The organism is Vibrio sp. Y176 (genome assembly GCF_033438945.1).
The window spans coordinates 1-230,686 of the sequence record NZ_JAWOQS010000006.1; the positions used below are offsets into that span (position 1 = coordinate 1).

A 230,686-nucleotide genomic window follows, 5' to 3' on the forward strand; every position below is an offset into this window, starting at 1 on the left:
TGGTGATTTCTCCAATTGATTTTCCGGTGTAGCGGTTTCCGACGTCTCGGAAAACCAAGTAGTTCTCTCAAAGTTACTTTTATTAACGGCGCATGCCCTGTTTTCTTTAGAGAAAATTTTGGATTTTTTTGAAAATAATTCGTTTGGAGGGGTAATCGTGACAAAGCGGATAAAAAAGCAAAAAACTTTCATTTTTCGCTAAAGCTTCTTTTCGAATTGTCGATACAGGCAGGTTTTACGTTAAATTCGGGCAAGGCCGTTCATCAGCCAAGTAAAGTTAATGCTAGGTTGGGCGCTTGTTTTGCTTGTGCAAGAATAGAAGTACTGACCTGCTGCAAAATCTGCTGCTTCACCATTTGCGTGGTTTCTTTCGCGTAGTCAGTGTCTTGGATACGACTGTTGGAAGCAGCTAAGTTTTCGTGGATGTTATCGAGATTATTGATCGCGTGATTAAAGCGGTTTTGATACGCGCCTAACTCCGCACGACTGCCATCTACCGTTTTCAAAGCATCATCTAAAATTCCGACCGCCATCTGAGCGCCACCGACCGTGCTAATATCAATACTATCTACCGTTCTATTTACGGTGACATACTTGCCAAGTTCTAACTCATCAGCCAGGCCACCACTGAAGGTTGGTCCAGGGTATTTTATGGCGTCCTTGTGGGACATGAGTAACTGCAGTTGCCCCTCCTCATTAACAGACGCTTTCACTTTATCGGTTTGCCCATTAATGTAAGTCGCGAGTTCTTCTATATCGTCGCCAGCTTTAGCTTCAATACGGATCTCCTGCTCTTCAAAATTGTTATCACGGTAGCTGATAACAATTTCATTATTTCCGTTTTGAACCGTCCAATCTGAACTGACTCTTTGATATGAGCTCATTGAAAAGCTACCTAAAGATTCCGGCTGCATGGTCCGCAGGCCAATTTGTACCGCTTCACCAGCCGTTGCTCCGATTTGAAAAGACGATGTACCGAATGTGCCATTCAGCAATTTACGTCCACCAAAAGATGTGGTTTCTGCAATACGACTTAACTCATCATTTAAAGCAGACACTTCTTCTTGCAGTGCAGTGCGCTCCGCTTTGCTGTTTGAACCATTGGCTGACTGTAGCGACAAATCACGCATACGTTGCATGATATTGGTCACCTCATTCATCGCGCCTTCCGCAGTTTGCATGATGGAAATGCCGTCATTCGCGTTGCGAACCGCAACATCTAAACCACGCATTTGCGATTGCAAGCGCTTGGAGATTTGCAGACCCGCAGCGTCATCCTTTGCGCTGTTAATACGCTTCCCTGAAGACAAACGCTCCATGGATTGGTTCAGCATGTCAGTTGCACTGGTCAAATGACGCTGTGCGACGAGTGCTGCCACATTGGTATTAACGGTGATCGCCACGAGACACAGACTCCAAATAAATTAAGGCTTTGGATACTTATCGACCAAGTAACAGAAAAGTTTAGTGTTTTTTGAAAAGAGATTGGAATAGAAATAGAAAACAAAAGCCCTCTAATTGGAGGGCTTAAGAAATAAAGTCTGAGAACTTACTTGATGGCTAGCTCTGCGAGCATTTCTTGCGAAGGAGCGAAAAAGTACGCACCTGTTACCGCTGTTGTGAAACGAAGCATTTGGTCTGTTTTACCATCTGTTACGCCGTACATACTTTCTAGCATCACTTTAATGTTATGAAGTGTATTGCAGTAAGAGATGAACAACAGACCGTGAGCTCCGGTCACCGTCCCGTATGGTAAGCTGTGGCGAACAATCTTCAAACCTTTACCTTCTTCTTTGATATCAACTCGACCAACGTGTGATGCAGCAGGAACGTCTTCTAGCTCGATAGAGTCTGGCTTGGTACGACCAATCACTTTTTCTTGCGCTTTGACATTCAATCGATTCCAAGCGGCAAGGTTATGTTCAAAGCGCTGAGCCATAACATAACTGCCTCCAGCAAATGGGCCCTCTTTTACTAGAGCCACATCAGCGCGAGCCTCCCCTTTCGGGTTTTCTGTGCCATCAATGAAGTCTGTCATATCACGAGCATCAAGGTAACGGTACCCATATGTTTCGTCCACAATGGTGACATCTTGTGCCGTCTCTTCTAGGAACTTACGCAACACGTAAAAATGCAAGTCGTGACGAGTCGAGTGACAGTGAATCAGTACATCTACGTCTGTTGCTGGAGCAACGATGTCACCTTCGCCAAGTTGAGTAAAATCAATAAGCTCTTCTGGCGCGTCTACATTAAGGTGTTCCCAAAACGATTTTGTGAATGCGATAGAAAGCGTCAGCGCTGCACCCGGCTGGGTAATGTTTAACTCTTCCACCAACTTTGGTAGTGCTTTCAGTTTTTCTAATACGTTTTCACGGTTTTGGTTCACTTTGAGTTGAGTGTACAGTGCAAATGGCCCGGCTTCTGGCACGATCGCCGTTTGAGCTTGTGACATTGAGGTTTCCTCTATTACTTTGCCCCAGAGTGGGAAGTTATTGTTTTTAATTCTTTGAATGCTGCTGTTCATCGTGCGCCAATTGTGGCACATGAAAACAGTCTTTTACCCATCTTCCATTTAGAAGATAGATCATAAACCAAGCTAATAAGGTAATGGTAAGGGCGTTTGCCCAATTAAACACTCCATGTTCTAGGTACACATGATACATGGTCTGAGCAAGTTGAATACCGCACAAGATCAAAGTGATCTCGCGACCATAGCGAGTAATTCTGTTTACCCATCCTCTGTCGGGACGACGAAGCCCCATTAACCACATAAGAAGCAAACTTGGAATGCCCATCGCCAAACCTAAATACAACGTACTTGAATCTGGGTAAACAATAGCGAGTAGCTTACTGCCACTATCACGACTTACACCAGCCATGGCAAACACCACCCATGAACGCACAAGAAACATCCATCCCACCCATAAAATGATCGGCGCCTTTAAAAATCCATGGGCGTCATATTGGTCAAACGAATAGCGCACAACATCTTCTTCTTTATGTGATAAAAACGTCACTTTAACCTATCGTTTCAGAGTTGCAAGCCAACAAAGATGAGAACTGAAGTTCATTTCAGCACCTTACACAGGTAAACTAAACAAAGATTTACAGCGACGTTGATGAGAAACATGAAAAAAAGAACTCCTGCCACCCCTGTGCCTTCTCAAGAAACTCAAGCCGAAGCGATGAGAATTGCCAAATCCACGCAGAAACCGGGGCAAACCAAAGAGCAAACCAAGCTTATCGCTCAAGGTATCGAAAAAGGCATCGCGCAATATAAGAAACAACAAAAAGAGCGCAACCGCCAAGCCGATAAAGCGAAGAAAAAACAGCAACGTGAAAAACAACGTCAGCATGAAGAGATTATCGAACAAGACAATATCACCGACGATGCGCCAAACCATTCATCAAGCAAACTGCCTTGGACACTACTTGTTCTGAGCTGGATTGGCTTTGCTGCTTACATAGTATTGGGGAAATAGCTAATGAAACGCCTGTTACTTGGACTTTTTGTCGTGCTTCTAACGGGTTGCACGATGCCTTCTCACCTTACTCATGCTCAAAGTCAAGATGTTCATATTCGCATTGACGCGCAATTCAACCCTGAGCGATGCGAATACAAAGGCGAAGTCACCGGAAGTGAAGGCCATTGGTATAACTACATTTTCATGACTAATGACGCGATGATGCAAGGCGCGATGAACGATTTAAAAAACAATGCAGCGGCTATCGATGCGGACACCGTTTTTATGGTTTCCCCACAAGATTTTATCACTTCATTTAGCGTGCTGGGTTCCGCCTACCGCTGCAATGGATGAGGCCTGAATATGAAAAAAGCCAGCAATTGCTGGCTTATGCACGAAATCCAAGACTGCTAGCGATATCTCTCTCCCGCTCTAGAACCCATTGGCTATCAAAAGGCCCCCAATCTGAAAGTTGATAATAGCCGTCATTATGACGTCGGCCATCTTGAACGAATATGAGTTCAATGCCGATCCCAGGTAACGCCTTGAGTACATCTTGAATAGTACGACGAGGCCACCCCGTTTTTTCGATCAACTTTGGCACATTCGGCCTTTCTAGGTTTTCCACCAACAAGGCCAAATATAGCCGCCTTGCAAAAACAGGACTCAATTCCATTGACACCTCCTAAAATTGTGCTGATTCATTATTTCGTTTTTGCTCAGCGAGGTGTTGCGTTTGATCAATAACTCGACTTTTCCATTTGATTTAGACGAATTTTTATTCGATTTATAGCGCATTCATCGTAAATAAGTTATGTGACATTAGTTATCTCAATCTATCTGAAAATATTTTCCACCGCATTTTGTCAGTTTGATTGCTTCTTGATAGGATGCTTTAACAGCCCAAATCACTTAAGTGCGTCTTAACCGCGCCAGTGAAAAATAGAACAAAGAAAAAGGAAACACTATGTCGATTACCATGTTTGGTATTCCCAACTGCGATACGATCAAAAAAGCCAAGAAATGGTTAGAAGCCGAGGATATTGCTTACGACTTCCATGACTACCGTAAGCAAGGCATTGATGCAGAAATGGTAAGTGAATTTTGTCGCGCTTTAGGTTGGGAACAGGTGCTCAATAAACGTGGCACAACCTACCGCCAATTAGCGCAAGAGCAGAGAGACACACTTAACGAGGAAAACGCCATCGCTCTTTTGGTAGAAAACCCTGCGATGATTAAACGCCCAATTTTAAAAGTGAATGATCAACTTCATATCGGTTTTAAAGCTGATCAATACGCTAGCATTTTCAACTCTTAAATAAAGGAATACTCAAGGATGACAGACAGTCCAGTATTGGCACTTGCTAAAGATCTGATCAGTAGACAGTCCGTAACGCCGGAAGACGCAGGTTGTCAGGATTTGATGATCGAGCGCTTAAAAGCACTCGGGTTTGAAATTGAAGTGATGGTATTTGAAGACACCACGAACTTCTGGGCTCGACGTGGTTCAGAAGCGCCGCTATTTGCGTTTGCTGGCCACACCGATGTGGTACCAGCTGGCAAATTGGAACACTGGAATACACATCCGTTTGAACCGACCATTATTGATGGTTACTTGCATGGCCGCGGCGCAGCTGACATGAAAGGGTCACTCGCTGCTATGGTCGTTGCTGTCGAACGCTTCATTGAAGAAAACCCAGACCACAAAGGCTCAATTGGCTTTTTGATTACGTCAGATGAAGAAGGGCCATTTATCAATGGTACCGTTCGCGTTGTAGAAACGTTGATGGAACGTGGTGAGAACATCGATATGTGTATTGTTGGTGAACCATCCAGCACCGACGTGGTTGGCGATGTAGTGAAAAATGGACGCCGTGGATCCATCACTGGTGATTTAACGGTAAAAGGAACACAAGGTCACGTGGCCTACCCTCACCTAGCCAGCAATCCAGTGCACGAGTCTCTACTCGCGATTCATGAACTCGCGACGACAGAATGGGACAAAGGGAATGATTACTTCCCACCGACCAGTTTCCAGATCCCGAATGTATCGGCTGGCACTGGTGCGTCTAATGTTATTCCTGGCGAGTTCCATGTTCAGTTCAACCTACGTTTTAGTACTGAGCTTAACAATGACGCAATTGTTCAGCGTGTTACCGAAACATTGGACAAGCATGAGCTGGACTACGACCTAAAATGGACATTCAACGGTGACCCATTCCTGACCGATACGGGCGCACTGCTAGACGCAGTTGTAGCTGCTGTGGCCGAAGTCAATGATACGAAGCCAGCGCTACTTACAACTGGCGGTACGTCTGATGGTCGTTTTATTGCTCGAATGGGAGGTCAAGTCGTAGAGTTAGGCCCTGTTAACGCTACGATTCATAAAGTGAACGAGTGTGTGAAAGTCGACGATCTTGAAAAGTTGACGGACATGTACGAAAACACGTTGAAACACCTATTGGCGAAGTAATCAGCGAGAACACAATGACACCAGAGCAACTCACCGGAATCACTGATTCCCATCTTCAATCCACTTTAGTGGATCAAAAAGCGTTCCTACTCCACCCTGAAGTGGCTGACGATCTGCTAAAGATGATTGAAGCGGCAACAGAAGCAGGTTTCAAAATGGAAATCGCCAGTGGTTTTCGTGACTTTAATCGCCAAAAAGCCATCTGGAACGGGAAGTTTTCTGGTGAGTTGCCAATTCTCGACATCAACTCCCGCCCTTTGAATAAAGCAGAGTTAAATGACGAAGAGAAATTGATGGCCATTTTGCGCTGGTCGGCATTGCCCGGAGGAAGTCGTCATCATTGGGGTTGTGATTTTGATGTCTATGCGCGCAATTTATTGCCTGCTGACACCAAACTCAAGTTGGAACCTTGGGAGTATCTTGAAGGCCACCAGCAGGCGTTCTACCAATGGTTAAAAGCCAACCTTGGTCGGTTCGGTTTCTTCTTCCCTTATCAGCATGATTTAGGTGGCGTTTCGATTGAGCCTTGGCACATTAGTCACCGCGCTGTCGGGCAGCAATGCCTCGAGCAGTTGACGCTTGATGTACTCAGAAGCCAGTTGATTAAACAAAATCAGACCGACAACATTGCAGGGATTGACGTCATACTGAATAATTTGGATAACGTCGTTGCCAAATTTATTCACAATATCACGCCGCCGGAGGCTCTATGATAGAAATACTAACCAATCCTTGGGTCATTATTATTGTAGTGTTGAGCGTGGTCATTGGTAATATTGCCGCACTCAAATATACCGCAAAAATGAAGTTTGGTCAGATGGATAAAAGCCGTAAGAACGATTTAGATAAGCTGAACACATTGGATAAACAGCGCTACGCTGAAGAAGATAAAAACAAAAACGAGCCTCGTTAGTTCCTCACCAGCTTCATCTCGACACATTTAATCTAAACATCAAAAAAGGGACCACTAGGTCCCTTTTCTATCATTAAGTAAACACGCCGCGTTAAGCTCGCTTTGTTTACTGCTTCACTGTTGCAGCCAATACAGGCGCTAGTGATTTCAAAAACTCTTCTTCTACTGGCTTGCCAGAGGAGTCGGTGATATTGATAGACGTACGGTTGCCTAAATCACCAAGTAAGAATGTGTACTTACCAGCGGCTAACTCCACTGGTTTAACGCCGATATCGTTCCAGAATTCATCATCCGGAGACGCATATTTCGCAGTGATTGTGCCCTGAGACTGGCTACGCTCTTCAATCTTAAAGCCCATCTTAGGTAGAATATTAGGCAGACGTTGCCAAAGCATGTTGTATTGCGCACGCGCGATAATCACAGGAAGTCCGCTGCGGTCTTTACCCATTGTGATTGGGATCTGTTTAACCAACTCTTGCGCTTTACGCTGTGCTTCTTCACGCACTTCTTGGTCGTAGCGAGCGGTGACCAAGTTCGTCATGAATACATTGTAGCGCTCACGGTTGGTCGCCGTTACTTCTTTCACTTGATTGCCTTCACGCCAGTCAATAAGGCTCACCTTAAAGCCGTGTCGACCATTTGCTTCAGCGCGTACGATTTCATATCGGCTGCCAATTTCTAGCTCTTCATCTGGCGAATCCCAAGTCACCCATCCTGTCTCGATGCGAGAGTCTGTTTGGCTTTCAACTGGAATCTCGTTAGCCGCGACCATGTTTTGCACCGTTTGCCAAACTTTATCTAGTTCATCTTTACGAAGTAGCCAAAGTGTCACTTCACCATCACTACTGCGGTCCAAACGTGCACCGGGAATAAGCTCTAGGACTTGTTGAGGTGGACGAATGTCGACATCTTTACCTACACCACCAGCGTAGTTACCCTGAGGGATCTCGTAGTTAGGGTAAAACTGAGGCTGTGCACCCTGTGGGACATTCCACTCACCCAAATTTGGGGAGTTCAAATACTCGAAGTCATCTTTTGCTTGACGACGTTGATTGGCACCACCTGAACAGGCAGTCAATACGAATACAGCTAATGAACTTAACACTAACTGGCTTGAAAGCTTCATCTATACTCCTAAAACACCGAGGGCGCCTTGGCCCCCAGTATGAACTTCAATCCTAGTAACTCAATCTTAATAGCTCAATCTTAATAAATATGGGCGTCTGTTAGCGCCTGCTCGACGATCGGCTGCGATTTTTCAGAAAGCGTAGTTAAAGGAAGACGCAAACCACCTTCTTCAATCAAACCAAGCTTTTGCGCTGCCCATTTTACTGGGATAGGGCTTGCTTCGATGAAAAGGTTTTTGTGTAGAGTCATCAAGCGTTGGTTAATCGCTTCTGCTTCTTCGTACTTACCTTCACTTGCCAAATGGAACATGTCTGCCATGTCTTTAGCCGCAATATTGTTCGTTACCGAGATAACACCATTGCCGCCAAGTTTCACAAAATCCAGCCCTGTCGCATCATCGCCACTTAGTAAGATAAAATCTTCGCCACAAAGTTCACGATGAATTGCAATTCGTTCCAAATCGCCCGTTGCATCTTTTAGAGCCACGATATTATCAAGCTTTGACAAGCGTGCCACTGTTTCTGGCTGCATATCAACAGCAGTACGGCCTGGTACGTTGTACAAAATTAGAGGCACATCACTCGCTTCGGCAATTGCCTTGTAATGTAGAAACAAACCCTCTTGAGTTGGTTTGTTGTAATACGGTGTCACGCTCAGGAAGCCAGCAATACCAGAATCAGCCAGTAATTTGCTAAATGTTACTGCCTCATGGGTTGCATTTGCACCCGTGCCAGCAATCACAGGGATGCGACCGTCGGCAAACTCAACAGTTTTATTAACGACCTTCACATGCTCTTCAATGGTCAGTGTCGCTGACTCACCTGTTGTGCCTACTGCCACAATACCGTCTGTACCCGCTTCAACGTGGTACTCTACTAGCTTTTGCAGACCGTCAAAGTCTACTTCGCCATCTGCTTTGAATGGCGTAATCAGCGCTACGATACTTCCTGAAAACATGTTTATCTCCCTCATTTAACTCTTTCTGCATGGTACTGTAATGCGATTGAAAAACACAAGAGCGTAAACTCGCTTACAAAGTACAAATGAATGAATAATTATCAGTTGTTAGAGGTCTAGCAACTTAATTGCTCTATTTGGTTTGATTAACGGCAATATTGATAATCGTGTTGGGCTTTCGAGTGACTTTAGAATCTATCAGTGATTTGGAAAATACTGAAGAGCACAAGCAAGGAAAATATACTCTTTGGTCTTGTTAGCCAAGTCAGATCTAAGTGAATAAAACGGCCAGACAATAGGCAAGCACATCATGCAAACGTTTTGTTTATCCTATAGCCTGCATTTACTGTTTATTTCCCACCACTCCCCTCAAGCTCCGACTGCTTTTTTATGGACTAAAAAAGAACTGGCTCGATATTTCTTCGCAATATCTGTGCTAACATCTCTCTATTGAAGAAAGGACAAGAAGCTCATTTATGAAGCAACATCTGGTACTTACAGCAGTTGGAACGGACCGTCCAGGCATTTGTAACCAAGTCGTACAGCTCGTTACTCAAGCTGGTTGTAACATAGTCGATAGCCGTATCGCTATCTTTGGCAGCGAATTTACGCTGATCATGCTCCTGACTGGGAACGCCAGCAGCGTGACTCGAGTTGAAACACAATTGCCCCTGCTTGGCCAAGAACATGACCTTATTACGATCATGAAACGCACAGCGGCGCACGAACTGCTCGATAACAGCTACACCATGGAAGTGTTTATTGAGTCTGAAGACCGCCCTGGGTTAACTGAAAAATTTACTAAGTTCTTCGCTGATCAGCAGATTGGTTTAGACTCTCTTAGCGCGCAAACCATCAGCAAGTCGAAAATTCAACTCGATTCTGACCAGTTTCACATTGCGATTACTGCATCTGTAAGCGCGGATTTTAATTTGATGCAGTTACAAGAAGACTTCGATGAACTTTGTAAGTCGCTCAACGTACAAGGTTCTCTGAATTTCATTAAAAACACACTATAAAGTAAAGGAAATCAAAATGAATACGCTGACAGCAGGCTCGCCAGCGCCAGCCTTCTCTTTGCTCGACCAAGACGGAAATACCGTTTCTCTTGAAGACTTTAAAGGCAAGAAAGTACTTTTCTACTTTTACCCTAAGGCGATGACGCCGGGTTGTACTACACAAGCAAAAGGCCTTCGTGACATCAAAGCTGAACTCGATGCACATAACGTGGTGGTACTCGGCGTAAGCATCGACCCTGTAAAGCGTCTAGGCAAGTTCATCGAGCGCGATGATTTAAACTTCACTCTGCTTTCTGATGAAGACCATGCCGTTGCTGACCAGTTCGGCGTTTGGGGCGAAAAGAAATTCATGGGCAAAGTATACGACGGTCTTCACCGCATTAGCTTTCTGATCAATGAAGAAGGCGTGATCGAACATGTGTTCAACAAGTTCAAAACCAAAGATCACCACGAAGTCGTATTAAACTACTTAAACGAAAACGCTTAAACGCTATTGTTTTTCTACAAACAAAAAGCCCAGCAAACTGCTGGGCTTTCTTTTAACCATCGTACCTTTGGTAACAACTACTCTTGTTCGACAGGTTCGTTTTCTTCCGTGCTTGGTAATGCATGCCATACGGCTTTGACTAATGTCGCTAAAGGAATGGCGAAGAACACCCCCCAAAAACCCCACAGCCCACCAAAGACTAATACAGCCACAATGATAGCAACTGGGTGTAAGTTTACTGCCTCGGAAAACAGAACAGGAACCAAGACATTACCATCAAGCGCCTGGATAATACCGTAAGCAAGCAACAACCAATAAAACGGAGGCGTTAAACCCCATTGGAACAAACCAACGATGGCAACAGGTACAGTAACAGCCGCCGCACCGATATAAGGAATCAAAACCGACAGACCAACGGCTACGGCAAGCAACGCCGAGTAACGAAGATCTAAAAGGGCAAAAGTCACGTAGCTCACACCGCCCACGATTAAAATCTCTAACACTTTACCGCGAATGTAATTTGATATCTGCTCGTTCATTTCATGCCAAACTTTATTCGCCAATTTACGGTTTTTCGGCAGAATACCGCTTGCGATTCGCAGCATTTCTTCTTTGTCTTTAAGCAAAAAGAAGATCAGAAGTGGCACTAAGATCAAATATACCGCTAGCGTTGCAATGCTAACTAATGAAGCAAGCGACCCTTTGACGACACTTTCACCCAGCCCCAATGCTTGGTTTTTGGCGTTCGTCACCACGGTTTCTACTATTTCTAAATTGGCTAGTTCAGGGTGGCGCTCTGGCAATGTGACAATAAACTTTTGTAGCCCGTTGTACATGTTCGGAATATCGTTAATTAGATTACCGACCTGAGTCCAAATCGTCGGAACCAAGCCAAACAACGCAATTAACATTAACCCGACAAAGACCAAGATCACGATAATAACCGACAAAGTGCGCGGCACGCCCATACGACACATTTTGACAACTGGCCATTCAAGTAGATAAGCCAAAACGATCGCGACAAGTAATGGCGCAATCAAGTGTCCAAAGAAGTAAATGGTGATAAAGCCAAACAGCAAGATCGCGACGAGACTTACTGCGTGAGGGTCAGAGAAACGTCGTTTATACCAACGACTAACCATTTCAAACATCTTATGCGGATTCCTTATTGAAGACAGTCAATGTGTAGTGCTCTGATGTAGATTGGCAATCAACCGAGTACCCTTGGGCACTAAGATAGTTCACAATGTCTCGTTTAGAGCTGTTGTCCACCACTTGAATGACAAGTTGATGATACTGCTTTGCTTCTCCTTGAAAGACCTCAGCAGCATGACGCTTTGCAAGTAACAGTGCCATAGGACAACGTTGCTCACGCAAATCAAGTAACATGGATTCCATTGTATTGCTCTGCACTTATGATAGGGTTGTATTGTAACGGCTTTTTGAGCTGGTGCTAGCACTTCTGACATGATTTAACCACATGCTGAAATAGCTCGGATGTAAAATAATTTACGAAACCAATTCATTTATTTCCGGTCTTACTGTTAGCTTATATCCTCACGGATAACCAAAACGTATGTGGCGCTGTTAATAGGCTCTCGACCTGTAACCACATGCTTATGTATTTTGGAGAACCTTTTAAACGTATGTTAAAACGCACTCGCTCGCTAGTTTGCTTATGTCTTGCTGCTGCCATCAGTTCGCCGACAACTTATGCCAATAGCATTGACTTGCCAGACATTGGCACAGCTGCTGGTGGCACGCTTTCAATAGACCAAGAGTTGATTTATGGCGACGCCTATATGCGTATGCTCAGAGCCAGTAAACCTATCGTTAATGACCCTGTCATCAATGAATATATTGACTCTCTTGGGCACAAATTAGTGGCCAATGCGAATGATGTAAAAACGCCGTTCCACTTCTTTATGATTCGCGACCGTAATATCAACGCGTTCGCGTTTTTTGGTGGCTATGTAGCGCTGCATTCTGGGTTGTTTCTTCATGCTCGTTCAGAAAGTGAGCTGGCCTCTGTTGTCGCTCACGAGATAGCGCACGTCACACAACGTCATCTTGCTCGGAGTATGGAAGAACAAGCACGCCGCTCTCCGGCCACATTAGCCGCACTTGCGGGGGCACTACTGCTTTCAATTGCCTCACCCGAAGCGGGGATGGCTGCAATTACAGCAGCAACCGCGGGCAACATGCAAAGTCAAATCAACTACACTCGTGCAAACGAAAAAGAAGCGGATCGCTTTGGTATTTCGACACTAGCAAAAGCCGGTTTTGATGTTCAAGCAATGCCAAGGTTTTTTGGCCGTCTTGCTGATGAGTATCGTTATGCGAGTAAACCGCCACCAATGCTCCTGACTCACCCTCTGCCTGAAGATCGAATTACCGATAGCCGTGCGCGAGCAAGAACCTATCCTCCAATGCGTGTTGTGCCTTCAATAGACTATCATCTAGCTCGCGCGCGCATTGTGGCTCGTTACGCTGGCATTGATGGACAAGCCGCCCTGAGCTGGTTTGAGAGAACCCAAAAGAAAGCCTCTGCGGACATTACACCTGCTTTTGATTATGGTCGAGCACTCGTGCATTTAGACAATAAACGCTTATCTCAAGCGGAACCAATTTTGAAAAAGTTACTGGAACAAGACCCAAGTAACCCGTTTTACTTGGACGCTATGACGGATTTATACATCGAGAAGAAGCAGCCAGAAAAAGCAACCGAGATGCTCCGCAAAGCGTTATCTCGTAACCCTCAAAATAAAGTATTGACCATTAACTACGCCAATGCGCTACTTGAGGACAATAAAAACGATCAAGCCACGCGAGTTCTTCAAAGATACACTCATGACTATCCTGAAGATACAAATGGCTGGCACCTAATATCGAAGAGCTACCACGCGCTGGGGCGTAGCGATGAAGAGTTGGCTGCTCGAGCAGAAATTTTGGCATTGCGAGCAAATTGGAATAAAGCGATTCAATATTATAGTGAAGCAAGTAAAATGGCCAAGTTGGGCAGCTTAGAGCAAGCACGATACGATGCCCGTATCGACCAACTCATGATCCAAAGAGATCGATTCATGGCATTACAATAACGAAATGGAGAAAACCATGTCAGTCGTGATTTATCACAACCCTCGTTGCTCAAAGAGCCGTCAAACACTTGAACTACTTGAGCAAAATGGTGTTACACCGGAAGTCGTCAAATACCTAGACACACCACTTAAAGTGGATGAACTAAAAGCGCTGTACGCCCAGCTTGGCTTTTCATCTGTACGTGAAATGATGCGCACTAAAGAAAGTGAATATAAAGAGCTTGGCTTAGGCGAAGACTCCCTCAGCGATGAGCAATTATTCGAAGCAATGGCGAAAAATCCAAAGTTGTTTGAACGTCCGGTAGTCGTTGCTAACGGCAAAGCAAAAATTGGTCGCCCACCAGAGCAAGTGTTGGATATTTTATAAATGGATTGCCAGATCCTTATTTTGTATTTCAGCCGTCATGGCTCGACAAAACAACTGGCAAGACAAATAGCAAGAGGAGTCGAATCGACTCCTCAATGCCAAGCAATTTTGCGTACAGTTGAAGAATTGTCACCTCACTCACACTCCCCTTCTGATCCAATTGTTACTCTAGAGGAACTGAAAACGTGCGACGGTCTAGCGTTTGGCAGTCCCGTCTGGTTTGGCAACATGGCTGCGCCTTTAAAGCACTTCTGGGATCAGACTACATCTTTATGGGTCAGTGGTGACTTAATCGATAAGCCTGCTTGTGTCTTTACCTCTTCGTCCTCGATGCATGGTGGTCAAGAAACAACGTTACAAAGCATGATGACCCCTTTATTGCATCACGGGATGATGGTTTTGGGCATTCCTTATTCCGAGCCAGAGTTACACACTACGCAGTCCGGAGGCACTCCGTATGGCGCCAGCAGTGTAGGCCATGAGGCAACCCTAAGCAGTGAAGAGATTCGCCTGGCACAACAATTAGGCAAAAGGCTGGCAACTGCAGCGTTAAAACTAAAAGTCTGTTAGTAAAATCAAGGATAGTTAATCGATGTCTGACTCTTTAGACCAAACACCACTCGGTACACAGGCTAAAACCTATCGTTACCTGGCTTTATTTGGCAACTTAGCCTTATTAGCCTGGGTCGCTATTTGGCAGCTTGCGTTATCCCCTCACCCTCACCTCAGCAGCACAACACTTGCTATTGCTTGGTGTATTCCGCTACTACTTCCGTTGCCTGGTATTTTAGCTGGTAAGCCTTACACTCATGCTTGGGCTAACTTTGTTCTTATGCTGTATTTCTTGCATGCGCTGACCATCCTTTATGTGGATGGGGGTGAACGCTGGCTTGCGGCAGTGGAACTGATACTGACTTCACTCGGTTTCGCTGGCAATATTTTGTTTGCTAGAGCGAGAGGCAAAGAGCTAGGTCTTAAGTTGAAACGCCTCTCTCAAGTAGAAAAAGAAGAAAAAGCGAAATTCAATAAATAACGCCAATTGCAGTCAATCACTGATCATTGGTTCGAATACGAATTTAGAAAACAAAAAGAGTCGCTATTGCGACTCTTTTTTATGCTTACCACATTGGTCTTTTATCCTTGCGTTTCACGCCTGGAACGCTAACAAGGTGATTACGATGCCGAGCGCCACTCGTAGATCAAGTCATACTGTTCTCGGACAGGCTCCACAATCATCGGCTGAGTTGGCTGTGTTTCGTCACTTGCTTCTGCCACAACATTTACTGGTACTTCAGGCTGCGCTTCTTTTGGCGTCGCGGCGTCTTTTGCTTCATTACTCTGAACCAATGGCTCTTCTTCTTGAGTTGAAGCTGGGGCATCAACTTCACCTAAAGGATCTTCAAAAACCATTAATTGAGAAATAGAAGAAGCTTCTTTCTCAAAAGCTTGTTGTGATGCCAAAAGGTGGATGTTGAGCGTTAACTCGTCCCCTTGAACACGCTTAATCTCTGTACCCGCAACCGAATTAAGTTGTTTTAACGCATTCTCTAAACGGAAGAAGTCCGTGGCAGAGGTTACATTAAGGACTTTCATTGCTAGCGCTTTTGAAGACTTTCCTGAAACCACAACTGCACTCTTACTTGCATAGTAGTCTGCGATGCCATCCACCATTTCTGCAATAGCATTAGCACCTGATGCAGACCCGCTACGCGGAGAACGTTGCGCTTCTACAATTCTCGTTGGCGACTGGTCGTAGAGTGTCCAACGAATTTGTTCACCTTGAGCGCGTACAACCAAAACGGCGTCAGCTGGGTAGCGCTGGCTGGCTTGACCAATTGGCTCAATAAAGCCGCCCCAAAGATCAGAGACATTAACACCGGTTACATCATCAAAATCCCCAACCGGGATAGTGATTGGTAGGCCTCTTAATTTCGCTGCGCTACGAAGTGCTGCAACATTTGAAGATTCAGAATGTTCCCACGCAATGTTACGATCGTAACCCTGTTCTTCAACCATCCAAACTAAAATATTGGCACGATTTGGCGACCAAGATGGCAATTGTGCTTGTGTTAAAAGAGAGCTGATTTGGTCGTTGTTAAACAACATTTTTAAGCTCGCTTTTCCATCAACCTGCCCATAGCTTAGTTGAGAAATGTAACGCGCACTTGAGCTAAGTGCCTTTTTAATCACTGGATTGCTTAAAGAGGATTGAGAACCGGTCGCTCGAACAATCACATCCTGCATACCTTGTTGACGAGCCAAAGACTCACCGTCGTTCTGCTCACTGTCGATAACCACTTCGGCACGATAGATATCCACCTGAGTTAATGCATATACTGGTAGGGACAACCAACCTATCAGTAAGAGAGCTAAATAGCGCATAGTTTTTATAATCCTCTGAACAAGAACCCGAATAATAAGCAACTATCAAATCTTGAGCAAGGTAAGTACTGAGTAAATTGTCTGTATTATGACCAGCTTTGTTAACTCGGGCCTCAACCAGCACTTCAGTGCTATTTTTTATAATAAACTCATTGCTTATTAAGCTATCTCAACAAGTTAGGCTGTCCATTTTTCATCTTCACGCAAGACACGTAAAAGAGGACAATTTGCAAGCAAGCAACTCTCAAAAGTGCTATTTATGGGAAAAATTCAATCGAAAGTTTGATCTATGCAACATTGCAAACGATTGCAGGATGATAGTATTCGCCGGATTTGTCTGCGTATCTTGAAAATAGGGAATTATTATGAAAAACGCGTTACAAGGCGCTCAAATGCTCTTTGTCGCTTTTGGTGCTTTGGTGCTTGTGCCGCTCCTAACTGGCCTTGATCCAAACGTAGCCCTCTTTGGTGCCGGTGTCGGTACCCTCCTCTTCCAATTAATGACTAAACGTTCTGTTCCCATCTTCCTTGCCTCTTCTTTTGCGTTTATTGCTCCTATTATGTTCGGTATCCAAACTTGGGGTATCGGTGCAACGATGGGCGGCTTGATGGCAGCTGGCTTAGTTTATGTGGCTCTAGGGGCGATGATCAAAGTGCGCGGTGTTGGATTTATCCATAAAATTCTCCCGCCTGTTGTCGTTGGCCCTGTGATCATGGTTATCGGCCTTGGCCTTGCCCCAACAGCAGTGAACATGGCAGTAGGTAAAACTGGTGATGGAGCAGCACAGCTAGTTAATGGTGATGCTGCGATCATTATCTCGGCGGTCTCACTGCTCACAACCATTGTACTTAGCGTTTTTGCAAAAGGCTTTTTGAAGCTCGTTCCTATTGTTGGTGGTATTCTTGCTGGTTACTCTGTTTCTCTATTCTACGGTGTGGTTGATTTCACTCCCGTAGAACAAGCGGCTTGGCTAGCCATGCCAAACTTCACCGCGCCAGAGTTCAATATCAACGCAATTTTGTTCATGATTCCTGTCGCTATCGCACCTGCGGTTGAGCACGTAGGTGACATGCTTGCTATCTCAAACGTTACAGGTAAAAACTACCTGAAAAAACCAGGCCTTCACCGCACAATCGCAGGTGACGGGGTGGCAACTATCGCGGCTTCGATGGTGGGTGCTCCACCAAACACCACTTACAGTGAAGTAACAGGAGCGGTAATGCTAACCAAAGCATTTAACCCTGTGATCATGACTTGGGCAGCAATCACCGCAATCGTACTTGCATTGGTAGGTAAGCTAGGTGCGGTTCTTCAAACGATTCCAGTTCCTGTCATGGGCGGCATCATGATTCTGCTGTTCGGCTCTATCGCAACGGTAGGCCTCAACACACTGATCAAGAATAACGTTGATTTACATAAGTCTCGTAATCTAGTGATTGTTGCCGTAACCCTTGTGTTTGGCATTGGTGGTATGGCTTTCGGTATTGGTGAGTTCAGTCTACAAGGTGTGAGCCTATGCGGTATCGTGGCAATTATTCTTAACCTTGTGCTACCAAACGATTTAGGTGAAAACCACGTTGTGGATAACGCACAAATGGAAGAAGAAAGCGCGAAATAGTTCGTTTGCGCCGCTTTATTAGGTGGCGTGTCTTACTCTTCTCCTCTTGTAGATACAAAAAAGCTTGGTTTTCACCAAGCCTTTTTCTGTTCAGTCATAGTAATACATCAAAGAATTACTTAGTACCGAAGATCTTATCACCTGCATCGCCTAGACCCGGAACGATGTAGCCTTTGTCATTAAGCTTCTCATCGATTGCCGCAGTGTATAGCTCAACATCTGGGTGTGCTTTTTCTAGCGCTTCAATACCTTCTGGTGCAGCAACAAGTACCAGCACTTTGATTTGGTTACAACCTTTCTCTTTTAGGAGATCGATAGTAGCAATCATAGAACCACCTGTTGCAAGCATTGGGTCAACAACAAGCGCAATACGCTCCTCGATGTTTGAAGCAAGCTTGTTGAAGTAAGGAACTGGCTCAAGCGTTTCTTCATCACGGTAAATACCCACAACACTGATACGTGCGCTTGGCATGTGCTCAAGAACTCCATCCATCATGCCTAGACCTGCACGTAGGATTGGCACTACGGTTACTTTTTTACCTTTAATCTGGTCTACTTCTACCGGACCGTTCCAACCATCAATGGTCACTTTTTCTGTTTCAAAGTCTGACGTTGCTTCGTAAGTAAGTAGGCTACCGACCTCAGTCGCTAACTCACGAAAACGTTTTGTGCTGATGTCACCTTCTCTCATTAGACCAATTTTATGTTTTACTAGAGGGTGCTTTACTTCAACAACTTTCATGTCCATCTCCGGCTATAGTTGGCAATATTTAAACAAACCTTCAGATTATACATGATTTTCACAGGGATATCAGGATAAATCACTAAAGAAAAAAACAGACGCAAACGTTTGCTATCTATGTTTAAGCACTGTTAGAATAGCGCCGTTTTCATATCCAACTTAATACCGAGGACTTCCCTGTGAGTGGTAACAACTCTTCTCTTAGCTATAAAGACGCTGGTGTAGATATTGATGCAGGCAACGCGCTTGTGGATCGTATTAAGGGTGCGGTAAAACGTACTCGTCGCCCTGAAGTTATGGGTGGTATCGGTGGTTTTGGCGCGCTATGCGAATTGCCAACTAAATACAAACAACCTGTACTGGTTTCTGGTACTGATGGCGTTGGCACCAAACTTCGCCTAGCACTGGATATGAATAAGCACGACACGATCGGCATCGACCTAGTGGCAATGTGTGTAAATGATCTTATCGTGCAAGGGGCAGAGCCACTGTTTTTCCTAGATTACTATGCAACAGGCAAACTAGACGTTGATACCGCAGCGGATGTTGTTTCAGGTATCGCAGAAGGGTGTGTTCAAGCAGGTTGTGCCCTAATTGGTGGCGAAACTGCGGAGATGCCGGGCATGTATGAAGGCGAAGACTACGACGTAGCTGGTTTCTGTGTTGGCGTAGTAGAAAAAGAAGACGTGATTGACGGCACGAAAGTCGCTGCTGGTGATGCACTTATCGCTGTTGGCTCAAGCGGCCCACACTCAAACGGTTACTCCCTTATCCGTAAGATCCTAGAAGTATCTGGTGCAGATAAGAGCGAAGAGCTAGCAGGCCGCACTATTGGTGAGCACCTACTAGAACCAACAAAAATTTACATCAAGTCAGCACTTAAGATGATTGAGAAACACGACATCCATGCGATTTCTCATATCACTGGTGGTGGTTTCTGGGAAAACATCCCACGCGTACTGCCTAAAGGCACGAAAGCAGTTATCGATGGTAACAGTTGGGAATGGCCAGTTATCTTCAAGTGGCTACAAGAGAAAGGCAACGTCGACACACACGAAATGTACCGCACATTCAACTGTGGTGTAGGTCTAATCGTCGCACTACCGAAAGACCAGGCAGATGCAGCAGTTGCTCTTCTTAAAGAAGAAGGCGAAAACGCGTGGGTGATTGGTCAAATCGCACAAGCAGACGCGAACGAAGAGCAAGTTGAAATCCAATAATTTGCAAATCGAGCTCAAAAGATAAGAAGAATGAGGACACTAGATGACTAGGTCCTCATTTTGCTATCTAGAACACTAAAAACCATTCTATTAGTAGGTAGTTTAGAAGCTACATAACTCCAACCTACAATACCAAGGCGCTCTCGACATCATGAAAAACCATACCCTAAAAAACATTGTGGTCCTCATCTCGGGTAACGGAAGTAACCTGCAAGCTATCTTGGAAGCTTGCGAAGACAGCATGCCAAACGCACGAGTGGCAGCCGTGTTCTCTAACAAAGCAGATGCTTTTGGTTTAGAACGTGCAAAAAAGTTTGATGTGGACGGTCACTTTGTCGACCCTAAAGCATTCAGCTCGCGTGAAAGCTTTGATGCAGAGCTAATGAGTCAAATAGATGAATACCAACCAGACGTGATTATTCTTGCTGGTTACATGCGCATTCTGAGCAGCGCATTTGTTTCTCATTACATGGGTAAGATGATCAATATCCACCCTTCTCTTCTACCAAAATATCCTGGGCTACACACACACCAGAGAGCAATTGATGCTGGCGATAAAGAACATGGTACGAGTGTGCACTTTGTAACGGAAGAGCTTGATGGTGGTCCTGTCATACTGCAAGCAAAAGTTCCTGTGTTCGAAGACGATGATGCTAGTGTACTTGCGGCACGTGTTCAGGCGCAGGAGCACCGAATCTACCCTATGGTGGCTAAGTGGCTGGTAGACGAGCGGTTGATCATGAAGGATGGTAAAGCCTATTTAGATGGCGCAGAGCTTGGCGTACATGGGTACGCCTCAGATGAGTAGCCCTGAATAATAAACTCCAGGCACAAAAGAGCAGCCTGAGGGCTGCTCTTGGTTGTTTTAATACTTATAAACTTGATTCAAGAAAACCATGGTGAGACTAGAAACCTAAAACCCAACATTCTAAAAAATCCCATAACCACTTGAGTAACATAACACTCGGAAAGTAGATTCTGAATCTGGTTCGTTCTTCACCGTTCAGACTTACGAGGTGTTTTATGAGAAATTTCTATCAGTTACGTCTTTACAGCAAGCCTTAGCGAGACTAGGACTCTACTACCAGCACTCTAGAAAGTAAGAATGCTCATCCGTATCCGCCCTCGGTTTAAAACGCATAAAAATAAAGCTCGCGATTAAGCGAGCTTTATTTTTATATTCAGAGTAAGAGACCATCACTCTAACGGTTCGGTTGGCGCTTGATTGCCCGGCTTAGCCGCCGCAAACGGCACATTTACCAGTTCAGAGGCATTATTTTTGACTAGTTCACCTAGGTGAAACAAGCCGTATTCGCCAGGTTTCATACGCTGCCAAGCTTCGTTGCCCGTCAAAGGTTGAGTTGCGATCACAGAAACGATGTCATGTGGCGTGGTTTCTTCTTGGAAGTTAATTTCCACATCTTCATCAAGCAAAGCAGCTTTTCCAAACGGTGCGCGTCTTGTGATCCAATACAAATGATTGGTGCAATACGTCATTACATACTCACCATCACTCAGAAGCATGTTAAATACACCCTTCTCTCTTAGCTCATCACAACATTTAGCAACATATAAGAATACCGACTCCATATCCTTTGGTGGCTCAGGATATCGATCTTCCATTTGCTTCAATAACCAGCAAAATGCCAGTTCACTATCTGTTTCACCGACAGGTCGATGTCGACCTGTATGCAAGTCTTGATAGCCAGAGAGCTGACCGTTATGCGCAAACGTCCAATACCTACCCCACAGCTCACGTGTAAAGGGATGAGTATTTTCTAAATTAACACCACCACGATTCGCCTGTCGGATATGACTAACGACCGCACGACTTTTGATGGGATAATTTTGTACCAACTCTGCTATTTTAGACTCACAACTTGGCTTGGGATCTTTGAAGGTTCGAAAGCCCTTCCCTTCGTAGAAGGTGATCCCCCATCCGTCACGGTGTGGGCCGGTTCGACCTCCACGCTGCATGAGCCCAGTAAAACTGAAACAAATATCCGTTGGAACATTAGCGCTCATACCGAGCAATTCACACATGGTTTAAAAAACTCCCTAACAACACAGCTCGAAACGGTGGCCGTAAACGATTATTCCATCTCTTTTTCGATCAACTGAATGATGATATGAATAATCTTAATATGAATTTCCTGAATGCGGTCTGCATAACCAAAGTGTGGCACGCGGATTTCAATATCTGCAAGGCCTGCCATTTTGCCGCCATCTTTACCTGTTAGCGCAATCGTCTTCATGCCTTTCGCTTGTGCTGCTTCAATCGCTTTCAGGATGTTACCTGAGTTACCTGAAGTCGACAGACCAAACAGTACGTCACCTTTTCGACCAACCGCTTCTACATAACGTGAAAACACGAAGTCATAACCAAAGTCATTACTCACACAAGAAAGGTGGCTTGGATCTGAAATAGCAATACCAGCATAGCCAGGACGATTTTCTCGGTAACGGCCTGTTAGCTCTTCGGCAAAGTGCATTGAATCACAGTGAGAACCACCGTTACCACATGACAATACTTTACCATCTTGCTTGAATGAGTCAGCAATCATTTTCGCCGCTGCTTCGATTTGCGCAATGTTATGGTCATCGCTTAAAAATTTGTTGAGCACTTCAGCAGCTTCGTTTAATTCACTTCTAATCAGATCATGGTACATAAGACGTTCTCTTTATTATTTCGGCTTCAGTCAGCTCTAGACTCACTGAGCAAATTGTTCTGATACCAATTTGGTATCGGACATTTCATAAACCTGAACTCGGGTTTGATTACTCTGAGTTTACCCACAAACGAGAATTAGTGTCGATAGTGAACCAACAGATTTAGATTAGTGATGGTAATAAACTTGTCAACTTGCTCATGAAACCATCACTCAAATCTCAACTTTAGAATTTTAACTCTACTTAGATCACTTTTTATCTAATCTTATGTTTTACATTTCCTTAATATTTTGATTACACTTAAACCAACTGGTTAGACCTCTTACCTAACATACAGACGTACAAAACTTATAAAGTCTGAAAAGGAAAATACATATGGACATCTTGCTCTCAATCATCACAATGGCGATCGTGCTAGGCATTACGCTCTACCACCGCATGTCTCTCGTGAAATCTATTAGCTTACTCACCGCAGCCATGCTGGCTCTTACAGTAGCTGGTACTGTCGGCGTTATTGGTTGGGCTATTTACGTTCTCGCCGCAGCTGTGCTCGCGGTTCCTGGCGTACGTCAGTCTTTAATTAGCCGCAAAGCGTTAGTGCTTTTCAAGAAAGTGCTGCCAGCTATGTCTCAAACCGAAAAAGAAGCGTTAGACGCAGGTACCGTCTGGTGGGAAGCCGAACTATTTAAAGGCAAACCAGAGTGGCAAAAGCTACACGCGATTCAAGCACCTAAGTTAAGTGCGGAAGAACAAGCCTTTTTAGACGGCCCTGTGAATGAAGTGTGCGCCATGGTGAGTGATTTCCAAGTGACCCATGAACTCGCGGACTTACCGCCAGAAGTTTGGCAATACCTGAAAGATCATAAGTTCTTCGCCATGATCATTAAGAAAAAGTACGGTGGTCTAGAATTCTCAGCATACGCGCAATCTTTGGTACTACAAAAATTAACGGGTGTTTCTGGCGTTCTATCGTCTACCGTTGGTGTTCCTAACTCTTTAGGCCCTGGTGAGTTACTGCAACACTACGGTACTGAAGATCAGAAAAATCATTACTTACCGCGCCTAGCTGAAGGTAAGGAAATCCCTTGTTTCGCCCTAACAAGTCCAGAAGCGGGTTCTGACGCTGGATCTATTCCAGATTACGGTGTGGTCTGTAAAGGCGAATGGGAAGGAAAAGAAGTACTGGGTATGCGCCTAACTTGGAACAAGCGCTACATCACCCTAGCGCCAGTCGCAACGGTACTAGGCTTAGCATTTAAACTTCGCGATCCTGAAGGTTTGCTAGGCGACAAAGAAGATCTTGGCATCACTTGTGCGCTTATCCCAACTGATGTCAAAGGTGTTGAGATTGGTAACCGACACTTCCCGCTCAATGTACCATTCCAAAATGGTCCAACGCGCGGTAAAGACATCTTTGTTCCTATCGATTTCATTATCGGTGGCGAAAAAATGGCGGGCCAAGGTTGGCGTATGCTGGTTGAGTGTCTGTCGGTTGGACGTGGTATCACGCTACCTTCAAACTCAACAGGTGGCATCAAAACTGCGGCAATGGCAACCGGTGCTTACTCACGTATTCGCCGTCAGTTCAAACAGCCGATCGGCCATATGGAAGGAGTTGAAGAACCATTAGCACGCTTGGGTGGTAATGCTTACGTGATGGATGCAGCAAGCAACTTAACCGTTGCGGGTATCGACTTAGGTGAAAAGCCATCAGTAATCTCAGCTATCGTGAAGTATCACTGTACGCACCGCGGCCAGCAAAGCATCATCGATGCAATGGACATCGTAGGCGGTAAAGGTATCTGTATGGGACCTTCTAACTTCCTAGCTCGTGGTTACCAAGGTGCGCCAATCGCGGTAACGGTTGAGGGTGCTAACATTCTAACACGCTCAATGATCATCTTTGGCCAAGGCGCAATCCGTTGCCATCCGTACGTTCTTGAAGAAATGAACGCGGCGTATTCTGAAGCAAGTAATGCTGTCGAGAAATTTGATAAAGCGCTTGCTGGTCACGTGAGCTTTACAATGAGTAACCTAGTGCGCAGTATCTGGTTTGGTTTGAGCGACGGTCTGGGCTCTTCATCACCAACCAAAGATGCAACCAAGCGTTACTACCAACAATTGAACCGTTACAGTGCAAACCTTGCTCTGCTATCGGATATCTCAATGGCAGTGCTAGGTGGCTCTTTGAAGCGTAAAGAGCGTCTATCAGCACGTCTTGGTGACATTCTAAGCCAGCTATATTTGAGCTCTGCGACGTTGAAACGTTTTGAGCAAGATGGCCGTCCAGTCGAAGATTTACCATTAGTACACTGGGGTCTACAAGACAGTTTGAAACAAGCGGAAGTGGCAGTAGATGAATTCTTAGCAAACTTCCCGAACAAAGTAATTGGCCGTGCGCTACGCGTATTAATCATGCCATTTGGTCGTGTACGCAAAGCGCCAAGCGATAAACTAGACAGTAAAGTGGCGCGCATTCTACAAACGCCAAGTGCAACGCGCTCACGCATTGGTCGCGGTCAATACCTTGAACCAACCGAGCACAACGCAGCAGGTAAGATTGAGCTTGCGCTGTCAGTCATTCTTCAAGCTGAGCCTGTGTTTGACAAAGTATGTAAAGCGCAAGGTAAGCGTCGCCCATTCTTACGTTTGGATATGATTGCTCAGGAAGGGCTAGAGCAAGGCTTTATCACGCAAGAAGAAGCCGATCTACTCAGAGAAGCGGAACAGCATCGTCTAGATACAATCAACGTTGACGATTTTGAGCCGGAACTGCTTGCCGCAAAGCCGCTATACCCTCAGATGGATAGTGTCGCGTAACTCTAGAATCTGAGACCACAAACGGGAGTATCAGCTCCCGTTTTTTATTGCTTCCAGAATCGCATTCATAACACCACGAAGCCCCTGCGCAATCGCAATAAAAGCCACGCACTCCAATCTTTCCCCCGATTTCCAGTGATAACTAACTCACAGACGTTCCAACTAAGCGGTGTATACTTTAAGTAACTCACTCACATATATGGTAAATCCGTTGGCTAAAATATTACTCGCACAGTGGTTCCCAGGGCTTGTTCAGCTTAAGCATTATCAAAAAGAATGGTTTGTTAACGACTTTAGAGCCGCCTTGTCTGTTGTCGCGGTTGCACTGCCAGTTGCCATAGCTTATGCACAGTTAACTGGTGTATCCGCAATTGTCGGTCTGTATTCGTGTGTACTGCCAATGTTGGTTTACGCCATGATGGGCACATCTCGGCAACTCATTGTCGGACCCGATGCAGCAACCTGTGCAGTGATCGCTGCTGTTGTGACACCACTTGCCGCAGGTGACCCCACAAAACATTGGCAGTTGGTTATGACCATGACAGCGATGACGGGGATTTGGTGTGTACTGGCAAGTCGTTTCAAGCTAGGGGTGTTTGCAGATTTCCTTTCTCGTCCGATTCTTTTGGGTCTACTCAACGGTGTTGCTCTCACAATTATCGTTGGTCAGTTTGCGAAAGTAGTCGGTTTGAAATACGAGCAACGTTATTTACTGGAACGTTTATGGGAAGCTCCACAACGACTAACCGAGCTTCATTGGCCTACTGTAACTCTGAGTATCGTGACGGTTGTCGTTTATTTGCTCACCAAACGCTACCGACCAACTTGGCCTGCTGCCATGCTGGCGATCCTCGTAACTACTGCGTCAGTTTGGTTTTTCCATTTACAAGAGATGGGCGTATCGGTTGTCGGACTCACTCAAGGTGGCTTCCCTCAGTTTCAAACACCGGAGTTTGAGCTAGGTGAAGTTCGTGAACTAGTGGTCCCGGCGCTCAACCTTGCGATTGTCAGTTTTGTTAGCATGATGCTCACCGCCCGCAGTTTCGCTGCTAAAAACGGTTATGATATTGATGCTAATAAAGAGTTTCAGGCGTTGGGTTTTGCCAACATTGCCTCAGCGTTTTCGCAAGGTTTCGCGATAAGCGGCGCTGACTCACGCACAGCCGTCAATGATGCAAATGGCGGTAAATCTCAATTAGTTTCGATTGTCGCCGCAATCACCATTGCCATTATTGCGGTATTTATTTACGAGCCTTTGCAGTTCATCCCTATCGCTTCACTTGGTGTTGTATTGATCATTGCGTCCCTATCGCTGCTCGATCTTAAAGCAATTTGGAAATTAAAATCTCGTGACAAAGATGCATTTTATCTGGCCATCATTACTTTTATTTCTGTGTTGATCGTGGGTGTAATACCGGGGATCACTTTGGCGGTATTGCTAGGGCTGTTTCAATTTTTACGGATCGTCATGCGACCGAGTGATCAGCTACTTGGCTTGGATGAAAAAGGTACCATTCGGACCATCGACGACTCAGGAAAAGCTTCGCCTATTCCTGGAATGGTGATTTACCGCTTTAACTCACCGCTAACTTACTTCAATGCTCCTTACTTTAAACGTAGAGTGTTAGAGCAGGCAGAGCATCACAAAGACGCAAGTTGCGTTGTCATCGACGCCGTATCGAGCTTTACTCATTTGGATCTCAGTGTGATGGCAACACTGGCAGATATTCACAATACTTTGAAAAAGAGAGGCGTACGCTTAATCCTCGCAGGAAGGAAACGACGTCTTCGCCAATGGTGTGAGCTTACTGGTATCAGCACCAGTGAAGGAGGCATCTTACTGCGAGCTGATATGTACCTTGCCATTAAACTTAGTGGCTGTTACATCAGTGCTGTGGGTGAGGGACAAATTCCTACTGTTCAAAAAGAGCCTGATTTAGAGCAGCCACCCAAACCAATTCCAGAAGTGGCTTAAATAGAAATTTAATATAGAAAACAGGAAATTAAACTCCTGTTTTCTAGTGCTTATCTTCGCAGCTGAATACGTGTTATGCCTTTGGCTTAAACTTTTTTGTCATCCCTTGGCTTTTAGGAGCCACCAGCCTATAACCAAGCTTTTCGTAAAAAACTGGTTCATCAGCAATCATAGAAACGTAAGAGCCTTCAAGTGCAACAGATGAAAGATAACCGTCGATGTATTCCATGACTTTTCTACCTAAACCGTTACCTTGATAATCAGAATCAACGGCAACGTCGACAATTTCGAAGTTACACGCCCCGTCACCAACAACCCGACCCATTGCAATGAGCTTTCCTTCATCCCGAACAGATACGCCATATAACGAATTGGGTAGGCCAATTTCAGCAGCTTTCAACGATTTGGGTGATAGCCCGGCTTTGATACGCATATCACAGTATTCTTTCGGGCTTGGCACATGCTCTTCATATCTTATTGTCATTATGTACTACTCCTTTGTATCACCTTGGAGCTTACATAACTAAACTGTATAAATAAACAGTTAAACGTTGGAAAGATGTTCCCATTAAGCACACAAAGTATCGGGTCTAGAAAAGAAGCCGCCGACAACTCTGACGCCATAATAGATATAAGCTGCTCTGAAGCTAGACATTCCTTTTTCTAAACACGTTTCTCTCAACAACGTATCCGCATGCTTTCGAGCACTTTGAGGCAACACCTCTTCCCTCATGAGTTGGTAAAGAGCATCATGCACTAAAGAAGCTTTCATAATGTTTTTTGTGTCTAACGCTGGCCCACTCGCTCCATCCCATGCATAGCCCTTTTTAATCGTTAACACGCCTTGTTTGGACAAACTAAGAAAAGGGCTGTCATACGCCTGACTCACTGAAATGTGCGTCTCAATCTTTTCTTCAGAATGGAGAGTGTATTTATACTTCTGACGCTTTTTGTATTTCATAACCTAACCGCCTAGCTAACTTCAGTGGGAGGAACGGAGATGACTCTCAAATTAGAGTTTCTCAGAGAGTTTTTTCAAATAGGACTTAGCAAGCTCATGGTTATCTCTGCTCAACCACTTAATACAATCAAAGAGTTCCCAGATCAGTCCTTGATCACCACTGGTATAAACTGGGAAATCTTCATGCTTTGGCGCAGGTTCATCAGTAACCATGCCCCCAATCACATCAGCTTTATCAAATAAAGTCTTAAATGGCTTAGAAAGTTTGAAGGGCTCACAGAGATCTAAACAATGAATCTCTGCACTGGTTAGGTCATTAAAAATGTATTTTTTGAAACACGCATTTTCGTTGTGCTCTCCCTCAAGGCGATAAAAAATGTCTTTATTAGCTTCAAACTGGGTAAAGCAAGGCTCTGAGGCTTTATGGAAGTTGTTTTGAGTAAATACAACAACATCAGCGTCCGAAATACGGTCACCTTGTCCTGATGACAAGGAGCCAAGCAATACCGCGGCAACAACGTCTTTTTCAGAATAAAAGGCATCATAAGCTGACTCAACCAAGGCCTTTTGTCGTGGTAAATGTTCTAGTCCTAACTCTCCAATTGTCATAACTCACTCCGTCTATACGCACTAAAATCAAGTCGATACGTAAAGAGTATCATGCGAGCTTTATTATGATTAATCAACGTTAAATCATGGTGTTACTTTAAAATAAAATGATTAATGACCATGAGAAATATCAAATTCTGTCTCAAACTTAAACTGAAAAAAACGGAGCCGATTGGCTCCGTTTCTCGCTTTATGTGTTACTACTATTTCTTTGGCACTTCTAACTGCATCTCTGGCATGGCATCGCGCTTCGCTTTAATTTTGCGCCAGACTATCCATGCAATGATCACAATCAGCAGCATTATCACGTTACCCACCGCGATAATAATCATGCTGCGCTTACGCTCAGCCTCCCGCTCAGCGATAATTTGCTTTTCCATTTCAATACGGCGCTGCTCGGCTAATTCAGCTTCTTTTGCAATTCGAGCAGCTTCTAGATCAACTTCATCAACAACACTGAAGGTTTGCTCTGGAATAGGAAACACCAACGGACGCTGGGTTGCAAAATCAGTGGCAAAGATCTCGCCGCGCCATGCGTACTTACCAAGCTCAGCATCGTTATTGAGGTCCAACGTAACTCTCATTCCATCTTTAGAGACCTGTCCTTGGCTGTAACTAATGAAGCCATCGGGAGCGTCCTTTTTCACTGTGACTGCAATGGAGCCTGGTGCAATCATACCTTGCTCGCCACTCACCACTAATTGGTGTGGCTTATCGGGATTACGAGCCTGAATAAAAGTACGAGAAATTGGGTTCGGATAAACCAAGATGACTTGTTCTTGCGCTCGTAAGAATACGCCATTGCCAGACGTGATGCGCGCGCGGTACTTACCAGGCTCAACGTCTATTGGGAGCTGAACCGTAAACACACCATCCCCTGCTTTTTCATCCAAGCCGCGGCCGTCATCAGAAAACTCACCCACAACCATCGGCACTGGACGAGCTTCTTTGATCAGCTCATCTTCATTTTCGACAAACTTGGTAAATGTCACGCGCAGATTCACGCGATCAAGGAAGTCGCGCAATACAAGAGGTTTGCCGTCGGAGGTCAGGCGAGCTGTAAACTTAAGCGCTTCCCCATTATATAATCGGTTTGGGAACAGATCCGTACTGAGCTTTAGGTGAGAAATTAAGCGGATGTTATTTTTAGGCGTAACTTTCCCCACAGCCTGCCATGGACCTGGCATAGGGTTATCAACGGAAATAATATCGAGAGAGGCTTCTTGATACCAACGTACATTGTCGTAAGAGCCCCAAGCATAGTATTTTTTACCGTCAGGACGGACTAAAACAACTGGCTGAGAACTTTGCTCACGATAAACCAAAAACGTGATCTGCTCGATGGTTGGATCAACTCGAAAGCGATTGTCTAACAAAGACATTGTAGATTCACTCGCAGCACTCGAGAGACTACTCCATATCGCTAAAAACGCGACCAACAAAGCCCTCAACATAGCTTCTCCTATTGATGCCAAATACAGTCGTTCACCAACTCTAATCTTTTTTGGTGAGCTTCTAGTTCATCGGCACTTGCGCGCAAAACCTTTAGCGCTTTTCTTCCTTCAATACGACGAATGGTTTCTACTCCACCCTCTTGTTTATTCGCGTTAAATTCTAGACTCGTTTGACCACCCGTCATAAAGAGGTAAACGTCGGCTAGAATCTCCGCATCGAGCAAAGCTCCGTGGAGAGTACGGTGCGAGTTATCAATACCGTAACGTTCACATAAGATATCAAGGTTGTTTCGCTTACCAGGGAAGATTTTCTTCGCCATAGCAAGGGTGTCGGTCACCTTGCAGTAGTCGTCCGTTTTGCCGATGTTAGGATCGAGCATGCCAAACTCGTAATCCATAAAGCCGGTATCGAAGGGCGCGTTGTGGGCAACAAGTTCTGCGCCTTTAATAAACTCAAGAAACTCTTGGTGCACGCTCGCGTATTCCGGTTTATCAACCAAGAATTCATCCGTAATACCGTGAACTTCAACCGCTTCTGGTTGGATTTCACGATCGGGTTTTAAATAAACGTGGAAGTGACGACCAGTCAGCTTACGGTTGATGATCTCCACGGCACCGATTTCAATAATGCGGTGTCCCATGTAGTGAGGACCACCCTCGCGGTTCATACCTGTGGTTTCGGTATCGAGAACGACAATGCGGTTATATTCAGAATTGCTGCTGGTATTCATAAGGTTATGTATGTCAGACTATGCTTTATTAAATGTTTCGGCTAATAGTACCAAAAAATATGACCAAACACGTTGAGATTTTCACTGACGGTTCTTGTTTAGGTAACCCAGGACCAGGTGGTTACGGCATAGTATTGCGTTACAAAGACGTAGAAAAGACACTTTCCAAAGGCTATACGTTAACTACCAACAACCGCATGGAAATGTTGGCGGCTGTCGTCGCGCTACAGACGTTAAAACAACCTTGTAAAGTCACTTTAACGACTGACAGCCAATATGTGCGCCAAGGTATTACTCAGTGGATCCATAACTGGAAGAAGCGTGGTTGGAAAACAGCGGATAAAAAACCCGTGAAGAATGCCGATTTATGGCAAGCTCTAGACAAAGAAACCGCACGCCATCAAGTTGAATGGCATTGGGTAAAAGGCCACGCAGGCCATCGTGAGAACGAAATGTGTGATGAGCTAGCCCGTACTGCTGCAGAAAACCCAACTGAGGAAGATACAGGTTACCAACCCTCTTAGCGAGATTCTTTCCTCATAGTGTTACCCTCTCGATTCATCACCCCAAGTGGTGTGAGCTTTTTCTTCAAGCGCCAATGCGGTTTGATAGGCTTGAGAGGGTATGTCCGTTTCCGCGCGACTATGTAATACAAACTCCCAGCGGGTGATGCCCAATCACCAAGACTATTTTCCAACCATGTCCACATCGTACGGTAACGTTTCATCGGAAACAGCGCATAACGATCACAATGAATCACTTGATAATTAAGTAACCCTAACCAATCTTTGATGCGGCTCGACGTAAACATTCGTCCACTCCAAGGCAAATTATGTTTACGCCATGGAAGCAAACTCGCTAATCCAGTCAAGCTTAATGGGTTGAATCCAGTAATAATTACATAGCCATCATCCATCATCACTCTATCGACTTCACGCAACAAACGGTGTGGATCGCTTGCATAGTCGAGCTGATGAGCGAGTATCACAACATCAAAGCTTTTTTCCAAAAAGGGTAATTCGTAACCATCTGCAATCACATTATGCAACGGGTTCTGGATATCTACGTTGACTTGGTGTTGAATGTTACAATTACAGCTGGTTAGCTCACAGCTCAACCCGCCCAGTTTGAGCATATGGTAGCCGAAGAGTTTCGGGCACCATTCATCAAGTCGGGTCTGGATTGACTCAAGCACCCACGGACCGTTGTTCATTGCTGACCAAGTCGACGGGTGTGGTATAGTTTTGTTGCTGAGTGCTGGTTTCATTAACCACCTGACTAAAATGGGTGACGGAGAACGAATCGTGTTAGAGATCAAAAGCATACCCGCATTTAATGATAATTACATCTGGCTGATACAAAATAGCGATAAGCGCTGCGCAGTCGTTGATCCGGGCGATGCGAAGCCAGTATTAGAATTTCTGCAGGCTAACGAATTAACTTTAGAAGCGATTTTAATTACGCACCACCACAACGATCACATTGGTGGCGTTCCAGACTTAGTGCGTGCATTTCCTAACGTCGCCGTTGTGGGCCCAAAATCAGAGCCAATTCCAACCCTAACGACACCAATGGAAGAAGGCGACAAGCTAGAGTTGTTTGGTGAGATTTTCTTAGTACTTGGGTTACCCGGTCATACTTTGGGCCATATCGGTTACGTTGGGGACGGAAAACTGTTTTGCGGTGATGTGCTCTTTTCTGCTGGCTGCGGTCGTATTTTTGAAGGTACGCCTGAGCAAATGTTTGAATCACTGAGCAAACTAACGTCTCTACCAGAAGAAACTCAAGTCTTCTGCGCACATGAATACACGGCGAGTAACGTGGCGTTTGCTCTAGCGGTTGAACCTGACAATGAGCAACTTCGCCAATATCGCGACGATGTAAACCGACTGCGAGCACTCAACATTCCGACACTTCCAACAACAATACGCAAAGAAAAGTGGATTAATCCGTTCTTGCGAACCTCTAACCCTGACGTGGTTCAATCTGTTGCTAGTCGCATTAAAAATAGCGATCCATGCTCGGTTTTTACTGCTTTACGCGAGTGGAAGAACGAATTTTAACCATTTTCTGCTTGTAAGTTTGCAAGACCCCAGTATTATCAGGGACTGATTTTTCGAGAAGCGCCACTGGCGCTTCTCTTACGTTTGGGGTTGATATAAATCTATTTGAATTTCTCCCCATTGCATAATTAGAAGCTCTTTGCCTCTATAAATTAGTTAGTGTTTAAAAGATGTCTATTATCTTGCGACTGCCACGCACATTACGTTGCGCGACAGGCAGGTGAAGATAAACAGGCCCTAAATAGGCTGAATCCATGCGTTTGAAGTATACTTGGGCGTTGGCGTTGTTATTATCTGGCTGTCAATTGACTCAGTCAGATTCAACGTCTTCTACACCAGAAACCACTAAATCTGAGCAGACTGCAAAGCAAAATGCAGTAAAAGCTCAACCGGGCAATAAATCGTCACTAGCAAAAAAATCCGCTAACGACGCGCCTAAAGTTCTCTCCCCCCAAGAACAAGAAGATGTGTGGCAACGTATCGCCATGCAGCTGGACATGGATATCCCAAACCACAAGAAAGTGGACTACTACCGTACGTGGTATTTAAAGCACCCAAATCACCTTTACACGGTATCTAAGCGTGCTACCCCTTTTCTATACATGATCACAAAACGTATCGAAGAGCGCGGACTCCCAATGGAGCTTGCATTACTTCCTGTAGTGGAAAGTTCATTCGATGCCTTTGCCTACTCACATGGTAGCGCGGCTGGGTTGTGGCAATTTGTCCCAGGCACCGGAAAAATGATGGGATTAGAGCAAAACTACTGGTATGACGGTCGCAGAGATGTGGCAGCAGCAACGGATGCAGCGCTGGACTACCTAGTACAACTAAACGAGCGTTTTGATGGTAACTGGGAACATGCAATCGCCGCTTATAACAGCGGTGGAGGCCGAGTTTCTAGCGCAATTCGTAAGAATAAAAAGCTCGGTAAACCTATCGATTTCTTCTCATTAGACTTACCAAAAGAGACCAGCAGTTACGTTCCTAAGCTATTGGCCTTGGCTGACGTTATTGCAAACCAAGACAAGTACGGACTTAATATTCCTGCAATTCCAAACAAGCCTGTTCTAACGCTTGTTGATCCAGAAGAGCAGTTAGATCTGGCTATTGCCGCAGATTATGCCGGCATTAGCGTAAAAGAGTTGCAGAGTTACAACCCAGCATACAACCAGTGGTCGACAGCGCCTGAGGGGCCGCACCAACTTTTGATTCCCGTAGAGAAAAAAGAGACTTTTCTCACCAAGGTGGAGAAAAATCGCGGTAAAGGGATGAAGGTCGCTCGCTACAAGGTGAAATCTGGCGACTCTTTAAGCGTGCTAGCTAATAAATACGGCACAACCACGAAAGTCATTCGGCGTGCCAACGGCCTATCGAATAACAACATTCGTATTGGTCAATACCTGTTGATTCCTACATCAACAAAAGACGATGCAAAATACGCATTAACGGCACAAAACCGATTAAGCAAGACTCAATCTCGTGCTCGTGGTCAACTCAAACTCACCCATGTCGTTCAGTCTGGAGAAAGTTTGTGGTCAATCGCACGTAACAATAAAGTGTCGTATAAATCGTTAGCAAAATGGAATGGTATGGGCCCTAAAGATCCATTGCGTGTGGGTCAAAAGCTAGTGATTTGGAAGGATTCAGACAAAGGTTCTGTGATCCGTACCGTTTTCTACAACGTTCGCTCTGGCGACACCATTAGCGGCATTGCAAGCAAGTTCAAAGTAAAAACGAACGACATCGTGAAATGGAACTCGCTACACAAGAAAAAATACTTACAACCAGGTCAAAAGCTTAAGTTGTACGTTGACGTAACGAAGGTAAGTGTATGAACCCATCAAGCAATCCACTTGTGATGCTGTTGGACATTTTTCGTTCTCCAACATCTTGTTTTCTTGCGCTTTATCAACGCGGTGGATGGGGATGGCAACCGTTCATCTTCCTGATGCTTAGTCCGTTTTTATTCTGGGGTGCTTACTTTTCGAATGTCGATTTCACGTGGCTCAGTGACCAACTTGCTGCGCAATTTCAGCAAATCGACCCGAAGCAGATTGAGCTATTAGAACCAAACACGCTAATGGCAAGCGCGATCATCAATGATGTATTCAACCGCTTTGCCACCTTACTATTGCTCGCGCTTTGGTTCTTTCTTGCAACAAAGGCAAGCAAACAACAATACGGTTACTGGAAATGGTTTGCCGCATCGTGTGCTATCTTATTCCCAGCAGTATTGGGCGATGTAGCAAGCTACGCGAGCTTGCTACTCAAGCATGGTCAGGTAATGACTTACGCTGCCGATTTAAATAGCCTCAATGGTCTATTAAAGCTGCCTCTTACTAACGAATGGTCTCATTTCGCTAGCTCGTTACCTTTGCTTCTGCCTTGGTACATTGTGCTCGGCTACGGCGTTGTACTGACGTGGACGGAGTTTGAACGTGGCCAAGCTTTGGTGATTGCAAGCCTGCCATGGGTATTCTTCTACGTTATTTGGGCATTTTATATTGTGGTAACCTAAGCTAGTCATTTAACGTAAATGACAATAACAATGGGTTATGATCGGAAGCGTCGCTCTGCGGCGCTTTTGCGTACTTAAGCGTCAGACCTCGGTAAAACACATGGTCCAGTGGTAACCCTGTTATAAATTGGACTCGATGATCCGGCAAGAACGTCACCTCTTGTAAGTCCGCAGCCTTTAAGGCCTGCCTCATCGCATTAACGCGAGATTCACTCCAGCTATTGAAGTCTCCAGCAAATAGAATTGGCCCCACATGATGCTTTAAAAGCATTTCAAGCGCCGTTAACTGCGATACATACTCTTTTGTACCTACGGTGAAGTTAATCGCATGTACATTCACCACTGCGAGTTTCTCGCCATTACTCAAGTGATACTGGCTATATAATGCAGACTTAGGTAAGCGAAGCCACGGCTCTTTAGAGGTGTAAGCGCAGGCTTTTTCTGGTTGCCCTTGAGCAATACTAATTACACCGGCACCGCTACCCAGCGCCTTAAAAGCACTCACTTGATTACTAACCCAGCGACCATCCACTAACCACTGTTTAAATGATGGTGTCATGCTGGCTTCTTGCAATAACAGTAACTGCTTATCAGCAGAAAACTCATCGAGTGCACGTTGCCAATTAGCCCGGTTCTGTTTGTAGATATTCCAGACAAGCACATTGATTTTGCCGTCATGATCGAGAGCTTTTGAATCGCTAAATTCGATGCACCTAATATCTTGTGTCAGCTCGGTACCTGTTTGGGTAATAATTTGCGGCTGATCTGGTACGGTGAAAATAACCTGGAAGCCGACCAATACCGCCATAATAAGAAAAGCTAACGCCAGAAAAAAACGCTTAAACATACGACAAACCTGAATGTAGGCACCCGAAATCTAGAACAACCAATCTCGGGTTAAATGATTTCACTAATAAGCAAACAACAAAAAAGGAGCCACTTGGCTCCCTTTTAGCATAATAAATACGAAACAGGTGACAAGAAACCTTAGATCGCGTCTTCGTCTTCTTCACCAGTACGAATACGAACCACACGCTCAATATCAGTGACGAATATTTTACCATCACCAATCTTACCAGTTTGCGCGGTTTCAATGATTGTCTCTACGCATTTATCAGCCACATCTTCGGTTACAACGATTTCGAGCTTCACTTTAGGTAGAAAGTCCACCATATACTCTGCACCACGGTAAAGCTCTGTGTGACCCTTTTGGCGACCAAAACCTTTCACTTCAGAGACGGTCATCCCTGTAATGCCAACTTCAGCTAGCGCTTCTCGAACATCATCCAATTTAAATGGCTTGATAATCGCTTCAATTTTTTTCATGTTCATCCCTTAAGCTTCAATCGATTGCGCTTATTATCGTTTAGCGTTTCGCAACATTCAATGTTTGTCTCTGATCCACCAGCGAAAATCCAGGCTGAGCAAATTAACATGGCGAATATCATAAGTTGATAAAACCCAATGAGGACTGCTCAATGCCCAATCGTCCAAGCTTTACTTCAGACTCGCGTTTACTTCAAACTTGCGTAGTAAGCCGCTAGGTTAGCGATGTCTTCATCAGACAACAATGAAGCTTGAGCTTGCATCACAGCAGCAAGCCCACCTGTTCGCTCTTTATTTTTATAAGCTTTAATTGAACTGATAATATATTGCTCATTTTGCCCTTTCAGATTTGGGTAACCCGGAATGACAGCAATACCATCAGCGCCATGACACGCCGCGCATACTCCCGACTTTGCTTGACCTGCTGCGACATCTCCCGCAGCTAGAGCTTGCCCACTGAACATGGTTAACGCCACCATTGCACCCATGATTGTTTTCTTCATTGCTTCACCTAATCAATTATTATTTAAGGATTTTTATATTTTATAATCGACATTGTGGCATGAATTTTCATTACCTGCGCCAAATAAGTTCACAATCTTGACCATTAAACGCCTGATCAACGAACAGATCTGCCACAGCAACGACTCGGTCTTGGTACATTAAAATCGGAATTTGACGACGCAGCCAGCTTGGCACATTGTATTCTTGGAATAACTTCTTCAGTTTTCGACTGTGATTACGCGTGGTTGGATGCGCTGATAAGCCTTCCGGATTGAAGGTCACGCGAAGCAACTCTGGCTGACTCGGTAGCGCAATCGTTGCGTTGCTAGAACTCGTCGTTAAGATCAGCTCCCCTAGCCGCTCAGGCAGCGACAAAGTCGCATCAACTTGAATCGTACTTTGCCACTCAGTGACGTCAGCCATTTCCGTTACCCAATAGAGACGATTTCGAAAACGGCGCACTTCACCTTGTTTAAGTTGTAGTTTGGGGTTGGCATCTTGCTGAGCTAATGCGACTTCATTCCAGATAAGATTGAGTTGTACCTGAGTCGGCATACTAGTATTAAGCTTAGCCAGCCACATACGAATCAAGCGCGCACGCGCTAATCCACTGTGCTTAGCCAGTTCTTCAATACTCAAACTAAGATCCGTTTGTAAAGCGCGTTCAAACACCGCGCTCAATAGTTCATCCAATAGCGCTTCTTGTTGAGCACATAAACTTGCACTGCGCTGAACCGCTTGATGGATACTCGGCCAGCGACCAGACAATTCAGGAATAACACAATGACGAAGAAAGTTACGATCATAACGGGTATCTTGATTGCTTTCGTCTTCCACCCACTCCAAGCCTAATTTAGTAGCGGCTTCTTCGATGGTCTTCCGCTTGATAGTAAGCAATGGTCGAACTAGAGATCCGCAAGAAAACGGCATACTCTCCGCCATCGAAGATAACCCTTTAGGCCCGCTGCCGCGCTTAAGCGCAAGGAGAAAAGTCTCTATTTGATCGTCGGCATGTTGACCAGTCAACAGTATATCGCCTTCTTGAATGTACTTAGTTAAGGCTTGGTAGCGAGCTTCACGAGCAAGAAGTTCAATACTTTCACCATTGCTGATGTCTAAGCTCACTCGCTCGATCGAGCACGATATCCCCACTTGTTGTGCCCAAAGTAAGCATTTATCGGCCCAATTATCGGCATTCGAGCTTAAACCATGGTGCACATACACAGCGTGACACTCTACAGAGTGCGCTTGTTGGTAGCGACTGAGTAATTCGAGTAAAAGACGTGAATCCACTCCTCCGCTAAACGCCAAGACAACCTTAGTGCCTAATTGATAGTAGCGGCCGAGAACTTGAGCAAAATGCAGGTAAAGCGATTCCATAAGCGATCCGATAGGTACAAAAAAGGGCTGGACTCTCATCCAACCCTTTCTATTTTAACTGTTATCACTTGAGATATCAGCTAACGCTTAATAGCAATCACCGAAATTAACAGTAACCGTAGCTCATTAGGCGCTGGTAACGACGTTCACGTAGCGTCTCTTCATCCAATTGTTCTAGATCTTCTAGCTGACGAAGTAGTGTTGCTTTCATATTCGCTGCCATTTGAACATGATCGCGATGAGCGCCACCTAGTGGCTCTTCAATGATTTCGTCGATCAGTTCAAGCTCTTTAAGACGAGGAGCAGTTAGACCCATCGCTTCTGCAGCTTGCGGCGCTTTGTCTGAATCACGCCATAAGATTGAAGCACAACCTTCAGGAGAGATTACTGAGTATGTAGAGTACTGAAGCATGTTCACGTAGTCGCCTACACCAATTGCTAGTGCGCCGCCTGAACCGCCTTCACCAACAACGTTACAGATTACTGGCACTTTAAGACCAGACATCACTTTTAGGTTTTTCGCGATAGCTTCAGATTGACCACGCTCTTCTGCGCCCACACCTGGATACGCGCCAGCCGTGTCGATAAATGTGATGATCGGCATGTTGAAACGCTCTGCCATTTCCATCAAACGTAGCGCTTTACGGTAACCTTCTGGTTTTGGCATACCAAAGTTACGTTTCACTTTCTCTTTGGTTTCACGACCTTTTTGGTGACCAATGATCATCACAGGGCGGCCTTCAAGGCGAGCCATGCCACCCACAATCGCTTTGTCGTCTGCAAACGCGCGGTCACCCGCTAATTCATCAAACTCCTCAAAAGCGTGTTGGATGTAATCTAGCGTGTAAGGACGTAGTGGGTGACGAGCCAGTTGAGCTGTTTCCCATGCGCCTAGGTCGCTGAAGGTTTTTTTCTTCAGCTCTAAGCTTTTCTTCTCAAGCTGTTCGATTTCTTTATCCAGGTCAATCGCAGAATCACCACCGTGACGAGAGACATCACGTAATGCTTCAATTTTCGCTTCTAGTTCTGCAATTGGCTTTTCAAATTCAAGAAAGTTTAGGCTCATCTATGAATCCTTGTTTACTCAGCGTCTAACATATTGCGCTGAATTTTTAGTTAAATTCGAGTTCTACCTGGCTTTTGCCAAGCAACTGTTTTAAATCGTCGAGTAATGTATCACTTGGCGTAACTCGCCACTCGGTGCCCAATGTTAACCGCGCTCTGGCGTCGGCACGCTGGTAGTATACATTGACGGGTACGGTTCCGGCTTTGTGCGGTTCTAAAATACGGCTGAACTGCTCAAAAAACTGATCGTTGATCTGATTTGCATCTATCGATACCGACAAACCACGAGCGTATTTCTCGCGCGCACTGCCGAGATCCATAACTTCACGCGCCGACATTTTAAGGCCACCGTTGAAGTCATCAAAGCTGACCTGTCCAGAAACGACCAAAATTCTGTCTTTTTCGAGAAGTTCAGCGTATCGATCCAGCGCATCTGAGAACAACATCACTTCCATGCGACCACTTCGGTCATCCAGTGTCATAATACCAATTCGTGTACCACGCTTGGTCGTCATTACACGAGCGGCAATAACCAGGCCGGCTACCGTGACAGATTGGTCGCGGCGAGTGGGCGTTGCGTCTTTTAGTCGACAACTGGTGTATTTGTTTAGTTCCTTTACGTAGGCGTTAATTGGGTGCCCTGTCAAATATAGGCCTAGGGTATCACGCTCGCCCTCTAACCACACTTTTTCTGGCCAAGGCGGAACCTGCGTATACTTATGCTCTACTTCTTCAGGCGCATCCGTTAGCACACCAAACATATCCGTTTGACCAAACGCTTCAGCTTGGTGATGTTGACTTGCTGCTTTTACCGCATCATTGAGTGACGCCATCATCGCCGCGCGGTGTGGGCCTAGTCGATCCAACGCACCCGCGTAAATCAGCTTCTCTATCACTCGTTTATTGACGCGTTTTAGATCAACTCGAGCACAGAAATCAAACAGGTCTTTAAAGTGACCACCTTTATTTCTCGCCTCAAGAATCGCATCGATAGGACCTTCACCTACCCCTTTTATCGCACCAATACCGTAAACAATTGCGCCATTTTCATCAACATTAAAGCGATATAGGCCAGAGTTGATGTCTGGTGGCAGCACGGTGAGCTTCATACGGAAACACTCATCGACCAAGCCAACGACTTTTTCCGTGTTATCCATATCGGCTGTCATTACCGCAGCCATAAATTCGGCAGGATAATGTGTTTTCAGCCAAAGAGTTTGATAAGAAACCAATGCATAAGCAGCAGAGTGCGATTTGTTAAAACCATAACCGGCGAACTTCTCTACCAAGTCGAAGATTTTCATCGCCAACTCGCCATCGATACCGTTCTTTATCGCACCTTCTTCAAAGATAGCACGTTGTTTTGCCATCTCTTCTGGCTTTTTCTTACCCATTGCACGACGAAGCATGTCCGCACCACCTAGCGTGTAACCTGCTAAGATCTGCGCAATCTGCATTACCTGCTCTTGATACAGGATGATGCCGTAGGTTGGATCAAGCGTCTCTTTTAGCGACTCGTGTTGCCACTTTTCATCTGGATAAGAGATCGCTTCTCGACCATGTTTACGGTCGATAAAGTTATCTACCATGCCCGATTGCAAAGGACCCGGACGGAAGAGTGCTACCAATGCGATGATGTCTTCGAAACAGTCTGGCTGAAGTCGTTTGATCAGCTCTTTCATGCCTCGAGATTCAAGCTGGAATACTGCTGTCGTTTCAGAGTTTTGCAACAAACGGAAAGAGGCAGGGTCTTCTAACGGTATGGATTCAATTTGAACCGGTTCTTTACCTTCTCGCTCTAGACGTGGGTTAATCAGCCCTAACGCCCAGTCAATAATGGTTAAGGTACGTAAACCCAAGAAGTCAAACTTAACTAGGCCAGCGGTCTCAACATCGTTTTTATCAAATTGAGTAACCGGGAAGTGACCTTCAGCGTCTGCATAAATTGGCGCAAAATCGGTAATTGTTGTAGGTGAAATTACAACACCACCAGCGTGTTTACCGGCGTTTCGCGTACAGCCTTCCAAAATATGACACATGTCGATGAGTTCTTTAACTTCCTCATCGGCCTCATACAATTCAGGTAGTGCAGGTTCAGCTTTAAACGCTTTATCTAGCGTCATGCCTGGATCGGGCGGGATCAGCTTTGAAATACGATCAACAAAACCAAATGGGTGGCCCAATACGCGGCCAACGTCACGGATTACCGCTTTTGCCGCCATGGTACCAAACGTGATGATCTGAGATACCGCGTCGCGACCGTACATTTCCGCAACGTGGTCAATAACCTGGTCACGTTTATCCATACAGAAATCGACGTCGAAATCGGGCATCGAAACACGTTCTGGGTTCAAGAAACGTTCGAACAGCAAGTCATATTCTAGTGGATCCAGATCGGTGATTTTTAGTGCGTAAGCCACCAAAGAACCAGCACCGGAACCACGTCCAGGACCGACAGGAATTCCATTATCTTTTGACCACTGGATGAACTCCATTACGATCAAGAAGTAACCAGGAAATCCCATTTGGTTGATAACATCTAGCTCTATCTGAAGACGTTCATCATATTCAGGGCGGCGACGTTTTCTCTCTTCCTCATCTGGAAATAGGAACTCTAAACGCTCTTCCAACCCCTCTCGGGATTTCATGACTAGGAACTCAGTCTCTTTCATCCCTTCGGTTGGGAAAGCTGGTAGGAAGTACTCACCTAAGCGCACAGTCACGTTACAACGCTTCGCTATCTCGACACTGTTTTCTAACGCTTCAGGAATATCAGCAAACAGCTCACACATTTCTTCTTCTGTACGAAGATATTGCTGCAGACTGTAGTTTTTTGGCCTACGCGGATCTTCTAATGTGTAACCATCGTGAATCGCTACGCGTATTTCATGAGCATCAAATAGGTCTGGACTCAGGAATACAACTTCATTGGTCGCCACTACTGGCAAGTCTTGCTGCTCTGCCAATTCAACCGCAAAGTGAAGATAAGTTTCTTCATCTGGACGACCGGTACGAAGTAGCTCAAGATAAAAGCGATCTGGAAAATGCTGTTTATAAAAATCAACACACCCCTGCACTATTTGACGGTTGCCTTTCAAAAGGCCGCGACCAATTTCCCCGCTTTTACCGCCGGATAATACAATCAAGCCTTCAGACATTTCAGCCAACCAGGCTTTATCAATCACAGGGTGGTGTTGAACATGTCCACGTAAGTACGCTTTTGATATCAATAACGTCAGGTTCTTATAACCCACATTATCCGCCGCAAGCAAAGTCACTTGAGTCAGCTCTTCACCAAACTCGTCCGACTGCATTTTAAAGTCAGCACCGATGATCGGTTTAACACCACTGCCATGCGCCGTACCGTAAAACTTCACCAAACCACATAGGTTGGTAAAGTCGGTCAACGCCATTGCGGGCATACCGAGCTCAGCAACTTTCTTTACAATTGGCGGAACTTTGTTGAGGCCATCCACCATCGAGAAGTCACTATGAACACGCAGGTGGATGAATTTGGGATCTGACATTAACAGGTACCGTGTAACTCTATTTTGTTGGGGATTCTAACCTAAAGAGGTTGGGTTTATAACACCAATTAGATCGTTTGATTATTCTATGCCTAACGCTTTTTTTACTGGCTTGAAACTCTTGCGGTGTTCACTGATCACTCCGTGTTGCTCAATCGCTTCAAAGTGCGCTTTAGTTGGGTAACCTTTGTGCTTCGCGAAGCCAAATTGTGGATGAAGTTTATCCAACTCTTCCATCTCTTGGTCACGCACGACTTTGGCAATAATTGAAGCCGCACTGATTTCGGCAACACGTAGATCGCCTTTTACTACAGCTTGAGCATCCATTGGCAGCTCCGGACAACGGTTACCATCAATCAACACCAAATCAGGTTGAACCTGTAACCCCGCCACTGCACGCTGCATCGCAACCATAGTCGCCTGCAAAATATTCAGTTGATCGATTTCTTCAGGAGAACAACGCCCGACCGCCCACGCCAATGCTTTTTCTTTGATTTCAGGAAGCAGCGCCATGCGTTTCTTTTCGGTCAATTTTTTCGAATCGTTCAACCCTTCAATAGGATTGTTAGGATCAAGGATAACCGCAGCGGTGACGACGTCTCCTACCAAAGGGCCACGTCCTACCTCGTCGACTCCGGCCACAAGCTGATAACCTTGCGGATATTCAAACGGAGGGAGTTCAACTTTGGTTTTGGTCACTTTTGGTTTAACAGCCATGATAAATCTCTATTTCTCAATCAGTTTTAGAACCGCGTTTGCGGCTTGTTGGTCCGCATCTTTACGAATCCAATGATGCATTTCCGTAAACTTATCTAACATCGGTTTATTGTCGCTTTCCAATAAGCGAGAAACCTCAGTAAACAAATTGTCTGGTGTGCACTCATCTTGTAGATATTCTTTGACGAGCTCATCTTCCGCCAAGATATTCGGCAATGACACATACTTCGTTTTCAATAGACGTTTAGCTAAAAAAGCAGTAAATGCATTCACACGATAACCCACCACCATTGGACGCTTGAGAAGCATACACTCCAACGCTACGGTACCGGAGGCCAACATCACGGCATCGGATGCGGTGATGACGTTGCGTGCGGTGTCATCAACTAACTTGAAGTCCAACTCTGGCGCTAGCTCTTTCCATGCTTGTTCAAACTGCTCACGGCGTTTTTGATTAACAAGCGCGACAACAAACCCCAGTTCTGGAAATTTTTTATGGAGTAACTTGCAGGTTTCAATAAATGGCTCTGAGAGCATTTTTAACTCGCTACCACGACTGCCTGGCAGGACAGCAAGCCACTTTTTATCTTGTTCTAAACCAAGCAACTCACGTGCAGGCGCTTGTTCTGATTCTAGTGGGATGGCATCAGCCAAGGTATGACCAATGAACTCGCAAGGTACATTAAATTTGTCGTAGAACGCTTTCTCAAACGGAAGAAATGCTAGTACCAAGTTCGTTGCCGCTTCTATTTTAAAGATGCGCTTCTGACGCCAAGCCCAAACAGACGGACTCACGTAATGAACGGTTTTAATGCCCGCTTGCTTGAGGTCAAGCTCCAAGCGTAAGTTGAAGTCAGGAGCATCGATCCCTATGAAAACATCAGGCGGATTCTGAGTAAAATACTGAACGAGCTCAGCTTTCACTTTAAGAAGTCTCGGTAAGCGGCCTAAAACCTCGACTAATCCCATCACCGCAAGCTCTTCCATATCAAACAGAGACTCGCAACCTTGGGCTATCATTTTCGGACCGCCAATGCCTACGAACTCTGCGTCTGGATATTGCTGCTTTACTGCTTTGATAAAGCCTTCACCTAGCGTATCGCCAGACAATTCTCCGGCAATGATGCCAATACGTAATGGTCTTTCCATATCTACTTCGCTATTTTTCCTGTGCGCTATGGATAACGGTTTGCTTTATCCATAAAACACAAAAAGATCGTAACCTCAAATTCGGTCACGATCTTTTTATTTATTGGTTCATTCGCCAATTAACGAATAATGCCACGTTCCGTCGTTTCCAGAATATCTGAGAAACGCTTCACTGCTGGCCACTCTTGAGCCATTTCAGCTAGAATAGGCTTCACTTCTTCTAGCGTCTTACCTGAACGGTAGATTTCTTTATACGCTTTTTGTAGCGCACGAATCTCTGGTTTCTCAAAGCCATTACGCTTCAAGCCAACAAGGTTCAAGCCGAAAGGTGTGGCGTGGTTACCTTGCGCGAGTACGTAAGCTGGGACATCTTGCACCACTGCTGAGCAGCCGCCAATGTACGCGTAAGCGCCCACTGTACAAAACGGGTGAATCGCAGACAGTGCCATCACACCAGCATAATCATCAACAGTAACGTGACCACCAAGAATCGAGTTATTACCGATATGAGTGTGGTTACCAATAACAACATCATGCGCAACGTGTGCATTCACACACAATAAGTTGTCATCACCAATGATCGTGGTTGCTTTGTCCTGCACTGTGCCGCGGTGAACTTGGACCGCTTCACGAATGACGTTACGGTCACCGATAACCACAGTTGTGTCTTCACCACCGTATTTTTTGTCTTGGTTTTCTTCGCCGATGACAGCATGTGGGAAAATACGGTTATCTTTGCCAATAGTCGTGTGACCTTTGATCACAACGTGAGACATCACTTCTGTGCCTTCACCAATTTCAACCGTAGAGGTGATGTACGTAAAAGGACCTACTGTTACGTTAGCACCAATTTTGGCGCCCTCTTCTACCACCGCTGCCGGGTGGATTTTAGCGGTTTCATGAATCATATTAAAACTCTCGACGAGCACACTTCAGTTCTGCAGAACATACCACTTCGCCGTCAACTTTTGCTACACCGCTAAATGCAGCAATGCCGCGACGTTCTTTCAGAAATTCTACCTCAATAACCAATTGGTCGCCCGGAACCACTGGTTTACGGAATTTCGCGCCGTCTACGCTTGCAAAGTAGTACAGTTCATTTTCTGTTGGTGCGCCAAATGATTTAAATGCAAGTAAGCCTGTTGCCTGAGCCATTGCTTCTAAAATCAAAACACCTGGGAATACTGGTAGTTGAGGAAAGTGACCTGTGAACTGAGGTTCGTTAACCGACACGTTTTTAATCGCGTGAAGGTACTTCTCTTCTTGGAAGTCTATCACTCGGTCGATCAATAAGAATGGGTAGCGATGAGGTAGTAGCTCTTGAATTTCAGAGATGTTCATCGTTTTCTTTTCAGTAGTCAAAGTCGTCTTCCTATATCAATTTTTTGCCGCCAAGATGGCAAACGTGGCAACAGGTCGTAAAGCCGAATCGCTTTGCAATATACTAGCAAAATACGCACCATCTTGGAGTTAAATCTACTTAGAGCGCGTCATTATAGAAGAAAAAGACCCGCATTTCGCGAGTCTTCGTACAGAATATGGAACTAGAGCCTGTTAGCTTTCACGTTAAATACAGAGCGAAAGATAACTTGTTCTAAATTTCTTCTTTCTGTTCCAGCTGTTTTTCAACCGCTTTCAGGCGCTTATTCATCTCATCAATACGGTGAACTCGAGTTGCAGTTTTACGCCACTCTCTGTTCGTTTGTAGTGGAATACCTGATGAGTAAAGGCCTTTTTCTTCGATACTGCGCATTACCATGCCCATACCTGTAATCGCCACACCATCTGCGATAGTGATATGGCCATTCAGAACAGACGCGCCGCCAATCTGGCAGTACTTACCAATTTTTGTACTGCCCGCGACAATAGTACCACCAGGCATCACGGTACCATATCCGATCTGCACGTTGTGCGCGATTTGAAGTTGGTTATCCAGAATGACATTGTCTTCAATGATAGTATCTTCGAGTGCACCGCGGTCAATCGTAGTACAAGCACCAATCTCAACGCGGTTACCGATACGCACTGAACCAAGCTGAGGAATTTTAATCCACTCGCCTTTGTCATTCGCATAACCGAAGCCATCAGAGCCAATAACGGTGCCCGATTGAACAAGACAGTCATCACCCAATGACACTTCATGATAGATAGTGACATTAGCCCAAAGCTTGGTGTTATTCCCTAGCTTGGCGTTCTTACCGATAAAACAACCAGCGCCAACGCTTACGTTGTCGCCGAGTTCCACGCCCGTTTCAATCACGGCGTTAGCGCCGATTGTAACGTTCTCACCCATCTTAACGTCAGCGGCAATCACAGCACTTGGTGCAATATCGTTTGCCGGCTTTGGTGTGGTATCCATCGCTTGAACCACACGAGCAAATGCGACATAAGGGTCTGAAACCACTAACGCATTTCCAACGCATTGATCTTTATGCTCAGCCTTTACCATAACAACGGTAGCTTGGCACTCAGAAAGGTGTTTTGCGTATTTTGGGTTAGACAAGAAGGTTACGTCACCTTCTTGTGCTTTATCCATTGGAGCAACACGGCTTACAACGAGAGACTCGTCACCAAACAGCTCACCCCCGGTAATTGTCGCCAATTCGGCTAATGTTAATGTCTTCATAACTTCTTATTTTAGAGCTTTAATTACGTCTTCAGAGATATTGTATTCTGGCTTGCCGTACTGCAAAGCCGAGATATCAATCACAAGATCGTAACCATTTTTGTCTGCGACTTTCTTAACTGCATCTTGAATCGTTTTGAAAAGCTTCGCTTTTTCTTCAGCTTCACGACGCGCACTTGCTTTTTCAAGTGCTTGTGCTTTCACTTTGTACTCGCTGTCGAGCTTCGCGATATCGATACGTAGCTTTTCAACTTCGTCTTGACCCAAAAGCTCGCCGTCACGTTGTAGCTTCTCAATCTTTGTTTTAGCTTGTGCTTGGATTGACTTCAGTTCATCAGCTTTGCTTTTGAAGTCTTTCTGCATTTTTTGTAGTACAACTTCACGTTGAGGAAGAGCTTGAAAAACTTGAGCTGTATTTACGTAAGCAATTTTCTGTGCAGCTTCTGCCGCATTTGCAAACATTGAAGAGCTCAGTACAAGAAGGCCAATCCCAGCCGCTTTGATCATTTTATTCAAAATATTTTCCTCTTTAGAAAGTTCTACCGATAGTGAATGTGAAGAACTCTTCATCATCGCCATCAAATTTCTTAATTGGTTTCGCTAGTGAGAATACTAGTGGCCCCATTGGAGACATCCACTGCAACGCCGCACCGTAAGAAGAGCGGTAGTTGGTTGGATCTGAGTAATCGTAGTAGTAACGGTCACCATATTCCGCACCTGAATCGCGGTAGTCAAACTCCGTATCCCAAACACTTGCCATATCAAAGAAGATACTGGTACGAATTTGGTTTTGTACTTCTTCTGATGCAAATGGTGTTGGGACAATCAACTCAACACTTGCTAGCGCTACGGCGTTACCACCAACAGAGTCATCTGTTGCTGTATCTGCGCCATTGTTTGAACCAGATGTATCACGGTAAACTGCTTTAGGACCAACAGAGTTTGAGCCAAAGCCACGAAGCGATGTAAAGCCACCTGCGTAGTAGTTTTCGTAGAATGGGAACAAGTTATCGTTACCATCCGTTTGACCGTAACCATTACCGTAACCTAAGCGGCCACGGAGCAAGAGGGTAAACTCGTGCTTTTTAGTCAATGGCACATACTGGCGAACATCGTACTGCATTTTGAAGTATTGAACGTCAGAGCCAGGTACGGTCATTTTATAGAATGCACGCTGATGGTTACCTGCCGTAGGGAAATAGCCACGGTTTAAGTTATTACGTGTCCAAGAGATATTGAAGTCGAAGTCGTTTGTGTTCAACGCTCCACTAGAATCAATGTTGTCTGCTTGTGCTCGTAAGAACTGCTCTACCTGCAAGTAAGGCGATAAGTTACCGATCTTGTTGTGCGTATAACCGACACCGAATTCAAAACGGTTCAACTCATCGAATGGGAAGCCCCACGTTAAGCTCGCGCCATAGCTTTCGTTGGTATAGTCAACGATATTGGCTTCTTTCGCTTCAAATTCGTTATAGAAAACCTTACCACCTAAGCTTACACCGTCTAAGTTCCAGTACGGATCACGGTAATCTAGACTGATGTTTTTCTGGTAGTCATTCATCATCGCATTGATACCAACACGGTTACCGCTACCAATAAAGTTATCTTGTTGCAGGCCAACCTGGAAGCTCACACCCGATTCTGTACCGTAGCCAACACCGAAGTTAACGCTACCAGAGTTCGCTTCTTTGACAGAGTAAACTAGGTCAACTTGATCATCACTACCAGGAACTCGAACCGTCTGTACTTCAACATTTTCAAAGTAGCCCAAACGGTTTAGACGAGTTTTACCCGTTTCAATCGATTTCGAGTTCAACCAACTGCCTTCCATCTGACGCATTTCACGACGAAGGACTTCATCTTTGGTTGAGTTATTACCCGTGAAGCGAATATCACGAACATAAATTCGGTTACCCGGGTCTACGTTAACGACCAAAGAAACTTCTTGATTCTCGTCGTCAAACTCTGGAATGGTATTCACTTGAGGATAAGCATAACCGGACTCACCAAGCACACGCTTGATTCCTTCTTCCATTGAAGTAACCAACGAGCCGTTGTATGTCTCATTGTCTTCAAATGGCACAAGTCTTTCGAACGTCGCTTCCTCGCCAATCAAATCGCCACGGAACTTCACGTCCTTAACGGTGTAAACCTCGCCCTCTTCTAGACCAAGAGTAATGTATACCCCTTTCTTGTCAGGAGAGATTGCAACTTGTGTCGAATCAACGTTAAATTTTAAGTAACCACGATCCAGGTAGAATGATTTGAGTGCTTCAATATCACCTGCAAGGACTTGCTTTTGATACTTTTCATCAGAAAGGAAATTCCACCACGGCACATCAACATTTAAGTTAAAGCGCGAAAGCAGCTCTTCATCACTGAACACTTCATTACCGATAAAGTTGATTTGCTGAATTTTTGCCGACACACCTTCAGTAAAGACAAACTTAAGATCAGAACGATTACGTGGTAGTGGAGTAACCACCGCTTTTACTGTTGCGTTGTATTTACCTACGCTGTAGTAAAAGTCTTCTAAGCCTTTTTCAATGTTGCTTAGCGTGGTGCGGTCAAGCGCTTCACCTTCACGAACGCCAGACGCGTTCAGGTTTTCTTGTAGCTGCTCGTCCTTGATTGCTTTGTTACCTGAAAAAGAGATGCTTGCAATGGTAGGACGTTCTTTGACTTGAACCATCAGAACACCACCGTCACGCAACACTTTCACATCTTCAAAGTTACCAGATGCATACAGGGCGCGGATAATTTCTGCAACATCGCCTTGGCCAATGGTATCACCGACACGTACAGGCATTTTCAACAATGCAGCACCCAGTGCTACACGCTGCAATCCATCGATTTCAATATCTTGAACTACGAAGTTCTCTGCTCCATTTGCAGATACACTGGTCGCCAGTAAACTTGCAAATAGAATTCGCTTAATCGCCATACTTGTTCTAATTATTCCTTGCTACTGCTTTTGTCTCTGAACTATCACAGACGAGTAAAATCATTAAATAGCGCTAACGCCATGAGCGAGAAGATGATCGCACCACCAATTCTAAAGCCCATTTCCTGCACTTTCTCAGGAACAGGACGTCGAATGACTGCTTCAATTGCAAAAAACAACAAATGACCGCCATCCAACATTGGTAAAGGAACGAGATTAATAATACCTAGGTTAACACTAATTAGAGCGAGAAAACCTAAAAAGTAGACCAAACCATAATCTGCTGTCGCGCCTGCGCCTTTGGCTATTGATATTGGTCCACTCAGATTATTCAGACCAACGTCTCCAACAATCAGCTTCTTAAGCATGCTGATTGTCAAACCAATGACTTGGCCAGTTTTGTCTACTGCTTTACCTATTGACTCGAATACACCAAACTGAAGATCGAAGCGATAACTTTCTGGCCATTCTGCGACTTTAGGTGCAATACCTGCAAAACCAACGACTTCTTTGTTAGCTAGCTCACGGCTACCGGGCGTCAGCGTCAATGTTTGCTCATAACCCTGACGTAACACTGTCAATTCAAGCGGTGTATCAGGATTAGAACGAACCGCTTCAACCACTTGCTTCCATTCGGTTACGCGTTGTTGACCAATTGCGACAACCTCATCACCTGGAAGCACACCAGCTTTTTCCGCCGCTCCACCTTGCGAGACCTGCTCGATAACTCGATACACCTCCGGTGTATACGGAGTAAAACCTAACGACTGCATCGCTGACTGAGTTTCTGGGTCGAACTTCCACTCACGTAAATCGAGCGTTTTCGTTACTTCTGAACCAACTTCATTCGCTGACGTTAGTGTTACCGTCATCAAATCATCGCCAATATGAGAAATCAATCCCATATTTACTGATTCCCAATCCGGAGTTTTGATACCAGATATCGATTTAAGTTCCATTCCAGATTCAATTCCAGCTTCCGCAACAATCGAATTGGGCGTAACTTCACCAATTACAGGCTTAACAGCCGGGATACCAATTAGAAATACCAGCCAATAGGCAAAAATTGCGAAAAGAAAATTAAAGATGGGGCCAGCCGCAACAATAGAGGTTCGCTTCCATAACGGCTTCTTATCAAACGCTAGGTGCTTCTCATGTTCTGGCACCTCATCGACACGGCTATCAACCATTTTCACATAGCCGCCGAGAGGGATCATTGAGATGCTGTACTCCGTTCCGTCTTTGCCTACTTTACTCCAAATAGACTTGCCGAAACCGATTGAAAACTTTTCAACTTTAACGCCGCAACGGCGAGCAACCCAAAAATGCCCAAATTCGTGCACGGCAACAAGAATGCCCAGTGCGACGATAAAAGAAATGAGATTCCACAATATACCAGTCATCAGCTACGCTCGCGTATGGTTTCTAGGGCAATAGTTCGTGCCATTCTATCTAGCTCGAGCAAGCTTTCCAAGCTATTCGCATTCTCAGCTTTGCAGCTTGCGTTGATTTTACTCAACACAGACTCATTGATGCGAGCAATATCGGTAAAACCTAGTCTGTTATTTAAAAATGCATCAACAGCGACTTCATTAGCTGCATTCAATGCTGTTGTTGCGTGTTGACCTTCATAACAGGCATCAATTGCGAGTTTTAAACATGGGTAACGAGCAAAATCAGGCTGCAAAAACGTCAGCTCACCAACTTTCGTGAAGTCTAGCGGCTTAACCCCAGCTTCCACTCTTGACGGGTATGACATGGTGAGCGCAATTGGCGTCGCCATATCCGCTTCTCCCATTTGTGCCAAGACCGAACCATCACGATACTGAACCATAGAATGAATTACCGATTGAGGATGAATAACCACCTTCAGTTGTTCGCGAGCAGCATTAAATAGCCACTTAGCTTCGATATACTCAAGGCCTTTGTTCATCATCGTGGCAGAATCAACAGAAATTTTTGGCCCCATCGACCAGTTTGGATGAGCAATCGCCTGCGCGGGTGTCACCTGCTCCAGTTCTGCGATGTCAGTGTAACGGAAAGGACCACCAGATCCAGTCAACAAAATATGAGAAATGCCATGTTCTTGTAAATTGCAACGACCTAGATTGGTTTGTACTTGCTGTGGTAAACATTGGAAAATGGCGTTGTGTTCACTGTCGACGGGAAGTAGCTCTGCGCCAAATTCTTCTACAGCATCAATAAATAGCTGGCCTGACATTACAAGTGCTTCTTTATTTGCCAACAAGACTCGCTTACCTGCTTTCACGGCAGCCATAGTAGGCAATAAGCCGGCTGCTCCTACAATAGCAGCCATTACACTGTCGACCTCGTCCAGCGAAGCAATATGGCATAGCGCATCAACACCACCTAGCACTTCGGTACTTGGTGAAACCGAGTGTAGCTCAGCTTGAAGTTGAGATGCCGCAGCTTTATCTGCCATGACCGCATACTTAGGTTGCCACTGACGACATAGACCGATCATCTTTTCAACGTTAGTGCTTGCCGCTAAGGCAACGACAGAAAACAGATCTGGGTTTTGTTCGACCACTTTAAGCGTGCTTGCACCAATTGATCCAGTAGCACCAAGAATCGTTAACTTTTGCATGTTGTAAGACCGTTAGAAAGCTCAGGAGCGACGACGCCGCTCCTGATAAATTAGAATACGTAGTAAAGAAGAGCAAAAACTGGGAATGCTGCGGTTAGGCTGTCGATACGATCTAGCACACCACCGTGCCCTGGGATAATGTTACTGCTGTCTTTAATGCCTGAGACACGTTTGAACATACTTTCAACCAGATCACCAAGCACTGAAATAACGACAGTCACTAGCGTAATCAGCACCATATGGACAGGGCTAGTGAACTGGATGTCGAACCAATCAGCAAATGCCCACGCTACGATTAATGCCGTGATAATGCCGCCAATTAGCCCTTCAATAGTTTTATTGGGGCTTACATGAGGAGCCATCTTACGTTTGCCTAAGCTTTTGCCTGCAAAGTAGGCGCCGCTATCTGCAGCCCATACCAAGAAACAAACGTACAACACAAGCTTTGCGCCGTGGTATGGATCTACAGTGATGTCATACGCTCTGAGAATAATCACACTCCAAAGGAATGGGATTAATGTCAGAAAACCAAATACATGACGTAAAACAAAATTACTTTGCCAAGATTTCGTCGTTTTGGGGTAAGTAATCGCCATTAAGCTAGCAATAATCCACCAAACAAAACCAATACCCAAGACGACATAATGAGGTGTCGTTAAGTGATTGAGGCTATATGCATCAGGCGAGATGTATAGAAAACTAAGTCCGGTAATAATGATTGCCGGCACAAGGGCAGCAATGCGAGAGTTGCTTCCTGTAAACTGAGTCCACTCCCAAAAACCTAATAGCGTTATTGCAGTTAAAGCGGCAATAAAGCCCATTAGCGGTAATTTAAAAATGCCTAAAATAACCAGGGGAGCTAAAATTAGTGCTGTTATTATTCTCTGTTTCAAACTAACTAGTCCTTATTGAGCTGCCATCAATGCCTTTATTTGTTCACCTGTACAGCCAAAACGACGTTCTCGGTTGATAAACCAAGTCACAGCTTCTACCAAACTGTCTTCATCGAATTCTGGCCAGTACTCTGGTGTAAAGTACATTTCTGCATAAGCCATTTGCCACAACATAAAGTTGCTGATGCGGCACTCTCCACTGGTGCGAATTAAAAGATCCACTTCCGGTAGGTCTGCCATGGTCAAATGCTCAGTGATTAGCTGCTCATTGATATCCTCTACACGAATTTCACCGTTACGTGCTTTTAGCGCTAACGTTTTAGCAGCTTCTGTGATGTCCCATTTACCGCCATAGTTGGCTGCAATGTTGATCACCATACCCGTGTTATCTGCCGTTAGGTTTTCTGCTTCTACAATTTTCTTTTGTAGACGCTCACTAAATCGACTGGTATCACCGATCACGCGCAACCGTAAGTTATTTTTGTGTAGTTTTTTTACTTCACTAGACAGGACCGTGATAAACAGTTCCATCAAAAGACCCACTTCTTCCTCCGGACGACGCCAGTTTTCACTACTAAAAGCAAACAGCGTCATGGCTCTAATGCCTAGTTTTGAAGCAGCAGCCACGGTCTTACGAACGGCACTAACGCCTTTTTTATGACCAAATACGCGAGGTTTTCCTTTGGACTTAGCCCAACGGCCATTACCGTCCATAATGATGGCAATATGCTTAGGAAGGGAATCAGAGAAGGCTTGAGAATTTTGCATAGGGAGTTAATTGAGTTCCATCAGTTGGATAGACTAACATAAAAAAACGCTGAGCTGTGAGCACAGCGTTTTCCAACAGTGATGTGTGTGGGAGTATTAAACTTCCATCAACTCTTTTTCTTTTGCAGCAAGAACTTCATCGATCTTCTTAACTGCAACGTCAGTTAGCTTTTGAATTTCGTCTTGTGCTTTACGGTCTTCATCTTCAGAGATTTCTTTATCTTTTAGAAGCGCTTTAAGATCGTTGTTTGCGTCACGACGGATGTTACGAACAGCAACACGACCACCTTCAGCTTCACCACGAACGATCTTAACTAGGTCTTTACGACGCTCTTCCGTTAGCGGTGGAAGTGGAACGCGGATGATAGTGCCAGCTGACATAGGGTTTAGACCAAGGTCAGACGTCATGATCGCTTTTTCTACTTTCGGCGTCAGCTCTTTATCAAAAACCGTGATTGCAAGTGTACGCGCATCTTCAGCAATAACGTTTGCTACTTGGTTTAGAGGTGTTGCTGCACCGTAGTATTCTACAGAAATACCAGATAGTAGGCTTGGGTGTGCACGACCTGTACGAATTTTAGAAAGGTTGTTCTTAAGCGCTTCAACGCTTTTATCCATGCGCTCTTGCGCGTCTTTTTTGATTTCGTTAATCACAGTTTCACCTTAAAAATGTCATCTTTCCTGAAGAAAGCCTAAAACGGTTGAGCAAAGCAAGCACCACCCTAACGCTTTGGAGTGGCACCTTAAGCCAAGCTTATTCGTTGATGAGCGTGCCTTCTGCTTCGCCCATAACCACGCGACGTAGTGCGCCTGGCTTGTTCATATTAAATACGCGGATTGGCATTTTGTGGTCACGAGCTAGCGTAAACGCCGCCAAGTCCATAACTTTCAGCTCTTTATCCAGAACTTCTGCATAAGACAGCTTATCATACAGCTCTGCGTCTGGGTTTGCTACAGGGTCAGCAGTAAATACACCATCAACTTTCGTCGCTTTTAGTACAACATCCGCTTCAATTTCGATACCACGTAAACAAGCAGCAGAATCCGTTGTAAAGAACGGGTTACCAGTACCAGCAGAGAAGATGACAACTCGGCCTTGGCGAAGCTCACGGATCGCATCAGCCCAATTATAGTCGTCACATACGCCTTTTAGAGGGATTGCAGACATAACGCGCGCATTTACGTATGCACGGTGAAGAGCATCACGCATCGCTAGGCCATTCATTACTGTAGCAAGCATACCCATGTGGTCACCAACTACGCGGTTCATACCAGCTTCAGCTAGGCCTGCACCACGGAACAAGTTACCGCCACCGATAACTACACCAACCTGAACACCCAGTTCAACCAGTTCTTTAACTTCTTGTGCCATACGATCAAGGACCGCAGGATCAATACCAAAACCGTCTTCACCTTGAAGAGCTTCACCACTCAGTTTTAATAGAATACGTTGATACGCTGGTTTAGGGTTCGTAGTCATGGAGTTTACCTTCCAAAGAGAGTTGTTGATTAACAGTCATGAATAGACACAACTTCAGTTATGGCTATTCATCACGGCTAATCGTTCACTGCTCATAAAAAGACCGTAGCCTTGGCTACGGTCTAATCTTTATACAGTCTCTAAGGATTAACCTTTTTGAGCTGCTGCAACTTCTTCAGCGAAGCTCATTTCTTCTTTCTTCTCGATACCTTCACCTACTTCTAGGCGAACGAACGTAGAAACTGAAGCGCCTTTTTCTTTCAGCATTTCGCCTACAGTTTTCTTAGGCTCCATGATGAAAGCTTGACCTGTTAGAGAGATCTCGCCAGTGAATTTCTTCATGCGGCCAACAACCATCTTCTCAGCGATTTCAGCAGGCTTGCCTTCGTTCATTGCGATTTCAACTTGAACCGCTTTCTCTTTTTCTACTACGTCAGCTGGTACGTCTTCTGGGTTAACGAACTCTGGCTTAGAAGCAGCAACGTGCATTGCAACGTGCTTAAGAGTTTCTGCGTCGCCTTCACCAGCAACAACAACACCGATTTTCTCACCGTGACGGTAAGAAGCGATTGCAGTGCCTTGAACGTATTCTACGCGACGGATAGTGATGTTTTCACCAATTTTAGCTACTAGAGCTACACGTGCGTCTTCGAATTGTGCTTGTAGTTCTTCAACAGAAGCTTTTGAAGCTAGAGCTGCAGCTGCAACTTCTTCTGCGAATGCAGTGAAGTTACCGTCTTTAGCAACGAAGTCAGTTTGGCAGTTAACTTCAAGAAGAACAGCAACGCCGTTTTCTTCTTTGATGATGATTGCGCCTTCAGCTGCAACGTTACCAGCTTTCTTAGCTGCTTTCGCTGCGCCAGATTTACGCATGTTTTCAATTGCTAGTTCGATGTCAGCGTTTGCTTCTACAAGCGCTTTCTTACATTCCATCATGCCAGCGCCAGTACGCTCGCGAAGTTCTTTAACTAGAGCAGCAGTTACAGTTGCCATTCTGTCTTCCTCGTTTGATTCGAAATAAGGTAAAAAACAGGGGCCTAACATTGTCGGCCCCCATTGCTAACTATAACTTAGTTTATGCTACACAAAGGTTTCACATAGACCAAGTGTGACACAGAGCCGCTATTATTCAGCTTCTACGAAACCGTCTTTTTCAGCAACTGCAGCTACGTCTTTGTTACGACCTTCAGATACTGCTGAAGCAGCAGCGTTCAGGTATAGCTGTACAGCGCGGATCGCGTCGTCGTTACCTGGGATTACGTAGTCAACGCCGTCTGGGTTAGAGTTAGTATCTACCACAGCGTATACTGGAATACCTAGGTTGTTAGCTTCTTTAATTGCAATGTGTTCGTGATCAGCGTCGATTACGAATAGAGCGTCTGGTAGGCCGCCCATGTCTTTGATACCACCAAGAGATTTCTCTAGCTTCTCCATTTCGCGAGTACGCATTAGAGCTTCTTTCTTAGTTAGTTTGTCAAAAGTACCGTCTTGAGATTGAGTCTCTAGTTCTTTTAGACGCTTGATAGACTGACGAACTGTTTTGTAGTTTGTAAGCATACCGCCTAACCAGCGGTTGTTTACGTAAAACTGGTTGCTTGCGATTGCAGCTTCTTTAACAGCTTCAGATGCAGCGCGCTTAGTACCTACGAATAGAACCTTACCTTTCTTCTCGCCAACTTTAGCTAGTTCAGCTAGAGCGTCGTTGAACATTGGTACAGTTTTTTCTAGGTTGATGATATGAACTTTGTTACGAGCGCCAAAGATGAATGGCTTCATTTTTGGGTTCCAGTAACGAGTCTGGTGACCGAAGTGAACACCAGCTTTTAGCATATCGCGCATTGATACAGTTGCCATTTTAAAATCCTCTATGGGGTTAGGCCTCCACATTCCCCATAACTCCGACCAAGCTTCTGCTCAGCACCCCGGAATATGTGACGGAATGTGTGTGATTTAAAGATAAAAGGTTATTCGGATGAAGCTTGCTTCGCCGCTTAACTTTGCTAAACGAAGAGAACAGTCCTCTATTCCGGCGCGCTTTATACCATATTTTAGCTCACTGTGGCTAGTAAAAATTATTTCTTCACCGAGCCACTTTCTCCTATTTATAAGCAAAACTTTAAACATATGATCGAATTAAGAATGATGCATATTCCTATCTAACTTGGGTTAACGCCCCGATGTCTGATAGAATGCGGCCATTCGCACGTTTACGTGCTTAGGAATAAGTAGAGAAAGCCAATGTCAATCAAGATTAAAACTGCTGAAGAAATAGAACGCATGCGCATTGCGGGCAAGCTAGCCGCAGAGATTCTAGAAATGATCGAACCACACATCAAAGTTGGTGTGACGACAGAAGAGTTAAACAAAATCTGTCATGAGTACGCTCTAGAAAAAGGTGCATACTCTGCTCCGCTTGATTACCATGGTTTCCCTAAGTCGATCTGTACTTCAATCAACCATATCGTATGCCACGGTATTCCAGCGGAAAAAGACGAAATCGGTAGCAACGGCCAAATGAAGCCGGCGGTACTAAAAGATGGCGACATCTTAAACGTTGATATTACCGTAATCGTTCCAAATGATGAGAATGCCGATCTGAGCGTGCGTCCTCAGGGGTACCATGGTGACACTTCTAAGATGTTCCTAGTCGGTGATGTTTCGCCTGCAAACAAACGTCTATGCATGGTAGCTCAAGAAGCACTGTATGTTGGTATGCGTACCGTTAAGCCAGGTTCAACGGTTGGTGACATCGGTACAGCTATCGAGAAGTACATCAAAGAGAACAACAAGAACAATCCTCGCAACAAGTTTTCTATTGTGAAAGACTTCTGTGGTCACGGTATCGGCGATGAGTTCCATGAAGAACCACAAGTGGTTCATTACAAGAACAAAGACCGCCGCGTATTAAAAGAAGGCATGTGCTTTACTATTGAGCCGATGATTAACGCAGGTAAATTTGGTTGCTCTGTTGATGCACAAGATGACTGGACTGTTTACACGGGCGACGGCAAGAACTCTGCGCAATGGGAACATACCATTGTTGTAACAAAAGAAGGTTGTGAAGTACTGACGCTTCGTAGCGACGATACGATTCCTCGCCTAATGAAAAACGCGTAAAGCTGACGACCACTCGTTGTTTACTATATCCCTGCTTCGGCGGGGATATTTTTTATCTGCCGCAAATTTGTTAGATTGTTATTAGATTAGCTTGCACGGATGGCAAATATGACACTTCAGTCCCCTCTTACCTTTTCCGATGAACAAATCAATATCGGTGAACTCAAACAAGAATTAGAGAAGTTTAGCTCTAATCAAAACCAAGAGTTTCTCAATCATCATCCGGTAACAAGCTTGGTTTTAGCCAGAGCTGAATATATGGATCTGCTTCTCAATCGTTTGTGGCAACATTTTGGCTTCAAGGATATTTACAACATTTCCCTGGTTGCCGTTGGTGGCTACGGACGCGGCGAGCTGCATCCGCTCTCCGATATCGATATTTTGATTCTGTCGAACAATAAACTGCCAACCGCGTTAGAAGCAAAAATCAGCGAATTCATTACGCTGTTGTGGGATTTAAAACTCGAGGTCGGACACGCTGTTCGCACCGTTACTGAATGTGCTGAAATTGGTAAAGCCGATCTAACGGTCGCGACAAACCTGCAAGAAGCGCGATTGCTGTGTGGAAGCGAGGACACCTTTCAGGCACTGAAGAAAGTCGTGTTATCAGACTCTTTCTGGCCAAGTGAGACGTTTTACCGCGCTAAAATTCAAGAGCAGCGCGAACGCCATGCACGTTACCACGACACGACCTACAACTTAGAACCAGACATTAAATCAACCCCTGGCGGGCTGCGCGATATTCATACATTAAGCTGGGTCGCTCGACGTCACTTTGGTGCTACTTCATTGTTGGAAATGAGCCGATACGGATTTTTAACTGACGCAGAATACCGAGAATTGGTTGAATGTCAGGACTTCCTTTGGCGAGTACGTTTCGCTCTGCACATGGAGCTTCGCCGCTATGACAACCGCTTGACCTTTGCCCATCAAGCTCAAGTTGCGGAAAATCTAGGCTACGTCGGAGAAGGCAATCGAGGCGTAGAAATGATGATGAAAGAGTTCTACCGCACGCTTCGTCGTGTGGCAGAGCTCAATAAAATGCTACTCAAACTCTTTGACCAAGCGATCATTAATGGTGGGGCAACAGAAAGTGCCGAGATTCTCGATACGGACTTTCAACGTCGCGGTTCTTTAATTGAAGCGCGGAAACCCGCATTGTTCCAAGCTCGCCCAGAAACTATTCTGGATATGTTCTTACATATTGCTAACGACTCAACTATTGAAGGGGTGAGCCCACCAACGCTGCGTCAACTGCGCACCGCTCGGCGTCGGCTCAACAAGTTTTTGCACACCATTCCTGCTGCGCGTGAAAAGTTCATGGCGTTATGTCGTCACCCTAATGCTCTTCACAAAGCATTCAGCCTCATGCACCGATTAGGGGTTATGGCGGCCTATTTACCGCAATGGAGTCAGATTGTTGGTCAAATGCAGTTTGACTTATTCCATGCCTACACCGTTGATGAACACAGTATTCGCTTACTTAAACACATCAACACTTTTAGTGACCCAGAAAATCATGCGAAGCACCCTATTTGCTGTGACGTCTACCCTCGGATGCAAAAGAAAGAGCTGCTGATTATTGCCGCTATTTTCCACGATATCGGGAAAGGTCGTGGCGGCGATCACTCGATTATCGGTGAAGGAGAAGCATACGACTTCTGCATTGAGCATGGCTTATCGAAGCCCGAAGCGAAACTTGTCGCTTGGTTGGTAAGACATCATCTATTAATGTCTGTCACCGCACAGCGCCGAGACATTTATGATCCTGATGTTATTACCGAATTTGCCAAAAAAGTCAGAGACGAAGAATCTCTCGATTATCTTGTATGCCTGACAGTTGCAGATATTTGTGCAACCAACCCAGAACTTTGGAATGCTTGGAAACGAACTTTACTTGCGGAGCTGTATTACTCCACACAACGTGCTTTACGTAGAGGCCTAGAGAACCCTGTCGATGTGCGTGAGCGAATTCGCCACAATCAACAAATGGCCTCCGCAATGCTGCGCAAAGAGGGGTTTGCCGCGCGCGAAATTGAAGTATTGTGGCAACGCTTCAAAGCTGACTACTTCCTTCGTCATACCCATACGCAAATCGCGTGGCACTGCGAACACTTACTTCGCATGGAAGATCCGACTAAGCCTTTGGTGTTGATCAGTAAAAAAGCCACTCGTGGCGGCACTGAGGTGTTTGTATATACGAAAGACCAGCCTGCTTTATTTGCGACAGTCGTGGCGGAGTTAGATAGGCGTAATTTTAATGTACACGACGCGCAAATCATGACCAGCAAAGATGGGCACGTGATTGATACCTTTATGGTACTCGATCAACATGGCGAAGCGATCGATGAGTCTCGTCACGCCGCGGTGATTAAACACCTCACTCATGTACTGGAGGCAGGCCGACCAACCAAGATTAAAACGCGCCGTACTCCGAACAAACTTCAGCACTTTAACGTGAAAACCAAAGTCGACTTCTTACCAACCAAAGGTAAAAAACACACTTTAATGGAGTTTGTCGCGCTAGACACACCAGGGCTGTTGGCCAAAGTAGGCCGTACGTTTGCTGATTTAAATATCAACCTTCATGGTGCAAAAATCACCACCATTGGTGAGCGAGCAGAAGACTTGTTTATTTTAACCAGTGATGCAGGGGGAAGATTAAGTGAAGAACAACAGGATGAGCTAAGAGAGAGATTGATCGAAAAGTTATCTGATGAGGTCGCAGCTTAGATCAAACCTGCCAATCTTTTCGGTTCAGGGCGAGAGCGATCTTGCCCACAATTTAAGCATTTTGGCTAAATATCAGCTATCTAGCTCATACATAGGCTGCTACAGTTATATCAATATCAATTCGATGTAATAGAGGTAGCCTATGTATCCCCACCTCACTGGTTTGGGTATTCACGACCCTAAGCAGATTGAACGTTATTCCCTACGCCAAGAAGCACACAAAGACGTACTCAAGATCTATTTCCACAAGCAAAAAGGCGAACTGTTCGCTAAAAGCGTTAAATTCAAATACCCGCGCCAAATCAAAAATGTTCTTGTGGACAGTGGCAGTCACAAATATAAAGAAGTAACGGAAATCAACCGTAACCTCACATTAGTCATTGATGAACTGAATAAAATCACTAAGCCAACGAAACAACCTGAGGTTGATGTAAAAGAGAAAATTCTTTCAGACCTTCGTCATTTAGAAAAAGTCGTTTCGAGCAAGATCGCAGAGATCGAAGCGGATCTTGAAAAACTAAAGTAAAACGTTAAGTCTTAAATATTAAAAAGGGTTAGCATTGATGCTAACCCTTTTTATTTGTACTCAATCATTATCTAGATCTAACTGCGCCGATTATCGGTTCATCCCACTCAAATCGAGTAAACAATTGCTGCCAAGTTTCATCAAGATTGGCCGTCATGACAATCTCTTGATCGGTAAATGGATGGACAAACCGTAACTCTGAAGCATGCAGTAGCAAACGATGAGAATCAAACTCTGTGCGATACAGCTTGTTGTGCTTTCCATCCCCGTGCGTTGTATCACCCACGATCGGATGGCGTAGATGTGCCATATGACGACGAAGTTGGTGCTTACGCCCCGTTTTAGGTTTCATCTCAACTAAGCAATAACGCGTTGTAGGAAATTTACCCGTCGAATAGGGAACCTCCACTTTAGCCAACGGCTTATATTCCGTCACCGCTTCTTGCGCTTCTTTTTCTTGTGAAGCGAACTTATCAGCAATCTTGTCTAACTCCACTTTGAGTGCGTAATCCAAGACGCCCTCTTCCTCAATCCAACCGCGTACTATTGCGTGGTATGTCTTTTCCATTTTATGTTCAGCAAACATCGGCATGACTTGTGATGCGACTTCACTCGACAACGCAAACACGAGCACACCAGATGTTGGGCGATCCAGACGATGCAATGGGAACACATGCTGACCAATTTGGTCGCGCAAAGTTTGCATGACAAACTGAGTTTCGTGTTTATCTAACCAACTGCGATGCACTAACATGCCTGCAGGCTTGTTGACCGCTACAAAATATTCATCCTGATAAACGATCTCCAGCTCAACTGGTTCTGAAGATCGCGTTAGTTCTTGTTCTAGCATTCGTTTACTTACACAGTTCGTCAATGGTTCGGATTGTAACGAGCAGCTCGGCGAACTGCGGTTCCTGCTTCCACGCTTCTGAAAAATAGGGCTCGAGAGAAAACCCTCTTGGCAGTGGTTGGTTATTTTTCACTAGTGCGTGCATTCTGGCTATAAAAATCCACTGCAACCACTCATGAGGATGCAATGTATCAATCGCAAATGGCTCCGCACTTTGTAAGGCTTGCTCTGAAGGCATAGTGTATTGCCACAATTTATGCTCTCTAAGCTGCGTTTCAAGTTGGTGAAGTAAGTCGACCAATTGAGTATTTGTTACCATTAATTCTATCTCGAACCTTGAATTAGCCGAGAATGATACCATTTCTTGTGAAAAGAACGTTAGGACGTCGTATTTAATGGAAAACATTCAAACCCTCACTCAACTGTTGAACAACAGCCACTGTGATTATCAAATCTTCGATCTTGGTCGCCGTATCAAAACCATCGCTAAGAAAGAGTTTACCGATGTAGAAAAAGGTCAAGCACCTTACCCATTTCCAATGCAGCGTAAAGCACACCTTGCCATCGCTTATTGGAATGAACAAAAGCAACCTTGGATTTGGTTTCTAAAGTTTGAATTGGACGAGCGCGGTTTGTTAAAGCAAGCGGATATCGGCAATTTCATTAAATACGTCGTGGAGGCTATGGGAACACGCCTCAATGATGATATCACTGAAGAGCAACAACAAAAGCTGTCTAACAACCCATACACTTTCAAACCTTCCGAAGATAAAATGGCCGTGTTTCATAGCCAGGTCCGCGCAAACCTCAATCTTCCTACCAGCCAATATTACGAGCATACCCAGCATTACTTCTCTGGAGGTTTAGGCTGGGATAATTGGCAAACTGTAGGTCTGCAAGGTATCACAGACATAGCCGCTCGCCTGGACAAAGAGCAAAACGGGGTAATGATACGCAAAGCGTTGAACCACCTACCAAATGAGCCACTTTATGCCCTATTAGGTGCGCTTGAGCACGTAGAGCTTCAAGAGCGTTTAGCAGAACGTATCGCGGAAAAGGCACAGCAAGAAATCGCAAGTAGCGAACCTGATCTCTTCCTACTTTCAGCACTTATCCGAGCCCTTGCTGGTGCACCAACAGAAGTCGCCTCTCCAGTATTAGATGCGATATTGCATAGCCCTCGTTTAAGCCATCAGGAGGTATTGATTGGTGTGGCGGGTCGCGCTTGGCACTTACTCGCCAATGAAAAGGTAGCAGAACAGTTTTTGCTGCGTTTAGCTCAAACCGGTAATCAAGCCCTATTTAATCAGTTATTTGCCGATTTAGTGATGCTGCCAGAGTTAAGAATGGTGTTATTGCCTTTACTGCATTCAAACCCATCAGAGGAACTAGCAAATGCGCTAGTAAGCTTACAACAAACAACAAAAAGCTAAGAAAGGTTCAGGAATGATTGGTGATCTTTTAGCAATTTTAGGGCTCTGCTTTTTCTGTTACCTGTTTTGGCAACAGCGTCGCCAAGCCGAACTCGCAAAAGCGGCCATCACGCGTAAATGTGAGCAATTGGATCTCCAATTAATCAGCATCGCCTTTGGTGCCCATAAACTAAAAACGCCAGACGGAGTCTGGCGTTGGCATACGGTGTATCAATTTGAGTTTTCATCTCTTGGTGACGATTGCTACCAAGGAGAGTTAACCATGGTCGGTTTCAGGCCGCAGAACTTTCACCTACCACCGCATCGCTTGTAAATTCCATTTCAAAGTAAGGACCATATACATCCTTACTTTCTTTTGTTTTAACAAATCCCAGCTTTTTCAGTACCGCCATAGAAGCTTGATGATTGCTATTCACGTTAGCTTTCACCTTATTCAAGCCCAACTCACGGCACGCTTTGGGGAAAAATGCTTTTAGTGCTTCTGTTGCTAACCCTTTACCCCAATATGATTTATCAAAAATAAACCCTAATTCAGGTTCGGAATCGAGATTAGCAATGAACACGTGCCCCATATAGTCACGACTGGTGCTCTCTAGCACTGCCATACTATAAATGTTCTCATCATCCAGTATTTTCTCAAACATCTGTTTGGCAGACGCAACTGTATACGGACCATTCAATTCAGCACGGTTTTTCGCACAGCAATTCAGCATGACGAATTCTAGTTGCAACGACTCATTGTAGGGTAGAAGAAGCATTCTTCTGGTTACTATGGCCACATCTGTTCCTTGATTACAACAAACTTAATCTATCCGCAGATCACAAACTCGATGAGCTGAACATGCTCAATGATTGCGGGCATAACACCTTGTAGAGAAGCCGAAAGTTAAACCAACTGGTTGGAAAGGATATTGATCTGAGTTGTTTTTTATTAAGTGTTATTAGGAATTTATATATTTTGTGATATTGATATCCCCAAGTAACATCGAGATGCTGAATTCAATGAGAACACTGGATATCGTTTTTATATAAGAAAGACCCCGACACATAAGTATCGGGGTCATGGTCTTACTCGCAGCAGTCCGGCTACTAAAAGTGCTCCATGCATCATCCATAATAGTGGCTGATTCCGTCAGCTTATTCCTTACGTCGCCGTCCTAGCGGTGTCCTTATCATCCTGACTGCTAACATTCCTCGTTAGCACACGTCACTTGTTCCTTGAGCGGTGTCCCTTGCATCTTCCTGATGCTGTCCATAACCTCAATCCTAGAGGGGTCCATTGTCTATCCTTAGTCATCAACATCCTATTGATGATCGTATCCTTACAATGTCCTACGCTCCATGCTTGATTAATCATCCTGACCAACCAAATCGTCTTCCTGACGATAACCAAATCCTTGGTGCTTTCCTGTTCCATGTCTGCTTCCTGCTGACAACTCTCAATTTACGCCTTTTCCAAAAATAGACAATCTATCCAAGATAAATATTTGGCTCTCACATTGGTTAACAAGTTGTTAAATCATTATTTATCAGAAACTTAAGCTCTTCAGCTTCTCTTTTTCCGCTTACGAAATCGTTTTCTCTCACAACCTATGTAAGAGATCTCTCACACTACACTCTCCAAAATGCCATTCGCCAAATCAGCGCACTCAACGTATGATGATAGATATATCGTTGTTAAGGATTAAAAATGTTAACTCAAGACGTTACTAAAGAATTAGAAGCGGCAATGGAACAGTTGCAACAACAAGGAAAAGAGCCAACCGTAGCGTTAGTGAAAGCACGATTGAAAACGCCAGTTCCAATGCCAGCGTTAATCACCGCAATAAAAAGTTGGAAGAGTGCTCAACGCGTACCCAAGGTTGAAATCGCAGCACAGCACCACACCGATAATGATCGTCTTGAAGCCCTAGAACGCACCGTAAAAATGCTAGCCATTCGTATTGAAGAGTTAGAAGCGAAACTCAGTGAGAAATCATCATGAAGTTATGGGTAGATGCAGACGCGTGTCCGAAAGTTATTCGCGAAACCATTGTGCGTGCCGCCGAGCGTACGGGGATTGAATGTACGTTTGTCGCTAACCACGTTGTCCCTGTGCCGAAAAGAGACAACATCCACTCGCTGCAAGTCCCTGCGGGATTTGACATCGCAGACAACGAAATCGTCAAGCGTGTAGAAGCCAACGATTTGGTGATCACGTCAGATATTCCGCTTGCAGATGAGGTTATCTCTAAAGGCGCTCAAGCCCTCAGTTCTCGTGGCGAGCTCTATACAAAAGACACCATCAAAGCTCGCCTAAATATCCGCGACTTTATGGAAACCATGCGTTCAAGCGGAATTCAGACAGGTGGGCCCGCCGCGCTTTCTCAAACCGATCGACGCGAATTTGCAAACCATTTGGATCGTATTTTGGCGAAATTCAAGAAGTAACCCTCACTCTATTCATATTGAGCCAGCAAATCAAAGCCTGGCTCATTCCTGAAAATTCATTCTCAGCATTGCACCCAAAGCGTGCTCTTACTCCCATTTGTTTTGTTCTGTTTATTTTTCATCTCGCTCGCCATAGCTTCAATATGCAACGTGGTTTATTTTGAACGACGTTTTTAATAAGTGTATAGAGAATAATGGGCTTTAACATCGTTTCCAGTGGAAGCTACCTGCCAACGAATCAATGGTCTGCTCGAGAGATGGATCGCTTCCTAAAATTAGCGCCAGGGACCTGCCGAAATAAATTCGACGTTGAATATCGTCATGTAGCCAATACAAAAGAGACCGCTATTTACATGGCAGTGCAGGCAATAGAGCAGTGTTTAGGAAACACACATACCTTAAGCTCCGTTGATCTTCTTATCTACGCTAGCGGCACACACCACCAGTCTCTACCCTACGACGCCTCAGCGGTTCTCGCCGCGTTAGACGCTCCAACATGGCTAGAAAGCTTTGATTTGAACAGCACCTGTTTATCCTTTCTCTCTGCGCTTGATCTTGCCCAGAGTCTATTCTTAGCAAAACGATACCGTCGGATTCTTATTGTCACCAGCGAACTCGCCACTGGCATCACACTGAATCGAAATTTTACGCTCAAACCAGAAGTTGCAACGCTATTCGCAGACGGTGCCGCCGCATTTTTGCTCGAAGAACACAACGATGATGGATTGCTCACCAGTCACTTTGAAACGCATCATACCGGGTATTCATTTTGTCAAATTAAGGGCGGAGGTAGTCATATCAATCCGCATACCTCCGAACATCAAGCCTATTTAAAAAGTTGCCAGTTTGAGATGGAGGGCAAAGCACTCTTTAAACATGTGCGTAACGCCTTACCAGCGTTTCTAAAAAAAGGGTTTGACGCCTCTCCGGTAACACTCGGCGATATTGATTATTTTCTTCCTCATCAAGCCAGCGCGCATGGATTAAAAAAACTGCCTTCACTCACCGGGCTACCAACAGAGAAAACCGTTAATCACTTTTCGACTTTGGGAAACCAAGTCGCCGCCTCACTCCCAATTAACTTACACTGGCTGCGTAATCAGCCAGAAACCGCAGGAAAACATGTGTTATTAGCTGGCACCGCCGCAGGGTTGTCACTAGGGATGGGAGTGCTAAAACTATGAAGATATTGGTCACTGGTGGCAGCGGGATGTTGGGTAGCGCAATTCTGAGAATGTTTCACCAGCAGCATGAACTGCATTTTACAGCACGAAATACAGTCATCGCTAAACAACTCGCCGAGCAATTCGATGTTATCCCCCATATAGTCGATTTAAGAGACCACTCAGCAGTTCATGCGGTATGCCAAGGTATGGATGCAATCATCCATTGTGCCGCTCTCTCAAGCCCATGGGGAAAGTGGCAGGCGTTTTATCAAGCCAATGTAGATGCCACCAAAAACCTCGTCAATGCGGCTAATACCCATCAAATCTCGCGTTTTATCCATATTTCCTCCACCAGCGTCTACTTTGACCATCAAGACCGTTGGAATATTCGAGAAACCGACGCCATAGCTTCATACTGGTGTAATGATTATGCACACACAAAATACCTATCGGAAATTGAAGCCGTAAAAGGCCGAAGTAAAGCGATCATTTTAAGGCCGCGTGGCATTTTTGGACCCAATGATCGCGCGATTATCCCAAGAGTGCTTAAGGCGATAAAAAACAACACTCTGCTTCTGCCATCGGGTAGAAATCCTGTGGTTGATCTGACCTATGTCGACAACGTTGCCCATGCAGCGATGCTCGCTTGCACTCAGGCAGGCCAACTTCAGCATGGTGATGTGTTCAACATTTCCAACAACGAACCAATGCCAATTGAGACTGTTCTGCAAGCTTTATGTGAGGGGTTAAACCTAAAAGTAACGTTACAATCATTACCATACGGTGTGGTATCACCATTATTAAAGCTCAGTGAGCAAATACGAAGGCACTTACCACATCAGCCAGAACCAAGGCTCACCTCATACAGCGCAGGATTATTTAACTATCATCAAACTCTGGATATCAGCAAGGCGAAACAAACACTGAATTACCAACCGCTTTTTTCAATTCAAGAAGGAATACAGCAGTATGCAAACTGGTCTAAAAATAAAAATCTTTGAGGCTGGACACTGCGTACACCCAGGCTTTGTTGTCAAACCAGGTTCTGGTATCAAGCCTAGAGCATTTCCGGCAGCCGTTGCGTTAATTCAGCACCCAACACAAGGCAACATCCTGTTTGACACGGGATATCACGAGCATTTTTTTAGCGCGACTCGCCCCTTCCCTGAACGTTTTTATGCTTGGACAACACCTTGTCGCTATAAAAAAGAACACGGAATTGTTGCGCAGTTAGCAAAAGAAAGTCTCAAACCTCATGATATTGAACACTTAGTACTCTCCCACTTCCATGCTGATCACATTGCTGCCGTGTCTGAGTTTTCCCACTCTCAATTGCATTGCCAACAAAAAGGGGTGGATGCAATTACTAAAAGTGGTCGAATTGGAGGCGTAAGAAAAGGATACCTAAAAGCTCTACTTCCTCCACAACTTGAATCTAAATTATTCATTCATAGTGACTTTTCTGTACCAATCAGCCAAATTCTTCCTCAGTGCCAAGGTGTTAATTTGCTCTGTAAAGACATGTTCGACGACGGATTCATTTATATGGTTAGCTTGCCAGGCCATGCTGCGGGTCAAGTGGGCCTATTAGTTAAGAGAGAACGAGATTGGATGTTCTTACTCGCCGATGCATGTTGGTTAATTGAGAGCTTGAGTGAAAATATCGATCAGCATTGGCTGGCTAACATGCTTTGCGATGACACAAAGGCCTATAAAAACACCCTCTCCGAGTTGAGAAGTTGCTACCAACAAACCCACCACTTTGTTCGCTTCGTGCCTTCACATTGTCAGGAAACTATCCAGCAGCTAATCAAAGAAGGGTGGATGAAGTGATAACGCTTATCTCAGAATTCTGGCGAACCCGCTACCGCCCTTTCGGTTCAAGGGAACAAGTCGAAGCTTGGCAGCAACGACATTTAACGCAACACCTAGATTGGGTATGCTGTAATTCACCGTATTACCGCTCACTTCAAGGTGCAGTACTTAGTGATTTCCCTATCATGAATAAGCAAACCATGATGGAGAACCTCTCGGAGTTGAATACGAAAGGCTTAGATGCTGAACAGCTAATGCAACAAGCACTCGAAGCAGAACAGTCACGCAACTTCGCCGCTTCAAAAGTTGGCGATGTTACTGTTGGGCTTTCTTCGGGCACATCAGGCATGCGCGGGTTGTTTCTTGCTGACAAACAGGAAACGCAACTGTGGGCTGGCAATATATTGGCTCGCCTGTTGCCCAACCTATGGCAAAAGCACCGAATTGCGCTAGCCTTGCGCGCCAACAGCCCACTGTATAAATCCGTCGCGAAAGGCCCTGTCACATTCTTTTATGCGGATTTAACTAAACCTTACCAAGAATGGATAAAAGAGTTGGATGAGTTCCAACCCACGCTTTTGGTTGGTAGTGCGCAAGCTCTTCAGCTCTGCGCCCAGTTCAGCGGTCAATTTGGTCAACCCGCAATTCAACCACAGCGGATCATTTCTGGTGCAGAAGTCCTAACCGAGAGTGACCGTCACTTTATTTCTCAACGGTTCGACAGCGAACTCCATGAAGTCTATCAATGTACTGAAGGTTTTCTTGCATGTACGGATCAGCATGGACAAATGCGCTGGAATCAAGATGTTGTTTACATCGAAAAACATTGGCTGAATACCGAACGTACTCATTACAGCCCAATTATCACCGATTTTCGTCGTAAAACTCAGCCCATTATTCGTTATCAGCTCGACGATATTATTGAGAATAAACAGGATAATGGCGTATTTGAACCTCTTGGCGCGATTGCCGGACGATGTGGTGATCGCCTCACGCTAAACGCAAACCACGTCCCAGTGACGGTGTTACCAGATCTCATCTACCGCGCTATAACACTATCCGCCCAAAGTCGCGTGGATTACCGAATCACCCAAACAGGGTCACAAGCCATTCAAATTGAAGCGGATGTTCACCACCATCGGGTTATACATCAAGCCTTGATAAAGTTGTTTGACCAATTGCGGCTTGATCCTGTCAGATTTAGTTACCGCCCTGCGCCTATTTGGACGCCAATGAATAAACAACGACGTGTGGTGAACATATGCGGGTCTTAATCACCGGAGCCCGAGCACCAGTTGCACTAGAGTGGGCAACCATGTGTATGCATCATGGACATGACGTAATTCTCACCGATTCGCTAAAAAAAACTCTAGGATCGTTTTTGCGAGGTATCGAGTCTTATATCCCCACCGCTTCGCCTCGATTTGCGTTTCCCACCTATCAACAGCAGATCCTAAAAATCATTACTCAGATGCGTATTGATATGGTGATACCCACTTGTGAAGAAGTGTATTACTTGGCTCATGTTGCCAAACAATGCCCAGAAGTAGATTTTTTTCTGCCCAATGTAGGACTACTCAATGCCCTGCACAACAAGTTGACCGTCTTTGAACAGCTTCAAGATTTGCCAGAAATTACACTTCCCAAAACTCGTTTGGTCGCTGATAAAAGTGAGGTTGAAATTAATAAGAGAACCGTTCTAAAGCCAGTTTACTCTCGGTTTGGCGGGCAAGTCATAAGAGATGTGACGACTCAGTCTATTTCTGCCGCCACGATATCGCCCCTTTTCCCTTGGGTTCAGCAACAAAAAATCCAAGGGACTCCGGTGTGTAACTATGCAATTTTTGAACATGGTGAACTTAAAGCACACCAAGCTTATGTACCGAAATACTGTGTAAACAGCTCGGCCGCCAGTGCTTTTCAGCCGATCTCATGCAAACGACTAGATAGATTTATCGCCGCTTTTGGTAAACGTCATACTTATCATGGGCAAGTGTCGTTTGACTTCATCAAATCACAAGATGAACTCTACGTGATTGAATGTAACCCAAGAGCCACCAGTGGTTTGCACCTACTCTCGTCTCGATGCAACCAACTGCTTCCTAATATGGAGTTTACCAGTCCTTCCAAGCAGCGATTGCATCATTTAGGTCCAATAACACTCATCGCTGCAGGCGGGTTATCCCTGTTCAAGGCTCGAACTTGGCAAGATTGGTGGTCTGGAGTGAATGTGATGCAACAGCATAACTTACCGGTCGGGAGCCAAATCCGGAGTATGTTTGAATTACTCCGGTTAGCTAGGCAGAACAAGACGAAGTGGAGCGACGCTTCTACCGTTGATATTGAGTGGAATGGAGAGGCATTGAACCCATGACACTTTCCTCTCAAGAATGGCATCAAACCTTTATCACTCTTATGCAGTCAAATCCTATTGATGAATGCACAGCAAGCTTTGGTTGCTACTATATCGATGATGTTGCCATTCCTTACTCCGTAACACCAAAAATACCAAACAACTGTTATTCAGTCTCCCCTATGACACTGCTTAGTGGCTACGCCGCAGAAGAGCTTCACAAAGTCAAAAATATGGCTGTTCGATGGGTATGTAAGTTACTTATTAATATGACTAAACCAATCTTATCATTGGCTGGATTGGATCAAGTCCAAACGCTCAACAATCAGTGCTTGTCCACCAATATGTATAGCGAACAATGGGCAGCCTTAAATCTCGATGAACTGCGTCGCGTCGCACTCGATAAATATCCCACCTTTCCCTTGGTACTTCGCTCCATTAACCAACGTCAACAATCACGCTTTATTCAGCGATTAGAGCAGCAGCAATGGCAAAGCTTGGTAACACGACAAGTGTATTTACTTGATGATTGGCAAGCGTTCAGCTTCAACCGAGATTTAACGAAAGACTTCAAACTGCTTAATGATAAAGATTGGCAGTTTAGACCACTTACCACTGATGAAGAGTTTCAGCGTGCCAAAGAGTTATATGACATGCTTTACCTTGATAAATACAGCATCAATAACATCCAGTTTTCAACCCAATATTTAAAACAGGCGAGCCAGAACAAATTAGTAAAGTTAGTGGGACTGTTTTATCAAGAAGAGATGCTGGCTACGTTAGGCATTGTAGAAATTGATAATGATATGACTTGCCCAATTTTTGGCTACGATACCAATAAGCCACAACGCCTCGCATTGTATCGTCGAATATCGGCCTATACCATCCGCCACGCAATGATATTCCAGCGTCGCTTTAATATGAGCTCAGGTGCTCCGGCTTTTAAACGCAACAGAAAAGCCCAGCCAGAAATTGAATTTAGCTATGTGTATATTGCGCACTTACCCTGGTACAAACGCATAATTTGGAAAAGCTTGTGCTGGCTCACTCAGCACTTTTATCGCCCTTTGTTGATACGTTTTCAGCTATAATCCGACATCTATAATCAGGTAAGCCTGCGTACACAGTCTCAATCGATAAAAAAGCCTGCGACGTTCGCAGGCTTTTTATAATGGAGCTGTGTGAGGTAACCGTTTTCTACGGTGTGTAGTATGTTGCTGCGCCAGGGCCTACTGGTAAACCAAATACGAATACCCATAGGTAGAACAGCACACTCCAACCTACAATGAAGCAGATTGAGTAAGGTAGCATGGTCGCGATCAGCGTACCGATACCTAAGTTCTTCATGTAACGAGTCGCTACGGCAAGAATCAAACCAAAGTAGCTCATCATTGGAGTAATGATGTTTGTCGTCGAGTCACCAATTCGGTAAGCAGCCTGAATCGTTTCCGGTGCATAACCAACAAGCATCAACATAGGAACAAAAATCGGAGCCGTTACTGCCCACTGTGCCGATGCCGAACCAATCATTAGGTTGATAAATCCACACATCAGGATGAAGGCAAAGAACAACATTGGGCCAGTTAAGCCAATTTCTTGCAGGAAGCTAGCGCCAGCAACCGCGAATACCTGACCGAAGTTAGTCCATTTAAAGAAAGCAACGAACTGAGCCGCAAAGAAAACTAATACAATGTACATGCCCATAGAAGACATAGATTTCGCCATTGCATCAATTACATCGCGATCCGTCTTCATCGTGCCAACAACTTTACCAAACACAAAGCCTGGAATAGCAAAGAACACAAAGATGAATGCCACGATACTTTTCAGGAATGGTGAACCTGCAATTGTACCTGCATCAGAACGTAGAATGCCGTCTTCTGGAACAACCGTCCAAGCAAGCAGCGCTGAAACAACCAGTACAGCAACACCTGCTAGTTTTAGGCCTTTCTTCTCAATGTCTGTTAAGCCACCCATTTTGTCGTTCGACAAATCTTCTGAGGCTTCTTCTTCACTGTATTTGCCAAGCTTTGGCTCAACAATTTTTTCAGTAACAAACGCACCTGTGATTGCAATGAAGAATGTCGACACAAACATGAAGTACCAGTTAACTTCTGGACCAACAGTGTAAGTTGGGTCAATCATTTGCGCCGCCGTTTCAGTAATGCCTGACAACAGCGGGTCAACCGTACCAATAAGTAGGTTTGCTGAGTAACCACCAGATACACCAGCGAACGCCGCAGCAAGACCGGCAAGTGGATGACGACCTAAAGAATGGAACAGCATTGCAGCCAGTGGAATAAGTACCACATAGCCAAGCTCTGATGCCGTATTTGAAATGATACCCGCGAAAACGACCGTCACTGTTACCATGCGTTGAGATGCACCCATGACTAAGCCACGCATTGCTGCAGATAGCAAGCCTGAGTATTCAGCAATAGCAACACCCAACATCGCAACCAATACCGTACCCAAAGGTGCAAAGCCGACAAAGTTTTTCACTAGATTGGTAACGATTAGTTCAAGGCCATCAGCGTTAAGCAAGCTAACGACATGAATCATGCCATCCGCGGCACGACCTTTTGCACCCTCAGGACGAGGATCAACTACGGAAACTTCGAAGTATCCTGCAATACCCGACATCACCAGAATGGCTAAACAGAAAATGGCAAATAGTGTGATCGGGTGGGGTAATAAGTTCCCCAAATATTCGACAGTATCCAAAAAGCGCGTAAACAGCGGCTTCTTAGGCGAGTTTTGTTTAATTGAATCAGATGAACTCATCTGTTCCCTCCTTGTTTTTATTCCTATGCAAATGTGACAAAAATGTCAAAAAGCGTGCGAAGGGTACTTGAGTAGAAGGTCAAATAAAAGCCCTAAATGTTACAAACTGTGACGAACAGAGGCATTTATAACCAACATTGAATAAAAATGTAGATATTTCATCCATGTAAGATAATTAACTCAACATTATCAATTAAACAAAACCATAAGTTAGATATATGCAGGTTGATTACTTTTGCACAGCTTTGAATCTCGGGTTCGTTTTACAAATGACATAAAGACGCCCTCTCCGTTTTACAATCTGGCAATCCGGATGACGACTTTTTGCACTTTTTAATGATTTTACTACCTTCATGATTTATTCCTTTTCGCTCTTAAATTGACCAAAACGACGGTTGAAGTTCGCAATGCGACCTTCGGTTTGTACAACGCGCTGTTTACCGGTGTAGTACGGGTGAGAAGCTGACGACACATCTAACGTAAAGTAAGGGTAAGTTTTGCCATCTTTCCATTCGATGGTTCTCTCCGTTTTCAACGTAGAACCAACGACAAAGTACTTATCTACACTGGTGTCGTGGAACACCACAGGACGATATTCAGGGTGGATTCCTGGTTTCATAATACTTTTCCTTTCAATTAAATTGTTATGTTATAACATTTTAATTAATAATCATTATCAACAAGAAAAGCAAGAGAAATTTGTGATACTTTTCATCTCAATGAATTCTTAAAGATGTCCACCATGTATTCCATCGAACCCATCGGTGTCATTGAGACACCGTACAAAGAAAAGTTTGCAGTTCCGCGCCAACCACGCTTAGTACCAGAGGCTAAAGCACGCGTAAAACTGTTAGGTGCAGCAAATAGCCCTGAAGCAGTGCGTGGGCTAGAACAGTTCTCTCACGTTTGGTTGTTGTTTCTATTTGATCAGAACCTGGAAGCTGGTTGGAAACCAACTGTACGTCCGCCACGATTAGGCGGCAATGAACGAATTGGTGTCTTTGCCTCGCGCTCGACTTTCCGTCCAAACGGAATCGGAATGTCAGCCGTTGAAGTGAAAGGAGTCACTAAGCAAGGCGATCAAATCTATCTTGATTTAGGCAGTGTAGATCTCGTGGATGGGACACCGATTGTGGATATTAAGCCTTATATTCCCTATTCGGATTCTATTTCGGAAGCACAAGGCGGATACGCAGACCAAGAGCCAGAAAAGTCACAAGTCACCTTTTCTGCTCAAGCATTAGCAACGATAGAAAATCGATCCGATACTGACTATGTAAGATCAGTCATTGAACAAGTTCTGGCACAAGATCCTCGCCCTGCATATAAGAAAAACAAGCCGGACGACAAAGAATATGCGGTAAATTTGTTCGACTTGAACGTAAAGTTCACAGCAACAAGCAACTTAATAACGGTTACCGCTATTGAAAGCTTTTGACAAACGCAATTGGCTGATATTATAGACGGCTAACAAATTTCCCTTTCGGGAACTCCCATACTCCTGCTTATTCAAGCTTGAGTATCTAACTTAAATAAACGGATAAATTTAATGCGTACCAGTAATTATCTTCTTTCTACTCTGAAGGAGACTCCAAACGACGCAGAAGTAGTGAGCCACCAGCTCATGCTACGTGCAGGTATGATCCGTAAGCTGGCTTCAGGTTTATACACCTGGCTACCTACTGGTCTACGTGTACTGCGTAAAGTCGAAAACATCGTTCGTCAAGAAATCGACAATGCAGGCGCAGTCGAAACTTTGATGCCCGTTGTTCAGCCGTTTGAACTATGGGAAGAGACAGGCCGCAGCGAAAAGATGGGCCCTGAGCTACTTCGCTTTACTGACCGTCATGTTCGTCCGTTTGTACTTAGCCCAACCGCTGAAGAAGTGATCACTAGCCTTGTTCGCAATGAAGTGAGCTCTTACAAACAGCTTCCGCTAAACCTGTACCAAATCCAAACTAAATTTCGTGACGAACGACGCCCACGTTTTGGCGTAATGCGTTCACGTGAATTCTCAATGATGGATGCATACAGCTTTGACATTGATAAAGACGGACTACAAAAGTCATACGACGCAATGCACGATGCTTACTGTAAAGCATTCGATCGCATGGGTCTGGATTACCGTCCTGTACTTGCAGATAGCGGTGCTATCGGTGGTAGCGGCTCTCAAGAGTTCCACGTACTGGCTGAAAGCGGCGAAGATATCATCGCATTTTCTAGCGAGTCAGATTACGCGGCAAACATTGAAAAAGCAGAAGCACTAGCTCCAGCCTCTGAGGCTGCGGCACCAACACAAGAAATGACGTTGGTTGATACGCCAAACGCGAAAACAATCGCTGAATTGGTTGAGCAGTTCGAACTACCAATTGAAAAAACAGTGAAAACACTGTTTGTGAAAGCATCTGACGAAGTTGATGCGCCAATCATCGCGCTTATTATTCGTGGTGATCATGAACTGAACGAAGTGAAAGCAGAAAACCTTCCTCAGGTTGCAGCTCCACTGGAAATGGCATCTGAAGAAGAAATTCGTGAGCTTATCGGTGCAGGCCCTGGTTCACTTGGCCCTGTTGGCCTTAAACTGCCGTTCATTGTTGACCGCAGCGTTGCGGTAATGAGCGACTTCGGTGCGGGCGCGAACATCGACGGCAAACACTACTTCGGTATTAACTGGGGTCGTGATGTAGAGCTTGGCCAAGTTGAAGACCTACGTAACGTTGTGGAAGGTGACCCAAGCCCATGTGGCAAGGGCATTATCCAGCTTAAGCGTGGTATCGAAGTTGGCCATATCTTCCAACTAGGTAACGCTTACTCCGCAGCGATGAACTGTGGTGTACTGGGTCCTGATGGTAAGAACGTCATCCTAGAAATGGGTTGTTACGGTATCGGTATCACTCGCGTAGTAGCGGCTGCTATTGAACAAAACCACGACAAATACGGCATCATCTGGCCAGATGCAATCGCACCATTCCAGGTAGCGATCGTTCCAATGAACATGCACAAGTCAGAAGAAGTGAAAGAAGCCGCTGAGAAATTGTACGCTGAGCTAACAGCAATGGGCATCGAAGTGCTATTTGACGACCGTAAAGAACGCCCAGGCGTAATGTTCTCTGACATGGAGCTTATTGGTGTACCGCATACCATTATTATCGGTGACCGCTCAATGAAAGAAGGCAACTTCGAATACAAGAACCGTGCTACTGGTGAGAAAACAGCAGTCGCAATGACTGACATTGTTGAGCACGTAAAAGCTCAACTAAAGTAAGCACTAGACGAGTTCGCATTTGAAGTAGTTTCAAATAGTTAAAAAGGGTTGGCTTCGGTCAGCCCTTTTTATTACAGCTCAACATCCTCCCTCCACCTTTTTCGAACTATTCACTTTGTTAATCTTTGGTTCAGCTTCTTGCTATTAAACTGATTTCATCATCTAAAGGAGGTCAGTTATGGATTTAAAAAGTCTTCTAAACCAAGCACTCAAATCAGACTTACTTAAGCAAGGTGCAGATGCATTGGGCAAACAAACCAACAACATCAAATCCTCATCAAATTCAAGTAGTCTAAAAACGCTAGGAGCAGGTGCTGTAGGCGGAGGCCTCATCGGTATGCTGATGGGCTCAAAGAAAAGTAAAAAAATGACTAAAAAAATAGGGTCAAACGCATTAAAAGTCGGTGGCGCAGCTGCGCTTGGAGCCTTGGCCTACAAAGTGTATAACGACTGGCAAGCCAAGCAATCCGGTCAAGGTGTTCAAGAAACCTTTGACCCCGATGACAGTAAACACAGTGTCTTAATTTTAAAAGCAATGATTGGAGCTGCAAAAGCTGATGGTCACGTTGATGAAGAGGAAATGGCGCGCATTGAACAAGCTCTCGCGGATATGGGCGCAGATGAGCACGTTCGTCACCTCGTTCAGCAAGAGTTAAACAAACCGCTTGATCCTGCTGAAATTGCTAATCAGGCGACCTCTCCTCAACAAGCGTCAGAAATTTACCTGGCGTCTTTGATCGTCGCTGATGAACAAAACTTTATGGAAAAAGCGTATCTGCAAGAACTAGCAAAACAACTTCAACTTTCACCAGAAGTCACCCAGCAGTTAGAAGCACAAATGCAGTGATTAAATCTCGCTCAAGCAAACCTTCAACTTGAGCCAAAACAACTCTGTACTTTGAGTTTCAAATCCGCTGTGTGTATATTGAGATAAGTTATCATTTAGTGGAAAGAAAACATGCAAGTATACGGCTGTTGTGAACTGGTTCGTGAGCTTTATGCTCAGATTGGTAGTGGCGATCAAGCTTATATTCCCCAAGCAATTTCATGTGCAGTTAAAGCACTGAACGATGTTGCAGCGGATGAGTCCCTGCCTAAAGAAGTGCGTGAAAAAGCGGCATTTGCTGCGGCAAACCTACTGATTTCAGATTTTGAGGATAAGTAATGAATCTAGCGAACTTTGAATCCATGGATCCTGTCATGCTGATGAGCATTGTGAATATGAAGCTACGCGACGACTTCGGTGGTGACTTAGATAAACTGGTGGCTTTCTTCGATATCGAGCGCACAGCACTGGAGACAAAACTGGCTTCTGCTGGTTTTGACTTTCTTCCAGAAACAGGACAATTCCGTTAATCCACACCATGCTTGGCGGATAACCGAAACGAGAATAACCAATATGAAAAAGGGCTTGATGAGTTACCATCAAGCCCTTTTCTTTTATTCGATAGACGTCTCGGTTAGCCAAATGAAGCCCAGATGACTGTCGCCACAAGAATTGGACATACAAACTTCACATACGCAGGCCATAACTTACCAAACCAACCTTGCGTAAACTCCGGGCAACCTTGCTCAAGCTCTTTGATTTTTGAGTTGCGATTCCATACCCAACCACCAAATAAGCAGAATAAGAGCGCAGCGGTTGGTTGTAGATACTGAGTAGCAACCGTCGCGACCATACCAAACAGAGCGCCAAAGTTATAAACAATCACCACACTGAACAAGGCAATGAGACCACCTAAAACCCAGCTCGTTGCGCTGCGCTTAGTATTGAAGCGCTCACTCACTAAAGCCACTGGACACTCTAACATTGAAATGGAAGACGTTAGCGCCGCAATCGTCAGTAATAAGAAGAACACAATAGAGAACAATTGACCAAGCAAACCTAAGCTATCAAACATCAATGGCAATACGGTAAATACCAACGTATCAGAGCTTAATAGAGAGCCATCTTCTGCATAGATCTGAACGCCCTTTTGCATTGCCACAAACATCGCTGGCATCACCACTAATCCTGCAATGAAAGCAACGGCAGTATCTACCATGGTCACGTTCATCGCCATCTTTGGTAGGTTCTCTTTCTTACTCAAGTAAGAGCCATAAATCAGCATTGAACAGCCACCGATCGTAAGCGAGAAGAAGCCCTGCCCCATTGCGGCAAGAATCAACTTGCGGTCCCATACCTTTTCGAAATCCGGTACCAAGTAATGCTTTAGCCCTTCCATCGCACCGTTTTGCGTCATGATGTAAGCAAACAGTAGAGCAAACAGAACAAACAATGCTGGCATCAAACGTGTGGACCACTTCTCAATACCTTGTTTTACGCCACCTTGTACGATGAGAATCGTCAGTACATAAAAAGTAATGGTTCCGAACAAGTTACGTTCAACACTAAAGCCCTTTAGCCATTGAGTTGCAGCTTCTAACCCCATTAGATCTGTGATTGCACCCAGTAAAAAGCAGATCAACCAACCACCAACAATTGAATAAAACGCTAAGACAGCGCTTGGTACGCTTAAACCAATCCAACCCACAATGCCGCCGAGCTTTTTACCGGTAGGGTTATCTGTGATTGCACGCATACTGTCTACAGGGTTGGCTTGACCATGGCGACCAATCGCCATTTCAACCACCAGCATCGGAAATGCGACGATAAGAATCATCACCAAATAAACTAATAGGAAAGCACCGCCACCATTACTGGCTGCTTGAGTTGGGAAGCCCCAAATATTGCCAAGGCCAACTGCGGCACCTGCGGCAGCTAAGATGAACCCGAGACGAGAGCCAAAATGCTCGCGAGGCTGAGAAGAGGTTTGCTGTGTCATACTACTCACACAAAAATATCATTGAACTAGCTAACTAGTACACTATAGCAATATTCACTATTCAACAAGAGCACCTCGGTTAAATCCTCGACAGTTGAAACAATTTGTAGTCATTCAGCTTGTAAATTTTAACGTACATCTCATATTCATCGCTCAAAAGCCTCGCGACTGTTGTTCGTTTTACGTGGCTGAATTTTACCAATCATTCTGCCGTGAAGTGAGCCGAAAAATAATGAGCTCTGGTGTAAGGGACGAACTGTTCCTCGTGACACTGTGTCGAAAAGCAGAATATTGTGCTTCGCTTTTTCCCCCTAATGTCTATTTATCAGCTAGTTATTGATCTGTTCTCATTTATACCCATGATTCAAGGAGAGGAAAATGAAGGTCACCCTACTTCACGGAGCGATGGTTGTAGCACTCAGCGCCAGCTACCAAGCTCAAGCCTATAACTGTCAAAGTCTACCCGACTGGGACAGCACTGCGACTTATACATCGGGCGCTTTAGTAAAAACGCAAGGAGCCGCTTATGAGGCTGCATATTGGACGCAAGGCAATGATCCCGTGACCAACTCAGGATCTTGGGAAGCATGGAAAGCGTTAGGGCAATGTGATGGTGGAAGCAACAATTTATCACCAACGGTGTCGTTCTCCTCTCCAATAAACAACGCACAAATTCCCGAAGGCAGTGCGATCACTTTGTTAGCCAACGCAGCTGACGAAGATGGCCAAATCACACAAATTGAGTTTGTTGCAGGCAACCAAACCGTTGCTGTGGTAACTCAAGCACCATTCGAAGCTTCTTGGACAGCTATTGAAGGGATCTCGCAATTGACCGCAATTGCGACAGATAATGAGGGAGCTGTTAGCACCACGACGATTTCTATCCAAGTTCAACCACAAGTCGAATTACCGCCACCAAGCATTTCATTGACAAGCCCAGTAGGCACAGAAGTGCTTAATGTAGGCGATAACCTAACCGTAGCCGCTCAAGCTGACGATATTGATGGTGTGGTCACACAAGTTGAGTTCTTCGTAAACAATCAATCTGTCGCCATTGATACTAGCGCACCTTACGAATATCAATGGACCGCTAGTCCAGGTACATACTCGTTCAAAGCACAAGCGACTGATGATACAAACCTCGCAACGATGAGCCAAGAAGTAGCGCTGGTTATTAGTAATTCAGAAACCGGAACGGGCGGATGTGCAGATGCAGTACCTTATGTGGCAGGCACAAGTTATCAAGCTGGCGACCTGGTTTCTCACTTCAACCAAAAATATCGTTGTGATGTTGCTGGTTGGTGCTCCTCGGATGCGACATGGGCTTACGAGCCTGGTGAAGGGCTATACTGGCAAGATGCTTGGAGTGGCCTAGGTGCTTGCTCGACACCACCGCAAGTTACCATTACGGCACCAACGGATGGACAAGTCGTGCTCGCTGGCAGCAATAACGAAATCACGGCAAACGCAAGCGATGCTGATGGCACAGTCACGCAAGTTGAGTTTTTTGCGAACAACACCAGCTTAGGGGCCACCACTCAAGCGCCATATTCCGTTACTTGGAACGCCACACTTATTGGCGCTAACCAGCTTAAAGCCGTCGCAACCGATAATGATAACAACACGTCAGAGTCCCTGGTTGGTGTGGAAGTCAGCGATAAAGATTTGGTCGTCTCTCTGACTTCACCAAGCAGCGGTCAGACCACCGGATTAGGCAAAAGCCTCGCATTAAGCGCCGATGCAACGTCTTTAACTTCAGGCATTAAACACGTTGATTTCATGATCAACGGCTCTATTGTTGCAACCGATACCACGGCACCTTACACAGCCAACTGGACACCAACTGCACTTGGTAACTTTACAGTTAGCGCCCAAGCTGTGGATTTGTCAGGAAGCAATGCATTGTCTGACGCCGCAGCAATAACGGTGGTTGAGCAAGTAGATAAACGCCATAAACTCATCGGTTACTGGCACAATTTTGTAAATGGAGCGGGCTGTCCAATTCGTCTAGCAGATATTGCAGATGCTTGGGATGTGATTGATATTGCCTTTGCTGAAAATGATCGCAACAGTGATGGCACCGTGCACTTTAATCTATATTCAGGCGATATTTACAGCGATTGTCCAGCACTCGATCCAACACAATTCAAGCAGGACATGGCAGCGCTTCAAGCTAAAGGTAAGAAGTTTGTTCTCTCTCTTGGCGGCGCAGAAGGCACGATTACGCTGAATACCGACCAAGATGAAGCCAACTTTGTCTCTAGCCTAACAGGTCTTATCGCTGAGTGGGGCTTTGATGGTCTAGATGTGGATTTAGAGAGTGGTTCTAACTTAGTTCATGGCTCGCAAATTCAAGCTCGCCTTGGTCGTGCTTTGCTTCAAATAGAGCAAAACATGGGTGGCGATATGTACCTAACCATGGCGCCTGAGCACCCTTATGTTCAAGGCGGCTATGTGGCTTACAGCGGTATTTGGGGAGCTTACATTCCTGTGATAAACGAGACACGCAGCACACTCGACTTGCTTCACGTCCAGTTATATAACAACGGCGGTTTGCCAAACCCATACCTGCCAGGCAGTGCACCAGAAGGCTCTGTGGATATGATGGTAGCGCAATCTAAAATGCTTATCGAAGGTTTTGAGTTGGCCGACGGCACTCAATTTGCACCATTGCGTGATGATCAAGTCGCAATCGGCTTACCTTCAGGTCCTAGCTCGGCAAATTCAGGGCAGGCTCCGACACAGAATATTATCAGCGCACTAGATTGTTTAACCAAAGGCACTTCATGTGGCACCGTTAAGCCAGCGTACCATTACCCGAATTATGCAGGGGTAATGACGTGGTCTATCAACTGGGATCAGCATGATGGTTTTAACTTCTCAAAACCTGTCGGCGATAAACTCACTCAGATGAACGCGCAGTAAGTTGTTAATGAGCAAACGAATAACATCGTCTTGCTTTCATTACCTGTTCAAGTATGTAAAAACGAAAAGAGAGCACAATTGTGCTCTCTCTTTATACCATTTAGTTCTACTTTTTGAAGGGTAATTAAATCGTAAATACTCGGTAATCTTTTAGCTCAGGGATTTTCTTCAACAGATCGTCTTCTTGCCCTGCCATGTCATCCAGCGAATCGCACAAGTCTTCTACTTGTTGCTCTACCTCTTTCGAATGCTCGGCTAAACGCTCTTCTACTTTCGCGCTGAGTTCAGCCATACTCTCTGATAATGCAGTGAGGTTTATCCCTCCCTCTTCCTTCATTTTTTTCGATAAAGCATCCAACGAACTGGCTAAAAACTCTTTATTGAAGATCTCTTGTGCTTTTGCAAAGTCTTCAGTCCACCCTTGTGTCATAGACTCAAAACTCTCCGCCGGCAGGATGAAATCACCATCTTTGTAGTAACGTGATTCAACATCAGCGAAAAAGTCCTTTACTGCGACTTTTACATTATCAAACGCACCAGGTGCATCGAGGCTTTCCGCAACATCATCAATAATATCATTCGCAAGCGCTAAACCATCACTCGCCAATTGCTTTGCTTGTGGAATATACGCGTTCATTTTTTCGCGATAGTCTTCAATTGCCGCTTTCTGGTCAGAATTGAGTTCAATTAGCTCACCTTTGATGAAGAGGTTGTTATCCTCATCCACGACAGCTTTATCACCTGTCGTTTGGCGAATTTCCAAGCTTTGCCCATCCATACGGACTTCATTATTGATGTCCACACGACACTGCGCTGCATAACCAGTAGCACTGACCATCAGCAATGAGAGTGTAAAAAGCTTTTTCATGTCATTCTCTTTTATTTAACATTACTCGTGTTAAACATAACACTGAGTGATACATGAGATGTCAGCAAATCGTCACGACTTCGTAACAAGTTGTTTTATCTCCTATTTTTACGTCAACCTCATCACCTTCTTCTTTTCCGAACAACGCTCGACCCAGAGGAGATTTAGCTGTTAAGACAAAGACTTCCTGAGCCTGATATTGAACAGTCAAACCACCAGAGCAAGGGCCTACAAAGAAGTGCTTTTCGATCAAATTCTCATCTGCGAGAACAACGTAAGCACCAACACCAACAGGCGCATTCTTAAAGTCGCGAGTCACTAAAGAACGATATTGACGCAATTCCTCTTCATTATCTTGGATTCGCATGGCTTGTCCATGAGCAAGATACGCGGCTTCAAGTGCTAACGTATCGTACTTATGCTCGGGAACAGTTTCTTCATCTGTCGCGGCATCGATAGCTCGCTGAGCCGATGCATGGGCAACTTGAAGTTTTTCTTCCAGATGTTGGATGATAATTTGGACTAAGTCAGCTTTGTTCATACTTTTAGGACGCGCGTTTAGTATTCGGGGTGTGTTAATGTAGCCAAGTTTACCATCAAAGAAAGGTTTCCCTATTATGCAAAGTGACTCGCTGCATCAAACACTTCAATCTGTATTTGGTTTTGACTCATTACGCCAAGGTCAGCAACCCGTTATTGAAGCCGTTATGAATGGTTACTCTGCTGCGGCAATCTTTCCTACAGGCTCGGGGAAGTCACTCTGTTATCAACTACCTGCAACCATATTACCCAACCTTACGTTGGTGATCTCTCCGTTGTTGGCGTTAATGAAGGATCAACTGAGCTTTTTACAAAGTAAAGGAATCGCGGCCGCTTCTATCGATAGCAGTCAAAGTAGAGAAGAAGCACAAAAGGTCATGGCTGGCGTGAAGAGTGGACAAATCAAAATCTTGATGATTTCTGTTGAGCGACTAAAAAATGAGCGTTTTCGTGAATTCATTCGCCAAGTACCGATTTCTTTGATGGTCATTGATGAAGCGCACTGTATTTCCGAATGGGGGCATAACTTTCGTCCAGATTATCTCAAACTACCGCAATATCAACGTGAACTGAACATCCCACAGTCTTTACTTCTCACCGCAACGGCAACGCCTGCAGTTATTGAAGACATGCAAAAAAAGTTCGATATTGCCAGTGAACATATTACCGTTACAGGCTTCTACCGCTCTAATCTGGATATCTCGGTCATCCCGTGTGAGGAAACAAAGAAACAAGAACAGCTCAGTGAGATCATCGCCTCTTCACCTAAGCTTCCGACCATCGTATACGTGACGCAACAGCAAACAGCAGAACGAGTAGCAAAGTCATTAATCCATATTGGCATTAACGCTCACGCATACCACGCTGGCATGAAAAGCGACGTTCGTGCACAAATCCAACAGCAGTTCATGGATGGCCAAATTGACTGTATTGTTGCAACGATTGCATTTGGTATGGGGGTCGATAAATCTGATATTCGCCGCGTCATTCACTTCGACTTACCCAAATCAATCGAGAACTACGCACAAGAGATTGGACGTGCAGGCAGGGACGGGAAACGCTCGGAGTGCATTCTGCTAGGCAATACGTCCGGCTTAACGGTGTTGGAGAATTTTGTCTATGGTGACACACCAGAATTTGCGTCAATTAACTATGTAGTCGAGCAAGCAAAAGAACATGCTCCACAATGGGAGGTAGTGCCACTGGGTTTGTCGCGTGAAAGTAATATCCGCCAATTGCCACTCAAAACCTTGTTGGTTTATTTGGAGCTACATAACGTCATTGAAGCAAAGTACAGTTACTTTGCGGAATATCGGTTTAAGTTTTTGCACGATCAGCAATTTATTGTGAATCAATTTCAAGGCGAGCGACGTCAATTTGTGGAGGCTATTTTCTCCTGCTCGCAAAAAGCCAAAGTATGGTGCCAAGTTGACCTAGAAGCGCTATGGATGAACTATCAATCGGAACGCAGCCGAGTTGTCGCAGCGCTCGACTATTTTCACCAGAACGGCTGGATAGAACTAGAGAGCAAACAACTGACGGACGTGTACTCAGTTATGCCAACCAAACAGAGCTCGGATGTTTTAATCCAACAACTGTATGAACTGTTCCAATCCAAAGAAAGCAAAGATATCGAAAGAATCCACACCATGCTGCACTTGTTCCAGTCCGAGCACTGTTTGAGCTCACAATTGGCGAACTACTTTGCGGATCACGATGCACCAAAGCAATGTGGTCACTGCTCCGTGTGTCGTGGTCACGTCGCCACATTCACAGCACCAGAACCTGAAGATATTGAACAATCTCAAGTATCGATATGGGCGCAGGAGTTTATTCAGCTTTCCCCATCGGCCATCAGTAATGATGCCGTTGCTCGCTTCTTGTGCGGAATCAGCACTCCTTTGATTAGCCAGCTAAAAGCCTCAAAGCTAGCAGGTTATGGTGCAATGGCAAATGTAAGTTTTGAGCAGGTATTAACGCAGGTAGAAACGGTAAGGGCCTAAAAAAAGCTCAATTGACGCGCTTGGTCTTCGGGCTTGAGCATCACGTTCAAGCCTAAAAGGCGAATTTCCCGTCCATTTTGGCGTTTAAGAATATCTCTTAGCAAGATCTTGAAGTCCTCAAGCTCTAATTGCGGATGGATGTGCTCAATTGTTGTCAGTTGAAAGTCGGCAAATTTGACTTTAATACCTTGTTTAATAATCGACTTATCTGGGCTTGCACGCTCTAAACGTTTCTCGAGTTCAGGATAAAGTTTCTCCTCAATCACTTGCCAACAATCATCATAGGTTGCGATGTTCTGGCTGAATGTCCTTTCCACACCGACGGACTTTCTCTCGCGCTCAACAACGACTTCTCGATTATCAATTCCATGGCTTCGCTGCCATAAGGAGGCACCCTGACGACCAAACTGCCTCAACAACTCTCGATAGTCACTGTTTTTAATGTCCTCACATCGATAAAAACCGGCTTGGTGGAGCTTCTCAAGACTCACCTTCCCCACGCCAGGAATATTCTCTAACGGAAGACTATCGATAACCTCTTGGACTTTCTCCGGCGGAATCACAAACTGACCGTTGGGCTTATTCATGTCTGACGCGACCTTAGCAAGAAACTTAATCGGAGCAATGCCCGCCGATGCCGTCAACCCAAGTTCACTCCAGATATCACGGCGAATTGACTCTGCGATCAACGTTGCGGAGCCACGGCAAGCTGTCGAGTCCGTGACATCGAGGTATGCTTCATCCAATGAGAGAGGTTCAATGATAGGCGTATAACGCTCAAAAATAGCACGAATCTGCTGAGAGACTTGCTTGTATACATGCATTCTACCGGGCACAACCAACAAATGAGGACAGAGTTGCAGCGCGCGCGCCGTTGACATTGCACTGCGAACACCATATTTACGCGCATCATAATTACAGGTGCTAATCACTCCACGCTGCTTTTCATGTCCGCCAACAGCGAGTGCAATGCCACGGTAACTGGGGTTATCTCTCATCTCTACGGCAGCATAAAAACAATCCATATCGACATGAATAATTTTTCTAATTCGATCTGACATAGCCATCAAAGCACTGTTCAAAAAAACAGTATAAATCAAATCTACCTGAAGAGAAATGGGCGTGTTTAAGCGAACGTCAATCTCGAAGCATTACGTCCAATTGATCGACCAATTCGGCCCAATCTGCATCTTCTTCGATGGCTTGTTTTAGAAAGTTCGCCTGTGACATCGTCCAAAAGCTAGCTTCATGTAAAGGCGCAGAATCTCTTTTGTGTCGATGTTGATTAATAAAATCTTTCATTTCTTGAGGAGAGCTACCGAGGCCCAGTTGTTGAAATAGCTCAGCCATACCATGTTGATGCATTTCCATACTACTTTCTCCCTACGTTAGCTAAACATAATTATATAACTAAGACAGGAATAATGATGTGATGTTAACGGATGCGTGTCAAACATTTGAGTAGTTGTTCTACTTTTGGTTGACATGTGTTTTTTGATGGCGATAAGTTTAATTTTAGTTATCATTGATTTTAAACAATTAATTTTGAGGACTGCGCTTGAGTAATAAGATTCTGGTTGTTGAAGATAGTCGTGCATTTAAAAACTTTCTTTGCCAAACAATAAGCCAAGCTGGTTATGAGGTCATCGCAGCGGAAAGCTACGCGGAGGCAAAGAACTTGTTATCTTCAGCACAGGACCTCTTCTGTGCGGTTTTAGACTATTGTTTACCGGATGCTCAAGATGGCGAGATTATTGATCTCGTTTTGGAACATGGTCATCGTGTCATTGTTTTAACGGCTCGATTTCAAGAAGACACTCGCGAAAAGATGCTTGTAAAAGGTGTCCTCGACTATATTTTGAAAGACAACATGGCGTCCGTTTCCTATCTATTACCACTCCTCAAGCGACTAACCAACAATCAACAACACAAATGCTTAGTCGTTGATGATTCTCACACCGTAAGAAGACACATCGCCCAACTTTTGGAGCATCAATATATTCAAACGTTGGAAGCTGACAATGGGCAAAAAGCCCTAGAGCTTGTCGAGCAAAATCCAGATATTACTCTCGTTTTAACCGACCATGACATGCCCGTTAAAGATGGCATTACTATGGTGCGTGAATTACGTCGGAAGTGGGATAAAAATCAATTAGCCATTCTCGGCTTGTCGGGTAGTAACTCTAAGACCATGACGGCTAGGTTTCTAAAAGCAGGGGCCAATGACTTTTTATACAAGCCATTTAATCAAGAAGAATTTTTTTGCCGTATTCACCAACTGTTAGATATCAAAGACGCAACATCTGAACTGTTTAAAATGGCAAATCAAGATGCGCTAACGGGCTTATGGAACCGCCGCTTTCTGTTTGAGCAGCCCCATGTAGAAAACGCTCAAAGAAACATCGCGATGCTTGATATCGATTTCTTTAAGCAAGTAAATGATACACACGGACATGAGGGCGGCGATGCCGTGCTAGTCATGATAGCGAATATTCTAAAAATCTATTTTCCAAATGATATTGTCGCTAGGCTTGGTGGCGAGGAGTTTTGTATTCAAGCCAGTGGCGACTATGACGGCTTTCTAACACGCTTAGAACAAATGAGACAGCGCATAGAAAAAACGCCAATAACTTATTTGGACAAAAACATTCTTGTGACCGCGAGTATTGGTGTAAGCAACATCGAGGGGGAGCTAGAACAACAAATAAAAGTGGCGGATGAGCGACTTTACATGGCCAAAGAGAACGGGCGTAACCAAATCATTTCTTCGTCCTAATGACTATCGGTGTGGTCTTGCTCTGTAACATGAGAGAAAGAAACAACAAAACACGGTATTAGGCTCTTTCTCGGACATCTGAGTTTTGGTTAGCCGCCTAAAAATAAAGCTCAGCAGAACGCTGAGCTTTATCACTTTCTTAGTACGATTAACCAATACTAAGCAATTCTATCTTTTTCCCACGCCGCCAATTTCTCAGCACGCGCAGCCTCGCGCGCTTCACGTTTTTTACGCGCATCGCAGGGTTCTGGGCAATTACACACTTTTTCGATGCCAACTGCCCCTAAGCCACCACAGCTACCTTTCACGACTTTCTTTTGGAAAATGTATCCGACAGCCATTGCAGTGATTACCGCGACAAACACAGCAAAGGTAATTAGAAAGGTATTCATAAAAACATGCTCACTTCTGTTGTTATTTCTTCATGAATGGCTTGTATGCTTCCGAAGCCAACTCTTTAAAACCATCTTCCGTTTTCACAATCATGAAAACAGGAATATTATTTTCGTTCGCAATTGCCATGCCTTTGTCTTCACCTAGCACCATAAGACCAGTTGCAAGACCATCAGCAGTCATCGACGATTTATCTAATACCGTTACAGACACCACTTTATGATGAATTGGTTTGCCTGTTCGTGGATTAATAATATGAGAGTATCTCACACCATTACTCTCAAAGTAATTACGATAGTCACCACTTGTTGCAATTGCCATGTCGCCTGGTTCAATAATTTCTTGAATTGAACGTGCATCAACGGTCGGTTTTTCAATTGCGATACGCCAAGGCACACCTTCACGATTGACACCTTTGAGACGCATTTCACCGCCAACTTCGACCATAAAGTTCTGTACCCCTTCAGATTGAAGGTAGTCAGCAACCACGTCAACCCCCCAACCTTTCGCAATCGTCGATAGGTCGACGTACAAGTTAGGAAGGTCTTTGGACAGTGTATTACCATCAACAGATAGGTGGTGAATACCGGTATTTGCTTTGCGAGCAGCGAGTTCTTCATCGGTTGGAACTACATCTGGACGAGCTTCTGGACCAAACCCCCACAGGTTAACTAGAGGGCCGACCGTCACATCCAATGCACCTAAAGTAAGACCGTTAAGGCGAATTGCTTCTTTCACTACCGTTGCAGTTTGTGTCGAAACTGTAAATGGCTCGCTCGTTTGATGCTGATTAAAACGACTTAACTCTGAGTCGTCACGATAGGTCGACATTTGGTCATTAACCTCTTCCAATAAGCGATCAATTTCTGTCTGCATCGCTTTTGGCGTTGGAATACCATCTTGCTCGATATACTTGATGTTGTAAGAAGTCCCCATGGTAGGGCCACTTAAATGAATTTGATCGGCAGGCTGCTCACAGCCAGCCAAAATCAATAGAGAAGCAAATGCAACAAGCCACTTTTTCACTTGTTAACTCCCAATGTTGTTGAATTGATATGGGAAATAGGATCAATCCTTTCAATCCGATTACCTATATCAACTGTTGAGTATCAGTTTTATGTCTATAAAAAATAATGGCTAGCTCTCTTGGAGAGCTAGCCATAGATTCAATCACTTGGAGGAATTAACCACCGAAGTCATCTAGTAGGATGTTTTCATCCTCTACACCTAGATCTTTTAGCATGCCGATTACAGCAGCGTTCATCATAGGTGGACCACACATGTAGTATTCACAGTCTTCTGGCGCTTCGTGATCACGTAGGTAGTTCTCGTAAAGAACGTTGTGAATAAAGCCAGTGTAACCATCCCAGTTATCTTCAGGAAGTGGATCAGACAGTGCACAGTGCCATACGAAGTTGTCATTCTCAGCTTGTAGCATATCGAAGTCTTCTACGTAGAACATTTCACGCTTAGAACGTGCGCCGTACCAGAAAGACATCTTACGCTTAGAGTGCAGACGCTTAAGTTGGTCGAAGATGTGTGAACGCATTGGAGCCATACCAGCACCACCACCAACGAATACCATTTCTGCATCTGTATCTTTCGCAAAGAACTCACCAAATGGACCAGAAATAGTACACTTGTCGCCTTCTTTTAGAGACCAGATGTACGAAGACATGATGCCTGGTGGTACGTCTGGGTTGTTCGGCGGCGGAGTTGCGATACGAACGTTAAGCATGATGATACCGTGCTCTTCTGGGTAGTTAGCCATAGAGTATGCACGAATGGTCTCTTCATTAACTTTAGACTCGTAACGGAAAAGGTTGAACTTCTCCCAGTCTTCACGGTATTCCTCAGGAATATCGTAGTCTGCGTATTTCACGTGGTGAGCAGGAGCTTCAATCTGGATGTAACCACCAGCACGGAAAGGTACTGATTCGCCATCTGGAATTTGCAGCTTAAGCTCTTTGATGAATGTCGCTTTGTTATCGTTAGAGATAACAGTACATTCCCACTTCTTAACGCCGAAGATTTCTTCAGGAAGCTCGATATCCATGTCAGTTTTCATTGCTACCTGACACGCTAGACGCTCACCTTCACGCGCTTCACCTTTAGTAATATGGTCAAGCTCGGTTGGTAGGATGTCGCCACCACCTGATTTAACTTTTACGCGACACTGACCACATGAGCCACCGCCACCACAAGCAGAAGATACGAATACGCCAGCACCTGCTAGAGCACTCAGTAGCTTACCACCTGGTTGTGTAACGATCGCCAGAGAAGGGTCATCGTTCACAGAAATTGTAATGTCACCTGTTGGTACAAGCTTAGACTTAGCGAAAAGAATCACTAGTACTAATGCAAGTACGATCAGAGTAAACATCACTACACCAAGAATAATGTCCATTGACTATTCCTTAATTGTTGCGGTTTACCCGACTTACAGTTGAACACCAGAGAAAGACATAAAGCCTAACGCCATAAGACCTACAGTGATAAATGTGATACCAAGACCACGTAGACCTGGAGGTACGTCAGAGTACTTCATCTTCTCACGGATACCTGCAAGAGCAACGATTGCTAGCATCCAGCCCACACCAGAGCCGAAACCGTAAACGATCGATTCAGCAAAGTTGTAGTCACGTTGTACCATGAAAGATACACCACCGAAGATTGCACAGTTTACTGTGATCAGCGGTAGGAAGATGCCTAGCGCGTTGTACAAAGGTGGGAAGAAACGGTCTAGGACCATCTCTAGAATCTGTACAAGTGCTGCAATTACACCGATAAAGGTGATGAAGTTTAGGAAGCTAAGGTCCACGCCCTCAACTAACGCGTTCTCTCTCAGAACTAGGTTGTATACCAGGTTGTTCACAGGAACAGCGATAGTCAGAACTACCACAACTGCAACACCTAGGCCGAAAGAGGTCTTAACCTTCTTAGATACGGCAAGGAAAGTACACATACCTAGGAAGAAAGACAGAGCCATGTTTTCGATGAAAATCGATTTAACTAACAGACTAATGTAATGTTCCATGACGTCCTTACTCCTTCGCTTCTACTTGTTCTGGTTTCAGAATACGGATTACCCAGATAAGGAAGCCGATTAGGAAGAATGCTGATGGTGCTAGTAGCATTAGGCCGTTAGGCTGGTACCAACCACCGTTGCTCACTAGAGGTAGAACTTCTAGACCAAATAGTTTGCCTGAGCCAAATAGCTCACGGAAGAAACCTACAGTGATAAGAACGAAGCCGTAACCTAGACCGTTACCAATACCGTCAATAAGAGATGGTACTGGCGCAGACTTCATTGCGAATGCTTCAGCACGACCCATTACGATACAGTTAGTGATAATCAGACCAACGAATACAGATAGCTGTTTAGAGATATCGTATAGGTAAGCTTTTAGCACTTGGTCTACCACGATTACTAACGATGCGATGATTGCCATCTGAACGATGATACGCACACTGTTAGGAATGTGGTTACGGATCAATGAAACAGAGAAGTTAGACAAAGCAGTTACAAATGTTACCGCTAGTGTCATTACAAAAGCTGTTTCTAGTTTAGTTGTTACTGCAAGAGCAGAACATACACCAAGAACTTGTAGCGCGATTGGGTTGTTATCCAACACTGGCGCTAGGATGCTCTTTTTAACGTTTTGTGCACTAGACATTAGTTAAGTTCTCCGTCACGAACTTTTGCTAGGAAAGGACCAAAGCCCATATCACCTAACCAGAAGTCAAATGTGTGTTGAACACCATTACTAGTGAGCGTCGCTCCTGATAGGCCATCAACACCGTGCTCAGAACCTTGCGGTGCGCCGCCTTTCACGACCTTAATCGCTGGCTGGTGATCTTCATTGTACAATTTCTTGCCAATGAATTGATCGCGCCATGAAGGGTTCTCTACTTCACCACCAAGTCCAGGAGTTTCACCTTGCTCGTAGTAAGTAATAGCAGACACAGTGTTACCATCAGTTTCAACGGCTACAAAGGCATACATCATCGACCAAAGTCCTTTACCGTGCATAGGCAGGATAACTTTTTGGACTTCATCTTGATCTTTTACAAGGTACACCACTGCTGTATTCGCGCGACGACGGATATCAGCTACGTCTTCTTCTGGTGTCAATGCGATTGAACGTTCTGCATCTTTTGATGCTTCACGTTGATCGTACGTAGATGCATTACCCTCAGTAAAGTTACCTGTTTCAAGGTCTACTAGACGAGGTTCGATGTACTCAGCAAATAGCTCTGGTACTTTCTTACCGTTTGCGTCAATGCCTGCAACTTCAACGATCTTTGATTGCTTATCTAGGACAGCGTTAGCTTTTTGCTTATCACGCAGACCTACTGCTGCTGTTGATACGATGATTGAACAAACAAGGCTCAACCCGATAACAACACCCAGCGTCTTTTTAATGCTGTCGTTATTACTTGCCATAGCGTGCTAGTCTCCGCTTGATGTTCTTCTCAATCACTACATGGTCGAACAGAGGTGCGAATAGGTTCGCGAATAGAATCGCCAGCATCATACCTTCTGGGTACGCTGGGTTAACTACACGGATCATCACACACATTGCACCAATCAGGATGCCGTACCACCATTTACCTTTGCTAGTAAATGACGCTGATACTGGGTCCGTTGCCATGAAGAACATACCGAATGCAAAACCACCTAGAACTAGGTGCCAGTGCCATGGCATATTAAACATTGGATTAGTGTCAGAACCGATCACGTTAAACAGAGTCGATACTGCGATCATACCGATCATTACACCCGCAATGATGCGCCATGAAGCGATTCGCATGTAAACGATCATCGCTGCACCGATCATTAAAGCTAGAGTCGATACTTCACCAATTGAACCAGGGATATTACCGATGAACGCGTCCATCCAAGTGATAGGAGCGCCAGTTACTGTGTTAACTAGAGCACCGTTACCACCTTGAGCCCATTGGCTAAGAGCAGTTGCACCAGAGAAGCCGTCAGCTGCAGTCCATACTACGTCACCCGAAATTTGTGCTGGGTAAGCGAAGAATAGAAATGCACGACCTGCAAGTGCAGGGTTAAGGAAGTTACGACCTGTACCACCGAAGATCTCTTTTGCTACAACAACACCAAATGTGATACCTAGTGCCGCTTGCCATAGAGGTAGCGTTGGTGGAACGATAAGTGCGAATAAGATAGAAGTTACAAAGAAACCTTCGTTAACTTCGTGTTTACGCACCATACAGAACAACACTTCCCAGAAGCCACCAACAATAAATACTGTTGCGTAGATTGGCAGGAAGTAAGTCGCACCTAGTAGCATCTTACTGCCAACACCCGCTTCCGCACCGATAGTGCCGCCAAGCATTTCTGTTAGCCAGTAGTGCCAGTTACCTGCGATAACTGTCGCTAGTTGGTCACCAGCGTACATGTGGTTAAGTGCTGCAATAGCTTGGCCACCTGCGTTGTACATACCCCAGAACATTGCTGGGAATACCGCAAACCAAACCATGATCATGATACGTTTTAGGTCAACGCTATCACGAACGTGCGAGCTTTTATTTGTTACGATACCTGGCGTGTAAAAAACTGTTGCTACAGCTTCGTACAGGGCAAACCATTTTTCGTGTTTGCCACCAGGCTCAAAATGATGCTCGATGTCTTCAAGAAACTTTTTAAGAGCCATGAAAATTACCCTTCCTTCTCGATAGTATCTAGGCATTCACGAAGTAACGTACCGTACTCGTACTTACCTGGACATACAAAGGTACACAATGCTAGATCTTCTTCATCCAGTTCAAGCGCACCCAGTGCTTGAGCACTGTCTGTGTCGCCGGCACATAGATCACGAAGCAGCAAAGTAGGCTCCATATCTAGAGGCATTACGCGTTCGTAGTTGCCAATTGGAACCATTGAACGATCACTACCATTGGTCGTCGTTGTCATATTGAACAACTGACCTTTGAATACGTGACCAAGGAAAGAGCGAGTTACCGAGAACTTATTCTTACCAGGCATTGCCCAGCCAAATAGTTCTTTTTCACGGCCTTCACGTAATACAGAAACCTGTTGATGGTAACGGCCAAGGTATGCGTGTGGACCAGTTGCATGTGTACCTGTTAGTACTGAACCAGAGATCACACGAACTTCGCCAGGCATCAGCTCGTTATCTGTTAGGTCATCTAAGCTTGCACCCATTACGGTACGAACTAGACGAGGGTTATTCACAACTGGGCCAGCTAGAGACACAACACGATCTGTGCATAGCTCACCAGTTAGGAACAGCTTACCGAACGCGATAACGTCTTGGTAGTTGATGCTCCATGCCACATTCTCTGCATTTACTGGGTATAGGAAATGCATGTGGGTGCCAGCAAGACCTGCTGGGTGAGGGCCATCGAAGACGTGTTCTTCTACGTTAGACTGTGAAGAGCGTGGCAAGCTAGTGCCAGATTTACATACGTAAACCTTGCCTTCTGTCAGGGCTGAAAGAATGTCTAGACCAGCAATGAATGCTTCTTGTTGCTCATTAATGATCAACTCAGGCTTAGCTGCTAGTGGATTAGTATCCATTGCAGTTACGAAAATAGCCTTAGTAGAAGACTCGATTGCAGGAACCTTGCTAAACGGACGAGTACGTAAAGCGGTCCATAAGCCAGAGTCAACCAACTGAGTCTTGATCACTTCACGATCTAGACCTGAAAGTTGAGCGGCTTCGAACTTATCAAATGTCACCTGCTCTTCACCTGCCACTTCAATCACTACAGATTGAAGGACACGTTTAGCGCCACGGTTAACTTCGATCACTTTACCGGCTGCTGGTGCAGTAAATTTCACGCCTGGGTTCTTTTTATCTTCAAAAAGAACTTGCGCTTTTTTCACTTCATCACCAACGCGGACATGCATGGTAGGTCGCATGCCAACGTACTCTTCGCCAAGCAAGGCGACTTTTTTGATGGTCTTACCATCATTAATCACCTGGGATGGAGTTCCTGCGATAGGAAGATCCAAGCCCTTCTTTATTGTAATCATACGCACTTGCACTACTTTTATCGGGAAAAAGATTCTTTTGATTGCGTAACTTTTAGACACGACATCAGTGTCCGGTTTTGATGTTGTTTTAAACATCAAAATCGCAACATCCTATTAAAAATCTCGTCACAAGGAATACGCGAGATTTATCAGGTGCCGTAGTCTAGCATTTTTTAGGAACTTGATGCCATGATCAATCATTAGAATAGAGGGGTTATTTCGGTAGAATCAGGTCTAAAAGGTCAAAGAATAGTCATAACTTTGACCCATCGCACAAATGCCATATTCCATACATATCTTATGGAAAAGTGATATTCATCGCCTGAAATATTCTGCAATTTCCATTCATTTGTTGAAACACTGTTAACACATTTTTTAACCAGAATTTGTGCCACGTTAACGTCCCTAAAGAATGTAAAACGAAAAAAGATGGCCTTAAGCCACCTTTCTCTGCACCTTTATATCTTGCGTTTTTAGTGACCACCACCCATACACATCGGGCTATCAGGGGCGCCATCTTGTTCACGCTTCCACTCTTCATCAGTATATGTATGAATAGCTAATGCATGAATGTGGTTGTCCAGTTCATCTGCCAAAATTTGATGAACTTGACGATGGCGCCCAATCAAACGCTGTCCCGCGAACGAATCACTCACAACAATCACTTTGAAATGACTCTCTGAGCCTGGTGGCACATTATGCATGTAGCTCTCATTAATGACTTTGAGATAGCTGGGTTGCAGCTCACTGTGTAGTTTCTTCTCTATGATTTCTTGGATCATATTCGTTCCTCATTGATGCGAATTCCATAAGTATATACCTAAGTAAAGCAGACATGCATCACTCAAACGTCACTCTCATTATTGACGCACTTTGTAGACATATTGTCTCAAGGCGCTTGACTCCACGAACATGTCTAAAGAGCAGCCATCACTGAACTCGTAAAATTTGACAGCTTTTTGTATCTCGACACGTCATCATTTGCGACAATAACACTTAATTTCTAAATCAACTTACATTTAGCTATGAAAACCGAACTGAACCTTCACGAGCGAAGCTTAACACTTCATCGTTTCCCAAAACGTAGTAACGAAACGCTACAAGCGTGGGATGCCGGTGATGAGTATCTTATTAATCATGTTGAAGAGCTTGCTTTGCCAGACAATCAAAACATCCTCGTGATTAATGACAGCTTTGGTGCCCTCTCCTGCTGGTTTTCGGAAAAGCACCATGTAACGCTAATGAGTGATTCATTCATCTCACATAAAGGTGCACAGCAAAATCTCGAGCAAAACCAGTGCAATAAAGTAGCGTTTGCCACCACGATGGACCTCGTTCCTGCCAATATTGATCTCGTCTTGCTGCAACTGCCCAAAAGTAACCGCCATCTAGTGTGGATACTAAGCCAATTAAGAAAGGCGCTACCGGCTTCCTGCCCCGTCATTGCAGTCAATAAAGCGAAAGACATTCATACTTCGACGCTAAAACTGTTTGAAAAATACTTAGGCGAAACAAAAACATCTTTGGCCTGGAAAAAGCACAGATTGGTGTTTTCTCAAGCAACAGTTGAGCCTACGATTGAAGTAATGCCTTTCACGACTTGGCGCGTTGATGGAGAAGATATCGAACTCAAGAACATGCCAAATGTCTATTCAGGAGAAAGTTTAGATTTAGGTGCACGCTTTATGCTGCAGCACCTGCCTCAAGACCCTTCAATAGACAATGTCATCGACCTCGGCTGCGGCAATGGTGTTCTGTCTGTTAAATTTGGTCAGTTGAATCCAAATGCTCGGCTAACATGTGTTGATGAAAGCTTTATGGCGCTTGAGTCGGCAAAACAGAACCTACGCGACAACCTTGGTGAAAATAGAGACATACAGTGCATAGCGAACAATTGCTTGGACGGTTTTAAACACAGCAGCAGCTCTATGGTTATGTGTAATCCACCGTTTCATCAACAACAGGCAATCACCGATCATATTGCTTGGCAAATGTTCTGCGATGCTAAACAAGTATTAAGTGAAAATGGCCGTTTACTGGTTATCGGAAATCGTCACCTCGGGTACGACGCAAAACTCAAACGTCTGTTTGGCGATAAAAATGTGAAACTTATCGCTTCCAACAATAAGTTTGTGATTTTACAGGCTACAAAAAATCCTGCTAAATTAAGCGCAAAATAAGCTTTAGCAAAATAGTTAAAAGGAATAATAAAATGAGAAAATTGGTACTTGCGGCTTCGGTTGCGTTGCTTGCTGCGTGTTCAGCCCCTCAACAACCTCAGCTGAACCTGATGCCAGAAAGCACATTGAGCACCAATCCAATTGTTCAAGGCAAGACTTACAGTTTGACCAGCAAAGATGTACGTGCAGCGCAGTACGTGGCGTTGGTGGATAACGGCCGTTCGAACATTCTTCCTCTTCATGCTAAACAGAATTTACGTATTGCGTTAGAAGAAGCATTAGAGAAGCAATTCTCATCTCAAGGTTTCCATGCGGATCTAAACAGCAACAACGCGATTGAATTGAGCGTTCAAGAAGCGTTGGTCAACGTGAAGCATTCGGTGATGGAAAATGAGATGGATGCTAAAGTTGTGCTGGAAATCACAGCAGAGACACCTGAGGGCAAGCTAGTCAAAACTTATACAGGTACAGCAAAGCGATCTGGCACATTGAGTGCTTCTGATGCCGATATTGAAGAGACATTGAATGATGTGGTGACATTGACGCTTAAAGAGATTGCCAATGACCCTGAGCTTCGTCAGTACATGCAGGAGCGTTTCTAATGTTACGCAAAGCGATTCTGTCCTTAGCACTACTCAGCTGCAGCGTTTGGGCTGGACCAAAAGTAGCGTTTGAAACGACACTTGGTTCATTTACGGTTGAGTTAAACGAAGAGAAAGCACCTATCACTGTCGCTAATTTTCTAAAATATGTAGAAGATGGGAGCTACGAGGGTACTATTTTTCATCGTATTATCCCAGGCTTCATGGCACAAGGTGGCGGCTTTAACCAAGATATGCAGATGGTGAAAACATACGCGCCAATCAAAAACGAAGGAAATAATGGTCTAAACAATGACCGTGCTACCATCGCCATGGCACGAACCAATGCACCAAACTCTGCAACTCGTCAGTTTTTCGTCAACTTAGTCGACAATGACTTTCTCAACTATGGCGCTCGACCACCAGGTTATGCTGTATTTGGTGAGGTTACTGAGGGGTTCGACGTTATCCAGAAAATGGCTCAGCAGCCGACCACGACGGTAGGCCGAATGCGTGATGTACCAGAGACGCAAATCGTCATCACCAAAGCTACACTACTTAAATAGCCAAAACGATAAGCCCTTTGAATAATCGAAGGGCTTTCTCTTTCAACGGCTTCATTTTATTGGATTGATTTATGTCTTCATTACCTTCCATCACTTGGTTGGAAACGGTAAAAAGTTACCTCGATAAACGACTCATGTGGGTTTTCATGCTGGGCTGCTCTAGCGGCTTTCCGTGGGTTCTTATCGGTTCAAACATGTCAGGTTGGCTAAAAGATGCCGGCTTGACCCTCTCCGCAATTGGCTATTTTGGTAGCGTTTTTGCGGTCTATGCGATCAACTTTCTGTGGGCACCTCTGGTTGACCGCGTGAAGCTGCCAGTCCTCTTTAGACTGCTGGGGCAAAGACGTAGCTGGATTTTCTTTTGTCAAAGTATCGTACTCGTCGCTACCCTATTTATTGCCGGTGTTAATCCAGCGGAAAACTTGGTGTTTGCGTCACTACTCGCCTTGTGTATTGCAACGGCTTCAGCGACACAAGACATCGCAATTGATGCTTTTCGTATTGATACTTTCCCAAAGTCAGAAGAGTCTAAACTGCCTCAAGCTTCTGCAATGGCGGTCATTGGCTGGTGGACAGGTTATTCACTACCGGGTTATTTAGCGTTTGTTAATGCTGACAGTGTCGGTTGGAATGGTGTGTATTACGGGATGGCGGTGATAGTCGGCATTCTAATGGTCTTTACGATTTTAGTCGGTGAACCTAAGACTCAACGCGAACAACTTCAGTCTGCCGCTGAACAACGCCACAAAGAAGTGGTTGGTTCGAAAGTCGTAGCTTGGTTTACCGTGACTGTTGTAGAACCTTTCCTTGATTTCTTTAATCGCAATGGTGTCCGTGTCGCGATTACTCTGTTGCTGTTCGTTTTCCTATTTAAAATTGGCGAAGCGTTTTTGGGCAGGATGTCGATCGCGTTCTACAAAGATATTGGTTTTAGCAATGAACAAATTGGCTATTACTCCAAACTGATTGGTTGGGGAGCCACCATCTTCTTTACTTTTGTCGGAAGCATGTTCAACGTTAGGTTTGGTATTGTACGTGGATTAATGATCGGTGGTATTGCTATGTCTGCCAGTAACTTGATGTTTGCTTGGATTGCTTCGGTAGGCCCAAACGAGCACTTGTACTTAGCCACGATTATTGTCGATAACTTTACGACTGCTTTCTCAACTGTCGCTTTTGTTTCATTTTTGACGATTCTAACCGGACAAGCATTTTCGGCAACTCAGTATGCGTTGCTTGCTTCTCTAGGAAACTTCGGACGGACGACTCTTGCTTCTTTCAGTGGCGAGCTAGTGGATTATCTTAATGATTGGAGCACATTCTTCGTGCTTACCGCTGTCATGGTCGTGCCAAGCTTGATTATGTTGTACTCGCTACGACATTACTTTGATGCTCTATTGGAAAAAGCACGTCACAAGCATTAACGAAACATATAAAAAACCACCGAATTCGGTGGTTTTTGTTTTGCGAGATATAAGATAAGAGGTCTATGGGTATAACCCTTTACCAAACATATTAAATATACGTGCCACGCCTTGAGTAAAGATCATCGGCTCAGTCAATACGGTTAAACACAAGCAGTCTTCTCCGGCCTTAGTGTAAGGGCTGTGCTTCACTGATGCGTCTCTAATCATCAAATCGCCTTCTTCATATTGGCCATCCTCGTCACTAAATCCACCATGTAGGATCAATGTAGACTCCAGGCCTTTGTGCGTATGTTGAGGAATTTGCACATCTTCCCCGATGTACATTAAGCTGACACGAGCGTCTTCCCCTAGATCAATCTGAGCACTGAAAACCTTGCCTCCGTAACTTCTCCATGACCCTACGAGGTCAGAGAAACGCGCTAAGGTTTTAGGAAGAGCGAAGCTTTTTCCTGCCACATTAACAGCAGCAGAGTCGCGGATCACGATGTTATCAGTCGCTGGCTTCGCATTGATGATGTCATTAAACATGTCGTCAAATTCAGAAACATACTCAGAAGGTATGTCACTTACAATATTCGCTTGACTTGCTTCGACTTGGTTAACATAAGCTCGGCACTTGGTGCATGTTTCTAAATGGGTTGCGACCACAAGACCAGAAACTGCATCAATGCTTCCCGAAGCGTATGCTTCTAACAAGCTGTTATCTGGGTGTTTGTTCATAGTTGCTCCGTATGCATTGAATGCCTTAGCTTTTCTACTGCAAGCCTCAGCCTAGATTTTACGGTACCGAGGGGTATATCAAATAATTCCGCGACCTGTTGATGAGGTAGCTCTTCAAGATATACCGCTTGTAAAACATCTCTCTGGTTTTTCGGTAATATATCTAAAAACTTAACCACCTGTTCTTTTAACATATCTTGTTCTGGTGAATAGTGATCAACAAGATCAGGTGGATAATACTCTGACGGCCAAATGTCATCAGAATGAATGTGTAATTCCTTGCCTTTCTGTTTTCTCAGCAAATCAAAACAAAGGTTTCGGATTATGGTATATATCCAAGTCGATAACGCGCTCTTTTCCCCATCATAGAGGTGCGCTTTCTGCCAAACTGTCGCCATGGTCTCTTGCACCATCTCCATAGCAACTTGCTCATTACCAACATGTTTGTAAGCGAATTGCTTCAGCTTGGGTGCGTAAAAACGGAATACAAAAGCGAACGCGTCTTTGTCTCGAGCCTTCACTTTATCCATGTAATCGTTCCAATCACTGCGCCCCAGTTTTTTCGGGCTATCACTCATCATAATCGGCCTTAATTTGTGGGAGGAGTTTCCTCCTCCCATTCTTCCTAATCGGTCACGTCATCGACCAACAAGTTGAAACCACCGTTGTTCCCATCATCAATGGCAACGACTTGGTAAACAACACCGTTCATTACATTGACTGGTGCTGAGTCAACCGCAACAATACTTGGGTTACCAGCCACTGTTACCGTTACATAATATGTACCTTCAGCGACATATAATCCTTGTACGCTATCTTTATACGCAAAATTAGCAATAGTTGGATCACTTCCATCTATTCCTGCACTCGTAGTGAGGTAAATATCCACCATTTCCGCTATAGGATTAGCCGCCGCGTGTGTCACATTCAACGTCGCGCTAGTCGCCACAGCGCGTCTCATATCTTCAACAACCAGAGCTTCGATATCAATCGCAGGGCTAACAACACCGACTGCGTAAACACTGTAATCCATTCCACCCGCAACCATTAAACCGTCAACATCTATGATCGGATTGGTTGTTGTGCCATCCACGTAAACGTCAATATCGTAAGCGCCAGCAGCAAGATCCAAATAACCACGAATCTCTTTGAACGCTAAGTCGGCAAGAGGAGCGAAGGCCGCCCCGTTAACGTTAACATCGACGACTGGCGCTCCATCGACAAGGTGTCCGACTCTTACTTCAGCTTGGCTGCCCATATCTTCAATTATAGAAGAGCCCGAACCGTCCAACACCAAGAGTTTGACAGGTGACGTGCTATTCGAATCTCCTGTGCCGATAGCGGCAATCGTCAAGTTGGAGTTAGCCGCAAGAGATACTTTGCCCGAGTCAAAAGCAACGCTGTCTCCTACGGCAAGTCGAACTTGATACTCACCAGCTGGGATGTTCAATACGTCGGTAGAAGCTTTGTAAGCAAGGTTAGTTATTGGAGTCGCGCTAGCAAGAGCAACACCTGGCTCAGTGACATAAAGATCAACAGCAGGAACGCCTGAAGCTGCATGAACAACTTGAACATCTAGACTATTGGCATCAGCCATTGAATCGGCGCTGCGAGTCACAACTAAAGGCTCAACTGGGTTTGGCGAACCATCGGCATCGCCAACAACGAACACGTTATAATTGAGGTCGGAATCAAGATCTAGTTCTGTTTTAGGTATTACGGTCGCGGTTTCATTACCTGGGAGCTGAACATCGACCTGAATCGAATTCATCCCCTCTCGCAATTTAACGTAGCCAGATCCCACACCATAATCAACATTCGTTAATGATGGTTTATCGTTGATCCACACATTTGCAAGCGGCGCATCAGAAGACGCGTGCACTGCTTGTAAATTGGAATACTCGATAGTGTCACTGTCGGAGCCACACGCCGCCAGTCCTAATGTCGCAACAATAGTTAGCGCAGCTTTATTAAATCCTTTCATATCCTTGCCTCTTTGTTAGTCGGGGCTTCTATGGCTTCTGTCAGAAATTGCAACGCAGGAATACAGTCCTCTGCGCCGACTAGCTGTTCGAACAGATTGCAGTCTAGGGGTAGTAACTCAAGCCAACGCTGAGTAACCCAAGCAGAGTCATCGTAAAAACGATGCTGGTAGAGGCTTCCAAGTTGAGGAAACTCTTCATAAACATGGGATAACTGCTGGCTTAAAAAGAAGAAATCTGGTGAGTTGTCTAGATGTTGCCAATTGTCTAACCATTCAACCTCTGCATGACGTAAGCCATCCGCATCTGCACGGACGCGTTTGACAACAAAGCGTTGCTCACCAGCAACTGTAATACCAAGAAGGCCATCACTGAGTGTTTCAAAATCAACGATCCTGACCAAAGTTCCGATAGATGAAACGTTACCCACGTCTTTAGGGTCACCTTCACTTCCTACTAGGCAAACTCCAAAGCCCACATTTTGTAGGCTGCATTCCTTTACCATTCGCTTATATCGTGGCTCAAAAATGCGCAGATTCATTTTACCTTCAGGGAGTACAACTGAAGTGAGTGGGAATAACATGACTTCTTTCATTCAAACGTCCTCTTTGATTCACGGATACATACGAATCCCTTATCACTCCGATCACTAACGATTTATGTTGGTTAATCGACTGGCTTAAAAAGTCATAAAATCGCTCACGCAAACGATCCAAATCACACATTTATTGCAATAAAATGCAACAAACAAAAAGTTCCGTAAATAAAGATAATTTCGTGATGCAACTCACCAAAAACGTTTCATTTTGCACCCTTTATCACTTTCATTTGGGATTTTTATCGCTATTATTCCCGCCAATTGGAAAGCGCAGCACAGATTGCGTGTTCTGAATCATTACAAACATAGAGAGTCCCCTTATGCGTAAATCACTTTTAGCTCTTAGCCTTCTAGCGGCTACTTCAGCTCCAGTTATGGCGGCAGATTACTCTGACGGCGATATTCACAAAAACGATTACAAGTGGATGCAATTTAACCTAATGGGTGCATTTGACGAACTTCCAGGTGAGTCTTCACACGACTACCTAGAAATGGAATTCGGCGGCCGCTCTGGTATCTTCGACCTTTACGGCTACGTTGATGTATTCAACCTAACTTCTGATCCAGGTAGCGACAAAGCTGGCGCAGAGAAGATCTTTATGAAATTCGCTCCACGTATGTCTCTAGATGCGGTAACTGGTAAAGACCTATCTTTCGGTCCAGTTCAAGAGCTATACGTTGCAACTCTAATCGAGTGGGGTGGTAACTCTGGTGTTAACTCTCAAAAAATCGGTCTAGGTTCTGACGTAATGGTTCCTTGGTTTGGTAAAGTTGGTGTTAACCTATACGGCACTTACGACGGCAACAAAAAGGATTGGAACGGTTTCCAAATCTCGACTAACTGGTTCAAACCATTCTACTTCTTCGAGAACGGTTCATTCATTTCTTACCAAGGCTACATCGATTACCAATTCGGTATGGATGATGATGCTGGTAACAAGTTTGGTTCAACCGCGTCAAACGGTGGTGCAATGTTCAACGGTATCTACTGGCACTCAGACCGCTTCGCAGTGGGTTACGGTCTAAAAGGTTACAAAGACGTGTACGGTATCAAAGATACTGATGGGTTCAAGTCAACTGGCTTTGGCCACTACCTTGCTGTAACTTACAAGTTCTAATTGAACCACTAAGTTTGCTCAAAAATGGCGCCTTTCGGCGCCATTTTTATTTGCTTTCCTTTTTTCCCTCATTATCCTTGCAGCAAACCTTTTTAATGAGAGCGTTTGGTGAATATCCTTATCCTCGGTCCAGGTGCGGTGGGCTCACTCTGGGCAACAAAATTTAAGCTTGCCGGGCACAATGTTTCATTGTGGGGAAGAAGTTCTGAAAGCCAACAATCACTTCAGTTGGATGACACACCCGCAATCGTATTCAGTAATCAAGATATTTCCTCCGTAAATAAAGCAGATCTCATTTTGATCACGGTAAAAGCTTGGCAAATGGAAGACGCCATTCAGCCTTTACTGCCTCATATCAACGCAGACACGATTATCATGCTGATGCACAATGGTATGGGTACCGCCTCTGGCGTGGAGAAGGCTCTGCCAAACAATCCTATCGTGCTCGCCACAACGACGCACGGCGCATACAAACCAGATAACCAACACGTACTGCATACCGGTCACGGAACAACGCAAGTGGGTGGTTATAATGACAAAGGAATGCAGTGCGCTTTTCTGCAAGATGTTATGCATCATGCTCTTCCAGAGGCCATTTGGAATCCACACATCCAATCTGCGTTATGGACTAAGTTAGCAATTAACTGCGCGATTAACCCACTGACTGCGATTCAGCAGTGTAAGAATGGTGAGCTTGCGCAGCCCGAGTTTAAGATACAACTCGAAAGCATCACTCAAGAACTGGTTGAAGTAATGAGTAAAGAAGGTATTGCTATCGAGTTTCGCTCTCTTTTCGATACGGTAATGCAAGTGGTGAACGCCACAGCTGAGAACTATTCTTCAATGAGACAAGACGTATTCCATCAGCGTCGAACGGAAATTGATTTTATAACCGGATACTTGTTAAAGGCTGCCGAGAAACATCGCATCAATACGCCTGAGAATTTAAAACTTTACCAACGCATCAAACAAATAGAACAAAGCTGGACAGAACAATGAGTAAGAAAATCTTAGTGCCAATCGCTCCAGGCACCGAAGAAATGGAAGCCGTCACCGTTATCGACATGATGGTTCGCGCGGGTTATGACGTTACGGTAGCGAGTGCTGCTTTTGATGGCTCATTGACGATGAAAGCTTCTCGCGGAGTCACACTAACAGCCGATTGTAAACTGGTCGATATCGCTGATGATGAGTTTGACGCCATAGCGCTTTCTGGTGGTGTTGGTGGTGCAGAAATTTTTCGTGATAGTACGGTGATGATAGAAATCCTTAAGCAGCACATCTATGAGAGAAAATTGGTCGCAGCTATCTGCGCAGCACCGGCGTTGGTATTGCAACACCATGATCTTTTCCCACAATCACTGATGACCTGTCACCCGAGCTTTCAGTCACATATCCCGGAAGAGAAGTGGCGCAGCAAACGCGTGACCTTTGATATCAACCACAACCTGATCACTAGTCAAGGTCCGGGTACAGCTTTAGAGTTCGCGATGGAAGTAATCATTCAACTCTCAGGTAAAAAACACGCATGGTCAGTTGCTGAACCAATGATCCCTCTGCCTACTCTGCACTACCACAAGCTTGGTGAAGAATAATGTTTGACGTAAATGCTGTACGCGAGCAATTTCCTGCTCTAAATCAATCCGTCAACGATACGCCCTTAGTGTATCTAGATAGCGCAGCGACAACGCAAAAACCGCAATGTGTGATTGATGTCATCAGTCATTACTACAGTGCGCAAAATGCCAATGTTCACCGTGGCAGCCATAGTTTAACGGCTAATGCCACCAGCCAATTTGAAGCGGCACGAGAACGAGTGGCAAGCTTTATTGGTGCAAACAGCTCTAAAGAGATCATTTGGACACGGGGCGCAACCGAAGCACTGAACTTAATTGCTCAAACCTACGCCCGTAGCACGTTACAACCAGGTGATGAGATCTTGATTAGCGAGATGGAACACCACGCCAACATCGTGCCCTGGCAAATCGTGGCAGAGCAAACGGGTGCTAAAGTCATTAAAGTTCCGATGACATCAGATTGTCAGTTCGACATCAGTGCATTTGAGGCGCTTCTGTCTGACCGCTGTAAAATTGTTACTTGCGCACAAATAACCAACGTAACAGGCACACGCCAACCTATCGAAAAAATCACTGAACTGGCGCACAACGTTGGCGCGGTTGTTGTAGTTGATGGCGCGCAAGGCATCGTACATGAGCAACTTGATTTATCGGCATCAGATATCGATTTCTACGTTTTCTCAGGTCACAAACTTTATGCACCAGCAGGCATTGGGGTTTTATACGGCAAGCTTGAACTTTTGGAAGCCATGCCTCCATGGCACGGCGGCGGTAAAATGGTTGAACGCGTTTCTTTCGAGAAAACGACGTTTTCTGCACTTCCTGGTAAATTTGAAGCGGGCACACCAAACGTTGCGGGCGCAATTGCTCTAGCGAAAGCCATTGAGTGGTACCAAGGTTTTGACCATCACGAAGTAGAGGATCATCTCCATGCGCTTCAGGATAAGGCCTACCAAGCACTAAGCGCTTTGGATGACATTCATATTCTAGGCTATCAGCTGAATGCCTCTGTACTGACGTTCGTCATGGACGGCGTTCATCACCAAGACATGGCGACGCTGCTCGATCAACAAGGCATTGCGGTACGAGCAGGACACCACTGCGCTCACCCATTGATGGATGCGCTAAACGTTAAAGGCACGGTACGCGTTTCTTTTGGTATTTATAACACGGCTGAAGATGTGGATAGACTCCTCGCCGCCGTAGAAAAAGCCGTCGACATGCTATAACGCCAACGGTTTGATTTGGAGTAACCAACAAGGTTACTCCATCTGCCTATCCAGAGTCGCCACGCAATTTCTGCCATTTCTTTTCGCAGCATAAAGCGCTTTATCTGCATGCGCATACAAACGTTTGGTGGTTTCATTTCTGCCTATTTCCACCACGCCTACACTCACCGTGACCGGAATTTCAATCTTTTCAAATTCGAACTGACAATTTTGAATGTGGGAACGTACTTCCTCTCCTACCTCTTTCGCCGCAGCCAGAGAAGTTTCTGGCAAAATAATCGCAAACTCCTCCCCTCCGACTCTTGCAAAAATTTCGTCTTTGACGAGTAAGTGAGAAACCAAATCAGCTAAGGTCTCTAAGACATAATCCCCCGCATCATGACCACGTTTATCATTGATGACTTTAAAAAAGTCCAAATCAAACAATAACAACGCGGAGTGATAGTTCGGCTCTTGAGCTTTAATGACCTCTTCTGTGAGCTTTTCGAAAAAGACACGTCGATTGTAGATGTTGGTAAGAGCATCAATTTGGCTTTGATGGCGAAGAAGGGTTTCAACTCGGTGGCGATTGGAGATGTTGCGTGTAAGAATAAGGACAACGCGACGACCTCGGTATTTTATAGCGAGTGGGCAGATCTTGCCTTCGTAGTATAGGTCGCCTCTTGGCCCACTGTTAGCATCTATTCCCTGAATGCTGTCGGCGCACATCTTGTACTCGACCGTCACAATACTGTCTTGTTTCAGTGATCGATTGATCTGCTCGATAAACCAGTCAGCTTTATCTTTCTCGAGTACGCTGTGCAGCGTCTCACCTATCAAATTGCTTCCATCGTGATAGGCTTTTTTATCTGTTCCTCCAAAAACATCAATATAGATACCATCTTCACTCAGAATAAAAGTGGGGTCTGGCATTCCGGATAACACGTCTTGCGCATGTTCCAAGGTGAATTGCATATAGGGAGGTTCCTAGCATTTGTATCTAAGTAACCCAATCGCTTCCAAGTGTGTTTCCACATTGGGGAATAGGAGCGAATGGGGCATATGTCTATTATCTAATATAGACAAATTTTAAATACAATTGAGTTTATAAAAACCAAGTGGGCAATATAATGAACCAGGATCAATAGAATGGTTAATTAACGCTAAAATAGTCGACCATTTGCATATTTTTTATCCATATGCAAAAAATGTCTCAACTCAGATACAAAAAAGCGCCAAACAGCTAGGTTATTCGGCGTTTTTAAGAATTGGGAAAATGACTCGTTACACGGCGGTTTGCTTAATCTGCTCTACAATAGCTTTCAAGCCATTACCACGTGACGGGCTTAAATGGGAGACAAGCCCCAGTTGATCAAAATAAGCATCAATATCAAATGCTTGAATTTGATCGGCCGTTTTTCCGTCATAAGCCGCCATCACCAAGGCAATCAATCCACGGACGATACGCGCATCGGAGTCCGCACAAAAATGCCAAACGCCATCTTGCTCTTGGCTCACTAACCACACCAAGCTTTCACAACCCGAAACGGTAACTTGTTCTGATTTCAGCTCTTCTGGCATTTGTGGCAGCTTTTTACCCCACTGAATAACCTGACGGTAGCGATCTTCCCAGCCTTGAAATTGCTGCATAGTCGCTACAATGTCTTCGCTGGTGATATCTGTACCAAATGGAGAAACGGGAAAATCTGTCATGATGCGCTCTTCTTCTAGTTTACTTCTTATATTTTGAAATCAACTTCTCAACGATTCGCGATACCGCGACAAAGCCAAACGTTGCAGTTACAACAGTCGCCGCACCAAAACCGCTAGCACAATCCATACGTTTTGGGCCTTCCGCTGTCGACTTCACACCACACACTGAACCGTCTGCTTGAGGGTACTTCAGCTGCTCGGTTGAAAACACGCAATCAATACCAAACTTACGAGCCGGATTCTTAGGGAAGTTATGATGACGACGCAAGGTGTCTTTGATTTTCTTCGCTAGAGGATCTTGGATCGTTTTCGTTAAATCAGCGACCATGATCTGCGTTGGGTCAACCTGACCACCAGCGCCCCCCGTAGTGATCACTTTGATCTTGTTGCTGCGGCAATACGCCAACAAAGACGCCTTCGCTTTTACGCTGTCAATCGCATCTAGCACGTAATCAAACTCTTTGCTTAAGTACTCATGTTGATTGTCTGGCGTGATGAAATCATCAATCAGATTGACTTTACACTCTGGGTTGATCAATTTGACACGCTCGGCCATAACTTCAATTTTGCTTTGGCCAACGGTGCCCGTCATCGCATGAATTTGGCGGTTAATATTCGTGACACAAACATCATCCATATCAATCAGAGTCAACTCACCGATCCCAGTACGGGCCAGCGCTTCGACCGCCCATGAACCCACGCCACCAATACCAATAACACAAACGTGTGCAGCGCGAAGAATGTCCACTTCACTGTTGCCATAAAGACGACGAGTGCCGCCAAAGCGTTGATTGTAGCTGTCAGATGCTGGGGTATCGAGTTCACGCATATTGAAGTCCAGATGATCGATAGAAAAACAAAGAGTGCGATTTATACGCACTCTTTGATGAAATGTCTAGATAAGAGGCGGTTCCTCTTTCTTGGGTCGCTATTGTAGCTTTTCTGGCGGCAAAGCCCAAGGCGCTTGAGTTGGTGAGTTTTCCAGCCCAAGTTTCCAAACTCGACCAAAATGCTTGTAGTGCCCTGCTTCCGTTCCTGCTCTCGCACCAATGCCATGATACAGATCCAAATGGTTCTGTTTTACCGCACCACCAGTGTCTAAAACGATCAGCATTCGCAGTTGATGAGCACCGCTCCACGTACCATCCGCATTCAGCAATGGTACTTCCGCCAAGATTGGTGTGCCCATTGGTAAGATAGAACGGTCACCCGCGACCGCGGCCATTGGTAACAAAGGAATACCAGCCGATCCCGTTACTGGCGCTTCCGCTTTTGGCGCAAAGAAGACGTAAGAAGGGTTTTGCTCCAACAACTCGCGTACTGTTGCGTCGTCGTTGTCCATTACCCACTCTTTAATCGCTTTGAGAGACATTTTTTCACGCGGCACTTCACCACGTTCAATCAAAATGCGGCCAATACTAACGTAAGCTTTATTATTTTTCCCTGCGTACGCGAAGTACTCCAACGTATCATCATCTTCAAAATGCACATAGCCACTGCCCTGCACTTCCATCATAAACGGGTCAATACGGTTAGGCGCATAACCTAGCACTAAACCTTGGCCATCTAATGCCCCGTTGTAGATCTCCGCACGAGTCGGACAATCTGATGAGCAGTTTGGCTTGCCATAAACTGGGTACTTAAAAATGTCGTTTGGTGTATGACGCAGCTCCATCACGGGAGAAAAGTATCCGGTAAACAGCACATTACCTTTTTTATCACCACCACCCAATTGCGCGGCTTGAATGCCAAACGCACTCAACGCACTGGTATCTCCGCTCTGTTGCGCCCACTCACTTAATCGTTGATATAGCGGTTGGTATATCTTCGCCATGGATGGTGACTTTATCACCACTTGCTCAGCTTGCTTGTTAAATTCAGTAAAATCGCGTGGTTTGTTAGACTCAACCACATCCACTTGATTGAGGATCTGAGGAAACTCACCATCAAGATATTGCTGAGCACGATCATTTTGTTGAGCACAGCCAAAGAGTAGGCTCAAAGAGATAATAGGAAGGAGTTTTTTTAACACGTGTCTTTTCCGTAAAAGAGAATAGCAAAAGGATGGCAAACAAATGCATACGGTGCAATTGAAAAGCAACGACAAAATGTTGCAACGCTAAGCCAATCCGTTTACTCGTTGTGAATTCATTCAGTTAATACAACATGATAGCAGCGGAAGAATTACGGAATTGTCCGGATTATGTTTGAAAGTAAGATTTACTGATTGAGAGATGAAATTGTGATCATCCATGTGACTCACAGACGCAAGAGATCTCTGCTTAACAGACAAAGATAAAAACGACTATCTTACCGCAATCCTTGCACGCCCCTCTAAACGGAATACAGGTAGATAATGTGCATTGGCATCCAGCTTCATTTCTGCATGCTGCTTACCCACAAAATTGAAGTGCCGCTCATTTGAACCCACTCGATACGAAAACGAATCCCCATCGAATTCAAAACTGGTCGCCACTGTAGAACCATTTACGGTAACACCGCGCTCACTCAACACAAATTCTTCACGAGCATAAGGCGCAACATCTTGCTCAACCCAGCGACCATAAATTGTCGATTTGGGAATGGGCGGATTAATGGTTCGAGTAATCAAATCACTATACAGCATGCACACGACAACGGTTCCAACTATCGCTATAAGCATGAGAGAACGCTCTAGCCACTTACGAAGCATTGATTTAGATGACGTTTTTGACAGATTTGAAGCAGTGATCGCAGCATTCTTATTAACAGCAGAAGACATGAGGTTCACGTATTGAGGAAAGACGCCACCATTGTAACCTTCCCTCTTAACGGGACCAAGAACCTACCTCAATATGTTTGTGCTTTATTCCAAAATTTCACCTTGCCACCAAGTGAATAAAAAGGCATTATTTTAACATAATTAAACAAAGGAATGGCTGTAGTGAAAATTCGTAGTACTGCTCTCGTAAAAGGATTCCGTCAATCAACACCTTATGTCAATGCTCACCGCGGAAAAACCATGGTGATCATGCTGGGCGGAGAAGCCGTCGCACACAAAAATTTTGGCAATATTATTAATGATATCGCACTCATGCACAGCCTCGGAATCAAAGTCGTGGTGGTGTATGGTGCACGTCCTCAAATTAATCAGCTGCTAGAAAAACAAGACCTCACTACGCCTTACCACAAAAATATCCGCATTACGGATGAATCGGCTTTATCTGTTGTTATGCAAGCTGCCGGACAACTTCAACTTGCGATTACTGCGCGCCTATCAATGAGCCTCAACAACACTCCGATGGCAGGCACCCAGCTCAATGTCGTTAGCGGAAACTACATCATTGCTCAGCCACTCGGCGTTGATGATGGTGTGGACTATTGCCATAGTGGACGCATTCGCCGCATTGACACCGACGCGATTAATCGCACGCTCGACCAAGGCTCTATTGTGCTACTTGGCCCCATTGCTAGCTCTGTGACTGGCGAGTGTTTTAACTTACTTTCTGAAGAAGTCGCGACACAACTGGCGATAAAGCTGGGTGCGGATAAGCTGATTGGTTTTTGCTCCGAACAAGGTGTCATTGATGACAACGGCAATGCTGTCGCCGAATTACTGCCAATTGAGGCGGAGCATGTCATCAAAACGCTCTCTGAAAATACGTCTCCTGATCTAGATTACAACACAGGAACACTGCGCTTTCTTAAAGGCTCTATTGCCGCTTGCCGTGCCGGAGTACCTCGTAGCCACTTGATCAGTTATAAAGTAGATGGCGCCTTAATTCAGGAGTTGTTCTCTTTCGACGGCATCGGAACCCAAGTTGTTATGGCGAGTGCTGAACAAGTGAGGCAAGCTAATATTGACGATATTGGCGGTATCTTAGACCTCATTCGCCCGTTAGAAGAACAAGGTGTACTGGTTAGGCGCTCTCGAGAGCAGCTAGAGCAAGAGATTGGAAAATTTACCATCATCGAAAAAGACGGCTTGATTATTGGCTGTGCTGCCCTTTACCCATACCCAGAAGAGCGTAAAGCTGAGATGGCTTGCGTAGCGATTCACCCTGACTATCGTGATGGAAACCGAGGTTTGTTACTGCTCAACTACATGAAACATCGTTCTAAATCCGAAACCATTGATCAGATTTTTGTCCTCACGACACACAGTTTGCATTGGTTTAGAGAGCAAGGTTTTTACGAAGTCAGTGTCGACTATTTGCCTGGAGCCAAACAAGGGTTATATAACTTCCAGCGTAAGTCAAAAATCTTAGCGTTAGATTTATAGCTTAACCTTAAATCAGGGAGCGAAACTTAACGTTCCGCTATACCAAAACCTCAAGGTGCGGGATTCAGCTCATTGACGCTCAATCCTGCACATCAAGTTTGTTTTGGAGTAAGGCCTCACATAAATCCTGCTTCGAGCTAGCGAGTCATCATATAAACACCAACTTAGAAATGCGCAAACCATTGCTTGATTTTCGTTCCAATTTTATCTTTTAAATATACATTTGGTTGGCTATACTCTGCTCGCTAGTGATTGGTTTTTAACCAATACGAATGGATCTAGGTGATGTAATGTAGCCTTCACCCTAAAATACTGGGCAATTGAAAAACTAGTTAGCTCCGTATTGCACACCAAGGACAGTTGTTAATCTGACTTTAAATAAGCCGAGACGAGCACTGTTATGAGAACAATCATTTGTAATTCGCTTCAAAGCTTCTGGGATATGGCTGACAATCAGTTTTTAGAAGGCCTAGACGTCCACTGTGTTTTCCCCGTAAATGACGCTATCCGAGATTTTATTCTTGCTTATCAACAGCAATACAAAATACGCAGCGTGTCTTTTACCAACGCGTTTGCAAAACATGCATAAAAGAAGACCGAGCCATAAGCTCGGTCTTCTTTTACGTACGTAATCAATTCAAAACAAAATCATAGCTAACAAAGATGCAAAAATAGTGACTACGATAAAGATTAAAATAGTCCAGTACACTAGCCCAATACTTATGAACCACTTTGGGCAAACTCTACGAATATCTGTTAGCTTTCTTTTTTTGGCCAACTTAGGAAATGCAACTGCGGCAACAAGAGCTAATCCATGTATTAAGGCCCCAAAGTGAAATCCAGAAACTAAAGCAAGCTCAATATCTGTATAGTGCTCACTAGTATACGCATAGTGCTTTACTTTTTGCGGCGTGATAACAATAAGCAAAATACCTACTATCAGGTACCAAAAAACTAACAAAGCACCTGCAACAAAAAATGTAATAAAAGAAACTTCTAATAACTGCAAACTTCACCGACCTTCTATTCCAGCTCTCAAGTAATAGACATCCAAACCACCATTGAGCCTAAAGTGATCATAGCTAGAAGCAATAAAACGCTTATATAAATACGGCAAATTCCGATGAATAGACCGGAGCAAACTTGATGAATATCAGCAAAGCCCCTTCTCCTCGCTAAAGTTGGTAAAGCGACCGCCGCAACTAAGCCTACACTATGTACTAAAGCACCAAAGTGAAAACCCGAGACTAAAGCTAACTCTACTTCTGAATAATGTTTCGGATTAAAAGCAAACCGCTTCACCTTTAGTGGTATAAAAAATATAAAAATTGCTCCGATAATAACGAACCATAAAAACGTGCCTCCTCCGGCGATAAAGAAGGTTAGAAAAGACGAGTCGAGCAATCCCATATTCAGCTGCCTTTGATATGTGAATGAGAAAGGAGAAATATATCGCTAAGAAAGAGCCTTACTCAATAACAATCCATTTTGCATGAAAACGAAATGGCAAATATAAGACCCGCCACAAAGAATCATCTTCGAAAATGTCACAATCACAAGTAAAAATTAATTCGTAAGCCGCTTTACTAACCCACTCGCACGAGTCGTTTTCACCTTAATGCCTCGCTTCAGGACATTGAGTTCGGCATAAAGAGCTAAACGCTTTTTCGCGCGGGTAATGCCTGTGTAAATCAACTCACGGGTTAATATCGGGCTAAAGTCTGGTGGCAAAATCATCAGGGTGTAATCAAATTCACTGCCTTGCGATTTATGGATGGTCATGGCGTAAGCCGTTTCATGTTCAGGTACTCGGCTCGGTAAGACCGATTTCACACTGCCGTCAGGTAACTCGAAAAAGACTTTCAAACGCGGTTCTTCTTCAGTGTCATCTCGCATGCAAATACCAATATCACCGTTATACAAACCTAAACCGTGATCATTACGCGTAACCATGACGGGTCTGCCGTGATACCAAATTTCATCCTGAACTTGAATGAACTTGCGCGCTGCGAGCGCTTTCTCGATACGTTGGTTTAGCCCAGCCACACCGAAGTCACCTTCACGGATCGCGCACAGCAACCGGCATTGGTTGAAGGTATCTAACACCGCTTTGGCTTTGTGCGTTAGCGACTCTGGCTCTCCGGTTTTAGGATCAGTTTCCTGTTGTCCAATGCGTTTGAGGTAACGACCGTATTCCTGCACCAACGTCTGCATCATTTGGTTATAATGTTGACTACTTAGTGCGAAATGTTCGATATCGGAAAAGTCACGCGCCCAGACGTTATCTACGCTCGCAGCAGAACCTGAGTTAACCGCTTTTGCCAACTGACCAATGCCTGAGCGAGCATCAAATCGGTAGCTCTTTTGCAGCATACATAAACTATCGGCAATGCTAGATGCACTGTTACCCGTATGAGCTAAAGTACCGAACCCCGTCAGTTTTGCGATGGCTGACGCCTGCTCTTTGCCATAACCCAATGCATGGAACGAACAGATATCACCCAACACAGCCCCTGCTTCAACTGAGGCAAGTTGGTCTTTATCACCTAACAAAATCAGCCGCGCATGTTTCGGTAAGGCATCGACTACTTTGTACATCATTGGCAAATCGACCATCGACGCTTCGTCGATAACTAAAATATCCAAATGCAGTGGATTTTGCTTGTTGTGACGAAATTCTGCACTATTAGGAATCGCGCCCAGCAACCGATGTAAAGTGCTCGATTCAGTCGGAATTTTGGCTTTTAGCTCCGGAGAAACTGGCAGTTCTTGCACCGCTTTACCAATGGACTCGGTTAATCGCGCCGCCGCTTTCCCCGTCGGGGCCACCAGCTTGATGGTTAGATTTTTCTCTTGCGTCGCCTGTTCAATCAAAGCAGCAAGCAATTTGGTTACTGTCGTCGTTTTACCCGTACCAGGGCCACCAGAAATCACAGCAAATCGACGAGTTAACGCAACCGCCGCCGCGACTTTTTGCCAGTTCACACAAGCTGAGAGTGGCACGAGTTCATCCAGTGTTTGCAAATCTTGAACCTTGCGCGCATTGCTAAGCACGGAATCAATCGCGTGCCAATCCAACGATTCGCTTGCGACCACATCAAGGTGGTCACACACCAATTGTTGACGCAACACTTGGTTGCTGCTTCCCGCTTCTACTGCTTTGCCTAACGCGTTAAACAGAAAATGGTATTGGCGTGCAAACAAATGGTTGAGCAACTCGGATAATCGCGCAAACTCTTGTGGTTGCAAGTTAACTTCGGCGCCCAACTGATTGAGCTTTTCCGCCAGTGTCACTTCATAATGCCAATAGCGATGCAGATACAGACGCTCACCATCGAACATTAAAGGCAAGGCTTCTCCTTGCGCGCCGACCACGCTGGAATTTTGTAATACTTGAATCCAGTCTATGCCTTGCAACTGTGTGTTGAGCGCCAATGCCGACTCACCAAACAGCCCTAACTTACTGGCTAAATCCGCAGATTGCCCTTGTGCATCGAACAGAGACAGACAGATATGTCCTTTGCCGAGCTCACTACTGACAACACCAGCGATAAACGCCAATGCTTGGCTGTCCGACGATTCATCATGCGCTTGAGAATCAATAAAGCAGGCGAATTGGTAGTCGAGCTGACGAATAGCACCTTTGTGCGCCAAGCGTTCCAGCACTACCAATAGACTATCTTGGCCAGAATGAAGATTGTGATTTGTCGTCATTAAAGTAGCTCCATCTGCCCAGCTTGAGTTGAGCGCGTTTCGAGTGCTTGACCATCAATCAAACGATCCATCTCTTGTAAGAACTCGAAAGTTGGTTTCGCGGCAAAAATGCCGTGGTCACTCTGCCCATCCATGCCGCGCAAGAACAAGTAATACACGCCACCGAAGTGCTGCTCATATTGATAATTCGCCAATCGGCTGCGTAGGAAACGATGCAGTGCTAACGCATAAATCTGGTACTGCAAATCGTAGCGGTGATCCGCCATCGCCGATTTCAGAGCCTCACCATGGTAGCTCGTCACATCGTCGCCAAGATGATTCGATTTCCAGTCAAGCACGTAGTATTTACCTTGATGTTCAAACACCAAGTCGATAAAACCTTTGAGCATGCCTTGAACGGTTTGGAAACCTAAATCCCCCGCTTTCGCCGACAACGGATCGTGACGTTGAATAACTCGATTTAACGCCGGCGCAGACAAAACTTCAATCGGCAGCAAAAATTCCATCTCCACCAAACGTTGCGACGGTGCTTTTTGATTCAGCAGCAAAGACTTACCATCCAACGGCGTTGCGAGTACGGTATCAATCAATTGCTGTAAAATGGGCAACCACTCTTCATCGAGCTGTTCGCTTTCCATCAAACCAAGGATGATTTGTGTATTCTCTTCCGTCGTGGCTGGCTGAGTAAATTCAATTTCCTCAAACAGGCTATGCAGGAACGTACCCGGACGCGCACCACGAGGGAAGGTAAAAATAGAACGCTCTGGCTCCACCAAATCCGTTTCGTCTTGTTCTTCAGATGAGTCGATATCAAAACCCGTAATCTCAATCGTGGCATCATGCTCGGCGTGATGAGAGCCTTGCTTGACCAAGCCAGAATAACTGGTGATGCGCCAGTTTCTATCGATAGGGTTTTGCAGCTCTTTCGCGCTAAGATCGTGTATTTCTTCTTGTGGCGCTACGTACTTGTCTTCGAGTTGCTGCGGCGGATCGGCCACAACGACACAATCAAGCTCGTTTTGTTGCTTTGTTAAACCTTGGTACAAATCGTTAATGCCACCTTCTTGACCATTTTGAATCAAATAGCCAATCGCACTGCGGTGTACGCCAGTTGGCTCTTTGGTCGAACGACCATTGCGCAAAGGCGAGGCTCCAATAAAACACGCATAAACAGCACGCGTTAGTGCCACGTATATCAAGCGTAAGTCTTCCGCCAAACGCTCTTTATCCGCTTGCTTCATGGACGCATCGTTGCCAGTGATATCCAGTACCGTGCGGTCATTGGCTGCATCGTAATATTTGGCTTCACTGGCTTCTCGATAGCTGAACACAAACGGCAGAAATACGAGGTCATACTCCAAGCCTTTTGATTTGTGAATAGTTACGATCTGCACTAAGTTACGTTCCGATTCTAAACGTTGGATTTGGTCATCACTGCCACCCAAACCGTTTTCCGCATCACTGATAGACTGAGCGAGCCAACGCAGCAGACCGTGATCGCTATCCAGTTCATTACTGGCGTGTTGAAGCAGTTCACCAATGTGCATTAAATCGGTAAGTACTCGCTCACCATTTTCACCCTGTGAACTCGCACCTTCTTCTAGTAATCGCTCGGCAATATGGCGTTTGCTGATCACCGCGCGCAACATCGGCAGCACACCACGTTGAATCCAAAGTTTGCGATATTCTTTGAATTCGTTTACGGCGTTTTCCCACACAATTTCATCGTTATTAAGTGCATCCAAACTTGCTGCATCAAGGGCAAACAGCTCAGAGGCAAGACTTGCACGCAGCGCACGGTCATTTTCTGGCGTCAGCACCGCTTGCAGCAGACGCTGTAGATCCTGCGCCACCGAACTGGTAAACACACTGTCTCGGTTAGACAGGTACACGCTGGCAATACCTTGGTCTGCCAACGCTTGTTTGATCATGCGACCTTCGCTACCTGTTCGAACCAACACCGCAATATCGCCCGCTTGAACCGCTTTCTGTTTTTCGCCATTCACCAGACACGCTTGCCCCTGTTGAGCCTGCGTCAAAATGGTTTGGATTTGGCTTGCGGTCGCCTCTGCCATTCGAGTCAAATACTCGCCTTTTGGTAGCGGTTTATCGTCCGCTTCTTGCAACCAATAAGTCAGCGCTGGTTGCTTTTGGCCACCCATAGTCCAAATGCGTTTTTCAGCGTTTGGGCTGTAGTTGACGGGTAAAAACGGAATGTCCGAATCATAGATAAATGGACTGTCTGGCAAAGCAAATACTTGGTTTACCGCCTGCACCATATCTGCGCTAGAACGCCAGTTGGTTCCTAACGTGTAGTGGGCACTTACTTGGTTACGCGCTTTGATGTAAGTGAAAATGTCTGCGCCACGAAAGCCATAAATCGCCTGCTTGGGGTCCCCGATCATAAACAAACCACATTCCGGGTTGTTCAGATAAATACGGCTGAAAATACTGTATTGAAGCGGGTCGGTATCTTGGAACTCGTCAATCATTGCGACAGGATACAAAGTACGAATACGCGCCGCTAAAAGCTCGCTTTCGTCCGTATCGATAGAAGCAGAAAGTTGCGTTAGCAAATCATCGAAAGAGAGCCACTGTTTTTGATTTTTCGCGTTGGCCAGCATCACACGACAATGCTCAATCGCATGAGCAAGCAGTGGCGCTTTTAAGCTGATTGGGTTAGCAAGAAATGTTTCAATGGCTTCAAATACCGCGTGCTGCGGCGCACTGCCTTTCGGTGTTTTTTCCAACAAGACGTTTTGCGCGAATTTCTCCAGCTTGTCTGGATAATCGTAACTTGTGGTTTCCGTTGCTGCCCAAGCGTTTACCGCCTCCAACCACGTCGGCAGAGACTTTTTGGTATAGCTACGTTTGTTAATATCTGAATCTGAAATCAGCGTGAAGAAGTCATCTTGGCTTTCTCGCCACTGTGCTTTTAATTCATCAATTTTTTTCAAATTTTCAGTATGAAGATCAGCCAAACTGCCTTTCATTGCTGGAACAGAAAGGCTTAACGGCGCGCCGGTTAAGTAATTGCTGATGTCAGACAACAACGCAGATGGAGAGCCCCATAGCTGGCGAATTTCTCCAGCCAAGGTAAATGGCAACGGGTAGAAATTGCGGCGCCAGTAATCGGCTACAACTTGCGCTTTTAGGTGACTTTCATCGGTCACAAACTCGTTATTAAATCGGCTGCCAGATTCAAACGCATTTTGCGTTAGCATACGTTGGCAAAAACCGTGAATGGTGTAGACCGCCGCCTCGTCCATCTGACGCTCTGCCTGCAATAAAATTTCTGCGGCTTGCTTGTGATCGTCAAACTCATTAAGCAAAGGTTGGATCACCGGATCGGAACTCTGTCCACGCGCAAACGCGATTCGCGCATCATGGATTCTTGCCCTGATACGATCGCGTAATTCCGCAGTTGCCGCTTCGGTAAAGGTTACGACCAGAATTTGGTCGACCGTAAGCGGTACGCGATGTCGAGTTTCCGCGCTGCCGTGACCAAGCAAAAGGCGCAGATATAAACCTGCAATAGTGAAGGTTTTACCTGTACCTGCTGATGCCTCGATTAACCTCGCACCGTGCAGAGGAAACGTCATCGGTTCTAGTGGCGTTGGTTGAGGTTGCTCTGTGCGGTCTAACGTATGTAGAGGACACTCTGCACCTGACATTTGATCCATAACGCTGAATCTCTCCGGATTATTTACTAGGACGTATCACCTAATAAATGTGATCTATAGTTAAAAATTCTATTAATATGTTTAACAAGTTGGATAATTTAGAGCTTTGTGAGATCTTTCTCACGGTTATCCATAAGACGTACCGTTAGTATGCGCCCCACGAGATAAGCCAAACCTTTTTGGCGGCACAACTCAAATGAATTAAACAAAAGTATCATGGTCCCTCTGACCTTGTGGCCGTACAGCGAACGCCCTACAAAAAATAATGATTTTCTGGCGGCCACCCTTCTCTTTATCCAACTTTCTTTATCACGCTTTTACATCATCAGCGTCTTGAACCGCTAAGCGCGCACCTTGCAGAACTAATGCTGTCAGCAAACGAACTTCTGAAGCCAACTCATCATTCCAAGCAGGCCAAATTCGAGAGATGTACGCATTATTGCCTTCGCCCGGGCTCATGAAGCCATCATTGAATGCGTCAGCCATTTTCTTCAAAGATTTCTCTTCGTCATCGACCCACTGACCGCGGCTAAAGCCCGCTTCAACACAAGCCAACGCCGTTTTCGGGAAATAAGGCAAAGGCTTAGTCATGCCTTCGAAGAATAAGCGAACTAATTCAGTCAGTAGCTGTTTGGCATACTGAGCATCGGCAATTTCTGGGTAGATCAAATGCAGCGCGCCTTCTTTACGATCGTAGCCAATCAGATGAGTTTTCTTGGCATAACCCGACGCCGACATGGCAAGGTGATCGATCCACGCTGCAAGGTAATCTTGCGCTCGAATCTTACCGCTTCGGTAGCGAATCAAACCGGATTGGTAGCATTGAGTCAGCCAACCAGTCAGGCGAACGTTTTTCTCTTCGCCTTCATTTCGCTCAAACAAAGAGTCAAACGTCAGGTCGATTTCCAAATCGTCTTGAGGCGCACCAGATAAAAACGCCAGTTTGTCCACCAGCTCTTCCGCCTGAACTCGGTTGGTTTCAAACTCGATATCACCAAACGCCCCCACCGGCAGTTTGCCTTGCGCGCGCTGTTGACTCATAAAGTGTTTAAGCACCTCTGTTTTTTTCTCTGGCTGCATCAATGTCGTTTCAAGCAAGGTTTCTAACAGCTCATCACGCATTTGATAACTTTCCAAACCACCTAAAACAAAGGGTTCGTCGTCTTCCATCACCGGCAGTGGCGGTTCAAAGATTACTTTTAAACGACGATTGAAAAAATACTGCACAGGTAAGCGCCAGAAACGTTGCAACTCGACTAAGTCGAGCTCAAGTGGGAACGTCGCTCCTAACAGATAGTCGTCTAATGCCCGATTAAAATCAGGACGAACATAGCCTTGCGATTGACTGCTTTGAGTCAATGCCGCTGGAATCCACTCTTTCGCGTAGCTGGTGTGCATGCCTTGGAACGCACTTGGGCTAAACGGCACCATGGCGTGGGTATTCACCAACGCATTTAATAAGTTGTCGCCAGACTCATCAACGGGCAACGCTTCATCACCACTTAAACAATAGTTTTGGTGGCAGTATTCCATCAGCTCAGAAACCAGAACCGAAGGCACTCGCTCGGTATTGTCTTGGATTGAACGGCCAACATAACTGATGTAGAGCGTTTGCTGTGCCGATAGCATTGCTTCGAGGAATAGGTAACGGTCATCATCTCGGCGCGAACGGTCGCCCGGTTTGGTTCTTCCCGTCATCAAGTCAAAGCCTTCTGGCGGCATGGAACGCGGGTACACGCCGTCATTCATCCCCAGTAGACATACGGTTCTAAACGGAATAGATCGCATAGGCATCAGGGTACAAAAGTTCACTTGACCAGCCAGGAAGCGCTGGCTGACTCGTGTGCCAGATAATTTGTTTTGAAGGTATTGGCTGATGATCGACGGCGATAACGCATCACCAAATGCGGCATCAGCTAATTGCTCTTTGAGTTGGCTGAGCGTATCGCGAATGGATTTGAGCGCCATTTCGCCTTCTAACTCAACTGAGAAGAAGTCATCCAGCAGTGAAACCAAAGTCTCTCGCCAACCATCAATAGTCTGAACATGAGAAAGTTTGCTTCGATAAGTGCTAATTTGTTGGATAAAGTGTGCCAACTTGCCCGCCAGCTCTGCGCCCATGCCTTGCACTTCGTTGTACGGAGATAAACTGCCTTGCTCGGTTTCAAACAAACCTGCGGATTCTGGCATCGCGTAGCCAAGCAACATGCGTTGAATACCAAATTGCCATGTGTTTTGACGGGTTTCCGGCAGTTCAAATTCGCTTCCGGTATTGGCATCCAACCCCCAGCGAATTCCCGATTCTTCAACCCATTGTTTAGCTTGTAAGAAATCATCTTCGCTGAGTTCAAAACGCTTTAATATCGCCGGAGTTTCCAGAAGTTCGAGTAGTTCTGATGCCAAACAGCGCGTATTGGGTAAGTTCACCAACTGCATAAATGCGGCCAGAATTGGGCTCTCTTGATCGACGGTTCGGTCAGAAATCGAATAGGGAATAAAACGCTCACCCGGTGCGTTACCAAAGACCGCCTGAATCGCAGGGCTGTAAGCGTTGATGTCCGCGACCATCACGATAATATCGCGCGGTTTTAACGTTGAGTCGGCATCGAACATCGCCAATAGTTGATCATGCAGCACTTCCACTTCACGCATCGGGCTGTGACAAGCGTGTAGGCTCAGTGATTTATCACCCAAGCTAACCACTGGTTTGTGATGACTATTTTCAATCTTTTGGTCATCTTGATGTTCTTCAAGATTGAGAATATCCGCTTGCAATTGATGGAGCAGACTGTCGCGCTCGACATCAACAAAAGCTTCAATCTCATGGGATTCGAGCTGCGACAACAGATACATGTTATCGCGTCCAAGTTTACCCATCGACGCCAACAAGCTGTTACCCACCACATCGGTATGCAGCTCATCCACCACGTTTTCTTCTAGTGAACCTTTTAACTGCTCAGTCTCACCTTGCACTTCAGAATGGTCTTCTTGCCACACCACGTGCTGGCGATGTTTTGCTGCTAAGCGAGCTAAGAATTTACGATCGCGTACCTCACCCCAGTAATAGCGACAAGGGTTGGTAAACATAAGATGCACATCAATGTGTTCACCAATGGCTTTTAGCGCATCCATGTAACGTGGCGGCAGTGAAGAGATACCAAATACAAACAGACGCTTCGGCAGATGGTCAAAGTTACCGTTGAAGTTTTCGAGCGTATCAATGAAGTGTTCGTACAAATTGGCACGATGATAAGGCGATTGCCCAAGGGTAACCGTGTGGTCGTACAATGCCTGCCACAAAACTGGCTGCCATGGGTGTTCGTCTTCAAGTTCAGGCACCGTTTGTCCTGCTTCCCAGCTTGCAATCCATTCTGGGCGATACACCAAATAGCCATCGAAAATATCGGCAATTTTCTCTGCCAATTGATACAGCTTGGAATTGTCACTGTCGTCTTGAAGATAGCGAGCCAAAGGTTCGAATAATGCTTCGTTGAGCAACCCCGGAAGCAAATGCATCAGCTTCCACGTCATGGCTTCTTTGTTAAACGCACTGCGTTTTGGCACGTCTGGCAACACCTGCGTAAACATTTCCCAAATGAAGGTAGCAGGAAGCGGAAAATCAATGTTCGCGGCAACACCAAACTCTTTCGCCAATTCCATTTTTAACCACTGAGACATGCCCGGGCTTTGAACCAGAATTTGCTCTTTTTCGAATGGGTTTTCTAATGGATTGATGCGAATCAGTTCAACAAGAAGTGATTTGAGAACATCGACCTGATTGGAGTGATAGACAGTAAACAAAGTAGGAGCACCGAATGCCAATGGAAACTGCTAGCAAGCTTAGCACAGCCCGATTTAAACCCGCAGTGATCTCGCGTTCGGAAAAAACAAAAGGTTATATATCACTCAAATAGAGTATGAATCTTCTGAATTTTCACATGTCAATCAAGTCTGACACTTCCATACAAAATGTGACATTCGTCGCAACTATTCCATAATAAAAAACACTGTTTTATACTCCCTCTACCCATAATTTATAAACAAACAAAAAGTATGTTTCGCAAACTGTCTTCCAACAGCGCTTGGCTGATTGCTTTTTTTGCTTGCTTTGCAGTGTATCTGTCGATCGCTTGTTATCCTTTTGTGTTGTCTAACAATCAGAATGAACCGCTAACCTTGTTGCAAGGTTACTATTTGGTTTCGACTCAATATGGCTGGCTGGGCTTGATCGCTCTTCCATTTATGTTGTTGAGTTTATTGCTCTCTTTTCTACCGACTCGAGTATTCAAAGGCATCGTGATCGCTATCGCGATCTGTCTATTGATCATGTTTAAAGTCGATATCCTCGTTTTTCAGCAATACAAACTTCACATCAACGCTCTATTAATCCGTATGTTTTTCGAAGGTGGCGGTGATGTCTTCGATATTTCTTGGATGAGTTGGCTAATCTTCATCAGTGAAATTGCCATTCTGGTGATCGGGCTCGCTTGTACCGTTTGGGTAAGTAATCAACTGTCAGAAAGCCGAGCTAAGTTCGTTTTGATCAGCATCTGGTTTGCTGTATTGCTCAGCACACAGATGATTCATGCGTACAAAAACGCGCTTTACGACGATGAAGTCAGTCAGTTTTCGAATAACTGGCCACTTTACTACCCGCTGACGGCTCGTAAATTTATTTACAAACACGACCTAGTGGATGAGAACATTGCATCGAAGAACCGCGTAGAGTTAACCAACATTGAACGTAGCTCACTCAACTACCCACTTGCGCCCATTCAAGTGCAAAGCAAAGAGAAGCAACCCAATGTTTTGTTTATCTTGGTTGACGCGTGGCGCTACAGTGATGCGACGCCGGAAGTCATGCCAAATGTCAGCAAGTTCGCCGAAAAAACAGTGAATTTCACACAACATATGAGCGGCGGCAACTCAACTCAAGCGGGTATTTTCAGCCTGTTTTACAGCTTGCCAGCGACCTACTGGGAAAGCTTTTACGCAAGCCAACGCTCTCCTGTTTTTATGGATACGCTGCAAGCAGAAGGCTACCGCATGGGCATTTTTGGCTCGGCACCGCTCACCAGCCCGCCACTTTCTCGCACGGTATTCAAAAAAGTGTCGGACTTGACCCTGAAACAAACTGGAGAAACAGCTGTCGAGCGCGATCAGCAGATAACAGACAAGTTCATCGAGTTCCAAAAGCAGGACAGCGACAAGCCGTACTTTGGTTTTCTGTTCTACGATGCCGCCCACGGCACGGTGTTTCCTGAACCTGAATTTGCGAAATTCAAACCATACTGGGAACGCGTTGACCACATTTTGCTCAACAACGATTTTGACGCTTCGCTTTACCACAATCGATACAAGAACTCGTTGTACTACATCGACAACTTGATTGGTGATGTGCTGAAAAATGTCGACTTAGACAACACCATTGTGGTGATTTCATCAGATCATGGTGAAGAGTTTAACGACCATAAGATGAACTATTGGGGCCACACGGGTAATTACAGTGACGTTCAAGTGCATGTGCCTCTTTACGTGTACATGCCAAATCGTCAGCCAGAGCAAGTTGATTACCGCACGACCCATTTTGACGTCGTGCCAACCATGATGAATACGCTGTTTGACGTTCAAGGCACAACGAGTTCATACAGCGTTGGTCATAACTTGTTTGATAGCTCAGCCTCTCGCGATTGGTATATTGCAGGCAGCTACTACAACTATGCATTGGTCGGCAAAGAACTGATGCTTGTGGTCAACCCTGGCGGGCACTCTCAGCAACTGAATCGCCAGTTAAAAGTCGAGAAAGAACAGAAAGTTCCTGTCGATATCATTCGTCATTCTCTGGATGAGATGTCGCGATTTTACAAAAAAGGCTAGCGTCCGACATCGACGCCGATTGAAATAAAAAAGCCTCTTGGTTGTAAGACCAAGAGGCTTTTTCCTATCTGCTATTTAAGCGTGATGAGCGTGCATCAAGCGTGGCTGAATCAACAAGTTGTTGATGTATTGTAAGGCCACATAAGAGACAACAAATGTTGCCACAATCAACTCAAGACCAGCTAAGCCTCGCACTTGTTGAACATAGTGCGCAGCCAATCCTTGCAACTCCATCCAATTCGCCATTTTAAACAGCGCCGTCGCACCGATCACCATCGGGAAAGTGAACGCCGCATAGCCTGGGCTAAATGGCAGTCTAAGCAATTTAAAGAATGCGAGGTAAATGATGGCTGTCATCAATACCGCGATACCAAATAGCATAGCGATGATCACTGGTGATGGTGTCGCAGTGACCGTTAAGTACCCTGCCAATGATAGACTTGCTGGCGCTGCCATGATTGCCATTGTTGGTTTCGCTGCATCCGGAATTTCATGGGTGAACATGAAACGGTAAATCATCATCGGCAACATGATCGCGTACGCCACCATACCAAACATCAATGCACCTTGTGCCACTGGTGCTAACATCGGGTTGCCAGAGAAAGACACATCCGCAACGATGATACCCACAGGCGGTACAAACCAACTAGGAACCATGTGGTGCAATTCAAAATCTTTGGCGCGATGGTAAACAAAGCTCACCAAGAACACGATGTGCAAAACCACCGCAATCAGCCAAAGCGCATCGCCAGCTAATGGGTAAAAATGGCCGAGAGAGTTCGATACCACCATAGTGCCCATCGCAAATGTCGGAACCACGCTGCCCACAACCGGATGAGCAAGATCTTGTCTCAACAGATGATTATGTAGCAAAAACTTGGTTGCCAATATAGCCAACAATATGCTTGCGATACCCGCACTAATCCACTGTCCGTAGCCATGTAATTCGGCGAAGTTCTCCCAACTCCAGCCCAAGCTTGCAATACCAAGAGCCAAACCCGCCATTGGAGTTGGCGCTCCCATTACTTTTGCTTTTGTTCTTTGAATCATGATGACCTCAACCAGACTCACTCTTGATGGGACGTATAATACGCTTGCACTTCGTTCCGATATATCTAATTATTTAAAACAAACGTTCAGAATTACTTAACGGTGGGGTATGGCAAGTCACATTTCTCTTAAACAACTGAAAGTGTTTACGACGATCACGCAGCACAAAACGCTCACAGCGGCTTCTGATAGTCTCTTTTTATCGAAAGCCGCAGTGAGCATGACACTCTCAGAATTAGAAAAACAGATCGGCCATCACTTGTTTGATCGTGTTAATAACCGACTGATTTTGAACCAAGAAGGTCAAAAACTGCTACCACTGGCGGATGAGTTACTCAACCGAGCCAAAGACATCGAGAGCATTTTCGATGGTGACCAAGCGCTATCGGGCCAACTTCGCATTGGTGCCAGCGACACCATTGGCAACCAAGTCGCGCCCTATTTGCTTAGCGAATTTCGTCAGCAAACGAACCATCGTTCTCAAAGCCTGTTCATTTCTAACTCCGCACAAATCTGCGACATGCTGACCGATTACGAGTTAGACATAGCCCTCATTGAAGGCAAAACACTTCACCCTGAATTGCAGTCTACCCAGTTTAGCGAAGATGAAATGTGCGTGATTTGCGCGCCCGATTCCCCAGCCGCGCACGAAGGGCCAGTAAACTTAACCGAGCTAGAAAACAGTGAATGGATATTGCGAGAGGCAGGATCTGGTTCACGCGAATTTTTTATGCGCGTTGTCGCGCCGCGCTTGGAACATTGGCATGAAGCTTTTCAGCTCAATACCACCGAAGCGCTGATCAACTCAGTATCGGCAGGGTTAGGCTTAGGTTGCTTGTCACGTTTGTCTGCAGAACCTGCTATTCGTGACGGCCGCGTAAAACTGCTCGACATGCCTTTAGATATGAAACGTCGCTTCTGGTTACTGGTTCATAAAGAGAAATATCAAAGCCCATTGCTCAGAACGTTTATCGAATTTTGCCAAGATTGGGAGCGACCAACAAACCTTCCTTTGGCGGACAAATCCGCAAAGTGAAACCAAGATAGTTTAAATGCTAGTCAGTTAGTTGTACGTGTCTCTCATTCTGAGGCTTGTCGCTAGACTTGATTGGTCAAAAACTGTATAAAAAGCCAGTATCAATACACCAAATTAGGGGACCAACCATGGCTGTAATCGTCAAGTACGTGGTAGAACGCAATGGAGAAGAGAAAATGACTTTTACCTCTAAAGCGGAAGCTGACGCATACGACAAAATGCTGGATATGGCAGACGAGTTATTCTCACTGCTGGGTAAAAGTGAACTTCTAGAAGACGAAGGTAAGCAAGAAGATCTTGCAATGTTCCTTGCGCAAAACAAAGAAGAAGTGCTTTACGCTCTTGGTGCAAAACGTAAACCTGCACCAAAAAAAGCAAAGAAGCTTGAAGCTGTTGAAGAAGATAGCGAGCAAGAAGACGCTGCATAAGCCTCTCATTTGTTTAGAAAAAACGTCGCATTATGCGGCGTTTTTTTATTCCTGAAGTTAAACACTCTCTACTTCATAAAAACTAACCCCGGTAAACTCGTTTTTAGTCACTAGATTTAAAAAGCTATTGTCGGTATTTGAAGTATAGATGCTTATTGGAGAACCACTTAATTTGAAGAGCCTCGGGGTTGAAACTTTATCACGATCAATAACAAAACGCTTATATGGTCTAGTTCTATGAACTCTGCCATTTGGCTTGTAGTTTATCTCGCACAGTTCAGTATGTAATGCATCCAATTTAGAAGTCACATTAAGTGCATACCAAATGGAGTTATCCACATTTACAGGTAGGAATTCACAACAATCTCCGAGCGTATCTTTGAACAAGCTCGCAATATCATGGCGAACTACGTACGTAAAGCTACCCCAGGCAGCAATCATTGGTTTTATTAAGTCATCGGAATCATCATGCCGGAGCCAATCAAGTGTCAATGGTTGCCAAGTTGATATTTTTGAAGCTCCATTGAATATTGGTAAAACTTCATTATTCACGTCGTCTAAACCCAATAGGCTCGTGTGCTCTAGATATAAATATTTATCCACATCTGGCTGAATACCAAATACCTTAGTAAAAGTTTGTTTTTTAAACTGCAATTTCATTCGCCCTTATTTTTCTGGTTATTGGAAACATGCCCATTTTCAAGTCGTCTCCAATATCCTCTAAAACCTCAACGATATCTTCTCTATCTGCATCCTGAGCAATCGTATTTTCAAGTAAATGTTCAACGTTCAAATAGTAAAATGAAGTATGGATACAGGAGTGAGAATAAGCTTCAACCATTTGCGAATGGGGCACATGTTTATTCCATCTTGGTAAAAATACACCATTTTCCGCACTATCTATATCGATTCGAAATGCTGATAGCCTCATTCTGGACTTTGCAGCTCTAATGTCTTTCCATGATACAATATGATGAGCAGCTACATTCTTAGGACGACATTGCCCTGTTTTTTTAAGGATGTTTTTGGCCAAGCGATAACTATGGGCCTTATTATGCTCCCACCTTATATGTTGATTAAGTAAAAGATCATCTTTGGATATCACCCCTCTCTTATACTTAATAGAATCTATCACTGAACCTGCATAAAATATTTGAAATTGCGAAGCTTGCTTGGAAGCGAATAACTTATCACCAGTCACATTAAACAAATCTCTTTCCAGCTCAGACGTTGTAACCGTAACGACTTTTTTACCCATACTGATCTCATTGAAAATGCTTAAAAACGTAGATCAACCTTAATATGAATCAATATGAATATAAAGAATTATTTATCTCAAAACCGAGCCGCCTCAAGCTTGCGCCAAATTTATTTGAACTTATACGACACCTTGTTCTAAACAATTAAAAACATACCTCTGTATCTCGAAAGAACTCGCCAGAATAGGAAAACGCCCTTTCTTTCTAGAGCCGAGACAAGAAACTGCCTTCTATCGTTTCAGCAAAACTCCCCCAATAGACCACCTCGTAGCCACATTTCTCATCAGACAAACATATCTCTAAAAAGACAAAAGGTATCCATCTACGGACTTTCTCCATTTCCCCTCTTTAAACTCCCCAATACTCTCTTTATGATGACTGACAACTTAATTATTTCTTGTCAGTGAACAGACGAGACACAAGACTCAACACATGGAGATCAACTATGGCTTTCTTCTCTCTAGCCTTTGGTACGGCAACTAAAAACCGCGACGGCAAAATAATCGAAGCGTTTTTCCCAAACCCAGTTCTTGACCCAAGCGAAGCGCTTGTTAACGCACTAGCAGCAGTAGCAGGTTACGAGCAAGGCAACCAAGCTATCGAGATCTCTGCAGCACAAAGCGCAGAACTGGCAGCAGCATTTGAAGCAAACGGCGATGCGGCAAACGCATCTTTCGCAGCAAAAGCAGCAGAATCAGCACAACCACTTGTACTGGTTATCCTTGCAACTGACGAGCAGCCACAAAGCGTTGCTGAAGGTTTCCTAAAACTTCAACTTATCTCTAACCGCCTAGTTCAACCGCACGGCACGGTACTAGACGGCATCTTCGGTCTACTGCACAACATCGCATGGACTAACGAAGGTCCAATCGACCTACCTGAACTAGCAGAGCGTCAAATCGAAGCTCGCCTAGCGGGTCGTGCACTAAGCGTAGATTGCGTAGACAAGTTCCCTAAAATGGTGGACTACGTGGTACCAACTGGCGTTCGTATCGCTGATACTTCTCGCGTACGTCTTGGCGCACACGTTGGCGAAGGCACAACAGTAATGCACGAAGGCTTCATCAACTTCAACGCGGGTACAACAGGCGTAAGCATGGTTGAAGGTCGTATCTCTGCTGGCGTAGTGGTTGGTAACGGCTCTGACATCGGCGGCGGCGCATCTATCATGGGTACGCTATCTGGCGGCGGTAAAGTTGTGGTTTCTATCGGTGAAAACTCGCTACTAGGCGCGAACGCAGGTCTTGGTTTCCCAATGGGTGACCGTTGTACTATCGAATCAGGTCTGTACGTAACTGCTGGTTCTAAAGTACGCATGCTAGATTCTGACGGTCAAGAAGTCGAAGTGGTGAAAGCACGCGATCTTGCTGGAGTTTCTGACCTACTGTTCCGTCGTAACTCTGTAACAGGTCAAATCGAATGTCTTGCTAACAAGAGCGCGGTTGAACTGAACAGCGAACTGCATAAAAACAACTAATAAATAGTTAAGAAAAATCCCCCAGCAGGAAACTGTTGGGGGATTTTTTAGCTTAAAGAAAAATGCGTGATTACTGATTTAAAAAGCTGACCGCTTTATCTGGGAAATCAGTAAACAAACCATCCACTTTTACTTGGTTGTAGTACACATCCATCATGCCTTCAAAGCTGTCAGTGTACGCTGGAATGCGTCCTGGATCGGCGCGGAACGTGTATGGATGCACTTGCAAGCCAGCGTCTTTTGCAGCCTTCATCAACGGCTTGATGATGATATTGTCTTTGGTTGACTTATCATCCACCAGCATCGGCTTCCAAGGTCCAATTCCTTCCGCGTAACTCGCTACTTTCTTCATTCCGTCGGCTTCGAACATCCAGTCATAACTGTATGGTGTTGCCTTGTCGCCTTTGTACACCATAGTTTCGTTCCAGTCCGTGTAAGCCATAAGCTGAACGAGCTTTAAGTCCATGTCCATTGCAGGCATGAGTTCACTGTTGATGCGTTGAAGTTCATTCGCATCAAAACACTGAAGGTAGACTTTGTCGTCTTGAGAGCCGTAACCGTACTGCTTCAAGACTTTAAGTACTGCTTTAGAAATGTCCTTACCTTCATGACGATGGAACCAAGGCGCTTTAATTTCTGGGTAAATACCGATGTCATAACCCAGCGTTTTGTTTAAGCCTTGGATCAGCTCAATCTCTTCAGCAAACGTCGGCACGGTGAAGTCAGATTTCCACATAGGGAATCGGGTTGGATAGCCCGCTACTTTGTTGCCTTTCTCATCGATGTTGAACCCTTCGGTAACTCGCAAGGATTTGATTTCCGCCAGAGTGAAATCAATCGCGTAATAACGACCATCTTTACGTGCACGATCAGGAAAACGCTCCGCAACATCCGTTACGCGATCGAGATAATGGTCATGCAACACGACCAACTGGTCGTCTTTCGTCATTACCACATCTTGCTCTATGTAGTCAGGTTTCATTGCGTAAGCAAGTGCTTTGGCTTCTAGCGTGTGCTCAGGCAAGTAGCCCGATGCGCCACGGTGCGCAATGACAAGCGGCTTCGCAATCGCACCAGCAGAAAGGCTAAGTGCTAAAAAAGTAAGACATACTGACTTTGTTTTCATTGTTATTTCCTTGATAAAGCGAAGAGGCAGTATTCCACTGCCTCTTTAAATAAATATTACGCTAGCGCTTCCTTCTCGCGCTCTTTTTGCTCGTGGTGCGCACGTTCACCTAAGAAGGCGTACATCAAACACACGATAGAAGTAATACAAGAACCCACTAAGATGATAAAGCCACCATCCCAGCCAAAGTGGTCTACGGTGTAGCCCAAAATCGCGTTTGCGGCAACTGCCCCACCCAGGTATCCAAACAGACCAGTAAGACCAGCGGCAGTACCTGCGGCTTTCTTCGGAGCGAGTTCAAGTGCGTACAAACCGATCAGCATAACCGGACCATAGATTAGGAAGCCAATTGCAATAAGCGCCATCATATCTACTGTTGGGTTGCCTGCAGGGTTAAACCAATAAACCATCACTGCAACTGTCACTAACACCATAAATAAGATACCAGCAGGTGCACGACGACCTTTGAACAATTTGTCAGAGATCCAACCACACAATAGTGTTCCTGGAATGCCAGCCCATTCGTATAAGAAATAAGCCCATGACGATTTATCTACCGAGAAATCCTTCGCTTCTTTTAGGTAAACAGGTGCCCAGTCCAGTACGCCGTAACGAATTAGGTAAACAAATGCGTTTGCAATTGCAATCGACCAAAGAAGTTTGTTGTTGAAGACGTATTTGAAGAAGATTTCCTTCGCTGTCATTTCTTGTTCATGGGACTTGTCATAGTCATCTGGGTAATCGTCTTTGTATTCTTCAATAGGAGGCAGACCACAAGACTGAGGGGTATCGCGAACCGTCATCCAAACAAACACAGCAACCAACGTGGCGAAAAATGCAGGAACATAAAATGCAGTGCGCCAATCATCGTTAAATGCCCACAGGCCAAGAATAAATAGTGGACCAATCAAGCCACCACCCACGTTGTGCGCCACGTTCCAAACCGAAACGATCTCACCACGCTCTTTACGTGACCACCAGTGCACCATGGTTCGGCCACAAGCAGGCCACCCCATCCCTTGGAACCAACCGTTTAAGAAAAGCAAAATGAACATCGCAGTGACGCTACCAGTCGCCCATGGCATAAAGCCAAAGCAAAACATCACTAATGCAGACATCAATAGGCCGCCACTAAGGAAATAGCGAGGGTTGGAGCGGTCTGAAACGCTGCCCATTAGAAACTTAGAGAGACCATATGCAATGGAAACAGCTGCCAGGGCGACACCTAAGTCTCCGCGGCTAAAGCCTTGCTCGATAAGATAAGGCATCGCCAAACTGAAGTTTTTACGAACTAGATAGTAACCGGCGTAGCCAACAAAGATACCGATAAAGAGTTGCCAACGGAGGCGAGAGTAGGTGCTATCGATGCTGCCAGGGGACAGACGATCAATGTGCGCCTTAGGTTTGAATATTCCAAACATAGGAACCTCATTATTTTGTATGCGATGGTAAAAACACAAAAGGAGCGAACGAAACAAAATAAATCTTCGTTCGAAAGTTCATGAATTGTATGGAGTTAGGATTTTATTTCTGTGACAAATGTTGCACATGGATTAAATATAAGTAAATACAGTAAATTATATGAGCATTAATTAGATCATCGTTCAACTTTACTCAAGATTCGTTAATATTAAACTGATGTTCAAACCTCTCACTTGAGCATTCCAATTCGAAACCTTTGAAACAAAGGCTCGAATTAGAACATAAACTAACCGTAAAAAGGGCGATTTACGCCTGCCCTACTCGCTCCGAACCAACTAATAACTAAAAAGCTGAAAAACGATCACGTTTAGCATCAAACGAAATAAAAAAAACAATTTTTATTTGAATACAAGCCGAAGCAATGATTCACAAACACAAGACATTAACAGCGTTTATTCTCTTCTCAACTCATCCTATTGGTATCAATGGGATGACGATTTTTTCTAAAAGTCCAAACATGACTGCGTATTTTTTATATCACTGCTAGCCCTTGATACATTTGACATCCTCCTACTCCTTTAGGGTTAACTGCTACACAAGTTCTGTGTAATAAATCTCCAAGCACGTAGCAGCTTCACAAAACTCCTCTTACCAGTTGTGCATTCTTTTTCACATCGGTAATTTGAGCGCTCTCAACACTGGCCTCGTGACAAATAAATTATTTTCATTGTGTTCTTTTCCGGTTAAAAGATGCGCCATTTAACAAAAACGAAGACTTTGATTAACAAATTTATGCTCAAACGCTCATTTTTAACGCTCGTTTGTTTTCGCAAACGTTTATATATGCACAATAGTATCGTGCTAGACAGGCAAAAATGATCAAAGGACTTTTAACATGACAACGAACAAACACCCCTCTCTGCTCGGAGAATGTTTGGCCGAGTTTATCGGTACAGGACTACTTATTTTCTTCGGCGTAGGCTGTGTTGCAGCCTTAGTTCTAACAGGCGCATCATTTGGACAATGGGAAATCAGTATTGTATGGGGCTTCGGTGTCGCCATCGCTATTTACTGTACGGCTGGCGTCTCTGGTGCACACATCAACCCTGCCGTTACCATCGCACTTGCTATGTTTCATGGTTTTGATAAGGCGAAAGTGGTGCCATACATTATCGCTCAAATGCTTGGGGCATTCTGTTCTGCTGCATTGGTATACAGCTTATACAGCAACCTTTTCACCGACTACGAAATCGCTCATAACTTCGTTCGCAGCAGCCAAGATGCACTAGCAACTGCTGGTATCTTCTCGACTTATCCGCATGCCTCTCTCTCTTTCTTTGGTGCTTTTGCTGTGGAATTCGTTATCACTGCTGTACTGATGTTTGCGATTCTGGCTCTGGGCGATGAAAATAACGGCGCGGCACGTGGCGCAATGAACCCTCTATTGATCGGTATTTTGATTGCCGTCATCGGTGGTTCACTTGGCCCACTAACAGGCTTTGCGATGAACCCTGCTCGTGACTTTGGACCGAAGCTGTTCGCTTACTTCGCAGGCTGGGATTACGCTCTGACAGGTGCTAAGGACATTCCTTACTTTATCGTGCCTTTACTTGCTCCGATTGCAGGTGCATGTTTTGGAGGTTGGTTGTATCCAAAAGCGATTGCAGCTTACCTTCCACAACAAGGCCACGGTTGTACGATTCCAAACCAATGTGAGACGGAAGAAGAAACAGAAGAAGCTAGAGCTTAAAACTGACGTAACTCGAACATTTACTAAAATATAAATAACGAAACAAAAGGATTCTTACCATGACTGAGCAAAAATACATTGTTGCCCTAGACCAAGGTACAACAAGCTCTCGCGCAGTGATTCTTGATCATGATGCGAACATCGTAAGCGTCGCGCAACGCGAATTTACTCAGATTTATCCAGAAGCTGGTTGGGTTGAACATGATCCAATGGAGATCTGGGCAACACAAAGCTCTACCTTAGTAGAAGCTCTAGCTAAGTCTGGCATCCGTAGCGACCAATTAGCGGCTATCGGTATTACTAACCAGCGTGAAACGACCATCGTCTGGAACAAAGAAACAGGTAAACCCGTTTACAATGCGATTGTATGGCAATGTCGCCGTACTGCTGATATCTGTGAAGATTTAAAAGCACGCGGTCTCGAAAACTATGTACGTGACAACACTGGTTTGGTGCTTGACCCTTACTTCTCCGGTACCAAAGTTAAATGGATTCTGGACAATGTTGAAGGCGCACGAGAAGACGCAGAAGCAGGTAAGCTGTTGTTTGGTACTGTCGATACTTGGTTAGTTTGGAAGATGACTCAAGGTCGCGTTCACGTAACCGACTACACTAACGCATCGCGTACCATGCTGTTTAACATCAACGATCTATGTTGGGATCAAAAAATGTTAGATGAGCTTGGCATCCCAGCATCTATGATGCCAGAAGTGAAGCGCTCATCGGAAATTTACGGTAAAACCAACATCGGTGGTAAAGGCGGTACTCGTATTCCTATTTCTGGAATCGCAGGTGACCAACAAGCGGCGCTTTACGGCCAAATGTGTGTTGAAGCGGGTCAAGCGAAAAACACTTACGGTACGGGTTGTTTCTTGCTAATGAATACTGGCCAAGAAAAAGTCACTTCGACACATGGCCTTCTAACTACTTTGGCTTGTGGTCCTGCAGGCGAACCAGCTTATGCACTTGAAGGTGCCGTATTCATGGGTGGGGCTTCTATCCAATGGCTACGCGATGAATTGAAAATCCTAAACGGTGCAGAAGACTCTGAATACTTCGCGACAAAAGTGGATACATCAAACGGCGTTTATGTCGTGCCTGCATTTACTGGTTTAGGTGCACCATACTGGGATGCCTACGCACGTGGCACGATTGTCGGCCTTACTCGCGGTGTGAATTCAAACCATATCATCCGTGCAACATTAGAAGGCATCGCTTATCAAACTCGTGACGTACTGGATGCGATGCAAGCTGACTCAGGTATTAAGCTTGCGAACCTTCGCGTCGATGGTGGTGCAGTAGCGAACAACTTCCTAATGCAATTCCAATCCGATGTATTGAACACAGAAGTACACCGCCCTCAAGTAACTGAGGTTACCGCTCTTGGTGCAGCCTACCTTGCCGGCCTTGCAGTTGGTTACTGGGATAGCATTGATGAGTTGCAGAATAAAGCGGTACTTGATCGCACCTTTGAGCCACACGATGATGAAGAAAAACGCAATCGTCGTTACAAGGGTTGGAAACGTGCAGTGAAATGTGCACAAACCTGGTCTGAACTTCACGACGAAGAAGATTAATCTCATCTCCATAAGAAAAAAAGAGCGCCATTTGTGCGCTCTTTTTGCGCTTTATCCCCGATTCCTGAACTCGCTTACTTCTCACAACGAGCAAATTCGAGCACAATAGAGCTTCGAATTTGAAGCATTGGCCGTTACCAATGCACAAGGGAGTGGTAAGTGAAGCAAATACCTCGACACCAGCAGATTGTTGAGCTGGTGAAAAAACAAGGCTATGTCAGCACGGATGAGTTAGTAGAAAGATTCAATGTCAGCCCACAAACCATCCGACGCGATCTCAATGAACTCGCCGATGACAACAAAATTCGTCGTTATCACGGTGGAGCCACTATTCCTCTCAGTTCTGAAAACACATCTTACAACACGCGTAAAGCGCTCAACTTCAATGAAAAAGATGTCATTGCAGACGAGGTAGTCAAACACATTCCAGATGGTGCCACACTATTCATCGATATCGGCACCACACCAGAAGCAGTTGCGCGAGCGCTCAATAAAAACCATAAACAGTTGCGTGTTGTCACCAACAACATCAATGTTGCGACCATTCTTTTCCCTAACCCTGAAATCAAAGTCATCTTAGCGGGTGGAGAAGTCCGCAGCAGAGACGGCGGTATTGTTGGCGAGGCTACCCTCGATTTCGTTAAACAGTTCCGTCTCGACTTTGGTATTCTCGGCATTAGCGGTATCGACTTCGATGGCTCGCTATTAGACTTTGATTACCACGAAGTCCGGGTCAAACAAGCGATCATTGACAATAGCCGTAGTGTATTTCTTGCCGTAGACCACACCAAGTTCGGGCGCAATGCTATGGTGAAACTAGGCAATATTGCACAGCTCAACATGATCTTTACCAATAAGCAGCCACCAGAAGAAATCTTGTCAATTTTGAAGGAAGCTTCTATCCCACTTGAAGTGGTTGAAGCTAACGAATCAAACTCCGAAAACGAGTAACGTCAATCGTATAATTCCCCCTCAAATGACCTCTGTCTTAATTAGACAGAGGTTTTTTTGTGTCTAAATCACACAAAACGCTCACAAACGAAAATAATAGATGATCACAAACGAAACCTGAGCTAGGATTACATTATGTTCTAAAATGCTCGTTCGCTCACCAAGAGGTCAAATTTATGAGTATACAAAATAATGCTTCCACTACTAGCTCATCCACTACCTTAGACTTGATCGTAATCGGTGGCGGCATTAACGGAGCTGGTATTGCAGCAGACGCAGCTGGCCGAGGTTTGAGTGTTGGCTTATATGAAGCACATGACTTCGCATCTGCGACTTCTTCAGCAAGTTCTAAACTGATACACGGCGGTTTACGCTACCTTGAACACTACGAGTTTCGTTTAGTTTCGGAAGCGCTCGCAGAGCGTGAGGTTATTCTTCGTAAAGCACCACACGTCGCATTACCAATGCGTTTCCGTTTACCGCATCGCCCATTCCTACGCCCAGCTTGGATGATTCGTTGTGGCCTTTTCCTTTACGATAACTTGGGTAAACGTACGACGCTGCAAGGCAGTAAAACCGTCAACCTTGCGAAATCTGGCTTGCTAAAACCAGAGATGAAAACGGGTTTCGAATACTCTGACTGTTGGGTTGATGATGCACGTTTAGTATTACTGAACGTTCTTGCGGCTCGCGAAAACCATGCTGAAGTGCGTAACTACTGCCGCGTGGAAAAAGCACACCGTGAAGGTGGTATCTGGCACGTTACTATTCACGATGTGATGACAGACCAACGTTTCGAACGTAAAGCAAAAGCGTTAGTCAATGCTGCGGGGCCTTGGGTAAAACAGTTCTTTGATGATGGATTAGAGCAAGCCTCTCCTCGTAACATTCGCTTAATCAAAGGCTCGCACATCGTTGTTCCTCGTATCCACAACGAACCGCAAGCCTACATCCTTCAAAACAAAGACAATCGCATCGTATTTATGATTCCTTACTTAGATAAGTTCTCAATCATTGGTACAACAGATGTGGAATACAAAGGTGACCCACGCGAAGTGTCGATCTCAGATGACGAAGTCGATTACCTCATTGATATCGTAAACCAACACTTTGTCCACCAGTTGACTCGCGAAGATGTAGTTTGGACATACAGCGGTGTTCGTCCTTTATGTGACGATGAATCTGACTCTCCGCAAGCAATCACACGAGACTACACGCTAGAGCTCGATGCGGAATACGACCATGCACCTCTGCTTTCTGTTTTTGGTGGTAAGTTAACGACCTACCGTAAGTTAGGTGAAGCAGCAATGAAGAAACTTGCTCCGTTCCTACCTGAAATGGGTAAAGACTGGACGGCCAACCAAACCCTTCCTGGTGGTAACTTCAGCTGTAGTCGTGAACAATTAGCGAAACAAATTCATGCTAAATACACTTGGGCGCCAGAAGCATTGATTCTTCGTTATGTCACTCAGTTTGGTACCCAAACGTGGAACTTAATGGAAGGTACAACAAGTGAAGCTGACTTAGGACAAACGTTCTCGACACAAGCCGGTGGTGTTTACCAACGTGAGATCGATTACTTAATGAACCATGAAATGGCAATGACCGATGAAGACATTTTATGGCGCCGTACTAAGCTTGGTCTTTACATGAACGAGGAAGAAAAACAGGCCTTAACGGACTATTTAAAGAAAAAGCTACAACAGAAAGTGGTTAATCTTTCTCAAGTTGGCTAACAGCTCCCCTCCCTCCCCCCACAATAAAGCCTGCTTAGTTGCAGGCTTTTTGTTTTGTTGTTTAAGCACAACACCTTGGTGCGCTCCACTCGATTGCAAATAAGAACAACTATTCATAGACATTTGGCATTAAATACAATCATACTCATTTGAAAAATAATGCATCAATGACTTCAGAGTACCGTACTCAGAGCATTGCCTCTGTATGGCAATGCAATTCTCGCGAAAGAAGTATCTTGAGGTTATTTTGGTATCGGCTCAAACAAGGAAAAGAAAATGGGTTTTATGATTGAACATTGGGACTTCTCAACCCCAGAAGCAACTCAACAATCCACCACGGCAGAGCAAATTCAAGCTAAGCATTGGTACCATTGCGAACGGCTGCATCCTGATATTCGTGGTTGGCTGGAGCAGAACCAAGTACCTCGAGCTACGGTTGATCATCTATTAGCCGACGAAAGCCGACCATCTTTCCATCCTTTGGATGACGAGAACTTCATGTTGATTTTACGAGGCGTCAATATGAACGGCAATGCATCACCAGAAGATATGCTTAGTATTCGAATTCTCTACTTTCAAGGCGCACTCATTTCAACTCGTAAAATTCCATCACGCGCGATCATGGAGATTCGCCAAGCATTAGCGGAACACAAAGGCCCAAAAAGTCTTGCCAGTTTACTTCATCAGATCATTGAAGGATTAAACAGTAAAATAGACATTTACCTTGATACAATTGAAGAAACACTAAACCAGTTCGACGTGAATGATGAGTCGACGTACAAACATATGGCGACTCAAAAAGCACTGATTTCTATCAAGCGTTTTATTCGCCCTCAGCAGTACGCTATCCGTGATCTTGTGGAGTCAGAATCAGAATTGATTGCTTTGAGACCTCATCAATATCGCTTCGCACACAATAATATTACGCGCATAAATGAAACACTTGAGTTTTATCTTGGAGAAGTGGCGCTTTTCCAAGAAGAGATCAAACATCATCGTGATGAGAAAACCAATAAAAACAGTTACCTGTTTACTTTGGTAGCAACGATTTTTCTACCAACCAGCTTCTTAACAGGTTTACTCGGTATCAATGTTGGTGGAATGCCAGGCGTGGATTCCACCATGGCATTCACCTGGTTCTGCATCGCCTTAATTGTCATTTTTGGTCTAGAGTGGTGGCTATTTAAACGCTTGGGGCTCACGAATAAAGCGGACGACGAAGACGAATAAACACTAAACCTATAAAGAACAAAAACCAAAAGAGGAGCACGCGGCTCCTCTTTTCTCTACTCACATTAGAATCTTATCCGGGGTGACCATCCACACGAGGGGTCACAAGCATCACACCAAAGCGCCACACAAATAGCCCAAACGCAACAATCCATAATCCACCGCTGATATCAATCCACAGTATCATGTTCGCTGGATCAAAGATCACGGCGAAACTGCGAACCAAAGCTGCCGCGGTAATCGCTGCAAACGCAAGGCTCATGTTTGGCCCTTTGTAGATCATGCGACCAGTATGTCCCATCGTCACCCGTGTAATCATCGCTAAAATCAAACCGCCTAACGCACCTATCGCAAACAGGTGAATGAGGTTATGGCTGGCAAATGCATCTCCCCAGACGCCTCGCAAAATTAAGCTTAGTGGTAAACACAAATACGCAGCATGCAGCGACCATACTAAAGGCTCGTTCAGGGTTAACCAAGGTTTCCAGCGAACAAAACGCACCAACTGAGCAACACCTGCAAATAGCATCAAACGACTACCTAGTTCTGCAAACGTCACAGGGAAAAAGCTCAGCACAAATAGCATTACCAATGGCAAGTTCGCGAACCACTCTAACCAAGCCAATGGTTGCGCTTTTTCGAAATTAAATCGACGCGCAGTAAAAAATGGAATTACACGTCCGCCCATCACTGACAACAGCAAGGTAAACCACCACAGCATTGCTTGCCACACCGCTGAAGAGCTAAAGGGCGGCATACCTTTTATCGTTGCGTAGCTTGCAAAGTTCGCAAAGATGGCTAAAAGAAACAGTGGAACGAAAAACAAATTACGCCAACCTTTGGCTCGATACACACGAATGCCCACCTCATAGGCGACAAACAGTAAAAATACCGCTTCGATACTGCTGGTTAACCATAACGGTGCTTGTGTCCAAAGCAATATGCGGGGCACTAACCACAAGCCAAATAAAGCCAGAAGCATGTAATGCTTGGTACCATTAATGCCAGTCCAGTTTTGTACCGCGGTCAGTACAAAGCCAACTACAATGGCCATCGAAAAACCGAACAACATTTCATGTACGTGCCACCACAATGCAGGCACGGCTAATGCGTTTGGCTGTCCGCCTTGGAACATCCACACCCACAACGCAATCGCAACAATGGCGTAAATCGACCCAAACAGAAAAAACGGCCGAAAGCCTAATCGCAGCCATGCGGGGATTTTTTCTTCTACTTTTTTATCGGTGATATTCAGCATTATCTTGCCCTCAAGCGTCTCTCGATGCTGGTTAACTCAACTACATATTGATGCTACCATAAACATGTATGAAAAATACATGTTTATAATTAAGATTATACTTAAGAGGTAAAGTTGTGCTTCAGATGCGGGTTAGGTATAAACATGAGAGGCACAACTATCAGTTAAGGGATGCAACGACAATGTACATATTTGGCTATGGCAGTTTGATTAATTCTGCGTCGCGTAAGTTAACCGGACAAACGGGAGAAGCCATTCCCGTCATAGCACATGGGTTGGTTCGCTACTGGGGGAAGATTGACGACAGCTACAGCCTCTCTCCATTAGTGGTGAACCAAGGCGATGGACAGGTTAATGGCGTTTTACTCGAAGTAAATGAAGAAGCGCTCGCAGAATTCGACCGCCGTGAGCGAGGTTATCATCGTATTCAACTTCAGCCAGATCAAATCGAAACAGATGCGAGTTTTAACCAAGAACATGACATTTGGGTTTACGTAAAAGACGAGCCACTACCACCATGCGAAAAGAGCCCAATCATGCAAAGTTATGTTGATACCGTACTGGCAGGTTGCTTGGAAGTTTCCCACGCGTTTGCAGAGCATTTTGTGCGTCACACCATTGGCTGGCAACACGCGAAAGAAAATGACCGCCACCAACCCAAATATGGCAACCTTGCAGGCGTACAAGATCACCATTATGAGTTGATTGATAATCTAATAAAAAAAGGAGCCTAACGGCTCCTTTTTAGTATCTATGTTTTGCTTACGCGAGCTTAAAACTTGTAATCAACACCAACGTACAGGCTGTCAAAATCAAAATCTTCGCTGCCACCGTTTTCGGCATCAATACTTACCGAAGAAGCACGGTAGCCACCAGATACAACCAAACCTGAAGCGAACTCATAACCAGCCTCAACACCGTAGTTAAAGCCTACATCACGACCATCATCGGTAACAGTGCTAGATGATTTCACTTCATAAGAAACACTCATTACACCAAGGCCAGCAATCGCACCAACATAGAAGCCTGTACCTGCAAATTGGTATTTAGGCTTCGCATTGAAATTGAACGCAGAAGCATCAACACTAAATTTAACCGGCCACCCCATGTAAGAAAATGTTTCTTCAAAGTCGCCAAAGTATATGTACTCACCTTCAAAAGCTAGTTTGAAGTTTTCTGAATATTGAAGCTCTTTACCTACAGCAAAGCTAAGACCTGTCGCAGAAAAATCTTTTGACAAGCTTTTAACTTTAAGATCTGAATTTACCAAATCAGCACCAACATACCAGTCACCTTTTGCTTGAACTGATGCTGAAGCAACCACTGCACCTAAAGCCAATAATGGCAATACTTTTTTCATTATAATTTCCTAATTTTTCATACTGTTAGACAGCTTTTAAAAGCGCGGTGATTATAAATAGAGTTGAATACTTTCCTATTGATTTATTTATAAAATGAGACACAAAACATAAACATGAACAATAAAACGTTTGCTTGTTTAAACTCTAAACAGCTCGACTTCTATTAAGTACTAGAGTTACCACAAGTAGCAAGTCTCCAAACCAGTCGCGTTTTTCAGTATTTTTACAGCAATATAATCCTTACGTTTACGGCTTTATTTATTACTCAATAGAGTCTATTTCATGAAAACAAGTTGGCTTGATATGATGATTTAAAGTGTTTAGGACTGTCTTACTAAAGGTTTGTGCATATCTAAGTAGCTGTTTAAAATAGTCAGATTATTGAGCTCACACTTGGGCAGTGCCAACGGGAAATTTACATGGCAAAGCTAAAAGATATCGCCATTGAAGCGGGCGTCTCACTTGCAACCGTATCGCGGGTTTTGAACAACGACCCAACGTTGAGCGTTAAAGAAGAAACCAAATACCGCATTTTGGAAATTGCAGAAAAACTGGAGTACCGCACCAGTAGCTCGAAGAAAGGCATCAAAGAAGTTAAGCAAAAACATCACTTTTTAGCCTTATATAACTACAAACAAGAAACAGAGGTGAATGACCCTTACTACTTATCAATTCGTCATGGGATTGAAACGCAATGCGACAAACTAGGTATTACGCTAACCAATTGCTATAACAGTGAAATTGATGTTGAAACGAAAAAGATAACAGGTGTCCTTTTAGTCGGAAATGTCGACCAAAAGGTAGTAGATAAATTACCTAAACGTCTAGCCGATAGCATCTGCTACATAAACTTTTCAGATCCAACCTGCCCTTATGATTGCGTTGATGTCGACCTTATTCGAATCAGTAGGCAAGTAGTTGATTTTTTTATACAACGAGGCCACCGCCGCATCGGTTATATTGGCGGTCAAAACAAGCCCGACGCAGCTGACATTCGTGAAAATGTGTTTTTGGACTATGGCTATCTAAAAGGCGTGGTCGCAGAACAAGATATACACTATTGTTCCTGCTCTAGTTTGTCCGGTTATAACTTAGCGAAAGAGATGCTAGCCATAGGTGACTTCCCGAAAGCAGTATTCATTGATTCAGACTCCATCGCGATTGGCATAGTACGTGCAATCCATGAATTTGGCTTAAAGATACCAGAGGATATTACGTTGATTAGTATGAATGATATTCCTACTGCTCGCTTTACCTTTCCGCCGTTGTCTACAATTCGTATTCACTCTGAGTTGATGGGAACTCAGGGAGTGAACTTACTGGTGGAAAAATACCGAGATGGACGCTTACGACCTCTTCATGTATACGTGCAAACAGAGCTTAAACTACGTGGTACAACTCAATGATACCTTTTCCATTAATCTCTTTTATGAATTAAATCTGGAACATCCCCCCCAACCAAAGACATTCATTTTGCTCAATCAGTACTGTTTCGGTATAACGCCGATAACTCAGCGGGTAGTAAGAAGTTCAACAACAAATCACTCTAAGCACCATGAGTGCCCCAAATGTTTATCATTTAGAGGTGATGGTCGAAGAAACCAACTCGCGTAGCCAAATGCCTTTGTCTTCATTGTTTCGGCTGGAATGCCACAGCATAGCAATATCAAAATCCGCAACGGCGATCGGCGGCTTAACAGTAATGAGATCGTCCGAAAAGCCCTCCGCCAACGCCATTTTTTCTGGCACGATGGCAATGAGATCGCGCTTTTTCAATAAATGCCGAATGGTGAGAAAGTTGCGCGACGCCACGGTGACTTTACGGCTCAAGCCATGTTCTGCGAGCTTTTGGTCTACTTGTGTCTTTAAGCTCCCATCGGGACTTACCAGAGCTTGCTCTATGTTCGCGAACGCTTCCAGAGACAGCTGTGTTTCCCCTTTCAATACCTGTTTATCACACATACACACGTGTTTTTCTGTGTACAAGTACAAGCTCTCAAAGTTGTCATCCAACACCGGCATGTTGCCAATAATGACATCGAGCTTTTCGTGCTCAGTTAATGCCAAGTAGTTGCTACGATTGACGTTAATAAAACTGATCTGCGCCTCTGGTGCGCGCTGGCGTATTTCGTCATAAAGCCGAGGAGCAAAAATAAACTCGGCATAATCCGTTAACCCAATGCGACATACACCCGCGTAATTTTCAGGTTGGAAGGCAGACTTAGTGAGCAAGTCTTTGGCGATAGAATCCAACAAGTGATGCACAGTTGGCGCGATGTGGTGAGCGTGCTCGGTGGGCTCCATCTTGTGTCCTTTTCGCTCAAAAAGCGGGTCGTCAAACAACAACCTTAAACGAGACAAACTATGACTCATCGCCGACTGGCTAACGTAACTTTTCTCTGCCGCGACGCTAACGCTTCGATGTCGATACAAGTAGGAAAACGTCACCAATAAGTTCAAGTCAATGTTACGCCACTGAATGTCCTCTTTCACCTCAACACCTTCATCCCATTTCATTCATAAATGAAATTAAATCTATCAATTTGAGTCATTTTAGAGCATCCGATAAATTAGCAACAATGCTTTTTAGATAAACAGGCTCGACATGTTCACCATCTTCAAAACTTTTTTCTGGCTAGGTTGGTTCAGCTTCGGCGGCCCTGCGGCTCATATTGGTTATTTTCGCCAAACCTTTGTTGAGAAACTGAAATGGCTTGATGACAGCGAGTACGCGCAAATTGTCGCACTCAGTCAGTTTTTGCCGGGACCGGGCTCAAGCCAAGTTGGCTTTGCTTTAGGCTATAAACGTGGCGGTTTAGGTGGCGCATGCGCAGCATTTGTCGGATTCACGCTTCCTTCGGTGATCATCATGTTGGCGCTGGCGATGGTGAGCAGCCAAATCACCGACACCGCAGTGTTCCAAAACATCGTTCACGGCCTAAAACTGCTCGCAGTCGTCGTCGTAGCGGATGCGACTTGGGGCATGTACAAAAACTTCTGCCAAAGCAAACTGACCGCGGGTTTGTGCGTCGCGACTGCGATTGCGTTGCTGGTGGCACCAAGCATCATGACGCAAATGTTCGTGTTGCTCGTAGCAGGTTTTGTCGGCATGCGATATCTGAAGAAAGACTCCGCGCCATCAGCCGAGCCGTTTAAACCGTCTATCACGCCATTGGCTATATTTGCGGTGCTTTTACTCGGCTTACCATTAGTAGCTCATTCATTGCCTTTGCTTGGGCTGTTTAGTGATTTTTTCCAAGCTGGTAGCTTAGTGTTTGGTGGTGGTCATGTAGTGCTGCCGCTTCTGCAAAACATTGTTGGCGACCAGCTCAGCCAAGATGCATTTTTAACAGGCTACGCCGCTGCACAAGCTGTACCAGGGCCAATGTTCACCTTTGCGACTTTTATCGGTTATGAGCTTTCGGATACGCCAATTTTAGGCGCTCTGATCGCAACGCTTGGCGTATTCCTCCCAGGGTTTCTTTTACTGCTTGGCGTTCTTAAAAACTGGCAAGCACTGGCAGGCAAACCGCTGGTCTCCGGCGCCATCAACGGTGTCAATGCCTCGGTAGTAGGGTTACTACTCGCGGCACTTTACCAGCCAGTATTTAGCAGCGCAGTTGTTGCTCCCATCGACATGGCGTTAGTGATTGCGGGTTTCTATCTACACAAAAAGCTCAACCTATCGGTGCTGTGGATGATCGTGTTTTTTGTGGCAGCAGGCCTTGTCACGCGCATGATGTAAAAATCTTAAACGACAAACTCTTAGCGGGCACTTAAATACAAGTGCCCGTTTCTTCAACTAAGCTTAATGACATTGGAAGGATAGAGATGATGGATCGTCGATGGAACAAGACAACAATTACCAGATCAACGTAAGTTGGCAGCAAAAAGCAGCGACTGGGCTCCAGTCTATGAAGAACGAGTTATTGAACGATAAGATTTTCTACACCTATTGCTTTATCTCGACTGCTGTCATTTATCTTTGTTCTTTATATCTCGATTTCCCTATTGATTACTCTTTTACCACTTACCTTGAAACGCTCATGCAAGCTTTGTATGTCACAGGTTTAAGCTGGTGTATCTATTATTATTTCTATCTCATACTGCGCAAAGAAAAACAGCCAGCAAAGCGCTTCATACGAAAACTGAAGCATCTTATTTTTCCACTCCACCGCCCTGTATCAGTGTTTGTTTCGATGATGGCACTCAACCTGATTTTCTCTAACCACACGTTTTTGAAATCGCTGATTCCAATCCTCAATCCATTCAAGTGGGATCTGACCTTTGCGAATATTGATTCGTTGCTACACTTCGGGTTTGCTCCGTGGGAGTTGACCCATGCATTATTCTCCAATGCTTGGGCCTCATTAGGGCTAAATGTAGCCTACAACGCATGGTTTTTTTGTATGTGGGGCATACTCTTCTTTTTCCTTATCTACAAAAAATACCCGTTGGTAAGGCAACAGTTTTTACTCACGTTCGCACTGTCTTGGATGATTCTTGGTGTCTTCTTCGCCACGTTGCTTTCTTCAGCAGGCCCATGTTATGTAGAGCTTATCACTGGAGATGAACAGTTTGTTCCTCTGATGAAAACGCTCGAAGTCCAAAGCCAATATCTTACCAATGTGGACGCTGGGCAATTGTGGGCATTGCCTACACAGCAATATCTTTGGGATGAGTACATCGCGAATGCCAATGGTATTGGCTCTGGCATTTCGGCAATGCCTAGTTTGCACGTTTCCATTGCGGTTTTGATGGCGCTATCAATTTATAGACTCAACAAAACCATCGGCTACTTTGCTTACGCTTTCGCAGTCATCATTCAAATCGGTTCGGTACATTTAGCTTGGCATTATGCGATTGATGGCTACCTCGCAACACTCTTGACGGTGATGTTATGGAAGATAGTTGGTTGGGCTTTACGGCGCTATGCTTCTTACCCTGAAAGAAGCGAATGACGGCTAATTGAACAAACACCTTTGCAACGGACTACTCCCCATAAATGAAAAAGCCACTCTATCTTGCAGAGTGGCTTTCTTTTAAAAGGGTCTTCAAATTTATTGGAGAAGCGCGGTAGAGGTATCCCCTCGCTCTCTCACCATTGCCAATGCTCGTTCTAGGTTTTTATTTGCCAGTTCATAGTAGGCAGGGTTCTTATCAATAGCCTGTTGTAAATAAGGAATCGCCTCTCCTGGTTTGCCTTGAAGGATCAAGAAATAACCAACATTGTTGAGCGCTTCGGGTTCTGTCATGTGTCGACTAAAAATACTCAGAGCTTGTCGTGGCTGATCTTTAGCTAAAGCAATGAGACCTAAATTATTGATTCCCCTCTCATCTCCTGGCTTGATACTTAGTGCGGCTTGAGTAAAGTGCGCCGCTTTTGAGTAAGCTTTTTCCATGTAGTAGGAGTAGCCAAGGCTGACCAAAGCGTTTACGTTTCTTGAGTCAATATCCAACGCTTTTCGAATTAACGCCTGCGCAATATCGTGGTCGCCACGAATGTCGTAAAGCACACCTAGACCGGAGTAAGCAGAGACTGGTGATTTATCATCATAGCGATATGTTGCAACGCTCTCAGCAGTAATGTTGTCTTTAGTGATGGTAGGATCGCCATCCATGCGAATTTGGTCAGCATTCAAAGCGCGTATGTAGTAGCTTTTCCCGACGTCCTTTTCTCCACGCTTCGTGTATAAAGTACCAAGCTCAGTCAGGGAGCCAATATGATCGGGGTTCTCAGCCAAAGATGCTCGAAATGATTTATCGGCGAGTTCTGAATTCTCCCTAGCTAAATGGATGCGACCCACGGTGTACAAGGTTTTATCTTTATGGACCGCATTCGGGAAAGAGAGCGAGCGAATATATTCATACAAGGCTAAGTCGACATTTTTGTTGCTTAATGCAATATCCCCTCGTGAGATTGCCTCTTCCTCTGTTTTGGGAGGTTCATCATTAGTGAGAGACTCAACGGGCTTACCTGAGTACAGCGTTGAATCGAAATCTGATGACTGTTCAGTTGTTGAACATGCGGTAAGCACCAACAACGAGATGATGACGTATTTCTTAATCCACATAACGATCCCTATTTTGCTTTTTAATTAGAAAATGCCTCAGCCAATGAAATTAACGCAGGTCCGATAGCCACTATAAAAAAGCAAGGCCAAATAAATAGCACCATTGGAAACATCATTTTGACTGGGATTTTTGCAGCAATTTCTTCTGCTGCTTGTTGACGCTTATCCCTGTAGTCTTCGGTATATTCACGCAAGGAGTTGACTAAACTCCCCCCTATTCGAGAGGCATGGCTAAGCATACTTACCAGCCCCATTAATTCTTCTAACCCTGTCCTTAATACTAGCTCCCTCAGCGCTTCTGGCATTGGTTTGCCCGCTTTAATTTTGTTGCACACCGTATCGATTTCATCGGCAAGCTCTGGGTGAGAGATAACCAGTTCATCTGCAACCCGACGCAACGCTGCATTAAAGCCAAGCCCTGATTCGGTACAAACCACCAGCAAATCAAGCATGTCGGGCACACCTGCACGAATCGCTTGCTGACGCTTGTTCACCATTCGACGCAAAATAAAATCAGGAAATAAAAGCCCAATAAATACGGATAACGCCATATACGTGTACAGGTATTTAGATTCCGGAACCGAGAAATACACCAGTGCCGCCACCATCACACCTAAGATCGTCGTGACCGATTTAATGGCATAAAACATCGATAATGCATTGCTTTCATGAAACCCAGCATGCATCAGTTTATTGCGTGTCGTTTGGCGCTCTTTTTCACTGGTTGGGGAAGTTAAAGGCGCTAACGACTCCAAGGTGTCTGACATTTTTTTGTTGTGATGAGAGACTTCTTTCTTATCACCAGACAATTCGGCTAACTTTCGTTTAATTGGCGAGTTAACCCCGATAATTATCGAGCCTAACGTCATCACAACCAACACTGTAGTGATGAGGATCAACCCCATAAGCAGTGTTTCTTGGCCGACAGCAAAATCGTTTAACCATCCTTGAATACTTTCCATGGCTACACCTCAATATTGACGATTTTACGAATCCAAAGCGTACCGATAAACAACGCTACCATCCCACCAATGACCATTTTGATCCCCATTGGATGCGTGTGGAGTAACTCAATATACTCAGGTCGAACAAGGGAAATGATGACGTATAAACCAAAAGGCGCTAATACTAATACCCATGCCGACATTCGAGATTCCGCCGAAATGGTTTTTATTTTTCGAGCAAGTTTGAAACGAGCACGTAGGATATGGGAGAGCTTCTCAATGTTTTCGACTAAGTTACCACCCGTTTCCTTTTGCAGTAACACCGCACTGGAAAAAGCAAGCATAGATACGGTAGGAGTTCTCTCCGACATTTGCATAATCGCCAAGCGGAGGTCATAACCATAGTTGAGTAAGTTAAAGGTATTCATGAACTCAGGACCAAGCGGTGCACTAACCTCTCTGCCTACTTCTCCAAACCCCTGCGTAATTGGCTGCCCTGCCTGCAAAACTCGCTTGATGATATCGAGAGCCTCTGGCAGTTGCTCTTCAAATTTCATTAAACGATCAGCAATCCTTTTCTGTATGTAGAAGTAAACAGACACCCAGCAAGCAAACGCAACGCCAGCACAGAGGTACCAAACTTGCCCGAACAAGAACAGAAATAGACCAACAGCAGTCCCTCCGAGGAATGTGAGGAAAATAAACCGACTGAACCCCATGTGTATCCCAGCCAGTTCCAACTTCTTCTTAAAGTTATCGAACAGGCTAAACCTCACAAGCCATCGCTCTAATGGCGATAGATTCTTGAGCGAGTTTTCCCTTAATAAAGAAATACTCTCTTGATCAATATGTTTATGGCTTTCGTGTATACGCTTGATTAATTGCTTATGCTTAACCTTTTTACCCGCAGAAGGCAGAATTAACGCTTGGCTAATAAAGAATACGGACAAAAACAGCAGTACAAGAAAAAGGGGGAATTGACTATCCATAGCAATCTCCTAACGGGCTTTTTCATTGAATATTTCAAATGGTACGTCTAAGCCTCGTTTTACTAATTGGTCATGGCAGCTTGGTACAATCCCTGTAGCCATGTAATCACCTAACACATTGCCTTCTTGATCGACCCCTCTTCTTTGGAAGGTGAAGATCTCCGACATGGTAATAACGTCACCTTCCATGCCATTGATTTCTTGTACGCTAACCATGCGACGTTTACCGTCTTCCTGACGATCCATTTGCACAACAATATTGATGGCCGACGCGATCTGCGCTCTCAAGTTTTTTGTCGACACATTCCACCCTGCCATCGAGAACATATTCTCAATCCGGCTCAACGCATCTCTTGGTGTATTCGCGTGGATAGTAGCCAAAGACCCATCGTGACCCGTGTTCATTGCGGATAGCATATCCACCGCTTCTGAGCCACGAACCTCACCAACAACTATCCGATCGGGACGCATACGTAGTGAGTTTTTTACTAAATCACGCTGAGAAATTTCACCCTTACCCTCGATATTGGAAGGACGTGTTTCCAAACGGATAATATGTGGCTGTTGGAGTTGTAACTCTGCTGAGTCCTCAATGGTTACAATGCGTTGGTCGCTAGGAATAAAGCTCGACAAAATATTTAGCGTGGTTGTTTTACCAGAACCTGTACCTCCAGAAATCAGGATATTCATTTCCCCCACAACCGCCGCATTAAGAAACTTCGCCATTTCAGGAGACAACGATCCAAGTTCTAATAGGTTATCCATATTCAAACGTTCAACAGCAAAACGTCGAATAGAAACTGAAGGCCCATCAATAGCAAGAGGAGGTATAATCGCATTAAAACGTGAGCCATCTTTGAGTCGAGCATCCACCATGGGTGAAGCCTCATCGATCCTTCGACCCACTTGGCTTACAATACGGTCGATAATATTGCGCAAATGGCGTTCGTCTAAAAAGGTGTGCGGTGTTTTCTCCAACTTACCAAAACGTTCGACGAAAATATTTTTCGGGCCATTTACTAAGATATCTGAGATTGTTTGATCTTCAAGAAGTGGCTCAAGAGGCCCTAGGCCGAACACTTCATCTTCAATTTGATGTATTACGCGGTTTCGCGCTTCTGAACTCAATGGGTGTGTTTGATCTTCCGCAATGAGCTGAACAACCGCTTCGCGCAACTCCTCTTTCGCGCGATCTTCTTGCAAGTGCGATAGAAGCCCGAGATCCAAGGTATCCAGTAGTTTCTTGTGGTAGTAGTGTTTTATCGAGAGATCTTGTTCTAATTGCTTTTTCTGCTCCTCGATCGCTTTCATCTTGGCTTCTACCGGCGACAAAGACTTTTGCTCATCTGACGAGTCTTCATCAGATTTTGCCAACTCGACATTCACAACTTTGGATTCTTTTGTTTCATCTACGGAATTGAAAGAACTCCCGACGCCTTTCCGTTTGAAAAACATAACTCCCCCTTACTAAGAAAATAGTTTTTTTATCCAACTTTGATTCTCTTTGGTCGGACTTTCTAATAAGTGCGATATTTCAGCCAAAGACGCTTTCAGCGCACTATTTTTCTTAGATTGAACAATTGGGTTGCCCAAATTAGCGCTCTCGATAGCAATAGCAAAGTTATTAGGTACTAAGTGTATTGCATGTCCACTAACCGCATTTTCAATGTCTTTCAACGATATTGTCGATTTCTTTTCAAAACGATTAACAATTAGTTCAACCTGATGACTACTTAAACCATAGTCTAATTCTAAAGAACGTATATAACTAACAGCATGCTTCACCGAGGTAACATTCTGTTGCAGAATCAAAAAAACATGTGTTGCCGGAGAAACAATTTGTTGGTAAACGTGCTCAACGCCATGAGATAAATCCACAATAATATGTGAGTAAAACTGCCTCAAAATAGGTAATAATTTACTAACTTGAACCGCATGCTTGTAATTACCTTTTGGATCATTTTGGTTAAAACACAAATAATTCAAACCTGAAGGATGCTGGTAGACTAGTCCTTCTAGTGATAATTCATCTAAATCATTAACAGAATCAATCACATCATTAATATTGTATTTAGGCTTACAGTTTAAATAATCAGCGGCATCACTAAACTGCATATCCAAGTCAACGAGCAACACTTTACTCTTAGCATAGCTTGATAATTCTATTGCTGTATTAATAGCCAAAGTGGTTGCTCCAGAGCCGCCTTTTGTATTAATAAACAATGTTAGATCGCCCATTTTCTTATTGGCAATCTTTTCATCCGCGGTAGATTTTAATAAAGGATATAGCTCGCCAAAATCAACCGAACGAGACAAATAATCTGTTGCCCCAAGCCTTAATGCCATTTTGAGGGATGCAGTATCGTTCTCGTCGCCAAATACAATCAAAGCGGTATGATTATGCTGTAAACTGCTGTCACTAGAATAAACATGAGCCACTTTCTGAGCCCAGCTTTCACCGGTTTCAATATAAATGAGATCAGGAACTTGCTTATTTTTCACAAAGTCCAAGTTAAAGGTATCTAGCTCTATCCAATCAATATTTAGATTTACACACCTTGATAGTTCATCAGCAATGTGAATTTTAAAATTTGATGTAGAATAAACTATCCAAATAATCAAGTTAGTTTTTAAACTTTTATGTGTTTCATTATCCATTTTGACTGGTTTCAACATAAAGCTACTCCGCGGAACAATCCGAATAAACAGCTGGGTTATCAGCTTCAGGCTTTAATACACCTAAGCTTTCTGCCGGCAATACAGTTTCAAAAGCAGGCGTTTTTCCTACTGCACTAATAAGCGCAGCTAACACAAAAAACTTAAATTCATAATCAACTGCTCTTGCTTGAACATATTTTATTTTTGAAAACTGAGCATCTAACACTGTAGATGCTGCAGGTGGAGTACTCAAAAAATCCGACACATCAACAGTTGCACCTGTATCGTCTAAATATTCGATTTGTAAATTATTAGCGGTAAAACCTGAAGGATATAGACTCTCCAAAGCTTGATGATTAGGTATTTCATCACGTTCAGAAATAAAACAAACCGTGGCAAGTCGTGCCGCTCGCCTGGTAATTTCGTTGACCATTTGCACTGAATAAAAGTAGATTGCAAACTCAATAATCATGAACAGTACTAACATTACCGCAAGTGCAATTAACGAAAACTCAACTTGGGTCAGTCCTTTCTGTTTCCTTATCCATTGTTTCATGGGCTAGTCCTCATTGACGCAGAAGAGCCAATACTGAAAGCCAAAGAGGTTCCGGTAAAAGGTAAGGTTGAGAAAATAGGCTCATAATTATAAGTAGCCGATATGGTGACAACCTTATTGGTGTCCGTTGGTTGAGTCACAATAATGTCAGCAGCTTCAATATAGTCGATTACCGGCGTACCAACGCCACTCGGCGTGCCATAGATCACCACATTTTTAATATCAGATTCTTCAGCTATGCCTTCAAAATCTAACGTGCCATAAGTATCAACCACGGCATACCGTGCGCCATTTTGCAACGCTTTGTTGACCTCTGTGTATTGAATAAAAGCTCGGCTCACGTCGATAACTAATACGGTCAGCATCAGTAGCACTGGCAATGCAAGAATAAACTCTATAATTGCCAGTCCTTTCTGGTTAGCCATCTTTTTCATCTGATGCTTTCTATTGGAGTACATCATATTAAGACCCTCCACTTGACGGGTCTTTGTATAGAACGATTTTGTATGGCCCAACTCCATCTTCATCCGGATCTACCCCAGACGACGCATTTTTTACCGTACAATCCTCTAGAAACTGACCGAATATTTCCGATTCATTCCCCTTGTTTTGCACTTCCTGAGTAACAAAAAAGCATCCTAGGCCCAGTACTTCTAAATCCATCTTGCCGCCTTTTTTTGGAGCTTCATCACAACGAACGATCGGCACTCGTAATACCCTTCGATCGGTTTTCCCATCCGCTCGGTAATATTGCGACTTGCACGCGCCAGGCCCCCCCGTACAAGCGGCTAACCCTTCGACATAATCGGCATAATAAAACGCATCGTTATCAACGGCCGGATCTTCCGCATCCTGATATTGTTGTTGGTAATTGTCGTATGTTACGTTGGACTCTTCGATGTACTTATCTGAAGTAATGCCTTCATCTGGCTTACCCCCATCAAATCTCGTATTTAGACCTTGAGCTACTGGTCCCGTACCTTTACCAGTCTCTGTTGTGACTAAATCACCGACTGTTATGCACTCCTCAGTATCCCCTGCCAGCATTTCTCTTACTGTATTTTTACCGGAACCAAAGTCTAAAAGGTGGTAGTTACCCGAACCAATGCCACCATCCGTGTGCCCTGATGGTTTCAATACATGAATAGTGTCAGCATCTCGATCTTGTGCGCCATTGTAGTTTGGGTTTGAAGAAGGAATGTATCCCCACGCCAGATCCGCTGAGCCTACATCGCCACACATAGCAATAGGCGACACGTTACATGTAGTAATGCTTGGCGCACTTGGTCCTGCAACAGCACTTGCTGACACCCCTTTGTCGAGCCCAAACATGCCACTTAAATACTGTGTCAAAAGAACATTACTAACGGCAACACGAACATAGATGTCGCTGTCACTGCCCAAAGAGAACTCTCCAGCTTCAACAAATGAGCCTTTAGCGTTCGAATTTGAGAAAGTTACATCTATGTTTTCCCCCGTGTAAACTAATTCTTGGTTACCATCAGACGCAGCAGAATGAGTCAGAGCATCATTCGCCGCTTGCGTCGCTAAACTAAGCCGCTCAGCCAAATCTGCCGCGTCGGTCCTTTCATCGACGACAACCGCAGCCGCTAATGCAGCGGAGTCGACCGCGTTTTGTAGTCTTGTTTTATTGAGTACTTGGTGATTCAAATCAATACCAAAGGCTGCAACACCAAGTAAAAATAATAAAACTAAACTAATTAATACCAAGGTAATCCCTTTCTGAGCTCTCCTTGGCGCTATATGCATATTCCTTCGCATAGCCCCTCCTAAGTGAACGTATCACTTAATCATCTTTGGCTACCCCATTGTTGTTATATACCTCTAAGCTAACTTGTGTGCGCTCACCACTACCTTCCGGTAAGTAGCCCAAATTCTCATACCAGGCTTCTGGATTCAGAGTTTGTTCAGCGCGCAGCTGGCTAACCGAGATACCAAGCTCGGGGTCATTCGCACAGCCAAACAAGCCGAATGATGTGAAACAAATGGTCATTATCATTATGCTTTTCATCTTGTTCTCCCACTTATAGACTGTGCCCAAACTTGCCCTCAGAGCCACCTTCTGACGAACCGTATTGAATAAAATTGTTGTTAGTATCTTCTTCACTAATGTCGTTTAGCTGGTACCTATCGAAATCCAACTCAGCACCTTTACCAAGCAAATAGAACTCCACATCGTTTGGAGCAACAAAACCATCTGTTGGTAGCGTGATTCGACGTCGATCAATTGGGGTTGCTAATCGAGGAGTAACCAGAATGACTAGTTCTGTTTCCCCAGAGGTAAATTCTTCACTCTTAAACAAGCGGCCTAACACAGGTAGATCACTCGCACCAGGTATACCATTCGCAACGTTACGCGCGTTTTCACTCAATAGCCCCGCAATGCCAATGGTTTGACCATCTGCTAGCTCAATCGTGGTACCAGCACTTCGTTTTGTGATTGGTGGAATAAAGAAAGTGGCATTCACTTCGTTTGGATTAAACGTCAACACACCAGAATTGGAAATTTCACTCACATTGACGTTCAGTTTGAGATTGATTCTCTTATCACTCAAAATAAACGGAACAAAGTCGAGTTGAACACCGTACTCTTTGTAGTCGATGGTAATACCATCTTCATTTGGTACTGGAATTGGGAATTCACCACCAGCGACAAACTCGGCTTGCGTACCACTTAATGCGGTAAGGCTAGGCTCTGCCAGCACTTTCGCTACGCCATTTTGCTTCGCCACATCAAGCGCAAAGGTAAACAAGGTATTACTGTCAATAAACGATCCGAGAAAACCGAAATCTTCGACTGTTGGGACGTTCAAAATCGGTCCAATGCCATCAATACCGCCACCAGCAGTCGTACCACCCCAAGTAAAGTCCCCACTTCTTTGGAAAAAGTGGAAGTTTGAGTCGAAGCGTCTTACAAGTGTGCGCTGTACTTCGGCAACGGTAACTTCTAGCGTCACCTGCTGAGCACCACCAATAGAAAGTAGATTGATGACCATACTTTCATCATCTTTAGAGCTATCATCTTCTTCATCTGCCGCTTCACCCAAAGCAAAGGTTTCAGCAATTTTGACCGCAGTGTCCATGTTTTGCTGACTGCTGACCAAGCCTCTAATTACCACTTTTTCTTGCGCACTGTGCACTTCGATATTTTCATCCGGCAAGAACTGATAAAGCTTCGACTTAAGCGTATTTAGATCATGCGTGACTTCTACGTTAAACTGCTCAATTAACCGGCCTCTGCGATCCCACACCGACACATTCGTGGTACCTAACTTCTTACCAATAAGAAACAGCTCGTTCGATCTGAGCACTAAAATATCCAAGACTTCTGGATCCCCTAACGTCACTTTCTTTGCTTGGCCTGATATCATCAATTGAGTTGATTGGTGATGTGCAACGGTTACGACTTTTCCTGACTGCGCCGTAGCTGCGTTAACAGACAAGCTGACGAAAAGTAACTGGCTAACAAGTAATATTATTGTTTTCATAATTCACCTAATTGCTGACTCGGACACTGGATGCCTGAGATCCCTTAATAATGGTCACACTAGGTCGTGGCGTGTATTTTCTTGCTACAACAGGTTTATCCACTTCATGAGGGTTGCGCAGAGCAAGCTGTATATCGCCTTTGCTGTTCGCCGATAAGAGCTTTTCTGCCTCTTTCGGTGTTACTTCTAAAGTCACAGCGCGTACAATCACGGGTTTGTTATCGTTCGTTTTGGCTGTTTGGTCCACCGCAAGCACATTGATATTTTTAAGCACTGTTTTTGTTGTGGCGTTTTTACCTTGTCCATAACTCACTGTATTCAGGACATCGACCTTGTTGCCTGGTAACAAAAAACCTGCCACACCGATAACGTCATTTACGCGAATAGTGATTGCTCGCTTGTTTTCTGGAATTAATGCAGCAAGTGTTGCGCCTTCACCAGGTAGGGCAAGGCGATGAGGGTTAACAAGTTCACCCGCGTAAATAGTATTGGCAACGATTCTTCCCAATGCCTGTTCTTTTACTTTCAATGTTTCATCATCTATCCAGTCCACTTCCATGAGCTTAGTAGACAAATGTTTCTCAGAGAGAATAGTTCCTGGTTCTAGCTCCATGGCGGCAACTAAAACGGGATGCCTTTCGACCTCCTCTAACTCGACTGTTGGTTGGTTTCTGCCATCCATCCATTGTTTAGCTATCAACACGGCAGCAAGGCCGAAAACAATGGAGAGTAGCAATAGCATGATGACTTGAGTCCGACTCATAATTTAGATCTCCCTATTCATCCACTGTGAAATACAATCCCCAGGCACGAGTTAAAATGTCTGATGAGACGACTTTTCGTTTTCCTTCAAAAACGAGAACGTCTCTGCTAATGCCCAAAAGATCTTTAGGTAAGCATGGATAATTAGGCATTTTATTTTCACGGTGCAATTGATTTAATGTGTCAAAGAATTCAGGCGACAACGCGAGTTGCAAGTCTTTGGACAGCGATAACCAAAGCGCTTTATAGTCATCATCACCAAGTGGCTTAAACTCAATTTTGTACCCCAGACGGCGTAAAAAAGCAGGGTCAGCAATTTTGCTTGGTGCAAAATTGGATGAGAATGCCAAAGTAAGCATAAATGGCACCGTTACTTGTTGACCATTTGGCAGCGCCAGATGGTCAAATAAGTATTCCATTGGAACGATCCATCTATTTAGCAAGGCATCAACAGGCATTGACTGACGACCGAGATCATCAATCACTAAGATTCCGTTGTTAGCCATCATTTGAAGTGGCGCAATCCATACGCGATTATGCTCGCTGTGGTTTACCTCAAGCATCTCCAATGTCAGCTCACCGCCCACTTGAATGTTTGGTCTTTCACAAAGAACCCAGCGTTTGTCGTAATGGGTTTCCAACTTAACGAAAACCTGAGAATGGGAGTTGTCTAAACGACGGTGATGATGCTCTGAGAACACTTTGATGATGTTGCCATCGGCATATACGGCGTAAGGAATAAACACCGAAGTGTTCATTGCATTGAGCACTCTTGATGCAACGTAACTTTTACCAGTACCCGCGTGGCCGTAAAGCAACAAAGCTCGTCCAGAGTTGATAGCAGGTCCGAGAACAGGAACTAAGTGATCCGAGCCAAAAACATCAGATAATGCACGCTCTACATCGATACGGGTAACAGGGTTTTTGCGTAGATCTTGTCCTTCAACAACGGTCCAATACTCTTCCAAAGAAACTGGAACAGGACCGATATACGGATCTTTTCTATATGCAATGTCTGCTTCCGCAAGTCCTAATTCCGTTAGACTATAACGAATGTTCGAGTACGAATGGTTTAGCTTCTCAGATGTAGGCTGATATACCTCAACCCAGCTTCGTTTCCTCAACTGCGCCAAAGCAAGTTCAACAATATTTGAAACCACGCATAACCGCTGTGTTAACTCGATCAAATCACATTTCGGATAAGCTGACAGGTGTTTCAACACTAAGTTTTCAACGACTGAAGCCGGTATGCCAAGACCTTCTACCGATGAAGGTACTTTTGGTGGATTTATTTGTGGCACGAGTTTTTCCCAATACACAGAGCCCATCACACTTCCCCTCCTTGAAGTTGCTTAGCCAACTGATGCTGCATGCCATTTATTATTTTTATTTAGTGGGTATAGGAAAAATAAGCTAATCCAATTACGATTATCGGCGCGAATGGAATGACCAACGGCTTACTGGACCTAAAACCTGGTGTTACTTTTTCTAAGCAATACCCTTTAATCTGATGTGATAGAGCAACACTAGTCGATGACACATGTAGCATTAGATAAAAAATGCCGACAATGCCTCCAGCGAGTATTATCCCGGTAGACGCTTCCCCAAGGTTACTCAATCCCAACCATGCCCCTATGACGGCGAGTAACTTAACGTCTCCTCCGGCCATTACTTTGAAAAGATACAGCGCGAAACACACCGCAAACGCAACCAACCCACCATATAAATGATCCAAACCAGTTGTGGCTGGGTTGTAAATTACGTTTGCAGTTACTGCAACTAAAAGCATAAGCACCGCTTTATTCGGTATTCTGTGTTTCTGTGCGTCTGAAACTCCAATCGCAATAAGTAATGACCAAATAAGTAACTCAGAGATCAACATTAAGATGTACCAGCGTCTTGACCAGCTCCCTCTATTTCATCTGCTACGTCTTCAAACTTGGTTGCTAAATCGTCCCAAAAGCCAGTACCTAACATTGCAGCGACGATCAATGCCGCACCTAGGATATACTCCAAAAGTGTTAGCCCCTCTTCGTCTTCCATGAAGTCCTTGATTAGATTGCGAAAGTTATCCATAAGATTATCCCCTTTATTTAACCAAATCTCGCTTGTCCATGACGCAGGTATCATATACACCCGAATCATGCTTAAACATTAGTCATCAAGAATTAGGGGGGTTAGGACTTTTTTGCCAAAGGTTAGTACTTTCTTGCCTGTCTGCGCTTCAGAGACGAAATGTATCATAAATAAGACACATCACTGTAAGCTATGTGACACATTTCACACTTGCAGTATGACTATATAAGCCTAAGCTTAATAAACGAAAGGGTGAGGTCTGAAGCTCAAGGAATGAGGCTCGACTGACCTCAATGCATACTAACATTGGTGTAGTACGTACTGAGCAGGATTCATATGGATAAACAGACCAAAGCTTACTGGATAGGAGAGACCCTTTGCTCGCTGCCGGAACAATTTCGTTGTGAGTTTGATGGGTGCTTTGACATTATGGACTGCAGTAAAGATATCTCAGTCCTCAGTGATAAAGAACATAGCTATTTCTTTTACTACATAACCTGTGATCATCAAGAGCACTTGAAAGGTGTTATAACGCTCTGTAAAAACCTCGACAAAAAACTAATCGTCGTATCTCCAAAAGATACGGCTCCTCACTTGCCGCCCAAGCATATTTGTGCGGAATATTATAAGTTGAACGAGCTCACTCTTCCTATCTGGCTTTCACAAATAAAATTGAAATACTTTTTGCATAGTAAAGTAGACGAAGAACAAATCTCGGTAGATAAACTTTTCTCTCGAAGCGGCAAGTCAAACTTTTCAGACGTAGTCCATTACATCGCCAATAACGTTCATAAGGACCTAAGAGAAGAGGAAGCAGCCGCTCTTTGTCATTACTCGCCGAACTACTTTTCCAAAGTTTTCCACCGTAAAGTGGGTATGTGCTTTCGTGATTATGTCACGGCGAAACGCATTTCATTAGCTAAGAAAATGCTAATTGAAAATGAATCGATGAAAATTGCTTACATTGCTTATCAGTGCGGGTATCGAGACGTTTCTTACTTTTCTCGAATTTTTAAGAAAAAAACCGGTCTGTCTCCAGCAAATTATCGACAGCAGTTTTAGGCTTTATTTGTAGCAACTGTCAGGACAACTAACGCTATCTTCCCCACATATTTCATCAAAATGCATTCCCGTGTCGCGATTTAACATGCTAAAGTTAACAATGCGTTAACAATTATAAATACAATGAGAAGACATGGAGTCACTTAAAATGAATCAGCCGAATCTAAATAGCGCTGCTGGTTGCGCTCTCCCACCACCAAATGAAATGATCCTCAAATGGGCTCAAGAGCGTCCAAATGAGGTCTACCTAAAACAAATTATTAACCGACAGTTTGTTGAGTACACATTCTCTGATGTTGCAGATCAAGCCTTAAAACTTGTCAGCGCACTACGCTCGCTTGGTGTAAAGCCTGGCGACAAAGTTGCGTTAGTATCTAAAAACTGTGCAGAATGGTTTATTTGCGATCTTGCTATGATGCTTGGTGACTATGTCAGTGTGCCAATCTTTCCTACCGCCGGTGCAGACACCATCGAATACTGTGTGACTCATAGTGAAAGTAAAGCGATCATTGGCGGAAAACTCGATGATCCCAAAGCAACTCAGCAAGTCATTGATGCTATGCCTGAACTCATTAGCATCGCTCTACCTTATGACACGGCACCTAAGTGTAAGCACGAATACCAAGCGCTCATTGCTGATGCAGTGCCAAGTGAAGAGCGTCCGCAGCATTACGATGACAAGCTAATGTCGTTGGTGTATACCTCAGGCACATCAGGGTTACCGAAAGGCGCGATGCTAACTTACGGCGCATTCAGTTGGTCTGTTCAGCAACTGATCAATCATATTGGTATCCAAGAAAACGACCGACTGTTCTCTTATTTACCGCTCGCTCATATTACAGAGCGTGTTTATATCTTCGGTTCATCGATTATGGGTGGCGTGCCAACAGCATTTCCAGAGTCACTGGACACTTTTATCGAAGATGTGAAGATGCACCGACCAACTCTGTTTATCTCCGTCCCACGGTTATGGACGCTATTCCAGCAACGTATTCAAGACAAACTTCCACAGAAGAAGCTCAATATTCTGTTGAAAATCCCATTCGTCAATTCTTTGATCAAGAAAAAGCTAGCAGATGGTCTCGGTTTAGATCAGGCTCGAGTATTAGGCTGTGGCTCTGCACCTGTCTCGCCAGCGCTGTTGGAATGGTACCACTCAGTGGGCCTTGATATCACAGAGGCTTGGGGGATGACGGAATCATTTGCCTACAGCACGCTCAACTACCCATTTAGAGCTGACAAAATTGGTAGTGTCGGTAATGCAGGGCCAGGCATTGAGTTAAAAATCGCAGCTGATGATGAAATCATGGTGCGTGGCAAAGGGCTATTTTCTGGCTACTACAAAAATGACATTGCCACCCAAGAGTCTTTTGATTCAGAGGGCTGGCTACACACAGGCGATATCGGCGCTATCGACTCAGATGGTTATCTAACGATTCAAGGCCGTAAAAAAGATAACTTCAAAACCGCCAAAGGTAAATTTGTCTCTCCGGTTCCTATCGAGAAAAAGCTTTTCGAGTACAGTCGCGTAGAGATGATGTGTCTCATCGGTTTAGGGCTACCCGCTCCGATTCTTTTGGTTGTGCCACATGACTTCCCTAACTTTGATCGAGAGCGATACGCACGTACCACACGTAAAGTTATTGCCAGGATGAATCAAGAACTCGCCTCTCATGAGCAAATCAAAGGTGTGTTAATGATTAAAGAACCTTGGAGTATAGAAAATGGCGTACTGACGCCAACGCTTAAAATTAAACGTCATGTGCTCGAACAAAAGTATCATGAGATAGGCCACAATTGGCCAAAAGATGAATTGGTCGTGTGGGAAGAAGACTTGTAATTTTGCTTGCACTCCTCAACACCATTGGGGAGTGCAACTTAACTTTGAGCTTGAATCAAACTCATAAACTACTCTCTCCAGAATGGCTTACTCACTTCACAACTAATCTCCCTTTCACCTAACCCAATATCGTCCCAAAGGTGCTTTGGTAACTCTCTCAAGTGACGACGTGTCTTATAGTTCCTTCTCCAAGCCGCCAGTTTAGAATAAATTAACTGTAACCCGCTCTGATGGGCAGTAGGTATAGTACGCTCACAAGTGTGTGTCATGTTTTCCATTTCAGAGATTCCTATACAATGTTGACCACTTAATAATCAGCGACTACGCTGATATCCTCAAACGATAGAATCTGCCATAGAGTTAAGGAAAACTAATGTGAAAGATCGAATGCCTCCCTTACAGGGCTTGTATTACTTTTTCGTTGCAGCGAAGGAAGGAAGCTTTAAAACGGCAGCAAAAGAACTGTTTGTTACGCCAGCGGCCATTAGTCAGCAAATTCGTCATTTAGAAGAGTTCTTAGGCACGGACCTATTTGTTCGTCAGCACAGAAAAATCGTGCTCACACCTGAGGGAGAGCTACTGTTTACTCAGGCAGAAAGAGGGTTTGCTCATTTGCAGCAAGGGGTTAGATTAGTCAATCAAGATCCAAACCCGAACCACCTTTCGATATCAACACTCCCCTCTTTCGCTCATCATTGGTTGGTCCCGAAGATTACGGCTTTTCGCCAGCGTCACCCTGATATCGCCTTGCTATTAGAACCAACCAATGATTTGGTGTCTTTTCAAAATAGCCAGATAGATTTATGTGTTCGTTACGGTTTAGGAAAATATCCCAATTTAGAATCACAATGGCTGATGGACGAAGCTTTTTATCCTGCTTGTCATCCGGTGTATCAGAAAGAGCACGGGATCTATAACATCGAGGATTTAAGCAAAGCTGAGCTGATTGAAGATGTTTGGCCTGATCTTGATTGGAATATGTGGTTAGCAACCTTGGGTCACTGCGCAGCAAAGCCTACCTTAAAATACAGTGGATCACATCTCGTGCTTGAGGCTGCACTATCACTTCAAGGCGTCGCATTGGTAAAACACAGTTTAGCTCATCAATATTTTCGTTCTGGCAAATTGGTCCGAATTGGAGATATCGCTATCAAGCCCAATTTTGCGTATTACTTATGCGCGCCAAAAGGCTACTTAAAAAGACCTAAAGCTCAATTGTTTGCGCAATGGTTGAAGGAAGAAATAGAAATATTTGAAAAGTCAGTGGTACCAGACTTTAGGACCATTGACCTAAAAGGCAACAGCACTAGAACGGCATCATAACAATCGTCAAAACAAACGCTAAATAGGAATAAAACAAAAACGCTCTGCGTATAAGGCTGCTAGATACAAAAAGCCCCGCACTAAGCGGGGCTTTCAAGTTATAGAGTTAACTTAAGAATTACTTCTTAGCGTTACGCTCTTTAACGTCAGCAATTACTTGCTCTGCAACGTTTGTTGGACATGGTGCGTAGTGTGAGAACTCCATAGAGAACTGACCACGACCAGAAGTCATAGTACGTAGAGTACCGATGTAACCAAACATTTCTGATAGAGGTACATCACCCTTGATACGTACGCCAGTAGACGCTGCTTGTTGGTCTTTGATCATACCACGACGACGGTTAAGGTCACCGATTACGTCACCAACGTGATCTTCTGGAGTGAACACGTCAACTTTCATGATTGGCTCAAGAAGTTGCGCGCCAGCTTTAGGCATAGACTGACGGAATGCACCTTTCGCTGCGATTTCGTAAGCGATAGCTGAAGAGTCAACTGCGTGGAAACCACCGTCGAATAGTTCAACTTCAACGTCTAGAGTAGGGAAGCCAGCTAGAACACCGTGCTCCATCATTGACGCAAAGCCTTTCTCAACTGCAGGCCAGAATTCTTTAGGTACGTTACCACCAACAACTGTTGATTTGAACGTGAAGCCAGAGTTTGGCTCACCTGGTTTGATGCGGTAGTCGATCTTACCGAACTGACCAGAACCACCAGACTGTTTCTTGTGCGTGTAGCTATCTTCGATTGCTTGAGTGATAGTTTCACGGTAAGCAACCTGTGGAGCACCAACTTCTAGCTCAACGCCGTAAGTACGCTTAAGGATATCTACCTTGATGTCTAGGTGAAGTTCACCCATACCTTTCAGGATAGTTTCGCCTGAATCTTCATCAGTCTCAACTTGGAATGATGGATCTTCTGCAACCATTTTACCGATCGCGATGCCCATCTTCTCAGAACCGCCTTTATCTTTAGGCTTAACTGCGATAGAGATTACTGGATCTGGGAAGATCATTGGCTCAAGAGTACATTCGTGCTTAGGATCACATAGAGTGTGACCAGTTTGAACGTTCTTCATACCAACTACAGCGATGATGTCACCAGCTTGTGCTGAATCGATCTCGTTACGCTCGTCCGCGTGCATCTCAACCATACGGCCGATACGCTCTGTTTTACCAGTTGCAGAGTTAAGGATTGTGTCACCTTTCTTCATCTTACCAGAGTAGATGCGGATAAAGGTTAGAGCACCGAAGCGGTCATCCATGATCTTAAATGCAAGAGCACGTAGTGGCTCGTCTGCAGATACAGTCGCAACTTCACCAGTTGGCTCACCAGTCTCTGAATCAGTTAGAGGCTGTGGATCAACTTCTGTTGGAGATGGTAGGTAATCAATTACCGCGTCAAGAATAAGTTGGATACCTTTGTTCTTGTACGCTGAACCACAGTAAGTTGGGAAGAATGCTAGATCACGAGTACCTTTACGGATACAACGTTTGATGTCTTCTAGAGATGGCTCTTCACCTTCTTCTAGGTAAGCCATCATTAGATCTTCGTCTTGCTCTAGAGCAGTTTCGATTAGCATTTCACGGTATTCAGCAGCTTTTTCTACCATGTCTGCTGGAATATCTTGAACTTCGTAGTTCTCTGGTTGGCCAGACTCATCCCATACGTAAGCTTGTTGGCTTAGTACGTCTACAACACCTACGAAATCTTCTTCGATACCGATAGGTAGAGTCATAACTAGAGGTGTAGCACCTAGTACGTTCTGTACTTGATCTACAACTTTGTAGAAATCTGCGCCCATACGGTCTAGTTTGTTAACGAAGATCAGACGTGATACGTGTGATTCGTCAGCGTAACGCCAGTTAGTTTCTGACTGAGGCTCAACACCACCAGAACCACAGAATACACCGATACCACCGTCAAGTACTTTTAGAGAACGGTAAACTTCGATAGTGAAGTCAACGTGTCCAGGAGTATCGATGATGTTTAGACGGTGATCGTTCCAGAAACAAGTTGTTGCTGCAGACTGGATTGTGATACCACGCTCAGCTTCCTGCTCCATGAAGTCAGTAGTAGTTGAACCGTCGTGAGTGTCACCGATCTTATGGATCTTACCAGTTAGCTTTAGGATACGCTCTGTAGAGGTAGTTTTACCCGCGTCTACGTGAGCAAAAATACCAATGTTTCTGTATTTTGATAAATCAGTCATTGTCTTACTCTGTTAATAAGGTATAAAGTGCGCGCAGAGTATATCACATTCTGTCAATACTGATACCCTTGCGTGCGGATGGAAGAAAAAAAATTTTAACGTGAAATTTCCGTCCCCAAAGCATAGTCAAACACAGCAATTTATGTACTTTATTCGCATTTTATTGAGGACGGATAGAACAGTTTGTGATTGCACAAATACCATTCTTATGAGCATTACAGCTCGTCAAAAGCCTCTATCGCTTCCGACAATTTCTTAACGCCGTGAATTTGCATGCCAGGGATGCCACCTTTCGGCATGTTGGCTGCTGGCACGATGGCTTTCTTGAAACCATGTTTGAACGCTTCATTCAAACGCTCTTGCCCACTTGGCACTGGACGGATTTCGCCCGCAAGCCCTACCTCACCAAAAATCACCACATCTTTAGGGAGTGGACGGTCACGAAAACTCGATAAAAGCGCCATAACTAAAGCAAGATCAGCGCTTGTCTCCGTCACCTTAACACCGCCAACCACATTAACAAAGACATCTTGGTCTGCCATTTGTAAGCCACCATGCTTATGCAACACAGCGAGCAAAAGTGATAGGCGGTTCTGCTCCAAGCCGACCGCAACACGACGAGGGTTGGCTAACTGCGAGTAATCCACCAGCGCTTGAATCTCTACTAGTAGAGGGCGCGTGCCTTCCCAAACCACCATGACTGAAGAGCCTGATGTTTCTTCTTCACCACGAGAAAGGAAGATCGCTGATGGGTTACTCACTTCCTTCAATCCTTGGCCTGTCATTGCAAATACACCAAGCTCATTCACAGCACCAAAACGGTTTTTATGACTACGCAAAGTGCGGAATCGGCTATCCGTTCCACCATCGAGTAGTACCGAACAGTCGATAATGTGTTCAAGAACTTTGGGGCCCGCAAGGGTACCATCTTTTGTTACGTGACCAACAATAAATACCGCAACATTATTCTGTTTTGCGTATCGTGTCAGAGCCGTCGCAGATTCACGTACCTGAGCAACACTGCCAGGCGACGATTGAACATCAGAAACGTGCATCACCTGAATCGAGTCTATTACCATTATACGAGGCTGCTCTCTTTCGGCGATTTGGCAAATTTTGTCGACGTTCGTTTCCGATAGCATTTTTAAATGATCTTTCGGCAAGCCCAATCGGGAAGCACGCATTGCCACCTGCTGTAACGACTCTTCACCGGTTACGTAAAGCGTTGGCATTTGCGCAGATAAACTACACATGGTTTGCAACAGAAGGGTTGATTTACCTGCACCAGGGTTACCACCAATCAAAATTGCGGCACCTGGCACAACACCACCACCCAACACGCGGTCAAGCTCTTTAAACCCACTGGTGAAGCGAGGTACTTCTTGCAGATCAATTTCGGATAGCGTTTGAACCGTAGCTTCTGTTGCGGAACCAGCGTAGCCGCTTAAGCGTTCATTGCGAGCAACGGTTGGCGATGCAGCGATACGTACTTCTGTTATCGTATTCCATGCACCACATGCGTTACACTGCCCCTGCCAACGGGGAAAGTCCGCGCCACAATCATTACAAACATACGCTCGTTTTGCTTTCGCCATGATGCCTCAATTTTTTCTACAAATGTGACTAAGCACAGCCAAGTCAGACCTGAACTGAAATGAACTATTGATATACTTAAGTATTACTTCGCTTAGCCGATACAATTTAAAGTAACGACATACTCTAACAGAAATAATGCAGCAATCTGAAATTCTCTCGCTCGCAGAACGACTCATTCCCGTTTACGGTACGAATGACTTTGACTTTGTCCTTGGCCAACTGACCGAGGAAGAGCCGCCTTCGGCCAAAATTTTGGTTAAAATGGAACTTAACCGCTTAATGGCTCCATGCAAAAAAAGCATTGATTTGCGAGGTCGCGTTCAAGGCGAATGTCGCGAGTATATTTTGGATGGTATTCCACATTGGTTGGATGATGTTGCTTTCAACGCTTACCATAAAAACATCAAAAAGTTTGGCTGCTACACGGAAGGAATGTGGGAAGCATTGGTCAACACGCGAAATAACTTTCGCGTAATGAGCAAGCGCCTTACTCAGCAAAAAACGCAATCGTTAACGGATCCTAAAAGCCCGTTCTTAGCAGAACCCGTTCACCTAGGCTACGATTTAAAGCGCCAAGAAAAACGCTTGAAAGTCCAATCTCAAGTTGAAATTTGCCGTTCTAAAGGACAGCTTCTTCATGGATTAAGCATTGATTTATCTAGCTCTGGCGCAAAGTTCAAAGTCCCTAGCGCATTTAAATATAACCTTGGGGAAATTATTCAGGTCACGTTTACTGAATTTGCCAGCAAATCTAACGTTGCAGGTATAGAGAAACCGCTTGCATACCGCATACTCGCGGTTGATGACTGTTACGAAAATGACTCAGTTCGATACCTCAGAACCATACGCTTAACTGACACCAATGTCGTCACCAGAGTGATAGATGAAGCGCTCAACAGTGCTGCTAAAAGGGCTCGTCACGACAATCAAGACAAGATTATTCGAGCTCGAACTCGCGGTTATGAGCACATCGCACTAAAGCACACCAGCAGCTTGCCTCTATTCTTTGATGGTAGTGACCTAAAATTAGCAATGTTAACGCCAAACAATCAAAAGCTTTGGCAATACTGGCACGATGAGAGAAACCAGCAAATGTTTGGTTCCTTATTCAACGAGCAACGCATCGCGTCACTCATTAAGCCTGGTGTGAAAGGAACAACCAATGTCCTTTATTCATTTACTCACGAGCACGAGAATCGAACCTATTTCTATTCGATGTTTCGCCCTGAAGCAACTCGCGAACAGCGCCAGCTATTTTGGCATTTAGGTGGCAAACGAGAGAGTTGGCGCGCCTTTAGAATTTCAATCTTTGAACTATCTGAGCAAGAACAGGAAGACCTAGCAGCTTTCTCTCCAGAGTTAGCAGAAACGTCTCAATCACTGACTCATATTGGTATTTTGCAAGAAATTGCTGACGAAAAATCAGGGCAGGATTACCTGCTAACTGAAAAGCCGCGCTTACCCGCTAATACGTTAAACGCGTTTCGTCATCCGAGAAGAGTTATCGGCAATCCAAAGGGCATTTATTTTGATGCAAAGTCTCGTCGTAAAGAGCCTCGTTATCGTTTTAAAACACCTTTAGAGTTGTACTCAGGACAAACTAAAACAGGCGGCTGTACTGTTGACCTTTCCAAACGAGGACTCGGAATTAGGCTAAGTGAGCCCACGATGTTACGTTCTGGGCAAGAGGTAAGAATCAACTTTCGAGAATTACAACTCTACGATAAAAAATTGCCGTTAATGTCGGTGCCATATCGAGTAATTCGTGTAAGCCCAGATGGTTGTAGCGTGCAGCTAGTTATTGATGAAAGCAGCCAAACCATGAAGGTAATCGCTTTTTTCAACAGTATTATCGAGCACAATCAAGACAAGCTAATCCCGCAAAAAGAGACGCTACCAAGTAATGCTCTACTTGAAAGGCTGCACTGCATGTTGCTCTCGCGTACGCTGAGCACGCCCATTTTTATCAGTAAAAGTACGTCATCTTCAATAAAAACCCCCGTTATCGGGGTGAACTTGCCGCTACCTAAACACATTGAGCTTTTTGCCCGTCTTGGGCATGACCAACTGTTGTCACTTGAACCTATCTTTAAAGGCCGGACAAGCACATTAATCGCAGAGCCAATAAAACGTGTAGAAGGTGCTCAAGCCAGACATCAGGATATCTACATAAGCGCCGCAAAAGTAGGCAATAAAATTACAGGTATTGAGTCAAAGCTTCATCAAGAGTTCAACAGCGTAAAAGAGCGGATTCAATTTATAAAGAAAGCGCGAATGATGGGTGACTTTTACGTGATTCGCCTTTCTACTGCGCCAATTTTCGATCCGATGACATCATTACTGCAACAAGATTTAAGTGACTTAACCCAATTTGGTGTACATCAAGCAAGCAAGTTAGAAAAAGAGTTGACGGCGCTCGTTGGTTACAGTGAATTTGAAGACATTACTGAAGAGGTAGTAATTAGATTGGAGTTAACCGAGTAAATTCAGAGTCATACCAAATTGAAAAAAAACACCGCCTTTCTGGCGGTGTTTTTGAATGGATGGTTAAGGTTTAGCTTTCCAGCTGACCTTTTGCTGCTTCACCAATGCGCCAGATAAAATACAGAGCACACCGCCCAACCCTGCAAAGCGAATCGCAGATTGCGCTTGAGCTTCCACTTTTGGTTTTGCGTGATAAGCAATCCCTAAGCCCGCCACCGACATCATCACAAGATCATTAGCGCCATCACCGACAGCGACCGTGTTGTGCTGCTCAATTTCATATTCATCCGCCAATTCCACTAGAATGTCTGACTTCATCTGCGCCGTTACCACATCGCCAAGTACGTTCCCCGTGAGTTTGCCGTCAATAATTTCTAATTGATTGGAACGAGCAAAATCTAGGTCGACTTTATCTTTGATGTAATCAGAGAAGTAAGTAAAACCACCGGAGGCAATCGCTGTTTTCCAGCCCAAGGCTTTCAACGTCGCAATTAGCGCTTCAAAGTCCGGCATGAATGGTAACTGGGAACGAACTTGTTCAAGAATTGATTCATCGGCACCTTTGAGCTTACCAACTCGCTGACGTAAACTTTGCTCAAAATCCAGCTCACCTTGCATGGCACGTTCAGTGACTTCAGCGACCTCATCCCCTACTCCTGCCAGTTTCGCGATTTCATCAATACACTCTATCTGGATCGCCGTTGAATCCATATCAAATACAATCAACCCTTGGGTTGATAGATCGGGCACTTCATTAAGCGAGGCGTAATCTAGGTTGAGACTTTGTAAGATCGTTTCATGTTGAGGAGTCAACTCTCCGGCCATCAGGGCTACTTCATATTGGCCAACTTTCCACGTTTCTAGTATCGGGTTGTAAAAGCCGGTGAAGAAATCAATGTCTTCGAAGTGACTTGGCGAAAGGTACTCAGCAAATACGATCCAGTTTGCTTTTGCTTTATCTAATTGGGAGGCAAATCGAGTCTCGGGTAATCGTTTTAAAAGTGTCGTATGTTTTCTGATAGGCAAGCTTTTTGACGCGTCCATGTATATAATCCCTTATGACTTTGCTAAAACGTTACCTCAACAAACTAAAAAGGCAAGTCTTTGTTTTATTTTAAATGGATGAGTAAAGAGCATGAGTGAATCTTTGTTCTCAGTAAGGAATGCCCTAAGAATTCTGGCACTAATCCTACTGTGTGTGATGTTGTTTATCACAATAAAAAACAGTGTTGTGATCAGTAAGGGTAATGAGAAAATTCAAGCACAACAGCTTGAAACACTCACCAAAGTTTTGATTTCACAGGCGTCTCTTTCTGCCAGTGAGATGATTTTAACTAAAGATCAAGAACGATTACTTCAGCTAACAAACCAGCTAGCACAAGACCGTTTAGTGTTTGATGCAACAATCTACGATGCACAGGGTGTACGTTTAGCGTCTAGTGAAGAGGCATTATCGGTACGCGAAGTTCTTGGCCTGGATACGCCTTTGGCAACAGCTTCCATTGGTCGCCAGCAGTTGGTTGAACCAGTTTTTGCAGATGGTGCGCTTATCGGTTTTGTTCGCGTGACCTTTGAGACGGGCCGGGTGACGGCTATTTCTGACCACCACTATCGCAAGAGCGATCGTTATATGTACATGATGGTCTTAATGAGCTTTGTCTGTGGTATGTTGTTCATCTTGATTTTACGTCGACAACCGATACGTCGTAAAAAAGCGCCAAACCTGCTGCTAACCAAGTAACTAGGTAGCGCTAACAACTCATATAAAAACAGCCCGTAATGTGCGGGCTGTTTTTTTAGCTCTTGAGAGCGAAAAATAGAATGACTCTTCGTCGCTTACTCTTCGTCACCAAGCAATACTGAATCTAGTGCGATTAGCATCATGTCGTTGAATGTCGTTTGACGCTCGTCAGATGTAGTCTGTTCGCCAGTCTTGATATGATCAGAAACCGTACAGATTGTCAGAGCTTTTGCACCGTATTCTGCCGCAACACCGTAAATACCAGCCGCTTCCATTTCAACACCAACAATGCCGTACTTGTCCATTACATCGAACATTTCTGGATCTGGCGTGTAGAAAAGCTCTGCTGAGAATAGGTTACCAACTTTAACGTCAATACCGCGAGCTTTTGCAGCGTCTTCTGCCGCACGAACCATGTTGTAGTCTGCGATTGCCGCGAAGTCATGACCTTTAAAGCGGATACGGTTCACTTTAGAGTCAGTACATGCACCCATGCCGATCACAACATCACGCACTTTGATGTCTTCATTCACTGCGCCACAGCTGCCAACACGGATGATTTTCTTCACGCCGAAGTCTTTGATTAGTTCAGTCGCGTAAATCGAGCATGATGGGATACCCATACCGTGGCCCATTACCGAGATCTTACGGCCTTTGTATGTGCCTGTGTAACCAAACATATTACGAACGTCACACACTTGAACGACATCTTCAAGGAAAGTCTCTGCGATGTATTTTGCACGTAGTGGATCGCCAGGCATCAGTACGACGTCTGCAAATGCACCCATTTCAGCATTGATATGTGGAGTTGCCATTTTCTTTTCCTTAACCTTTCTCTAGCGCTCCGCGCTTAAGGCGATATAAGCCAGAGTATTCTCATTTCCGACAAGCAGCATTTACATACTGCAAACATAAAACTAGGAGCTTGATTGCTCCTAGTTTTCAAAAACCTAACTAATTATAGGAAGTTCTTACCGTAATCCATTGGAGAAGTACCGAAGTAACTTGCCAATGTTTGACCGATATCTGCGAATGTTTCGCGGCGGCCAAGAGAACCAGCTGGTACTTTTTGACCATAAACCAATACTGGGATGTGCTCACGAGTATGGTCAGTGCCTGGCCATGTTGGGTCACAACCGTGGTCAGCCGTTAGGATAAGCACATCGTCTTCTTCCATAATCTCTAGCACTTCGTTGATACGACCATCGAAGTACTCAAGTGCCGCTGCGTAACCCGTTACGTCACGACGGTGACCGTAAGCTGAGTCGAAGTCTACAAAGTTAGTGAATACGATCGTGTTGTCGCCCGCTTCTTTGATTTGCTCTAGCGTTGCTTCGAACAATGCAGGGATACCTGTCGCTTTCACTTTCTTAGTGATGCCGCAGTTTGCGTAGATATCAGCAATCTTACCAATAGAAACCACGTTGCCTTGCTTCTCTTCAACAAGCTTCTGAAGAACCGTTGCTGATGGTGGCTCTACAGAAAGATCACGACGGTTACCTGTACGCTCAAATTGACCTTTACCAGCACCAACGAATGGACGCGCGATAACACGACCAATATTGTAATCTTCTAGCTCTTCACGGGCGATTTGGCAAAGCTCTAGTAGACGGTCTAGACCGAAAGTCTCTTCGTGACATGCGATTTGGAATACAGAGTCCGCAGAGGTGTAGAAGATTGGTTTGCCAGTCTTCATGTGCTCTTCACCAAGATCGTCAAGAACTTGAGTACCAGATGCGTGGCAGTTACCTAGGAAACCGTCAAGACCTGCACGCTCAAGAATGCGGTCAGTCAGTTCTTTCGGGAAGCTGTTTGCTTTGTCAGTGAAGTAACCCCAGTCAAACAGAACAGGCACACCTGCGATTTCCCAGTGACCAGACGGCGTGTCTTTACCTGAAGAAAGCTCTGCTGCATGACCGTATGCACCAATGATTTCAGCGTCTGCGTCTAGTCCAGGTGCGAAGCGACCTGTCGATTCTTTATGCGCCATTGCCAAACCAAGTTTCGATAGATTTGGAAGGCGAAGTGCACCTTGGCGATTGTCGTTATCTGCTAAGCCTTTTTCACATTGGTCAGCGATGTGACCTAGTGTGTCTGAACCTACATCACCAAATTCTTTAGCATCGGCAGTTGCACCGATACCGAATGAGTCTAGTACTAAAATAAATGCTCTTTTCATTGCTCGTTCCTTAGGCCCACTCGGCTTTTTATTATGGTTGAGTAGGCCTTGTGTAATTACTTGTTCTATTGGATATCTTCTGCACGAATTTGGCGGTAAACCTCTGGAGTTGGCGTGTATTCACCACCTACTTTGATTGCACTGCGCAGTGCTTTTGCCGCTTCTTCCCATTGCTCTTCAGTGCGAGCGTGGATAACCGCAAGAGGTTTATCACTGTCTGCGACCTCACCTAGGCGGATGAACTCGTCGAAACCAACTGCGTAGTCGATTTCATCAGTAGCAACTCGACGACCACCACCCATAGCAACCACAGCCATGCCGATAGCACGTGTATCCATTGCAGAGACAATGCCCGTTTCTGTTGCGTAAACTGGCTTGATGATTTCTGCTTTTTCTAAGTAGTTGTCGTAGTTTTCTACGAAGTCCGCAGGACCGCCTAAGCCAGCAACCATCTTGCCGAAGCACTCAGCCGCTTTGCCGTTATCCAGCACTTCCATCAGTTTTGCGCGTGCGTCTTCTGTGTTCTCAGCAAGCTTGCCAAGTACTAACATTTCAGCACATGAAGCCATGGTCACTTCAAGTAGACGAGGGTTACGGTATTCACCCGTTAAGAAACGAACCGCTTCACGAACTTCCACTGCGTTACCCGCTGAAGACGCCAATACTTGGTTCATGTCCGTAAGAATTGCCGTAGTCTTAGTGCCAGCACCGTTTGCTACCGCAACGATTGATTTTGCTAGCTCTTCAGACGCTTCGTAAGTTGGCATAAATGCACCTGAACCCACTTTTACGTCCATCACTAGCGATTCCAGACCCGCCGCCAGTTTCTTAGAAAGGATCGACGCCGTAATCAGGGAGATATTGTCTACCGTTGCGGTAATATCACGAGTCGCGTAAACACGCTTATCCGCAGGAGCAAGGTCACCAGTTTGACCGATGATCGCCACACCAGCGTCTTTGGTTACTTGACCAAAAACATCGTTGCTCGGCGTAATGTTGTAACCAGGGATAGATTCAAGTTTATCCAGCGTACCGCCTGTATGACCAAGACCGCGGCCAGAGATCATAGGTACGAAACCGCCACACGCTGCCACCATTGGGCCAAGCATTAAAGAAGTTACGTCACCCACACCACCGGTTGAGTGTTTATCGACAATTGGACCACCGAAGTTCATGTGGCTCCAGTCGATAACCATGCCCGAATCACGCATTGCACACGTTAAGGCGATGCGCTCATCCATGGTCATTTCATTAAAGAAAATCGTCATAGCAAACGCCGCAATCTGACCTTCAGATACCGTGTTGTTCGCTACGCCTTGAATAAAGAAGTTGATTTCGTCGGCGGTTAGGACTTCGCCGTCACGTTTTTTACGAATGATTTCTTGTGGTAAATACATTAGTGCCTCCCAAGCTCTTTTGAGCCATGGTTGTAGTAGGATAGAAGAGGTTTGGTAGCACCCGTTTAGGTGCTACCGTTCAGACGCATTATTGGAATTAGTACGCTGTTGGATCAGCGACGTCGTCCGATACTTCTAATGTATTTAGTAGGTTGGTTAGCAGGCTAGACGCACCAAAACGGTAGTGACGAGCATCAACCCAGTTGTCACCTAGGATTTCGTCAGCCATTGCTAGGTATGCTGCTGCGTCTTCAGCAGTGCGCACACCACCTGCTGGTTTGAAACCAACAGTTTCTGCAACACCCATGTCGCGAATAACTTCAAGCATCATGCGAGCGTATTCTGGTGTTGCGTTTACTGGCACTTTACCAGTTGAAGTTTTAATGAAGTCAGCACCTGCTTCAATACAGATTTGAGATGCTTTCTTGATTAGTGCTTCTTCTTTTAGTTCACCTGTTTCGATGATCACTTTAAGAAGAATGTCACCACAAGCTTCTTTACATTGCTTAACTAGTTCGAAGCCTACTTTCTCATCACCCGCCATTAGCGCGCGGTAAGGAAAAACTACGTCAACTTCGTCTGCACCGTAAGCAACCGCCGCTTTTGTTTCAGCAACTGCGATTTCAATGTCGTCGTTACCATGTGGGAAGTTCGTTACTGTTGCAATACGAACCTCTGGCGTACCTTGCTCACGAAGTGTCTTCTTAGCAATAGGAATAAAGCGAGGGTAAATACAAATTGCAGCTGTGTTGCCTACTGCTGTTTTCGCGTCATGACATAGTGAGATCACTTTTGCATCAGTATCATCGTCATTCAACGTAGTTAGGTCCATAAGTTTAAGTGCACGTAGCGCTGCTGCTTTTAAATCGCTCATTTCTATCTCCGATCAATATTCAAAAAATTCACTACTCAGCCTTACATCACGTCTTTAACTATAATCAACAAGTCGAGACAATGTGAGTAAATGGCTAAACAGTCTATTAATGAACGGACTTGGTTCCCTGAAGACTCGGCATATACAGCGAAAATTTATCATATGCCAATTGCTATCCTTGTCACCGCACAGTACCAGTTTGGCCTATGGCACAACAATCTATGATTGCGGTGTCTTTAATATCACATCACAAAGCAAAACGCCTATTAGATCTGATATTGCAGGGCAATTCATTTGCCCATCGATTATGTAATATTCATTACGTGATTAAGAATCAAGCTTAACCACTATCCTGTGATTAATACATTATAGAGTTTCACCGCAAAACTGTAGCACCAAATAGAGCGCAAACGGTTTGTATCTCAAAATTTCCTAGCCCCTATTCCATTGACTGCGTAATACCTCGACTAAGGCAAACACCCGATGAAATTTTGGAGCCCGAAAAACGAAAAATGCCCCGCAGCAATCTCTTGCTACAGGGCATGATGTAAAACGGCGTCTATATATTAAGAACCGATTCTAATTATAGTGCTGCAAGGCTTAAGCAGAAGCCTGCAATTGTCGCTGCCATAAGGTTAGACAACGTACCTGCAAGAACTGCTTTAACACCCATGCGAGCGATGTCACTACGACGGTTTGGTGCAAGGCTACCTAGACCACCAAGTAGAATCGCGATAGAAGAAAGGTTCGCGAAACCACATAGTGCGAATGAGATGATAGCTGTTGTCTTCTCAGACATTACTTCACCAGTTGCCGCGATTACTTGAGCGTTTTCACCTAGGTATGGTGTGAAGTTCAAGTAAGCAACGAATTCGTTCACTACGATTTTCTGACCGATGAATGAACCAGCTGTTACAGCTTCTGCCCATGGAACACCGATTAGGAATGCTAGTGGAGAGAACGCATAACCTAGGATTAGCTCTAGTGTTAGTTCTGGCATGCCGAACCAACCACCGATGCCACCTAGCATACCGTTGATTAGCGCGATTAGACCAACGAATGCGATTAGCATTGCACCTACGTTAAGCGCAAGTTGTAGACCAGAAGCCGCACCGCCCGCAGCTGCGTCGATTACGTTAACTGGTTTGTCGTCACCGCCGTCCATCGCTTCTTCGATACTTTCGTGAGGCTGGTCAGTCTCAGGGTGAAGAATTTTAGCGAACAGTAGACCACCTGGTGCTGCCATGAATGATGCCGCAACTAGGTACTCTAGTGGAACACCCATAGATGCGTAACCAGCTAGTACACCACCAGCAACAGAAGCTAGACCACCACACATTACCGCGAATAGCTCTGATTGAGTCATTTTTGGAACGAATGGACGAACAACTAGAGGTGCCTCAGTTTGACCTACGAAGATGTTAGCTGCCGCTGACATTGATTCCGCACGCGAAGTGCCTAGCGCTTTTTGTAGTGCGCCACCAAGAATCTTGATAACCCATTGCATAACGCCAATGTAGTAAAGAACTGAAATCAGTGCAGAGAAGAAGATCAGTGTAGGAAGAACACGGAATGCGAAGATGAAACCGCCGCCGCCGAATACTTCGAACATCTTGTCAGAAACAAGACCACCGAACAGGAATGATGAACCATCGTTACCGTAGTTGATAACGTTAGAAACACCTGAAGAGAAACCGTTTAGTAGATCACGGCCCCAAGGTACATACAGAACAAATGCACCTAATGCGAATTGGATAGCGAATGCGCCACCCACAGTTCTAAAGTTGATAGCTTTTCGGTTGTTAGAAAATGCCACTGCAATCGCAAGAAGCACTACCATACCGATTAGGCTCATAAACAGGCTCATAGTTTATGACTTCCTTATAAGTTATTTATTGGCGTGTTACAAAATGGAGCTATAAAGCGGGGGCAATTATACTCATGCAGAATCAATTAAAGTAATGCCAGCCTCACACTTTCCTATAAGATTCATGATTGATTCAACCAGCTTTGTGAGTTAATTCACAATAAGCAGGAAAACGTTTTCGATTTCAAACCACATCTTTAGATTTTATTCACATATCGAGAAAGCAAAATTGCTATTTTTCCACAGTTGAGAGGCAATCGATTGCTTTCGGCCGTTATGCAACTCTACGAGCTCATTAAAGACGTGAATGAGTTTGGCTGGGTGATTTGACTCCCCTTGATATCCAAGTATAGGCATATCTGGTGCGTCTGTTTCGATTACTAGGTTTTCGAGTGGTAATTTTTGAATTGCGTCGCGTGTTTTCTTGGCTCTTGGGTAGGTAATCGTTCCTCCTACACCGATAAAAAAACCTAATTTGACCCACTCCATGGCTTGCTGATAACTCCCAGAAAAAGCGTGTAGCACACCACCTCTAGGGAGATTCGCCGCTTTCACCATTTGAATGAGGCGATTGTGCGCTTTTCGGCTATGTAAAATAACTGGGAGTTCGAAGCGTCTAGCCAGCTCAAATTGAACTTCAAGTATCTTTTCTTGCAACTGTGGATCAACATCAATGGCAAAATCTAAACCACACTCTCCTATTGCCACGCACTGCTGCCCTTTTTGATTTAGATAGCCTTCTAGCTCTGTAAGGTGCTGCTCAACGTTATCTTCAAGAAAATACGGATGAAAGCCGAGCGCATAATACAAATTGGCATGTTGCTCTGCCAAAGTGTGAATACGAGCCCAGTTTTGCGGACCGACGGAAGGAATCAAAATTCTTGCGACGCCTTGCGTTTGAGCAAGCTCAAGTTGATGTGCAAAGTCATCTTGAAACACATCAAAATCAAAGTGGCAGTGCGTATCAAAGAGCTTCATCTTGACGCTTTTTATCTGTATCTGCGGGCAGAAAATCAGAGGATGGTTGGGCTTCACTCTTCTCTTCAGTTTGATGGGCTGGGTCTTTTCGATATGGGACACAACTGCGTTTCTGATCGGGAGTTAACCCCATCTCTTTACACCAGTTGTCGTAACGCTTTAGCCCACGTTTAAACCAATTCATATCTTATCCTTATATAAAAACGCCCTTGGCTAAGTTTATAGCCAAGGGCGTTTTAAAATCTAGTTTGCGTTAAGGCTTACCCTAACCGCGCAAATTAGTGCTCACGCGTCGCACGGAAATCAACGTCAGGGAAACGCTCTTTCGCCAAGTTTAAGTTAACCATTGTTGGAGCGATATACGTTAGGTTATCACCACCATCCAATGCTAAGTTTGCTTGATTCTTGCGTTGGAACTCATCCAGTTTCTTCGCATCACCACACTCAACCCAACGAGCAGTTGCAACGTTAATGCCTTCATAAATCGCTTCAACGTTATACTCAGATTTCAAACGAGCCACAACAACATCGAACTGAAGTACACCAACGGCACCAACGATCAGATCGTTGTTCTGTAGAGGACGGAATACCTGTACCGCACCTTCTTCTGATAGCTGAACCAAACCTTTGAGAAGCTGCTTCTGCTTTAATGGATCTTTCAGGCGAATACGACGGAATAGTTCCGGAGCGAAGTTCGGAATACCAGAGAACTTCAGTGATTCACCTTGCGTAAAGGTATCACCAATCTGAATAGTGCCGTGGTTGTGTAGACCAATGATGTCACCGGCGTAAGCGTGTTCTGCACGTGCACGGTCACCAGCCATAAAGGTTACTGCATCAGAGATACTCACTTGCTTGCCAAGACGAACGTGGTTCATCTTCATACCTTGCGTGTAAGTGCCCGATACAATACGCATGAATGCGATACGGTCGCGGTGTTTTGGGTCCATATTCGCTTGGATCTTAAATACGAAACCAGAGAACTTCTCTTCAGTCGCTTCAACTTCACGTTCAACCGCTTGACGAGTTTTCGGCGCTGGAGCCCATTCAGTTAGACCGTCTAGCATATGATCCACACCAAAGTTACCTAATGCAGTACCGAAGTAAACTGGCGTCAGGTCACCTGTTAAGAACATTTCCAAATCAAACTCAGGGCAAGCACCCATGACAAGCTCAAGCTCTTCTCGAACACTTTCCGCAAGGCCTGCACCAACTTTTTCATCAAGCTCTGGGTTATCGAGACCTTTGATGATTCGAACTTCTTGAATCTCATGACCGTGACCTGATTCGTATAAAATCGTTTCATCACGGTGAATGTGGTACACACCTTTAAATTCTTTACCACAGCCGATTGGCCATGTAATTGGCGCACACATCATGCCCAACTCGTTTTCTACCTCGTCCAATACTTCCATTGGATCACGAACGTCACGGTCAAGTTTGTTCATGAAGGTTACGATTGGCGTGTCACGCAGACGCGTTACTTCCATCAGCTTACGTGTACGATCCTCGACACCTTTCGCCGCATCGATAACCATCAAACACGAGTCTACTGCCGTTAACGTACGGTATGTATCTTCCGAGAAGTCTTCGTGTCCAGGCGTATCAAGTAGGTTTACCAGACAGTCATTGTAAGGGAACTGCATTACAGAAGTGGTTACCGAGATACCACGTTCTTTTTCCATTTCCATCCAGTCTGATTTTGCGTGCTGTGCGTTACCACGACCTTTAACCGTACCTGCTTTTTGGATCGCGTTTCCGAATAAAAGGACTTTTTCAGTAATGGTGGTTTTACCCGCATCCGGGTGAGAAATAATAGCGAACGTTCTGCGCTTAGACACTTCGCCTAAAAAAAGGGGATTTGACATTAGTTAATCTTCTAAATTACTTTCATGCTCACAAAATAGGCAAGCATATCTACTATTCGATATTGTGCGGTATTCTCGCTTATTATCGCTGTGCTAGCAAACTGGAAAGACATGAACTGAATTTACTCGGCTCACCAGCCTTTACCTGCAACTAACAAGGGAAAGCCAGCGCCACACAAAGAGATGTAAAAATTCAAAAAATTGTTATTACATATTCAAAAGCCTCGAATCCGGATACGCATTTAAAGCATAAGTGTTGATGAGGTAATTAGTAACGGCCTAAAACTAACTCAAAAATAAGTAACTCATGATAATGGCGTCTTCCTTACCATTTCCCGATTTAGCTGGGTAATAGTTGTAACGACGGTCCACTTCATTAAAACCTGCTTGCTCATAAATATGGATAGCTGGGTGATTACTTTCACGCACTTCTAACCAAGCACTCTCTGCTTTGGCTTGTTCACAGTGTTCAATAAACGCGTCCAGCAATTTTTGCCCTAGCCCTCTGCCCTGTTGAGAAGGCGCTACTGCAATATTTAATAGTGTCACTTCTCCAACAATATTCTGTCCATAGAAGTAACCAACCACTTGAGAGCCTTCCAGCATCACATGATGGCAAGCACCGCGACTGGATAAGTCACGAACCAAAGATTCGGCCCAAGGGTGAGAATGTGCTTGCTGCTCGATTTGCCAAACTTGGTCGAGGTGCTCTGCACGCATCGGCGTAATTTCAATTGTCACGCATTAGCTCCGTTAAGAGTACGAACAGATTTGTTGCCACAATGCGCGGCGCTGTTCGTTATTACCATCAATATCTTGTAATAGTGGCGAGACCAGGTGCTTTGCCTTGATGCTTTTATCAGCCTCACAGCCTGCAAACCACACCCACTCTAGCTGATGTTCATCCAGCATGGATAAGCGCTCAGGCTCTAGGTGCAGCGCATCATCAAGCGTGAGCTTAATGCTTTTTAATACGCGCTCAAACATCAATGCCGTCTCGTTTTCTGGACATATTGGCGATACCAATAGGAGTTTACATGAACTTTGCAAATCCAATAATGGCGATTGATAGCCTTCCAGTCTTTCAGGGTGTACCAGCTCCCATGTGCTGATCCCCATTTCACGTAAATACTGTTTCTCGTTAATTGACATTTTCCGTCACCTATTTGAACGAGGGCAATCCTATCAAATTATCGCGATTATACCTAAAGGACTTCAAGGAACACCTGAACACAATGAGATGATTTGGATATTCCTTAACATAGCGTTTTGCCAACGGCCACACATTGGGTATGACATATAAGGTACATTATGAAATTCTTAAATACACTACTACTTTGCACACTGGTAGCCGCCACCAGCATGAGTGTTTTTGCTAATAACAGCGATGAGTGGGAGCTGATTGCAACGAAAACCGTTAACTTTCATACAGAAACAGATACCGTGACACCAAATAGCCTATTCCGAAACCGAAGCTTCAGTAAAGTAAACTAAAATGTGTGCAAGGAACGGTAGACATTAATGGTTTAAAAGTCGTCATGACAGATGGTAGTGAGAAAAAGCTTTCCTCTATGGGCGTACTAACAAGCGGATTGTCGACTCGTGCCTGGAGCCTTCCAGGTACAAAAGAAGCCAAGCTAAAACAGATTGAAATGACTTACAGTAGCTGGGGAAGCACAAAACTCAGCCTGCTAGGGGTAAGTAAAAAAGCGAAAATAGAGGTATGGGGCAAAAAGAAAAGTAACCAGTCATCCTAACCTCCCTATCTCAGTTTTCAGTGAATAAGAAAGAAGCCCACTTAGTCGTGGGCTTCATTCATTTACAGTTCAGAGAACTCTGGCGCATAGTCTATGCGTCCGGAGCGTCCAGCACATTGACCTTCGACCAACTCTGCGACTCGAAATGCACCTTTAGGGACATCCCAAGCACATTCAAAGCCCATCTCGTCGCATGATTGAAAACCCTGGCGCGCGTAATAATCAGGATCGCCCAACACCACACACACTGGGTAGCCAAAATCACGCAGTGAATCGAAACCTTCTTTGATCAACTCTGCAGCAATGCCTTGGCGACGGTAATCTTCATGAACAGCTAATGGCGCTAGCCCTTGCCATGACAAATCTTCACCATTTAAGGTCACAGGGCTAAATAAAGCATGGCCTATCACCTCTCCCTCATCTGTACACGCGACTAAGGAAAGTGTGAATTTGCTGTTTTCGCGCAAACGCATCACAAGCTCAGCTTCAGCTTCCGTTGGGAAGGCGTGTTTCAATAAGCGGTCAATGGTAAGAATGTCCGCAGGGGCTTCAGTTCGAATAAGCATTCGCTACTCCGGTTGGTTGTGCAGGCGCTTGAACTCCTTTCTGAACAAAATCAGCCAATTGATTCAAAGCGACTTGCATTGCTTTCGGTAACTGCTCTAAGTCGACACTGTCCATTAAGTTTTTCACTTCTAAGCCAAGCTCAGTATCACCTTCAATTGAAAGGCGACGTTGGAAGAACAGTGTGTCAGGGTCTTCTTTACGACCAGCAATCAGTACTAGGTCGTTTAGATTACCACTAAAACTCACATCTTCCTGAACTGGTTTTTCAGCTACCACCAATTTTTCGTCTTGATAGCTGATGTACCATGCTAAGTTCAAGTCTTTAATCGCAACTTTTAACCACTTGTCTTCAAGGAACTCAAAGTCACCATCTTCCAAGGCTTCTTTAAACACCATTTTTAGCCCTTCCAGCAACGCTTTTTGCTGAATTGGCTGTGGAAATAACTGGACTGGAGAACGCAAAATATTAGCTGCGTTCTTTACTAGTTGACTGCGAATCTTGTTTAACACGTTCATTATCCGTTACTTTGTCATTAGGTTGCTTATATTAAGCAATCGTGGCGATGAGATTACTGTTATGTATCAATAAAGTGCTTATTTTAGATTGGTGGTTTATTGCTCACTAACGCTTCTTTTTTTGAACTTACGTGTATTATTGATGCGAACAGGTGGATAAACACTTTTACAACCGTATTTTCAAAGTTATAGTTATCTGAGCGTATCCATGTGATTGTCGACTGCACAGCTAAAACCGCGAGCCCTTTAATGGCAAGTAACACTTTAGCTTGGTGGTAGACCGCCGCAGGCTTATCAGGGTGTCGCTTTTTATACACGGACGAATAATCTGGCTCATTGGAGATCGGTAATACCCTAATGCCTTCCCAGCAATTAAAACATTGGTTTGCCACGCTAACCTCAAATAGCCCTTTCTTCTTTGCCATTCTTGATAAAAAACACAATTATCGAATGGTAAGTGACCGTTACTGCGATATCGCAGGTTTAAGTCATGAGGAAATCGTCGGCTTAAACGATTGCCAAGTGCTGGGTGAGCAGTTTTATAAGAAGCTTGCACCATACTATCAGCGCGCGTTCAAAGGGGCACATGTCGAAGCCGAAATCACGCTCGATGAAACCGACCTTGAAACCAGCCTTCACTTTAGTCTTTCGCCAGTTTTTGAAGGTAACGACATTCGCTTTGTTGTTTTTCACGCTGTCGATACTTCAGAAAAGCAGATACTCGTTCGCTCCTTAGAAGAGTCCGAAAGTAAGTTTGCGAAGTTAACACAACTGCTACCAGACGGCTTACTGCTTATCGAGGATGATATTGTCATCTCTGCGAACCCCGCATCAGCGCGCCTTCTCGGACTTAACTCTCCTCATGAATTGTTGGGTGAAGAGCTAAGTCGTTTATTCATCGATGAAAACAGTAAAAAGGTATTTAGTCATCGATTGAGTACATTAATTTCTGACAAACCTTTTGTCTGCTTAACCAGCGCAAGATGCGGCTTTGAACGGAAAGTTCAGCTACACGCGGATTCCACGGCGATATTAGGTAGCGAATCTCAAATTATCCTAATCCAAGATGCTGATGATGCGCCCAAAAACCTGTCTTCTGCATCGAATGAAGACATACACATTGACTCGCTCACCAAACTCTACAACCGCTTTGGCTTCACCAAACGTTTGGAACAGCTGATCAAAAAGCAAACACCGCTTCTGGTGTTCTATTTGGATATCGATAACTTCAAAAACATTAATGACTCACTTGGTCACCATATTGGCGATAAAGTGATTCAAGAGGTATCGGCCCGTCTTAAACGGTTACTACCAAACCAAGCGATTATTGGTCATTTGGGTGGCGATGAGTTTGGCGTCATTCTGCCGGAGCCAGAAAACACCCGCATGGCTGAAATTTTGTCCGATCGCATTATCTCGTTGATCAACCAACCTTTCGACTTGCACCACTTCAGTAAACGCCTTGCGTGTTCAATTGGTAGCGTTCGATACCCTGAAGACGGACAAGATGCGCGAATCCTACTACAAAATGCCGATACTGCGATGTATGAAGCCAAAGATCGTGGTAGAAATCGTCTGATCAAATTTAACGATCAAATGAACAAAGAAGCGCGTATGCGTTTGTGGCTTGAAATCGAACTGCAAAAAGCATTGCAGCAGAACGGTTTGGAAGTGTGGTATCAACCTAAGGTTAACGCGCGAGACTTCAGTATCAACGGCGCAGAAGCGCTCGTTCGTTGGAAGCATCCAGTCGAAGGGTACATTAGTCCTGGCTCATTCATTCCTGTCGCCGAGCGCGCTGGGTTAATAGAACACCTTGGACGTGTCGTGATGCGTGATGTTTTCAATACGGTAAAACGTTGGAAACAACAGGGCATACTGCCAGGCCGTGTCGCCATCAACCTCTCTCCCGAGCAATTTGGCAACCCACAGCTGATCGACTTTATGGAAAAGTTGCTTCGCACTACCGAGCTTGATCCAAGCTGCATTACCTTCGAGCTAACCGAAAGTGCCGTGATGAGTGATAGCGAACATACACTGCAAATGTTGAATGCGATTAAAAAGCTTGGCTTCGCTCTCTCTATCGATGACTTTGGTACCGGCTACTCTTCTCTTTCCTACTTAGCGCGTTTCCCTATTGACGAGCTAAAAATCGACCGCGCTTTTATTAATGATATCGACACACTACCGAAACAAGTCACTGTGATTGAAAACATCATTAATCTGGGTAAGTCGCTCGACTTAACTGTCGTTGCCGAGGGGGTGGAAACCCACCAGCAAGCGACCCTGCTCTCTAACCTTCAATGTAATGCGATTCAAGGATTCCATTTTTATCGCCCGCAGCCAAAACATGAAATTGAAGAGCTGTTTGTACAGAATCGTCGTCACAAGAACTAACCCCGACCCGATACCCTTACTCGCAAGGGGTAAATATCGACTTTATTGAGCTAAACCTAACTTAGGTCAATTTCGCTATTCATAATTCTTCATAAAATGCGGACACCTTTTTATTCTCAATGATTGTGAGCATATGGAACTCTTGTGTCCCGCGGGTAACCTGCCTGCGTTAAAAACTGCGATTGATTGCGGTGCCGATGCCGTCTACATTGGTTTCAAAGATGATACCAACGCCCGTCACTTTGCTGGCCTCAACTTTAACGGCAAGAAATTAGAAAAAGCGGTGCAATACGTTCATGACCGCAATAAAAAAATTCATGTCGCGTTGAATACCTTCGCTCATCCCAATGGCTTCGAGCGCTGGACGAACGCAGTAGACAATGCAGCGGCACTGGGTGTAGACGCGCTGATTGTTGCAGACATTGCAGTGCTGGAGTACGCGGCTCGCAAATATCCCCATCTGGAACTACACCTTTCAGTGCAAGCATCAGCGACCAACGTCGCAGCCATTGATTTTTACAAACAAAACTTCAACGTAAAACGGGTAGTGCTACCCCGCGTTTTATCGATTCATCAGGTCAAACAGCTCTCACGCAACATCACTAGCGATGTCGAGTTAGAAGTCTTTGCTTTTGGTAGCCTTTGCATCATGTCTGAAGGTCGCTGCTACCTATCGTCATACATGACAGGCGAGTCTCCAAACACTGTGGGAGCATGCTCTCCAGCTAAGTACGTTCGCTGGCAAGAAACAGAAAATGGTCTGGAATCCCGCCTTAACGACATTTTGATCGATCGCTACAGCGCCGGTGAAAATGCGGGCTACCCTACCTTGTGTAAAGGTCGTTTCGAAGCAGAAATCGAAGGCGAGAAAAAACGCTACCACGCACTGGAAGAACCAACCAGTTTGAACACCCTCTCTATGCTGCCAGAACTATTTGCTGCAAATGTGGCGTCTGTAAAAATTGAAGGTCGCCAACGTAGCCCTGCTTACGTAGAACAAGTCACTCGAACATGGCGAGCCGCGATTGACCGTTACCAAGCAAACCCAGAAGCTTACCAAGTCGAAGCGGCTTGGGATGCCGCATTGGCAAACGTGTCTGAAGGTACGCAGACCACACTTGGTGCTTATCACCGCAAATGGCAGTAGAGGTTAAGATGGATAATTCAATGAAATACGCGCTTGGCCCGCTGTTGTACTTCTGGCCAAAACAAGACATCGAAGCGTTTTATGAACAAGCGAAATCAAGCTCCGCGGACATCATCTATCTTGGGGAAACCGTATGTTCAAAACGTCGAGAAATGAAGCCTTCGCATTGGCTTGAAATCGCAAAAGAGCTGTCTGCATCTGGCAAGCAAGTGGTGCTATCAACAATGGCACTACTAGAAGCTCCGAGTGAAGTAAACATAATGAAGAAGTACATCGACAACGGTGACTTCGCGATTGAAGCAAATGACGTATCTGCTGTTCAATTGGCATCAGAGCATAAAGTGCCTTTCGTCGTTGGTCCTGCAATCAATACTTATAACGCACACACGCTCAACTTATTTTTAAAGCAAGGTATGATGCGTTGGTGCATGCCTGTCGAGCTATCTCGCGAATGGTTAAACGATACTTTAATTCAGTGTGACGAGCTTGGTATTCGTAACAAGTTTGAAGTTGAGGTATTTAGCCACGGTTATTTGCCTTTAGCGTATTCCGCTCGCTGTTTCACAGCCCGAGCTGAAAACCGAGCGAAAGACGATTGCGAAACCTGCTGTATCAAATACCCTACGGGTATCCAGGTCAGCAGCCAAGAAGGGCAAGAAGTCTTTAACCTTAACGGCATTCAAACACAGTCAGGGTATTGCTACAACCTCATCAATGACTTACCAAGTATGAAAGGGCTGGTTGATGTGGTCCGGTTAAGCCCTCTTGGTATGGACATTTTTTCAGAGTTAGAGCGTTTTCGCTCAAACGAATACGGCGATAATCCTGAAAAGCTCGAAAGCCGCCAATGCAATGGCTATTGGCATCAACTAGCGGGCTTAGAAGTAAAAACCATTTAATCCTTAAAGATAAAAGCGAGGCCTAGCCTCGCTTTTATCTGTTAGCTTTTGTTAGCAGGCTTGCACCCTTGGTTCGACAGAACTCTCATTAAGCAGCTTTTTCACATCTCGCCACAACATACTGATCACGACCAAACTCAATGCAATGTTAGACAATGGGAAAGCTAACCAAATACCTGTCACGCCGAAAAGTTTCGGCATAATGAATAAGAATGGCAACTGGACCAGCATGTTGCCTAGTGTTACAAACATAGCTTTGCTGCCTTTGTTTACTGATTGATAGTACGCGGCCGCCACAACTAAAAAACCATCTAAGAACAACGCAAACATGTGTAAACGAATCCCGATCACGGTGCTATCAATCAACTGTTGGTCAGCATTATTAAACACCGCAACCAGTTCGTACGGGAAAAGGTTCATCAAAACAACGAACGCCACCCCACCAAGCACAGATGTCCCCATCGCGACCTTTAATAACTTTCTAATGTTATCCTGATTACGTGCACCGTGGTTGAAGCTCACTAAAGGCTGCATACCATTCGCAATTCCTTCGGCTATCAGATAGTAAACCGTCACGATGTACCCCAAAATCGCGTACGCTCCGATCAACATTGCACTTCCGTATTGAGCAAATAACGCGTTGTGCAGTGCCACCATCACAGAGCCGTAGGCATACATAAAGAAACTTGATGTACCTATCATGATAATCTTTGGTGCAGCATCAACCTGAACTTTGAAGTCGCGGATACGAAGGCGTAATGTTGCTTTTGAAGTAAAGAAGTAACCAATACCGAGCACAGTGACTACTAATTGTGCAAGTGCAGTGGCAATAGCGGCTCCGGTTAACTCCCACTCCAACCAAGCAATAAATACGTAGTCTAATACGATGTTAATAACGGCACCGATGACCATCAAAATCGTTGCTAAGTTCGGGCTGTCGTCATTGCGTAACAGAAACGGAACTGCGATAGAACCCAACGTGAATACGCACGCGACAATCAGAATATGCAAATATTGCAGCGCAAGTTCAAACACTCGCCCTTCCGCACCTTGCCAGCGAATAAATTCATCCGAAAACAAGAACAATATTGTAGCAACGACCGGCATCAATGCCGCTAACAACGTCAATCCGGTCGTTAGGATTCGCTTAGCGCCTTCATGATCGTTCTCTCCTTGCTTGATCGAAGTCAGCGCGCCAGTCCCCACCCCAATCATCATTCCTATACCGAGGATCGAACCGATAATAGGCCACGCAACATTGATCCCAGCTAATCCGTCAGCGCCAACATAACGGCCAATAAAAATGCCATCAACTATTTGATACAAACCGTTTATGAGCATTGCTGCGACGGTTGGAATCGTATATTTCCAAAACTGTCTATAAATTGAGTTTTGCATGACTGTCACCAGTAGTTAGCAAAGCTAACCATTTAATTAGCAAGACTAACTAAATGGTTAAATTAAATAAAAGAAAGATGAAACAACAAAAACTAAACCATACAGCTGAGGCCTTTGCTTTAGTTTAAAATGACTTATTACTCAATGCTTTATTCAATAAAGCTTGTAACTGTTCAGCTTCTTGCTGATTTAATTGTTGCATCATTTGGTCAGAGATATCTTTGTACACTACCTGCTCCAAAGACATTTTTTCTGCGACTTCTTCCGTAAGCAACACACGCTTAGCACGAGCATCCTCATTACATGCGATGCGTTTCACCAAACCCTTTTTTTCCAAACGCACAACCATTGTCGATGCGGAAGGCTTAGTCACTTGCAGCTCTTCTGCAAGATCGGTTATTCGCACACCCTCAGGGTAAACCTGAATCACACGTAAATAATCGAACTCATTAAAGCTTAGATGTGATAACGGATCTTCTTTGGCATAGACACGCCAAGCTTTGGCGCAAAAACGCTCTAAATCAATCAAGCTTTCTTCTAATGCCATAAAAGCCACCACCACTTAGTTAGCAAGACTAACTATTTTAAATGAGTCACTCATCAAGTTCAATCATAAAAAAAGCCGCTCTCATCGAGCGGCTCTAAATCATTCAATTTCCAGCTTCTTGGCAGCCTTTAACTTGGCCAATCTATCTTGCTGTAATTGATCGTAAATTTGCGCCAACTCCAAGAAAGAATAGCGATGCTCAACATAATCGTAAACGTTGAACGAAATCGCGAGCTTATAAAGTGAGATGGCACTTGCGATATCACCTTCAAGCTGATTACGCTTTCCAAGGTAGAAATACGTTTCCGTCAATCGTTCAGCTAGGCGATAGTTCTCTCTCGTTCCATCCATAATTGCTTTAAGCGCGTCTTCGTCCGAGACGTCTCGCAGCATGATAGCAACAAGAACCCACCCCCACTCTTCACTACGATCTCGTAAATAACGCTGTTGAAGATTGGCTTTTGCTTGCTCTGGATTTTGCTCAGCTTCGATGATGTACAGCCATAATGAACGAAAAGGATCCGTTGGCATTTCTTGATAATGCTTGGTCATATCTTCTAAAGCGAGATCGATTCGGCCACCATAATACAGTGCAATCGCACGGTTGCGCTCAGCATAGGTATTATCAGGAGCCAACTCTATGGTCGAGTCAAACGCTTCATATGCCGCATCAAACTCTCCTACTTGGGTAAAGTATACTCCCAAAAGATTGAAGATGTCCGGCTGAGCAGGATTCAACTGCAAAGACTGGTTAAAGTCCAAACGGGCAAGATCACGCAAACCAACGCTGTCGTAGTAGCTACCGCGCTCATAATGCATTTTAGCGCGCACTTCATCACTAAGGTCGGGACGTTGTAGCAACTGCGAGAGACGCGCGATTTGTACTTCTTGTTGAACACTAGGCTGAAGTGGCACCGCCATCGGTGGATATAACCACTTTTGTGCTGATTGTTGAGAAGTATTTGCACAACCGGTCAGCGCGATAGCAACACATAAAATTGCGGTTTGAAACCATTTCACTAATTGATACTCCTGTTTGGACCGCTCAAGATTTGTTTCTCTTAATGCAATATAGGCGATAACCTCGTTTGAGGTTAATACATCGAAACAAACCAAAAAAGGGGAGCGAAAATGCTCCCCTTTTATAACATGCTTTCAGGCCCTTAATCTAATAAAAGGCTGAAAGTCTCATTTTGTCTTACTCGTCTTTAGCAGCCGGTGCTTCAGCAGCAGCTTCTTCAGCTGGCTTTTCTACCGCTTCTTTCATGCTTAGACGTACACGGCCTTGGCGGTCGATTTCAAGAACTTTAACTTGAACTTCTTGACCTTCAGCTAGGTAGTCAGACACTTTCTCTACGCGTTTTTCTGCGATTTGAGAAATGTGTACAAGACCATCTTTGCCTGGAAGAACCGTTACGAATGCACCGAAGTCAGCTAGACGTGCAACTTTACCTGTGTAGATACGGCCCACTTCCACTTCAGCAGTGATCTCTTCGATACGGCGGATAGCTTCTTTCGCAGCAGTGCCTTCAGTTGCCGCAATCTTGATAGTACCGTCGTCTTCGATTTCGATAGTTGTACCAGTCTCTTCAGTTAGAGCACGGATAACTGCACCACCTTTACCGATAACGTCTTTGATCTTCTCAGCGCTGATCTTCATCGTGTGAATACGCGGAGCAAATTCAGAGATGTCTTCACGAGCACCAGAGATTGCTTCATCCATTACAGATAGGATGTGCTTACGTGCGCCTTGAGCTTGGTTAAGCGCAATTTGCATGATTTCTTTAGTGATGCCTTCGATCTTGATGTCCATTTGAAGTGCAGTGATACCAGTGTTAGTACCTGCTACTTTAAAGTCCATGTCACCTAGGTGGTCTTCATCGCCAAGGATGTCAGAAAGTACAACGAAATCGTCACCTTCTTTAACAAGACCCATTGCGATACCAGCAACAGATGCTTTGATTGGCACACCCGCGTCCATAAGTGCAAGAGAAGTACCACATACTGAAGCCATTGAAGATGAACCGTTAGATTCAGTGATTTCCGATACAACACGTACTGTGTATGGGAACTCATCAACAGAAGGCATTACTGCAGCAATACCACGCTTCGCCAGTTTACCGTGGCCGATTTCACGACGCTTAGGAGAACCTACAAAACCAGTTTCACCTACACAGTATGGAGGGAAGTTGTAGTGCAGTAGGAAGTGATCTTTACGCTCACCAGTTAGCTCATCGATGATTTGAGCATCACGCTGAGTACCTAGCGTTGCCGTAACGATCGCCTGAGTTTCACCACGAGTGAATAGCGCGCTACCGTGAGTACGAGGAAGAACACCAGTACGTACATCTAGTGCACGAACCATGTCTTTTTCACGGCCATCGATACGTGGGTTACCTGCAATAATACGGCTACGTACTACTGTCTTCTCTAGATCATGGAAGATAGTGTGGATTTCTTTTGTATCTGCTTCAGGATCTTCAGCAAGAAGAACTTCATTTACTTCCGCAGCGATCTCATGGATGCGGTCGTAACGAGCCATTTTCTCAGTAATTTGGTAAGCTTCAACAAGTTTAGCTTCTGCTAGATCAGCAATCTTATTTTTAAGCGCTGTGTTCTCTTCAGGAGCAACCCAATCCCAAGCAGGAGTTGCAACTTCTGCTTTGAATTCGTTGATAGCTTGAATAGCAACTTGTTGTTGGTCATGACCATAAACAACCGCCGCTAGCATTTCTTCTTCAGTTAGGTTGTCCGCTTCTGACTCAACCATCAGTACTGCTGACTCTGTACCTGCAACAACAAGGTCAAGCTTAGAAGTTTCTAGTTCAGTTTGGCTAGGGTTAAGTACAAGCTGACCATCGATATGACCAACACGCGCCGCACCGATAGGGCCGTTGAATGGAATGCCAGAGATGGCAAGAGCAGCAGAAGTACCGATCATTGTAACGATATCTGGCTGAACATCTGGGTTTACAGACATTACTGTCGCGATAACCTGAACTTCGTTTTTAAACGCGTCTGGGAATAGCGGACGGATTGGACGGTCGATTAGACGAGCTGTTAGCGTTTCGCCTTCAGAAGGACGACCTTCACGTTTGAAGAAGCCGCCTGGGATTTTACCCGCAGCGTAAGTACGCTCTTGGTAGTTAACCGTTAGTGGGAAGAAGTCTTGACCTGCAACGGCTTCTTTTTTACCTACAACAGATACGAATACAGACGTATCATCCATTGTGACCATAACTGCTGCTGTAGCTTGACGTGCAATAACGCCAGTTTCTAAAGTAACTGTGTGGTTACCGTACTGGAACGTTTTAACAACTGGTTTTTCGAACATTGTTATTCCTTGTTTCTAATCTTCCTTTAGTGCTTAAAGAAATCTTAGATGTGTTAATTGACACTCAAGGCATTACGAATCGCGACTAGTAAAAAGAAACTCGGAAATTCCTTTTGAATAGTCGCGACCTTTTGGTCGACGTGGTTGACTGTAATGCTATGAGCTTTTGAGAAAACCTCTTACAAGGTTTAGCCGCCAGTATTATAACGGCATAAGTCTAATTTGGCTAAATTTAGGCAACAAAAAAGGGGCATAAAGCCCCTTTTTAGACAAACTGCTATGCAGTCGCTGATTAGCGACGTAGGCCTAGACGTTTGATTAGGTCTTGGTAGCGAGCTAGGTTTTTACCTTTTAGGTAATCTAGAAGCTTACGACGACGAGAAACCATGCGTAGAAGACCACGACGGCTGTGGTGATCGCCTTTGTGCGCTTTGAAGTGACCTTGTAGGTGGTTGATAGAAGCTGTAAGTAGAGCTACTTGAACTTCTGGTGAACCAGTGTCGCCTTCGCCTTGTGCGTATTCTGCAACGATTGCTGCTTTAGTTTCTGCATTCAGAGACATAATTCTCTCCTAATAAGAGTAGGTTTAAAGTTGTAGCAGCCAATCTCTGATTCAGCCGCTACGCGAAGCGCGGATTATAGGGAAATTTCCTATCTCGTGCAATATAAAAATACCGACACTCAGGTCGGTATTTTCAATCATTTACTTGGATGCAACGTCATCTCGGAACACGACCAATCGCTTAGGAGCGATTTTGCCATCTTCGTTCATTTCGCCAACGCCAATAAACAAGCGTTCTTCACCCATAGTAAGGCGAAGTGAGCCCTCTGTCGGAGCACCAAATACTTGAACGGGCTGCCCATGTTGGACCATATCCGCCAGTTCAGGCACCAAGTTGACTTCTGGTAAGTCTTCTACCGCTGTATCCATTGGCAAAAGCAGTGGGTCCAGTAGTTCTCGAGGCGCTCGTTCCTCGCGGTGAGCTTGCTCTAGCAACTCATTTAGTTGCTCAAGTGTTACCATATTCTCGTAAGGGTATTTAGCAACACCAGTACGACGAAGCATAGTTACGTGCGCACCACAACCTAACATTTCGCCCAGATCATCAACGATAGTACGAATATAGGTACCTTTAGAGCAGTGCACTTCCATCTCTACTTCATCGCCTTCAAAACGGTGAAGAACAATCTCATATACCGTGATCTTACGAGATTCACGCGGAACTTCGATGCCTTTACGAGCGTATTCATACAAGGGTTTACCTTGATACTTCAACGCAGAGAACATGGAAGGCACTTGATCAGATTCACCACGGAACTGATCGATGCACGCTTCTAGCTTGTCTAACGTAACATCGACTGGACGCGTCTCTACAACTTCACCATCCGAGTCAGACGTATTGGTACGTTCACCCAGCTTTGCGATCACACGGTAGCGTTTATCAGAATCAAGAAGAAACTGAGAAAATTTTGTCGCTTCACCCAAGCAAATTGGCAGCATGCCTGTCGCTAATGGGTCCAAGGCTCCAGTGTGGCCTGCTTTCTCAGCAAAGTAGATTCGCTTTACTTTTTGCAGTGCATCATTGGAAGAGATACCTGTTGGTTTGTCCAACAGTATAACGCCATTAATTGGACGACCTTTACGACGACGAGCCATTATTCTTCGTCCTCACGACCAGAATCTTTTTGCTTTTGTTTGTCTGAACTAACGACTTCAGACACTAGGTTAGACATACGCATACCTTCAACAAGCGTATTGTCATAGTGGAAGCGGATTTCTGGCGTTAAACGTAGACGAATACGCTTACCTAACATCATGCGAATGTGCACTTCGTGCTCACGTAGCGCTGCTAGACATGATTCAGGTGTTTGCTCACCCACACACAGGAAGGTCACAAATACTTTTGCGTAAGCTAGGTCACGAGAGACTTCTACGTCTGAGATCGTCACCATGCCAAGGCGAGAGTCACGAACTTCACGTTGAAGGATCATCGCTAGTTCTTTTTGCAGCTGCTGTGCAACGCGCTGCGTGCGGCTAAATTCTTTTGACATATCTTTACTCTTATATAGAAAGAATGGGGGGTTGGTCAAAGCCAGCCCCCCATGGTGTATTCAACAACCAATTACTACTTATCTTTCAAAGACAATATTAGTAATTTTAGTCAATTAGTCTAGAGTACGTTTAATTTCAACGATTTCGAAGACTTCGATTTGGTCACCAACGCGAACATCATTGTAGTTCTTAACGCCGATACCACATTCGTAGCCATTCTTAACTTCTTGAACGTCATCTTTGAAACGACGTAGTGACTCTAGTTCACCTTCGTAAATAACAACGTTATCACGTAGTACACGGATTGGGTTGTTACGCTTGATCACACCTTCTGTAACCATACAACCAGCGATAGCGCCCAGTTTCGGTGACTTAAACACGTCACGAACTTCAGCAAGACCAATGATCTCTTGCTTGAATTCTGGAGCAAGCATACCGCCCATTGCTTGTTTCACTTCGTCAATCAATTGGTAAATGATTGAGTAATAACGTAAGTCAACAGCTGCGGCTTCAACAGCACGACGAGCAGAAGCATCTGCACGAACGTTAAAGCCAAGGATGATTGCGTTTGAAGCTTCCGCTAGTACTACGTCAGTTTCCGTAATACCACCAACACCAGAACCAACGATGTTCACTTTAACTTCGTCAGTAGATAGCTTAACTAGTGAGTCTGCGATTGCTTCTACAGAACCTTGAACGTCTGCTTTAAGTACAACGTTAAGTTCAGCAACTTCACCAGCAGTCATGTTAGAGAACATGTTCTCTAATTTAGATTTCTGCTGACGAGCAAGTTTCACTTCACGGAACTTACCAGCACGGTAGTTAGCTACTTCACGCGCTTTACGCTCGTCACGAACTACTGTTGCTTCATCACCTGAAGATGGTACACCTGAAAGACCTAGGATCTCTACAGGGATAGATGGGCCAGCCGAAGTAATTTCTTTACCTAGCTCATCACGCATTGCACGAACACGGCCGTATTCTTGACCACAAAGAACGATGTCGCCTTTGTTTAGTGTACCTGATTGAACAAGTACTGTTGCAACTGGACCACGACCTTTATCTAGGCGAGATTCAACAACAACACCAGATGCCATGCCTTCAGCTACAGCTGTAAGTTCAAGAACTTCAGACTGAAGAAGGATTGCTTCTAGAAGACCATCGATATTTGTACCCTGTTTAGCAGAGATGTGAACGAACATGTTCTCACCGCCCCACTCTTCAGGAATAACGTCGTATTGAGCAAGCTCGTTCTTAACGTTATCTGGGTTCGCGTCTTCTTTATCGATCTTGTTCACAGCAACAATTAGAGGAACGCCTGCCGCTTTCGCGTGCTGAATCGCTTCTACTGTTTGTGGCATTACGCCATCGTCTGCTGCAACTACAAGAACAACGATATCTGTCGCTTGAGCACCACGAGCACGCATTGCAGTAAACGCTGCGTGTCCAGGAGTATCAAGGAACGTGATCATGCCGTTGTCTGTTTCAACGTGGTACGCACCAATGTGCTGAGTAATACCACCCGCTTCGCCAGAAGCAACGTGTGTGCGACGGATGTAGTCAAGTGTTGACGTTTTACCGTGGTCAACGTGACCCATGATAGTAACAACTGGAGCACGTGGAACTGCTTCCGCGTTAGTGTCACGGTCAGATAGTACCGCTTCTTCCAGTTCGTTCTCTTTACGAAGAACTACTTTATGGCCCATTTCTTCAGCAACAAGTTGTGCTGTTTCTTGGTCGATCACTTGGTTGATAGTCGCCATAGCGCCCATCTTCATCATTACTTTGATAACTTCTGTCGCTTTAACCGACATCTTGTTAGCAAGTTCTGATAGAACGATCGTTTCGCCAATTACAACGTCTTGCTTAGCAACCGTTGCTGACTTATCAAACCCGTGCTGCATTGAAGTCGGCTTAGCAAGTTTGCCCTTACGACCTCTACCGCCACGTTGGTTGTTACGGCCACCGCGAGCTTGGTCGTCTTTACCCGAAGCTGCTTTTTTCTTCTTACGACGACCGCCTTCTACTTTGCGATCTGCTTCATCTTCGGCTTCACGTGCGTATTGTGAAGTCGTTACATGGTAATCTGTATCTTCCATATCACCCTTTTTCTCTTCTGCAGCAGACCAACGCTCTTTATTCTTTTCAGCCAATTCGCGAGCTTCTTCAAGCTTGCGCTGACTTTCCTCTTCAGCCTTACGCTTAGCTTCTTCTTCCTGACGACGTTTAAGCTCGTCGGCCTCTTTTCGCGCTGCTTCTTGCTTAATTTTCTCTTCAGCATCACGCTTTGCTTTTTCTTCAGCATTACGTTGTGCATTCGTATCTACGTCTCGCTTCGCTTTTTCTTCAGCTTCACGTTTCGCTTTTTCTTCCGCTTCACGTTTTGCAGCTTCTTCAGCTTCACGTTTCGCAGCTTCTTCAGCTTCACGTTTTGCAGCTTCTTCTGCTGCACGTTTTGCTGCTTCTTCTGCTTCACGTTGTGCTGCTTCTTCAGCTTCACGTTTCGCTTCATCTTCAATTGTGCTGCGCTTCACGTATGTACGTTTTTTGCGCACCTCAACCTGAACATTCTTACTCTTACCACCACCCGCGTTCACACTAAGTGTACTACGAGTTTTACGCTGAAGCGTAAGGCGAGTCGGCTCTGAATCACCTGATTTATCACCGTGTTCTTTCTTTAAATGAGAGAGAAGCTTCTGCTTCTCTTCATCAGTAACATTGTCAGAGCTCGCCTTTTTAATGCCAGCGTCAGCAAGTTGTTCAATCAAGCGGTCGACTGGCGTACCAATCTCATCACTCAGTGCTTTAACTGTTAATTGTGTCATGCCGCTTCCTCCTTGCCGAAAATTATGCTTCTTCGCCGAACCAACAGATGTTACGTGCGGCCATAATTAGCTCACCTGCACGTTCTTCGGTCAGGCCTTCGATACCTTCTAAATCGTCAATACCTTGGTCAGCAAGATCTTCCAGTGTCGCTACACCTTTCGCTGCCAATTTAAATGCCATCTCACGCTCAAGACCTTCAAGTGCAAGTAGGTCCTCAGCTGGTTCTAGACCTTCAAAAGACTCTTCTTGTGCTAGTGCGATCGTCGTTAGTGCATCTTTTGCACGTCCACGAAGCTCTTCGATTAGTTCTTCATTCAAACCATCGATTTCTAGTAGCTCGTTAACTGGCACGTATGCGATTTCTTCTAGCGTTGAGAAACCTTCTTCAACAAGAAGTTGAGCGAAGTCTTCTTCAATATCTAGGTACTTCATGAAGTTTTCAATAGATGCTTGTGATTCTTCAGCGTGTTTCTTCTGAAGATCAGCAACTGTCATAACATTCAGTTCCCAACCGGTTAGTTGAGATGCTAGACGCACGTTTTGACCGTTACGACCAATAGCTTGCGCTAGGTTGTCAGCTTCAACTGCGATGTCCATTGAGTGTGCATCCTCATCAACGATGATAGAAGCAACATCAGCTGGCGCCATTGCGTTGATAACGAATTGAGCTGGGTTATCATCCCAAAGAACGATATCGATACGCTCACCACCAAGTTCGCCAGAAACAGCCTGTACACGTGCACCACGCATACCAACACACGCACCTACAGGGTCGATACGTTTGTCATTTGTTTTGACAGCGATCTTAGCACGAGAACCAGGATCACGTGCTGCGCCTTTCAGCTCGATAATATCTTCTGCGATTTCAGGCACTTCAACACGGAACAGTTCTGCCAACATTTCTGGCTTAGAACGAGTGATGAACAATTGGAAACCACGTGCTTCAGGCGCGACTTTGTAAAGAAGGCCACGTACGCGGTCGCCTGGACGGAAGTTTTCACGAGGAAGTTGGTCATCACGCAGGATTACCGCTTCAGCGTTATTACCAAGATCAAGCACGATTGTGTCACGGTTTACTTTTTTCACGACACCAGTGATTAGATCACCCTCATTGTCGATGAACTGTTCAACGATTTGTGCGCGCTCAGCTTCACGAACTTTTTGAACGATAACTTGCTTAGCAGTTTGAGTCGTAATACGGTCAAACGTTACTGATTCGATTTCGTCTTCTACGTAGTCGCCAAGCTCGATTGAGTCATCTTCGTATTGCGCTGCTTCTAGTGAGATCTCTTTTGTAGGGTTCTCAACGTCATCAACAACTAACCAACGGCGGTAAGTTACAAATTCACCGGTTTTACGGTCAATGGCAACACGTACGTCGATTTCGATTTCGTATTTTTTCTTTGTAGAAGTTGCTAGAGCAATCTCAAGAGCCTCAAAGATACGCTCACGAGGTACCGCTTTTTCGTTCGATACCGCTTCTGCTACCGCTAAAATTTCTTTACTCATTGTATTTAGCCTCTAAGCTTAAACTTTTTTAGGGAACTAAAATTTAGGGATCAGGTTAGCTTTGGAAATGTTACTTAGAGCAAACTCTTCTTGCTGACCGTCTACAGTAATTGTCACTGTTTCGCCATCAACACCGTGGATAATACCTTTCCACTTACGACGGTTTGCTACAGCCATTTTCAATACGATGCTGACCTCGTGACCAATAAATTGCTCGTAATGTGCTGCTTTAAAAAGTGGTCTTTCTAAACCTGGAGAAGACACTTCTAGGCTGTAAGCAACAGAAATTGGATCTTCAACGTCTAAAACTGCACTAACTTGGTGGCTAACTTCTGCACAGTCGTCTACGTTAATACCATTTTCATGGTCAATGTAGATACGTAACGTTGAGTGCGCGCCTGCACGAATGAATTCTAATCCAACTAACTCATAACCTGATGCCGCTACTGGCGCGTCAAGCATTTCAGTAAGTTGTCTTTCTAAACCAGTCATTTAACCACTCCAGAAACAAAAAAAGGGCTCAGAGCCCAATCAAAAAACCAAGCAGTATCTGAGCTATTTCAAAAAGCTCAGATAACAAAAAACCCCGATAGTCGGGGTTTTATGCTGCTGGACCCTGATACGTTAAGAATAGCCAACAATTGCTTTTCTTAACTCGTAGTGTGGTTAGCACTACGCAAACTTGCCAATCTACGATTTCCTTTTAAAGAAAGAGATTGGTTGCGGGGGCCGGATTTGAACCGACGACCTTCGGGTTATGAGCCCGACGAGCTACCAAGCTGCTCCACCCCGCGTCCGACTTGCTGAGCATTATACTCGCAAACAAGTGATTTACAAGTTTGTAAATACATGGTGCCGAGAGAGGGACTCGAACCCTCACACCTAAGGCACTAGCACCTCATGCTAGCGTGTCTACCAATTTCACCATCTCGGCATCAAAACCTTACAGCTTATTGAGGAATTTCATCACCCGCAGGGGCAGGAACTTCACTCGCTGCATCCTTAACTTGTTCAACAACTGGTTGACCTAACGTTGGGTCTACCCATTGTGATTCAGTCTGGTGCGTAGACATACGACCAAGTAACAAGCTAACGATAAAGAATACGGTTGCTAAAATAGCAGTTGTTCGGGTTAAGAAATTACCTGAGCCGCCAGCACCAAACACTGTGTTTGAAGCACCAGCACCGAACGAGGCTCCCATATCTGCGCCTTTACCTTGTTGAATCAACACAAGGCCAATCACACCAAGCGCTGCCAACAGGTAAATCACAAGTAGAACTGAAAACATTTTTTCCACCTATGTTCCAAATTGTTGAGCCAGCGCCGTTCAAAAGAATAAATCATAATGAACAAGGCTAGCGACCTCCTAACGGGAGGCGGAGCAATACTAGCGAAAGCCAGTAACGCTGACAAGGGAAAATTAGTAAAAAATCAATGCCAATGCGTTAAGCGCTCAAAAAAAGGGCAAAAGACGCCCTTTTCATTCAAGACATGCTTTAACGCAATGATTAACAACTTGCTTTAACAGCCTCAGCGATTTTCAATGCTGAGTGTTGAACTAGTTCACCATCTTCTCCTTCCACCATAACGCGGATCAAAGGCTCAGTGCCAGACTTACGCAGCAATACACGCCCTTTATCACCAAGTGTCGCCTCTACTTCAGCGACAGCATTTAATACAGCTGTAGCTTCAAGAGGGTTACTTTCTCCTGAGAAACGGACATTTTCTAAAACCTGAGGATATAATGTCATTCCTTGCGATAGTTCATATAAAGACATATCGCTGCCAATTACAGAAGCAAGTACTTGAAGTGCAGCAACAATCGCATCGCCGGTTGTGACTTTATCTAATAAGATCACATGGCCTGAGTTTTCAGCACCAATTTTCCAACCTTTTTCTAGCAGTTGCTCCATGACATAACGGTCACCAACAGCAGCACGTACAAACGGAATGCCTAGCTGCTTTAAACCATTTTCCATACCCAAGTTAGTCATTAGTGTACCAACAACACCACCCTTTAGCTCACCACGACGAAGTGCATCACGAGCGATGATATAAGCAATTTGGTCACCATCAACTTTGTTACCTAGGTGGTCGACCATAATGATGCGGTCACCATCACCATCAAATGCGAGACCAAGATGCGCTTGCTCTTCAACAACACGCTGTTGAAGAGCTCGTACGTCTGTTGCGCCCACTTTTTCATTAATGTTGATGCCGTTAGGCTCTACGCCCATAGCGATAACTTCTGCCCCAAGTTCTTTGAAAACATTTGGAGCGATGTGGTACGTTGCACCGTGCGCACAGTCTACTACGATCTTAAAGTTCGCAAGGCTCAACTCAGATGGGAAAGTACTCTTACAGAATTCGATGTAACGACCAGCTGCATCATTTAGGCGGGTTGCTTTACCAAGCTCAGCAGACTCCACACATTCAATTTCTTTATCTAACTCAGCTTCGATCGCCAATTCGATATCGTCAGGTAGCTTAGTACCCTCAGAAGAAAAGAATTTAATGCCGTTGTCGTAATATGGGTTATGTGATGCAGAAATCACAATACCAGCCTCGGCACGGAAAGTCTGAGTTAAATATGCCACAGCTGGAGTTGGCATGGGACCAGTAAATGTTGCTTTAAGTCCCGCAGCTGCAAGGCCAGCCTCTAGTGCAGATTCAAGCATATAACCTGAAATACGTGTATCTTTACCTATAATAACTTTCTTTGTGCCTTGTTTCGCTAGTACACGACCAGCAGCCCAGCCAAGCTTAAGTACGAAGTCTGGAGTGATTGGGTATTGTCCTACTTTACCGCGCACACCGTCAGTACCAAAGTAACGTCTTTCATTCGACATAAACTTTCCTTTATTATTTTTAAATATTGTTTTTCGTCATCTCAACAACTTTCATCGCTTCGATTGTCTCTTCAAAGTCATGCACGCGAATGATCTGCGCGCCTTTCATCGCGGCAATCGTAGCACAAACGACACTTGCGTTCGTACACTCTGCCGCTGGCTTGTCTAACAGTTTGAAGATCATGGATTTACGAGACATGCCAGCCAAAATAGGCAGGCCGAATTCATGAAACTTTTCAAGATGAGCAAGCATATGATAATTGTGTTCGATTGTTTTGCCAAAGCCAAACCCAGGATCGAGAATCAGTTGAGATTTATCAATCCCTGCTGCTTCACACGCCGCGATACGTTCTTCTAGAAAAGCCGACACGTCCCCCATTAAATCATCATAATGAGGGTCAACTTGCATGGTCCTAGGCTGACCTTTCATATGCATCAGACAAATTGGAAGGTTTGCTTCTGCTGCGACTTCCAGAGCACCTGGCTCTTGCAGCGAGCGGATGTCATTGATCAAATCAGCCCCAGCATCAATTGCTTGACGCATCACTTCTGCTTTACTGGTGTCAACGGAAATCCATACATCATATTTTTCACGAATGGCTTTGATTACTGGGACAACACGCCTAAGCTCTTCTTCCAAAGACACATCCGGTGCACCAGGTCTTGTTGATTCACCACCAACATCAACAATACTTACACCAGCCTTTATCATTTTATCAACTTGAGCAAGAGCAAGTTCAATTGAGTTGTATTTACCGCCATCCGAAAAGGAATCCGGTGTCACATTTAGAATGGCCATGACATGTGGACGCGAAAGGTCCAAAGATTTGTTATTTGCTGTAATCATCATCATAAACACAAAAACCCCGAGATAACTCGGGGTTTAATATTATCGATACTCTTTATTCAGAGTCTTTCTTTTCAGGCGCTTCGTTAGAAGTTGTTTCAGAAGAGCTAGGCTGTTCTGCATCTTTCGCAGTCTCCGTTGCTTCTTCTTTAACTTCTTGCTTTGCTTGAGGCTTGTCGCTGTCTTCTGGTTTGCTTGCTGAGTTATCACTCCAGCCCGCAGGCTCACGAATTTCAGCTTTGCGCTCCATTAAGTCATCAATCTGGCGAGCATCAATGGTTTCATACTTCATCAGCGCATCTTTCATCGCATGCATGATATCCATGTTCTCTTGAAGAATCTTCTTCGCACGATCGTAGTTGCGGTCAATGATCTGACGAACTTCGTCATCAATCAACTTCGCTGTATCGTCAGACACATGTTTAGTCTGAGTTACACTACGCCCTAAGAACACTTCGCCTTCATCTTCTGCATACAGCAGAGGGCCAAGCTTTTCAGAGAAACCCCATTGAGTAACCATCTTACGAGCAATATCTGTTGCGCGCTCGATATCATTAGAAGCACCGGTTGATACTTTGTCAGCACCGTAGATAAGTTCTTCTGCTAAACGACCACCGTACAAGCTAGAAATCATTGATTCTAGGTGTTGGCGAGACATACTCACGCGGTCCTGCTCTGGAAGGTACATTGTTACACCCAACGCACGACCACGTGGAATGATAGACACTTTGTACACTGGATCGTGTTCAGGAACCAAGCGACCAACAATCGCGTGACCCGCTTCGTGGTATGCGGTTGACTCTTTCACTTCCTCAGACATCACCATTGAACGGCGCTCGGCACCCATCATGATTTTGTCTTTCGCCAGTTCAAACTCAACCATAGAAACGTTGCGCTTGTTACCACGCGCAGCAAACAGGGCTGCTTCGTTAACTAAGTTTGCTAGGTCAGCACCAGAGAAGCCTGGAGTACCACGCGCGATGAGAGAAGGCTCTACATCACCCGCTAGAGGGACCTTACGCATGTGAACTTTTAGGATCTGTTCACGGCCACGTACATCTGGAAGACCAACTACCACTTGGCGGTCAAAACGACCAGGACGCAGTAGCGCAGGGTCTAGCACGTCCGGACGGTTAGTCGCAGCGATAACGATAATACCTTCGTTACCTTCGAAACCATCCATCTCAACGAGCATTTGGTTTAGTGTTTGTTCACGTTCATCATGACCACCACCAACACCTGCGCCACGTTGACGACCTACCGCATCGATCTCATCGATAAAGATGATACAAGGTGCGGCTTTCTTTGCTTGTTCAAACATGTCACGCACACGAGATGCACCAACACCAACGAACATTTCTACGAAATCAGAACCAGAGATAGTAAAGAATGGTACTTTCGCCTCACCGGCAATGGCTTTCGCTAGAAGCGTTTTACCCGTACCTGGAGGACCAACCATTAGAACACCCGTTGGAATCTTACCGCCCAGCTTTTGGAAGCGGCTTGGATCGCGTAGGTAGTCCACCAGCTCTTTCACGTCTTCTTTTGCTTCGTCACAACCTGCAACGTCAGCAAAAGTTGTCTTGATTTGTTCTTCGCTCATCATTCGAGCTTTGCTCTTACCAAAAGACATGGCGCCTTTACCACCGCCGCCTTGCATTTGACGCATGAAGAAAATCCATACACCAATTAGTAAGATCATTGGGAACCAAGAGATGAAGATAGTACCCAGCAAGCTTTGCTCTTCTGGAGGCGTGCCTTGTACTTTCACGTTTTGGTTAATTAGGTCATCTAGAAGCTTTTGGTCATACACTGGCATGTAAGTGACCATTTTGGCACCGCCGCCACGACGAACAAAGCTAATTTCACCGTCTTTAAAAGTTGCTTCTTGAATCTGGCCTTGGCCAACTTCCTGTACAAACGTGGTGTAATCCACGGTTCTGCCATTGCTTTCTCCAGGGCCAAAGCTCTGGAATACCGACATCAATACGACGGCGATAACAAGCCACAGAATTAAATTTTTTGCCATGTCACTCAAGGTGTAAGCCTCTCGATAACTAATTGTAATTAAAGGTAGGGTACTACAGTTCATTAACTGTAGCTATAGTGTTAACACGCTCTCAAGAGAGCAAAATGGTTAACCTTTGTAACCAGTGGCTACGACGAAGACCTCTCGAGAGCGAGCTCGCGATGAGTCTGGTTTTCTAATTTTTACGGCTTTAAACATGTCTCGGACTTCTTTCACATACTGATCGAAGCCTTCCCCTTGGAAAACCTTTACGACAAAGCTACCATTAGGCGCTAGAACTTGTCGACACATATCTAAAGCTAATTCAACTAAATACATAGCGCGAGGTTGATCAACAGAATTGTTTCCCGCGATGTTAGGCGCCATATCAGACATTACTACGTCTACCATGGAAGGTTGGATCCTTTCTAGCAAAGCTTCCAATACCGCATCATCACGAAAGTCGCCTTGTAAAAAGCTAACGCCAGCAATCGGGTCCATAGGAAGCAAGTCACACGCGATGATCTGACCACTGTCCCCTACTATCTTAGCAGCATATTGAGACCATCCGCCCGGCGCAGCCCCCAAGTCGACGACTGTCATTCCAGGCTTTAACAATTTATCTTTCGTTTGAATCTCATCGATCTTGAAATAAGCACGTGAGCGGTAGCCTTTTTTTCGGGCTTCATTCGCGTATTTATCATCAAAGTGTTCTTTCAACCAACGACCAGAACTAGCCGAATGTTTTTGTTTACTCATTTTAATCCCAACAAGGCACAAATTGGAGCTATTGTTTTAATAGGCGCTACCTATTACTCAATAAATTATAGTCTTCAGCAATAGATGGCGTTAAAATAGCTTTTTTCAACCCTTATTTTAAAGAAAATTGGCCGCGTAATGAACCTAAGCACCAAACAAAAGCAGCACCTTAAAGGCCTAGCTCACAGTTTAAAACCTGTTGTGCTAATGGGCGCAAATGGACTTACAGAAGCCGTGCTAGCAGAAATTGAAATCGCTCTTAACCATCACGAACTTATCAAAGTAAAAGTTGCTTCGGAAGATCGTGAAACAAAACAGCTAATCATCGACGCTATCGTACGTGAGACGGGCGCTGAAAAAGTTCAGACTATTGGTAAAGTGCTTGTGCTATACCGCCAGTCTGAAGAGCGTAAAATCGAAATCCCTCGTAAGTAACTCTACTTACGTTGCTGAAGAAAAAAGGTCGCCTAAGGCGACCTTTTTGCGTTTTATCAGAGTAGTAATGCTACTCCAAACGACTTAGATATATTCTACTCGGTCAATTTCGAAGTCTTTCGCGCCACCCGGAGTTTGAATAGCAACTTCATCGCCTTCCATCTTACCAATCAGGCCACGAGCAATAGGTGAGCTCACTGAAATGCGACCTGCTTTGATATCGGCTTCGTCATCACCAACGATTTGGTACGTTTTTTCTTCTTCGGTGTCGATATCAATCAAGGTTACGGTTGAACCAAAAATAACTTTACCCGTGTTCTCCATCTTCGTTACATCAATAACTTGAGCAACTGACAGTTTGTATTCAATGTCACGGATTTGTGCTTCACAAATGCCCTGCTCTTCACGAGCGGCGTGATATTCAGCATTCTCTTTTAAATCACCTAGCTCACGAGCTTCAGCAATTGCCTCTGAGATCTGAGGACGTAGTTTAAGTAGACGATCGAGTTCTGCACGTAGCTTTTGCTCGCCACGTAGTGTCATTGGAACTTTTTCCATTTTATAACCTCAAGCCCAAATGGGTCTTTGGACAAAAAAAAGCCCACCCTGTCATAGGACTGGGTAGTGCGCTTAAAGATGTATTTCGTTTAGTGTAAACAAACTCCCGGACGAAATCATCTTAATTCGAAAGACAGCAAGACTATGCCTTTTCGGCATAATGATATAACTCACTTTTAGAGCGGTTCTAGGGCGAATCACCTTCTCAATTTATTGAAAAACAACACCGTTCATTACACCAAAAACCTCAAAAAAGATAAAAACTAATCAATGTCAGGCCAATGTCATTGCCAATAATTTCAATCAAAAACAGTAATTTAAATAAAAACAACGCACAATTGAACAGTGTTCATCAGTGGGATTTATATCATTTTACTAACTCATACGGAAACTTTAGCAGTAAAACATGTCCAGCGAGTTGTTAGATCAATGGCTTACAAGTGCGAACTATATCGCTCAATTAGCCAATTTTGGACCAACAACTTGTGAGAGATCACCTCTCCCCCATACAACAATGATTATGGACAGCTAACTAGGACAAATAAGATGAAAAAGACTCTAATTGCTCTTTCTGTATCTGCAGCAGCTATGGCAACTGGCGTAAACGCAGCTGAACTTTACAACCAAGACGGTACTTCTCTAGAAATGGGCGGCCGTGCTGAAGCACGTCTATCTATGAAAGATGGCGACGCTCAAGACAAATCTCGCATCCGTCTAAACTTCCTTGGTAAACAAGAAATCAATGACAACCTATACGGTGTTGGTTTCTGGGAAGGTGAATTTGAGACTGCTCAAAACGGTACTGTAGACGGCGACGACAAGAGCGATCTAGAAACTCGTCTTGCTTACGCTGGTCTTGGCGGTGCTTACGGTGAGTTCGCATACGGTAAAACTGAAGGTGCACTAGGCGTTATCACTGACTTCACAGATATCATGGCTTACCACGGTAACTCTGCAGCAGACAAACTAGCTGTATCAGACCGTACAGACAACATGATGGCTTACAAAGGCCAGTTTGAAAACCTAAGCGTAAAAGCAAGCTACCGCTTCGCTGATCGTATGGAAAACAAAAACACTGGTGAGTACTACGACAACAAACAAGACGGTTACTCTCTATCTGCAATCTACGCTCTAGCTGACACTGGTCTTGAGCTAGGTGCTGGTTACGCAGATCAAGACAAAGCTAACGAGTACATGCTAGCTGCATCTTACACAATGTCTGATCTTTACTTCGCTGGTGTATTCACTGACGGCGAGAAAATGGAAGATTCAAACAACAGTAACACAGTTGATTACACTGGTTACGAGCTAGCGGGTGCTTACACTCTAGGCCAAACAGTATTTACAACATCATACAACAATGCAGAAACTAACAACGAAACTTCTGCAAACAACTTCGCTGTTGATGCTTCTTACTACTTCAAGCCTAACTTCCGTGGTTACATTTCTTACAACTTCAACCTGATTGATGCAGGTGACAAGTTTGGTTCAACTGACACTAGCAAAACAGTTGCAACTAAGATCGATGCTGAAGACGAGCTAGCTCTAGGTCTACGTTACGACTTCTAATTCAGGTCTTTGACTAGAATATCGAATGCCCGCTTTAAGCGGGCATTTTTTATACTTCATTTTAAGCAGCGCGCCTTTCTCTCGTGTCTCATTCATGAAGACATTTGAAGCATTTATTTAGTTACCTAGCATATTGAAAGGACTTGCGTATACTCAATCACATAACTCACCTTAGAAAGTATCATTATGCGTTTACGTTGGCCCTTGCTCATATTCTCTTCATTACTTTCTGCTTTTTCACAAGCGTACCCTCATCAAGAGGTGTTGCCTGAAGGCGCCCGCATCAGTTTAGTTGCGGAAAAACTCAGTGAAAATGCTGAGCTTGACGGTGTTCATCCTACCGAACAACTGTTCCCACCAGCGAGTACATTAAAAATCGTCACCGCATTAGCCGCAAAGCTAGAACTGGGTGATAATTTCCGGTTTCGAACCAAGCTGGAAACGTCGAACTCAGATGCAGTGATTTACTTTGTCGGCGACCCAACACTCCAAACCAACGACTTAAAATCACTTCTCACTCTAGCTAAGAAAAATGGCTTAAAACGGATTAACGGTGACCTATGGCTCGATAACAGCGCATTCACTGGTTATAACCGTGCGGTGGGCTGGCCGTGGGATATCTTGGGAGTTTGCTACAGCGCTCCGGCATCGACCATCACACTCAATAACAACTGTGTACAAGCCTCTATCTATACACAAAAAGATGGTGGAACGCGGGTCTACGTACCAGAGCATCAACCTATTCGTGTCACAAGTACCGTAGAAACAGTTTCTAAAACCATTAAGAAAAGTCGTCATTGTGACTTAGGTTTAGTTGCAAATCCCGATAACAACTACAAGCTAACAGGGTGCTTGGTTGAAAGAGACAAACCATTGCCACTGAAATTTGCGGTTCAAGACCCTGAGCGTTACACCAGTCAAAGGTTGGCGGCTTTGCTCAAGGAGCTCAACATTGGGGTATCGGGAAAGATTAGGGTCGGTACGGCGCCAGAAAAGCAGCGAAAGCTCATCGCAATGCATCAATCAAAGGCCTTACCAGACATTCTTGAAGATATGCTCAAAAACTCTGACAACTTGATTGCCGACACATTAACCAAAACACTTGGTGCTAAATTTTTCGTTCAGCCAGGCAGTTTTACTAACGGTACAGAAGCGATCAAGCAGATCATTTTCGCCAACACTGGTATTGATATTCGTAATGCGCGCCTAGAAGACGGCTCAGGACTTTCGCGAAATAACCGGATCTCCGCGACCAAGATGGCTGAAATGCTGCGCTATATTTGGAAGCATGAAAACGAACTCAAATTGATTGCCATCATGCCGAAATCAGGTGAATCCGGGACATTAAAGTACCGACAAAGTATGCGAAAACTTCCAATTAAAGGACAGCTGATCGCGAAAAGTGGCTCTATCTACGGGACTTACAATATGGCTGGATATGGCTTGGATAAAAATGGTCAACCTAACACCATTTTTGTTCAGTTTGTTTCAGACTACTTCCCAGAAAAACGGGACGACAACACACCTGTCATCGCCCCGATTACACATTTTGAGCAGCTTTTTTACAATGACATTGTGAACTTTAGTCAGGCAATACCTAAGAAATAGTTCACCACGTTAAAGTAAATCCACATTCCTGAAATATCGACGATAGACGCAAGAACTGGACTCACCAATACGGCTGGGTCCAACTTGCAAGCTCGTGCAATAATTGGCAACAGCCCGCCCAATGTTGTAGAAATGGTGACTTGAATGAACAGCGCAACTGCTATTGCCAGTGCGATATCGGTCAGTTCAAAGCCTCCTGTTGATTGTCCTGCACTAAATAACATAATGCGTCCAATCATCACGATAGCGATCGCTAGCGCAATAAATAGAGCGACTCGGCTCTCTTTCCACAAAACTTCTAACCATTGGCGTTTTTTTAACTCTCCAGTAGCAAGAGCACGAATCACCAAAGTTGCTGCTTGTGTTCCTGTGTTACCACCAGCAGCTGCAATCACTGGCATGTACACTGCAAGTAAAACAAGCTGACTAAGGGTGTCCTCATACTGAGCGATGATCAAGCCTGACACTATCCCTAAAAGAGCCAGCGCAATGATCCATCCAATACGCTGTTTTACATGCCCTAAAACACTAGTTGATAAATAACCATCGGGTGTATCAACTTCAGACATATGCAGACCCAGTTGGTGAGCATAATGACGTGCGCGTTTGTCATGACCTGCTTGCTCAAGTTGAGCAATAAGACTATTCACATAGCCGACAGAGCAATGCTGTAAAATACCTACAGCCTCATCAATCGGCATAACCGTAAGCAAATGGACTTGTTGCTCTTGCTCGTACTGCAAGAATGCATTGCGAGCTGCACCAATTTCTACTTCAGAAAAGTTTGGTGTTGTTTCAATAAAAGTGTTGTTCATTACCGTCATGGCGAATCTCCCGATTGGCATTGGTAACGACCATCGACAAAGCATGAAAAGCCACTCTTGCACGCTAAAAGTCAGACAACAATTAAGATGCACAGAGAAAACCAATGCGAATGCACTGTCTATTCAGAATGTATGAAGGAAATAACGAGAAGAAAATTAGAAAAGATGCCTCACCACTTAGGTAAGGCGGAGATCGCCAATACCGAAGCGGGTTATTTCGCTCCCTTAATCTTACTCACCCAACGACTGGGAGGATGGTCGGTATTGTTCATGTAAATCTCCGATAGCGCTGCCATTATTGGCAGCGCAAGTATAGTAGCAAAGTTCATCAGGTATGGAAGTTTTACTTTGCCGTTTTTGCTAAATTTTCATACAAAAAAAGCGCCCTTCGGACGCTTTCATTTGCAGTCATTATGAATTACTGAATAGTAATACGAGCAAATTTACGTTTGCCGACTTGGAACACGTAAGTACCCGCTTCTGGAGCAAATTTGCTGTCCGCAATTTTTTCACCATCAATCTTCACAGCGCCCTGCTTAACCATGCGCATCGCATCTGACGATGATGGACATAAGCCTGCTTCTTTCAACAGATTACTCACTGGGCGACCTGCGTCAAAGTCAAACTCTGGCATCTCATCAGGAATTTGGTTCTTCGCAAAACGGTTTACGAATTCTTGCTCTGCTGCATCGGCATCAGATTCACTGTGGAAACGAGCAATAATTTCTTTTGCTAGCAATACTTTGATGTCACGAGGGTTTTTGCCCGCTTCTACATCAGCTTTGAATTGAGCAATCTCTTCCAGAGGACGGAAAGAGAGCAGCTCGTAGTAGCTCCACATTAGGTCATCAGAAATAGACATGATTTTACCAAACATTTCGCTTGGCGCTTCGCTGATACCAATGTAGTTGTTTGCTGACTTAGACATCTTCTTCTCGCCATCAAGGCCCACTAGAAGCGGCATCATCAGTACAACCTGAGGTTTTTGACCGTGAGACTTTTGTAGTTCACGACCCATTAGAAGGTTGAACTTCTGGTCTGTACCACCTAATTCAACATCCGTTTCCATTGCTACTGAGTCCCAACCTTGTAGAAGTGGGTACATGAACTCATGAATAGCAATTGGCTGACCACCCGCGTAACGCTTTTTAAAGTCGTCACGCTCTAGCATACGAGCAACGGTTTGGTTTGCCGCAAGGCGAATCATACCTTCTGCGCCTAGTTCAGACAGCCACTCAGAGTTAAACTGAATTTTAGTCTTTGCAGGATCGAGAATTTTGAACACTTGCTCTTTGTACGTTTCAGCGTTACGCAATACGTCTTCACGACTTAGCGGTGGACGAGTTGTGTTTTTACCTGTTGGGTCACCAACCATTGCAGTGAAGTCACCGATTAGGAACGTCACTTCATGACCTAGTTCTTGGAACAAGCGAAGCTTATTGAAAATAACCGTATGGCCTAGGTGAATGTCAGGTGCTGTTGGATCAGCGCCCAATTTAATACGTAGAGGACGGTCTTCTTTTAGTTTTGCGATTAGCTCTTCTTCTGGAATCAGCTCTTCAACACCGCGCTTAATCTCGGCTAGTGCAGCTTCAATGCTCGCCATTCTTGTTCACTCCCACAGATTTGGCAAAAATATAATAGCTGAACATATTACTTGAATAGCGATGCATTTTGAAACACGTTAGACTAGGTAGTTGTCACTTTTTCCGTTTAATTTAGCAATCAAGTACCTCATGCATTCGATTTTTGTCCGACTTCCACTCTTGCACAAAGTATTGATCGGTTTTTTTAGTGCGTTGATTATCTTCGCGCTCTTCTTTTTACCTGATCCGCAAGACCTAGACCCGCAGCAGAGCCGATTAAAAGTTGGTCAGCATTATCCTGTGCCAGTTTCCCTCGAACTCAGTGCACTAAATAGTTCATCGCCTGCGGTTCCTGCCGTGCTGCGCTGGGAAACATACAAAGTAAAAAATGGCGAGAGTGCTGCCATCTTGTTTAGTCGCGTAGGGCTTTCTGCTCGTCTATTACATGAACTGGTCTCATCAGACAAAGAAGTGGAAAAACAGTTAACTCGGCTTCGACCTGGTGACCGATTGCAATTTGGTTTTGACGAAAATAACGACTTGGTGCAGCTAAGAAGAACACTAAGCGCGTTCGAGACTTTTCGTATCACATTAAAAGACGGCAAGTACGTTTCTGAAGTTGATAAGAAAGAAGTCGACTTCCAGTACAACTACGCTGAAGCCACCATCAAATCAAACTTTTGGAACGCAGGAATATCTTCTGGATTAAATGGTAACCAAATCATGGAACTGGCTGGCATATTTGGTTGGGACATCGACTTTGCTTTAGATATTCGTAAAAACGACAGCTTCCGAGTACTTTACCAAGAGGAAGTGGTAGAAGGTGAAGTAATCGGCCGTGGAAAAATCATTGCTGCGATCTTTAAAAACCAAGGCGATACCTTTACCGCAATATTGGATCAGAAAAGTGGCAAGTATTACGACGAAAATGGGCGTGCAATGAAAAAAGCATTCTTACGCGCGCCGTTGGATTTCCGTCGAGTTTCGTCTAACTTCAACCCACGCCGCTTACATCCAGTGACGGGACGCGTTCGTCCTCATAGAGGAACGGACTATGCAGCACCAGTGGGCACCCCGATTTGGGCGGCTGGTGATGGTGTCGTTCAAAAATCGTCTTACAACAAATTTAATGGTAACTACGTTTTCATTAAACATAGTAATACTTACATTACCAAGTACCTGCACTTAACCAAACGTACTGTACGAGCTGGTCAACGCGTTAAGCAAGGCCAAACCATCGGTACGCTTGGCGGAACTGGCCGTGTAACTGGCCCTCACCTGCACTATGAGTTCCTTGTGAATGGTGTCCATAAAAACCCGCGCACGGTGAATTTGCCACAATCTAAATCCCTAACAGGAAAAGCGAGACAAACTTTCATGGCAAACGCGAAAGTTAGCATGGACAAGCTTGAACGCTACAGCAAACTGTTAGCAATGAAGTAAGGCAAGGTATTGAAAAGGGCAGCTTCGCTGCCCTTTTTGTTTTGTCGATATCATCACGATAAAGCTTACTGTTCGGAGTGATGCTCTCTCCCGAGCATAAGCAAACACGGTGTCAGAACTAACGTTAGCAAAGTCGCAAACGCCAAACCACCCGCGACAGCGGTCGCAAGCTGAGACCACCATTGAGTGCTTGGTGCGCCAAACTCCACTTTCTGATTAACTAAGTCGATGTTCATTTCTAACACCATTGGCAATAAGCCTAATATGGTGGTCACCGTCGTAAGTAAAACGGGTCTTAAACGCTGCACACCCGTACGCAAAATAGCCTCAGATTTTTCTAAGCCACGTTTACGCATCTGATTATAAGTATCGATTAAAACAATATTGTTGTTTACCACGATACCAGCCAACGCAATCACTCCAATTCCCGACATAATGATGCCAAATGGCTTTTGGAAAATAAGTAACCCGGCAAAGACACCAACGGTAGAAAACAGCACTGCACTAAGGATTAAGAAAGCTTGATAAAAGCTATTAAACTGCGTAATTAAAATCAAAGCCATCACACCAAGCGCGACAATAAAAGCATTTTGCAAGAATGCTGATGAGTTTTCCTGCTCTTCATTTTGACCCCGAATCTTATATTCAATGCCTTCCGGTAAGTCGAGCTGTTCCATTCCAGCGGCAATCTTAGGTAACTCAAGCGCCAAATTGTAACCTTCCACCATATCCGCTTTAATATTGATAACTCGATGACCGTCGACCCGACGAATAGTGTCTTGCTTATGATCTGGTTTGATTTGAGCAAAATTCGTAATCGGTACCAGACCAGCTGCCGTTTTCACTCTCAGTTGATCAAATCGACCTATGTCGCGCTTATCTTGCGGATAGCGCACCAAAATATCGACTTCTTCATCCGCATCATCGGGCAAATAATCGCCTATTTTCAAGCCGTTCGTAACAAACTGGACGGTATTCCCGACTAAAGTAGCATCCGCTGCAAAGCGAGAGGCGTCATCTCGCTGGATATCAATTTGCCAATCAATCCCTTCCTTATTAGTGGTATCACTCAAGTTGGTCAGTGCAGGATTACCATCAGCCCAATGTCGTACTTTTTTGGCTGCTTCATCTAACGCACTAACACTCAAATTTCGTGATGACACTTCAATCACGAGATCATGCTCGACAGGCGGTCCTGCGTCCGGGAATTTATACTCAAGTTCAACACCATAAAAGCGGTCTGTCGTCTCTTTTAGTTCCTCAATAATGGTTTTCACTTTGCGTCGATACTGCCAATCCACAGGCGTTATTTGAATCTGGCCAATCTCGTCCCCATTATCGCTCGATCCTGTGCGCGTGTAGACACTTTCAAACTCGTCATGACCGAGCATCACCTTCTCGATTTCGCGCATAACAACATCTTTTTCGTGAATAGACAAGTCACCATAAGAACGAACTTTAACGGTAAAAAAGGCAGGGTCCACTTCAGGGAAAAACTCTGCACCCAAGCCAGCTTTGTTGTAAGTGAAGCCGACACCTGCCGCTAGCAGTATCGCGCTGAGTAAGACTTTCCATGGATGACGAATCGCTACAGACAGAGTCTGGAAATAAAGCTTGGTAATGCCTGTCGCTTTTTCAAAGTTGCCGTTATGCAGCTCCACCATTTCTCGCTGAGCTTTCTGATTGACGACTTGAGGCTTGCCAATGATCCCACCGATGACAGGAACGAACAATAAAGCCATCATCAGCGAAGCGGCCAAAGTAGCAATTAAAGTAAGTGGTAAGTACTTCATGAACTCACCAGTGATGTCTGGCCAGAAAAGTAACGGAGCAAACGCAGCCAATGTGGTTGCTGTGGATGCGGTAATAGGCCAGGCCATTCGCTTTGCTGCATCTCGATAGGCTTCTTTACGTGGCGTTCCTTCTTGCATGCGCCGATCTGCAAACTCTGTCACCACAATGGCACCATCCACCAACATGCCTACTGCCATAATTAAAGCAAACAGTACGACGATATTGACCGTCAGCCCAAATACCGATAACACCAACAACCCAGTCAAGAACGATCCTGGAATAGAAATCCCCACGAGAAGCGCGGTCCTAACCCCCAATATGGCAATAATGACGATAACTACGAGGATAATTGCGGATAAGATATTGTTTTGTAGATCACTGAGCATCAATTTGACATCGTCGGATTGATCCCAAGTGTATTTAACTTGCAAATTGTCGGGCCACTCGGCGCGCTTCTGTCCCTGAGCCAGTACTTCTTTTACCAGCTCAACCGTTTCAATGATGTTTTCCCCTGCCCGTTTTTTTACGTCCAAAACGATGGCAGATTCGCCATCTAAACGAGCAAAACTTTCAGGATCGCGAAATGCACGCCGTACTGTCGCCACATCGCCAAAAGTGATCACCTCTTTGCCATTCACCTTGATCGGTAGTTCAAGCACATCTTTCAGTGAATCAAAAACCGATGGGACTTTTACCGAAAAGCGTCCATACCCAGTATCGACAAACCCCGCAGCCACAACTCGGTTATTCAAGGCAATTAAATTATAGATATCCGCTTGATCGAGACCGTAGCTTTCCATCAATAGCGGATCGACAACTATTTCCACGATGTCTTCGCGATCCCCTGCGATTTCAACTTCAAGAACCTGACGGAAACTCTCCAAACGATCACGTAGCGTTCTGGCAATCTGTACAATGGTCCGCTCTGGTACGGTGCCATATAGAACAACAGTCAAAACAGGCTCTTCAGATGCAAACGTGACTTCATTTACCGTTGGCTCATCACTGTCCTCTGGTAATTTTGGCTTTGCAAGATCAACCGCATCACGCACATCTGCCATCGCTTTATCAAGATCCACTCCAACACTAAATTCCAGCGTCACCGAAGCATGACCTTCTGATGCCACAGAGGTCATCTCTTTTACGCCTTCAATAGAGCGCAACTCTTGCTCTATTGGCCGAACTAATAAACGTTCGGCATCGACGGGAGAAATGCCTTGATGCCCAACAGAAACGTAGATAATAGGAATGGTAATATCTGGGCTCGATTCCTTGGGGATAGTGACGTAAGTAATGACACCGGCAATTAAGATCATCACCAGTAATGTCAGCATGGTGCGAGCGCGGGATAACGCAGCATCAATCAGAGTGTACATAAGTGCTCCTTACTGCTCACTAGCCGCTTCAACAACTACGTCATCAACTTTATTGGCCAGTACTTGATCACCATCTCGCACAAAACCTTGTCCCAGCACGATAATGTCTGCACGCTCTCCTAACCCAGAGAGCCACACACCATCATCCTCGGCCTTAACGAGTTGAATTGGAACAAACTCAACATACTCATTACGCAGTGTCTTGACACCTAAGTTACCTTCTTCATCTAGTGCTAACATGGCAGCCGTAATCTTTACTGCCAACACTTCACTCAAAGGCAGCTGTACTTCTGCGCTCATACCGGCAGGAATTCTTGCGTCTTGATTATCAATTTCGATTTCAATTGGAAATGTATTAGTAGAAGCAGAAGAAACACGTCCAATGTAGCGCACACGACCTTGATGATGCTGTTGGTTAATGGTTCTTACGTCGGCTTCTAGGCCTTCCTTAAGGTATTGTATATGCCGTTCACTGACATCGGCTTCAATCACTAAAGTATCCAAATCAATGACCGTCGCAATAGGATCGCCAATCCCGACAAAATCACCTAACTCAACAAAGTGGTGATCTACGATGCCATCAAATGGCGCTTTAACCTCAGTATTTCTTAAAGCCGTTTGCACGTTACTCAAATTCGCACGTGCATCTACCAACGCTGCTTGCGCTGTCGCAAATGCAACCTCACCTTGCAGTCCACGACTTTTTAGCGATTTAGCTGCATTAAACTCTTTCTCTTTAACCAACAGCATCGCCTGGGCCCGTTTAAGTTGAATGCCAAGGTCGCGCTTATCGATGTTTGCGATCACTTGTCCCTGTTTGACCGCTTGGCCTTTCTTTATGTTAAGACTGACTATTTTACCGGCAACTTCGGCGCCAAGACGCGCTTGACGATTGGGCGCTGTTCGTCCATACAATTCAATGGTTTTACTGGTAGGTTCGGCAAGAAAAGTATCAAACATCACCTTTGCAAGTGGTGTCGTGTTCGTGGATGTTGAAGAGTTAGGATGATCATCTTGTGCTTTGAGTTGGCCGATGGTTAGCCATGCAACAAGAAGTAAGACGAGGATAAGAGATACTAGCCAAGGGCGCTCGACAATTCGGCGTCCAAAAGAAAGTCCAGACATATAAAGTCCTTTTTATTATTTCTCTGCATATCTGCGAGCGTGTGCTTTACGTGACATCCTTCTACATAAAGCACAGGCAGCCATTAGCTGCCTGTTAGGTGTTAATTACACACTGAACGATGCACCACAACCACATGTTGTCGTTGCATTTGGATTATTTACGAAGAAGCGCGCTCCTTCCAACCCTTCTGTGTAGTCAACAATACCGCCAACGAGATATTGCAGACTCATAGGGTCTACAACCAGTGTTACACCACTGTTTACGATTGTCGTATCGCCTTCGTTTACATTTTCATCAAAAGTAAAGCCGTATTGGAAGCCGCTGCAGCCGCCGCCAGTAATGTATACGCGCAGTTTCAATGCTGGGTTTTCTTCTTCAGCAATCAATGCTTTAACGCGAGATGCTGCTGCGTCAGAAAAAGATAATGGTACGTTTACTTCGCTCACGAAGACCTCTCTCACTCGTGTAATGCGTCAAGCCTGAAGCAAGACGTCAAATTTGTGCTAATTGAGACGATTATCCAATACCTGACAAACTCGTTCAAGTATTCGCCGCCGATTCTTTATATCCGATGCGGATATATAAGATTACACTGCGAAACAACACATAAATTAAGCAAAACGTTTCTAACTTGATTATAGCTAGGTACAATGCGCTCCACTTGGTCCGAGCAATCAAAAGAGGATAACCCCATGACCAAATCATCAGAGCTGTATCAAAAAGCTCAGCAAACCATCCCTGGCGGTGTCAATTCACCAGTTCGTGCATTCAACGGCGTTGGCGGTTCTCCGCTATTTATCGAACGAGCAGACGGTCCACTGATTTTTGATGCCGATGGTAAAGCGTATATTGATTACGTTGGCTCTTGGGGTCCAATGATTCTTGGCCACAACCACGCGGTTATCCGCGAAGCAGTAATTGATGCAGCGCAACGCGGTCTCAGCTTCGGTGCGCCAACAGAACTTGAAATCGCGATGGCAGAATTAGTTTCTGAGCTTGTTCCATCAATGGAGCAAATCCGCATGGTAAGTTCTGGTACTGAAGCTACTATGAGCGCGATTCGCCTTGCACGTGGCTTCACCGGTCGCGACAAGATCATGAAATTTGAAGGTTGTTACCACGGCCACGCTGACAGCTTGCTAGTAAAAGCAGGTTCTGGTGCACTAACTCTAGGCCAACCAAGCTCTCCTGGCGTTCCTGCAGATTTTGCTAAGCACACGCTAACAGCAACATTCAACGACCTAGATTCTGTACGCGAGCTATTTGCTGCTAACAAAGGCGAAATTGCTTGTATCATCGTTGAGCCAGTAGCAGGCAACATGAACTGTATTCCACCAGTGGAAGGCTTCCACGAAGGGCTACGTGAAATCTGTGATCAAGAAGGCGCGCTACTAATTTTTGATGAAGTAATGACAGGCTTCCGTGTTGCTCTAGGCGGCGCGCAAGCACACTACAACATCAAACCCGACCTAACGACACTGGGTAAAGTGATTGGTGGCGGTATGCCAGTAGGTGCTTTCGGTGGCCGTAAAGAAGTGATGCAATACGTTGCACCTACAGGCCCTGTTTACCAAGCTGGTACCCTTTCCGGTAACCCTGTCGCAATGGCAGCAGGCTACGCATGTTTGAACCTTCTAAAAGAAGAAGGCAACGAAAAGCGCCTAGCTTCTAAAACGAAACAACTTGCTGAAGGTTTTAAGTCTCTAGCAGAAAAACACGGTATTCCGCTAGTTGTTAACCAAGTGGGCGGTATGTTCGGCTTCTTCTTCACTGACCAAGAAAAAGTAACTTGCTACGAAGACGTAACGAAGTGCGATGTAGAACGCTTCAAGCGTTTCTTCCACTTAATGCTAAAACACGGTGTCTACCTTGCGCCATCTGCGTTTGAAGCGAGCTTTACTTCACTCGCTCATGGTTCAAAAGAGATTGATGCCACACTAGAAGCGGCTGACCGCTGTTTTGCTGTTCTTGCAGAAGAAGCGAAATAATCGCTAAAAACGGCGATAACGCATTTAGAAAAGGACCGTAACGGTCCTTTTTTATTGCCAATTCAAAATAACCAATATCGCTAATACCCCAACGACAATGCCAAACCACGGTATTCGCTTAGCTTTTTTCTCAGTTTGACACTTTTTATCACCGTTGCAACAACCCATAGCTCATCTCTTGATTGATAACCGACTGATTTGTAGTCATTATAGCAAGGTACATCGCCCTGCTCTAATTCGGCATTGTCATAAGCTTGAAAGAGTTAAGAGTGCAAAGTAATAAAGGTTACACGCCATCATTGAAGGCATAAACCGTAAACGTCACCTGTAAGTTGGACTAATACCATGCCAAATAATGTAAAAATAACGTCGAGTCACCGAGTACTAATGGTTGCTTTACTCGCCGCTGCTTTTGCTTGCTACTTATTGGTTGAGCCATATATCAATTCAATTGTGATGGCTTTTATCATTTCTTTGCTCATGTTTCCGATACACGAATGGTTTGAGCAGAAAATTCCCAAGCACCCCAATATGGCGGCACTGCTGTCATGTGTCGTCTTGACGTTTATTATTGTTATCCCGCTTTTATTTGTGTTTGCAGCCATTGTTCAGCAAGGCTCTGTTTTCTCACAAAATACATATAATTGGGTTACCAATGGTGGCATCCAAGATATATTCCAACATCCTTTCGTTATCAAAGGCTTAGCGATTGTTAATGAGTACTTACCTTTTGATAAAATCGAGCCCAAAGCCATTGCTGAGAAAATTGGTCAATTTGCTACATCGTTTGGCTCTAACTTAGTTGCTATCAGCGCAAAGATTTTAGGAGACGCAACCAACTTCCTAATGAACTTCTTCCTGATGCTGTTTGTGCTGTTTTTTCTGCTTCGTGACCACGACAAAATTATCTCTGCGATTCGTCATATCCTGCCACTCTCACGTAGCCAAGAAGACCGCATATTGACAGAGATAGAGCAAGTTTCTAAATCAGCCGTGATGGGCTCATTCATGACAGCGATTGCTCAAGGTTTGGCTGGCGGCATCGGTATGTGGCTAGCTGGCTTCCCTGGGCTATTTTGGGGAACGATGATGGGCTTTGCATCATTCATTCCAGTGGTAGGAACCGCGCTAATCTGGATTCCTGCAGCAGCGTACTTGTTCTTAACAGGCGATATGACTTGGGCTATCTTCTTGACGGTGTGGAGTGTAGTCGTCGTTGGCTCTATAGATAACCTATTGCGTCCGTTGCTAATGCAAGGCAGCGCCGGCATGAATACCCTTATGATTTTCTTCTCATTACTGGGTGGTCTGCATCTGTTTGGTTTGATTGGTCTTATCTACGGCCCACTTATTTTTGCCGTGACCATGGTACTGTTTAATATCTACGAGGAAGAATTCAAAGACTTCCTTAACCAACAAGACAACAGCTAGTCACCGCTTAATCACTTCAAGCTTGGGGCAGATTGTGCGAAAATCTGCCCCAAATTATTTCTGATGAACCAAATTTATGTCTGCTTATATCGCTCCTAGCCAAATAGCTCAGCGCCAACTTGAATACTTCAATGGAAAACACGTTTTAGTCGCTGGTGAAGTTGAAGACCTATTTCCTCTTGAGTTAGTGGCTCATTGTGAGTCTGTTGAAGTGTTTACTTCCAACTATAGCTACTACCGCCAAATTCAAACCTCTGACAAAGTGAAAAGTCATTTTGGCTCTGTGTTTGATGTTGAAACAAAAGCAGACATGGTCCTTTTATACTGGCCAAAAGCAAAAGCCGAAGCAGAATACTTGCTGGCGATGTTGATGGCGAAACTGGGCATTAACACCGAAATCGTCATCGTTGGTGAAAACCGCTCCGGCATCAAGAGCATCGAGAAGATGTTCCAAGAATACGGCCCTGTGAACAAGTACGACTCTGCTCGTCGCTGCTCATTTTACTGGGGTAATTGCCTCAATGAACCAAAACCTTTCAACCAAGCAGATTGGTTTAAGTCTTACACTGTTACACTCGGTGAGAAGTCGCTAGCGGTTAAGAGCCTACCTGGCGTATTCAGCCATGGCGAGTTCGACTTAGGTAGCCGATTGCTGCTTGAAACCTTACCTAAGCTGTCGGGCAAAGTGCTCGACTTTGGTTGTGGTGCAGGTGTGCTCGGTGCGTTTATGGCGAAAGCGAATCCAGAGATCGCGATTGAGATGTGTGACATTAATGCTTATGCGATCACTTCTAGCCAAGCCACATTAGAAGCGAATGGTTTATCCGGACGCGTATTTGCATCAGATATATACTCGGATACCGCAAAAGACTACCGCTTTATCGTCAGCAACCCGCCATTCCACAGTGGTCTAGACACAAATTATAACGCAGCGGAAACCTTGTTGGGTCAGGCACCACAATATCTAACCAAAGACGGCGAAATGGTGATTGTCGCGAATAGCTTCTTAAAATACCCACCAATTATCGAGCGGGCGTTTAATAATTGCGAGACGCTAAATAAGACCAATAAATTTTCTATCTACTACGCGAAAAAATCATAACTTCCCCCCGCGCAGGCACAAACCTGCGCGATTTTTTCTCATAAATTCAACACTCATAAGAAAAACTGCGTCACCCTGCACGCTTTACAACTAACTTTCTTGTCAAAGAAAAAAAACTCGTTAATTTTGTTAATTCTATCTAGTTGAACATCTTATCCGTTTTTAACGAGAACCTCGGCAGCGAAGTATGTTTTAGAACTGCCCATTATGAGTTGTAATCTTATCCATGTTTAAATTCTACAAAAAACAGAAATTTAAGCGCCTTCAGAGTACACTGATGACCGCATTTCTGGTGCTCAGTATCACACCTCTTACCATTACTGCGATCTTTTTCTTGCAGTCCCACAGTAAAGATCTGCAAGAACAAAGCACCTCGCACTTACTGTCTGTTCGAGATACAAAACAGCAGCAAATCATCGACTACTTTGAGGCACGAGAAACCGAAGTCATGGGCTTTGTGCGCTCAGAGTTGGCTTACGCCAGTGGTGGCCGATTCTACGGTCTCGTCAATGCTTTTAGTCGTTTAGGCAATGATATTGAAGAGTCTCGTAAAAACGCCCAACAGCGCTACATCGAGGGCAGCGGAGACCAAATCAAAACCTCAACGTTACCCGAGTCATCCAACTATGTAGGAAGTGAACGTTACCGGCTTTTACATAAACGCTATCATTGGGCCTACTTAGAGCTCCTCAAGCGCTCTGATTTTAATGACATTTTGCTGGTAGACATCAATGGTAACGTCACCTACTCGATCAACAAAGACGATAACTACGGAACGAACTTGTTATCAGGCCCCTACAAAGACTCGGCACTTGGCAAAACTTTCAAGCGTCTCGCCGATGATGTGACTGAACGTCGAAAAGTAAACGAAGACTACACTCCTGTGATTGTGTCTGACTTCGAGCTGGAAGGGGGGAAATCAGTCGCTTGGCTAGGTGCACCAATTGTTCAGCAAGGTTATCTACACAGCTATGCCATGTTCCGCTTGCCAAATAATGGCATCACTAAGTTAGCCGCAGACGCCAACCGAGAGTCATCAATTAACACCTTGCTGGTTGGAAATGATCACCAACCTCGCACAATTAACACGAAACAAGACGACATTAAGAACAGTTTAGAAGTGATCGATAAAGCACTCTCTGGTGCATTTGGTGTCGGCACTTACACAAACGGTTTAGGTGAAGAGATCATCGCGGCTTATGCACCGATTGAAACTCGTGGTGTGATTTGGGCGCTCGTCGTACAGTTACCAGAAAACGAAGCTTTCGCTCGTATACATCAACTCGAAAAACTATTCGTTATCGCTATGTTGATCGCCATTATCCTTGTGGTGATCGCTTCTCACTATTTATCAAACTTTATCACTTCTCCGTTGCTGAAATTGACTTGGGTTGCCGAAAAGGTCTCTGCAGGGGATCTTGATGACACGTCTTTTAATACGGTTCGTAAAGATGAAATTGGTCGGCTTGCGTTAAGCTTTGAACGAATGCAACGCTCTATTCGAGAGAAGATTCAAACCATTAAGAAGCAAAATGAAGAACTAGAAAGCAACATACAGATCATTCAGAAACAGAATGAAGAACTGCAATTGGCCGATAAATTAAAAGATGAGTTCTTAGCCACGACTTCTCATGAACTTCGTACACCGTTACACGGCATGGTCGGGATTGCTGAAACCTTAGCGTCCGGCGCCAATGGCGCGATCCCCGCTAGCCAGAAATATCAGCTTGATATCATCATTAAAAGTGGTCAGCGTCTCGCTAATCTAGTCGATGACTTGTTGGATTATCATAAAATGCGTTATGGAAGCATGGATATCCAGAAATCAGCAGTGAGTTTGGGCAGTGCAACACGATTGGTTTTAGAGCTTTCTAGCCATTTACTTGGAAGTAAAACCATCCGCATCATCAACCAAGTCCCAGCGGATTTAAAAGCAGTGTCAGCTGACCCGCAACGCCTTGAACAAGTGCTATATAACCTGATTGGCAATGCGATTAAATACACCTCAGAAGGTAAAATTGTTATCTCCGCTAATGTGGTAGATGATCATGTACGCGTACAAGTCGTGGATACTGGACAAGGAATTCCCGC

Annotated in this window: 214 protein-coding genes, 2 tRNA genes and 1 pseudogene (1 of these 217 cut by a window edge); 83 read left to right on the plus strand and 134 right to left on the minus strand. The window is 44.8% G+C overall.

Translation table 11 applies throughout. The annotated features are described in order from the left end of the window. Positions 1–263: 263 nt before the first annotated feature. From R7O13_RS15480 to R7O13_RS15490, 3 genes are all read right to left on the minus strand, one after another. Positions 264–1,403 (minus strand): flagellin, encoded by a 1,140-nt coding sequence (locus tag R7O13_RS15480; RefSeq protein WP_005394321.1) that lies wholly within the window; start codon positions 1,401–1,403, stop codon positions 264–266. 146 nt (positions 1,404–1,549) lie between these two features. Continuing rightward, on the minus strand, positions 1,550–2,452 hold the full coding sequence (locus R7O13_RS15485; RefSeq protein WP_054576281.1) for a Dyp-type peroxidase: 903 nt from the start codon (positions 2,450–2,452) through the stop codon (positions 1,550–1,552). Between the two features lie 46 nt (positions 2,453–2,498). Beyond that, positions 2,499–2,984, minus strand: a complete 486-nt coding sequence (locus tag R7O13_RS15490) for a DUF2919 domain-containing protein (RefSeq protein ID WP_318304325.1) — start codon at positions 2,982–2,984, stop codon at positions 2,499–2,501. Positions 2,985–3,128: 144 nt separating this feature from the next. Between R7O13_RS15490 and R7O13_RS15495 the strand changes: the two genes are divergently transcribed. Together R7O13_RS15495 and R7O13_RS15500 are read left to right on the plus strand one after the other, a co-directional pair. Continuing rightward, the gene (locus R7O13_RS15495; RefSeq protein WP_005380437.1) at positions 3,129–3,482 is read left to right on the plus strand and encodes a DUF2956 domain-containing protein; all 354 of its coding nucleotides are present in this window, start codon (positions 3,129–3,131) and stop codon (positions 3,480–3,482) included. A gap of 3 nt (positions 3,483–3,485) precedes the next feature. Next, positions 3,486–3,818: a DUF4156 domain-containing protein gene (locus tag R7O13_RS15500; RefSeq protein ID WP_025768262.1), complete on the plus strand. Its 333-nt coding sequence runs from the start codon at positions 3,486–3,488 to the stop codon at positions 3,816–3,818. 34 nt (positions 3,819–3,852) lie between these two features. Here R7O13_RS15500 and R7O13_RS15505 read toward each other — a convergent pair whose 3' ends face one another. Continuing rightward, a complete protein-coding gene (locus tag R7O13_RS15505; RefSeq protein WP_005380433.1) occupies positions 3,853–4,140 on the minus strand; it encodes a winged helix-turn-helix domain-containing protein in 288 nt (95 codons plus the stop codon). Between the two features lie 291 nt (positions 4,141–4,431). On the opposite strand from R7O13_RS15505, the gene R7O13_RS15510 reads away from it, so the two are divergent. Genes R7O13_RS15510 through R7O13_RS15525 form a run of 4 tightly spaced genes read left to right on the plus strand, consistent with a single transcriptional unit; the run spans position 4,432 to position 6,850 of the window. Next, positions 4,432–4,782 (plus strand): ArsC family reductase, encoded by a 351-nt coding sequence (locus tag R7O13_RS15510; RefSeq protein ID WP_171343220.1) that lies wholly within the window; start codon positions 4,432–4,434, stop codon positions 4,780–4,782. Between the two features lie 18 nt (positions 4,783–4,800). Beyond that, a complete protein-coding gene (gene dapE, locus R7O13_RS15515; RefSeq protein ID WP_005380429.1) occupies positions 4,801–5,937 on the plus strand; it encodes a succinyl-diaminopimelate desuccinylase in 1,137 nt (378 codons plus the stop codon). A gap of 14 nt (positions 5,938–5,951) precedes the next feature. Next, entirely contained in the window at positions 5,952–6,650 is a 699-nt protein-coding gene (locus tag R7O13_RS15520) for a M15 family metallopeptidase (protein ID WP_137282301.1), read from the plus strand. Then, positions 6,647–6,850, plus strand: coding sequence for a DUF2897 family protein (locus tag R7O13_RS15525; RefSeq protein ID WP_005380425.1), 204 nt, complete (start codon positions 6,647–6,649; stop codon positions 6,848–6,850). Before R7O13_RS15520 ends, R7O13_RS15525 begins: the two co-directional genes overlap by 4 nt. Before the next feature lie 106 nt (positions 6,851–6,956). On the opposite strand, the gene bamC is transcribed toward R7O13_RS15525, so the two are convergent. Beyond that, positions 6,957–7,976, minus strand: coding sequence for an outer membrane protein assembly factor BamC (gene bamC / locus R7O13_RS15530; RefSeq protein ID WP_005380424.1), 1,020 nt, complete (start codon positions 7,974–7,976; stop codon positions 6,957–6,959). 80 nt (positions 7,977–8,056) lie between these two features. Continuing rightward, the gene (dapA, locus tag R7O13_RS15535) at positions 8,057–8,935 is read right to left on the minus strand and encodes a 4-hydroxy-tetrahydrodipicolinate synthase (protein ID WP_005380422.1); all 879 of its coding nucleotides are present in this window, start codon (positions 8,933–8,935) and stop codon (positions 8,057–8,059) included. Positions 8,936–9,411: 476 nt separating this feature from the next. Here dapA and R7O13_RS15540 point away from each other — a divergent pair, with 476 nt between their 5' ends. Together R7O13_RS15540 and bcp are read left to right on the plus strand one after the other, a co-directional pair. Beyond that, positions 9,412–9,954, plus strand: coding sequence for a glycine cleavage system protein R (locus R7O13_RS15540; RefSeq protein ID WP_005380420.1), 543 nt, complete (start codon positions 9,412–9,414; stop codon positions 9,952–9,954). A 16-nt stretch (positions 9,955–9,970) separates the two neighbouring features. Next, positions 9,971–10,441, plus strand: a complete 471-nt coding sequence (gene bcp / locus R7O13_RS15545) for a thioredoxin-dependent thiol peroxidase (RefSeq protein ID WP_005380418.1) — start codon at positions 9,971–9,973, stop codon at positions 10,439–10,441. 77 nt (positions 10,442–10,518) lie between these two features. Here bcp and R7O13_RS15550 read toward each other — a convergent pair whose 3' ends face one another. Beyond that, the gene (locus R7O13_RS15550) at positions 10,519–11,592 is read right to left on the minus strand and encodes an AI-2E family transporter (protein ID WP_005389843.1); all 1,074 of its coding nucleotides are present in this window, start codon (positions 11,590–11,592) and stop codon (positions 10,519–10,521) included. A 1-nt stretch (position 11,593) separates the two neighbouring features. Next, positions 11,594–11,830, minus strand: a complete 237-nt coding sequence (locus R7O13_RS15555) for a sulfurtransferase TusA family protein (protein ID WP_005380414.1) — start codon at positions 11,828–11,830, stop codon at positions 11,594–11,596. 257 nt (positions 11,831–12,087) lie between these two features. On the opposite strand from R7O13_RS15555, the gene R7O13_RS15560 reads away from it, so the two are divergent. From R7O13_RS15560 to R7O13_RS15575, 4 genes are read left to right on the plus strand one after another with little or no spacing between them, the layout of a single operon-like run. Next, a complete protein-coding gene (locus tag R7O13_RS15560; protein WP_005394337.1) occupies positions 12,088–13,539 on the plus strand; it encodes a tetratricopeptide repeat protein in 1,452 nt (483 codons plus the stop codon). Between the two features lie 16 nt (positions 13,540–13,555). Further along, on the plus strand, positions 13,556–13,906 hold the full coding sequence (arsC, locus tag R7O13_RS15565; RefSeq protein ID WP_318304207.1) for an arsenate reductase (glutaredoxin): 351 nt from the start codon (positions 13,556–13,558) through the stop codon (positions 13,904–13,906). Further along, positions 13,907–14,476, plus strand: a complete 570-nt coding sequence (wrbA, locus tag R7O13_RS15570) for an NAD(P)H:quinone oxidoreductase (RefSeq protein WP_005380409.1) — start codon at positions 13,907–13,909, stop codon at positions 14,474–14,476. A gap of 22 nt (positions 14,477–14,498) precedes the next feature. After that, a complete protein-coding gene (locus tag R7O13_RS15575) occupies positions 14,499–14,939 on the plus strand; it encodes a DUF2069 domain-containing protein (protein ID WP_005380407.1) in 441 nt (146 codons plus the stop codon). A gap of 140 nt (positions 14,940–15,079) precedes the next feature. Here the strand turns inward: R7O13_RS15575 and R7O13_RS15580 are convergent, their stop codons facing one another. Next, the gene (locus R7O13_RS15580; RefSeq protein ID WP_318304208.1) at positions 15,080–16,288 is read right to left on the minus strand and encodes a DUF2066 domain-containing protein; all 1,209 of its coding nucleotides are present in this window, start codon (positions 16,286–16,288) and stop codon (positions 15,080–15,082) included. Positions 16,289–16,653: 365 nt separating this feature from the next. Here R7O13_RS15580 and R7O13_RS15585 point away from each other — a divergent pair, with 365 nt between their 5' ends. Continuing rightward, complete coding sequence (locus R7O13_RS15585) at positions 16,654–17,907, plus strand: uracil-xanthine permease family protein (protein WP_005389855.1); 1,254 nt, start codon at positions 16,654–16,656, stop codon at positions 17,905–17,907. Positions 17,908–18,022: 115 nt separating this feature from the next. Here the strand turns inward: R7O13_RS15585 and upp are convergent, their stop codons facing one another. After that, the gene (gene upp / locus R7O13_RS15590) at positions 18,023–18,649 is read right to left on the minus strand and encodes a uracil phosphoribosyltransferase (protein WP_005380401.1); all 627 of its coding nucleotides are present in this window, start codon (positions 18,647–18,649) and stop codon (positions 18,023–18,025) included. 179 nt (positions 18,650–18,828) lie between these two features. Here upp and purM point away from each other — a divergent pair, with 179 nt between their 5' ends. Together purM and purN are read left to right on the plus strand one after the other, a co-directional pair. Further along, entirely contained in the window at positions 18,829–19,869 is a 1,041-nt protein-coding gene (gene purM, locus R7O13_RS15595; protein WP_318304210.1) for a phosphoribosylformylglycinamidine cyclo-ligase, read from the plus strand. A gap of 151 nt (positions 19,870–20,020) precedes the next feature. Then, the gene (gene purN, locus R7O13_RS15600; protein ID WP_005394347.1) at positions 20,021–20,677 is read left to right on the plus strand and encodes a phosphoribosylglycinamide formyltransferase; all 657 of its coding nucleotides are present in this window, start codon (positions 20,021–20,023) and stop codon (positions 20,675–20,677) included. A gap of 389 nt (positions 20,678–21,066) precedes the next feature. Here purN and R7O13_RS15605 read toward each other — a convergent pair whose 3' ends face one another. After that, complete coding sequence (locus R7O13_RS15605) at positions 21,067–21,912, minus strand: class II glutamine amidotransferase (protein WP_005380394.1); 846 nt, start codon at positions 21,910–21,912, stop codon at positions 21,067–21,069. Positions 21,913–21,962: 50 nt separating this feature from the next. Continuing rightward, on the minus strand, positions 21,963–22,538 hold the full coding sequence (lpcA, locus tag R7O13_RS15610; RefSeq protein ID WP_005380392.1) for a D-sedoheptulose 7-phosphate isomerase: 576 nt from the start codon (positions 22,536–22,538) through the stop codon (positions 21,963–21,965). A 376-nt stretch (positions 22,539–22,914) separates the two neighbouring features. Between lpcA and fadE the strand changes: the two genes are divergently transcribed. After that, positions 22,915–25,359, plus strand: a complete 2,445-nt coding sequence (gene fadE / locus R7O13_RS15615; RefSeq protein WP_005385392.1) for an acyl-CoA dehydrogenase FadE — start codon at positions 22,915–22,917, stop codon at positions 25,357–25,359. A gap of 199 nt (positions 25,360–25,558) precedes the next feature. Continuing rightward, complete coding sequence (locus tag R7O13_RS15620; protein ID WP_206953328.1) at positions 25,559–27,334, plus strand: SulP family inorganic anion transporter; 1,776 nt, start codon at positions 25,559–25,561, stop codon at positions 27,332–27,334. A gap of 73 nt (positions 27,335–27,407) precedes the next feature. On the opposite strand, the gene R7O13_RS15625 is transcribed toward R7O13_RS15620, so the two are convergent. From R7O13_RS15625 to dnaQ, 5 genes are all read right to left on the minus strand, one after another. Then, on the minus strand, positions 27,408–27,818 hold the full coding sequence (locus R7O13_RS15625) for a GNAT family N-acetyltransferase (RefSeq protein WP_005391824.1): 411 nt from the start codon (positions 27,816–27,818) through the stop codon (positions 27,408–27,410). An 84-nt stretch (positions 27,819–27,902) separates the two neighbouring features. Next, the gene (locus R7O13_RS15630; RefSeq protein WP_308386832.1) at positions 27,903–28,295 is read right to left on the minus strand and encodes a DUF1353 domain-containing protein; all 393 of its coding nucleotides are present in this window, start codon (positions 28,293–28,295) and stop codon (positions 27,903–27,905) included. 51 nt (positions 28,296–28,346) lie between these two features. Beyond that, a complete protein-coding gene (locus R7O13_RS15635; protein WP_318304212.1) occupies positions 28,347–28,904 on the minus strand; it encodes a hypothetical protein in 558 nt (185 codons plus the stop codon). Between the two features lie 203 nt (positions 28,905–29,107). Continuing rightward, on the minus strand, positions 29,108–30,358 hold the full coding sequence (locus R7O13_RS15640) for a TIGR03503 family protein (protein WP_318304214.1): 1,251 nt from the start codon (positions 30,356–30,358) through the stop codon (positions 29,108–29,110). 8 nt (positions 30,359–30,366) lie between these two features. After that, positions 30,367–31,089 (minus strand): DNA polymerase III subunit epsilon, encoded by a 723-nt coding sequence (gene dnaQ / locus R7O13_RS15645; RefSeq protein ID WP_005380385.1) that lies wholly within the window; start codon positions 31,087–31,089, stop codon positions 30,367–30,369. Between the two features lie 59 nt (positions 31,090–31,148). On the opposite strand from dnaQ, the gene rnhA reads away from it, so the two are divergent. Beyond that, a complete protein-coding gene (gene rnhA, locus R7O13_RS15650) occupies positions 31,149–31,613 on the plus strand; it encodes a ribonuclease HI (RefSeq protein WP_005380384.1) in 465 nt (154 codons plus the stop codon). On the opposite strand, the gene R7O13_RS15655 is transcribed toward rnhA, so the two are convergent. Then, a complete protein-coding gene (locus tag R7O13_RS15655) occupies positions 31,610–32,356 on the minus strand; it encodes a class I SAM-dependent methyltransferase (RefSeq protein WP_005391820.1) in 747 nt (248 codons plus the stop codon). The two genes, rnhA and R7O13_RS15655, sit on opposite strands and share 4 nt — an antisense overlap. 37 nt (positions 32,357–32,393) lie before the next feature. On the opposite strand from R7O13_RS15655, the gene gloB reads away from it, so the two are divergent. The 3 genes from gloB (at position 32,394) to R7O13_RS15670 (ending at position 35,673) form a co-directional block, all read left to right on the plus strand. Then, entirely contained in the window at positions 32,394–33,152 is a 759-nt protein-coding gene (gloB, locus tag R7O13_RS15660) for a hydroxyacylglutathione hydrolase (RefSeq protein WP_005380380.1), read from the plus strand. 254 nt (positions 33,153–33,406) lie between these two features. Further along, on the plus strand, positions 33,407–34,990 hold the full coding sequence (locus tag R7O13_RS15665; RefSeq protein WP_238843871.1) for a LysM peptidoglycan-binding domain-containing protein: 1,584 nt from the start codon (positions 33,407–33,409) through the stop codon (positions 34,988–34,990). Continuing rightward, complete coding sequence (locus R7O13_RS15670) at positions 34,987–35,673, plus strand: YIP1 family protein (protein ID WP_318304217.1); 687 nt, start codon at positions 34,987–34,989, stop codon at positions 35,671–35,673. Before R7O13_RS15665 ends, R7O13_RS15670 begins: the two co-directional genes overlap by 4 nt. Position 35,674: 1 nt before the next feature. Here the strand turns inward: R7O13_RS15670 and R7O13_RS15675 are convergent, their stop codons facing one another. The 21 genes from R7O13_RS15675 to rpsB form a co-directional block, all read right to left on the minus strand. After that, a complete protein-coding gene (locus tag R7O13_RS15675; protein WP_054574849.1) occupies positions 35,675–36,520 on the minus strand; it encodes an endonuclease/exonuclease/phosphatase family protein in 846 nt (281 codons plus the stop codon). A gap of 140 nt (positions 36,521–36,660) precedes the next feature. Further along, a complete protein-coding gene (glnB, locus tag R7O13_RS15680; RefSeq protein WP_005380372.1) occupies positions 36,661–36,999 on the minus strand; it encodes a nitrogen regulatory protein P-II in 339 nt (112 codons plus the stop codon). Positions 37,000–37,187: 188 nt separating this feature from the next. Next, the gene (locus tag R7O13_RS15685) at positions 37,188–37,502 is read right to left on the minus strand and encodes a c-type cytochrome (protein ID WP_033905507.1); all 315 of its coding nucleotides are present in this window, start codon (positions 37,500–37,502) and stop codon (positions 37,188–37,190) included. A 70-nt stretch (positions 37,503–37,572) separates the two neighbouring features. Continuing rightward, a complete protein-coding gene (gene tilS / locus R7O13_RS15690; protein WP_318304220.1) occupies positions 37,573–38,883 on the minus strand; it encodes a tRNA lysidine(34) synthetase TilS in 1,311 nt (436 codons plus the stop codon). A 106-nt stretch (positions 38,884–38,989) separates the two neighbouring features. Continuing rightward, positions 38,990–39,949, minus strand: coding sequence for an acetyl-CoA carboxylase carboxyl transferase subunit alpha (gene accA, locus R7O13_RS15695; RefSeq protein WP_005380365.1), 960 nt, complete (start codon positions 39,947–39,949; stop codon positions 38,990–38,992). 46 nt (positions 39,950–39,995) lie between these two features. Further along, positions 39,996–43,475, minus strand: coding sequence for a DNA polymerase III subunit alpha (gene dnaE / locus R7O13_RS15700; RefSeq protein ID WP_213868603.1), 3,480 nt, complete (start codon positions 43,473–43,475; stop codon positions 39,996–39,998). Positions 43,476–43,556: 81 nt separating this feature from the next. Then, the gene (gene rnhB, locus R7O13_RS15705; RefSeq protein ID WP_017820749.1) at positions 43,557–44,192 is read right to left on the minus strand and encodes a ribonuclease HII; all 636 of its coding nucleotides are present in this window, start codon (positions 44,190–44,192) and stop codon (positions 43,557–43,559) included. Between the two features lie 9 nt (positions 44,193–44,201). Then, positions 44,202–45,341, minus strand: a complete 1,140-nt coding sequence (gene lpxB / locus R7O13_RS15710; protein ID WP_318304224.1) for a lipid-A-disaccharide synthase — start codon at positions 45,339–45,341, stop codon at positions 44,202–44,204. Positions 45,342–45,460: 119 nt separating this feature from the next. Next, positions 45,461–46,249, minus strand: coding sequence for an acyl-ACP--UDP-N-acetylglucosamine O-acyltransferase (gene lpxA / locus R7O13_RS15715; protein WP_005380357.1), 789 nt, complete (start codon positions 46,247–46,249; stop codon positions 45,461–45,463). A gap of 1 nt (position 46,250) precedes the next feature. Then, positions 46,251–46,703 carry a 3-hydroxyacyl-ACP dehydratase FabZ gene (gene fabZ / locus R7O13_RS15720; protein ID WP_005380349.1) on the minus strand — a complete coding sequence of 151 codons (453 nt, stop codon included), beginning with the start codon at positions 46,701–46,703 and terminating at the stop codon, positions 46,251–46,253. A gap of 232 nt (positions 46,704–46,935) precedes the next feature. Further along, the gene (gene lpxD, locus R7O13_RS15725; RefSeq protein ID WP_042521415.1) at positions 46,936–47,967 is read right to left on the minus strand and encodes a UDP-3-O-(3-hydroxymyristoyl)glucosamine N-acyltransferase; all 1,032 of its coding nucleotides are present in this window, start codon (positions 47,965–47,967) and stop codon (positions 46,936–46,938) included. A 6-nt stretch (positions 47,968–47,973) separates the two neighbouring features. Next, positions 47,974–48,483, minus strand: a complete 510-nt coding sequence (locus R7O13_RS15730) for an OmpH family outer membrane protein (protein ID WP_005391804.1) — start codon at positions 48,481–48,483, stop codon at positions 47,974–47,976. A gap of 13 nt (positions 48,484–48,496) precedes the next feature. After that, positions 48,497–50,911, minus strand: a complete 2,415-nt coding sequence (bamA, locus tag R7O13_RS15735; protein ID WP_318304226.1) for an outer membrane protein assembly factor BamA — start codon at positions 50,909–50,911, stop codon at positions 48,497–48,499. A gap of 44 nt (positions 50,912–50,955) precedes the next feature. Then, complete coding sequence (gene rseP, locus R7O13_RS15740) at positions 50,956–52,314, minus strand: sigma E protease regulator RseP (RefSeq protein ID WP_017820751.1); 1,359 nt, start codon at positions 52,312–52,314, stop codon at positions 50,956–50,958. Beyond that, positions 52,314–53,519, minus strand: coding sequence for a 1-deoxy-D-xylulose-5-phosphate reductoisomerase (gene ispC, locus R7O13_RS15745; protein WP_213906536.1), 1,206 nt, complete (start codon positions 53,517–53,519; stop codon positions 52,314–52,316). The genes rseP and ispC overlap by 1 nt, the downstream gene beginning before the upstream one ends. A gap of 50 nt (positions 53,520–53,569) precedes the next feature. Then, complete coding sequence (locus R7O13_RS15750; RefSeq protein ID WP_005385351.1) at positions 53,570–54,412, minus strand: phosphatidate cytidylyltransferase; 843 nt, start codon at positions 54,410–54,412, stop codon at positions 53,570–53,572. A 12-nt stretch (positions 54,413–54,424) separates the two neighbouring features. After that, the gene (locus R7O13_RS15755) at positions 54,425–55,180 is read right to left on the minus strand and encodes an isoprenyl transferase (protein WP_005380331.1); all 756 of its coding nucleotides are present in this window, start codon (positions 55,178–55,180) and stop codon (positions 54,425–54,427) included. Positions 55,181–55,276: 96 nt separating this feature from the next. Further along, on the minus strand, positions 55,277–55,834 hold the full coding sequence (gene frr / locus R7O13_RS15760) for a ribosome recycling factor (RefSeq protein ID WP_005380330.1): 558 nt from the start codon (positions 55,832–55,834) through the stop codon (positions 55,277–55,279). A 100-nt stretch (positions 55,835–55,934) separates the two neighbouring features. Further along, positions 55,935–56,660: a UMP kinase gene (gene pyrH, locus R7O13_RS15765; RefSeq protein ID WP_005380329.1), complete on the minus strand. Its 726-nt coding sequence runs from the start codon at positions 56,658–56,660 to the stop codon at positions 55,935–55,937. A 147-nt stretch (positions 56,661–56,807) separates the two neighbouring features. Continuing rightward, positions 56,808–57,653, minus strand: coding sequence for a translation elongation factor Ts (gene tsf / locus R7O13_RS15770; protein WP_005380328.1), 846 nt, complete (start codon positions 57,651–57,653; stop codon positions 56,808–56,810). A 132-nt stretch (positions 57,654–57,785) separates the two neighbouring features. Continuing rightward, the gene (rpsB, locus tag R7O13_RS15775; protein ID WP_005380327.1) at positions 57,786–58,514 is read right to left on the minus strand and encodes a 30S ribosomal protein S2; all 729 of its coding nucleotides are present in this window, start codon (positions 58,512–58,514) and stop codon (positions 57,786–57,788) included. Positions 58,515–58,898: 384 nt separating this feature from the next. On the opposite strand from rpsB, the gene map reads away from it, so the two are divergent. The 3 genes from map (at position 58,899) to R7O13_RS15790 (ending at position 63,036) form a co-directional block, all read left to right on the plus strand. Beyond that, entirely contained in the window at positions 58,899–59,777 is an 879-nt protein-coding gene (gene map, locus R7O13_RS15780) for a type I methionyl aminopeptidase (RefSeq protein WP_005380326.1), read from the plus strand. Between the two features lie 108 nt (positions 59,778–59,885). Beyond that, on the plus strand, positions 59,886–62,510 hold the full coding sequence (glnD, locus tag R7O13_RS15785) for a bifunctional uridylyltransferase/uridylyl-removing protein GlnD (protein ID WP_017636037.1): 2,625 nt from the start codon (positions 59,886–59,888) through the stop codon (positions 62,508–62,510). A gap of 142 nt (positions 62,511–62,652) precedes the next feature. Further along, on the plus strand, positions 62,653–63,036 hold the full coding sequence (locus R7O13_RS15790; RefSeq protein WP_005380322.1) for a DUF3461 family protein: 384 nt from the start codon (positions 62,653–62,655) through the stop codon (positions 63,034–63,036). Positions 63,037–63,103: 67 nt separating this feature from the next. Here R7O13_RS15790 and truC read toward each other — a convergent pair whose 3' ends face one another. Together truC and R7O13_RS15800 are read right to left on the minus strand one after the other, a co-directional pair. Then, entirely contained in the window at positions 63,104–63,886 is a 783-nt protein-coding gene (gene truC / locus R7O13_RS15795) for a tRNA pseudouridine(65) synthase TruC (protein ID WP_033905516.1), read from the minus strand. A 4-nt stretch (positions 63,887–63,890) separates the two neighbouring features. After that, a complete protein-coding gene (locus tag R7O13_RS15800; protein ID WP_042521408.1) occupies positions 63,891–64,205 on the minus strand; it encodes a YqcC family protein in 315 nt (104 codons plus the stop codon). 76 nt (positions 64,206–64,281) lie between these two features. Here R7O13_RS15800 and R7O13_RS15805 point away from each other — a divergent pair, with 76 nt between their 5' ends. Further along, positions 64,282–65,319, plus strand: coding sequence for a DUF3549 family protein (locus tag R7O13_RS15805; protein WP_005380317.1), 1,038 nt, complete (start codon positions 64,282–64,284; stop codon positions 65,317–65,319). A gap of 13 nt (positions 65,320–65,332) precedes the next feature. Next, complete coding sequence (locus R7O13_RS15810; protein WP_005380315.1) at positions 65,333–65,632, plus strand: DUF3301 domain-containing protein; 300 nt, start codon at positions 65,333–65,335, stop codon at positions 65,630–65,632. Here the strand turns inward: R7O13_RS15810 and R7O13_RS15815 are convergent. Further along, a complete protein-coding gene (locus R7O13_RS15815) occupies positions 65,592–66,077 on the minus strand; it encodes a GNAT family N-acetyltransferase (RefSeq protein ID WP_025768243.1) in 486 nt (161 codons plus the stop codon). The two genes, R7O13_RS15810 and R7O13_RS15815, sit on opposite strands and share 41 nt — an antisense overlap. A gap of 932 nt (positions 66,078–67,009) precedes the next feature. On the opposite strand from R7O13_RS15815, the gene R7O13_RS15820 reads away from it, so the two are divergent. The 8 genes from R7O13_RS15820 to R7O13_RS15855 all read left to right on the plus strand — a co-directional run bounded on the left by R7O13_RS15820 (position 67,010) and on the right by R7O13_RS15855 (position 74,174). After that, a complete protein-coding gene (locus R7O13_RS15820; RefSeq protein ID WP_005391777.1) occupies positions 67,010–67,303 on the plus strand; it encodes a hypothetical protein in 294 nt (97 codons plus the stop codon). After that, complete coding sequence (locus tag R7O13_RS15825; RefSeq protein ID WP_005380310.1) at positions 67,300–67,749, plus strand: YaiI/YqxD family protein; 450 nt, start codon at positions 67,300–67,302, stop codon at positions 67,747–67,749. The genes R7O13_RS15820 and R7O13_RS15825 overlap by 4 nt, the downstream gene beginning before the upstream one ends. Positions 67,750–67,943: 194 nt before the next feature. Then, positions 67,944–68,933 carry a ketoacyl-ACP synthase III gene (locus tag R7O13_RS15830; RefSeq protein WP_318304232.1) on the plus strand — a complete coding sequence of 330 codons (990 nt, stop codon included), beginning with the start codon at positions 67,944–67,946 and terminating at the stop codon, positions 68,931–68,933. Further along, positions 68,930–69,916 carry an NAD(P)-dependent oxidoreductase gene (locus R7O13_RS15835; protein WP_318304234.1) on the plus strand — a complete coding sequence of 329 codons (987 nt, stop codon included), beginning with the start codon at positions 68,930–68,932 and terminating at the stop codon, positions 69,914–69,916. The genes R7O13_RS15830 and R7O13_RS15835 overlap by 4 nt, the downstream gene beginning before the upstream one ends. After that, complete coding sequence (locus tag R7O13_RS15840) at positions 69,885–70,748, plus strand: MBL fold metallo-hydrolase (RefSeq protein WP_064368720.1); 864 nt, start codon at positions 69,885–69,887, stop codon at positions 70,746–70,748. The genes R7O13_RS15835 and R7O13_RS15840 overlap by 32 nt, the downstream gene beginning before the upstream one ends. Then, positions 70,736–72,004, plus strand: coding sequence for a F390 synthetase-related protein (locus R7O13_RS15845; protein WP_373921009.1), 1,269 nt, complete (start codon positions 70,736–70,738; stop codon positions 72,002–72,004). Before R7O13_RS15840 ends, R7O13_RS15845 begins: the two co-directional genes overlap by 13 nt. Then, positions 71,992–73,104: an ATP-grasp domain-containing protein gene (locus tag R7O13_RS15850; protein ID WP_213868618.1), complete on the plus strand. Its 1,113-nt coding sequence runs from the start codon at positions 71,992–71,994 to the stop codon at positions 73,102–73,104. The genes R7O13_RS15845 and R7O13_RS15850 overlap by 13 nt, the downstream gene beginning before the upstream one ends. Then, the gene (locus R7O13_RS15855) at positions 73,101–74,174 is read left to right on the plus strand and encodes a hypothetical protein (RefSeq protein WP_213868620.1); all 1,074 of its coding nucleotides are present in this window, start codon (positions 73,101–73,103) and stop codon (positions 74,172–74,174) included. Before R7O13_RS15850 ends, R7O13_RS15855 begins: the two co-directional genes overlap by 4 nt. A 106-nt stretch (positions 74,175–74,280) precedes the next feature. Here the strand turns inward: R7O13_RS15855 and R7O13_RS15860 are convergent, their stop codons facing one another. The 3 genes from R7O13_RS15860 to R7O13_RS15870 all read right to left on the minus strand — a co-directional run bounded on the left by R7O13_RS15860 (position 74,281) and on the right by R7O13_RS15870 (position 76,486). Continuing rightward, positions 74,281–75,867, minus strand: a complete 1,587-nt coding sequence (locus tag R7O13_RS15860) for an AbgT family transporter (RefSeq protein WP_005380301.1) — start codon at positions 75,865–75,867, stop codon at positions 74,281–74,283. Between the two features lie 229 nt (positions 75,868–76,096). Continuing rightward, positions 76,097–76,222 carry a type B 50S ribosomal protein L36 gene (ykgO, locus tag R7O13_RS15865; protein WP_005380299.1) on the minus strand — a complete coding sequence of 42 codons (126 nt, stop codon included), beginning with the start codon at positions 76,220–76,222 and terminating at the stop codon, positions 76,097–76,099. Between the two features lie 3 nt (positions 76,223–76,225). Then, on the minus strand, positions 76,226–76,486 hold the full coding sequence (locus R7O13_RS15870; protein ID WP_005380295.1) for a type B 50S ribosomal protein L31: 261 nt from the start codon (positions 76,484–76,486) through the stop codon (positions 76,226–76,228). A 123-nt stretch (positions 76,487–76,609) separates the two neighbouring features. Here R7O13_RS15870 and tsaA point away from each other — a divergent pair, with 123 nt between their 5' ends. The 5 genes from tsaA (at position 76,610) to R7O13_RS15895 (ending at position 80,488) form a co-directional block, all read left to right on the plus strand. Further along, positions 76,610–77,305, plus strand: coding sequence for a tRNA (N6-threonylcarbamoyladenosine(37)-N6)-methyltransferase TrmO (tsaA, locus tag R7O13_RS15875; protein WP_005380294.1), 696 nt, complete (start codon positions 76,610–76,612; stop codon positions 77,303–77,305). Positions 77,306–77,416: 111 nt separating this feature from the next. Continuing rightward, on the plus strand, positions 77,417–79,132 hold the full coding sequence (locus R7O13_RS15880; protein ID WP_054577581.1) for a proline--tRNA ligase: 1,716 nt from the start codon (positions 77,417–77,419) through the stop codon (positions 79,130–79,132). A 178-nt stretch (positions 79,133–79,310) separates the two neighbouring features. Further along, a complete protein-coding gene (locus R7O13_RS15885) occupies positions 79,311–79,979 on the plus strand; it encodes a tellurite resistance TerB family protein (protein ID WP_053306724.1) in 669 nt (222 codons plus the stop codon). Positions 79,980–80,090: 111 nt separating this feature from the next. Continuing rightward, positions 80,091–80,297, plus strand: a complete 207-nt coding sequence (locus R7O13_RS15890; RefSeq protein WP_005391765.1) for a YaeP family protein — start codon at positions 80,091–80,093, stop codon at positions 80,295–80,297. Continuing rightward, positions 80,297–80,488, plus strand: a complete 192-nt coding sequence (locus tag R7O13_RS15895) for a DUF4250 domain-containing protein (RefSeq protein ID WP_318304237.1) — start codon at positions 80,297–80,299, stop codon at positions 80,486–80,488. Before R7O13_RS15890 ends, R7O13_RS15895 begins: the two co-directional genes overlap by 1 nt. Before the next feature lie 104 nt (positions 80,489–80,592). Here the strand turns inward: R7O13_RS15895 and R7O13_RS15900 are convergent, their stop codons facing one another. Then, positions 80,593–81,957 (minus strand): sodium-dependent transporter, encoded by a 1,365-nt coding sequence (locus R7O13_RS15900; RefSeq protein ID WP_033905531.1) that lies wholly within the window; start codon positions 81,955–81,957, stop codon positions 80,593–80,595. A gap of 378 nt (positions 81,958–82,335) precedes the next feature. Here R7O13_RS15900 and R7O13_RS15905 point away from each other — a divergent pair, with 378 nt between their 5' ends. Then, entirely contained in the window at positions 82,336–84,882 is a 2,547-nt protein-coding gene (locus tag R7O13_RS15905; RefSeq protein WP_318304239.1) for an Ig-like domain-containing protein, read from the plus strand. Positions 84,883–85,006: 124 nt separating this feature from the next. On the opposite strand, the gene R7O13_RS15910 is transcribed toward R7O13_RS15905, so the two are convergent. Next, the gene (locus tag R7O13_RS15910) at positions 85,007–85,750 is read right to left on the minus strand and encodes a YggN family protein (RefSeq protein WP_318304241.1); all 744 of its coding nucleotides are present in this window, start codon (positions 85,748–85,750) and stop codon (positions 85,007–85,009) included. Positions 85,751–85,811: 61 nt separating this feature from the next. Further along, the gene (locus R7O13_RS15915) at positions 85,812–86,291 is read right to left on the minus strand and encodes a GreA/GreB family elongation factor (RefSeq protein WP_213903865.1); all 480 of its coding nucleotides are present in this window, start codon (positions 86,289–86,291) and stop codon (positions 85,812–85,814) included. A 76-nt stretch (positions 86,292–86,367) separates the two neighbouring features. Between R7O13_RS15915 and R7O13_RS15920 the strand changes: the two genes are divergently transcribed. After that, positions 86,368–88,293, plus strand: a complete 1,926-nt coding sequence (locus R7O13_RS15920) for a RecQ family ATP-dependent DNA helicase (RefSeq protein ID WP_318304244.1) — start codon at positions 86,368–86,370, stop codon at positions 88,291–88,293. Here R7O13_RS15920 and dinB read toward each other — a convergent pair. Next, positions 88,290–89,354: a DNA polymerase IV gene (gene dinB / locus R7O13_RS15925; RefSeq protein ID WP_053304149.1), complete on the minus strand. Its 1,065-nt coding sequence runs from the start codon at positions 89,352–89,354 to the stop codon at positions 88,290–88,292. The two genes, R7O13_RS15920 and dinB, sit on opposite strands and share 4 nt — an antisense overlap. Before the next feature lie 76 nt (positions 89,355–89,430). After that, entirely contained in the window at positions 89,431–89,664 is a 234-nt protein-coding gene (locus R7O13_RS15930; RefSeq protein ID WP_005380277.1) for a DUF2789 domain-containing protein, read from the minus strand. 187 nt (positions 89,665–89,851) lie between these two features. On the opposite strand from R7O13_RS15930, the gene R7O13_RS15935 reads away from it, so the two are divergent. Further along, positions 89,852–91,069 (plus strand): response regulator, encoded by a 1,218-nt coding sequence (locus R7O13_RS15935; protein ID WP_318304245.1) that lies wholly within the window; start codon positions 89,852–89,854, stop codon positions 91,067–91,069. A gap of 158 nt (positions 91,070–91,227) precedes the next feature. Here the strand turns inward: R7O13_RS15935 and nqrM are convergent, their stop codons facing one another. From nqrM to bolA, 9 genes are all read right to left on the minus strand, one after another. After that, complete coding sequence (gene nqrM, locus R7O13_RS15940; RefSeq protein WP_005380273.1) at positions 91,228–91,461, minus strand: (Na+)-NQR maturation NqrM; 234 nt, start codon at positions 91,459–91,461, stop codon at positions 91,228–91,230. Positions 91,462–91,483: 22 nt separating this feature from the next. Next, the gene (locus tag R7O13_RS15945) at positions 91,484–92,488 is read right to left on the minus strand and encodes an FAD:protein FMN transferase (protein WP_318304247.1); all 1,005 of its coding nucleotides are present in this window, start codon (positions 92,486–92,488) and stop codon (positions 91,484–91,486) included. 157 nt (positions 92,489–92,645) lie between these two features. Beyond that, a complete protein-coding gene (gene nqrF / locus R7O13_RS15950; protein WP_005380271.1) occupies positions 92,646–93,869 on the minus strand; it encodes an NADH:ubiquinone reductase (Na(+)-transporting) subunit F in 1,224 nt (407 codons plus the stop codon). Between the two features lie 33 nt (positions 93,870–93,902). Beyond that, complete coding sequence (gene nqrE, locus R7O13_RS15955; protein WP_005380270.1) at positions 93,903–94,499, minus strand: NADH:ubiquinone reductase (Na(+)-transporting) subunit E; 597 nt, start codon at positions 94,497–94,499, stop codon at positions 93,903–93,905. Between the two features lie 7 nt (positions 94,500–94,506). Then, a complete protein-coding gene (locus R7O13_RS15960; RefSeq protein ID WP_005380269.1) occupies positions 94,507–95,139 on the minus strand; it encodes an NADH:ubiquinone reductase (Na(+)-transporting) subunit D in 633 nt (210 codons plus the stop codon). Continuing rightward, positions 95,139–95,909, minus strand: coding sequence for a Na(+)-translocating NADH-quinone reductase subunit C (locus tag R7O13_RS15965; protein ID WP_005380267.1), 771 nt, complete (start codon positions 95,907–95,909; stop codon positions 95,139–95,141). Before R7O13_RS15965 ends, R7O13_RS15960 begins: the two co-directional genes overlap by 1 nt. Beyond that, the gene (locus tag R7O13_RS15970; protein WP_005380265.1) at positions 95,899–97,143 is read right to left on the minus strand and encodes an NADH:ubiquinone reductase (Na(+)-transporting) subunit B; all 1,245 of its coding nucleotides are present in this window, start codon (positions 97,141–97,143) and stop codon (positions 95,899–95,901) included. The genes R7O13_RS15965 and R7O13_RS15970 overlap by 11 nt, the downstream gene beginning before the upstream one ends. 5 nt (positions 97,144–97,148) lie before the next feature. Then, the gene (locus tag R7O13_RS15975; protein ID WP_005380264.1) at positions 97,149–98,489 is read right to left on the minus strand and encodes a Na(+)-translocating NADH-quinone reductase subunit A; all 1,341 of its coding nucleotides are present in this window, start codon (positions 98,487–98,489) and stop codon (positions 97,149–97,151) included. 473 nt (positions 98,490–98,962) lie between these two features. Further along, a complete protein-coding gene (gene bolA, locus R7O13_RS15980) occupies positions 98,963–99,271 on the minus strand; it encodes a transcriptional regulator BolA (RefSeq protein ID WP_005380262.1) in 309 nt (102 codons plus the stop codon). A 243-nt stretch (positions 99,272–99,514) separates the two neighbouring features. Here bolA and R7O13_RS15985 point away from each other — a divergent pair, with 243 nt between their 5' ends. The 4 genes from R7O13_RS15985 to R7O13_RS16000 all read left to right on the plus strand — a co-directional run bounded on the left by R7O13_RS15985 (position 99,515) and on the right by R7O13_RS16000 (position 103,240). Then, the gene (locus tag R7O13_RS15985; RefSeq protein WP_005380260.1) at positions 99,515–100,669 is read left to right on the plus strand and encodes a methyltransferase; all 1,155 of its coding nucleotides are present in this window, start codon (positions 99,515–99,517) and stop codon (positions 100,667–100,669) included. A gap of 32 nt (positions 100,670–100,701) precedes the next feature. Then, positions 100,702–101,271 carry a YajG family lipoprotein gene (locus R7O13_RS15990; RefSeq protein WP_005380259.1) on the plus strand — a complete coding sequence of 190 codons (570 nt, stop codon included), beginning with the start codon at positions 100,702–100,704 and terminating at the stop codon, positions 101,269–101,271. Next, entirely contained in the window at positions 101,271–101,816 is a 546-nt protein-coding gene (locus R7O13_RS15995; protein WP_005380258.1) for a peptidylprolyl isomerase, read from the plus strand. Before R7O13_RS15990 ends, R7O13_RS15995 begins: the two co-directional genes overlap by 1 nt. Positions 101,817–101,887: 71 nt before the next feature. Further along, entirely contained in the window at positions 101,888–103,240 is a 1,353-nt protein-coding gene (locus R7O13_RS16000; RefSeq protein WP_005380257.1) for an AmpG family muropeptide MFS transporter, read from the plus strand. Positions 103,241–103,303: 63 nt separating this feature from the next. On the opposite strand, the gene R7O13_RS16005 is transcribed toward R7O13_RS16000, so the two are convergent. The 4 genes from R7O13_RS16005 to R7O13_RS16020 are packed head-to-tail and all read right to left on the minus strand — an operon-like array spanning position 103,304 to position 106,540. Next, the gene (locus tag R7O13_RS16005; RefSeq protein WP_213969793.1) at positions 103,304–103,963 is read right to left on the minus strand and encodes a ChrR family anti-sigma-E factor; all 660 of its coding nucleotides are present in this window, start codon (positions 103,961–103,963) and stop codon (positions 103,304–103,306) included. After that, positions 103,960–104,544, minus strand: coding sequence for an RNA polymerase sigma factor (locus tag R7O13_RS16010; RefSeq protein ID WP_005380255.1), 585 nt, complete (start codon positions 104,542–104,544; stop codon positions 103,960–103,962). The genes R7O13_RS16005 and R7O13_RS16010 overlap by 4 nt, the downstream gene beginning before the upstream one ends. A 44-nt stretch (positions 104,545–104,588) precedes the next feature. After that, positions 104,589–105,947, minus strand: coding sequence for a DUF4397 domain-containing protein (locus R7O13_RS16015; protein WP_318304249.1), 1,359 nt, complete (start codon positions 105,945–105,947; stop codon positions 104,589–104,591). Continuing rightward, positions 105,944–106,540, minus strand: a complete 597-nt coding sequence (locus R7O13_RS16020) for an LON peptidase substrate-binding domain-containing protein (RefSeq protein WP_017636020.1) — start codon at positions 106,538–106,540, stop codon at positions 105,944–105,946. Before R7O13_RS16020 ends, R7O13_RS16015 begins: the two co-directional genes overlap by 4 nt. Before the next feature lie 323 nt (positions 106,541–106,863). Between R7O13_RS16020 and R7O13_RS16025 the strand changes: the two genes are divergently transcribed. The 4 genes from R7O13_RS16025 to csdA all read left to right on the plus strand — a co-directional run bounded on the left by R7O13_RS16025 (position 106,864) and on the right by csdA (position 110,467). Further along, positions 106,864–107,661: an outer membrane protein OmpK gene (locus R7O13_RS16025; protein WP_005385292.1), complete on the plus strand. Its 798-nt coding sequence runs from the start codon at positions 106,864–106,866 to the stop codon at positions 107,659–107,661. A gap of 108 nt (positions 107,662–107,769) precedes the next feature. Beyond that, the gene (gene panE, locus R7O13_RS16030) at positions 107,770–108,660 is read left to right on the plus strand and encodes a 2-dehydropantoate 2-reductase (RefSeq protein ID WP_085569840.1); all 891 of its coding nucleotides are present in this window, start codon (positions 107,770–107,772) and stop codon (positions 108,658–108,660) included. Beyond that, positions 108,657–109,256: a DJ-1 family glyoxalase III gene (locus R7O13_RS16035; protein ID WP_318304251.1), complete on the plus strand. Its 600-nt coding sequence runs from the start codon at positions 108,657–108,659 to the stop codon at positions 109,254–109,256. The genes panE and R7O13_RS16035 overlap by 4 nt, the downstream gene beginning before the upstream one ends. Continuing rightward, the gene (gene csdA, locus R7O13_RS16040) at positions 109,256–110,467 is read left to right on the plus strand and encodes a cysteine desulfurase CsdA (RefSeq protein ID WP_318304253.1); all 1,212 of its coding nucleotides are present in this window, start codon (positions 109,256–109,258) and stop codon (positions 110,465–110,467) included. Before R7O13_RS16035 ends, csdA begins: the two co-directional genes overlap by 1 nt. Before the next feature lie 33 nt (positions 110,468–110,500). On the opposite strand, the gene R7O13_RS16045 is transcribed toward csdA, so the two are convergent. The 5 genes from R7O13_RS16045 to R7O13_RS16065 all read right to left on the minus strand — a co-directional run bounded on the left by R7O13_RS16045 (position 110,501) and on the right by R7O13_RS16065 (position 114,920). Then, a complete protein-coding gene (locus R7O13_RS16045; protein ID WP_318304255.1) occupies positions 110,501–111,421 on the minus strand; it encodes a GGDEF domain-containing protein in 921 nt (306 codons plus the stop codon). 309 nt (positions 111,422–111,730) lie between these two features. Continuing rightward, entirely contained in the window at positions 111,731–112,159 is a 429-nt protein-coding gene (csdE, locus tag R7O13_RS16050; protein WP_017636016.1) for a cysteine desulfurase sulfur acceptor subunit CsdE, read from the minus strand. Between the two features lie 19 nt (positions 112,160–112,178). Beyond that, entirely contained in the window at positions 112,179–112,988 is an 810-nt protein-coding gene (tcdA, locus tag R7O13_RS16055) for a tRNA cyclic N6-threonylcarbamoyladenosine(37) synthase TcdA (RefSeq protein WP_005380241.1), read from the minus strand. Positions 112,989–113,087: 99 nt separating this feature from the next. Then, a complete protein-coding gene (gene mltA, locus R7O13_RS16060) occupies positions 113,088–114,191 on the minus strand; it encodes a murein transglycosylase A (protein ID WP_005391723.1) in 1,104 nt (367 codons plus the stop codon). A gap of 273 nt (positions 114,192–114,464) precedes the next feature. Next, on the minus strand, positions 114,465–114,920 hold the full coding sequence (locus tag R7O13_RS16065; RefSeq protein ID WP_005380234.1) for a DUF2850 domain-containing protein: 456 nt from the start codon (positions 114,918–114,920) through the stop codon (positions 114,465–114,467). Positions 114,921–115,082: 162 nt separating this feature from the next. On the opposite strand from R7O13_RS16065, the gene argA reads away from it, so the two are divergent. Then, a complete protein-coding gene (gene argA / locus R7O13_RS16070) occupies positions 115,083–116,420 on the plus strand; it encodes an amino-acid N-acetyltransferase (RefSeq protein WP_012841478.1) in 1,338 nt (445 codons plus the stop codon). Between the two features lie 400 nt (positions 116,421–116,820). After that, on the plus strand, positions 116,821–117,009 hold the full coding sequence (locus R7O13_RS16075; RefSeq protein WP_005380230.1) for a hypothetical protein: 189 nt from the start codon (positions 116,821–116,823) through the stop codon (positions 117,007–117,009). 48 nt (positions 117,010–117,057) lie between these two features. Here R7O13_RS16075 and R7O13_RS16080 read toward each other — a convergent pair whose 3' ends face one another. From R7O13_RS16080 to recC, 5 genes are all read right to left on the minus strand, one after another. Next, the gene (locus R7O13_RS16080) at positions 117,058–117,429 is read right to left on the minus strand and encodes a hypothetical protein (RefSeq protein WP_031780957.1); all 372 of its coding nucleotides are present in this window, start codon (positions 117,427–117,429) and stop codon (positions 117,058–117,060) included. Between the two features lie 26 nt (positions 117,430–117,455). Further along, positions 117,456–117,830, minus strand: a complete 375-nt coding sequence (locus R7O13_RS16085) for a hypothetical protein (RefSeq protein WP_213898561.1) — start codon at positions 117,828–117,830, stop codon at positions 117,456–117,458. Positions 117,831–117,986: 156 nt separating this feature from the next. Next, complete coding sequence (gene recD, locus R7O13_RS16090) at positions 117,987–120,134, minus strand: exodeoxyribonuclease V subunit alpha (RefSeq protein WP_213898562.1); 2,148 nt, start codon at positions 120,132–120,134, stop codon at positions 117,987–117,989. Beyond that, positions 120,134–123,808 (minus strand): exodeoxyribonuclease V subunit beta, encoded by a 3,675-nt coding sequence (gene recB / locus R7O13_RS16095; protein ID WP_318304327.1) that lies wholly within the window; start codon positions 123,806–123,808, stop codon positions 120,134–120,136. Before recB ends, recD begins: the two co-directional genes overlap by 1 nt. A 318-nt stretch (positions 123,809–124,126) precedes the next feature. Continuing rightward, positions 124,127–127,618: an exodeoxyribonuclease V subunit gamma gene (gene recC / locus R7O13_RS16100; RefSeq protein ID WP_318304328.1), complete on the minus strand. Its 3,492-nt coding sequence runs from the start codon at positions 127,616–127,618 to the stop codon at positions 124,127–124,129. A gap of 252 nt (positions 127,619–127,870) precedes the next feature. On the opposite strand from recC, the gene R7O13_RS16105 reads away from it, so the two are divergent. Further along, the gene (locus tag R7O13_RS16105; protein ID WP_151515073.1) at positions 127,871–129,694 is read left to right on the plus strand and encodes a DUF3413 domain-containing protein; all 1,824 of its coding nucleotides are present in this window, start codon (positions 127,871–127,873) and stop codon (positions 129,692–129,694) included. A 75-nt stretch (positions 129,695–129,769) separates the two neighbouring features. On the opposite strand, the gene R7O13_RS16110 is transcribed toward R7O13_RS16105, so the two are convergent. Then, positions 129,770–130,744, minus strand: coding sequence for a TDT family transporter (locus R7O13_RS16110; protein WP_017636010.1), 975 nt, complete (start codon positions 130,742–130,744; stop codon positions 129,770–129,772). A 109-nt stretch (positions 130,745–130,853) separates the two neighbouring features. On the opposite strand from R7O13_RS16110, the gene R7O13_RS16115 reads away from it, so the two are divergent. Continuing rightward, on the plus strand, positions 130,854–131,780 hold the full coding sequence (locus R7O13_RS16115) for a LysR substrate-binding domain-containing protein (protein ID WP_151515074.1): 927 nt from the start codon (positions 130,854–130,856) through the stop codon (positions 131,778–131,780). 128 nt (positions 131,781–131,908) lie between these two features. Further along, the gene (locus R7O13_RS16120) at positions 131,909–132,208 is read left to right on the plus strand and encodes a YebG family protein (RefSeq protein ID WP_005380208.1); all 300 of its coding nucleotides are present in this window, start codon (positions 131,909–131,911) and stop codon (positions 132,206–132,208) included. A 57-nt stretch (positions 132,209–132,265) separates the two neighbouring features. Here R7O13_RS16120 and R7O13_RS16125 read toward each other — a convergent pair whose 3' ends face one another. Then, entirely contained in the window at positions 132,266–132,862 is a 597-nt protein-coding gene (locus tag R7O13_RS16125; RefSeq protein ID WP_318304260.1) for an imm11 family protein, read from the minus strand. Next, positions 132,852–133,466, minus strand: coding sequence for an AHH domain-containing protein (locus R7O13_RS16130; RefSeq protein ID WP_033905557.1), 615 nt, complete (start codon positions 133,464–133,466; stop codon positions 132,852–132,854). Before R7O13_RS16130 ends, R7O13_RS16125 begins: the two co-directional genes overlap by 11 nt. A gap of 446 nt (positions 133,467–133,912) precedes the next feature. On the opposite strand from R7O13_RS16130, the gene dapD reads away from it, so the two are divergent. Then, the gene (gene dapD, locus R7O13_RS16135) at positions 133,913–134,944 is read left to right on the plus strand and encodes a 2,3,4,5-tetrahydropyridine-2,6-dicarboxylate N-succinyltransferase (protein ID WP_318304261.1); all 1,032 of its coding nucleotides are present in this window, start codon (positions 133,913–133,915) and stop codon (positions 134,942–134,944) included. A 70-nt stretch (positions 134,945–135,014) separates the two neighbouring features. Here the strand turns inward: dapD and glpQ are convergent, their stop codons facing one another. Continuing rightward, on the minus strand, positions 135,015–136,070 hold the full coding sequence (gene glpQ / locus R7O13_RS16140; protein WP_005380201.1) for a glycerophosphodiester phosphodiesterase: 1,056 nt from the start codon (positions 136,068–136,070) through the stop codon (positions 135,015–135,017). Between the two features lie 56 nt (positions 136,071–136,126). Next, entirely contained in the window at positions 136,127–137,491 is a 1,365-nt protein-coding gene (glpT, locus tag R7O13_RS16145; protein ID WP_005380199.1) for a glycerol-3-phosphate transporter, read from the minus strand. Positions 137,492–138,387: 896 nt separating this feature from the next. On the opposite strand from glpT, the gene R7O13_RS16150 reads away from it, so the two are divergent. The 5 genes from R7O13_RS16150 (at position 138,388) to R7O13_RS16170 (ending at position 144,736) form a co-directional block, all read left to right on the plus strand. Further along, entirely contained in the window at positions 138,388–139,242 is an 855-nt protein-coding gene (locus tag R7O13_RS16150; RefSeq protein ID WP_005380195.1) for an MIP/aquaporin family protein, read from the plus strand. 59 nt (positions 139,243–139,301) lie between these two features. Next, positions 139,302–140,819, plus strand: a complete 1,518-nt coding sequence (glpK, locus tag R7O13_RS16155; protein WP_005380193.1) for a glycerol kinase GlpK — start codon at positions 139,302–139,304, stop codon at positions 140,817–140,819. A 159-nt stretch (positions 140,820–140,978) separates the two neighbouring features. Further along, entirely contained in the window at positions 140,979–141,770 is a 792-nt protein-coding gene (locus R7O13_RS16160; protein ID WP_005380192.1) for a DeoR/GlpR family transcriptional regulator, read from the plus strand. Positions 141,771–141,946: 176 nt separating this feature from the next. Beyond that, entirely contained in the window at positions 141,947–143,506 is a 1,560-nt protein-coding gene (gene glpD / locus R7O13_RS16165) for a glycerol-3-phosphate dehydrogenase (protein ID WP_005391703.1), read from the plus strand. A gap of 276 nt (positions 143,507–143,782) precedes the next feature. Further along, complete coding sequence (locus R7O13_RS16170) at positions 143,783–144,736, plus strand: CorA family divalent cation transporter (RefSeq protein WP_005380188.1); 954 nt, start codon at positions 143,783–143,785, stop codon at positions 144,734–144,736. 73 nt (positions 144,737–144,809) lie between these two features. On the opposite strand, the gene R7O13_RS16175 is transcribed toward R7O13_RS16170, so the two are convergent. Continuing rightward, complete coding sequence (locus R7O13_RS16175) at positions 144,810–145,994, minus strand: NnrS family protein (protein WP_104979655.1); 1,185 nt, start codon at positions 145,992–145,994, stop codon at positions 144,810–144,812. A 182-nt stretch (positions 145,995–146,176) separates the two neighbouring features. On the opposite strand from R7O13_RS16175, the gene R7O13_RS16180 reads away from it, so the two are divergent. Continuing rightward, the gene (locus R7O13_RS16180; protein WP_025768214.1) at positions 146,177–146,728 is read left to right on the plus strand and encodes a gamma-glutamylcyclotransferase family protein; all 552 of its coding nucleotides are present in this window, start codon (positions 146,177–146,179) and stop codon (positions 146,726–146,728) included. A 38-nt stretch (positions 146,729–146,766) separates the two neighbouring features. On the opposite strand, the gene R7O13_RS16185 is transcribed toward R7O13_RS16180, so the two are convergent. Then, on the minus strand, positions 146,767–147,354 hold the full coding sequence (locus tag R7O13_RS16185; protein ID WP_054574833.1) for an outer membrane beta-barrel protein: 588 nt from the start codon (positions 147,352–147,354) through the stop codon (positions 146,767–146,769). A gap of 420 nt (positions 147,355–147,774) precedes the next feature. Here R7O13_RS16185 and ebgR point away from each other — a divergent pair, with 420 nt between their 5' ends. Then, positions 147,775–148,761, plus strand: coding sequence for a transcriptional regulator EbgR (gene ebgR / locus R7O13_RS16190; RefSeq protein WP_318304262.1), 987 nt, complete (start codon positions 147,775–147,777; stop codon positions 148,759–148,761). 169 nt (positions 148,762–148,930) lie between these two features. On the opposite strand, the gene R7O13_RS16195 is transcribed toward ebgR, so the two are convergent. Beyond that, positions 148,931–149,848 (minus strand): LysR family transcriptional regulator, encoded by a 918-nt coding sequence (locus R7O13_RS16195; protein WP_412125717.1) that lies wholly within the window; start codon positions 149,846–149,848, stop codon positions 148,931–148,933. A 112-nt stretch (positions 149,849–149,960) separates the two neighbouring features. Between R7O13_RS16195 and chrA the strand changes: the two genes are divergently transcribed. Both chrA and R7O13_RS16205 read left to right on the plus strand, forming a co-directional pair. Then, positions 149,961–151,100, plus strand: coding sequence for a chromate efflux transporter (gene chrA, locus R7O13_RS16200; RefSeq protein WP_318304264.1), 1,140 nt, complete (start codon positions 149,961–149,963; stop codon positions 151,098–151,100). A gap of 100 nt (positions 151,101–151,200) precedes the next feature. Next, positions 151,201–152,316, plus strand: coding sequence for a phosphatase PAP2 family protein (locus tag R7O13_RS16205; protein ID WP_318304265.1), 1,116 nt, complete (start codon positions 151,201–151,203; stop codon positions 152,314–152,316). Between the two features lie 99 nt (positions 152,317–152,415). Here R7O13_RS16205 and R7O13_RS16210 read toward each other — a convergent pair whose 3' ends face one another. The 14 genes from R7O13_RS16210 to R7O13_RS16275 all read right to left on the minus strand — a co-directional run bounded on the left by R7O13_RS16210 (position 152,416) and on the right by R7O13_RS16275 (position 164,923). Next, positions 152,416–153,429 (minus strand): tetratricopeptide repeat protein, encoded by a 1,014-nt coding sequence (locus R7O13_RS16210; protein ID WP_005386465.1) that lies wholly within the window; start codon positions 153,427–153,429, stop codon positions 152,416–152,418. Between the two features lie 20 nt (positions 153,430–153,449). Beyond that, positions 153,450–154,391 (minus strand): type II secretion system F family protein, encoded by a 942-nt coding sequence (locus tag R7O13_RS16215; RefSeq protein WP_005386462.1) that lies wholly within the window; start codon positions 154,389–154,391, stop codon positions 153,450–153,452. Positions 154,392–154,393: 2 nt separating this feature from the next. Beyond that, on the minus strand, positions 154,394–155,362 hold the full coding sequence (locus R7O13_RS16220; protein ID WP_046875024.1) for a type II secretion system F family protein: 969 nt from the start codon (positions 155,360–155,362) through the stop codon (positions 154,394–154,396). A 9-nt stretch (positions 155,363–155,371) separates the two neighbouring features. Further along, positions 155,372–156,817 carry a CpaF family protein gene (locus R7O13_RS16225; RefSeq protein ID WP_005386456.1) on the minus strand — a complete coding sequence of 482 codons (1,446 nt, stop codon included), beginning with the start codon at positions 156,815–156,817 and terminating at the stop codon, positions 155,372–155,374. Positions 156,818–156,829: 12 nt separating this feature from the next. After that, complete coding sequence (locus tag R7O13_RS16230) at positions 156,830–158,038, minus strand: AAA family ATPase (protein ID WP_005386455.1); 1,209 nt, start codon at positions 158,036–158,038, stop codon at positions 156,830–156,832. A gap of 4 nt (positions 158,039–158,042) precedes the next feature. Beyond that, the gene (locus R7O13_RS16235) at positions 158,043–158,576 is read right to left on the minus strand and encodes a TadE/TadG family type IV pilus assembly protein (RefSeq protein ID WP_005386454.1); all 534 of its coding nucleotides are present in this window, start codon (positions 158,574–158,576) and stop codon (positions 158,043–158,045) included. Then, positions 158,573–159,037 (minus strand): TadE/TadG family type IV pilus assembly protein, encoded by a 465-nt coding sequence (locus R7O13_RS16240; protein WP_031781046.1) that lies wholly within the window; start codon positions 159,035–159,037, stop codon positions 158,573–158,575. The genes R7O13_RS16235 and R7O13_RS16240 overlap by 4 nt, the downstream gene beginning before the upstream one ends. Position 159,038: 1 nt before the next feature. Beyond that, positions 159,039–160,358 (minus strand): pilus assembly protein TadG-related protein, encoded by a 1,320-nt coding sequence (locus R7O13_RS16245; RefSeq protein ID WP_137282334.1) that lies wholly within the window; start codon positions 160,356–160,358, stop codon positions 159,039–159,041. A 25-nt stretch (positions 160,359–160,383) separates the two neighbouring features. Next, complete coding sequence (locus tag R7O13_RS16250) at positions 160,384–160,608, minus strand: hypothetical protein (protein WP_031781045.1); 225 nt, start codon at positions 160,606–160,608, stop codon at positions 160,384–160,386. Positions 160,609–160,621: 13 nt separating this feature from the next. Further along, positions 160,622–162,085 (minus strand): type II and III secretion system protein family protein, encoded by a 1,464-nt coding sequence (locus tag R7O13_RS16255; RefSeq protein WP_318304272.1) that lies wholly within the window; start codon positions 162,083–162,085, stop codon positions 160,622–160,624. 7 nt (positions 162,086–162,092) lie between these two features. Further along, positions 162,093–162,848, minus strand: a complete 756-nt coding sequence (gene cpaB, locus R7O13_RS16260) for a Flp pilus assembly protein CpaB (protein ID WP_005386448.1) — start codon at positions 162,846–162,848, stop codon at positions 162,093–162,095. 13 nt (positions 162,849–162,861) lie between these two features. After that, positions 162,862–164,175 carry an AAA family ATPase gene (locus tag R7O13_RS16265; RefSeq protein ID WP_165401630.1) on the minus strand — a complete coding sequence of 438 codons (1,314 nt, stop codon included), beginning with the start codon at positions 164,173–164,175 and terminating at the stop codon, positions 162,862–162,864. A gap of 62 nt (positions 164,176–164,237) precedes the next feature. Continuing rightward, entirely contained in the window at positions 164,238–164,729 is a 492-nt protein-coding gene (locus R7O13_RS16270) for a prepilin peptidase (RefSeq protein WP_412125716.1), read from the minus strand. Then, complete coding sequence (locus tag R7O13_RS16275) at positions 164,729–164,923, minus strand: hypothetical protein (RefSeq protein WP_318304273.1); 195 nt, start codon at positions 164,921–164,923, stop codon at positions 164,729–164,731. Before R7O13_RS16275 ends, R7O13_RS16270 begins: the two co-directional genes overlap by 1 nt. Positions 164,924–165,259: 336 nt before the next feature. Here R7O13_RS16275 and R7O13_RS16280 point away from each other — a divergent pair, with 336 nt between their 5' ends. Together R7O13_RS16280 and R7O13_RS16285 are read left to right on the plus strand one after the other, a co-directional pair. Next, entirely contained in the window at positions 165,260–165,985 is a 726-nt protein-coding gene (locus R7O13_RS16280; protein ID WP_130545037.1) for a helix-turn-helix domain-containing protein, read from the plus strand. A gap of 148 nt (positions 165,986–166,133) precedes the next feature. Then, positions 166,134–167,825: an AMP-binding protein gene (locus tag R7O13_RS16285; protein ID WP_031779037.1), complete on the plus strand. Its 1,692-nt coding sequence runs from the start codon at positions 166,134–166,136 to the stop codon at positions 167,823–167,825. 68 nt (positions 167,826–167,893) lie between these two features. On the opposite strand, the gene R7O13_RS16290 is transcribed toward R7O13_RS16285, so the two are convergent. Further along, positions 167,894–168,103 (minus strand): DUF1127 domain-containing protein, encoded by a 210-nt coding sequence (locus R7O13_RS16290; RefSeq protein ID WP_005380156.1) that lies wholly within the window; start codon positions 168,101–168,103, stop codon positions 167,894–167,896. A gap of 97 nt (positions 168,104–168,200) precedes the next feature. Between R7O13_RS16290 and R7O13_RS16295 the strand changes: the two genes are divergently transcribed. Beyond that, positions 168,201–169,148 (plus strand): LysR substrate-binding domain-containing protein, encoded by a 948-nt coding sequence (locus R7O13_RS16295; protein ID WP_158156822.1) that lies wholly within the window; start codon positions 168,201–168,203, stop codon positions 169,146–169,148. Positions 169,149–169,266: 118 nt separating this feature from the next. Here the strand turns inward: R7O13_RS16295 and fusA are convergent, their stop codons facing one another. Next, a complete protein-coding gene (fusA, locus tag R7O13_RS16300; RefSeq protein ID WP_005386444.1) occupies positions 169,267–171,357 on the minus strand; it encodes an elongation factor G in 2,091 nt (696 codons plus the stop codon). A 215-nt stretch (positions 171,358–171,572) separates the two neighbouring features. Further along, positions 171,573–172,952 (minus strand): DNA repair protein RadA, encoded by a 1,380-nt coding sequence (radA, locus tag R7O13_RS16305; protein ID WP_318304274.1) that lies wholly within the window; start codon positions 172,950–172,952, stop codon positions 171,573–171,575. Positions 172,953–173,088: 136 nt separating this feature from the next. Between radA and R7O13_RS16310 the strand changes: the two genes are divergently transcribed. Continuing rightward, positions 173,089–175,437 (plus strand): PilZ domain-containing protein, encoded by a 2,349-nt coding sequence (locus R7O13_RS16310; RefSeq protein WP_005380143.1) that lies wholly within the window; start codon positions 173,089–173,091, stop codon positions 175,435–175,437. A 63-nt stretch (positions 175,438–175,500) separates the two neighbouring features. On the opposite strand, the gene serB is transcribed toward R7O13_RS16310, so the two are convergent. After that, positions 175,501–176,481, minus strand: coding sequence for a phosphoserine phosphatase (serB, locus tag R7O13_RS16315; protein ID WP_005386439.1), 981 nt, complete (start codon positions 176,479–176,481; stop codon positions 175,501–175,503). A gap of 91 nt (positions 176,482–176,572) precedes the next feature. Here serB and R7O13_RS16320 point away from each other — a divergent pair, with 91 nt between their 5' ends. Then, complete coding sequence (locus R7O13_RS16320) at positions 176,573–177,178, plus strand: YtjB family periplasmic protein (RefSeq protein WP_005391677.1); 606 nt, start codon at positions 176,573–176,575, stop codon at positions 177,176–177,178. A 95-nt stretch (positions 177,179–177,273) separates the two neighbouring features. Here the strand turns inward: R7O13_RS16320 and deoD are convergent, their stop codons facing one another. The 4 genes from deoD to deoC form a co-directional block, all read right to left on the minus strand. Then, positions 177,274–177,993, minus strand: a complete 720-nt coding sequence (deoD, locus tag R7O13_RS16325) for a purine-nucleoside phosphorylase (protein WP_005380140.1) — start codon at positions 177,991–177,993, stop codon at positions 177,274–177,276. A gap of 143 nt (positions 177,994–178,136) precedes the next feature. Further along, positions 178,137–179,357: a phosphopentomutase gene (locus R7O13_RS16330; RefSeq protein WP_318304275.1), complete on the minus strand. Its 1,221-nt coding sequence runs from the start codon at positions 179,355–179,357 to the stop codon at positions 178,137–178,139. Positions 179,358–179,422: 65 nt separating this feature from the next. Then, positions 179,423–180,754 carry a thymidine phosphorylase gene (gene deoA, locus R7O13_RS16335; RefSeq protein WP_017820429.1) on the minus strand — a complete coding sequence of 444 codons (1,332 nt, stop codon included), beginning with the start codon at positions 180,752–180,754 and terminating at the stop codon, positions 179,423–179,425. Positions 180,755–180,851: 97 nt separating this feature from the next. Next, positions 180,852–181,628 carry a deoxyribose-phosphate aldolase gene (deoC, locus tag R7O13_RS16340; RefSeq protein WP_005380133.1) on the minus strand — a complete coding sequence of 259 codons (777 nt, stop codon included), beginning with the start codon at positions 181,626–181,628 and terminating at the stop codon, positions 180,852–180,854. A 90-nt stretch (positions 181,629–181,718) separates the two neighbouring features. Here deoC and R7O13_RS16345 point away from each other — a divergent pair, with 90 nt between their 5' ends. After that, positions 181,719–181,853 (plus strand): hypothetical protein, encoded by a 135-nt coding sequence (locus R7O13_RS16345; protein WP_005391675.1) that lies wholly within the window; start codon positions 181,719–181,721, stop codon positions 181,851–181,853. Positions 181,854–182,211: 358 nt separating this feature from the next. On the opposite strand, the gene R7O13_RS16350 is transcribed toward R7O13_RS16345, so the two are convergent. From R7O13_RS16350 to R7O13_RS16375, 6 genes are all read right to left on the minus strand, one after another. Next, a complete protein-coding gene (locus tag R7O13_RS16350) occupies positions 182,212–183,495 on the minus strand; it encodes a NupC/NupG family nucleoside CNT transporter (RefSeq protein WP_005380131.1) in 1,284 nt (427 codons plus the stop codon). Between the two features lie 204 nt (positions 183,496–183,699). Beyond that, positions 183,700–184,473: a TatD family hydrolase gene (locus R7O13_RS16355; RefSeq protein WP_318304277.1), complete on the minus strand. Its 774-nt coding sequence runs from the start codon at positions 184,471–184,473 to the stop codon at positions 183,700–183,702. Beyond that, a complete protein-coding gene (locus R7O13_RS16360; protein ID WP_005380125.1) occupies positions 184,460–184,657 on the minus strand; it encodes a DUF5363 family protein in 198 nt (65 codons plus the stop codon). The genes R7O13_RS16355 and R7O13_RS16360 overlap by 14 nt, the downstream gene beginning before the upstream one ends. Before the next feature lie 94 nt (positions 184,658–184,751). Next, positions 184,752–186,341: a peptide chain release factor 3 gene (prfC, locus tag R7O13_RS16365; protein ID WP_005380123.1), complete on the minus strand. Its 1,590-nt coding sequence runs from the start codon at positions 186,339–186,341 to the stop codon at positions 184,752–184,754. 285 nt (positions 186,342–186,626) lie between these two features. Then, on the minus strand, positions 186,627–187,082 hold the full coding sequence (gene rimI / locus R7O13_RS16370; protein ID WP_005386430.1) for a ribosomal protein S18-alanine N-acetyltransferase: 456 nt from the start codon (positions 187,080–187,082) through the stop codon (positions 186,627–186,629). A gap of 12 nt (positions 187,083–187,094) precedes the next feature. Beyond that, the gene (locus tag R7O13_RS16375) at positions 187,095–187,493 is read right to left on the minus strand and encodes a DNA polymerase III subunit psi (protein WP_318304278.1); all 399 of its coding nucleotides are present in this window, start codon (positions 187,491–187,493) and stop codon (positions 187,095–187,097) included. Positions 187,494–187,652: 159 nt separating this feature from the next. Here R7O13_RS16375 and R7O13_RS16380 point away from each other — a divergent pair. Continuing rightward, positions 187,653–188,098 (plus strand): annotated as a pseudogene (locus R7O13_RS16380) (hypothetical protein). Between the two features lie 62 nt (positions 188,099–188,160). Here the strand turns inward: R7O13_RS16380 and R7O13_RS16385 are convergent. Together R7O13_RS16385 and ubiT are read right to left on the minus strand one after the other, a co-directional pair. Next, positions 188,161–188,664 (minus strand): GNAT family N-acetyltransferase, encoded by a 504-nt coding sequence (locus R7O13_RS16385; protein ID WP_005380119.1) that lies wholly within the window; start codon positions 188,662–188,664, stop codon positions 188,161–188,163. Beyond that, positions 188,648–189,175: a ubiquinone anaerobic biosynthesis accessory factor UbiT gene (gene ubiT / locus R7O13_RS16390; RefSeq protein ID WP_054574856.1), complete on the minus strand. Its 528-nt coding sequence runs from the start codon at positions 189,173–189,175 to the stop codon at positions 188,648–188,650. Before ubiT ends, R7O13_RS16385 begins: the two co-directional genes overlap by 17 nt. A gap of 363 nt (positions 189,176–189,538) precedes the next feature. Here ubiT and R7O13_RS16395 point away from each other — a divergent pair, with 363 nt between their 5' ends. From R7O13_RS16395 to R7O13_RS16405, 3 genes are all read left to right on the plus strand, one after another. Beyond that, positions 189,539–191,578, plus strand: a complete 2,040-nt coding sequence (locus R7O13_RS16395) for a bifunctional diguanylate cyclase/phosphodiesterase (RefSeq protein ID WP_005380112.1) — start codon at positions 189,539–189,541, stop codon at positions 191,576–191,578. Positions 191,579–191,711: 133 nt separating this feature from the next. After that, positions 191,712–192,725, plus strand: coding sequence for a ubiquinone anaerobic biosynthesis protein UbiU (ubiU, locus tag R7O13_RS16400; protein ID WP_064376538.1), 1,014 nt, complete (start codon positions 191,712–191,714; stop codon positions 192,723–192,725). A gap of 20 nt (positions 192,726–192,745) precedes the next feature. After that, the gene (locus tag R7O13_RS16405) at positions 192,746–193,624 is read left to right on the plus strand and encodes a U32 family peptidase (RefSeq protein ID WP_171344545.1); all 879 of its coding nucleotides are present in this window, start codon (positions 192,746–192,748) and stop codon (positions 193,622–193,624) included. Between the two features lie 51 nt (positions 193,625–193,675). Here R7O13_RS16405 and R7O13_RS16410 read toward each other — a convergent pair whose 3' ends face one another. The 17 genes from R7O13_RS16410 to rlmE form a co-directional block, all read right to left on the minus strand. Then, positions 193,676–195,022 (minus strand): MATE family efflux transporter, encoded by a 1,347-nt coding sequence (locus R7O13_RS16410; RefSeq protein WP_318304279.1) that lies wholly within the window; start codon positions 195,020–195,022, stop codon positions 193,676–193,678. Between the two features lie 124 nt (positions 195,023–195,146). Then, positions 195,147–195,569 (minus strand): MarR family winged helix-turn-helix transcriptional regulator, encoded by a 423-nt coding sequence (locus tag R7O13_RS16415; RefSeq protein ID WP_005380103.1) that lies wholly within the window; start codon positions 195,567–195,569, stop codon positions 195,147–195,149. A 99-nt stretch (positions 195,570–195,668) separates the two neighbouring features. Beyond that, positions 195,669–196,589 carry a lipoprotein NlpI gene (gene nlpI / locus R7O13_RS16420; protein WP_005380101.1) on the minus strand — a complete coding sequence of 307 codons (921 nt, stop codon included), beginning with the start codon at positions 196,587–196,589 and terminating at the stop codon, positions 195,669–195,671. Positions 196,590–196,767: 178 nt separating this feature from the next. Further along, complete coding sequence (pnp, locus tag R7O13_RS16425) at positions 196,768–198,903, minus strand: polyribonucleotide nucleotidyltransferase (protein WP_005380098.1); 2,136 nt, start codon at positions 198,901–198,903, stop codon at positions 196,768–196,770. Between the two features lie 292 nt (positions 198,904–199,195). Next, a complete protein-coding gene (gene rpsO, locus R7O13_RS16430) occupies positions 199,196–199,465 on the minus strand; it encodes a 30S ribosomal protein S15 (RefSeq protein WP_005380094.1) in 270 nt (89 codons plus the stop codon). 141 nt (positions 199,466–199,606) lie between these two features. Continuing rightward, entirely contained in the window at positions 199,607–200,560 is a 954-nt protein-coding gene (gene truB / locus R7O13_RS16435) for a tRNA pseudouridine(55) synthase TruB (RefSeq protein ID WP_017820421.1), read from the minus strand. Then, a complete protein-coding gene (rbfA, locus tag R7O13_RS16440; RefSeq protein WP_005380087.1) occupies positions 200,560–200,955 on the minus strand; it encodes a 30S ribosome-binding factor RbfA in 396 nt (131 codons plus the stop codon). Before rbfA ends, truB begins: the two co-directional genes overlap by 1 nt. Before the next feature lie 114 nt (positions 200,956–201,069). Further along, positions 201,070–203,781, minus strand: coding sequence for a translation initiation factor IF-2 (gene infB / locus R7O13_RS16445; RefSeq protein ID WP_005380086.1), 2,712 nt, complete (start codon positions 203,779–203,781; stop codon positions 201,070–201,072). A gap of 22 nt (positions 203,782–203,803) precedes the next feature. After that, a complete protein-coding gene (gene nusA / locus R7O13_RS16450; protein ID WP_005380084.1) occupies positions 203,804–205,291 on the minus strand; it encodes a transcription termination factor NusA in 1,488 nt (495 codons plus the stop codon). A gap of 36 nt (positions 205,292–205,327) precedes the next feature. Further along, positions 205,328–205,783, minus strand: coding sequence for a ribosome maturation factor RimP (gene rimP / locus R7O13_RS16455; RefSeq protein WP_005386424.1), 456 nt, complete (start codon positions 205,781–205,783; stop codon positions 205,328–205,330). 225 nt (positions 205,784–206,008) lie between these two features. Next, positions 206,009–206,085, minus strand: a tRNA-Met gene (locus R7O13_RS16460). Positions 206,086–206,141: 56 nt separating this feature from the next. After that, positions 206,142–206,225 (minus strand) — tRNA-Leu (locus R7O13_RS16465). 16 nt (positions 206,226–206,241) lie between these two features. Next, positions 206,242–206,580 (minus strand): preprotein translocase subunit SecG, encoded by a 339-nt coding sequence (gene secG / locus R7O13_RS16470; RefSeq protein WP_005380080.1) that lies wholly within the window; start codon positions 206,578–206,580, stop codon positions 206,242–206,244. A gap of 220 nt (positions 206,581–206,800) precedes the next feature. Beyond that, on the minus strand, positions 206,801–208,141 hold the full coding sequence (glmM, locus tag R7O13_RS16475; RefSeq protein WP_005388992.1) for a phosphoglucosamine mutase: 1,341 nt from the start codon (positions 208,139–208,141) through the stop codon (positions 206,801–206,803). A 19-nt stretch (positions 208,142–208,160) separates the two neighbouring features. Next, positions 208,161–208,991, minus strand: a complete 831-nt coding sequence (gene folP / locus R7O13_RS16480) for a dihydropteroate synthase (protein WP_017820419.1) — start codon at positions 208,989–208,991, stop codon at positions 208,161–208,163. A gap of 52 nt (positions 208,992–209,043) precedes the next feature. After that, entirely contained in the window at positions 209,044–211,017 is a 1,974-nt protein-coding gene (gene ftsH, locus R7O13_RS16485; RefSeq protein ID WP_017635895.1) for an ATP-dependent zinc metalloprotease FtsH, read from the minus strand. Between the two features lie 108 nt (positions 211,018–211,125). Next, positions 211,126–211,755: a 23S rRNA (uridine(2552)-2'-O)-methyltransferase RlmE gene (rlmE, locus tag R7O13_RS16490; RefSeq protein WP_005388985.1), complete on the minus strand. Its 630-nt coding sequence runs from the start codon at positions 211,753–211,755 to the stop codon at positions 211,126–211,128. A gap of 138 nt (positions 211,756–211,893) precedes the next feature. Between rlmE and yhbY the strand changes: the two genes are divergently transcribed. Then, complete coding sequence (gene yhbY, locus R7O13_RS16495; protein WP_005380066.1) at positions 211,894–212,190, plus strand: ribosome assembly RNA-binding protein YhbY; 297 nt, start codon at positions 211,894–211,896, stop codon at positions 212,188–212,190. Between the two features lie 84 nt (positions 212,191–212,274). On the opposite strand, the gene greA is transcribed toward yhbY, so the two are convergent. Then, positions 212,275–212,748 (minus strand): transcription elongation factor GreA, encoded by a 474-nt coding sequence (greA, locus tag R7O13_RS16500; RefSeq protein WP_005380065.1) that lies wholly within the window; start codon positions 212,746–212,748, stop codon positions 212,275–212,277. Positions 212,749–213,294: 546 nt separating this feature from the next. Here greA and R7O13_RS16505 point away from each other — a divergent pair. Further along, the gene (locus tag R7O13_RS16505; RefSeq protein WP_005380064.1) at positions 213,295–214,317 is read left to right on the plus strand and encodes a porin; all 1,023 of its coding nucleotides are present in this window, start codon (positions 213,295–213,297) and stop codon (positions 214,315–214,317) included. Positions 214,318–214,503: 186 nt separating this feature from the next. Then, positions 214,504–215,925, plus strand: coding sequence for a serine-type D-Ala-D-Ala carboxypeptidase (gene dacB, locus R7O13_RS16510; RefSeq protein ID WP_086047024.1), 1,422 nt, complete (start codon positions 214,504–214,506; stop codon positions 215,923–215,925). Here dacB and R7O13_RS16515 read toward each other — a convergent pair. Continuing rightward, positions 215,904–216,749, minus strand: a complete 846-nt coding sequence (locus R7O13_RS16515; RefSeq protein ID WP_005380062.1) for a magnesium transporter — start codon at positions 216,747–216,749, stop codon at positions 215,904–215,906. The two genes, dacB and R7O13_RS16515, sit on opposite strands and share 22 nt — an antisense overlap. Positions 216,750–217,167: 418 nt before the next feature. After that, complete coding sequence (tyrS, locus tag R7O13_RS16520; RefSeq protein WP_005380061.1) at positions 217,168–218,355, minus strand: tyrosine--tRNA ligase; 1,188 nt, start codon at positions 218,353–218,355, stop codon at positions 217,168–217,170. Positions 218,356–218,485: 130 nt separating this feature from the next. Between tyrS and R7O13_RS16525 the strand changes: the two genes are divergently transcribed. Continuing rightward, a complete protein-coding gene (locus R7O13_RS16525) occupies positions 218,486–219,778 on the plus strand; it encodes a peptidoglycan DD-metalloendopeptidase family protein (protein ID WP_033905576.1) in 1,293 nt (430 codons plus the stop codon). A gap of 65 nt (positions 219,779–219,843) precedes the next feature. On the opposite strand, the gene vmeK is transcribed toward R7O13_RS16525, so the two are convergent. The 3 genes from vmeK to erpA all read right to left on the minus strand — a co-directional run bounded on the left by vmeK (position 219,844) and on the right by erpA (position 224,520). Next, positions 219,844–222,948 carry a multidrug efflux RND transporter permease subunit VmeK gene (vmeK, locus tag R7O13_RS16530; RefSeq protein ID WP_253657439.1) on the minus strand — a complete coding sequence of 1,035 codons (3,105 nt, stop codon included), beginning with the start codon at positions 222,946–222,948 and terminating at the stop codon, positions 219,844–219,846. 9 nt (positions 222,949–222,957) lie between these two features. Next, positions 222,958–224,073: an efflux RND transporter periplasmic adaptor subunit gene (locus tag R7O13_RS16535; RefSeq protein ID WP_005386537.1), complete on the minus strand. Its 1,116-nt coding sequence runs from the start codon at positions 224,071–224,073 to the stop codon at positions 222,958–222,960. Positions 224,074–224,178: 105 nt separating this feature from the next. Further along, positions 224,179–224,520, minus strand: a complete 342-nt coding sequence (erpA, locus tag R7O13_RS16540; RefSeq protein WP_005380031.1) for an iron-sulfur cluster insertion protein ErpA — start codon at positions 224,518–224,520, stop codon at positions 224,179–224,181. Positions 224,521–224,766: 246 nt separating this feature from the next. Here erpA and hemL point away from each other — a divergent pair, with 246 nt between their 5' ends. From hemL to R7O13_RS16560, 4 genes are all read left to right on the plus strand, one after another. Next, positions 224,767–226,062 (plus strand): glutamate-1-semialdehyde 2,1-aminomutase, encoded by a 1,296-nt coding sequence (hemL, locus tag R7O13_RS16545; RefSeq protein ID WP_005380032.1) that lies wholly within the window; start codon positions 224,767–224,769, stop codon positions 226,060–226,062. A gap of 345 nt (positions 226,063–226,407) precedes the next feature. Then, entirely contained in the window at positions 226,408–227,493 is a 1,086-nt protein-coding gene (locus tag R7O13_RS16550) for an AI-2E family transporter (RefSeq protein ID WP_005386541.1), read from the plus strand. A 76-nt stretch (positions 227,494–227,569) separates the two neighbouring features. Further along, positions 227,570–228,595, plus strand: a complete 1,026-nt coding sequence (gene rsmC / locus R7O13_RS16555) for a 16S rRNA (guanine(1207)-N(2))-methyltransferase RsmC (protein WP_005386543.1) — start codon at positions 227,570–227,572, stop codon at positions 228,593–228,595. Between the two features lie 226 nt (positions 228,596–228,821). After that, on the plus strand, positions 228,822–230,686 hold the 5' portion of the coding sequence (locus R7O13_RS16560; RefSeq protein WP_213973262.1) for a response regulator. The gene runs 1,522 nt beyond the window's last position; the window shows 1,865 of its 3,387 coding nt (coding positions 1–1,865); the start codon lies at positions 228,822–228,824; its stop codon lies off the right edge, out of view.

Excerpts from the sequence above, each read along its gene's own strand:
- R7O13_RS15485 (WP_054576281.1), bottom strand. The coding sequence starts at position 2,452 with ATGTCACAAGCTCAAACGGCGATCGTGCCAGAAGCCGGGCCATTTGCA.
- R7O13_RS15495 (WP_005380437.1), top strand. The coding sequence starts at position 3,129 with ATGAAAAAAAGAACTCCTGCCACCCCTGTGCCTTCTCAAGAAACTCAA.
- R7O13_RS15500 (WP_025768262.1), top strand. The coding sequence starts at position 3,486 with ATGAAACGCCTGTTACTTGGACTTTTTGTCGTGCTTCTAACGGGTTGC.
- R7O13_RS15505 (WP_005380433.1), bottom strand. The coding sequence starts at position 4,140 with ATGGAATTGAGTCCTGTTTTTGCAAGGCGGCTATATTTGGCCTTGTTG.
- R7O13_RS15510 (WP_171343220.1), top strand. The coding sequence starts at position 4,432 with ATGTCGATTACCATGTTTGGTATTCCCAACTGCGATACGATCAAAAAA.
- dapE (WP_005380429.1), top strand. The coding sequence starts at position 4,801 with ATGACAGACAGTCCAGTATTGGCACTTGCTAAAGATCTGATCAGTAGA.
- R7O13_RS15520 (WP_137282301.1), top strand. The coding sequence starts at position 5,952 with ATGACACCAGAGCAACTCACCGGAATCACTGATTCCCATCTTCAATCC.
- R7O13_RS15525 (WP_005380425.1), top strand. The coding sequence starts at position 6,647 with ATGATAGAAATACTAACCAATCCTTGGGTCATTATTATTGTAGTGTTG.
- bamC (WP_005380424.1), bottom strand. The coding sequence starts at position 7,976 with ATGAAGCTTTCAAGCCAGTTAGTGTTAAGTTCATTAGCTGTATTCGTA.
- dapA (WP_005380422.1), bottom strand. The coding sequence starts at position 8,935 with ATGTTTTCAGGAAGTATCGTAGCGCTGATTACGCCATTCAAAGCAGAT.
- R7O13_RS15540 (WP_005380420.1), top strand. The coding sequence starts at position 9,412 with ATGAAGCAACATCTGGTACTTACAGCAGTTGGAACGGACCGTCCAGGC.
- bcp (WP_005380418.1), top strand. The coding sequence starts at position 9,971 with ATGAATACGCTGACAGCAGGCTCGCCAGCGCCAGCCTTCTCTTTGCTC.
- R7O13_RS15550 (WP_005389843.1), bottom strand. The coding sequence starts at position 11,592 with ATGTTTGAAATGGTTAGTCGTTGGTATAAACGACGTTTCTCTGACCCT.
- R7O13_RS15555 (WP_005380414.1), bottom strand. The coding sequence starts at position 11,830 with ATGTTACTTGATTTGCGTGAGCAACGTTGTCCTATGGCACTGTTACTT.
- R7O13_RS15560 (WP_005394337.1), top strand. The coding sequence starts at position 12,088 with ATGTTAAAACGCACTCGCTCGCTAGTTTGCTTATGTCTTGCTGCTGCC.
- arsC (WP_318304207.1), top strand. The coding sequence starts at position 13,556 with ATGTCAGTCGTGATTTATCACAACCCTCGTTGCTCAAAGAGCCGTCAA.
- wrbA (WP_005380409.1), top strand. The coding sequence starts at position 13,907 with ATGGATTGCCAGATCCTTATTTTGTATTTCAGCCGTCATGGCTCGACA.
- R7O13_RS15575 (WP_005380407.1), top strand. The coding sequence starts at position 14,499 with ATGTCTGACTCTTTAGACCAAACACCACTCGGTACACAGGCTAAAACC.
- R7O13_RS15580 (WP_318304208.1), bottom strand. The coding sequence starts at position 16,288 with ATGCGCTATTTAGCTCTCTTACTGATAGGTTGGTTGTCCCTACCAGTA.
- R7O13_RS15585 (WP_005389855.1), top strand. The coding sequence starts at position 16,654 with ATGAAAAACGCGTTACAAGGCGCTCAAATGCTCTTTGTCGCTTTTGGT.
- upp (WP_005380401.1), bottom strand. The coding sequence starts at position 18,649 with ATGAAAGTTGTTGAAGTAAAGCACCCTCTAGTAAAACATAAAATTGGT.
- purN (WP_005394347.1), top strand. The coding sequence starts at position 20,021 with ATGAAAAACCATACCCTAAAAAACATTGTGGTCCTCATCTCGGGTAAC.
- R7O13_RS15605 (WP_005380394.1), bottom strand. The coding sequence starts at position 21,912 with ATGTGTGAATTGCTCGGTATGAGCGCTAATGTTCCAACGGATATTTGT.
- lpcA (WP_005380392.1), bottom strand. The coding sequence starts at position 22,538 with ATGTACCATGATCTGATTAGAAGTGAATTAAACGAAGCTGCTGAAGTG.
- fadE (WP_005385392.1), top strand. The coding sequence starts at position 22,915 with ATGGACATCTTGCTCTCAATCATCACAATGGCGATCGTGCTAGGCATT.
- R7O13_RS15620 (WP_206953328.1), top strand. The coding sequence starts at position 25,559 with ATGGTAAATCCGTTGGCTAAAATATTACTCGCACAGTGGTTCCCAGGG.
- R7O13_RS15625 (WP_005391824.1), bottom strand. The coding sequence starts at position 27,818 with ATGACAATAAGATATGAAGAGCATGTGCCAAGCCCGAAAGAATACTGT.
- R7O13_RS15630 (WP_308386832.1), bottom strand. The coding sequence starts at position 28,295 with ATGAAATACAAAAAGCGTCAGAAGTATAAATACACTCTCCATTCTGAA.
- R7O13_RS15635 (WP_318304212.1), bottom strand. The coding sequence starts at position 28,904 with ATGACAATTGGAGAGTTAGGACTAGAACATTTACCACGACAAAAGGCC.
- R7O13_RS15640 (WP_318304214.1), bottom strand. The coding sequence starts at position 30,358 with ATGTTGAGGGCTTTGTTGGTCGCGTTTTTAGCGATATGGAGTAGTCTC.
- dnaQ (WP_005380385.1), bottom strand. The coding sequence starts at position 31,089 with ATGAATACCAGCAGCAATTCTGAATATAACCGCATTGTCGTTCTCGAT.
- rnhA (WP_005380384.1), top strand. The coding sequence starts at position 31,149 with ATGACCAAACACGTTGAGATTTTCACTGACGGTTCTTGTTTAGGTAAC.
- R7O13_RS15655 (WP_005391820.1), bottom strand. The coding sequence starts at position 32,356 with ATGAAACCAGCACTCAGCAACAAAACTATACCACACCCGTCGACTTGG.
- R7O13_RS15665 (WP_238843871.1), top strand. The coding sequence starts at position 33,407 with ATGCGTTTGAAGTATACTTGGGCGTTGGCGTTGTTATTATCTGGCTGT.
- R7O13_RS15670 (WP_318304217.1), top strand. The coding sequence starts at position 34,987 with ATGAACCCATCAAGCAATCCACTTGTGATGCTGTTGGACATTTTTCGT.
- R7O13_RS15675 (WP_054574849.1), bottom strand. The coding sequence starts at position 36,520 with ATGTTTAAGCGTTTTTTTCTGGCGTTAGCTTTTCTTATTATGGCGGTA.
- glnB (WP_005380372.1), bottom strand. The coding sequence starts at position 36,999 with ATGAAAAAAATTGAAGCGATTATCAAGCCATTTAAATTGGATGATGTT.
- R7O13_RS15685 (WP_033905507.1), bottom strand. The coding sequence starts at position 37,502 with ATGAAGAAAACAATCATGGGTGCAATGGTGGCGTTAACCATGTTCAGT.
- tilS (WP_318304220.1), bottom strand. The coding sequence starts at position 38,883 with ATGGAATCGCTTTACCTGCATTTTGCTCAAGTTCTCGGCCGCTACTAT.
- accA (WP_005380365.1), bottom strand. The coding sequence starts at position 39,949 with ATGAGCCTAAACTTTCTTGAATTTGAAAAGCCAATTGCAGAACTAGAA.
- dnaE (WP_213868603.1), bottom strand. The coding sequence starts at position 43,475 with ATGTCAGATCCCAAATTCATCCACCTGCGTGTTCATAGTGACTTCTCG.
- rnhB (WP_017820749.1), bottom strand. The coding sequence starts at position 44,192 with ATGGCTGTTAAACCAAAAGTGACCAAAACCAAAGTTGAACTCCCTCCG.
- lpxB (WP_318304224.1), bottom strand. The coding sequence starts at position 45,341 with ATGGAAAGACCATTACGTATTGGCATCATTGCCGGAGAATTGTCTGGC.
- lpxA (WP_005380357.1), bottom strand. The coding sequence starts at position 46,249 with ATGATTCATGAAACCGCTAAAATCCACCCGGCAGCGGTGGTAGAAGAG.
- lpxD (WP_042521415.1), bottom strand. The coding sequence starts at position 47,967 with ATGAAGACATTAACATTAGCCGAATTGGCGACAATTACCGGGGGTGAG.
- bamA (WP_318304226.1), bottom strand. The coding sequence starts at position 50,911 with ATGGCGATTAAGCGAATTCTATTTGCAAGTTTACTGGCGACCAGTGTA.
- rseP (WP_017820751.1), bottom strand. The coding sequence starts at position 52,314 with ATGACTGGTATATTGTGGAATCTCATTTCTTTTATCGTCGCACTGGGC.
- ispC (WP_213906536.1), bottom strand. The coding sequence starts at position 53,519 with ATGCAAAAGTTAACGATTCTTGGTGCTACTGGATCAATTGGTGCAAGC.
- R7O13_RS15755 (WP_005380331.1), bottom strand. The coding sequence starts at position 55,180 with ATGCAAAATTCTCAAGCCTTCTCTGATTCCCTTCCTAAGCATATTGCC.
- pyrH (WP_005380329.1), bottom strand. The coding sequence starts at position 56,660 with ATGACTACGAACCCTAAACCAGCGTATCAACGTATTCTATTAAAACTG.
- tsf (WP_005380328.1), bottom strand. The coding sequence starts at position 57,653 with ATGGCAACTGTAACTGCTGCTCTAGTTAAAGAACTTCGCGAGCGTACT.
- rpsB (WP_005380327.1), bottom strand. The coding sequence starts at position 58,514 with ATGGCAACTGTATCAATGCGCGATATGCTAAAAGCTGGTGTTCACTTC.
- map (WP_005380326.1), top strand. The coding sequence starts at position 58,899 with ATGTCAATCAAGATTAAAACTGCTGAAGAAATAGAACGCATGCGCATT.
- glnD (WP_017636037.1), top strand. The coding sequence starts at position 59,886 with ATGACACTTCAGTCCCCTCTTACCTTTTCCGATGAACAAATCAATATC.
- R7O13_RS15790 (WP_005380322.1), top strand. The coding sequence starts at position 62,653 with ATGTATCCCCACCTCACTGGTTTGGGTATTCACGACCCTAAGCAGATT.
- truC (WP_033905516.1), bottom strand. The coding sequence starts at position 63,886 with ATGCTAGAACAAGAACTAACGCGATCTTCAGAACCAGTTGAGCTGGAG.
- R7O13_RS15800 (WP_042521408.1), bottom strand. The coding sequence starts at position 64,205 with ATGGTAACAAATACTCAATTGGTCGACTTACTTCACCAACTTGAAACG.
- R7O13_RS15805 (WP_005380317.1), top strand. The coding sequence starts at position 64,282 with ATGGAAAACATTCAAACCCTCACTCAACTGTTGAACAACAGCCACTGT.
- R7O13_RS15810 (WP_005380315.1), top strand. The coding sequence starts at position 65,333 with ATGATTGGTGATCTTTTAGCAATTTTAGGGCTCTGCTTTTTCTGTTAC.
- R7O13_RS15815 (WP_025768243.1), bottom strand. The coding sequence starts at position 66,077 with ATGCTTCTTCTACCCTACAATGAGTCGTTGCAACTAGAATTCGTCATG.
- R7O13_RS15820 (WP_005391777.1), top strand. The coding sequence starts at position 67,010 with ATGTTAACTCAAGACGTTACTAAAGAATTAGAAGCGGCAATGGAACAG.
- R7O13_RS15825 (WP_005380310.1), top strand. The coding sequence starts at position 67,300 with ATGAAGTTATGGGTAGATGCAGACGCGTGTCCGAAAGTTATTCGCGAA.
- R7O13_RS15830 (WP_318304232.1), top strand. The coding sequence starts at position 67,944 with ATGGGCTTTAACATCGTTTCCAGTGGAAGCTACCTGCCAACGAATCAA.
- R7O13_RS15835 (WP_318304234.1), top strand. The coding sequence starts at position 68,930 with ATGAAGATATTGGTCACTGGTGGCAGCGGGATGTTGGGTAGCGCAATT.
- R7O13_RS15840 (WP_064368720.1), top strand. The coding sequence starts at position 69,885 with ATGCAAACTGGTCTAAAAATAAAAATCTTTGAGGCTGGACACTGCGTA.
- R7O13_RS15850 (WP_213868618.1), top strand. The coding sequence starts at position 71,992 with ATGCGGGTCTTAATCACCGGAGCCCGAGCACCAGTTGCACTAGAGTGG.
- R7O13_RS15855 (WP_213868620.1), top strand. The coding sequence starts at position 73,101 with ATGACACTTTCCTCTCAAGAATGGCATCAAACCTTTATCACTCTTATG.
- R7O13_RS15860 (WP_005380301.1), bottom strand. The coding sequence starts at position 75,867 with ATGAGTTCATCTGATTCAATTAAACAAAACTCGCCTAAGAAGCCGCTG.
- ykgO (WP_005380299.1), bottom strand. The coding sequence starts at position 76,222 with ATGAAGGTAGTAAAATCATTAAAAAGTGCAAAAAGTCGTCATCCGGAT.
- R7O13_RS15870 (WP_005380295.1), bottom strand. The coding sequence starts at position 76,486 with ATGAAACCAGGAATCCACCCTGAATATCGTCCTGTGGTGTTCCACGAC.
- tsaA (WP_005380294.1), top strand. The coding sequence starts at position 76,610 with ATGTATTCCATCGAACCCATCGGTGTCATTGAGACACCGTACAAAGAA.
- R7O13_RS15880 (WP_054577581.1), top strand. The coding sequence starts at position 77,417 with ATGCGTACCAGTAATTATCTTCTTTCTACTCTGAAGGAGACTCCAAAC.
- R7O13_RS15885 (WP_053306724.1), top strand. The coding sequence starts at position 79,311 with ATGGATTTAAAAAGTCTTCTAAACCAAGCACTCAAATCAGACTTACTT.
- R7O13_RS15890 (WP_005391765.1), top strand. The coding sequence starts at position 80,091 with ATGCAAGTATACGGCTGTTGTGAACTGGTTCGTGAGCTTTATGCTCAG.
- R7O13_RS15895 (WP_318304237.1), top strand. The coding sequence starts at position 80,297 with ATGAATCTAGCGAACTTTGAATCCATGGATCCTGTCATGCTGATGAGC.
- R7O13_RS15900 (WP_033905531.1), bottom strand. The coding sequence starts at position 81,957 with ATGACACAGCAAACCTCTTCTCAGCCTCGCGAGCATTTTGGCTCTCGT.
- R7O13_RS15905 (WP_318304239.1), top strand. The coding sequence starts at position 82,336 with ATGAAGGTCACCCTACTTCACGGAGCGATGGTTGTAGCACTCAGCGCC.
- R7O13_RS15910 (WP_318304241.1), bottom strand. The coding sequence starts at position 85,750 with ATGAAAAAGCTTTTTACACTCTCATTGCTGATGGTCAGTGCTACTGGT.
- R7O13_RS15915 (WP_213903865.1), bottom strand. The coding sequence starts at position 86,291 with ATGAACAAAGCTGACTTAGTCCAAATTATCATCCAACATCTGGAAGAA.
- R7O13_RS15920 (WP_318304244.1), top strand. The coding sequence starts at position 86,368 with ATGCAAAGTGACTCGCTGCATCAAACACTTCAATCTGTATTTGGTTTT.
- dinB (WP_053304149.1), bottom strand. The coding sequence starts at position 89,354 with ATGTCAGATCGAATTAGAAAAATTATTCATGTCGATATGGATTGTTTT.
- R7O13_RS15930 (WP_005380277.1), bottom strand. The coding sequence starts at position 89,664 with ATGGAAATGCATCAACATGGTATGGCTGAGCTATTTCAACAACTGGGC.
- nqrM (WP_005380273.1), bottom strand. The coding sequence starts at position 91,461 with ATGAATACCTTTCTAATTACCTTTGCTGTGTTTGTCGCGGTAATCACT.
- nqrF (WP_005380271.1), bottom strand. The coding sequence starts at position 93,869 with ATGGACATTATTCTTGGTGTAGTGATGTTTACTCTGATCGTACTTGCA.
- nqrE (WP_005380270.1), bottom strand. The coding sequence starts at position 94,499 with ATGGAACATTACATTAGTCTGTTAGTTAAATCGATTTTCATCGAAAAC.
- R7O13_RS15960 (WP_005380269.1), bottom strand. The coding sequence starts at position 95,139 with ATGTCTAGTGCACAAAACGTTAAAAAGAGCATCCTAGCGCCAGTGTTG.
- R7O13_RS15965 (WP_005380267.1), bottom strand. The coding sequence starts at position 95,909 with ATGGCAAGTAATAACGACAGCATTAAAAAGACGCTGGGTGTTGTTATC.
- R7O13_RS15970 (WP_005380265.1), bottom strand. The coding sequence starts at position 97,143 with ATGGCTCTTAAAAAGTTTCTTGAAGACATCGAGCATCATTTTGAGCCT.
- R7O13_RS15975 (WP_005380264.1), bottom strand. The coding sequence starts at position 98,489 with ATGATTACAATAAAGAAGGGCTTGGATCTTCCTATCGCAGGAACTCCA.
- bolA (WP_005380262.1), bottom strand. The coding sequence starts at position 99,271 with ATGATCCAAGAAATCATAGAGAAGAAACTACACAGTGAGCTGCAACCC.
- R7O13_RS15985 (WP_005380260.1), top strand. The coding sequence starts at position 99,515 with ATGAAAACCGAACTGAACCTTCACGAGCGAAGCTTAACACTTCATCGT.
- R7O13_RS15990 (WP_005380259.1), top strand. The coding sequence starts at position 100,702 with ATGAGAAAATTGGTACTTGCGGCTTCGGTTGCGTTGCTTGCTGCGTGT.
- R7O13_RS15995 (WP_005380258.1), top strand. The coding sequence starts at position 101,271 with ATGTTACGCAAAGCGATTCTGTCCTTAGCACTACTCAGCTGCAGCGTT.
- R7O13_RS16000 (WP_005380257.1), top strand. The coding sequence starts at position 101,888 with ATGTCTTCATTACCTTCCATCACTTGGTTGGAAACGGTAAAAAGTTAC.
- R7O13_RS16005 (WP_213969793.1), bottom strand. The coding sequence starts at position 103,963 with ATGAACAAACACCCAGATAACAGCTTGTTAGAAGCATACGCTTCGGGA.
- R7O13_RS16010 (WP_005380255.1), bottom strand. The coding sequence starts at position 104,544 with ATGATGAGTGATAGCCCGAAAAAACTGGGGCGCAGTGATTGGAACGAT.
- R7O13_RS16015 (WP_318304249.1), bottom strand. The coding sequence starts at position 105,947 with ATGAAAGGATTTAATAAAGCTGCGCTAACTATTGTTGCGACATTAGGA.
- R7O13_RS16020 (WP_017636020.1), bottom strand. The coding sequence starts at position 106,540 with ATGAAAGAAGTCATGTTATTCCCACTCACTTCAGTTGTACTCCCTGAA.
- R7O13_RS16025 (WP_005385292.1), top strand. The coding sequence starts at position 106,864 with ATGCGTAAATCACTTTTAGCTCTTAGCCTTCTAGCGGCTACTTCAGCT.
- R7O13_RS16035 (WP_318304251.1), top strand. The coding sequence starts at position 108,657 with ATGAGTAAGAAAATCTTAGTGCCAATCGCTCCAGGCACCGAAGAAATG.
- csdA (WP_318304253.1), top strand. The coding sequence starts at position 109,256 with ATGTTTGACGTAAATGCTGTACGCGAGCAATTTCCTGCTCTAAATCAA.
- R7O13_RS16045 (WP_318304255.1), bottom strand. The coding sequence starts at position 111,421 with ATGCAATTCACCTTGGAACATGCGCAAGACGTGTTATCCGGAATGCCA.
- csdE (WP_017636016.1), bottom strand. The coding sequence starts at position 112,159 with ATGACAGATTTTCCCGTTTCTCCATTTGGTACAGATATCACCAGCGAA.
- tcdA (WP_005380241.1), bottom strand. The coding sequence starts at position 112,988 with ATGCGTGAACTCGATACCCCAGCATCTGACAGCTACAATCAACGCTTT.
- R7O13_RS16065 (WP_005380234.1), bottom strand. The coding sequence starts at position 114,920 with ATGTCTTCTGCTGTTAATAAGAATGCTGCGATCACTGCTTCAAATCTG.
- R7O13_RS16075 (WP_005380230.1), top strand. The coding sequence starts at position 116,821 with ATGAGAACAATCATTTGTAATTCGCTTCAAAGCTTCTGGGATATGGCT.
- R7O13_RS16085 (WP_213898561.1), bottom strand. The coding sequence starts at position 117,830 with ATGGGATTGCTCGACTCGTCTTTTCTAACCTTCTTTATCGCCGGAGGA.
- recD (WP_213898562.1), bottom strand. The coding sequence starts at position 120,134 with ATGACGACAAATCACAATCTTCATTCTGGCCAAGATAGTCTATTGGTA.
- recB (WP_318304327.1), bottom strand. The coding sequence starts at position 123,808 with ATGTCAGGTGCAGAGTGTCCTCTACATACGTTAGACCGCACAGAGCAA.
- R7O13_RS16105 (WP_151515073.1), top strand. The coding sequence starts at position 127,871 with ATGTTTCGCAAACTGTCTTCCAACAGCGCTTGGCTGATTGCTTTTTTT.
- R7O13_RS16110 (WP_017636010.1), bottom strand. The coding sequence starts at position 130,744 with ATGATTCAAAGAACAAAAGCAAAAGTAATGGGAGCGCCAACTCCAATG.
- R7O13_RS16115 (WP_151515074.1), top strand. The coding sequence starts at position 130,854 with ATGGCAAGTCACATTTCTCTTAAACAACTGAAAGTGTTTACGACGATC.
- R7O13_RS16120 (WP_005380208.1), top strand. The coding sequence starts at position 131,909 with ATGGCTGTAATCGTCAAGTACGTGGTAGAACGCAATGGAGAAGAGAAA.
- R7O13_RS16130 (WP_033905557.1), bottom strand. The coding sequence starts at position 133,466 with ATGGGTAAAAAAGTCGTTACGGTTACAACGTCTGAGCTGGAAAGAGAT.
- dapD (WP_318304261.1), top strand. The coding sequence starts at position 133,913 with ATGGCTTTCTTCTCTCTAGCCTTTGGTACGGCAACTAAAAACCGCGAC.
- glpQ (WP_005380201.1), bottom strand. The coding sequence starts at position 136,070 with ATGAAAACAAAGTCAGTATGTCTTACTTTTTTAGCACTTAGCCTTTCT.
- glpT (WP_005380199.1), bottom strand. The coding sequence starts at position 137,491 with ATGTTTGGAATATTCAAACCTAAGGCGCACATTGATCGTCTGTCCCCT.
- R7O13_RS16150 (WP_005380195.1), top strand. The coding sequence starts at position 138,388 with ATGACAACGAACAAACACCCCTCTCTGCTCGGAGAATGTTTGGCCGAG.
- glpK (WP_005380193.1), top strand. The coding sequence starts at position 139,302 with ATGACTGAGCAAAAATACATTGTTGCCCTAGACCAAGGTACAACAAGC.
- glpD (WP_005391703.1), top strand. The coding sequence starts at position 141,947 with ATGAGTATACAAAATAATGCTTCCACTACTAGCTCATCCACTACCTTA.
- R7O13_RS16170 (WP_005380188.1), top strand. The coding sequence starts at position 143,783 with ATGGGTTTTATGATTGAACATTGGGACTTCTCAACCCCAGAAGCAACT.
- R7O13_RS16175 (WP_104979655.1), bottom strand. The coding sequence starts at position 145,994 with ATGCTGAATATCACCGATAAAAAAGTAGAAGAAAAAATCCCCGCATGG.
- R7O13_RS16180 (WP_025768214.1), top strand. The coding sequence starts at position 146,177 with ATGTACATATTTGGCTATGGCAGTTTGATTAATTCTGCGTCGCGTAAG.
- R7O13_RS16185 (WP_054574833.1), bottom strand. The coding sequence starts at position 147,354 with ATGAAAAAAGTATTGCCATTATTGGCTTTAGGTGCAGTGGTTGCTTCA.
- ebgR (WP_318304262.1), top strand. The coding sequence starts at position 147,775 with ATGGCAAAGCTAAAAGATATCGCCATTGAAGCGGGCGTCTCACTTGCA.
- chrA (WP_318304264.1), top strand. The coding sequence starts at position 149,961 with ATGTTCACCATCTTCAAAACTTTTTTCTGGCTAGGTTGGTTCAGCTTC.
- R7O13_RS16205 (WP_318304265.1), top strand. The coding sequence starts at position 151,201 with ATGGAACAAGACAACAATTACCAGATCAACGTAAGTTGGCAGCAAAAA.
- R7O13_RS16210 (WP_005386465.1), bottom strand. The coding sequence starts at position 153,429 with ATGTGGATTAAGAAATACGTCATCATCTCGTTGTTGGTGCTTACCGCA.
- R7O13_RS16215 (WP_005386462.1), bottom strand. The coding sequence starts at position 154,391 with ATGGAAAGTATTCAAGGATGGTTAAACGATTTTGCTGTCGGCCAAGAA.
- R7O13_RS16220 (WP_046875024.1), bottom strand. The coding sequence starts at position 155,362 with ATGGATAGTCAATTCCCCCTTTTTCTTGTACTGCTGTTTTTGTCCGTA.
- R7O13_RS16225 (WP_005386456.1), bottom strand. The coding sequence starts at position 156,817 with ATGTTTTTCAAACGGAAAGGCGTCGGGAGTTCTTTCAATTCCGTAGAT.
- R7O13_RS16230 (WP_005386455.1), bottom strand. The coding sequence starts at position 158,038 with ATGTTGAAACCAGTCAAAATGGATAATGAAACACATAAAAGTTTAAAA.
- R7O13_RS16235 (WP_005386454.1), bottom strand. The coding sequence starts at position 158,576 with ATGAAACAATGGATAAGGAAACAGAAAGGACTGACCCAAGTTGAGTTT.
- R7O13_RS16240 (WP_031781046.1), bottom strand. The coding sequence starts at position 159,037 with ATGATGTACTCCAATAGAAAGCATCAGATGAAAAAGATGGCTAACCAG.
- R7O13_RS16245 (WP_137282334.1), bottom strand. The coding sequence starts at position 160,358 with ATGCGAAGGAATATGCATATAGCGCCAAGGAGAGCTCAGAAAGGGATT.
- R7O13_RS16250 (WP_031781045.1), bottom strand. The coding sequence starts at position 160,608 with ATGAAAAGCATAATGATAATGACCATTTGTTTCACATCATTCGGCTTG.
- R7O13_RS16255 (WP_318304272.1), bottom strand. The coding sequence starts at position 162,085 with ATGAAAACAATAATATTACTTGTTAGCCAGTTACTTTTCGTCAGCTTG.
- cpaB (WP_005386448.1), bottom strand. The coding sequence starts at position 162,848 with ATGAGTCGGACTCAAGTCATCATGCTATTGCTACTCTCCATTGTTTTC.
- R7O13_RS16265 (WP_165401630.1), bottom strand. The coding sequence starts at position 164,175 with ATGGGCTCTGTGTATTGGGAAAAACTCGTGCCACAAATAAATCCACCA.
- R7O13_RS16270 (WP_412125716.1), bottom strand. The coding sequence starts at position 164,729 with ATGTTGATCTCTGAGTTACTTATTTGGTCATTACTTATTGCGATTGGA.
- R7O13_RS16275 (WP_318304273.1), bottom strand. The coding sequence starts at position 164,923 with ATGGATAACTTTCGCAATCTAATCAAGGACTTCATGGAAGACGAAGAG.
- R7O13_RS16280 (WP_130545037.1), top strand. The coding sequence starts at position 165,260 with ATGGATAAACAGACCAAAGCTTACTGGATAGGAGAGACCCTTTGCTCG.
- R7O13_RS16285 (WP_031779037.1), top strand. The coding sequence starts at position 166,134 with ATGAATCAGCCGAATCTAAATAGCGCTGCTGGTTGCGCTCTCCCACCA.
- R7O13_RS16290 (WP_005380156.1), bottom strand. The coding sequence starts at position 168,103 with ATGGAAAACATGACACACACTTGTGAGCGTACTATACCTACTGCCCAT.
- fusA (WP_005386444.1), bottom strand. The coding sequence starts at position 171,357 with ATGACTGATTTATCAAAATACAGAAACATTGGTATTTTTGCTCACGTA.
- radA (WP_318304274.1), bottom strand. The coding sequence starts at position 172,952 with ATGGCGAAAGCAAAACGAGCGTATGTTTGTAATGATTGTGGCGCGGAC.
- R7O13_RS16310 (WP_005380143.1), top strand. The coding sequence starts at position 173,089 with ATGCAGCAATCTGAAATTCTCTCGCTCGCAGAACGACTCATTCCCGTT.
- serB (WP_005386439.1), bottom strand. The coding sequence starts at position 176,481 with ATGGACGCGTCAAAAAGCTTGCCTATCAGAAAACATACGACACTTTTA.
- R7O13_RS16320 (WP_005391677.1), top strand. The coding sequence starts at position 176,573 with ATGAGTGAATCTTTGTTCTCAGTAAGGAATGCCCTAAGAATTCTGGCA.
- deoD (WP_005380140.1), bottom strand. The coding sequence starts at position 177,993 with ATGGCAACTCCACATATCAATGCTGAAATGGGTGCATTTGCAGACGTC.
- R7O13_RS16330 (WP_318304275.1), bottom strand. The coding sequence starts at position 179,357 with ATGAAAAGAGCATTTATTTTAGTACTAGACTCATTCGGTATCGGTGCA.
- deoA (WP_017820429.1), bottom strand. The coding sequence starts at position 180,754 with ATGTATTTACCACAAGAAATCATTCGTAAAAAACGTGACGGCGAAGTC.
- deoC (WP_005380133.1), bottom strand. The coding sequence starts at position 181,628 with ATGAGCGATTTAAAAGCAGCAGCGCTACGTGCACTTAAACTTATGGAC.
- R7O13_RS16345 (WP_005391675.1), top strand. The coding sequence starts at position 181,719 with ATGGCTAAACAGTCTATTAATGAACGGACTTGGTTCCCTGAAGACTCG.
- R7O13_RS16350 (WP_005380131.1), bottom strand. The coding sequence starts at position 183,495 with ATGAGCCTGTTTATGAGCCTAATCGGTATGGTAGTGCTTCTTGCGATT.
- R7O13_RS16355 (WP_318304277.1), bottom strand. The coding sequence starts at position 184,473 with ATGAAGCTCTTTGATACGCACTGCCACTTTGATTTTGATGTGTTTCAA.
- R7O13_RS16360 (WP_005380125.1), bottom strand. The coding sequence starts at position 184,657 with ATGAATTGGTTTAAACGTGGGCTAAAGCGTTACGACAACTGGTGTAAA.
- prfC (WP_005380123.1), bottom strand. The coding sequence starts at position 186,341 with ATGTCAAATCCCCTTTTTTTAGGCGAAGTGTCTAAGCGCAGAACGTTC.
- R7O13_RS16375 (WP_318304278.1), bottom strand. The coding sequence starts at position 187,493 with ATGTCAATTAACGAGAAACAGTATTTACGTGAAATGGGGATCAGCACA.
- R7O13_RS16385 (WP_005380119.1), bottom strand. The coding sequence starts at position 188,664 with ATGCTTATTCGAACTGAAGCCCCTGCGGACATTCTTACCATTGACCGC.
- R7O13_RS16395 (WP_005380112.1), top strand. The coding sequence starts at position 189,539 with ATGCCTTCCCAGCAATTAAAACATTGGTTTGCCACGCTAACCTCAAAT.
- ubiU (WP_064376538.1), top strand. The coding sequence starts at position 191,712 with ATGGAACTCTTGTGTCCCGCGGGTAACCTGCCTGCGTTAAAAACTGCG.
- R7O13_RS16405 (WP_171344545.1), top strand. The coding sequence starts at position 192,746 with ATGAAATACGCGCTTGGCCCGCTGTTGTACTTCTGGCCAAAACAAGAC.
- R7O13_RS16410 (WP_318304279.1), bottom strand. The coding sequence starts at position 195,022 with ATGCAAAACTCAATTTATAGACAGTTTTGGAAATATACGATTCCAACC.
- R7O13_RS16415 (WP_005380103.1), bottom strand. The coding sequence starts at position 195,569 with ATGGCATTAGAAGAAAGCTTGATTGATTTAGAGCGTTTTTGCGCCAAA.
- pnp (WP_005380098.1), bottom strand. The coding sequence starts at position 198,903 with ATGTTCGAAAAACCAGTTGTTAAAACGTTCCAGTACGGTAACCACACA.
- rpsO (WP_005380094.1), bottom strand. The coding sequence starts at position 199,465 with ATGTCTCTGAATGCAGAAACTAAAGCAGCAATCGTTGCAGAATACGCA.
- truB (WP_017820421.1), bottom strand. The coding sequence starts at position 200,560 with ATGGCTCGTCGTCGTAAAGGTCGTCCAATTAATGGCGTTATACTGTTG.
- rbfA (WP_005380087.1), bottom strand. The coding sequence starts at position 200,955 with ATGTCAAAAGAATTTAGCCGCACGCAGCGCGTTGCACAGCAGCTGCAA.
- infB (WP_005380086.1), bottom strand. The coding sequence starts at position 203,781 with ATGACACAATTAACAGTTAAAGCACTGAGTGATGAGATTGGTACGCCA.
- nusA (WP_005380084.1), bottom strand. The coding sequence starts at position 205,291 with ATGAGTAAAGAAATTTTAGCGGTAGCAGAAGCGGTATCGAACGAAAAA.
- rimP (WP_005386424.1), bottom strand. The coding sequence starts at position 205,783 with ATGACTGGTTTAGAAAGACAACTTACTGAAATGCTTGACGCGCCAGTA.
- secG (WP_005380080.1), bottom strand. The coding sequence starts at position 206,580 with ATGTTTTCAGTTCTACTTGTGATTTACCTGTTGGCAGCGCTTGGTGTG.
- glmM (WP_005388992.1), bottom strand. The coding sequence starts at position 208,141 with ATGTCGAATGAAAGACGTTACTTTGGTACTGACGGTGTGCGCGGTAAA.
- folP (WP_017820419.1), bottom strand. The coding sequence starts at position 208,991 with ATGATGATTACAGCAAATAACAAATCTTTGGACCTTTCGCGTCCACAT.
- ftsH (WP_017635895.1), bottom strand. The coding sequence starts at position 211,017 with ATGGCAAAAAATTTAATTCTGTGGCTTGTTATCGCCGTCGTATTGATG.
- rlmE (WP_005388985.1), bottom strand. The coding sequence starts at position 211,755 with ATGAGTAAACAAAAACATTCGGCTAGTTCTGGTCGTTGGTTGAAAGAA.
- yhbY (WP_005380066.1), top strand. The coding sequence starts at position 211,894 with ATGAACCTAAGCACCAAACAAAAGCAGCACCTTAAAGGCCTAGCTCAC.
- greA (WP_005380065.1), bottom strand. The coding sequence starts at position 212,748 with ATGGAAAAAGTTCCAATGACACTACGTGGCGAGCAAAAGCTACGTGCA.
- R7O13_RS16505 (WP_005380064.1), top strand. The coding sequence starts at position 213,295 with ATGAAAAAGACTCTAATTGCTCTTTCTGTATCTGCAGCAGCTATGGCA.
- dacB (WP_086047024.1), top strand. The coding sequence starts at position 214,504 with ATGCGTTTACGTTGGCCCTTGCTCATATTCTCTTCATTACTTTCTGCT.
- R7O13_RS16515 (WP_005380062.1), bottom strand. The coding sequence starts at position 216,749 with ATGACGGTAATGAACAACACTTTTATTGAAACAACACCAAACTTTTCT.
- tyrS (WP_005380061.1), bottom strand. The coding sequence starts at position 218,355 with ATGGCGAGCATTGAAGCTGCACTAGCCGAGATTAAGCGCGGTGTTGAA.
- R7O13_RS16525 (WP_033905576.1), top strand. The coding sequence starts at position 218,486 with ATGCATTCGATTTTTGTCCGACTTCCACTCTTGCACAAAGTATTGATC.
- vmeK (WP_253657439.1), bottom strand. The coding sequence starts at position 222,948 with ATGTACACTCTGATTGATGCTGCGTTATCCCGCGCTCGCACCATGCTG.
- R7O13_RS16535 (WP_005386537.1), bottom strand. The coding sequence starts at position 224,073 with ATGTCTGGACTTTCTTTTGGACGCCGAATTGTCGAGCGCCCTTGGCTA.
- hemL (WP_005380032.1), top strand. The coding sequence starts at position 224,767 with ATGACCAAATCATCAGAGCTGTATCAAAAAGCTCAGCAAACCATCCCT.
- R7O13_RS16550 (WP_005386541.1), top strand. The coding sequence starts at position 226,408 with ATGCCAAATAATGTAAAAATAACGTCGAGTCACCGAGTACTAATGGTT.
- rsmC (WP_005386543.1), top strand. The coding sequence starts at position 227,570 with ATGTCTGCTTATATCGCTCCTAGCCAAATAGCTCAGCGCCAACTTGAA.